General features: G+C 65.3%; 186 protein-coding genes and 1 riboswitch. Of the genes, 115 read left to right on the top strand and 71 right to left on the bottom strand.

From position 1 onward, the window contains the following. The 4 genes from OGL93_RS14680 to OGL93_RS14665 all read left to right on the top strand — a co-directional run. Positions 1-879: FecR family protein (locus OGL93_RS14680; RefSeq protein ID WP_263263479.1), on the top strand; the 879-nt coding region annotated here is incomplete at its 5' end. Positions 880-952: 73 nt separating this feature from the next. After that, complete coding sequence (locus OGL93_RS14675; protein ID WP_263263477.1) at positions 953-2,119, top strand: efflux RND transporter periplasmic adaptor subunit; 1,167 nt, start codon at positions 953-955, stop codon at positions 2,117-2,119. Beyond that, on the top strand, positions 2,112-4,112 hold the full coding sequence (locus OGL93_RS14670; RefSeq protein WP_263263476.1) for a MacB family efflux pump subunit: 2,001 nt from the start codon (positions 2,112-2,114) through the stop codon (positions 4,110-4,112). Before OGL93_RS14675 ends, OGL93_RS14670 begins: the two co-directional genes overlap by 8 nt. Before the next feature lie 8 nt (positions 4,113-4,120). Beyond that, positions 4,121-5,593 carry an efflux transporter outer membrane subunit gene (locus OGL93_RS14665; protein WP_263263475.1) on the top strand — a complete coding sequence of 491 codons (1,473 nt, stop codon included), beginning with the start codon at positions 4,121-4,123 and terminating at the stop codon, positions 5,591-5,593. A 451-nt stretch (positions 5,594-6,044) separates the two neighbouring features. Here OGL93_RS14665 and OGL93_RS14660 read toward each other — a convergent pair whose 3' ends face one another. The 7 genes from OGL93_RS14660 to OGL93_RS14630 form a co-directional block, all read right to left on the bottom strand. Next, the gene (locus OGL93_RS14660; protein WP_263263473.1) at positions 6,045-8,576 is read right to left on the bottom strand and encodes a glycosyl hydrolase family 28-related protein; all 2,532 of its coding nucleotides are present in this window, start codon (positions 8,574-8,576) and stop codon (positions 6,045-6,047) included. Positions 8,577-8,666: 90 nt separating this feature from the next. Next, positions 8,667-9,293 (bottom strand): hypothetical protein, encoded by a 627-nt coding sequence (locus OGL93_RS14655; RefSeq protein WP_263263472.1) that lies wholly within the window; start codon positions 9,291-9,293, stop codon positions 8,667-8,669. Positions 9,294-9,295: 2 nt separating this feature from the next. Then, positions 9,296-9,718: a GNAT family N-acetyltransferase gene (locus tag OGL93_RS14650; RefSeq protein ID WP_263263471.1), complete on the bottom strand. Its 423-nt coding sequence runs from the start codon at positions 9,716-9,718 to the stop codon at positions 9,296-9,298. 22 nt (positions 9,719-9,740) lie between these two features. After that, positions 9,741-10,166 carry a GNAT family N-acetyltransferase gene (locus OGL93_RS14645; RefSeq protein WP_263263498.1) on the bottom strand — a complete coding sequence of 142 codons (426 nt, stop codon included), beginning with the start codon at positions 10,164-10,166 and terminating at the stop codon, positions 9,741-9,743. Positions 10,167-10,251: 85 nt separating this feature from the next. Beyond that, on the bottom strand, positions 10,252-10,842 hold the full coding sequence (locus OGL93_RS14640) for a DsbA family protein (protein ID WP_263263470.1): 591 nt from the start codon (positions 10,840-10,842) through the stop codon (positions 10,252-10,254). Between the two features lie 93 nt (positions 10,843-10,935). Beyond that, positions 10,936-11,847 (bottom strand): LysR family transcriptional regulator, encoded by a 912-nt coding sequence (locus OGL93_RS14635; RefSeq protein ID WP_263263469.1) that lies wholly within the window; start codon positions 11,845-11,847, stop codon positions 10,936-10,938. 110 nt (positions 11,848-11,957) lie between these two features. Further along, entirely contained in the window at positions 11,958-13,175 is a 1,218-nt protein-coding gene (locus OGL93_RS14630; protein WP_263263468.1) for an MFS transporter, read from the bottom strand. 300 nt (positions 13,176-13,475) lie between these two features. On the opposite strand from OGL93_RS14630, the gene OGL93_RS14625 reads away from it, so the two are divergent. The 4 genes from OGL93_RS14625 (at position 13,476) to OGL93_RS14610 (ending at position 18,645) form a co-directional block, all read left to right on the top strand. Beyond that, positions 13,476-14,684: a cytochrome c gene (locus OGL93_RS14625; protein WP_263263497.1), complete on the top strand. Its 1,209-nt coding sequence runs from the start codon at positions 13,476-13,478 to the stop codon at positions 14,682-14,684. Further along, positions 14,681-15,163 (top strand): (2Fe-2S)-binding protein, encoded by a 483-nt coding sequence (locus OGL93_RS14620; protein WP_263263467.1) that lies wholly within the window; start codon positions 14,681-14,683, stop codon positions 15,161-15,163. Before OGL93_RS14625 ends, OGL93_RS14620 begins: the two co-directional genes overlap by 4 nt. After that, complete coding sequence (locus tag OGL93_RS14615) at positions 15,147-17,381, top strand: molybdopterin cofactor-binding domain-containing protein (protein WP_263263464.1); 2,235 nt, start codon at positions 15,147-15,149, stop codon at positions 17,379-17,381. Before OGL93_RS14620 ends, OGL93_RS14615 begins: the two co-directional genes overlap by 17 nt. Before the next feature lie 151 nt (positions 17,382-17,532). After that, the gene (locus OGL93_RS14610; RefSeq protein WP_263263463.1) at positions 17,533-18,645 is read left to right on the top strand and encodes an alkene reductase; all 1,113 of its coding nucleotides are present in this window, start codon (positions 17,533-17,535) and stop codon (positions 18,643-18,645) included. Between the two features lie 20 nt (positions 18,646-18,665). On the opposite strand, the gene OGL93_RS14605 is transcribed toward OGL93_RS14610, so the two are convergent. Beyond that, positions 18,666-20,174: an MFS transporter gene (locus OGL93_RS14605; RefSeq protein WP_263263460.1), complete on the bottom strand. Its 1,509-nt coding sequence runs from the start codon at positions 20,172-20,174 to the stop codon at positions 18,666-18,668. Positions 20,175-20,315: 141 nt separating this feature from the next. On the opposite strand from OGL93_RS14605, the gene OGL93_RS14600 reads away from it, so the two are divergent. From OGL93_RS14600 to OGL93_RS14575, 6 genes are all read left to right on the top strand, one after another. Then, positions 20,316-21,194, top strand: coding sequence for a LysR family transcriptional regulator (locus tag OGL93_RS14600; RefSeq protein ID WP_263263459.1), 879 nt, complete (start codon positions 20,316-20,318; stop codon positions 21,192-21,194). 401 nt (positions 21,195-21,595) lie between these two features. Next, positions 21,596-22,534 (top strand): nucleoside-specific channel-forming protein Tsx, encoded by a 939-nt coding sequence (locus OGL93_RS14595; RefSeq protein ID WP_263263458.1) that lies wholly within the window; start codon positions 21,596-21,598, stop codon positions 22,532-22,534. 23 nt (positions 22,535-22,557) lie between these two features. Then, entirely contained in the window at positions 22,558-22,971 is a 414-nt protein-coding gene (locus OGL93_RS14590; RefSeq protein WP_263263457.1) for a cytidine deaminase, read from the top strand. Between the two features lie 20 nt (positions 22,972-22,991). Then, positions 22,992-24,257, top strand: coding sequence for a NupC/NupG family nucleoside CNT transporter (locus OGL93_RS14585; RefSeq protein ID WP_263263455.1), 1,266 nt, complete (start codon positions 22,992-22,994; stop codon positions 24,255-24,257). A gap of 15 nt (positions 24,258-24,272) precedes the next feature. Then, a complete protein-coding gene (gene deoA, locus OGL93_RS14580) occupies positions 24,273-25,583 on the top strand; it encodes a thymidine phosphorylase (protein WP_263263454.1) in 1,311 nt (436 codons plus the stop codon). A gap of 30 nt (positions 25,584-25,613) precedes the next feature. Then, positions 25,614-26,651 (top strand): purine nucleoside permease, encoded by a 1,038-nt coding sequence (locus tag OGL93_RS14575; protein ID WP_263263452.1) that lies wholly within the window; start codon positions 25,614-25,616, stop codon positions 26,649-26,651. A gap of 97 nt (positions 26,652-26,748) precedes the next feature. Here the strand turns inward: OGL93_RS14575 and OGL93_RS14570 are convergent, their stop codons facing one another. Next, entirely contained in the window at positions 26,749-27,120 is a 372-nt protein-coding gene (locus OGL93_RS14570) for a MerR family transcriptional regulator (protein WP_263263450.1), read from the bottom strand. A gap of 144 nt (positions 27,121-27,264) precedes the next feature. On the opposite strand from OGL93_RS14570, the gene OGL93_RS14565 reads away from it, so the two are divergent. Together OGL93_RS14565 and OGL93_RS14560 are read left to right on the top strand one after the other, a co-directional pair. Then, positions 27,265-28,137: an alpha/beta hydrolase gene (locus tag OGL93_RS14565; RefSeq protein WP_263263495.1), complete on the top strand. Its 873-nt coding sequence runs from the start codon at positions 27,265-27,267 to the stop codon at positions 28,135-28,137. Positions 28,138-28,149: 12 nt separating this feature from the next. Then, the gene (locus tag OGL93_RS14560; RefSeq protein ID WP_263263448.1) at positions 28,150-29,043 is read left to right on the top strand and encodes an alpha/beta hydrolase; all 894 of its coding nucleotides are present in this window, start codon (positions 28,150-28,152) and stop codon (positions 29,041-29,043) included. Between the two features lie 41 nt (positions 29,044-29,084). Here the strand turns inward: OGL93_RS14560 and OGL93_RS14555 are convergent, their stop codons facing one another. Both OGL93_RS14555 and OGL93_RS14550 read right to left on the bottom strand, forming a co-directional pair. After that, positions 29,085-29,663 (bottom strand): nucleotidyltransferase family protein, encoded by a 579-nt coding sequence (locus OGL93_RS14555; RefSeq protein WP_263263446.1) that lies wholly within the window; start codon positions 29,661-29,663, stop codon positions 29,085-29,087. Between the two features lie 7 nt (positions 29,664-29,670). After that, entirely contained in the window at positions 29,671-30,594 is a 924-nt protein-coding gene (locus OGL93_RS14550; RefSeq protein WP_263263444.1) for a LysR family transcriptional regulator, read from the bottom strand. Between the two features lie 112 nt (positions 30,595-30,706). Here OGL93_RS14550 and OGL93_RS14545 point away from each other — a divergent pair, with 112 nt between their 5' ends. The 6 genes from OGL93_RS14545 (at position 30,707) to OGL93_RS14520 (ending at position 43,022) form a co-directional block, all read left to right on the top strand. After that, positions 30,707-31,702, top strand: a complete 996-nt coding sequence (locus OGL93_RS14545) for an aldo/keto reductase (protein WP_263263442.1) — start codon at positions 30,707-30,709, stop codon at positions 31,700-31,702. Positions 31,703-31,833: 131 nt separating this feature from the next. Further along, positions 31,834-32,502, top strand: a complete 669-nt coding sequence (locus tag OGL93_RS14540; protein ID WP_263263441.1) for a class I SAM-dependent methyltransferase — start codon at positions 31,834-31,836, stop codon at positions 32,500-32,502. Between the two features lie 168 nt (positions 32,503-32,670). Continuing rightward, a complete protein-coding gene (gene potE, locus OGL93_RS14535; RefSeq protein WP_263263439.1) occupies positions 32,671-34,053 on the top strand; it encodes a putrescine-ornithine antiporter in 1,383 nt (460 codons plus the stop codon). 8 nt (positions 34,054-34,061) lie between these two features. Next, positions 34,062-36,353, top strand: coding sequence for an Orn/Lys/Arg decarboxylase N-terminal domain-containing protein (locus OGL93_RS14530; RefSeq protein ID WP_263263437.1), 2,292 nt, complete (start codon positions 34,062-34,064; stop codon positions 36,351-36,353). A 463-nt stretch (positions 36,354-36,816) separates the two neighbouring features. After that, on the top strand, positions 36,817-39,819 hold the full coding sequence (locus OGL93_RS14525) for an autotransporter serine protease (RefSeq protein ID WP_263263435.1): 3,003 nt from the start codon (positions 36,817-36,819) through the stop codon (positions 39,817-39,819). 86 nt (positions 39,820-39,905) lie between these two features. Beyond that, positions 39,906-43,022 carry an autotransporter serine protease gene (locus tag OGL93_RS14520; RefSeq protein ID WP_263263433.1) on the top strand — a complete coding sequence of 1,039 codons (3,117 nt, stop codon included), beginning with the start codon at positions 39,906-39,908 and terminating at the stop codon, positions 43,020-43,022. 67 nt (positions 43,023-43,089) lie between these two features. Here the strand turns inward: OGL93_RS14520 and OGL93_RS14515 are convergent, their stop codons facing one another. After that, positions 43,090-44,541, bottom strand: coding sequence for a PLP-dependent aminotransferase family protein (locus tag OGL93_RS14515; protein ID WP_263263432.1), 1,452 nt, complete (start codon positions 44,539-44,541; stop codon positions 43,090-43,092). 90 nt (positions 44,542-44,631) lie between these two features. Between OGL93_RS14515 and OGL93_RS14510 the strand changes: the two genes are divergently transcribed. Further along, entirely contained in the window at positions 44,632-45,795 is a 1,164-nt protein-coding gene (locus OGL93_RS14510) for a Bcr/CflA family efflux MFS transporter (protein WP_263263431.1), read from the top strand. 35 nt (positions 45,796-45,830) lie between these two features. On the opposite strand, the gene OGL93_RS14505 is transcribed toward OGL93_RS14510, so the two are convergent. After that, entirely contained in the window at positions 45,831-46,286 is a 456-nt protein-coding gene (locus tag OGL93_RS14505; protein ID WP_263263430.1) for a helix-turn-helix domain-containing protein, read from the bottom strand. 47 nt (positions 46,287-46,333) lie between these two features. Between OGL93_RS14505 and OGL93_RS14500 the strand changes: the two genes are divergently transcribed. Beyond that, positions 46,334-47,299, top strand: a complete 966-nt coding sequence (locus OGL93_RS14500; protein WP_263263429.1) for an aromatic alcohol reductase — start codon at positions 46,334-46,336, stop codon at positions 47,297-47,299. A gap of 95 nt (positions 47,300-47,394) precedes the next feature. On the opposite strand, the gene OGL93_RS14495 is transcribed toward OGL93_RS14500, so the two are convergent. The 6 genes from OGL93_RS14495 to OGL93_RS14470 form a co-directional block, all read right to left on the bottom strand. Continuing rightward, a complete protein-coding gene (locus tag OGL93_RS14495) occupies positions 47,395-48,258 on the bottom strand; it encodes an alpha/beta hydrolase (protein ID WP_263263427.1) in 864 nt (287 codons plus the stop codon). An 81-nt stretch (positions 48,259-48,339) separates the two neighbouring features. Continuing rightward, positions 48,340-50,079 (bottom strand): dipeptidase, encoded by a 1,740-nt coding sequence (locus OGL93_RS14490; RefSeq protein ID WP_263263426.1) that lies wholly within the window; start codon positions 50,077-50,079, stop codon positions 48,340-48,342. Between the two features lie 196 nt (positions 50,080-50,275). Next, positions 50,276-50,779, bottom strand: coding sequence for an AAA family ATPase (locus OGL93_RS14485; protein WP_263263493.1), 504 nt, complete (start codon positions 50,777-50,779; stop codon positions 50,276-50,278). Between the two features lie 32 nt (positions 50,780-50,811). Continuing rightward, the gene (locus tag OGL93_RS14480; RefSeq protein ID WP_263263424.1) at positions 50,812-51,771 is read right to left on the bottom strand and encodes a zinc-binding alcohol dehydrogenase family protein; all 960 of its coding nucleotides are present in this window, start codon (positions 51,769-51,771) and stop codon (positions 50,812-50,814) included. Positions 51,772-51,814: 43 nt separating this feature from the next. Further along, on the bottom strand, positions 51,815-52,588 hold the full coding sequence (locus OGL93_RS14475; protein ID WP_263263423.1) for an ATP-binding cassette domain-containing protein: 774 nt from the start codon (positions 52,586-52,588) through the stop codon (positions 51,815-51,817). A 188-nt stretch (positions 52,589-52,776) separates the two neighbouring features. Further along, positions 52,777-53,898, bottom strand: a complete 1,122-nt coding sequence (locus OGL93_RS14470) for a glycoside hydrolase family 5 protein (protein WP_263263491.1) — start codon at positions 53,896-53,898, stop codon at positions 52,777-52,779. 292 nt (positions 53,899-54,190) lie between these two features. On the opposite strand from OGL93_RS14470, the gene OGL93_RS14465 reads away from it, so the two are divergent. From OGL93_RS14465 to OGL93_RS14435, 7 genes are all read left to right on the top strand, one after another. Then, positions 54,191-55,210 carry a LacI family DNA-binding transcriptional regulator gene (locus tag OGL93_RS14465; protein WP_263263422.1) on the top strand — a complete coding sequence of 340 codons (1,020 nt, stop codon included), beginning with the start codon at positions 54,191-54,193 and terminating at the stop codon, positions 55,208-55,210. A 91-nt stretch (positions 55,211-55,301) separates the two neighbouring features. Beyond that, positions 55,302-56,081, top strand: coding sequence for an AP endonuclease (locus OGL93_RS14460; RefSeq protein WP_263263421.1), 780 nt, complete (start codon positions 55,302-55,304; stop codon positions 56,079-56,081). Further along, complete coding sequence (locus OGL93_RS14455) at positions 56,074-57,024, top strand: sugar kinase (RefSeq protein WP_263263419.1); 951 nt, start codon at positions 56,074-56,076, stop codon at positions 57,022-57,024. Before OGL93_RS14460 ends, OGL93_RS14455 begins: the two co-directional genes overlap by 8 nt. Before the next feature lie 53 nt (positions 57,025-57,077). Beyond that, positions 57,078-58,367: an MFS transporter gene (locus OGL93_RS14450; RefSeq protein ID WP_263263418.1), complete on the top strand. Its 1,290-nt coding sequence runs from the start codon at positions 57,078-57,080 to the stop codon at positions 58,365-58,367. A 12-nt stretch (positions 58,368-58,379) separates the two neighbouring features. Beyond that, positions 58,380-59,351 (top strand): D-glycerate dehydrogenase, encoded by a 972-nt coding sequence (locus OGL93_RS14445; protein WP_263263417.1) that lies wholly within the window; start codon positions 58,380-58,382, stop codon positions 59,349-59,351. 1,308 nt (positions 59,352-60,659) lie between these two features. Then, complete coding sequence (locus tag OGL93_RS14440; protein WP_263263415.1) at positions 60,660-61,505, top strand: CopD family protein; 846 nt, start codon at positions 60,660-60,662, stop codon at positions 61,503-61,505. Positions 61,506-61,516: 11 nt separating this feature from the next. Beyond that, positions 61,517-61,972, top strand: a complete 456-nt coding sequence (locus tag OGL93_RS14435) for a metallophosphoesterase family protein (RefSeq protein ID WP_263263414.1) — start codon at positions 61,517-61,519, stop codon at positions 61,970-61,972. Here the strand turns inward: OGL93_RS14435 and OGL93_RS14430 are convergent. Further along, positions 61,896-65,504: a transporter substrate-binding domain-containing protein gene (locus OGL93_RS14430; protein WP_263263413.1), complete on the bottom strand. Its 3,609-nt coding sequence runs from the start codon at positions 65,502-65,504 to the stop codon at positions 61,896-61,898. The genes OGL93_RS14435 and OGL93_RS14430 overlap by 77 nt on opposite strands. Positions 65,505-65,554: 50 nt before the next feature. Beyond that, a complete protein-coding gene (locus tag OGL93_RS14425) occupies positions 65,555-66,181 on the bottom strand; it encodes a response regulator transcription factor (protein ID WP_263263412.1) in 627 nt (208 codons plus the stop codon). Positions 66,182-66,365: 184 nt separating this feature from the next. Between OGL93_RS14425 and OGL93_RS14420 the strand changes: the two genes are divergently transcribed. Further along, entirely contained in the window at positions 66,366-67,415 is a 1,050-nt protein-coding gene (locus tag OGL93_RS14420) for a DNA topoisomerase IB (RefSeq protein WP_263263411.1), read from the top strand. A 738-nt stretch (positions 67,416-68,153) separates the two neighbouring features. On the opposite strand, the gene OGL93_RS14415 is transcribed toward OGL93_RS14420, so the two are convergent. Then, the gene (locus tag OGL93_RS14415; protein WP_263263410.1) at positions 68,154-68,306 is read right to left on the bottom strand and encodes a hypothetical protein; all 153 of its coding nucleotides are present in this window, start codon (positions 68,304-68,306) and stop codon (positions 68,154-68,156) included. 118 nt (positions 68,307-68,424) lie between these two features. Here OGL93_RS14415 and OGL93_RS14410 point away from each other — a divergent pair, with 118 nt between their 5' ends. From OGL93_RS14410 to csrA, 4 genes are all read left to right on the top strand, one after another. Next, positions 68,425-69,225 carry a glucose 1-dehydrogenase gene (locus OGL93_RS14410; protein WP_263263409.1) on the top strand — a complete coding sequence of 267 codons (801 nt, stop codon included), beginning with the start codon at positions 68,425-68,427 and terminating at the stop codon, positions 69,223-69,225. Continuing rightward, positions 69,218-71,041: a glycoside hydrolase family 15 protein gene (locus OGL93_RS14405; RefSeq protein WP_263263408.1), complete on the top strand. Its 1,824-nt coding sequence runs from the start codon at positions 69,218-69,220 to the stop codon at positions 71,039-71,041. Before OGL93_RS14410 ends, OGL93_RS14405 begins: the two co-directional genes overlap by 8 nt. Before the next feature lie 14 nt (positions 71,042-71,055). Continuing rightward, positions 71,056-71,289 carry a hypothetical protein gene (locus tag OGL93_RS14400; protein ID WP_263263407.1) on the top strand — a complete coding sequence of 78 codons (234 nt, stop codon included), beginning with the start codon at positions 71,056-71,058 and terminating at the stop codon, positions 71,287-71,289. Between the two features lie 284 nt (positions 71,290-71,573). After that, complete coding sequence (csrA, locus tag OGL93_RS14395; protein WP_263263406.1) at positions 71,574-71,765, top strand: carbon storage regulator CsrA; 192 nt, start codon at positions 71,574-71,576, stop codon at positions 71,763-71,765. Between the two features lie 119 nt (positions 71,766-71,884). Here csrA and OGL93_RS14390 read toward each other — a convergent pair whose 3' ends face one another. After that, positions 71,885-72,787, bottom strand: coding sequence for a polyprenyl synthetase family protein (locus OGL93_RS14390; RefSeq protein ID WP_263263405.1), 903 nt, complete (start codon positions 72,785-72,787; stop codon positions 71,885-71,887). A 217-nt stretch (positions 72,788-73,004) separates the two neighbouring features. Between OGL93_RS14390 and fni the strand changes: the two genes are divergently transcribed. From fni to crtB, 5 genes are read left to right on the top strand one after another with little or no spacing between them, the layout of a single operon-like run. After that, positions 73,005-74,048, top strand: a complete 1,044-nt coding sequence (gene fni, locus OGL93_RS14385; protein ID WP_263263404.1) for a type 2 isopentenyl-diphosphate Delta-isomerase — start codon at positions 73,005-73,007, stop codon at positions 74,046-74,048. Next, positions 74,045-75,328 carry a glycosyltransferase gene (locus tag OGL93_RS14380; RefSeq protein ID WP_263263403.1) on the top strand — a complete coding sequence of 428 codons (1,284 nt, stop codon included), beginning with the start codon at positions 74,045-74,047 and terminating at the stop codon, positions 75,326-75,328. The genes fni and OGL93_RS14380 overlap by 4 nt, the downstream gene beginning before the upstream one ends. Beyond that, the gene (gene crtY, locus OGL93_RS14375) at positions 75,325-76,494 is read left to right on the top strand and encodes a lycopene beta-cyclase CrtY (RefSeq protein WP_263263402.1); all 1,170 of its coding nucleotides are present in this window, start codon (positions 75,325-75,327) and stop codon (positions 76,492-76,494) included. The genes OGL93_RS14380 and crtY overlap by 4 nt, the downstream gene beginning before the upstream one ends. Beyond that, positions 76,491-77,981 (top strand): phytoene desaturase, encoded by a 1,491-nt coding sequence (locus OGL93_RS14370; RefSeq protein ID WP_263263401.1) that lies wholly within the window; start codon positions 76,491-76,493, stop codon positions 77,979-77,981. The genes crtY and OGL93_RS14370 overlap by 4 nt, the downstream gene beginning before the upstream one ends. After that, positions 77,978-78,904 (top strand): 15-cis-phytoene synthase CrtB, encoded by a 927-nt coding sequence (gene crtB, locus OGL93_RS14365; protein WP_263263400.1) that lies wholly within the window; start codon positions 77,978-77,980, stop codon positions 78,902-78,904. Before OGL93_RS14370 ends, crtB begins: the two co-directional genes overlap by 4 nt. Before the next feature lie 66 nt (positions 78,905-78,970). Here crtB and OGL93_RS14360 read toward each other — a convergent pair whose 3' ends face one another. The 5 genes from OGL93_RS14360 to OGL93_RS14340 form a co-directional block, all read right to left on the bottom strand. Further along, positions 78,971-79,450 carry a sterol desaturase family protein gene (locus OGL93_RS14360; protein ID WP_263263399.1) on the bottom strand — a complete coding sequence of 160 codons (480 nt, stop codon included), beginning with the start codon at positions 79,448-79,450 and terminating at the stop codon, positions 78,971-78,973. A 58-nt stretch (positions 79,451-79,508) separates the two neighbouring features. Next, positions 79,509-82,307, bottom strand: coding sequence for an EAL domain-containing protein (locus OGL93_RS14355; RefSeq protein ID WP_263263398.1), 2,799 nt, complete (start codon positions 82,305-82,307; stop codon positions 79,509-79,511). Between the two features lie 166 nt (positions 82,308-82,473). Further along, the gene (locus OGL93_RS14350; protein WP_263263397.1) at positions 82,474-83,232 is read right to left on the bottom strand and encodes an SDR family oxidoreductase; all 759 of its coding nucleotides are present in this window, start codon (positions 83,230-83,232) and stop codon (positions 82,474-82,476) included. A gap of 29 nt (positions 83,233-83,261) precedes the next feature. Next, positions 83,262-84,005 carry a FadR/GntR family transcriptional regulator gene (locus OGL93_RS14345; RefSeq protein ID WP_263263396.1) on the bottom strand — a complete coding sequence of 248 codons (744 nt, stop codon included), beginning with the start codon at positions 84,003-84,005 and terminating at the stop codon, positions 83,262-83,264. A 128-nt stretch (positions 84,006-84,133) separates the two neighbouring features. After that, entirely contained in the window at positions 84,134-85,930 is a 1,797-nt protein-coding gene (locus OGL93_RS14340; protein ID WP_263263395.1) for a thiamine pyrophosphate-requiring protein, read from the bottom strand. A gap of 131 nt (positions 85,931-86,061) precedes the next feature. On the opposite strand from OGL93_RS14340, the gene OGL93_RS14335 reads away from it, so the two are divergent. From OGL93_RS14335 to gloA, 10 genes are all read left to right on the top strand, one after another. Next, positions 86,062-86,997 (top strand): class I SAM-dependent methyltransferase, encoded by a 936-nt coding sequence (locus OGL93_RS14335; protein WP_263263394.1) that lies wholly within the window; start codon positions 86,062-86,064, stop codon positions 86,995-86,997. Between the two features lie 101 nt (positions 86,998-87,098). Next, the gene (locus tag OGL93_RS14330; protein ID WP_263263393.1) at positions 87,099-89,360 is read left to right on the top strand and encodes an EAL domain-containing protein; all 2,262 of its coding nucleotides are present in this window, start codon (positions 87,099-87,101) and stop codon (positions 89,358-89,360) included. A gap of 386 nt (positions 89,361-89,746) precedes the next feature. Continuing rightward, entirely contained in the window at positions 89,747-91,030 is a 1,284-nt protein-coding gene (locus OGL93_RS14325; protein ID WP_263263489.1) for a sugar ABC transporter substrate-binding protein, read from the top strand. A gap of 82 nt (positions 91,031-91,112) precedes the next feature. After that, entirely contained in the window at positions 91,113-92,012 is a 900-nt protein-coding gene (locus tag OGL93_RS14320) for a sugar ABC transporter permease (protein WP_263263487.1), read from the top strand. 10 nt (positions 92,013-92,022) lie between these two features. Continuing rightward, positions 92,023-92,856, top strand: coding sequence for a carbohydrate ABC transporter permease (locus OGL93_RS14315; protein WP_263263392.1), 834 nt, complete (start codon positions 92,023-92,025; stop codon positions 92,854-92,856). A gap of 63 nt (positions 92,857-92,919) precedes the next feature. After that, positions 92,920-94,023 carry a sn-glycerol-3-phosphate ABC transporter ATP-binding protein UgpC gene (gene ugpC / locus OGL93_RS14310; protein WP_263263391.1) on the top strand — a complete coding sequence of 368 codons (1,104 nt, stop codon included), beginning with the start codon at positions 92,920-92,922 and terminating at the stop codon, positions 94,021-94,023. A gap of 15 nt (positions 94,024-94,038) precedes the next feature. Continuing rightward, the gene (locus tag OGL93_RS14305) at positions 94,039-95,541 is read left to right on the top strand and encodes a mannitol dehydrogenase family protein (RefSeq protein ID WP_263263390.1); all 1,503 of its coding nucleotides are present in this window, start codon (positions 94,039-94,041) and stop codon (positions 95,539-95,541) included. A 10-nt stretch (positions 95,542-95,551) separates the two neighbouring features. Further along, positions 95,552-97,021 (top strand): xylulokinase, encoded by a 1,470-nt coding sequence (gene xylB, locus OGL93_RS14300; protein WP_263263389.1) that lies wholly within the window; start codon positions 95,552-95,554, stop codon positions 97,019-97,021. 204 nt (positions 97,022-97,225) lie between these two features. After that, positions 97,226-97,591: a histone-like nucleoid-structuring protein, MvaT/MvaU family gene (locus tag OGL93_RS14295; RefSeq protein WP_263263388.1), complete on the top strand. Its 366-nt coding sequence runs from the start codon at positions 97,226-97,228 to the stop codon at positions 97,589-97,591. 316 nt (positions 97,592-97,907) lie between these two features. Beyond that, complete coding sequence (gene gloA, locus OGL93_RS14290; protein ID WP_263263386.1) at positions 97,908-98,438, top strand: lactoylglutathione lyase; 531 nt, start codon at positions 97,908-97,910, stop codon at positions 98,436-98,438. A 70-nt stretch (positions 98,439-98,508) separates the two neighbouring features. Here the strand turns inward: gloA and OGL93_RS14285 are convergent, their stop codons facing one another. The 4 genes from OGL93_RS14285 to OGL93_RS14270 form a co-directional block, all read right to left on the bottom strand. Continuing rightward, complete coding sequence (locus tag OGL93_RS14285; protein WP_263263385.1) at positions 98,509-100,860, bottom strand: DNA polymerase II; 2,352 nt, start codon at positions 100,858-100,860, stop codon at positions 98,509-98,511. 98 nt (positions 100,861-100,958) lie between these two features. Continuing rightward, positions 100,959-101,210 carry a metallothionein gene (locus OGL93_RS14280; RefSeq protein ID WP_263263384.1) on the bottom strand — a complete coding sequence of 84 codons (252 nt, stop codon included), beginning with the start codon at positions 101,208-101,210 and terminating at the stop codon, positions 100,959-100,961. Between the two features lie 169 nt (positions 101,211-101,379). Next, positions 101,380-101,595 carry a hypothetical protein gene (locus tag OGL93_RS14275; protein ID WP_263263383.1) on the bottom strand — a complete coding sequence of 72 codons (216 nt, stop codon included), beginning with the start codon at positions 101,593-101,595 and terminating at the stop codon, positions 101,380-101,382. 129 nt (positions 101,596-101,724) lie between these two features. Beyond that, on the bottom strand, positions 101,725-103,356 hold the full coding sequence (locus OGL93_RS14270) for a methyl-accepting chemotaxis protein (RefSeq protein ID WP_263263382.1): 1,632 nt from the start codon (positions 103,354-103,356) through the stop codon (positions 101,725-101,727). Positions 103,357-103,527: 171 nt separating this feature from the next. On the opposite strand from OGL93_RS14270, the gene OGL93_RS14265 reads away from it, so the two are divergent. Continuing rightward, on the top strand, positions 103,528-104,046 hold the full coding sequence (locus tag OGL93_RS14265) for a Rho termination factor N-terminal domain-containing protein (protein ID WP_263263381.1): 519 nt from the start codon (positions 103,528-103,530) through the stop codon (positions 104,044-104,046). A gap of 11 nt (positions 104,047-104,057) precedes the next feature. Here OGL93_RS14265 and OGL93_RS14260 read toward each other — a convergent pair whose 3' ends face one another. Continuing rightward, positions 104,058-104,378, bottom strand: coding sequence for an RcnB family protein (locus tag OGL93_RS14260; RefSeq protein ID WP_263263380.1), 321 nt, complete (start codon positions 104,376-104,378; stop codon positions 104,058-104,060). A gap of 224 nt (positions 104,379-104,602) precedes the next feature. Between OGL93_RS14260 and OGL93_RS14255 the strand changes: the two genes are divergently transcribed. Continuing rightward, positions 104,603-106,540 carry a PAS domain-containing sensor histidine kinase gene (locus tag OGL93_RS14255; RefSeq protein WP_263263379.1) on the top strand — a complete coding sequence of 646 codons (1,938 nt, stop codon included), beginning with the start codon at positions 104,603-104,605 and terminating at the stop codon, positions 106,538-106,540. Positions 106,541-106,665: 125 nt separating this feature from the next. On the opposite strand, the gene OGL93_RS14250 is transcribed toward OGL93_RS14255, so the two are convergent. Both OGL93_RS14250 and OGL93_RS14245 read right to left on the bottom strand, forming a co-directional pair. After that, complete coding sequence (locus OGL93_RS14250) at positions 106,666-107,850, bottom strand: HlyD family secretion protein (protein WP_263263377.1); 1,185 nt, start codon at positions 107,848-107,850, stop codon at positions 106,666-106,668. Then, on the bottom strand, positions 107,847-109,496 hold the full coding sequence (locus OGL93_RS14245) for an MFS transporter (RefSeq protein WP_263263375.1): 1,650 nt from the start codon (positions 109,494-109,496) through the stop codon (positions 107,847-107,849). Before OGL93_RS14245 ends, OGL93_RS14250 begins: the two co-directional genes overlap by 4 nt. Positions 109,497-109,751: 255 nt before the next feature. Between OGL93_RS14245 and OGL93_RS14240 the strand changes: the two genes are divergently transcribed. From OGL93_RS14240 to cobM, 9 genes are all read left to right on the top strand, one after another. Continuing rightward, positions 109,752-110,981, top strand: coding sequence for a 3-methyl-2-oxobutanoate dehydrogenase (2-methylpropanoyl-transferring) subunit alpha (locus OGL93_RS14240; protein ID WP_263263374.1), 1,230 nt, complete (start codon positions 109,752-109,754; stop codon positions 110,979-110,981). A gap of 4 nt (positions 110,982-110,985) precedes the next feature. Then, on the top strand, positions 110,986-112,047 hold the full coding sequence (locus OGL93_RS14235) for an alpha-ketoacid dehydrogenase subunit beta (protein WP_263263372.1): 1,062 nt from the start codon (positions 110,986-110,988) through the stop codon (positions 112,045-112,047). Beyond that, positions 112,047-113,297, top strand: a complete 1,251-nt coding sequence (locus tag OGL93_RS14230) for a dihydrolipoamide acetyltransferase family protein (RefSeq protein WP_263263370.1) — start codon at positions 112,047-112,049, stop codon at positions 113,295-113,297. The genes OGL93_RS14235 and OGL93_RS14230 overlap by 1 nt, the downstream gene beginning before the upstream one ends. 9 nt (positions 113,298-113,306) lie before the next feature. Next, positions 113,307-114,671, top strand: a complete 1,365-nt coding sequence (lpdA, locus tag OGL93_RS14225; RefSeq protein ID WP_263263369.1) for a dihydrolipoyl dehydrogenase — start codon at positions 113,307-113,309, stop codon at positions 114,669-114,671. Between the two features lie 174 nt (positions 114,672-114,845). Next, entirely contained in the window at positions 114,846-115,121 is a 276-nt protein-coding gene (locus OGL93_RS14220) for a DUF2790 domain-containing protein (protein ID WP_263263368.1), read from the top strand. 102 nt (positions 115,122-115,223) lie between these two features. Then, a riboswitch (cobalamin riboswitch) is annotated at positions 115,224-115,433 on the top strand. An 85-nt stretch (positions 115,434-115,518) separates the two neighbouring features. Continuing rightward, positions 115,519-115,707 (top strand): CbtB-domain containing protein, encoded by a 189-nt coding sequence (locus OGL93_RS14215; RefSeq protein WP_263263366.1) that lies wholly within the window; start codon positions 115,519-115,521, stop codon positions 115,705-115,707. Positions 115,708-115,717: 10 nt separating this feature from the next. Further along, positions 115,718-116,407 (top strand): CbtA family protein, encoded by a 690-nt coding sequence (locus OGL93_RS14210; protein ID WP_263263365.1) that lies wholly within the window; start codon positions 115,718-115,720, stop codon positions 116,405-116,407. 7 nt (positions 116,408-116,414) lie between these two features. Continuing rightward, complete coding sequence (locus OGL93_RS14205; protein WP_263263364.1) at positions 116,415-116,825, top strand: cobalamin biosynthesis protein; 411 nt, start codon at positions 116,415-116,417, stop codon at positions 116,823-116,825. 34 nt (positions 116,826-116,859) lie between these two features. After that, entirely contained in the window at positions 116,860-117,609 is a 750-nt protein-coding gene (gene cobM, locus OGL93_RS14200) for a precorrin-4 C(11)-methyltransferase (RefSeq protein WP_263263363.1), read from the top strand. Between the two features lie 69 nt (positions 117,610-117,678). On the opposite strand, the gene nfuA is transcribed toward cobM, so the two are convergent. Together nfuA and OGL93_RS14190 are read right to left on the bottom strand one after the other, a co-directional pair. Then, positions 117,679-118,263 (bottom strand): Fe-S biogenesis protein NfuA, encoded by a 585-nt coding sequence (gene nfuA, locus OGL93_RS14195; RefSeq protein WP_263263362.1) that lies wholly within the window; start codon positions 118,261-118,263, stop codon positions 117,679-117,681. Between the two features lie 57 nt (positions 118,264-118,320). After that, the gene (locus tag OGL93_RS14190; protein WP_263263361.1) at positions 118,321-119,355 is read right to left on the bottom strand and encodes an acyltransferase; all 1,035 of its coding nucleotides are present in this window, start codon (positions 119,353-119,355) and stop codon (positions 118,321-118,323) included. Positions 119,356-119,569: 214 nt separating this feature from the next. Here OGL93_RS14190 and metH point away from each other — a divergent pair, with 214 nt between their 5' ends. The 3 genes from metH to OGL93_RS14175 all read left to right on the top strand — a co-directional run bounded on the left by metH (position 119,570) and on the right by OGL93_RS14175 (position 126,445). After that, positions 119,570-123,265, top strand: coding sequence for a methionine synthase (gene metH, locus OGL93_RS14185; protein ID WP_263263360.1), 3,696 nt, complete (start codon positions 119,570-119,572; stop codon positions 123,263-123,265). A 1,043-nt stretch (positions 123,266-124,308) separates the two neighbouring features. After that, the gene (locus tag OGL93_RS14180; protein ID WP_263263359.1) at positions 124,309-125,967 is read left to right on the top strand and encodes a nitrite/sulfite reductase; all 1,659 of its coding nucleotides are present in this window, start codon (positions 124,309-124,311) and stop codon (positions 125,965-125,967) included. After that, a complete protein-coding gene (locus OGL93_RS14175; protein WP_263263358.1) occupies positions 125,951-126,445 on the top strand; it encodes a DUF934 domain-containing protein in 495 nt (164 codons plus the stop codon). Before OGL93_RS14180 ends, OGL93_RS14175 begins: the two co-directional genes overlap by 17 nt. Before the next feature lie 61 nt (positions 126,446-126,506). On the opposite strand, the gene OGL93_RS14170 is transcribed toward OGL93_RS14175, so the two are convergent. Then, the gene (locus tag OGL93_RS14170; RefSeq protein ID WP_263263356.1) at positions 126,507-131,618 is read right to left on the bottom strand and encodes a DUF6543 domain-containing protein; all 5,112 of its coding nucleotides are present in this window, start codon (positions 131,616-131,618) and stop codon (positions 126,507-126,509) included. A 65-nt stretch (positions 131,619-131,683) separates the two neighbouring features. Then, positions 131,684-132,724: a protease SohB gene (gene sohB, locus OGL93_RS14165; RefSeq protein WP_263263355.1), complete on the bottom strand. Its 1,041-nt coding sequence runs from the start codon at positions 132,722-132,724 to the stop codon at positions 131,684-131,686. A 229-nt stretch (positions 132,725-132,953) separates the two neighbouring features. Here sohB and OGL93_RS14160 point away from each other — a divergent pair, with 229 nt between their 5' ends. Both OGL93_RS14160 and OGL93_RS14155 read left to right on the top strand, forming a co-directional pair. Next, a complete protein-coding gene (locus tag OGL93_RS14160; protein ID WP_263263354.1) occupies positions 132,954-133,652 on the top strand; it encodes a histidine phosphatase family protein in 699 nt (232 codons plus the stop codon). Positions 133,653-133,691: 39 nt separating this feature from the next. After that, complete coding sequence (locus OGL93_RS14155; protein ID WP_263263353.1) at positions 133,692-134,006, top strand: SCP2 sterol-binding domain-containing protein; 315 nt, start codon at positions 133,692-133,694, stop codon at positions 134,004-134,006. A 51-nt stretch (positions 134,007-134,057) separates the two neighbouring features. On the opposite strand, the gene OGL93_RS14150 is transcribed toward OGL93_RS14155, so the two are convergent. Then, positions 134,058-139,205 (bottom strand): DUF6543 domain-containing protein, encoded by a 5,148-nt coding sequence (locus tag OGL93_RS14150; RefSeq protein WP_263263352.1) that lies wholly within the window; start codon positions 139,203-139,205, stop codon positions 134,058-134,060. Between the two features lie 60 nt (positions 139,206-139,265). Further along, positions 139,266-140,183, bottom strand: coding sequence for a LysR family transcriptional regulator (locus OGL93_RS14145; RefSeq protein WP_263263351.1), 918 nt, complete (start codon positions 140,181-140,183; stop codon positions 139,266-139,268). Positions 140,184-140,281: 98 nt separating this feature from the next. On the opposite strand from OGL93_RS14145, the gene OGL93_RS14140 reads away from it, so the two are divergent. Further along, entirely contained in the window at positions 140,282-141,289 is a 1,008-nt protein-coding gene (locus OGL93_RS14140) for a zinc-binding alcohol dehydrogenase family protein (protein WP_263263350.1), read from the top strand. An 81-nt stretch (positions 141,290-141,370) separates the two neighbouring features. Here OGL93_RS14140 and OGL93_RS14135 read toward each other — a convergent pair whose 3' ends face one another. The 3 genes from OGL93_RS14135 to OGL93_RS14125 all read right to left on the bottom strand — a co-directional run bounded on the left by OGL93_RS14135 (position 141,371) and on the right by OGL93_RS14125 (position 143,367). Then, positions 141,371-141,655, bottom strand: a complete 285-nt coding sequence (locus OGL93_RS14135; protein WP_263263349.1) for a DUF1652 domain-containing protein — start codon at positions 141,653-141,655, stop codon at positions 141,371-141,373. A gap of 291 nt (positions 141,656-141,946) precedes the next feature. Then, positions 141,947-142,450, bottom strand: coding sequence for a nucleoside 2-deoxyribosyltransferase (locus tag OGL93_RS14130; protein ID WP_263263348.1), 504 nt, complete (start codon positions 142,448-142,450; stop codon positions 141,947-141,949). Beyond that, positions 142,447-143,367 carry a DUF72 domain-containing protein gene (locus OGL93_RS14125; RefSeq protein ID WP_263263346.1) on the bottom strand — a complete coding sequence of 307 codons (921 nt, stop codon included), beginning with the start codon at positions 143,365-143,367 and terminating at the stop codon, positions 142,447-142,449. The genes OGL93_RS14130 and OGL93_RS14125 overlap by 4 nt, the downstream gene beginning before the upstream one ends. Before the next feature lie 122 nt (positions 143,368-143,489). Between OGL93_RS14125 and OGL93_RS14120 the strand changes: the two genes are divergently transcribed. The 4 genes from OGL93_RS14120 to OGL93_RS14105 all read left to right on the top strand — a co-directional run bounded on the left by OGL93_RS14120 (position 143,490) and on the right by OGL93_RS14105 (position 147,456). Next, positions 143,490-143,915: a DUF1810 domain-containing protein gene (locus OGL93_RS14120; protein ID WP_263263345.1), complete on the top strand. Its 426-nt coding sequence runs from the start codon at positions 143,490-143,492 to the stop codon at positions 143,913-143,915. Positions 143,916-143,992: 77 nt separating this feature from the next. Beyond that, complete coding sequence (egtB, locus tag OGL93_RS14115) at positions 143,993-146,209, top strand: ergothioneine biosynthesis protein EgtB (RefSeq protein WP_263263344.1); 2,217 nt, start codon at positions 143,993-143,995, stop codon at positions 146,207-146,209. A gap of 88 nt (positions 146,210-146,297) precedes the next feature. After that, the gene (locus tag OGL93_RS14110; RefSeq protein ID WP_263263342.1) at positions 146,298-146,519 is read left to right on the top strand and encodes a DUF6555 family protein; all 222 of its coding nucleotides are present in this window, start codon (positions 146,298-146,300) and stop codon (positions 146,517-146,519) included. A 142-nt stretch (positions 146,520-146,661) separates the two neighbouring features. Next, a complete protein-coding gene (locus OGL93_RS14105; RefSeq protein ID WP_263263341.1) occupies positions 146,662-147,456 on the top strand; it encodes a transporter substrate-binding domain-containing protein in 795 nt (264 codons plus the stop codon). 9 nt (positions 147,457-147,465) lie between these two features. On the opposite strand, the gene OGL93_RS14100 is transcribed toward OGL93_RS14105, so the two are convergent. Continuing rightward, positions 147,466-147,969 (bottom strand): hypothetical protein, encoded by a 504-nt coding sequence (locus OGL93_RS14100; protein ID WP_263263340.1) that lies wholly within the window; start codon positions 147,967-147,969, stop codon positions 147,466-147,468. A gap of 230 nt (positions 147,970-148,199) precedes the next feature. Between OGL93_RS14100 and OGL93_RS14095 the strand changes: the two genes are divergently transcribed. The 3 genes from OGL93_RS14095 to OGL93_RS14085 all read left to right on the top strand — a co-directional run bounded on the left by OGL93_RS14095 (position 148,200) and on the right by OGL93_RS14085 (position 153,039). Further along, the gene (locus tag OGL93_RS14095; RefSeq protein WP_263263339.1) at positions 148,200-149,993 is read left to right on the top strand and encodes a di-heme-cytochrome C peroxidase; all 1,794 of its coding nucleotides are present in this window, start codon (positions 148,200-148,202) and stop codon (positions 149,991-149,993) included. Next, positions 149,990-151,171: a catalase family protein gene (locus OGL93_RS14090; RefSeq protein ID WP_263263338.1), complete on the top strand. Its 1,182-nt coding sequence runs from the start codon at positions 149,990-149,992 to the stop codon at positions 151,169-151,171. The genes OGL93_RS14095 and OGL93_RS14090 overlap by 4 nt, the downstream gene beginning before the upstream one ends. A 161-nt stretch (positions 151,172-151,332) precedes the next feature. Then, on the top strand, positions 151,333-153,039 hold the full coding sequence (locus OGL93_RS14085; RefSeq protein ID WP_263263337.1) for an amidase: 1,707 nt from the start codon (positions 151,333-151,335) through the stop codon (positions 153,037-153,039). A 67-nt stretch (positions 153,040-153,106) separates the two neighbouring features. Here the strand turns inward: OGL93_RS14085 and OGL93_RS14080 are convergent, their stop codons facing one another. Next, positions 153,107-153,904, bottom strand: coding sequence for an SDR family oxidoreductase (locus tag OGL93_RS14080; RefSeq protein ID WP_263263335.1), 798 nt, complete (start codon positions 153,902-153,904; stop codon positions 153,107-153,109). A 63-nt stretch (positions 153,905-153,967) separates the two neighbouring features. After that, positions 153,968-154,867 carry a LysR family transcriptional regulator gene (locus OGL93_RS14075; protein ID WP_263263334.1) on the bottom strand — a complete coding sequence of 300 codons (900 nt, stop codon included), beginning with the start codon at positions 154,865-154,867 and terminating at the stop codon, positions 153,968-153,970. A 100-nt stretch (positions 154,868-154,967) separates the two neighbouring features. Here OGL93_RS14075 and OGL93_RS14070 point away from each other — a divergent pair, with 100 nt between their 5' ends. Both OGL93_RS14070 and speB read left to right on the top strand, forming a co-directional pair. Then, positions 154,968-156,050, top strand: coding sequence for an extracellular solute-binding protein (locus OGL93_RS14070; RefSeq protein WP_263263333.1), 1,083 nt, complete (start codon positions 154,968-154,970; stop codon positions 156,048-156,050). 12 nt (positions 156,051-156,062) lie between these two features. After that, positions 156,063-157,034, top strand: a complete 972-nt coding sequence (gene speB, locus OGL93_RS14065; protein ID WP_263263332.1) for an agmatinase — start codon at positions 156,063-156,065, stop codon at positions 157,032-157,034. A 1,326-nt stretch (positions 157,035-158,360) separates the two neighbouring features. Here the strand turns inward: speB and OGL93_RS14060 are convergent. Both OGL93_RS14060 and OGL93_RS14055 read right to left on the bottom strand, forming a co-directional pair. Continuing rightward, positions 158,361-159,326: a class I SAM-dependent methyltransferase gene (locus OGL93_RS14060; RefSeq protein ID WP_263263331.1), complete on the bottom strand. Its 966-nt coding sequence runs from the start codon at positions 159,324-159,326 to the stop codon at positions 158,361-158,363. Further along, entirely contained in the window at positions 159,323-160,738 is a 1,416-nt protein-coding gene (locus tag OGL93_RS14055; RefSeq protein WP_263263329.1) for an iron-containing redox enzyme family protein, read from the bottom strand. The genes OGL93_RS14060 and OGL93_RS14055 overlap by 4 nt, the downstream gene beginning before the upstream one ends. Positions 160,739-160,975: 237 nt before the next feature. Between OGL93_RS14055 and OGL93_RS14050 the strand changes: the two genes are divergently transcribed. Further along, positions 160,976-161,407 carry a hypothetical protein gene (locus OGL93_RS14050; RefSeq protein ID WP_263263328.1) on the top strand — a complete coding sequence of 144 codons (432 nt, stop codon included), beginning with the start codon at positions 160,976-160,978 and terminating at the stop codon, positions 161,405-161,407. Between the two features lie 176 nt (positions 161,408-161,583). On the opposite strand, the gene OGL93_RS14045 is transcribed toward OGL93_RS14050, so the two are convergent. After that, a complete protein-coding gene (locus OGL93_RS14045) occupies positions 161,584-162,858 on the bottom strand; it encodes a sigma 54-interacting transcriptional regulator (protein ID WP_263263327.1) in 1,275 nt (424 codons plus the stop codon). A 196-nt stretch (positions 162,859-163,054) separates the two neighbouring features. Between OGL93_RS14045 and OGL93_RS14040 the strand changes: the two genes are divergently transcribed. From OGL93_RS14040 to OGL93_RS14010, 7 genes are all read left to right on the top strand, one after another. After that, positions 163,055-163,942, top strand: a complete 888-nt coding sequence (locus tag OGL93_RS14040; protein WP_263263326.1) for an MBL fold metallo-hydrolase — start codon at positions 163,055-163,057, stop codon at positions 163,940-163,942. Then, complete coding sequence (locus OGL93_RS14035) at positions 163,939-165,186, top strand: FAD/NAD(P)-binding oxidoreductase (RefSeq protein ID WP_263263325.1); 1,248 nt, start codon at positions 163,939-163,941, stop codon at positions 165,184-165,186. Before OGL93_RS14040 ends, OGL93_RS14035 begins: the two co-directional genes overlap by 4 nt. After that, positions 165,183-165,983 carry a sulfite exporter TauE/SafE family protein gene (locus OGL93_RS14030; protein WP_263263323.1) on the top strand — a complete coding sequence of 267 codons (801 nt, stop codon included), beginning with the start codon at positions 165,183-165,185 and terminating at the stop codon, positions 165,981-165,983. Before OGL93_RS14035 ends, OGL93_RS14030 begins: the two co-directional genes overlap by 4 nt. 107 nt (positions 165,984-166,090) lie before the next feature. Further along, positions 166,091-166,363: a DUF6555 family protein gene (locus OGL93_RS14025; RefSeq protein WP_263263322.1), complete on the top strand. Its 273-nt coding sequence runs from the start codon at positions 166,091-166,093 to the stop codon at positions 166,361-166,363. Between the two features lie 102 nt (positions 166,364-166,465). Next, positions 166,466-167,605 (top strand): iron-containing alcohol dehydrogenase, encoded by a 1,140-nt coding sequence (locus OGL93_RS14020; RefSeq protein WP_263263320.1) that lies wholly within the window; start codon positions 166,466-166,468, stop codon positions 167,603-167,605. Between the two features lie 276 nt (positions 167,606-167,881). Then, positions 167,882-168,253: an FxLYD domain-containing protein gene (locus OGL93_RS14015; RefSeq protein WP_263263318.1), complete on the top strand. Its 372-nt coding sequence runs from the start codon at positions 167,882-167,884 to the stop codon at positions 168,251-168,253. Between the two features lie 107 nt (positions 168,254-168,360). Then, positions 168,361-168,636, top strand: coding sequence for a hypothetical protein (locus OGL93_RS14010; protein WP_263263316.1), 276 nt, complete (start codon positions 168,361-168,363; stop codon positions 168,634-168,636). Positions 168,637-168,841: 205 nt separating this feature from the next. On the opposite strand, the gene OGL93_RS14005 is transcribed toward OGL93_RS14010, so the two are convergent. Beyond that, on the bottom strand, positions 168,842-168,994 hold the full coding sequence (locus tag OGL93_RS14005) for a hypothetical protein (protein ID WP_263263314.1): 153 nt from the start codon (positions 168,992-168,994) through the stop codon (positions 168,842-168,844). Positions 168,995-169,043: 49 nt separating this feature from the next. Here OGL93_RS14005 and OGL93_RS22220 point away from each other — a divergent pair, with 49 nt between their 5' ends. Continuing rightward, a complete protein-coding gene (locus tag OGL93_RS22220; RefSeq protein ID WP_276583534.1) occupies positions 169,044-171,722 on the top strand; it encodes a glycosyl hydrolase family 28-related protein in 2,679 nt (892 codons plus the stop codon). A 154-nt stretch (positions 171,723-171,876) separates the two neighbouring features. Here the strand turns inward: OGL93_RS22220 and OGL93_RS13980 are convergent, their stop codons facing one another. Beyond that, entirely contained in the window at positions 171,877-173,358 is a 1,482-nt protein-coding gene (locus OGL93_RS13980; protein WP_276583533.1) for an alginate export family protein, read from the bottom strand. A gap of 201 nt (positions 173,359-173,559) precedes the next feature. Here OGL93_RS13980 and OGL93_RS13975 point away from each other — a divergent pair, with 201 nt between their 5' ends. Further along, positions 173,560-174,165, top strand: coding sequence for a cyclodeaminase/cyclohydrolase family protein (locus OGL93_RS13975; RefSeq protein ID WP_263263312.1), 606 nt, complete (start codon positions 173,560-173,562; stop codon positions 174,163-174,165). 75 nt (positions 174,166-174,240) lie between these two features. Here the strand turns inward: OGL93_RS13975 and OGL93_RS13970 are convergent, their stop codons facing one another. Further along, positions 174,241-175,509: an aryl-sulfate sulfotransferase gene (locus tag OGL93_RS13970; RefSeq protein WP_263263310.1), complete on the bottom strand. Its 1,269-nt coding sequence runs from the start codon at positions 175,507-175,509 to the stop codon at positions 174,241-174,243. Positions 175,510-175,531: 22 nt separating this feature from the next. Then, the gene (locus OGL93_RS13965) at positions 175,532-177,862 is read right to left on the bottom strand and encodes a TonB-dependent receptor (RefSeq protein WP_263263309.1); all 2,331 of its coding nucleotides are present in this window, start codon (positions 177,860-177,862) and stop codon (positions 175,532-175,534) included. Positions 177,863-178,003: 141 nt separating this feature from the next. On the opposite strand from OGL93_RS13965, the gene OGL93_RS13960 reads away from it, so the two are divergent. The 6 genes from OGL93_RS13960 to OGL93_RS13935 all read left to right on the top strand — a co-directional run bounded on the left by OGL93_RS13960 (position 178,004) and on the right by OGL93_RS13935 (position 185,303). Then, positions 178,004-178,951 carry a LysR family transcriptional regulator gene (locus OGL93_RS13960; protein ID WP_263263307.1) on the top strand — a complete coding sequence of 316 codons (948 nt, stop codon included), beginning with the start codon at positions 178,004-178,006 and terminating at the stop codon, positions 178,949-178,951. Positions 178,952-179,101: 150 nt separating this feature from the next. Then, entirely contained in the window at positions 179,102-180,151 is a 1,050-nt protein-coding gene (locus OGL93_RS13955) for an ABC transporter substrate-binding protein (protein ID WP_263263305.1), read from the top strand. A gap of 27 nt (positions 180,152-180,178) precedes the next feature. Then, positions 180,179-181,789: an alkaline phosphatase family protein gene (locus OGL93_RS13950; RefSeq protein WP_263263304.1), complete on the top strand. Its 1,611-nt coding sequence runs from the start codon at positions 180,179-180,181 to the stop codon at positions 181,787-181,789. Positions 181,790-181,955: 166 nt separating this feature from the next. Beyond that, complete coding sequence (locus OGL93_RS13945; protein ID WP_263263302.1) at positions 181,956-182,864, top strand: LysR family transcriptional regulator; 909 nt, start codon at positions 181,956-181,958, stop codon at positions 182,862-182,864. Positions 182,865-182,910: 46 nt separating this feature from the next. Next, on the top strand, positions 182,911-184,491 hold the full coding sequence (locus OGL93_RS13940; RefSeq protein ID WP_263263301.1) for an ABC transporter permease: 1,581 nt from the start codon (positions 182,911-182,913) through the stop codon (positions 184,489-184,491). Next, complete coding sequence (locus OGL93_RS13935) at positions 184,488-185,303, top strand: ABC transporter ATP-binding protein (protein WP_263263300.1); 816 nt, start codon at positions 184,488-184,490, stop codon at positions 185,301-185,303. The genes OGL93_RS13940 and OGL93_RS13935 overlap by 4 nt, the downstream gene beginning before the upstream one ends. A 736-nt stretch (positions 185,304-186,039) precedes the next feature. Here the strand turns inward: OGL93_RS13935 and OGL93_RS13930 are convergent. The 3 genes from OGL93_RS13930 to OGL93_RS13920 form a co-directional block, all read right to left on the bottom strand. Continuing rightward, a complete protein-coding gene (locus OGL93_RS13930) occupies positions 186,040-186,471 on the bottom strand; it encodes a hypothetical protein (protein WP_263263299.1) in 432 nt (143 codons plus the stop codon). A gap of 68 nt (positions 186,472-186,539) precedes the next feature. Then, the gene (locus tag OGL93_RS13925) at positions 186,540-188,621 is read right to left on the bottom strand and encodes a calcium-binding protein (protein WP_263263298.1); all 2,082 of its coding nucleotides are present in this window, start codon (positions 188,619-188,621) and stop codon (positions 186,540-186,542) included. A gap of 131 nt (positions 188,622-188,752) precedes the next feature. Then, on the bottom strand, positions 188,753-188,974 hold the full coding sequence (locus OGL93_RS13920; RefSeq protein ID WP_263263297.1) for a hypothetical protein: 222 nt from the start codon (positions 188,972-188,974) through the stop codon (positions 188,753-188,755). Positions 188,975-189,114: 140 nt separating this feature from the next. Between OGL93_RS13920 and OGL93_RS13915 the strand changes: the two genes are divergently transcribed. Together OGL93_RS13915 and OGL93_RS13910 are read left to right on the top strand one after the other, a co-directional pair. Beyond that, positions 189,115-189,597: a GNAT family N-acetyltransferase gene (locus tag OGL93_RS13915; RefSeq protein ID WP_263263296.1), complete on the top strand. Its 483-nt coding sequence runs from the start codon at positions 189,115-189,117 to the stop codon at positions 189,595-189,597. A 106-nt stretch (positions 189,598-189,703) separates the two neighbouring features. Next, entirely contained in the window at positions 189,704-190,354 is a 651-nt protein-coding gene (locus tag OGL93_RS13910) for a glutathione S-transferase (protein ID WP_263263295.1), read from the top strand. Between the two features lie 65 nt (positions 190,355-190,419). Here the strand turns inward: OGL93_RS13910 and OGL93_RS13905 are convergent, their stop codons facing one another. Beyond that, complete coding sequence (locus OGL93_RS13905) at positions 190,420-190,713, bottom strand: hypothetical protein (protein WP_263263294.1); 294 nt, start codon at positions 190,711-190,713, stop codon at positions 190,420-190,422. A 537-nt stretch (positions 190,714-191,250) separates the two neighbouring features. Here OGL93_RS13905 and OGL93_RS13900 point away from each other — a divergent pair. From OGL93_RS13900 to OGL93_RS13875, 6 genes are all read left to right on the top strand, one after another. Further along, positions 191,251-193,236, top strand: coding sequence for a M10 family metallopeptidase C-terminal domain-containing protein (locus OGL93_RS13900; protein WP_263263293.1), 1,986 nt, complete (start codon positions 191,251-191,253; stop codon positions 193,234-193,236). A gap of 720 nt (positions 193,237-193,956) precedes the next feature. Further along, positions 193,957-195,405: an MBL fold metallo-hydrolase gene (locus OGL93_RS13895; protein WP_263263292.1), complete on the top strand. Its 1,449-nt coding sequence runs from the start codon at positions 193,957-193,959 to the stop codon at positions 195,403-195,405. A gap of 341 nt (positions 195,406-195,746) precedes the next feature. After that, a complete protein-coding gene (locus OGL93_RS13890) occupies positions 195,747-196,313 on the top strand; it encodes an ATP phosphoribosyltransferase regulatory subunit (RefSeq protein WP_263263483.1) in 567 nt (188 codons plus the stop codon). Between the two features lie 223 nt (positions 196,314-196,536). Beyond that, positions 196,537-197,958, top strand: a complete 1,422-nt coding sequence (gene leuC / locus OGL93_RS13885) for a 3-isopropylmalate dehydratase large subunit (RefSeq protein ID WP_263263290.1) — start codon at positions 196,537-196,539, stop codon at positions 197,956-197,958. A 1-nt stretch (position 197,959) separates the two neighbouring features. Further along, a complete protein-coding gene (gene leuD, locus OGL93_RS13880; RefSeq protein ID WP_263263289.1) occupies positions 197,960-198,568 on the top strand; it encodes a 3-isopropylmalate dehydratase small subunit in 609 nt (202 codons plus the stop codon). A gap of 99 nt (positions 198,569-198,667) precedes the next feature. Beyond that, positions 198,668-199,990, top strand: coding sequence for a 2-hydroxycarboxylate transporter family protein (locus OGL93_RS13875; protein ID WP_263263288.1), 1,323 nt, complete (start codon positions 198,668-198,670; stop codon positions 199,988-199,990). A 51-nt stretch (positions 199,991-200,041) separates the two neighbouring features. On the opposite strand, the gene OGL93_RS13870 is transcribed toward OGL93_RS13875, so the two are convergent. Further along, a complete protein-coding gene (locus OGL93_RS13870) occupies positions 200,042-200,956 on the bottom strand; it encodes a LysR substrate-binding domain-containing protein (RefSeq protein WP_263263287.1) in 915 nt (304 codons plus the stop codon). 132 nt (positions 200,957-201,088) lie between these two features. Beyond that, positions 201,089-201,895 carry an AraC family transcriptional regulator gene (locus OGL93_RS13865; protein WP_263263482.1) on the bottom strand — a complete coding sequence of 269 codons (807 nt, stop codon included), beginning with the start codon at positions 201,893-201,895 and terminating at the stop codon, positions 201,089-201,091. A gap of 221 nt (positions 201,896-202,116) precedes the next feature. Between OGL93_RS13865 and OGL93_RS13860 the strand changes: the two genes are divergently transcribed. After that, complete coding sequence (locus OGL93_RS13860) at positions 202,117-202,896, top strand: SDR family oxidoreductase (protein WP_263263286.1); 780 nt, start codon at positions 202,117-202,119, stop codon at positions 202,894-202,896. A 16-nt stretch (positions 202,897-202,912) separates the two neighbouring features. Here OGL93_RS13860 and OGL93_RS13855 read toward each other — a convergent pair whose 3' ends face one another. Continuing rightward, positions 202,913-203,365, bottom strand: coding sequence for a thiol-disulfide oxidoreductase DCC family protein (locus OGL93_RS13855; protein WP_263263285.1), 453 nt, complete (start codon positions 203,363-203,365; stop codon positions 202,913-202,915). 135 nt (positions 203,366-203,500) lie between these two features. Next, the gene (locus OGL93_RS13850) at positions 203,501-203,926 is read right to left on the bottom strand and encodes a VOC family protein (RefSeq protein WP_263263284.1); all 426 of its coding nucleotides are present in this window, start codon (positions 203,924-203,926) and stop codon (positions 203,501-203,503) included. Positions 203,927-204,099: 173 nt separating this feature from the next. Between OGL93_RS13850 and OGL93_RS13845 the strand changes: the two genes are divergently transcribed. Further along, positions 204,100-204,792, top strand: coding sequence for a type 1 glutamine amidotransferase domain-containing protein (locus OGL93_RS13845; protein WP_263263283.1), 693 nt, complete (start codon positions 204,100-204,102; stop codon positions 204,790-204,792). A 239-nt stretch (positions 204,793-205,031) separates the two neighbouring features. Then, the gene (locus OGL93_RS13840; protein ID WP_263263281.1) at positions 205,032-206,252 is read left to right on the top strand and encodes a YbfB/YjiJ family MFS transporter; all 1,221 of its coding nucleotides are present in this window, start codon (positions 205,032-205,034) and stop codon (positions 206,250-206,252) included. A 32-nt stretch (positions 206,253-206,284) separates the two neighbouring features. On the opposite strand, the gene OGL93_RS13835 is transcribed toward OGL93_RS13840, so the two are convergent. Next, a complete protein-coding gene (locus OGL93_RS13835; RefSeq protein WP_263263280.1) occupies positions 206,285-206,746 on the bottom strand; it encodes a GNAT family N-acetyltransferase in 462 nt (153 codons plus the stop codon). Between the two features lie 122 nt (positions 206,747-206,868). Beyond that, positions 206,869-207,564 (bottom strand): polysaccharide lyase family 7 protein, encoded by a 696-nt coding sequence (locus OGL93_RS13830; RefSeq protein ID WP_263263279.1) that lies wholly within the window; start codon positions 207,562-207,564, stop codon positions 206,869-206,871. A 327-nt stretch (positions 207,565-207,891) separates the two neighbouring features. On the opposite strand from OGL93_RS13830, the gene OGL93_RS13825 reads away from it, so the two are divergent. The 5 genes from OGL93_RS13825 to OGL93_RS13805 all read left to right on the top strand — a co-directional run bounded on the left by OGL93_RS13825 (position 207,892) and on the right by OGL93_RS13805 (position 213,014). After that, entirely contained in the window at positions 207,892-208,755 is an 864-nt protein-coding gene (locus OGL93_RS13825) for a DUF1989 domain-containing protein (protein ID WP_263263278.1), read from the top strand. A 111-nt stretch (positions 208,756-208,866) separates the two neighbouring features. Continuing rightward, positions 208,867-209,409, top strand: coding sequence for an isochorismatase family protein (locus OGL93_RS13820; RefSeq protein ID WP_263263277.1), 543 nt, complete (start codon positions 208,867-208,869; stop codon positions 209,407-209,409). Positions 209,410-209,412: 3 nt separating this feature from the next. Next, entirely contained in the window at positions 209,413-210,420 is a 1,008-nt protein-coding gene (locus OGL93_RS13815; RefSeq protein ID WP_263263276.1) for a helix-turn-helix domain-containing protein, read from the top strand. A gap of 23 nt (positions 210,421-210,443) precedes the next feature. Beyond that, positions 210,444-210,827, top strand: coding sequence for an ester cyclase (locus tag OGL93_RS13810; RefSeq protein WP_263263275.1), 384 nt, complete (start codon positions 210,444-210,446; stop codon positions 210,825-210,827). Between the two features lie 192 nt (positions 210,828-211,019). Continuing rightward, on the top strand, positions 211,020-213,014 hold the full coding sequence (locus OGL93_RS13805) for a methyl-accepting chemotaxis protein (RefSeq protein WP_263263274.1): 1,995 nt from the start codon (positions 211,020-211,022) through the stop codon (positions 213,012-213,014). A 183-nt stretch (positions 213,015-213,197) separates the two neighbouring features. On the opposite strand, the gene OGL93_RS13800 is transcribed toward OGL93_RS13805, so the two are convergent. Then, positions 213,198-213,947: an SDR family oxidoreductase gene (locus OGL93_RS13800; RefSeq protein ID WP_263263273.1), complete on the bottom strand. Its 750-nt coding sequence runs from the start codon at positions 213,945-213,947 to the stop codon at positions 213,198-213,200. A gap of 95 nt (positions 213,948-214,042) precedes the next feature. On the opposite strand from OGL93_RS13800, the gene OGL93_RS13795 reads away from it, so the two are divergent. Beyond that, positions 214,043-215,038: an AraC family transcriptional regulator gene (locus OGL93_RS13795; RefSeq protein ID WP_263263272.1), complete on the top strand. Its 996-nt coding sequence runs from the start codon at positions 214,043-214,045 to the stop codon at positions 215,036-215,038. Between the two features lie 6 nt (positions 215,039-215,044). Next, entirely contained in the window at positions 215,045-215,386 is a 342-nt protein-coding gene (locus OGL93_RS13790) for a hypothetical protein (protein ID WP_263263271.1), read from the top strand. Between the two features lie 28 nt (positions 215,387-215,414). On the opposite strand, the gene OGL93_RS13785 is transcribed toward OGL93_RS13790, so the two are convergent. Continuing rightward, a complete protein-coding gene (locus OGL93_RS13785; RefSeq protein ID WP_263263270.1) occupies positions 215,415-215,789 on the bottom strand; it encodes a MerR family transcriptional regulator in 375 nt (124 codons plus the stop codon). Positions 215,790-215,857: 68 nt separating this feature from the next. Between OGL93_RS13785 and OGL93_RS13780 the strand changes: the two genes are divergently transcribed. Then, positions 215,858-216,289: a hypothetical protein gene (locus OGL93_RS13780; RefSeq protein WP_346659650.1), complete on the top strand. Its 432-nt coding sequence runs from the start codon at positions 215,858-215,860 to the stop codon at positions 216,287-216,289. 15 nt (positions 216,290-216,304) lie between these two features. After that, positions 216,305-216,709: a DUF3592 domain-containing protein gene (locus OGL93_RS13775; RefSeq protein WP_263263269.1), complete on the top strand. Its 405-nt coding sequence runs from the start codon at positions 216,305-216,307 to the stop codon at positions 216,707-216,709. Positions 216,710-216,716: 7 nt separating this feature from the next. Here OGL93_RS13775 and OGL93_RS13770 read toward each other — a convergent pair whose 3' ends face one another. Then, positions 216,717-217,943, bottom strand: coding sequence for an RtcB family protein (locus tag OGL93_RS13770; RefSeq protein ID WP_263263268.1), 1,227 nt, complete (start codon positions 217,941-217,943; stop codon positions 216,717-216,719). Positions 217,944-218,045: 102 nt separating this feature from the next. Between OGL93_RS13770 and OGL93_RS13765 the strand changes: the two genes are divergently transcribed. Continuing rightward, positions 218,046-218,660: a hypothetical protein gene (locus tag OGL93_RS13765; RefSeq protein WP_263263267.1), complete on the top strand. Its 615-nt coding sequence runs from the start codon at positions 218,046-218,048 to the stop codon at positions 218,658-218,660. A gap of 168 nt (positions 218,661-218,828) precedes the next feature. Here the strand turns inward: OGL93_RS13765 and OGL93_RS13760 are convergent, their stop codons facing one another. Further along, positions 218,829-219,587 (bottom strand): carbon-nitrogen hydrolase family protein, encoded by a 759-nt coding sequence (locus tag OGL93_RS13760; RefSeq protein WP_263263266.1) that lies wholly within the window; start codon positions 219,585-219,587, stop codon positions 218,829-218,831. A gap of 195 nt (positions 219,588-219,782) precedes the next feature. On the opposite strand from OGL93_RS13760, the gene OGL93_RS13755 reads away from it, so the two are divergent. Beyond that, positions 219,783-220,415, top strand: a complete 633-nt coding sequence (locus OGL93_RS13755) for a LysE family translocator (RefSeq protein ID WP_263263265.1) — start codon at positions 219,783-219,785, stop codon at positions 220,413-220,415. 88 nt (positions 220,416-220,503) lie between these two features. On the opposite strand, the gene OGL93_RS13750 is transcribed toward OGL93_RS13755, so the two are convergent. The 3 genes from OGL93_RS13750 to OGL93_RS13740 form a co-directional block, all read right to left on the bottom strand. Next, positions 220,504-220,905 carry a biopolymer transporter ExbD gene (locus tag OGL93_RS13750; protein WP_263263264.1) on the bottom strand — a complete coding sequence of 134 codons (402 nt, stop codon included), beginning with the start codon at positions 220,903-220,905 and terminating at the stop codon, positions 220,504-220,506. A gap of 1 nt (position 220,906) precedes the next feature. After that, positions 220,907-221,623 carry a MotA/TolQ/ExbB proton channel family protein gene (locus OGL93_RS13745; RefSeq protein ID WP_263263263.1) on the bottom strand — a complete coding sequence of 239 codons (717 nt, stop codon included), beginning with the start codon at positions 221,621-221,623 and terminating at the stop codon, positions 220,907-220,909. 28 nt (positions 221,624-221,651) lie between these two features. Beyond that, positions 221,652-222,089, bottom strand: a 438-nt coding sequence (locus OGL93_RS13740; protein WP_263263262.1) for an energy transducer TonB, incomplete at its 5' end; no start/stop codon positions are given.

The following is a 222,089-nucleotide window of genomic DNA, read 5'->3' as shown; positions in this document are numbered from 1 at the left end:
TGCACCGCGCAGGAGCGGCGCGCCTTCGAGGCCTGGCTGGCGGCAAGCCCGCGCCATGCCGAGGAGTATGGCCAGTTCGAGCGCCTGTGGCAGGCCGCCGGGCAGCTCAAGCCGCGCCAGGCGCCCGCACCGCGCCGCACGGCCATGGCCGGTTGGCGCCAGCCCTTGCGCGCCGTAGCCATGGTGCTGGTGGGCGTGCCCTTGCTGGCCTGGAGTGGCTGGGAAGCCGGCTGGCTACCCAACAGCTACCATCGCTACCAGGCAGAGAACGAACGCCGCCAGCTCACCTTGCCCGACGGCAGCGAAGTGGAACTGGACCTGCGCACGGGGCTGTCGTTCGCCAACTTCAAGGATGCCCGCCAACTGGACCTGACCCGTGGCGTGGTGTACGTGCACGCCAGCCATAGCGCCGAGCATCCGTTCAAGGTCAAGGCGGGCCGGGTCACGGTGACGGTGACCGGCACCCGCTTCAGCGTGTGGGCCTTCAACGACGAGGTGATGGTGACGGTCGCCGAGGGGGCGGTGAAAGTGCGCAGCCATGGCGACGGCGATGACGCTGTGCTCACCCCCGGGACCCAGGCGCACTACCGCCCCGGCGATGCTTCGCCCAGCGTAGGCCCGGCAGACCTGGACAGCGCCCTGGCCTGGCGCGGCGGCCGCCTGGTGCTGCAGGACATGCCGTTGGCCCAGGCGCTGCCGTTGATCAACCGCTACCTGGACCAACCCCTGGTGCTGGCCGATGCCGCGACCGGTGGCTTGCGCATCGGCGGGGTGTTCAGCACCTCTAACATGCCGGCGCTGGTGACCGGCTTGCCCAAGGTGCTCCCGGTCACTCTCAGCCAAGGCGAGGGTTCGCTACGGGTCAGCCTGCGCCGCTGAACCACCGGCTAAATCCGCGCCCCGCCGGTTCGTCTGTCTGGCAGCGTTCCCGTGCACCGGCCGGATGTTTTTCATGACCCGTTTTCGTCGTAACCCGTTGCTCGCCCTGGCCATCGCCGGGGCGCTAGGCCTGACTGCTCTCGCGGCATGGGCCGTCTATCCGCGCAGCCCTGAACAGGGCCCCATGGCCACCGTAGCCCGCGCGGATATCCAAAGCCAGGTGTCCGCGCTGGGCACCTTGCAACCGCGCCAATATGTCGATGTGGGCGCCCAGGCGTCCGGGCAGATCCGCCGCTTGCACGTAGAACCAGGCGACGAGGTCGAGGCTGGCCAGTTGCTGGTGGAGATCGACCCCGCGACCCAGCGCGCCCGGGTTGACGCCGACCGCGCGCAAGTCGATGCGCTCAACGCTCAACTCGCCGAACAACGCGCCCTGCACACCTTGGCCGGCCAGCAATACCGGCGCCAGCAAGCCTTGGCCAGCGGCAATGCCACCCGTGAGGAAGACGTGCAGGGCGCGCAAGCGCAGCTGGCCGCCGCCGCCGCGCGGGTGCAGGGCCTGCAAGCACGCATCCGTGAGGCCCAGGCCAGCCTGCGCCGGGACGAAGCCGAACTGGGCTATACGCGCATCTATGCGCCCATGGCCGGCACTGTGGTCGCGGTGGACGCCCGTGAGGGGCAGACGCTCAACGCCCAACAACAAACGCCGCTGATCATGCGCATCGCCCGCTTGTCACCGATGACGCTGTGGGCGCAGGTGTCGGAAGCCGACATCGGGCGGCTCAAGCCCGGCATGTCGGCGTGGTTCACCCTGCTCAGCGGCGAAGGCCGGCGGTGGCAAGGCACCGTGCGGCAGATCCTGCCGCTGCCGCCGCGGCCACTGGAGCAAAGCAGCCAGGGCGGCGGCAGCCCTGCCAGCCTCGGCCAGGGTGGCAGTGGCCGGGTGGTGCTGTACACCGTGCTGGTAGACGTGGACAACAGCGACCGCACGCTGATGGCGGACATGACCGCCCAGGTTTTTTTCGTTGCCGGCCAGGCGTCGCAAGCGCTCAGCCTCCCGTTGGCGGCGGTGCGTGAGGACGATCAGGGCACGCGCTTCGCCTGGGTCCGCGGCGGCCACGGCGAGCTGGAGCGGCGGCCGTTGCGGACCGGGCTGAGCGACCGCCTTCGGGTGGAAGTGCTAGAGGGCCTGGCCGAGGGTGAGCAGGTGCTCGTCGGCGACGGTGCCGGGCATGAATAACCCGCCCGTGAACAACCCTGCGCTGATCGAGCTGCAGGGCATTCGCAAACGCTATGGCGGTGGCGACTCGCCCAGTATCGAGGTGCTCAAGGGAGTGTCGTTGCGCATTCATGCTGGCGAATTCGTTGCCATTGTCGGCGCCTCCGGTTCGGGCAAGTCCACGCTGATGAACATCCTCGGCTGCCTGGATCGGCCCAGCGCCGGCAGCTATCGCTTCGCCGGGCACGATGTGGCCGCCCTGGGGCACGACGAACTGGCTTGGCTGCGGCGCGAAGCGTTTGGCTTCGTGTTCCAGGGTTACCACCTGATCCCCTCCGCTTCGGCCCGGGAGAACGTTGAAATGCCGGCGATCTACGCCGGCACCCCGGCACCACAGCGCGCGGCGCGCACCCAGGCCCTGCTCGAACGCCTGGGCCTGGGCCAGCGCACCGCCAACCGGCCGCATCAGCTCTCCGGCGGCCAGCAGCAGCGGGTGTCGATCGCCCGCGCGCTGGTCAACGGCGGGCATATCATCCTCGCCGATGAACCCACCGGCGCGCTGGACAGCCACAGCGGCGCGCAGGTGATGGCCCTGCTCGATGAACTGGCCGCCGAGGGCCATGTGATCATCCTGATCACCCACGACCGCCAGGTGGCCGAGCGGGCCGAGCGGATCATCGAGATCCACGACGGCGAAATCATCAGCGACCGCCCGCGGCGCGCCCTGGCCGCCCCACTCGCCAGGACGCAGCTGCCTGGCACGGAGCTCTCCACCATCGAACTGGCTCGGCGGCTGTCGGGCGATCATGCGGTGCCCTCGGGCGCCTGGCTTGGTGAACTGCGCGAGGCATGGCGCGGCGCCTGGCGGGTGATGTGGAGCAACCGCCTGCGCACCGCGCTGACGCTGCTGGGGATCGTCATCGGCGTGGCTTCGGTGGTGGTGATGCTCGCGGTGGGCGAAGGCAGCAAGCGCCAGGTGATGGCGCAGATGGGCGCCTTCGGTTCGAACATCATTTACCTCAGCGGCTACGCACCCAACCCGCGTGCGCCACAGGGGGTGGTCAGCCTCGACGACGTGGCTGCCATCGCCACCCTGCCCCAGGTCAAGAAAGCGATGCCGGTCAACGGCGCCGAGCTGACGGTGCGCTATGCCAACCTGGACATGCAGGCCTACGTGGGCGGCAATAACACGGATTTCCCGAGGATCCTCAACTGGCCAGTGGTCCAGGGCAGCTACTTCACCGCCCAGGACGAAGCCCGGGCGGCCACGGTGGCGGTGATTGGCGACCGGGTACGGCGCACCCTGTTCGGCGCCGCCGACCCTATCGGCCGCTACCTGCTGATCGAGAACGTGCCCTTCCAGGTGGTCGGCGTGCTGGCCGCCAAGGGCGCCAGCTCCGGTGACAAGGACGCCGACAACCGCATCGCCATCCCTTATTCGGCGGCAAGCATTCGCCTGTTCGGCAAGGCCGAGCCTGAATACGTGATCATCGCCGCCGCCGAAGGTGGGCAGGTCCAGCGCGCGGGCGCGGCGATCGAGCAGCTGATGCTGCAACTGCACCGCGGCCAGCATGACTTCGAGCTGACCAACAATGCCGCGATGATCGAAGCCGAAGCCCGTACCCAGAACACCCTGTCGCTGATGCTCGGCGCGATCGCGGCCATATCCTTGCTCGTGGGTGGCATCGGCGTGATGAACGTGATGCTGATGACGGTGCGCGAGCGCACCCGCGAGATTGGCATCCGGGTAGCGGTCGGCGCCCGCCAGCGGGACATCCTGCGCCAGTTCCTGACCGAAGCCAGCCTGCTGTCGCTGGTGGGCGGTGTCACCGGCGTGATACTGGCGCTGGGCGTCGGTATCGGCCTGCACCTGGCCGGGGTGACCGTGGCCTTTACCGCCGCCGCGGCGGTGGGCGCCTTTGCCTGCGCCCTGCTCACCGGCCTGGTGTTCGGTTTTATGCCCGCCCGCCAGGCCGCCCGTCTGGACCCCGTCGCCGCGCTGGCCAGCCAATGAGAATGCCCATGCCTGTTCACCTGCGGTTACCCGCGTCCTTGTTACCCGCTTGCTGCTTGTTAGCGGCCTGTAGCGGGCCCGCGCCGGTGCCACCTGCCCTTCCCCCCGCCCCCAGCCAATGGCAGGCCGGTGCCCAGGCACCCATTGTGGCCATGGACGACTGGTGGCAGCGCTTCAACGACCCGGTGCTGGACGCGTTGGTACGCCGCGCCCAGCAAAACAGCTTCGACCTCGCCGCCGCTATCGCCCGCGTCGAGCAGGCCCGGGCACAGGCGCGGGTCGCCGGCGCCGCGGGGCTGCCCACCGTGCAGCTGGGCCTGAACGCTACCCGCGAGCGCCTGATGCATGGCCCGGGGTACAGCGCTATCGACACCTATCAGGACGACCCTGGGTTGGAAACCTACAGCCTGGGGCTCAGCGCCAGCTATGAGGTGGACTTCTGGGGCGGGGTCCGCGCCCGGGCCGCGAGCGCGGTCAGCACCTGGCAGGCGAGCCTGTTCGACCAGAGCGCGTTGCGCCTGTCGCTCGAAGCGGACGTGGCCCAGGCGTACCTCGCGGTGCGCGCACAACAGGCGCGGCTGGAAGTGGCCAGGCAGAACCTGAAGAACGCCGAACAGGTGCTGGCGCTGGTGCAGACCCGCCACGGCGCGGGGGCGGCAACGGCGCTGGAGTTGGCGCAACAGCGCGGGCTGACCGCTCGCCAGCGCCAGCAGCAGGCGTTGTTGCACCAGCAAGCGGCCAACGCCGAAGTCACCCTGGCCACGCTGCTCGGTGTGGCGGCGGGCCAACTGGCGTTGCCGCCGGGGGGCTTCGAGCAACTGCACTGGCCAAGCATCGGCGCTGGCGTGCCCAGCCAGCTGCTGACGCGCCGCCCCGACGTGGCCCGGGCCGAAGCGCGGCTGGCCGCCGCCGACGCCGACGTGCAGGTGGCCCGGGCAATGATGCTGCCGCGGCTGACCCTGACCGCCAGCCTCGCCGGCGGCGCCAACCAGGCCAGCGACCTGTTGCTCAACCGTTACTACGACGTAGGTGGCGCCCTGCTTGCGCCTATCTTCAATGCCGGTGCCCTGCGCGCCCAGCACCAGGCCAGCCAGGCGCGGCGCGAAGAGCTGCTGGCCGGTTATCGCAAGGCCGTGGTCGATGCCTTCGCCGACACCGACCGCGCCCTCAACGACGCCCAGGGGCTGGATGCCCAACTAGGGTGGCAGGAGGAAGCGCTGGCCCAGGCCCGCACTACCTTCGAGCTGGCCGAGCGGCGGTATCGCGCCGGGGCGGAGAGTTTGCTGACCATGCTCGACGCCCAGCGCAGCCTGTTCGAGGCCCAGGACACCGGCATCCAGCTGCGGCTGGCGCGGCTCAACGCCAGCGTGGGGTTGTACAAAGCGCTGGGGGGCGGATGGCAACAGCGAGCGCCCGGCGCTACACCGGCCGCCGGCGCACAGGCTTCACCAGATGGCCCCCCCACGCCAACACAGGACTGACCTGTCCCCTGTAGGCGCTGGCGCCAGCCTGCGAACCCCGCCAGGGGTACCAGGCCTGCGCAGCGGGCGGCGATACAAGGCTAACCGGCTTCACCGGATGGCCGCCCCCACGCCGACACAAAATTGGCCTCTTCCCTGTAGGAGCTGGCGCCAGCCTGCGAACCCCCGCCGGGGGTACCAGACCTGCGCGGCGCGCGGCGATACGGGCTCACCGGCTTCACCGGATGGCCGCCCCCCACGCCGATACAGGACCGACCTGCCCCCCGTAGGAGCTGGCGACAGCCTGCGACCCCCCGCCGGGGTACCAGGCCTGCGCAGCGGCCGGCGATACGAGGCTCACCGGCTTCACCGGATGGCCGCCCCCACGCCGACACAAAATTGACCTCTTCCCTGTAGGAGCTGGCGCCAGCCTGCGAACCCCGGCGCCGCGGTTCACAGGCCTCGGCAGCGCCTACACAGTATGCGTGTCGGTCTCGGCCGCTACACCCAGGGTGGTCAACTCGACTGCCGGCGCGAACACGAAATTGGCGGCGCTCAGGTGCTCGGTGAGATTACCCGCCAGGCCCACCTCGAACTTGTGCCCCTGGGCGTCGGCCACCTGGCTCTGTACGTAGGTACGGTCGGTGGCGGCGCTGTAGGCGATGCGCAAGGTATCTCCGGTGCCGTTGCCCAGCCCGGTGAAGCCCAAGGCCGAGACGTCCAGGGTGTCGCGCAGGGTGAAGTCCGTGATCAGGTCCGCGCCGCCATGGAAGCTGTCGTTCACACTGGTAAAGCGGAACGTGTCGGCGCCCGAACCGCCGGTGAGCGTGTCCTTGCCCGCCAGGCCGATGAGCACGTCATTGCCTTGACCACCCTCGAGGCTGTTGTTGCCGGCATCGCCGGTGAGGGTGTCGTTGCCGAGCAGCCCCGCGCCGGTGCTGGGGTACTCGGAGTGCGCGAAGATGATGCTGTCAGCGCTTTGCGAAACCCGCACGGCGAAGCGGTTGCCGTCGGCGTCCGCGTCCAGCGAGGTGTACAGCATATGCCCGGCGCCATCGTCGGCGATGGTCAAGGTGCCGTTATGCCCGTCCCCTAACCCGGTGAAGCCGAGCGCCGACACATCCAGAACGCCGTAGGTGAAGTCCAAGCGGTCGACCACCTGTTCGCCGGTGCGGTCGTTGACGAAACTGTCGCTGATCGCGCGATAAACGAAGGTGCCGCCGCCCCAAAAGGTGCCGAGCGTATCGGCGCCGGCACCGCCTTCGAACCACACGCCACCGGTGGCGACGAAGATATTGTCGTCGCCACCGTTGCCGTAGTACACGCTGTTGCCGGGATCGTCCTCGCCGACGTAGACCGTGTCCGCGCTGTCGCTACCGTTGTAGAAGTCCACGAAGTTGCTAGCCGTCAGCTGGTCGCGGTAGTCGCCCTTGAGCGCCACTTCGAAACGGTTGCCATCGGCGTCTGCATCCAGGCTGGCCAGGACCGTGGTGTTGCTGGTGACGTAGTAACGCAGCAACAAGGTGCCGTCATGGCCATCGCCCAGGCCATGGAACTTCAGGTCCGTGAGGTCGAGCAGGTCTTTGCTGGCATCGAAACCGGTGATGACGTCCCGGTGGGCCGCCCCAGTGCTGTCGACGTAGCTATCGGTGACCGCGTGGTACAGGAACCTGTCATAGCTGCCGCCAGCGATAAGTTTGTCGACCCCGGCGCCTCCGGTCAGGTTCGTGCCATAGGCGCCCGCGGTGAGCGTGTCGCGCCCGGCGCCTCCGTAAAGCGCGGTCGCGATGCCGGCGGTGAGATGGTCATTACCGTCGGTGCCGTACTGGGCATAGCCCCCGGCATAATTCACGCCGTCAGTCGCACGGATCGGGTCGCCCTGGAAGCCGTCCAGCTGGTTGCCGCTCACCTGGTGATGGAAACCACCGCCGGGTGAAGGCGCGGTGATCGCATAGGTGGAATTGGCGCCGGCGGTGATCACGTTGTTAACGAGGTCGTAATCCACATCCGCCGCGGGGAATGCCGCGTTGCCCGCCACACCGGCGGGAAGCTGGCCGATCAGGATCTCGCTGCCAGGGCCGTTCTGCAGGTTCTGGTGCACCGCATTGCCGATGATCTGGGTGTCGAAGGTGCCGGCGAGGTTGATGCCTTCGGCGCCGTTGCCGTGGATATCCAGGCCGGTCAGTGTGGCGCGCTGGATGTTCTCCAGACGCACACCCGCGCCGCCGTTGTTGTAAACGGTGCCACCGCCCAGGGTGTCTTGCGCATACGCCGAGGTTTTTTGCGGCTGCTCAAAGCCGGTCAGCACGATGCCGTCGCCGCCATTGTCGTGGCTGTTGCTGTTGAGCAGCACTGCGCCTTCGGTGGTGGCCCAGCTGGCGGTATGGATGTCGAAACCGTCACCGCCGTTGCCGTAGGCTTCGTTATCGGAAAAGCGCACCGAGTCGCTGCGCCCGGCGCGGGTATCGAAGCGCGTGGCAAAGCCGTCGTCACCGTTGTCATGGGCCACGCTGTCGCTGATCACCAGGCCATCGGTGAGGGTGTTGGCCACCAGCCCCGACCCGCTGCAGTTGGCCAGTTCTACCCCGCTCACCTCCAGGCCCACGCTGTGCGCGTTCGGGTTACTGGCGCTGCCGCTCACCAGGCCATTGACCGTGCCGCTGGTGTGGGCCTGGTTGCCGTCCAGGGTCAAGTCGGCGACCTTGGCGTCTAGGGTGTTGTGTTGTGCCGAGGTGCGGACGATGCCATCGACCGCGCTGGAGCCATCCGCCAGCTTGAGCGTGGTTTGCCCGGCACCCGCCCCGCTCAAGGTCACGTTGCTTTTGAGGGTGATGCAGCCGCCATCGGCGTTCGGCCCGGTCACCAGGTAAGTGCCTTGGGGCACATAGACCTCACCGCCGCCCGCTGTGAAGGCGGCGTTGATCGCCAGCTGAATGGCGTGGCTGTCATCGGTGACACCATCGCCCTTGGCGCCGAAGTCCAGAACGTTGAACACCTGGGTCATGTGCAATCCTCAAAGCGGTAAGAGTCGCCGTCCCCGGGTGGAACGCGATTGACCGGAATGCAGAACCCGTCGGTTTGGTCAGGTTGGACCTTATGGCTCCACGATGGTTCGCCCTCGTAGGTAGCACACGGCCGCTGCTATACCCCCCACGATCGCAAGCGGCCAGCACACCAACAGGTTGAATATCATCCAGAAGAACATCAGACCGAAGCGCGGATCGCTGCCATTTTTAGGCGAACTTTCCAGCACCAGCCGGGTATCGACCCCGGCGAACGCCGGATCCGCCACGGTTACCTGGGCCTGGAGTTGGTAATGCCCGGTGGGGGCGGGATAACGCAGGGTCGCCAGCCAGCAGCTGATGTCATCCCTGCTGATCCCACTGGCCTGCCCCAACCTCGAAGTGCCCTGGGCAAGCACTTTCGAATCCATGCCCAACAGCCGCCAGTGGACCTGAACGGTGGCGGGTTGACCATCGCGGCCTACCAGGTCCATCAGCTGCTGGAAGTTATCTTGCGTTCGCGCCAGGCGAACCTGCAGGTATTTGTAATCGGTGGAGCGTATTTCGATCACCTGCTCCACGGCTGAAGGCTTGTCCAGCGGGAACGGCGCGTCGAGCGGCACTGCCGTGAGCCAATCGCTCCACAGCTCAAAGCACAGGATCGAAAGCAGGCTGACGGCTGAGCACAGGCACCAGAGAAGGCATCGGCGTTTGTTCATCTTCAATCGAATCGTTTTTGCATATAAAAACGGCTATGCCCAGGCGGGTAATCCTTGAGTTCGCCAAACACCTCGAAGCCCAGCCGGCGATAAAAATCCGGGGCTTGGAAGGAAAACGTATCCAGCCAAATACCCACGCAGCCTTTCTGCTGGGCCAGGGTTTGCGCGCTGTCCATCAATTGTGACCCTATCCCCTGGCCCCGAGCGGCTTCAGGCACGACCAGCAGTTCCACGAATAGCCATCGCGCTGCCACTCTGGCCCACAACCCTCCCTGTGTAACGCCCGCTTCATCAATGACCAGAAAGGCGGTTTTTTCGACTTCGGAGGGTTCGGCCTGGGCGTTATTGTAGGCCTGCAGAGGTAAAAGAATAGCTTCATAATCAGCGGGTTGTGGATCTTTTTTGATTTCGATTCTCAGGTGCATGGCGTGTCCTTGCGCTTGAAACCTACAGTTCCTTACTCATAAACACTCTGCTGGAACCTTGCGGCTCGCAGGCGATGGTTCCAAACCTTACCCAACCCTTTTTTTCGTAGAACTCAGGTGCCTGGAAACTGATGGTGTACAGAACCGCAGCGCCACAACCCCGGCGGCGCGCTTCGGTTTCGAAGGCATCCAGCACCTGGCTGCCGAGGCCGGCCCCGCGAGCGTGCTCTGGCAAGTAAAACAAGTCTAGAAAGGCCAGCCCCAGGGACGTCCGGCCGGTAATACCGCCCAAGACTTCACCGGTATGGGCGTCCCGCACGACGACGCTCAGCGGTTGGCGGTCGCTATAGCCCACGGCCTGAGCATTGAACGCATCGAGGCCATCGCCGATAGCCCGTTCAACGGCGGGGGCCACCCCGTCGCTCACCTCGATCACCGGCTGCTCGATCACCTTTATGCGTCCTTGTTCATTTAATGGGAGGGCCTGTGGCGCCGCGCAGGGTAGATGTGGACCGCACCGCCCCGCGCAGGGTTCAGTAGCGCAGGTAGCGGGCCAGAACGCTTGGCGGCTGGGCGCCAGCGATGACCTTGTGGCCAACGCGGACCGAGGGCATCATCCGGCCGCACCAGGCGGCAGTGGCCTGTTCATCCTGCAGTAAGGCCTGTTCGCTGTCGGCCGTCGCCGGCCATGGCGGGCAAGGGTAGCCCAGCAAGCGGGAGAGCACAGCTGGCAGCCCGATGTCTTGGCCGTCGCAGAAGTACGCCTGGTAGATGGCCTCGAACAGCACGCGCTGGGTTTGCTCATCAGCGCTGCAACGGCGCAGCACCCAACCCGCCAGGCGGGTATCCGGCACGGTGGCGATACGCTCGAAATCCAGGGCGACCCCCAGCTGCGCCGCCTGGTCCAGCGCCCTGGTTTCGAACACTTGGGCGTCACTGCCGAAGCGCCGAGCCTGATAGGCCCGGTACGGCTCGCCCGCCATCCTGGGCTGGGCGATGGCGCACGGCTGATAGTCCACGGTGAAGGGCTGGCTGGCCTCGGCGATGGCTGCGCGCAGGCGACGCTCGGCGATCCAGCCCCACGGGTCGAGAAAGTCGAAGGCCAGTGCCACGGATGGTTTCATGATGTTGGTCTGTGCAGTTTTTCCCGAGCACAGCCTAGGGCAATGCAGGCGATACAGGTAGTGGCTGCCGGCGCAACACAGCGTTGCGGCGGGTCACCGCCAGGTGATCGAACGCCAGGTTTCGTCGAGGAAATCCACGAAGGCCTTCACCCGGGTAGAACCCCGGTGGTTCGGTAGGTACAGCACGTTGATCGACGAGTCGGCGGTGCCAGGGTTCACATCATAGGCCGGCAGTATCCGCGTGAGGCGGCCCTGCCGGACGTCCTCGGCGACCAGCCAGTCGGCCAGCATAGCCACGCCCTCTCCTGCCAAGGCGCGCTCGCGCAGGATGTCCGCGTTGTTGCTCTGCAGCCGCCCGCGCACGTCCACGGTGATAGCCTCGTCGCCATGGCGGAACAGCCAGTTCTTGTGGGCGTTGCCATAGTCGAAGCGCAGGCAGGCGTGTTCGAGCAGGTCCTGGGGATATTCCGGATGCGCCGTACGTTGCAGGTACTCGGGGCTGGCGACGATCCACCGCTCGAAGTGGCCGATCGGCTTGCAGATCAGCTCGTCGTTGAACACCGTGGTGCCTAGCCGGACCGCCAGGTCGACCCTGTCCTTGAACAGGTCCGTCATGGTGTCGCTCAGGTTCAGGCTGACTTCCAGCTCGGGGTGGCGGTCCAGCAGGCGCCCCAGGCGGGGCGCGATCACCCGCCGGCCGAACTCCACGGGCACGCTGATGCGCATGCGCCCACGGGCGGTGCCATCGCGGTCGGCGATGGCGTTATCGGCCGCTTCCAGGGCATCGAGGATCGCCAGGGCATTCTCGAAGTACGCCTGCCCCGCTTCGGTGGGGCTGCTGTGACGGGTGCTGCGGTTGAGCAATGCCGCGCCGAGTTCCGCCTCCAGCGCCGCGACCTGGCGGGTTACCGAAGACGTGGCCACGCCGAGCTTCCTGGCGGCGGCGGAATAACCACCACAGCGCACCGTTTCGACGAACATGTTGAGTGCAAGCAGTTTATCCATGACTAGGTTCCGGAATCGCCAGCCGCGCGGGGTCACCCGCGCGGTACTCCCACATTCTAGAGGGCGATCCTGCGCACCTGCCTTGCCTGCGCGTGCTTTTCTTTCCTGCCTCAGGCCGCGCGGCGGCCGCTGCGCAGCAGGTACAGCGCCAGCGCCAACCCCGGCAGCAACGCCGCCAGAGAGGCCGAGGTGGCCCAGCCGAAGTGCTCGTACAAGGGGCTTGCCAACAACGAGCCGAGCGCGCCCCCCACGAACAGGCTGGTCATGTACACCGCATTCAGGCGGGCACGGCTGTGCGGGTCCAGGGCGTACACCTCACGCTGGCTCAGCACCATGTTCAGCTGCACGGCGAAGTCCAGCAGCACCGCGCTGGCTACCAGCCACAGGTAGCCGCCACCAGGCAGGGTGCCCATGAGCAAAGCGACCGGGGCAAGTAACAACGCCACCTTGGTGCCGATCTGGCCGTGACCTGCGTCCGCCAGGCGGCCGGCAATGGGTGCAGCGATCGCGCCCACGGCGCCGACCAGAGCGAAGAGCGCGACCTGGCCCTGGCTGAAGCCATGGTGGCGGATCAGCTCGATGGGCGCGATGGTCCAGAACAAGCTGAAACTGGCGAACACCAGCCCTTGGTACAAGGAGCGTTGGCGCAGTACGCCATAACGCCGCGCCAAGGTGAACACCGAGCCGATCAGCGCGGCATAGCTCGCTTGGTGGGTGGGCATCCGCCGCGGCAAAGCCAGCGCCATCACCAGGGCGATAACGGCCATAAGCCCCGAAGCGATGAAGTAAATGCTGCGCCAGCCGAACGTTTGCGCCACGGTACTGGACAGCGGCCGCGACAGCAGCACGCCCAGCAACAAGCCGCTCATGATGTTACCCACGATCCGGCCGCGGGACTGTTCCGGCGCCATGTGTGCCGCCAGCGGCACGAGGATCTGCACGGCGACCGAGGTCAGGCCGATGAACAATGAAGCGATCAGAAACAGCGATTGCGTCTGGCTGGCGCCAGCGATAGCGAGCCACACCGCCACCGCCAGGGTGAACCCCACCACCAGCCGGCGGTTTTCCATCAGGTCGGCCAAGGGCACCAGCAGCAGCAACCCGGCGGCATAGCCGAACTGGGTCAACGATACCACCAGGCTCGCATGGGTGCTGGAGAGGCCGATGGCGGGCGCGATCAACTCAACGATTGGCTGGGCGTAGTACAGGTTGGCAACCACCGCGCCACAGCAAAAGGCAAGGAAAGCAACCATGGCGCCGGAGAGCGTTGGCAGCGCACCGACGCGCGCCGCCGTGGGGGGAGAAATATCAGCGTTAGCAGAGGACATGAGTGCACCTGGGATGAAAGTGGAAAACGAGGTGCCAGCCTAGGGCGGCTTGCCCAGGCGGAGAATCCCTGCGCGGGGCATCAAAGCTGTGCGCGTTGCGCAACGGCGGGACTGTTGCCGTTGGCGCAACGGCCTGTTGCGCCGTCATCGCATACTCCACGCGGGCCCATTGTTCTACCCTCCGGCCACTGAACGCAGGCCGTTGGTTGCCTGCGCCACCGGGCATGGAGGTTGGTGATGGGCCGTGGTCGCTCAAGGCTGTGGGTTGGCGCAGCGGTGCTGCTGGCAGCGGCCGCGTGCATGGCCATTGGCATGATGTGGAGGCCGGCAATAGCACCGGCCCAGGCCCCTCGCACGCTGGACCCAGAAGCCGTTCGCCGTGGTGCCCTGGTGGTCGAAGCCGGGGACTGCGCGGTGTGCCATACCCGCCCCGGTGGCGCCTACCTGGCCGGCCAACTGCCCCTGAAGACGCCCTTCGGCACGCTGTACAGCACCAACATCACCCCTGACCTGGCCACAGGTATCGGCACCTGGTCGCTACCGGCGTTCGAACGGGCCATGCGCCAGGGCGTTTCCCGGGACGGGCACTTGCTCTATCCCGCCTTCCCCTATGTGCACTACCGGCGCATGAGCGCCGAGGACATCGCCGATGCCTATGCCTACCTGATGAGCGGCCCGCCGGTGCAGGCGCCGGCCTTGCCCAATGAACTGAACTTTCCCATGAACTTGCGCCCGCTGGTGTCGTTCTGGAACCTGCTGTTTCTCCACACACCCGCGTTGCAGGCTCAGGCTGACAGGCCCGAACCCTGGAACCGCGGGCGTTACCTGGTCGAAGGCGCCGGGCACTGCGGTGGGTGCCACTCCCCGCTGAACCTGTTGGGGGCCGAAGAACGCGGCAAGGCCCTGACCGGTGGCATCGTCGACGGCTGGGAAGCGCCGTCGTTGCTTGGCCTGGCGCAGCCCACGCGCGGCTGGAACCGCGAGCAACTGGTGGCCTACCTGCGCGGTGCGGTCGTCGATGGCCACGGAACCCCGGCAGGCCCTATGCGGCCGGTGAGCCTAGGCCTGGCGAAGCTTCCAGACAGTGACGTCCAAGCCATGGCGTTCTACCTGCTCAGCTTGCCCGCCGCAGCGCTGCCGGAGCCGCCCCGCTCCTTGGCAGGGGCCGTTCCCGCAGCGGCGCAAGCGTCGGGCGAGGCGGTGTTTCAAGGTGCCTGCGCCGGCTGCCACGGGGCCGCTGCACCCATGCGGATGATCGACGGCCGCCCTGCCCTGGCCGCCACTTCCGCGTTACAAGCGGGCAGCCCGCGCAACTTCCTCAAGACCGTGCTCGAGGGCATCCCTGCCGCGACGGGCCTGCCAGGGCCGGTAATGCCACCGTTCGCCGACAGCCTCGATGACGCCCAGCTCGGCGCACTGGCCGCCTACTTGCGCGAGCGAGCCCGGCCCGGCCAACCCTGGGTTGGCCTACCCTCCACCCTCGATGACTTACGCCAGGAGGCGCAATGACCCCAACCACTCTGACGGTCAATGGCGCGGGCCACGCGCTGAATGTGGACCCCGACATGCCGCTGCTCTATGCCCTGCGTAACCAGCTGGGGTTGAACGGCGCCAAGTATGGCTGCGGCCTGGGCCAATGCGGGGCATGCACGGTGCTGGTGGACGACAAGCCGGTGTTCTCCTGCCTGACCCCATGCGGGGGGCTTCAGGGCAAAGCTATTCGCACCGTAGAGAGCCTAGGTAGCGCGGAGCGCCCGGGGCCGTTGCAGCAGGCATTCATCGATGCCCAGGCGGCGCAATGCGGCTATTGCATCGCCGGCATGCTGATGCGGGCCCAGGCCCTGCTCGAACGCGACCCGCACCCGAGTGAAGCGACCATCCGCGCGCACATGGCTACCAACCTGTGCCGCTGTGGCACGCACCTGCGCATCATCGCCGCGATCAGCCAGGTCGCCCGAACGGGGGAACAGCATGACCGCCAAGGCTGAGGTGGACCTGCGCCGCCGTGCCTTCCTGCGTGACGGGGCGCTACTGGTAGCGTTTTCGCTATTGCCTGCTGGCCGCTTCGCGGTGGCCGATACCGAAGTGGACACCCTCGGCACGCAGGTCCTAGCGCCCCAGTTGGCGGGTAGCCTGCGCACCAACCCCTACCTGGACGCGTGGATACGCATCGATGCCAGCGGCATCATCGTATACACCGGTAAGGTCGAGCTGGGCACCGGCGTGAAAACAGCCTTATTGCAGATTGCCGCCGAACGCCTGGAGGTGCAGCCCACGGCTATCACACTGCTGACCGCCGACACGGCGCTGACACCCAACGAAGGCTATACCGCCGGCAGCCATAGCATTTTCGACAGCGGTACGGCGCTCTACAACGCCGCCGCCCAAGTGCGCCAGCTATTGCTGGCCGCCGCCGCGCACCATTGGGCAATCGGCCCCGAGCACCTGACCACCGAAAACGCGGTTATCCATGGCCCCGCCGGCCAGCGCATGAGCTATGCCGAGGCAGTGGCCGAGGTAGACCTGCATCGCTATGCGCAGACCGAGTCTCCCTCGATGCCAGCGGCGGACTTTCGCTTGATCGGCCATTCACTGCCGCGCCTGGACATTCCGGCCAAGGTCAGCGGCGGCGCGGCCTTCGTACAGGACCTGCGTTTGCCGGGCATGCTACATGCCCGAGTGATCCGCCCGCCCCGGCCGGGCTGCACCTTGCACGCCTTCGATGCAGCGGCCGTAGGCCAATTGGCTGGGGTGGTGCAGGTGATACAAGACGGCAACTACCTGGCGGTGGTCGCCGGTGATGAGTGGCAAGCGATCAAGGCGATGCGCCGGGGCTATGAACTGGCGCAGTGGAACGGCGGCGACGCCCTGCCCGACGCTGGTGGCATTCATGAGCTGCTCAAGCGCTTGCCCGCGCGGCGCTACCCCATCAGCCACCAAGGCACGCCCACGGCGCAGGTCGGCCCCAGTTATCAGGCGCGCGCCACCAAGCAGTACTTGCTGCACGGTTCCATAGGGCCTTCTTGCGCGGTGGCCTGGCTCCAGGACGGCACCCTTACCGTGTGGACCCACACCCAAGGGGTGTTTCCGCTACGTGCCGGCATTGCTGAAATGGTTGGGCTGGCGCCGGAGCGCGTGCGCTGCATCCACACCGAAGGGTCAGGATGCTACGGCCATAACGGCGCCGATGACGCGGCAGCCGATGCGGCGCTGATCGCCATGCGCCTGCCCGGGCAGCCGGTGCGCGTGCAGTGGATGCGCGAGCAAGAAAACCTCTGGGAGCCCTACAGCTCGGCAATGCTGACCCAGACCCAGGCCAGCCTCGACGGCCAGGGCCGCCTGCAGGACTGGCGCTACGAACTCTGGACGACCCCGCACAACGAACGCATCGTCAACGCCGGAAGGCTGATCCCGGCGCGTTTGCTGGCCAAGCCGTTCGTGTCCGCCCCATCGGTGCCTATCGCCCAGCCCGAGGGCGACGGCGACCGCAACGCGGTGCCGCTGTACACCACCGCGTCCACCCGCGTGGACATGAATTTCGTGACGCAGATGCCGTTTCGCACTTCGGCGATGCGCTCGTTGGGCGCTCACATCAACATCTTCGCCATCGAGGCGTGCATCGATGAGCTGGCCGCCCGGGCCGGTATCGATCCTGTCGCGTTTCGCCTGGCGCACCTGGCCGATCCGCGCGCCCGGGCGGTGATCGAGCGCACCCGGGATGCCTTCGGTTGGCCGCCGCAGCAAGCGCCAGGTAGCGGCACCGGTTTCGCCTTCGCCCGCTACAAAAACATCATGGGGTACTGCGCCATTGCCGTTCAGTTGCAGGTGCACCCGCAAACCGGCGACATCCAGGTACAGCGGGTGGTGACGGCGGTGGATGTGGGGCAGATCGTCAGCCCCGACGGCCTGCGCAACCAGGTGGAGGGCGGCATCGTGCAGTCGATGAGCTGGACCCTCTATGAAGCCGTTGACTACGACCCCGCCGGGGTACGCAGTTATGACTGGAGCGGCTACCCCATCCTGCGTTTCCCGCAGTTGCCGGGGCGCGTGGAGGTTCACCTGCTCGACCAGCCGGGCCAACCCTTCCTGGGGGCCGCCGAGATCGTACAGGGGCCTATGGCGGCGGCGCTGGGCAATGCGCTGGCCGCCGCCACGGGCCGGCGTTGGCTGAACCTTCCGCTTACGCGTTCAGCGCAAGACGCCTGAGCGTTCCTGCGGGCAAGCGTTGCCGTACACGCAATGCACTGGCCCGCTGGCGAGGGATTATCACCGCCGAGGATAGAACGTAGGGTGGATGGCAACCGTGAACACCGCCGGGCTTGAGGGCACGGCGCTTTCTTCCAGCAGGAGCCACCCCATGACTGATGCCTTGTTCCAACCTGTCGCCATCGGCCCATACCGCCTTCCCCATCGTGTTGCCATGGCCCCCCTGACCCGATCGCGCGCCGGCCAGCCCGGCGATGTGCCTACCGCGATGAATGCCCACTACTACCGCCAGCGCGCGAGCGCGGCGCTGATCATCACCGAAGCCACGCAGATCTCGCCTCAAGGCCAGGGCTACGCCTGGACGCCGGGCATCTACAACCAGGATCAAGTACACGCATGGCGCCAGGTCAGCACCCAAGTGCATGAAGCGGGCGGGCTGATCTTCATGCAGCTGTGGCATGTGGGGCGGGTGTCGCATCCCAGCTTCCAGCCGGGCAACGGCCTGCCAGTGGCGCCAAGCGCCTTGCCGGTACCAGGCAAGACCTTCATCGTCGATGAACAAGGCCAGGGCGTGTGGAGCGATGTGCCAGTTCCCCGGGCATTGACGACCGAGCAGATCGCCGAGATCGTCAGCGATTACCGCCAGGCCGCACGCAATGCGCTGGCCGCTGGCATGGACGGCGTGGAGATCCACGCCGGCAACGGCTATCTGCTGGATCAGTTCATCAACAGCAACAGCAACCAGCGCCAGGACGCCTACGGTGGCAGCATCGAACACCGCGCCCGGTTGTTGCTGGAGGTGGTCGAGGCTGTAGTAGCCGAAGCCGGTGCTGAACGCGTGGGCGTTCGCCTTACCCCCATGGGGCGCTTCATGGGCATGGGCGATGAAACCCCGGAAGCGACCTTCGGTTACATCGTGCAAGCACTCAACCGCTGGCCTTTGGCGTACCTGCACCTGGTGGAGCCTGCCGTGGTGGGGACGGTAAAGGACGAGAACTTCGACCCGCGCTGGGACGCGATCATCGCTCAGCTTCGCGCCACCTGGCACGGGGTGCTGATGTTAGCTGGCGGTTACGACCCCGCAACCGCCAATCAGGCGGTTGCCAGTGGCCGGGCCGACCTGATTGCGTTTGGCCGGCCGTTTTTAGCCAACCCGGACCTTCCTCGGCGGATCCGCGAGGGCCTGGCGCTCAACACGCCAGACCCCAGTACCTTCTTCGGCGGAGACCAGCGCGGTTACGTCGACTACCCGAGCCACCCTTGACCCCGCAGCTTGGCGTCGAGTCACGGCCTGGCCGAGCTGTGGCTCAACCCGGCTACCACGAGGGCTGTAAGGGTGGTGAAGCCTGCCAGCAGCTGCAACAGCGTGCTGAAGGCCTGGGCATAGGCGGTGCGCAACAGGTGCACCGGTACGGCCCCAGCCTGCTCCAGCGCGTGACGCAGATCGCCCATCACCATGAACTGGGTAATCTGCAAGGCCTGCGTTGGGGGCGCTGCGGTGTTGAGCTCATGCGCCAAGCGGTGGCTGAGCAGCGCTGCAAGCAACGCCGTGGTAATGGCCAAGGCCACCCCTTCGCCGGCAACCCGCGAAGTGTTGAAGATCCCGGCGGCCATGCCTGCCTGTGCCTTGGGCACCAGGCTGACCGCCAGGCCATCCATCAACCCCCAGGGCAGCGCCGTTCCGGTGCCGATCACCAGCAACGCTACAACCACTGGCCAGCTTTGTTGAACATTCAGGCGGCTGAGGCTGAACAACCCGGCTGCGGCCAGCATGAAACCTGCGGCGCAGAGCAACCCGGGCGACACCCAGCGGGTGAGCAAGGCGGCCGCCAGCGGAACCACCAGCATCGGCGCCGACAGCGACAGCATCAGGGCTCCAGCCTGCGAGGCCGTGGCACCTTCTATGCCGATCAGCCGAATCGGCAACACAACAATCAGCACGATGTAGCAATAACAGGTGCCCACCGGCAGCAATTGCACCCTGACAAAGCGGGGATAGCGAAACAGGCCCAACGGCAATATGGGGTAGGCGGCGCGGCGCTGGCTCACGATAAAACACGGCAAGCAGACTGCCGTCGCTGCCAGCGCTGTCATCACCCACGGCGAAGCCCAGCCACGCACCGGCGCCAGGACCAGCGCGCTGGTAAACGCCGTCAGCACCAGCGAAAACAGCACCAGCCCCGCCACATCCAGCCGACGCTCCGAGCAGCCTCGACTTTCTTGCAACGCCCCGGCGGCGAACACCAGCGAAAGCCCGGCAATCAGCGCATTAGCGAAGAAGATCGCGCGCCATCCCCAGTGCTCGCTCAACAGCCCCGCAGCGAGGGGCCCCACCGCCAGCCCCACGCCAAAGGTGGTCCCTAACACGCCGAACGCTCGGGTGCGCGCCGCTCCATCGAACGCCTGGGCCAGCGCGGCGGTTCCGCTGGCCAACGAGGCGGCAGCCGCCACGCCCTGTACCGCGCGCAAGCAATCGATCCAGACTACGGAGCTCGAGCAGGCAATGAGCAGGGAAGCCAGACAGAACAGCCCGGTGCCGCACAGAAACAGGCGTTGGCGCCCAAAGCGGTCGGCCAGGGCGCCTGCCGCCATCAACAGGCTACCGAAACTGAGCATGAAGGCGTTGGTGACCCAAGCGAGCTGCATTGGCGTTGCCTCCAAGGCTTGGCCAAGCAACGGCGTGGCGACTGCGCCGCCGGTAAAACTCAAGGGCAGCACACAGGCGGCAAGGCAAATGGCCGCTAGCAAGACAGCCTGGCCAGGGTCGGTGGTAACGGTGGGGGATGCCTTCATGAGGGCGTTCCTTCGATAGCGATGGGGTTTGTCTAAACCGGCAGAGACCAGCTCAAGGCTGATAAACTCTATCTGCGCTGCAATCGGCGATAAATACGTTAACTATCCGCACATACCCAACCAAAAGGATTTAATCCACCCATGGACAGCCTCAGTGGCGTGACCTCATTCGTGAAAGCCGCCGAGGCATTGAGCTTCGTCGCGGCAGCCAAAACACTGGGAATCTCTGCGTCAGCCGTGGGCAAGAATGTCGCCAAACTGGAGGCTGCACTTAACGTGCGCCTGCTACAGCGCAGCACGCGGCGGGTAAGCCTCACCGCGGAGGGCGCATTGTTCTATGAGCGGTGCAAGAAAATTTTGGATGACCTGCAAGACGCCCAAGCCATGTTGGCCCAGGCCTCCCAGGCGCCCAGTGGCCGGCTGAGGGTCAGCTTGCCCACCATCGGCTACCGCTTCCTGATGCCGCACCTGCAGCAGTTCAAGCAGCTGCACCCCTCCATCGAGCTGGACCTAGACTTCAACGACCGCCTCGTCAATGTGATCGACGAAGGTTTCGACGTAGCCATCCGCAGCGGCCATCTTGCGGATTCGAGCCTCATGGCCCGCAGGCTGGGGCCTTTTCGCTTCCTGTTCTGCGCGTCGCCCGATTATCTCCAGCGCAGGGGGCGCCCCACGTGCATAGCGGAGCTGGAGCGGCATGACTGCCTGAGGTACCGCTTCGCCAACACCGGCAAGATCATGGACTGGACCCTCACCGCTAGCGCTGCCGTCACGGCCCTGCGGCTGCCAACGGCGATGGTGCTCAACAATATGGAAGCGATGCTGATGGCCGCCATCGAGGGGCATGGCATTGCCCATATGCCGGACTTTCTCGCCCGGGCAGCGTTAGATGAAGGTCGGCTGGTCGCCGTGCTGACCGGAGACGAAGGCCAGTTCTGGGTGCTGTGGCCGTCGAGCCGGCACCTGTCGCCGAAAGTTCGGGTGTTCGTGGATTTCATCGCGTTGCACCTCTTTAAATAAACGCCGCGAAAAGCTCCAACTGCAACTTCGCCCTTAGCACGAGCACTTCAGGGAACGTGTTTTAGCCGACGCATTGCCCCTAAAGCGAGCACTTTGCACAAACCAAGTGCTCCGAAGTGGATCGTTCGGTCAAATTCTGGCATTCTTCTTGGCTCAAGCCACCGGATCCAACAAATACAAAAATGGCACAGAACCTGCACATCTCATTCGCTGTTCCACCTCATCGACCTTATACCCGGCGCCGCCTGGTTTTAAGTAGTTGATGCGCTTCTTCCTTTTGAGGAAGAACTCCAGCAAGCCCGCCCGAAACATCGTTCACCGCTAATGTCGGCGACGAACGGCTGCGCCTGCTAAACGCCGAAAAAACAAATCAAGGATCGAGGAGCACCGCAGCGGTGAGTATGAAAAAAATCAAAGTAGCAAACGTTTGCTTCACCTTGGGCTGGGCGTTGTTGCCACTCGCGGCGGGGGCTGCGCAGGCTCCGGCGAACGGTTCCGACAGCGCCCAGGGCGAGGGCTTGAGCTATGAAGTTGCGCCGCCGGTTGATCAAACCAAGGCAGCGCCTTGGTATAACCAGAACTTCACATTGATCGGCAGCAAGGACATCAGCTTCGGCCCTCGCCCTTCCGACGACATCTACCTGGAATACGAGTACTTCGGCCGCAAGGGCCCCTTCGAGTTGTATGGCTATATCGACGCACCGAAAATCCTCGGCATCGGTAATAGCCACGACAGCGGCGTGTGGGACAAGGGCTCACCGTTGTTCATGGAACATGAGCCGCGGATATCCATCGATGAACTGACCGGCCGCAAGTTGGGCTTCGGGCCCTTCAAAGAGTTCTACGTGGCCTTCGACTGGATCTACGACCTGGGCCACAACCGTGCCGGCCGCGCCAACACGTTGTATAGCGGTTTTGGCACCGATATCGAGACCCACAGCCGGGTCAACCTTTCGGCCAACCTCTATGCGCGCCGCCAGTGGGAAAACTACGGCGCGCCCAACGAGAATTCGTGGGACGGCTACCGGGCGCAACTCAAGTACATCGTGCCGATCGACAAGTACAGTAACGGCGCCTCGTTGACCTATATCGGCTTCACCAACTTCGACTTCGGCTCGGACCTGCACGATCAGGCCGGGCCGGCGCGCACGGCCAACGCCACCGTGTCCACCAACGTGTTGCTGTATTCGTTCACCCATTTGCGTTTCATGGCGGCGGCACGTCACTTCCACAATGGCGGCAACTGGAAGGACGGCAGCGAACTTAACTTCGGCGACGGCCCCTTCCGTGGCCGTTCCGATGGCTGGGGTTATTACTTCGGCGTCGGCTATCAATTCTGAGCACTCCCACTAGAGAACCCAGCATGAGCGAGCAACTTTCCAGCGAGCAGCAGCGCTTGATCGAAGCGGCCAAGGCGGCCGCCCAGGCCACCTGGTCGCCGTATTCGAATTTCCCCGTTGGCGCCGCCCTGCTGTGCGCCGACGGTGAGGTGATCCACGGCTGCAACGTGGAGAACATCTCCTTCGGCCTGACCAACTGCGCCGAACGCAGCGCACTGTTCGCGGCCATCAGCCGCGGCATGGCGCCGCGTACGTTCAAGGCGATGGCGGTCTATGCGCCCAAGGTCGAGTTGATCAGCCCGTGCGGCGCCTGCCGCCAGGTGCTCGCCGAGCTGATGGCCCCGGACGCCCTGATCGTTTGCCAGGGCAGCGACCCGGCCGCCACCCGCGTGTGGACGCTGGAGCAGTTGCTGCCCGGCGCGTTCAACCACCTTTAACCCTCGACGGAACCCTTTCTATGATCAGCCTGCTTGGCATTGTGGTGCTTATCCTGATCGCGCTGGCACTGTCCGCCCGGCGCCGCGCCATTCAATGGCGTACGGTCACCGGCGCGTTCGTCATTCAGGTGGCGATCGGCGCCTTCGCCCTCTACGTGCCTTGGGGCCAGAGCGTGCTGGCCGAGCTGGCCGGGGCGGTATCGTCGCTGCAGGCATATGCCAACAAGGGCATCGAATTCATGTTCGGCGGCCTCGGCTCGCCGCACATGTTCGAGGTGTTCGGTAGCGGCGGCTTCGTGTTCGCGATCAAGGTGCTGCCGATCCTGGTGTTCTTCGGCAGTTTCATTTCGGTGATGTACTACATCGGCGTGATGGGCTGGATCATCCGTGTGGTCGGCGGCTTCCTTCACCTCACCCTGCGCACCAGCCGGGTCGAATCCATGGTGGTGGCGTCGGCGGTGTTCGTCGGGCAGTCGGAAGTGCCCCTGGTGGTGCGCCCGTTCATTGCGCAGATGACCCGCTCGGAACTGTTCGCGGTGATGGTCGGCGGCTTCGCCGCGGTCGCCGGCTCCGTGCTGCTGGGTTATGCCGGCCTGGGGGTCGACCTCAGGTACCTGATCGCAGCGTGTTTCATGTCCGCGCCCGGCGCCTTGTTGATGGCCAAGCTGATGGAGCCGGAGACCGAGCAGGTAGTGGAAGCCGAGGCACTGGCGGTGCTCGACGACAAGCAAAGCAAGCCTGCCAACATCCTCGACGCCGCGGCCGAAGGCGCCCAGGTCGGGCTGCGCCTGGCCATGGCAGTTGGTGCGATGTTGCTGGCGTTCATCGGCCTGATCGCGCTCATCAATGGCCTGCTGGGCTGGGCCGGTCACTGGGTGGGTTTCCCGCAACTCACGCTGCAACTGGTGCTGGGATACCTGCTGGCGCCGGTGGCGTTCATCCTCGGCGTGCCCTGGAATGAATGCGTGCTAGCGGGCGGTTTCATCGGCCAGAAGCTGGTGCTCAATGAATTCGTGGCCTACGCCGACCTAGGCAATTACCTCACCGCCGAGCGCGCTGCCCAGGCCAACGTACCGCTGCTGTCGGCACACACCCAGGTCATCGTGACCTTCGCCTTGTGTGGTTTCGCCAACCTGTCATCGATTGCCGTGCAGCTGGCCGGCTTGAGCGGCATCGCCCCCCAGCGGCGCCACGAACTGGCCCGGCTGGGCTTTCGCGCCATGGTCGGCGGCACGCTTTCGAACCTGATGAGCGCAGCCATCGTCGGCTTCTTCATATCGCTTTGAACCGGAGGTGCCCCCATGTGGATGGCCCAGGAAGTGATCCGCCGCAAACGCGACGGGCAAGTGCTGGACAGCGACGACATCCGCCGCTTCGTCGCCGGTATCGCCGACGGCAGCCTGGTGGATGCGCAAGTGGCCGCGTTCGCCATGGCGGTGGTGCTCAAAGGCATGCAGGTCGATGAACGCACCGCGCTCACGCTGGCCATGCGCGATTCCGGCGAGGTGTTGCAATGGGCGGTGCCGGGCCCGGTGGTGGACAAACACTCCACCGGCGGCGTGGGAGACTTCGTCAGCCTGGTGCTGGCGCCCTTGCTGGCGGCATGCGGCTGTTACGTACCGATCATCTCCGGGCGTGGGCTCGGCCATACCGGCGGCACCCTGGACAAGCTCGAAAGCATCCCCGGCTACGATTGCAGCCCCAGCGTCGAACGGCTGCGCGAGATCGTCGCCGACGTCGGCTGCGCCATCGTCGGCCAGACCGCCCGCCTCGCCCCCGCGGACAAACGCTTGTATGCCATACGCGACGTCACCGCCACGGTCGAGTCCATCGACCTGATCACCGCCTCCATCCTTGCCAAGAAGCTCGCCGCTGGCGTGCAGGTGCTGGTGATGGACGTGAAAACCGGCAACGGTGCGTTCATGCCAAGCGCGGCGCAAGCCCAGGCCCTGGCGCAAAGCATCGTCGACGTGGCCAAGGGCGCCGGGGTGCAGACCCGCGCCCTGGTCACCGACATGAACCAGCCCTTGGCACGCAGCGCTGGCAATGCGCTGGAGGTGGCCGAAGCCGTTGCCCTGCTCCAAGGGGAGGTGCGCAGTGAGCGCCTCTGGCAGGTGACCCTGGCCCTGGCCGAGCAGGCATTGCTGATGGCGGGCCAGGCAACGAACGAGGCACAGGCTCGCGAACAACTGTTACAAGCCTGGCGCAGCGGCGCGGCGTTGCAGCGCTTCGGCCGCATGGTCACCGCGTTGGGCGGGCCCCCAGACCTGTGCGAGCGCGCCGGGCATTACTTGCCGCAGGCACCGATCCGGTTCGCGGTGTGGGCGCAGGCCAGCGGTTACGTAACCGGCGTGGACACCCGCAGCGTCGGCATGGCCGTGGTAGCCCTGGGCGGCGGCCGCCGCCATCCCGCGGACACCCTCGACCTCGCCGTGGGCTTCAGCGACCTGGCCCTGCCCGGGGAGCCGGTCGGCGAACAACGCCCGCTGGGCTGGGTGCATGCCGCCAGCCAGGCCAGCGCCGAAGACGCCGCCAACACCTTGCGCGCGGCCTATCGCCTGGGGCCCGAGCCGGTAGTGCCGGCGCCCCTGATTCATCAGCAATTGGTTTAACCCCTACCTCTCTCAAGGAGCAGAGACCCGATGACCCCGATCAACCGCTACACACTCTCCGCCTGCCTGGCCCTGGGCAGCGCGCTCAGCCCGTTGGCGCACGCCGCCGAGGGCGCGCCGATGCAGCCCAAGGTGATGCTGATCGCCATGTTCGGCCCGGAGGCGAAGAACTGGATCGACCGCCTGCAGCTGACTCACGACGTTGCGGTACCGGGGCTGTCTGATGACTACCCGGCGGTGCATTGCAATGACCAGCAGGTGTGCTTGATGACCACCGGCATGGGCCAGACCAACGCCACCGCCTCGACCCTGGCACTGGCCCTGGCGCCGCAGTTCGACCTGCGCAAGACCTACTTCGTGGTGGCCGGCATCGCCGGGATCAACCCCAAGCTGGGCACTATCGGCACCGCCGCCTGGGCGCACTATCTGGTCGAGTTCGGCACCCAATGGGAGCTGGACCCACGCGATGCCCCCAAAAGCTGGCCCACCGGCTATATCGGCATCAATACCCAAGGCCCGAACCAGAAGCCGCCACTGGACTACAAAACGGAGGTGTTCGAGCTCAACCCTGCGCTGCAAGCCAAGGCCTATGCCCTGTCGCAGCACGTGGCCTTGAGCGAAAGCGCAGAATCCACGGCCTGGCGCAAGCACTATCCCCACGCCCCAGCCAACCAGCCGCCGGTGGTGACCCGTTGCGACACCGCCGCTGGCAACACCTGGTTCTCCGGCACACGCCTGAGCGAGCGCGCCGAGGTATGGACCAAGCTATTGACCGACGGCAAGGGCCAATACTGCACCACCCAGCAGGAAGACAACTCCACCTACGAAGCCCTGCGCCGCGCCAGCCGCCTGGGCCGCGTGGACATCAACCGGGTGGCCGTGCTGCGCGCCGGCTCGGACTTCGACCGGCCATACCCCGGGTACAGCGAAGTCGACAACCTGCTCAAGTACGCGGACCAGGGCGGCTTCGTGCCGGCACTGGAGAACCTCTACCGCACCGGCGAGCCGTTGGTGAAGGACATCATCGGCAACTGGAGCGCTTGGGAGAACGGCGTTCCCGCGAGCTGATAGCGGGCCGCGCCTAGGCCGGCTGGGGGGTGCGGTTGCTGAATTCCCGGGCAGCGCCCAGCCCCACACAGACACAGACCGGCGCAGCGCGCGGCGCCTATCCCCCTTCGGCCAACATCTCCAGCAACCGCGCGCGACGTCGTTCGAGGTCGCTGATCTGCTGCTCGATAGAGGCCAGGCGGCTCTTTTGCGCGGCGGAGGTTTCGGGGCAGGCCATGGCCCCTTCGATCATACGCATGCAGTCTGGAAAGCTACGGATGTCCGAGAGGCTGAAGCCGGTAGCGATCAGGCGCTGGATCTGCCGGACCTGGCTCACGGCGGATTCGGGAAACGCCCGGTAGCCATTGCCGGTTCGGTTGGAGGCGAGCAGGCCCTGATCATCGTAGTGGCGGATCGAACGCACGCTGGCACCGGTGCGTTTGGCGAGCTCGCCGATGCTCAATGTGAGTGGTGGGGCTGGGGTGGTCATGCGGGTCACCTGCTGCGGAGTGAAATCGGGCACGGCTGTTTGTGCTTGACTCTCACACTGGCGTGAGGGTTCAAGCTTCAGGCCGTTACCCACCCTGGAGCCCCTGTCGTGACCTACCCTGCCCTTTTACGAAGCCTCTATGCCCTGTTCATTTCAGCCGCTTTGCTGGCCGCCATGGCCCCCGCCCAGGCCGATGGCAAGCGCTACACGGTCACTGCGCCAGATGGCGTTGCCCTCGCCGTCGAGGAAAGCGGCAACCCGCAGGGCGCGGCCATCGTGTTCGTCCACGGGCTGCTGGGCAGTCATTTGAACTGGAACGCCCAAATTCAAAGCCCGCTACTAGCGCGCTACCGGATGATCACCTACGACCTGCGCGGCCACGGCCTTTCCGGCAAACCCACGAGCGCCGAAGCCTACACCGAGGGCAATCGCTGGGCCGACGACCTACAGGCGGTAATGCAGGCCGCCAAGGTTGAAAAGCCCGTGCTGGTGGGTTGGTCTCTGGGCGCAGCCGTAATCTCCAACTACCTGGCCAAGTACGGCGATGGCCAGCTCGCCGGCGCGGTCTACGTGGACGGAGTGATCGAATTAAAGCCAGAGCAGATCGTGGCGCACCCGCAGGTGTACCGCGACCTGACCTCCACGGACCTGAACATCCACCTGGACGCCATTCGCGCCTTCCTTGCGTTGTGCTTCCACACCCCGCCAGACAGCCGCACCTTCGAACGATTGCTCGCCAATGCCGCGATGGCCTCCTGGGACATGCAGCGCTCGGTGCAGGCCATGAGCGTGGATGCTGCTCGCGGCTTGGGCGGGGTCAAGGTGCCGCTGCTGTTGCTGTACGGCGGGCAGGATGCGTTAGTGCAGGCCAGGCCGGCGATCGCACGCGCGCTGGCGCTCAACCCCAGGGCCAAGACGCTGCTTTACGCTAATGCCGGGCACGCGCCCTTTATCGAAGAAGCCGATCGCTTCAATCGTGACCTGGCGACCTTTATCGAGGCCGCCGCAGCGCGGTGACGGAGATGCCTGATGACTGCTGATATCGATGAGCTGTTCCCCGGTTTTTCGGCGCTGCGGATCGACACCGGCGAGGTGGCGTTCGAAGGCGTGCTGGGCGGCGCCGGCCCGCCCGTGCTCTTGCTGCACGGTTACCCGCAAACCCACCTCACGTGGCGCCATATCGCCCCGGTGCTGGCCCGGCAGTTCACGGTCATCGCCCCAGACCTGCCCGGTTACGGCGCCAGCAAAACGCACGGCAGCCAGCCGCGCTGGAGCAAACGGCGGGTGGCGACGGCGCTGGCTCAGCTGATGGAGCAGTTAGGTTTTACGCGTTTCAGCGTGGTCGGGCATGACCGCGGCGCGCGCGCCGGCTACCGGCTGGCGCTGGACTACCCCGGCTGCGTGGAGCGCTATGCGTCGCTGACCGTGGCGCCCACCCTGGATGCCTGGCAGGCGGTGGACATGGCTTACGGCCTGGCGAACTTTCATTGGTTCTTTCTGGCCCAGCCCTTCGACCTGCCCGAGCGGCTGCTGGCCGCCGCCCCGGACGCCTTTATCCTGAGCACGCTGGGCAGGATGGCCGGCGGGTTGCACAACCTCGAGCCCGCCGTGGTGGAGGCTTACGTGAAGGCATTTCGTGACCCCAACGTGCGCCACGCCATGTGCGAGGACTACCGAAGCGCCGCCGAGGAAGACCTGGACCACGACGCGGCGAACCGCGCCGCCGCGGACCAGCTGCAATGCCCGGTGCTGGTGCTATGGCCGCAATCAAGCAAAAGCGCCCAAACCCCGCTCGACCTCTGGCGGCAGTGGGCACCGGACGTAAGGGGCAAGGCGATCGCGGGCGGCCACCTCCAACCGGAGCAGTCGCCTGCCGAAGTGCTGGAACAGCTGTTGCCGTTCCTGAAGGGCAGCGGCGAGTGATAGGGCTGCGCAGTAGGCTGCGGATTTAACCGCTCAGGCCCCTAGGTTGCTGGGGTAACGGCCGGGTCAATGATCTTCAGCCAAGGCCAACGAGCCTGATAATGCCTGGCCTTGTGCTGAAATAAATCCGGGTGGGGGTTTTTTTCATTGATACGAAGCACCCCTTGCTCCACGTCGGCGAAACCATAAGGGGCGTAGACTTCACCTGTATCCGGGGATAACCCGATACAGGTGCCGGCGATCAAATAACGATCAATCCCGTCTGTCGCGGCGCGAAGCTGAGGATAAGGCTTGCCAAACCGGTGGCTATACCACAGATGGACGCGGGCCTGGTTCCTGATCTCGATGTCGACCTTCAAGTCATGAAAGAGGTGCTGAGCCGACGTTATCACTTCATTCTCGGCCTCCCAGGACAGATCGTCATCGAAATAGAAGACATCGTAATCCTTCACGCCCCATTCCGGTGGCAGGCCCGAACAGTGATTCCACACGGCCTGGAACAGACACCCTGCGGTGAGCCAACACTGCTCTAGACGCAGCGAAGGCAGGCGTGCGGCGATTTCCGCGTTCATTGGATTGGCCATCGCTAACCCGACCAACCCTTCAGCCGTCAATTTCATAGCCAACCTACGCCTTGATCATCAGGTGCGGCTGCGCTTCGGCCAGGCCGTGCAGCACTTCGATCACCCAGTCGATAAACACCCGCACCCGGGACGACAGTTGCCGGTGCGGCGGGTAGACCGCGAACACCGGCCAGGCCGGCACGGGATGCTGGGGCAGAACTTCGACCAGCGTGCCGGCGGCCAGTTGCCGCTGCACGTGGTAGCACGGCACCTGCACCAGGCCGAACCCCGCCTCGCAGGCTGTCACGTAAGCGTCCGCACTGTTGACCGCGAGCACCCCCGGCAGCTGAAGATCACGCACCTGCCCGCCCACTTCGAACTCAAAGCCGAAGAACCGCCCGCTGCTGGAGGGAAAATTCACCGCGCGGTGGCTGGCGAGGTCTTCCAGCCGCCGTGGCAGGCCGGCCTCCGCCAAGTAGCCAGGGCTGGCGCAGGTGACCTGGCGCATCCGCACGATCGGCCGCGCCGCCAGGGCCAGGTCTACCAGGTTGCCGGCGCGGATGGCGCAATCGGCGCCCTCGCGCTGCAGATGGACCTGGCGGTCGTTAAAGGCGATGTCCAGCTGCAGCTCCGGATAGCGGCGATAGAACTCAGGCAGCCGCGGCAATAGCCAGGTGCAGCCGAAGGTGGCAGGCATGTCTACCCGCAAGGTTCCGCGTGGCCGGCCCCGCTGCACGGACAGAGAACCTTCGAGCTCGTCCACGTCGTCGAGCAGCTGCCGGCAACGCTGGTAATACGCCTCGCCGTCGAGCGTGGCCCGTACCTGGCGGGTGGTGCGTTGCAGCAATTGCACGCCCAAGTGCGCCTCCAGCTGCTGGATCGCCAGGGTCACGCTGGCGCGGGGCAGGCCCAGGTCATCGGCGGCCTTGCCAAAACCGCCCAGCTCGACGATGCGGCTGAACACCTGCATTGCCTGGAATCGGTCCATCGCGCGGGCTCATTATTTAGATAGGGCGAATAGTTAAAACAAAAACCGCCGGTTTATCCAGAAACGGCGTTGCAGGACACTGCCTTCACATTCAGAAAAGGGAGGCACGAACATGATCACCCGCCAATTGGGCCAGCAGGGCCCGCAGGTATCCGCCATCGGCCTGGGCTGCATGGGCATGTCGGACTTCTACACCACCGGCGTCGACGAACAGGAAGCGATCGCTACGCTGCACCGCGCGCTCGAGCTGGGGGTGACGCTGTTCGACACCGCCGACATGTATGGCCCCTATACCAACGAAGCCCTGCTGGGGCGTGCGCTCAAGGGCAAGCGTGGGCAGCTCTACCTGGCCAGCAAGTTCGGCATCGTTCGTGGCAGCGACCCGCATGCCCGCGGGGTGAACGGGCGCCCGGAGTACATCCGTGAAGCCATCGAGGGCAGCCTGCAGCGGCTCGATACCGACTACCTGGACCTGTACTACCAGCACCGTATCGACCCTAATGTGCCGATCGAAGACACCATCGGCGCCATGGCTGAATTGGTCAAGGCTGGCAAGGTGCGCCACATCGGGATCTCCGAGGCAAGCGCGGCCACCATCGAAAGAGCCCATGCGGTGCATCCGCTGGCAGCGGTGCAGAGCGAATATTCGCTCTGGTCACGCGATCCGGAACATAACGCCGTGTTGGCTACCTGCCGCCGCCTGGGCATCGCCTTCGTTGCCTACAGCCCGCTGGGCCGAGGCTTTCTTACCGGTGAGCTGCGTACTCCGGAGGACTTCGCCGCGGATGACTATCGCCGCTTCAGCCCGCGCTTCCAGGGCGAGAACTTCACGCGCAACCTGGCACTGGTAGAGAAGGTTAAAGAACTGGCGAGCAACAAGGGCATCAGCGCCTCGCAACTGGCGCTGGCGTGGGTGCTGGCCCAAGGCGAGCACATCATCCCGATCCCCGGCACCAAGCAGCGCAAGTACCTGGAAAGCAACGTCGCGGCTGCCACTGTGACCCTGGACGCCGCGGAGCTGGCCCAGCTGGATGCGATCTTCGGCTCGGCCGATGCCGTGGCGGGAGAACGCTATAGCGAGGCGGCGATGAAAATGCTTAACGGCTAGCCGAACGGTCGCCAAGTTGCGGGTGGGCGTTATGCGGGTTACTTTTTCAAGTAGCCAGGTTCGTTTCGAGGTGCATCCTCGGCCGAATGCATTGCAGGCGCCCTTCTCCATTTCAGGCGGTCAGAACACACATGATTACTCTAAACGAGCTCAATGCCTTCATCGGCAACCCGGAATTGAACAGCCATATCTCGCAAGTCTGGGACCTGATCGGGGAGCATTTCGAACAGGCGCAGGCGACGTTGCCGGCCGACCAGGCGATGCGGCGCCGCGAGCTGTCGTTCCATGATCATGTGCGCCTGCTGGGTTATCTCTGCTTGCTGATCGAACAGGTTCCGGGCGACGTGGTGGAGATTGGCGTGTGGAAGGGCAAATCCTTGGTGCTGATGAACGAAATCTGCAACCACCAGCGCCGTGTGATCGGTATCGATCCCTTTGTGCTGCCTAACCAGTTCGAAGAACTGTGCCACTACAAGACCGAACTGTTCCCCGATGCGCACATTCTCAGGGGCTATTCGGAACTCTGTGCCGAGCGGTTCTACAGCTTCTCGTCGGAGATCGCCCTGTTGCACATCGACGGGGGGCACGAAGGGCGCAACGTGCTGCTCGATTTCCTGCTCTACGCACCCAAGGTGGTGTCCGGTGGGTTCGTGGTGTTCGACGACTACCGGGACTTCGAACACTCCCCGGAAGTAGGCCCGGCGGTCGACCTGTTGCGGGCTGGTGGTTACTTTAAGGGCTTCCATGTGCTCGGCTGCGTGTACGGGTTCGAGAACAGCTATCTGCTGCAGCGCGAATAATTCCGATCTCGCCAAATAAAAAGCCTCGTATATCAACCGATTACGGGGCTTTTTCAATGGGTTTTACGCGCTACCCCTATTGACCGAACTTGCACGAACCTGACCGGCGTCAACCTTCGTGCCTGCGGCGTGGGCTATAACGAACCATTTCCCTAAAAGGAATGGTCGATGGCGCAAGCACAAAAAATGAGCGTGGTTCAGCTGACCTTGCTCACCGCAGTGAACATGTTGGGCTCGGGAATCGTCATGCTGCCCGCCAAGCTCGCCCAGGTTGGGGCTATCTCCATTCTTTCCTGGTTGGTAACGGCCATCGGCTCGCTTGCCCTGGCCTATGCCTTTGCCCGCTGCGGCATGCTCAGCCGCAAAAGCGGCGGCATGGGCGGCTACGCCGAATACACCTTCGGTAAAGGGGGCAACTACCTGACCAACTACACCTACGGCCTGTCACTGCTGATCGCCAACGTGGCCATTGGCGTCACCGCGGTGGGGTATATCCAGGTGCTGCTGGGTGTCACCCTCAGCGCCGTGCAGATCACTCTCTGTACCATCGGCCTGCTGTGGCTGACGACCTTCGCCAACTTCGGCGGCACCCGCATTACCGGGCGCATCGGCGCGATCACCGTTTGGGGAGTGATCGCGCCGGTGGTGGTGGTGTCCACCGTCGGCTGGTTCTGGTTCAAGGCCGACGTCTATGCCGCCGGCTGGAACCCGCACCAAATGCCTTGGTTCGACGCCGCCGGGGCATCGGTGTCGATCACCCTGTGGGCATTTCTCGGCCTTGAGTCCGCCTGCGCCAACACCGACGCCGTGGAAAACCCCGAGCGCAACGTGCCGATCGCAGTGCTGGGCGGCACTTTGGGCGCCGCGGTGGTCTACATCGTTTCAACCAACGTGGTGGCCGGCATCATCGACAACCCAACCTTGGCCGCGTCCACGGCGCCGTTCGGCCTGGTGTTCGCGCAGATGTTCAACCCAATGGTCGGCAACCTGGTGATGGCCGCGATGGTTTTGGCCTGCGTAGGGTCGCTGCTCGGCTGGCAGTTCACCATCGCCCAGGTGTTCAAAAGCTCGGCGGACACCGGCTACTTTCTGCCGGTGTTCAGCCGGGTGAATGCCGCCGGAACGCCGATCATTGGCATGCTCATTCTGCTCGCGGTGCAAACGGCGATGGCGCTGCTGACCATCAGCCCGGACCTTTCCAAGCAGTTCGACGTGCTGGTAAACCTGGCAGTGGTGACTAACCTGGTGCCGTACATTCTTTCCATGGCCGCGCTCATGACCCTGCAAAAGGTTTGCGAGGTCCCGCCGCGCAAGGCGCTGATCACTAACCTGGTGGCCTGGCTGGCCGCGGCGTACAGCTACCTGGCGCTGTACAGCTCAGGCGAGCAGGCGCTGATGATGGGCGGCCTGGCGACGATCTTCGGCTACACGCTGTTCGGTTTCGTCAACAACCGCCTGATGCGGCTCGAGGCCAAAGGGGTGTTTCAGGTTCCGGTGCAATGCACCAGCGCCAGCCACGACCCTGCCCGTAGCGCCGCCCCGATTCGATAAGGACCCCTATGAACGACAACAAACGCAGCCTTGGCATGCTCGCGCTGCTGGTCAGCGCAGCGCCAGACAAACGGACGGTGTTCGGCCGCGCACTCGGCCAACTGATCGCCGACGTGGAAGCCCGCGACATCAGTGTGCTGCTGTCTGAATCCCTGGCAGACGCCGGTGCCATCCTCCGCGCGGACCCCGCTATCCAGTGCCTGCTGCTGAACTGGGGCATGGACACCAGCGACAACCACCGCGCCTGCATCGCGTTGCTCAAAAGCCTGCGCGAGCGCAACACCCGGGTGCCGGTGTTCCTGATCAGTGACCGCAGCACCGCCAGCAACGTACCGCTGGTGGTGATGCAACATGCCGACGACTTCATCTGGCTGCCGGAAGACACCAGCGCCTTCCTCAGCGGGCGCATCCTGGCGGCCATCGAGCGTTACCGGCAGGCGGTGTTGCCGCCGATGTTCAGCGCCCTGCTAAAGTTCTCGCGCGAGTACGAGTACTCCTGGCACACCCCAGGCCATGCCGGCGGCACGGCCTTCCTCAAGAGCACCGCCGGGCGGGCGTTTTATGAATACTTCGGGGAAAACCTGCTGCGCTCGGACCTGTCCATCTCAGTGGGCGAACTGGGCTCGCTGCTCGACCACAGCGGGCCGATCGGCCAGGGCGAACGCTATGCCGCCAAGGTGTTCGGTGCCCACCGCAGTTACTACGTGACCAACGGTTCTTCCACCTCCAACCGGGTCATCCTCATGGCCAGCGTGACCCGCAACCAAGTGGCGCTGTGCGACCGGAACTGCCATAAGTCTGCCGAGCATGCGATGACGTTGTCCGGAGCGATCCCCACGTACCTGCTGCCGCTGCGCAACCGCTACGGCATCATCGGCCCGATCCCGCCTGCCGCGCTCACGGCCGAGGCAGTGCGCGCCAGCATTGCCGCCAACCCGCTGGTCACCGAGGCCATCGACCCTGCGCCGGTGCACGCGATCATCACCAACTCCACCTACGATGGCCTGTGCTATCAGGTGCGTCGGGTGGAGCAGCTGCTCGGCCAGAGCGTGGACCGCCTGCACTTCGACGAGGCCTGGTATGGCTACGCGCGCTTCAACCCGCTGTACCGGGACCGCTTCGCCATGCACGGCGACCCGGCGGCCCACGACCCGAACGGCCCGACGGTGTTCGCCACCCAGTCCACCCACAAGCTGCTCGCGGCGCTGTCACAGGCGTCGATGATCCACGTGCGCGACGGGCGCAACGCCATCGAGCATGGCCGCTTCAACGAGTCTTTCATGATGCATGCGTCCACCTCGCCCAACTACGCGATCATGGCCTCGTGCGATGTGAGCTCGGCGATGATGGAGGCCCCCAACGGGCAGATCCTCACCAACGAATCCATCGAGGAAGCCGTGGCCTTCCGCCAGGTGATCTCGCGCATGCAGGCGGACCTCGCCGCGCAGGATCAGTGGTTCTTCAGCTGCTGGCAGCCCACCCAGGTGACGATCTATGGACAGGCGGTGGCGTTCCACGACGCCGACCCTATGCTGCTACGCACCCAACCGGAACATTGGGTGCTGCACCCAGGGGAAGCTTGGCACGGCTTTGGCGAACTCGAAGACGACTATTGCCTGCTCGACCCGATAAAAGTCTCGGTGCTCACCCCTGGCATGGGTGAGGACGGTAGCCTCGGTGAGTTCGGCATTCCCGCCTGCGTAGTCAGTGCCTACCTGGGCGAGCTGGGCATCGTGGTGGAGAAAACCACGGACTTCACCCTGCTGTTCCTGTTTTCCATCGGCATCACCAAGGGCAAATGGGGCACGCTGGTCAACGGCCTGCTGGACTTCAAGCGCGACTACGACGAGAACCTGCACCTGGAGCTGTGCCTGCCGGACCTGGTGCGCGGCAACCAGGAGCGTTATGGCCAGATGGGCTTGCGCGACCTCTGCCAGGCGATTTTTACCGGCATGCGCGAACAGGGCACCGCCTCGGCAATGGCGCATGCGTTCGGCCAACTGCCGGAGGCGCGGCTCAGCCCCGTCCAGGCCTACGAGCGATTGGTGCGCGGCGAAGGCGAACTGCTGACCCTCGACGAGGCGGCCAACCGCACCGTAGCCACCGGAGTGGTGCCTTACCCGCCAGGCATACCCTTGCTGATGCCGGGCGAAAATGCCGGCCCCGCCGACGGCCCCTTCCTCAGCTACCTGAAGGCGCTGGAACGCTTCGACCGCGAGTTCCCAGGCTTCGCCCACGATACCCACGGCATTGAAGTCACGGCGGGGGTTTATCGGGTGCGCTGCTTGAACGAGCAATAAGCCTGCAAGCCGTGCGGCCTCCGCGCTGAGGCCGCATCGGCGCTTACCTTGCCCTATTATCTGATTCGAACAATCCCGGCTCGGGCTTAACCTAATAGCCAGGGTTAAAAGCCGCCCCCCGACAGCAGGGCTTGCCCTCGGCTTTCCTAACTAGCCCGCTCATACGCAATAACCCCCGCACTCTAGCGCCTTCTCGAGCACACTGGAAAAACGGCCTAACCGGTACGGTTTATTATGCTGCCTGGAATTAAATAGCCATTACTTTGCCGTTAAATATCGCTAACTTAAGAAAAATTAGCCAATAAATCATTAACTTACAAGTTCAAACTCTCAACTAATATCTGACGAATGCGTTCTTGACGCCCTGTATCATCCCTGACACAAACTATTTGCCAAATGTTTAAGTGGGGACTATGGTCCTACTTCGCTCAAAGAAGAGCCAACAGTTAACAGGTGTGCAGGGATGCGAAAGTCGAATACCCTTAGTGCTGTCCGTTATTACTTAAAGCCAGTAGCGAAGGGTTCGCTCAGTGCATTGTTAATTACCCTTGGCTGTTCAGCTCACGCTGATTACATCGAACAAGGGAAGTTGGGTGATCCCGCCAGCTGGCGCTCGGCGGAGTTCCAAAGCGATTGGGGCCTGGCCCGCATCCAGGCCGACCAAGCCTATGCCGCGGGCATTACCGGGGCCGGTATCCGCATCGGCGCCCTGGACTCCGGGTTCGACCCTACCCATCCCGAGGCCACCCCGTCGCGCTACCACGCGCTTACCGTCAGTGGCAGCTACGTGGACGGTTCGGCCTTCAGCACCACCGGTGCCATCAACCCGAACAACGACAGCCACGGCACCCACGTGACCGGCACGATGGGCGCGGCGCGCGACGGCGTGGGCATGCATGGCGTTGCGTTCAACGCGCAGATCTACGTCGCCAACACCAACCAGAACGACAGCTTCCTCTTCGGGCCCAACCCAGACCCGCTGTATTTTCGTGCGGCGTATGGCGCCTTGGCCGACGCCGGGGTTCGCGCCATCAACAACAGCTGGGGCAGCCAGCCGCCCGATGTGAGCTATGCCACCCTCAACGACCTGCACGCCGCCTACGCCCAACACTACAACCGCGGCACCTGGCTGGATGAAGCGGCGGCCGTGTCGCGCCGCGGCGTGGTCAACGTCTTCAGCGCCGGCAATACCGGCTACCCCAACGCCAGCGTGCGCGCCTCATTGCCGTATTTCCAACCCGACCTGGAAGGCCATTGGCTGGCCGCCTCAGGCCTGGATAGCGACAACGGCCAGCGCTACAACCAGTGCGGGTATGCCAAGTACTGGTGCATCACCACGCCGGGGCGGCTGATCAACAGCACGGTGCCCGGTGGCGGCTACGCGCTCAAGTCCGGCACCTCCATGGCCGCGCCCCACGCCACCGCTGCCTTGGCGTTGGTAATGGAGCGCTATCCCTACATGAACAACGAGCAAGCCTTGCAGGTGCTGCTGACCACCGCGACCCAGCTCGACGGCTCGGTGACCCAGGCACCGAACACGGTCGTAGGCTGGGGTGTGGCCAACCTTTCGCTGGCGCTGCACGGCCCCGGGCAATTGTTGGGCACCTTCGACGCCAACCTCGGCGCCGGCCAAGGCGATGTGTGGAGCAACGACATCTCCGACCAGGCGCTGATCCAGCGTCAGGCCGAAGACAGCGCGGAGCAGGCCGCCTGGCAGCAAACGCTGGTCAGCCGAAGCTGGCAGAACGGCCTGCCGAATACAGCCAGCCAGCAGGACCAGACCGATTACGCCATCGGCACCGCACGCGCCGCCGCCGCTGCCCAGCGCCAGTACCAAGGCACCCTGGTCAAGTCGGGCGCTGGCCGGTTGGTGCTCGAAGGCGCCAACACCTACCGTGGGGGCACGCTGGTCAACGGCGGAGTGCTTTCGGTCAACGGTTCGGTCACCTCGGCCGTGCAGGTCAATGCAGGGGGCACCTTGGGCGGCAATGGCCTGGTGGGCGGGCTGACCGCGCACAGCGGCAGCATCGTGGCACCGGGCAATTCCGTCGGCACATTGCACGTCAACGGTAATCTCACCCTCGAGCCAGGCTCGACCTATGCGGTGGAAGTGTCGCCCACCGGCAGCGATCGCCTGGTCGCTACCGGCAGTGCCACAGTGACCGGCGCCAACCTCGCCCTGGCGCCCGATAACAGCGTTGTCGCCCTGAGCGCGGCGCCGGGGCAAAGCCTGCTGGCGCGCCAGCTCGACGTCTTGCAGGCCGGCAGCGGCATCAACGGCCAGTTCGGCGCGGTGCTGTCCAGCTTCGCCTTCATCGGTGGCCGGCTAGGCTACGGGGCCAACGGTATCACCCTGAACCTGGAACGCACGGCAGCGTTCGGCAGCGCTGCACACACCCCTAACCAGGCTGCGGTCGCGGCAGCCGCCGAGCAGCTGGGCGGCGGCAATGCGGTGTATGAAAACCTCTTGCTGGCCCCCAGCGCAGTGGCCGCCCGCGATAGCTTCCAGAGCCTCACCGGCGAGGTCTACCCGGCCATTGGCTCGGTGCTGATCAACGACGCCCGAGCATTGCGCGACGCGGTGGGCGAGCGCCTGGCCACGGGTGTGGCCGGCACCGATACCCGCATTCGCGACCAGGACCACGTGTGGCTCAAGGGCCTGGGGGCCTGGGGCAAAACCGACTCGCGCAACGACACCGCCGCCTACACCTCTTCGCTGGGCGGGCTGCTGGCGGGGGTGGATGGCAACCTCACCGATGACACCCGCCTGGGGTTGATGGCGGGCTACAGCGACAGCGGCTTGAACATGGGCGCCGGCACTCATTCGCGGGCCTCGGTAGACAGCTACCACCTGGGCGCCTATGCCGGCCACGACCTGGGCCCGCTGCGCCTCACGCTGGGTGGCGCCTATAGCTGGCATCGCATCGATGCCCAGCGCGATGTGCGGATCGGCGGTGCCACGGGCCGCGAGAAAACCAAACACGACGCGCAAACGGCACAGGTGTTCGGCGAAGCCGCCTATCGCCTGCCCTTGCAAGCGGCAGCCCTAGAACCCTTCGCCAGCCTCGCCTATGTACACCTGGGCACGGACAGCTTCCGCGAGAAAGGTGATGCCGCGGCCCTGGCCAGCGCCAACGACACCCGTGAGGCGGTGCTCGGCACCCTTGGCCTGCGGGCCCTGAAAACCGTCGCCGTCAGCGACCGGCAAAAGCTCGACCTCTCCGGCAGCCTCGGCTGGCAGCACAACTTGAGCGACACCGAGGCCGAGCAGCACCTGGCCTTCGCCTCCGGCGGCGGCACCTTCGGCGTCGACAGCTCGCCGCTGCTCCGCGATGCGGCACTGGTCGGCGCCCATGCCAGCCTGGCACTGAGCCGGGAAGCCTCGGTGAGCCTCGATTACGCCGGGCAGTTGGCCGGCCGCGAGAAAAACCATGGCGCAGGCCTGAGCTTCAACCTGAAGTTCTGAGCCACCCCTCTTCCCTCGAAAGAACAACGCGCATGCGACCGCATGCGCGCGGAGTTTTGTGTGCGTTAACTAAGGACGGTAGCTTCATGAAAGATGTGTTCAGCACCCGACAGCCCTCTGTCAAACCCCTGCGCCAGGCCATTGGGCGCGCCCTCAACCGCAGCGCCCTGGCGTGCTCCCTGGGGGCCTGTTATCTCGGCGGCGCCGCCCAGGCCGCCCCCTACGTGGAAGCCGGGCAGGCCGGCGACGCCGCCAGCTGGCGCAGCCCCGAGTTCGCCGCCGAATGGGGGCTGGGCGCGATCAACGCCGACCAGGCCTACGCCGGCGGGTACACCGGCAAGGGCGTGAAGCTGGGGATCTTCGACCAACCGGTGTATGCGGCGCATCCGGAGTTCTCCAGCAACGGCAAGGTGACTACCCTGGTCACCAGCGGCATCCGCGAGTACACCGACCCCTACATCCCAGTGCACGCTGGCGACCCGTTCCGCTACGACGGCTCGCCGAGCATCGACTCGAGCGGCAAGTTCGGTAACCACGGCACGCACGTAGCCGGCATCGCCGCCGGTGATCGCGACGGCGGGCCGATGCACGGTGTAGCGTTCAACGCGCAGATCATCAGCGCCGACAACGGTGACCCGGGCCCTGAGGACGGCATCGTCCTGGGCAACGACGGCGCGGTCTACCAGGCGGGCTGGAACGCGCTGGTCAGCAGCGGCGCGCGCATCATCAACAACAGCTGGGGCATCGGCATCACCGACCGCTTCGACCAGGGCGGCCGCGATCCGGCCTATCCGCACTTCACCGTGCAAGACGCCCAACTGCAGTTCGACCAGATCCGCCAGATCCTCGGCACCCGCGCAGGCGGCGCCTACCAAGGAGCCATCGACGCGGCACGCAGCGGCGTGTTGACCGTGTTCGCCGCGGGCAACGACTACAACCTCAACAACCCCGACGCCATCGCCGGGCTGGGGTATTTCGTTCCAGACATCGCACCCAACTGGGTGACCGTGGCCGCCCTGCAACAGAACCCGGACCCGGCCACGGCCGCGGCCACCCCCTATACGTTGAGCGTGTTCTCGTCACGCTGCGGCTACACCTCGAGCTTCTGCGTCTCGGCCCCGGGCACGCGGATCTACAGCTCGGTATTCAACGGCACCAGCACGGCGGACCTGACCGTGGGCTGGGCCAACAAAAGCGGCACCTCCATGGCCGCGCCGCATGTGGCAGGCAGCCTGGCGGTGCTGATGGAGCGTTTCCCGTACATGAGCGGCGCGCAGGTGGCCAGCGTGCTGCGCACCACCGCCACCGACCTCGGCGCCGCAGGCATCGACGAGCTCTATGGCTGGGGCATGATCAACCTCGGCAAGGCGATCAACGGCCCCAGCATGTTGGTGACCGAGGCGGACATCCCGGCTCAGTTTCGTATCAGCGGCGCTTATGGCGACAGCCAGTTCGTGGTCGACCTTCCGGGCGTGGGCGCGGTGGTCGATGCCGGCAAGCCAACGCAGCGCACCTGCAGCGGTCCCCAATGCGGGCTGGACGTGTGGAGCAACGCGATCTCCGGGCATGGCGGCCTGACCAAGCAAGGCATCGGCACCCTGGTGCTGACCGGCGCCAACAGCTACAGCGGCCCCACCCTGGTCAACCAGGGGCGCCTGGCGGTCAATGGCTCGCTGGCCTCGGCCGTGACCGTGAACGACAGCGGTATGCTCGGCGGCACCGGCAGCATTGCTTCGCTCACCGCCAACGCGGGCGGCACCGTGGCCCCGGGCAACTCCATCGGCACGCTGAATGTGGCCGGCAACTTCACCTTGGCCCCGGGTTCGACCTACGCCGTGGAGGTGTCGCCCTCCGGCAGCGACCGCACCCTGGTGGGCGGCACGGCGACCATCAGCGGCGCCAACCTGGCGATGACCTTGGAAAACAACGCCACGCTGCTCAGCCGCAGCCAGGCGAGCAGCGTGCTCGGCCAGCAGTTCAGCGTGTTGCAAGCCGCTGGAGGCGTGCAGGGCCAGTTCGGCGCGGTGCTGGCCAACTATGCCTTCCTTACCGGCAACCTGGCTTACACCGGCTCCGGCCTGAGCCTGGCGGTGCAGCGCAATGCCGACAGCTTCGCCAGCGCCGCGCAGACCCGCAACCAGCGCAACGTGGCCGTGGCCGCCGAGCAGTTGGGCGCCGGCAATGCGGTCTATGAAAGCGTGCTGCTCAGCGACAGCGCCACCTCCGCGCGCCAGGCGTACACGCAGTTATCCGGCGAGGTGCACCCGGCCATCGCTACGCAATTGATCAACGACAGCCGCCAGCTGCGGGATGCCGTCAGCGATCGCCTGCGCCTGGAGGGGCTGTACGAACAGCCCGCACCGGGGAGCGAGGACAACAACGTGTGGGTCAAGGCGCTGGGTGCCTGGGGCAGCAACAAGGGTAGTAGCGACAGCGCCAGCGCCACGTCATCCTTGGGCGGGTTGCTCGCCGGCGTGGATGGCCTGATCAGTGATCACACCCGCCTCGGGGCACTGGCCGGCTATAGCGATACCTCCCTGGGCCTGGGCGATGACACCCACTCGCGGGCATCGGCGGACAGCTACCACCTGGGCGCTTACCTCGGGCATGAACAGGGCGCCCTGCGCCTGACCGCCGGCGCCTCCCACAGCTGGCACCGCATCGACGTGAAGCGTGACCTGCAGTTCGGCGTGTTCAGCGACCGGCAAAAGGTCAAGCGTGACGCGCAGTCCACCCAGGCTTTCGGCGAAGCGGCCTACCGCTTGAACCTGGCACCGGTTGCGGTGGAGCCCTTCGCCAACCTGGCATACGTGCACCTGGCCAGCGACAGCTTCAACGAAAAAGGCGGCGCCACCGCGCTCAAGGGCGGCGACGACAGCCGCGACACCGTGCTTTCGACGCTCGGCGTGCGCGCTGGTACCCGGTTCAACCTCACTGACTCGCAAAAGCTCGATGTGGCCGGCACATTGGGCTGGCAGCACAACCTGAGCGACACCTCCGCCGACGAGCACCTGGCGTTCGCCAGCGGGGTCAACACCTATGCCGTGCAGAGCGTGGCCATGGACCGCAACGCAGCGGTGGTCGGCGCCCGCGCCAGCCTTGCCCTGAGCAAGGACGCCAAGCTCAACCTGGACTACAACGGCTTGCTCGGCGCCCGCGACAAAACCCATGGCGTGGGCCTGTCGCTGGACTGGCAGTTCTAACCCGTTGGAGGCTTAACCCACCGAGCGCCTCGCCGGTGAGCCAGGGCGGTGCGACAGCCGCCCGGGTTTACCGCCCGGGATGCCCTTCCCTCAACAAAGCCGCCAGCTGACGCCCAGCCAGGCAGACCTGCGCCAGTGTCAGGGCTGCATAGCCCAGCACCACCGCCGGCCCGGGCGTCGCCTGTCGGCAAAACTGCCGCAGCGGCTGAAGCAGCAGCCCTTCCTGTGCCGCGCGGTCGCATAGCGCGCCCTCATCGATGCTGTCATCCAGCGCCAGCAGGCAGTGCAAGCCTGCGTGTTCCCCTTGCACGCGGTAGCGGCCGGGCGCCCCTTTGGCGAGGATGTCCAGTAGCAGGTCGCGGCGCTGCTGGTACGCCTGGCGGGCTATACGCAAGTGCCGGAGGAAAGCACCGCTGGCGATCAGCTGGGCCACGGCCGCTTGCTCCACCACGCCCACGGCGCGACCGCTGGCTTCGATGCGTGCCAGCAGTGCGCCGCGCAGCGCAGGCGGGGCGATCAGATAACCGATGCGCAAGCCCGCGAACAGCGTTTTATTGAAGCTGCCGCAGTAGACCACCCGCTCGTCCCGGTCCAGGGCCTTGAGCGCCGGCAGTGGTGCGCCGTGGTAATTGAACTCGCTGTCGTAGTCGTCCTCGATCACCCACGCCGCGCGGCGCTCGGCCCAGGCCAGGATGGCCAGCCGGCGCGAAACCGGCAGCGTCGCCCCGCTGGGGGACTGATGCGCCGGGGTGAGGTAAAGCAGCCGCGCATCCACCGCCTCCAGGCCTTCGCTGATCAGCCCGTCGCCGTCCAGCGCCAATGGCTGCAGGCGAGCGCCAGCCTGTTCGAACAGCGCGCCGGCAGTCAGGTAGCCGGGGTCCTCCACGGCGACAGCATCGCCGGCGCGCAGCACAGTGTTGGCGACCAGGTCCAGGGTGTCGCGTATGCCATGGGTGATGATCAGCGATTCGGCGCTGCAACTGATGCCTCGGTGCCGGGCCAGGTAGGTTGCCAGATGCTCGCGAAGCGCCGGCAAGCCTTGGGCGGTGGCATGGCCAAGGTCCGCCGCGGCCGTGCTGGCCAGGCCCCGCGCCAAGTGCCGAGCCCACGCTTGGGCGCTGAACAGGGCCGGGTCTGGAAGGCGGGCCAGGAACGGCACGCCGACCCGCACCCGGGTTTCCGCGGACGGTACAGAGGGCGCGGGTGCCGGCAAGCTAGCGCCAGCGCCCGCAGCCGCCAGCAAGCGATCAGGCACCACGGCGCATACGCGGCTTCCCGAGCCGCTGCGGCGCACGATGTACCCCTCCGCGCGCAACCGCTCGTAAACCACTTCAAGCGTGCCGCGAGCCATGTGCCAACGCTCGGCCAGCACCCGGGTGGATGGCAGCAGGCTGTCGGCCGCCAACCGCTGTTCGAGGATCGCATCGCGCAGGCTCTGGTAGCCCGCTTCCAGCTTGGTGGCACCCGGCATCACCGGTTGCGGGAGGTCCAGGGCGAGCACCGTTCTGCCACGGCTCATAGTGGTCCAGTCCGTTCAGCTATAAATGGATCTGCGCAGTAGACCACAAACCCCTTAGGCTGCGGCATCTTCCTGATCCGGAGCACTACCATGCCGCGCCCTCCCTCGACCCTGCGCCACTGGGCCCTGTTGCTGGTAGGGCTGGTGTGCCTGCCCCGGGTGGCGCTGGATCTGTACCTGCCGGCCTGGCCCGCCATGGCGGCACAGCTGCAAGTACCGGCCGGGGCTGTTCAAGCCAGCCTCACGCTCTACATGGCGGGGTACGCGGTATCGATGCTGGTCACCGGTACCCTTTGCGACCGCTTCGGGCGGCGACCGACGATGCTCGCCGGGCTTGGCCTGTACCTGCTGGCGACCCTGGGCTGTGCCCTGGCGCCCAACCTTTGGAGCCTCTGCGCGGCGCGCTTCTTCCAAGCACTGGGCGGCTGCTGCGGCCCGCTGGTAGCCAGGGTGGTAGTGCGCGACCGTTTTGCCCCCTACGAGCAGGTGCGGCTGCTGTCGGCGCTTTCCAGCGCCATGGCCATCGCGCCGATCGTTGCGCCGTTGCTGGGTAGCCTGCTGCTGCCGTCGCTGGGGTGGCGCGGCTTGTTTCTCGGCCTGTTGCTGCTCGGAGCGCTCACGCTGTGGCAGGTCCGACAGCGGCTGCCCGAAACCCGCCTCGATCATGGCCCGGCCATCAGCGGGCGGCAGGCGTGGCGGCAGATGCTCGGCAGCCGGGCGTTCTGGCGCTACTCGCTGGTGATCGGCTTCGCCTACTGCAGTTACTTCCCGTTTATCAGCGAATCCTCCGTGCTGCTGCAGCGGGGCCTAGGGCTGACGCCGCGGGGTTACGCGCTGGTGCTGGGGCTCACGGTGCTGGGTTATGTGGCAGGGTCGCGGACCTTCGCCAAGCTGTCGTCGGGCCGTTCGATCGAGCGCCTGCTCGGCCTGGCCTGCGTGCTCAACCTGGCTGGCAGCAGCGCCCTGCTCTGCCTGCAAGCGCAGGGCGCCGGGCTATGGCTGCTGCTGGTGGCGTTGGCACCGGTGATGTTCTCGGTTGGCCTGATCATCCCTGCTTGCCAATGGGCCGTGCTGCAACCCTTCCCCGCCATCGCCGGCACGGTGTCTGGCGGGTTCTTCTTCGTGCAGATGCTGCTCACATGCCTGTCGAGCGCAATCACCGGGGCATGGTCCGACGGCAGTGCGTGGCCCATGGTGGGCATGACCTTCGCAGCCAGTGTGGGGTTGGTGGCCGTTGAACGGGCCAGGCGGTGAGGCTGCGTGCATTGGCTGAATCAGAGTGCAGTACGTTATCCGGCCTTTAACTGTTGGTCATACCGTTTGCGCGCCTCCGTGAAACCCTCGGCCTGTTCGATCACCCATGTCCATAGTGGAATCATCTGCACTAATAATCCCATTCCAAGTTCGGTCAGCGCGTACTCCACCCGCAAGGGCTTCTCGCCAAAATCGTGACGAGAGATCAGCCCGTCGCGCTCCAACTGACGCAGCGTGTGAGTGAGCATGCGTTGCGTGACACCGTGCAATCGGCGGCGTAACTCCGCGTGGCGCAAGGGGCTGCTCACGCCCAGCGCATGCACCACGCCCAGTGACCATCGATTACCGGAATGCCCGAGGATATCGCGCTTGAGACCATCCTCGTCCTCGCTAAGCGCGCGACAGGCATTCTGCGAAAGCCGAATGATTTCCTGAACATCCAGACCACTCGGTATCACCGATGTACCTACTTTTTGCGCATCGATGCCCATGACAAGATCCCTAGCTTCAAGTTGAGTACGTCAAACAGAGGCTTACCATGCAAGCTGCTATTTCAAACGTCAAACAACGCATTCTGGTATTGGGGGCCGGCGAACTGGGGCTTGCCGTGCTGCAAGGGCTGGCCGCCCTATCAACTGAATCGGCGAGCATTACCGTACTTCTGCGCCAAGCCACTGTGCAAAGTTCGTCCATGGAAAAACAACAAGAAATCCACTCTATCAGCAGGCTAGGCATCGCTATTGAAACAGCCGACATTACCGAAGCCTCCGTGGAAGAGCTCGCTGCGGTGCTGGGACGCTTCGACACGGTGATCAGCTGCGTTGGGTTTGCGGCAGGCCGCGGCACTCAGCGTAAGTTGGCTGAGGCTGCGCTAACGGCGGGTGTCAACCGCTACATTCCATGGCAGTTCGGCGTTGACTACGACCTGATTGGCCGTGGTAGCCCTCAAGACCTGTTTGACGAGCAGCTGGATGTTCGCGACTTGTTGCGTGCTCAATCCCGAACCGAATGGGTAATTATCTCCACCGGTATGTTCACCAGCTTCCTGTTCGATCCAGCGTTCGGAGTCGTTGACCTAAACGCCGGCCAGGTCAATGCGCTGGGCAGCTTTGAAACCAGGGTTACCGTGACAACAGCGCAAGACATTGGCACGCTCACCGCCGCCATCGTGCTGCACAGCCCGCGCCTGATCGATCAGGTCGTATACACGGCGGGTGACACCCTCACCTACGGCGCGCTGGCTGACCTGGTCGAACGAGTGATCGGGCGGAACATCGAGCGCCGAGAGCTTAGCGTGCAGCAGTTGCTGGCAGACCTAGAGCAGATGCCTGAGGACAATCTGTGCAAATACCGGGCAGTGTTCGCTATGGGCCGGGGTGTGGCGTGGGATGTGGCCAACACATTCAACGCTGTCCATGGATTACCCGTGACCAACACAGAACAATGGGCGCAATCCAACTTGCGGCAGGGCCAGGGCCGGGAAACAACGCCACAGCCACATTGAAAACATCGAACGCCTGATGCCGAGTGGGTGGTTTTGCGCAGCCATGTGAACCAGCCAGTGATAAGGCCGAAGCGTCGCAGGCGCCGGAACTGGTTTTAATCTCTCAAAAAGAATTCCCGCAACATTCTCGCCAACTCCACCGGAGCCTCTTCAGCCATATGGTGCCCGCTATCGATCCCCATGCCCGTTACCACTTGCTCCGCCCAGGGTTGCCACACCGCTAGCACGTCGCCATACAAGCTTTGCAGGTCATCTCTGAGGGACCAGGCAATGTGCACCGGGCACTGGAGTTTACGCCCAGCGCTCCGATCAGCTCGATCGTGCGAGGGGTCCACGGCGATGCCGGCGCGGTAATCACCGAGCATGCCCTTGACGGTGTCCGGATCATGGATCGCCGTTTGAAAATCGGCGTAGTTTTCTTCGCCCATGGTTTGTCTCGACCCGCCATACCACGCCGTGGGATCTGCCAGTATCGCGCGCTCCGGCTTGTCGGGTTGTGCGAAGAAGAACCAGTGCCACCAGCGTGCGGCAAACTGCGCGTCACACCGCTCCAGCGCTTCGAGTATGGGCACGGCATCCAGCAACGCCAGCTTGATTACCCGTGAGGGATAGTCCATGGCCGTACGAAAGGCGGTGTAGCTGCCGCGGTCATGGCCTGCCAGAGAGAATCGATCGAACCCGAAATGTTCCATCAGAGCGATGCAGTCGCGTGCCTTGGCACGCTTAGAAGAGGCTTCGTGGTCGTGGGGGTCCGCTGGTTTGCTGGACTGGCCAAAGCCTCTGAGATCGGGGCACACCACGGTGAAGCGCTCAGCGAGTATCGGCGCCACCCTGTGCCAGGTGGTATGGGTTCGAGGGTGCCCGTGCAACAGCAGCAACGGCGGGCCCGAACCGCCATGACGAACCCGCAGGGTCGCTTCGGGTAACTCGACCCTCTCCAGCTTGAAGTGCTCGAACATGGTTGCCCTCCACTCGGGAGCGAGCCCGCCGCCCGATGCTACAGAGCCTGGCCCGCTGGTGCAGCGGGCCAGGACGGTGGATCAGAGCTTCGGCAACTGCCCCACACGCACCATCATTTCGGTAACGATCTGCAGGTCCAGCAAGAACTGCTCGGTGGTCTTGAACTCGTTGTCGGTGTGGCCGGTGTATTTCACATCGGGTTTGGCTAGGCCGAACTGTACGCCATTGGGCAGTTCGTGGACCGACGTGGCGCCCGCCGAGGTGCCGAACTTGTGCTCCATGCCGAGGTTTTCGGTGGCGACGTCAAGCAGCGCCTTGACCCACTCACCCTCGGGGTTGCGGTACATCGGTTCGGCGATCGAGTAGTCCAGGGCTGGCGCGATATGCGTCTTCTTGCTCCAGGCCTCCAGCTTGCCAGCGATTTCTGCCTTTAGCGCTTGCGGAGACTTGCCCTTCGGCACACGCAAGTTGACCGCCAGCTTGAACGCTTTGTCGTCCATGCCAACGAAGGTGGGGGAAGCCGTCAGCGGGCCCATGAAGTCATCGGCGAAACCGACGCCCAACTTGTTACCCAGATAATCCAGGCTCCAGTTGTCATCGGCGTAGCGGGCGGCTTCGGTGATGTAGTTGTGCTTGAGCGCGACCTTGCCATCGAGGCTGGCGATCAAGCCCAGCATCCGGGCCACGGGGTTAACGCCCGTTTCAGGTTCGGACGAGTGGGCGGACACCCCGGTAACCGTGAGCTTCACATCTTTGCCATCCACCTTCGCGGCGACCTCGAAGTTGCCACCATTGGCCTTGGCATAGTCGGCACCGGCCTTTTGCAGGCTGGCGGCAAGCTCCGCGGGCTTGTCGGTGACGAAGGTAGCGACCGAGGCCGAAGGAATCTGATTGGTAGCCATGCCACCGGTCATCGACGTGATCTCCGCGCCCTGCCCTTGGGCTTTAGCGCGAGCGAAACTGGCCATGACGGTGCCATAGCCTTTTTCAGCAATCACTACCGGATAACCGCCATCCAGCGCCAGGTTGTAGTCCGGCGTAGGGTTGTGCTCGAAGTAATACGGGATGGCATCGCCAGAGGTTTCTTCGGTGGTATCCACCAGCAACTTGAAGTTGCGCGCCAGCGGCAGTTTCTCTTCTTTAATGACCTTCATGGCATACAGCGCGACCACGATGCCGTTCTTGTCGTCTTCGGTGCCGCGCCCATACATACGGTCGCCGATCAGGGTGACCTTGAACGGGTCCAGCTTGGTGCCGTCCTTGAGCACCCAGTTCTCCGGCGTCACTGGCACCACGTCAGCATGTGCATGAATGCCCACGAGTTCTTTGCCAGTGCCGTCGAGCGAGATTTCGAATACGCGGTTGTCGATGTTGCGGAAGTTCAAGTTGAAGCTTTCGGCGAGCTGTTTGATTTTTTCGGCGATCTTGAGGAATTCCGGGTTTTCATATTGAGGCACGCCCGGTTTCTGGAACGTCGGGATCGCCACCAGCTCACGCAAGGTTTCGGTGGCCGCGCTGCCGTATTTCACTCGTGCATAAAGGCCCAACAGCCGATAGATTTCGTTCTGCTGCTCGGCGGACAGCGGCTTGTTGTCCAGGAACGTGCTGATTGCCGGGCCCAGGTCGTCGGCCTTGGCGATGTCGTTCTGGGCCAGGCGGCCGAGAAACTGCCTGAAATCCGTGACCGACGCGTCATTGAAGGCTTTGAGAATGATCGCGCTTTGTTGCGGGGTGATATTGGCCTGTGCCGCGCTGGTGAACGATGCAAGGCTGGCGAACATCAGGGTAGCCGCGGCCAGGTGCTTAAGAGAAAAATCCATTGCTAAGGGCATTCCTTTGTAGGCAGTTGTAAGAAATATCTGATTGCTTAATCAGAACATTCGAACCTAACACCCCACGCCCAAGATGCGGGAGCCCGTAAGGGAAAAGTGTCGCACCTTAGTGCAAAAGCGACGCAGAAACGACAGTTCAGTGAAGGCTTTTCGATATCAACCTCTTGAACTTTTAGTGACTTGCTTAGAACGTTTTTACTTTCCGCAAGATCATTGCGACGGCCTCTTGCGCCGAAGCTGACGCGGTATCGACCGTGAAGGGAGGCGTACTCCAGGGTTCGTATTCGTGGTTGAGCACAGACCCCCAATCCGGAGGCACCAACCCGGCGATATCCCCCGCCCGGGCCTCGACCCGGCGCTGATGTTCGCGTGCATCCGAGCACACCACCTGGACATTCATCAGCGAGGCGCCAGAACGCTCGGCGACGTCGCACCAGGCCTGGCGGCTCGCCGTTACGGGGTTTACACCGTCCACTACAACCGTGTTGCCAAGCCGAAGATTGTTCGACGCCAGCTCATTGGCGACGAAGTAACCGCTGCGCCCAACGTCCCCAGCCAGCGCTCCCGAATTCCGGATCGCCTGCTCGATGGTATCGATGCGCAGGTACAGCGCGCCGAGGTCGAGCGCGAGCTGGCGGGCCAGCGTGGTTTTGCCGGTGCCGGGCAGGCCGCTGAAGACCATCAACAGAGGCCGTGCTTCGGTGGAGCCCTGGTGCGCCGTCATAGCGTGAACACAATGCGCTCCGCCGCGCTCCCCTGCCATGCCGTCTCGACTTCGCTGAGCGGCACGGCCTGCGCTTCTACCTTCAACCCGGCTGGGCCTATCGCGCTCAGCAGCTGGCCCACTACCCTGACCAAGCCCTCGTGGGAAACGCTGCCCAAGCCGCTGCCGAGCAGTTCCAGGCCCGAGCTGCGTAGCGCCCCAGGGGTCAACGGCAGGCTTGCCCCGGCCAGCGAACCAATATTGACGAAACGCACGCGTGGCGCTGCCTCGCTGCTGCCGTGGCTGACCAGCGCATCAAGGATGCACGCCGCGGGCGGCCCCCACAGGTAGTCGAGCACAACCTCGATGCCCTGGCCCAGGAGGTGCTCGCGGAAGGTAGCGGTCAATGCCTCGGCCGGTTGGTCGAGGCAGATGAACTCATCTGCGCCCAAGGCCTTGAGCTCCGCTTCTACCGCTGGGTTGCGGGCCGTGGCGACTACCCGCGCCGCGCCGAGGTGCTTGGCGACCTGGATCGCTAAGCGGCCGGAAGTACCGGCAGCGCCGTTGATCAACACGCGCTCCCCAGGCTGGAAGCGCGCCCGCTCCTGCAAGGCCGCCCAGGACGACATGCCGGGGTTGGCGATGGCCGCGGCGGTGATGTCGTCGACACCCTGGGGTATCGCCACGCAGTTGCGCGCGTGTACCGCTACCGTCTCGGCCATGGCCCCGATGGGTGCCCGCGGAAACGCGAAATACACCCGGGTGCCATCTTCGAGCACCCCCACCCCGTCGGCGCCGGGCACCACCGGCAGCGTCTTGCCACTGCTGTAATGCTTGCCGCTGGCCTGGGCGCGTACCAGTTGGCTCAGCGCAGCGGCGCGCACCTGCACCAGCACCTCGCCAGCGGCCGCCTGCGGCGCATCGATGTCGCCATAACGCGGCGGGTGGTCAAAGGAATGGACAATCGCGGCTTTCATGAGAGGAGGCTCCAGTCGCTTGGGCTTGGGTTTGGATTCGGGTTCAGGCGTGCCAACAACGGTACCAGCCATCTTGCTCGGAGATGCGCAGGTCGGTCTGGTAAAGGGTGGACAACGCGGCGCTGGTCAGCACCTCGGCCTTGGGGCCATCGGCGACGATACGGCCCCGGTCGAGCAGCACCACGCGGTCGATCTCAGGGATGATCTCGTCGATATGGTGGGTGGTGATGATCATCGCCCGGTCCTCGCCGCAGAAGCGCCGCAGCAGCTTGAGCATGCCCAGGCTGGCACCCATGTCCAAGCCATTGGCCGGTTCGTCGAGAATCAGCGCCCGTGGCTGGTGGACCAGCGCGCGAGCCAGCAACAGCCGGCGCTTCTGCCCGGTGGAAAGGCGCTGGAACATGGTTCGCTCATGCCCTGCCATTTCCACCACGGCCAGCAACGCCCTGGCCTGGGCCAGTTGCTCCTCGGTGGGCTGCAGGTGGCCGTGGGCCCCGATGGCACCGAAGAAGCCGGACACCACCACGGCCAGGGCTTCGGTATAGGGCGTGTAGTCGTCCTGCAGGTCTTGGGAAATGAAGCCCAGGCGGCTGCGCAGGTCCCAGAGGTTGACGTTGCTGAGACCAAACAGCTTCAGGTGGCTGCCTTCGCGGTCCAGCGGATACAGCTCGCGGGTGATCAGCTTGAGCAGGGTGCTCTTGCCGGCCCCATTGGGGCCGAGGACGGCCACTTTCTCGCCGACGCCGATGTGCAGCGAAAAACCATCCAGCACGCGGGTCTGTTGCTGGAAGGCGGTCACGTTGTGAAAGTCGATCATGGATAGCTCGTTGGCACGCGCCTGAAAAAGGAGGCGAGGCGCTGCGCCTGCCATCCGTACGGAGCAAGACGTTATGCGTTCGCCGAGCGGAGCTCAAGCGCTGTTTCACGCAGGCACGTGGGGCCAGGAGAAGCGGGGCAGCCTGCGAAACAGAACCCCGGTTCGCAGGTTCACCGGTTTACCCTCGCCTACGGGCTCGCCGCGCGCAGGCGCCGCTGGATGATCTCGAACAGCGGGCTGCCTTGGCGGGTGATCGGGTCCGGGTCACCCGCCTCTGCTGCCTTCCAGTACGCCCAGGGCACCGGCTGGGTGCCCAGCTCGTAGTCCATGCCATCCCAGGCGTCCTCGCGGAAGGCATAGAAAGCCCAGTGCAAGCCTGCCTGCTCCGCCGTCGCGAGCACATCTTCCAGATAGCGTGGGCAACCCGGCCAGCGCCGCAGGCAACCGAATTCCCCCAGCACCAGGCGCCGTGGCGACACACCTACGCCCGCGGCCCATTGGGTGAAGCCTTGCAGGTAGCCGCTAACCCGTTGCGCGTCCCACTGTTGCTGGCCGTCGGCGAAGGGCGCCAGGCCAGGGTAGGGAACGAGCTCGCGCTTGAACATGCCGGGATCGCTGGTGGCTTGGTAGGGCTCGTACATGTGCACGCTGTACAGGGTGCGGGCGTCTCGATTGGCGCCAGGCCAGTAGCCAAAGCCATCGGCAGCGGCATACCAGCCGGCGTCGAGCATCACCGGCGTGTGCGGGTCCACTTCGCGCACGGCGCGCACCAGCTTGTCATAGAACGCCGGCAGGTCCCGGCCACGCCCGCGTTCGCCGGCGTACCAGGCGCTGGCCTGGGCGGCGGGCGCGTGCTCGGGCAACCCACCTTCGCGTTCGGGAGCGGGCTCGTTGACCAGGTTATAGGCGGCCACCGCCGGGTGATCGCGCAATGCCTGGGCGAGGTCTCGCCAGAAGCCGGCGGCTTCACGCCAGTTGCGGTGGTCTTCCCAGAGGCGGTCGTCGAATTGCCCGTGGTTGTTCTGGGACCAGCGCATCAACGGCAGCGAAAGCGGCACGATCACCACCTTGAGGCCTGCGTTATGCGCGCGGTCGAGGGTCGCCACCAGGATGTCGAGGTCTTCGGCGATCAGGCCATCGTAGCCGTCGGAATCGCCCACGAGAAAATCCCGCTCATCGGTGGGCCATTTGTCATAGGCCAGGCGTACCCAGGTAGCGCCGGTGGCGGCCAGGGCATCGAAATAGGCCTGAGTGGGCGGCAACCGGTTGAAACTGTTGGCCCCCCGCTGCGGCGTGTCCCAGAAGCTCATCAGGTCGGCGGCCATCGGGCCGGGGCCCAGGGGCCACGTCAGCGCCAAGGCCAACAGCAATGCTCTCCACACAGTAGGTCTCCTGTTCGGTGCTTGAATAACGACCGCGGACCTTACCGTTCCTGCAGGCAACGCGGATGCAGGACGCCTCTGAAGTTGCCGTAGGAAAGGTGGAAAGCGCCGCAGCAAACCTTGCCCCGACCAGCGGCGACTTGACGACGGATCGCGCATGAGGTTTCCTGAAACCGGTTTCAACCTGTCCTTAACAACACTACCAAGAGGATGACAGGCCATGAGCAGCCCTCCCCTGGCCCGCCGCGCCACCATGCACGACGTTGCCCGCCACGCTGGCGTGTCCAAGGCCAGCGTGTCGCGGTTCATCGGCGATGACCGCGGCTTGTTGTCCGAAAGCATCGCCCGCCGCATCGAGGACGCCATCGCCACATTGGGCTATCGCCCCAACCAGATGGCCCGCGGCCTCAAGCGCGGGCGTACCCGGCTGATCGGCATGCTCATGGCAGACATCCGCAACCCCTACTCCATCGCGGTCATGCACGGCGTGGAAACCGCCTGCCGCCAGCACGGCTACAGCCTGGTGGTGTGCAACACCGACCGCGATCCCGAGCAGGAAGGCCGCCAGCTCGAAGCGCTGCACGCTTACAACATCGAAGGGCTGATCGTGAACACCCTGGGCCGCCACCCTGAACAGTTGCGCGAGCTGCAAGGCGATATGCCGATCGTGCTGGTCGACCGCAAGCTCGAAGCACTGGGCACCGACCTGGTGGGCCTGGACAACCCCGCCGCGGTAGGCCTTGCCCTGGACCACCTGCTGGCGCGCGGCTACCGCGACCTGGCTTTGGTTACCGAACCCACCGAAGGCACCAGCTCCCGCAGCGAGCGCCGGGCTGCATTCGAGGCTCGGGTGGCGGCTGAGCCTCGGCTGCGGGGCCAGGTGCTGAGCACCGGAGATACCTTGCAGGCGGGCTTGGCGGCGTTCATGGCGGACAGCGGCCACGGTCCCAAGGCAGTGTTCTGCGCCAATGGTGTAGCGGCGCTGGCCGCGACCCTGGCGCTGCGCGAGGCCGGCTGCCGGCTGTTCGAGGACGTGGCCTTGATCGCCCTCGATGACCTGGAGTGGTATCCGCTGGTAGGGGCTGGCATCACCGCCCTGGCGCAGCCGACCGACGCCATCGGCCGCACTGCGTTCGACTGCCTGCTGCAGCGGCTGCGCGGCGACCCCAGCCCCAGCCGGCAGATCGATCTACCAGCGAGGCTGGTGATTCGCGGATCCACGCCCATAATCGAAGGTTAGGCCCGCTCAAACACTGACCACGGCCGCTGCGCACTCGACCAACTGGCAGCGCTCTGAAGAAAAATGTAATCGGTTTCAGAGGACAACAATAATGAGTCAATCCGTATCCATCAGCCTCTCCAGCTTTGGCGCGGACACCGTTCGCAGCGCAGGCCAGGCCGATTATTTCGAGCTGGCGGCCAAGGCCGGTGCCAGCCACGTAGAGCTGCGCGAGGAGCTGCTCGAACCCTGCCCCAACCTGCCCGCCTACGCCGCCCTGGCCGCGAGCCTTTCATTGACGCTGGTGTACTCCTCGCCGCTGGAGCTCTGGCAAGCAGACACCAATCGCCCCAACCCCCAGCTGGCCGCCACGCTGCACGCGGCGGCTGAGGCAGGGGCGGTCTGGCTGAAGACCTCCCTCGGCCACTTCACCCCCAATGCCGACCTCAAGGCCCTGGCCGTGTTGCTGGCCGGCTCACCCGTGCGGCTGCTGGTGGAGAACGACCAGACCGTGCAAGGCGGCCGAATCGAGCCGCTGGTGCAGTTCTTCACGGCGGCTCGGGTACGCAATGTGCCGGTGGCCATGACCTTCGACATCGGCAACTGGCAATGGCAGGCGCAATCAGCGCTGGGTGCCGCCGGGCAGCTGGGGCAGTACGTGCAATACCTGCACTGCAAGGCCGTGCGCCTCAGCCCTACGGGCAAATTGGTGGCGGTGGCCCCCGAGGCGCGCGACCTGGCAACCTGGACCCGGCTGCTGCGGCGCTTCCCGGCCGACACCGTGCGGGCCATCGAATACCCCCTTCAAGGCGCGGACCTCCCCGCCGTGGTGCAACAACGGGTGGCGGAACTGGCGGCGCTGGGCCTGAACCTGGAGGCCGCCCATGCCTGATTACGACGTACTTGGCTTCGGCGAAACCATGGCAATGTTCGTGGCCGACGAATACGGCGACCTGGCCAAGGTCGACCGCTTCCACAAGCGCATCGCCGGCGCCGACAGCAACGTGGCCATCGGCCTGGCGCGGCTGGGCCTAAAGGTAGCCTGGTTGAGCCGTGTGGGCGAGGATGCCTTCGGCCGCTTCGTGGTCGACACCCTGGCCGCCGAAGGCCTGGACTGCCGCTTCGTGCGCACCGACCCGCAACGCCCCACCGGCTTTCAGCTCAAATCCAGCGAAGCCGACGGGCGGGACCCTACGGTCGAATATTTCCGCCGCGGCTCGGCGGCCAGCGCGCTCAGCGTGGGCGACCTCGACCCGGCGCTGTTCACCGCTCGCCATCTGCACGCCACGGGCATTGTGCCGGCGCTGTCGGGCGATGCCCGGGCGCTTTCGCGCTACGTGATGGCGCATATGCGGGAACGAGGCCATAGCGTGTCCTTCGACCCTAACCTGCGGCCTTCCCTGTGGCCGAACCAGGCGGCGATGATCGAGGCGGTGAATGAACTCGCTTGCCAAGCCCATTGGGTGCTGCCGGGGCTGGCCGAGGGCCGCTTGCTGACCGGGCAGGAGCAGCCGCGGGATATCGCGGCCTGGTACCTGGACCAAGGCGTGGAAGCGGTGGCGATCAAGCTAGGGCCTGAAGGCGCCTATTACCGCACCGCCGAGGCCGAAGGCGTGGTGCCCGGCTTTACCGTGGCACGGGTGGTAGACACCGTGGGCGCCGGCGACGGCTTTGCGGTCGGCGTGATCAGCGCCCTGCTCGAAGGCCAGGGGTTCGCCCAGGCCGTTCGGCGCGGCAACTGGATCGGCAGCCTGGCCGTGCAGAGCCCAGGCGACATGGAAGGCCTGCCACGGCTGGCGCAACTGCACGCCGCGCGGCAAACGCTGGCGGGCTGAGCCCCGGCTGCATCGACTAACGACCGGACAACAACAATAAGCGGAGTGTGATCATGAGTACGCTGAAACTGGCCAGCCGTCGCTGGTGGTACCTGATGCCGGTGGTGTTCATCACCTATAGCCTGGCTTACCTCGACCGAGCCAACTACGGCTTTGCCGCGGCGTCCGGGATGGCCGAAGACCTGCAAATCACCCCGGGGATGTCCTCCTTGCTTGGCGCGCTGTTCTTCCTCGGCTACTTCTTCTTCCAGGTACCGGGCGCGATCTATGCGGAAAAGCGCAGCGTCAAGAAGCTGATCTTCGCCAGCCTGATCCTCTGGGGCGGCTTGGCTAGCCTCACCGGGGTGGTCACCAGCGCCTACTGGCTGGTGGCGATACGGTTTTTCCTCGGCGTGGTCGAGGCCGTGGTGATGCCAGCCATGCTGGTGTACCTGTGCCACTGGTTCACCCGCGCCGAACGCTCCCGCGCCAATACCTTCCTGATCCTCGGCAACCCGGTGACCATGCTGTGGATGTCAGTGGTGTCCGGCTACCTGGTGCAGCATTTCTCCTGGCGCTGGATGTTCATCATCGAAGGCATCCCAGCGGTGATCTGGGCCTTTGTCTGGTGGCGGCTGGCCGACGAGCGCCCCGCCCAGGCCAAATGGCTGGGCCACGCGCAGCGTGAAGCGCTGGAGAGCGCGCTGGCCGCCGAACAGCAGGGCTTCAAGCCGGTGAAGAACTATGCCCAGGCGTTCCGTTCGCCGAAGGTGATCTTGCTCTCGGTGCAGTATTTCTGCTGGAGCATCGGCGTGTATGGCTTCGTGATCTGGTTGCCGTCGATCCTCAAAAAGGGCCAGGAAATGGACATGGTCCAGGCCGGCTGGCTGTCCGCGCTGCCTTACCTGGCGGCAGTGATCGCCATGCTGCTGTGCTCCTGGGGCTCGGACAAACTGCAGTTGCGCAAGCGCTTCGTGTGGCCGCCGCTGCTGCTGGCGGCGCTGGCGTTCTATGGCTCCTATGCCTTGGGCAGCACGCACTTTTGGTGGTCCTATGGCTTGCTTACGCTGGCCGGCGCCTGCATGTACGCCCCCTATGGCCCATTCTTCGCCATCGTGCCGGAGATTCTCCCCGGCAACGTGGCCGGTGGCGCCATGGCGCTGATCAACAGCATGGGCGCCCTGGGCTCGTTCGCCGGCTCCTGGCTGGTGGGTTACCTGAACGCCACCACCGGCAACCCCGGTGCTTCCTACTTGTTCATGAGCGCCGCGCTGGCGATATCGGCCGTGCTCACCCTGTGCCTGCGCACCCGCGATGCCCGCGCGGCGATAGCGCCGGCGCCCGCTAGAACTGCCCATGTGTGATAAGGCAAACCTATGAAAAAGCATGTTGTGGTCTACAAAAAGCTCTCCGCGCCACTGATGGAGCGCCTGCAGGCGCAGGCCGAGGTCACCTTCATCGACGACGTGAAAGGTGAGGGCCTGGCCCGCCTGCGCGATGCCCTGCCCGGCGCCCATGGGCTGCTGGGGGCAAGCCTGCGCATCGACAGCAGCCTGCTGGACCTGGCTCCGGCGCTTGAAGTCATTTCCAGCGTGTCCGTGGGTATCGACAACTATGACGTCGAAGAGCTGACCCGCCGTGGCATCCAGCTCACCCACACGCCAGACGTGCTCACCGAAACCACGGCCGACACGGGCTTCGCGCTGCTGATGGCGACGGCGCGCCGGGTGGTCGAACTCGCCGCCATGGTGCGCGCCGGGCAATGGCAGGCCAATATCGGCCCGGCGCACTTCGGCACCGACGTACACGGCAAAACCCTAGGGATCGTCGGCATGGGCCGCATCGGCCAGGCCCTCGCCCAACGCGGCCACTGCGGGTTCAACATGCCTGTGCTCTACCACAGCCATCGGCCCCGCCCGGAGGCGGACGAACGCTTCGGTGCCCGGCATTGTTCGCTGGATGAACTGCTGGCAGGCGCGGACTTCGTATGCCTCACACTGCCGTTGACCGAGCAGACCCGCGGGCTGATCGGCGAGCGAGAGCTGGGGCTGATGAAGCCTGGTGCGATACTGGTCAACATCGCCCGTGGCCCGGTGGTGGACGAGCCCGCGCTGATCGCCGCGCTGGAACAGGGCCGTATCCGCGGCGCCGGGCTGGACGTGTTCACCCAGGAGCCGGTGGCCACTGACTCGCCGTTGCTGCGCATGGCCAACGTGGTGGCCACACCGCACATCGGTTCGGCCACCGAAGAAACCCGCGAAGCCATGGCAGCGTGTGCGGTCGACAACCTGCTGGCGGTGCTCGCCGGGCAGCCACCGGCGAACCCGGCGAATCGGTTGCCAAGCTAAGTCCCCATCGTCGGGGTACGGCGCCCATCTGCCCATCCTGCCCCTACCCACCCCTGTGGGAAGCGGGCGCAAGCCCGCGAACCAGCGGCGCCAGAGCGTAGCAACCGAACTTGCCCGCGACCAGACGCAGCTGCGCATAACACCCGTCGCCGGCAAGCCGCGCTGCTACGCGTTGGAGCGCGGGCAACCATGGAATCTCCCACAGAAGTCCTGCCCCCCCTTGTGGGATGCGGGCGCAAGCCCGCGAACCTGCGACACCAGGGCCGTAGCAACCGAACTTGCCCGCGATCAGGCGCAGCTGCGCATAACACCCGCCGCCGGCAAGCCGCGCTGCTACGCGTTAGAGCGTGCGGGCAGCCAGGAAATCCCCCACAAAAATCCTACACACCCCTGGTGGGAGGCGGGCGCAAGCCCGCGAACCTGCGACACCAGGGGCGTAGCAGCCAGCTTGCCCGCAACCAGACGCAGCTCCGCGCAACACCCGTCGCCGGCAAGCTGCGTTGCTGCGCGTTAGAGCAATGCGGGCAACCAGGAAATCTCCCACAAAAATCCTACACACCCCTTGTGGGAGGCGGGCGCAAGCCCGCGAACCGGCGGCGCCAGGGCGTAGCAGCCGGGCTTGCCCGCGATCAGGCGCAGCTGCGCATAACATCTGCCGCCGGCAAGCCGTGCTGCTACGCGTTGGAGCGCGGGCAACCATGGAATCTCCCACAGAAGTCCTGTCCGCCCTTGTGGGATGCGGGCGCAAGCCCGCGAACCTGCGACACCAGGGCCGTAGCAACCGAACTTGCCCGCAACCAGACGCGGCTGCGCATAACACCCGTCGCCGGCAAGCCGCGTTGCTGCGCGTTAGAGCACTGCGGGCAACCAGGAAATCCCCACAAAAACCCTACACACCCCCTGTGGGAGGCGGGCGCAAGCCCGCGAACCGGCGGCGCCAGGGCGTAGCAGCCGGGCTTGCCCGCGATCAGGCGCAGCTGCGCATAACATCTGCCGCCGGCAAGCCGTGCTGCTACGCGTTGGGGCGCGGGCAACCATGGAATCTCCCACAGAAGTCCTGCCCGCCCTTGTGGGATGCGGGCGCAAGCCCGCAAACCGGCGACACCAGGGCCGTGGCAACCGAACTTGCCCGCAACCAGACGCGGCTGCGCATAACACCCGTCGCCGGCAAGCCGTGCTGCCACGCGTTAGAGCACTGCGGGCAACCATGGAGCTTCCTACAGGGCCGCGCCGACAGCTGCCGCGCAGTTTGGCCGGTGCGGCCCAGGCTGGTAGAGTAGCGCCCCCTGCCCGGAACACCCCGCTGCCATGACTGCCTTGGTTGTATTTCGCTTCCTGCACTACTTCGCCGTGTTGAGCCTGTTCGGCATAAGCCTGTTTCGCCCGCTGCTGCTCAAGGGTGCCCCGCAGTTGCCCGCGCTGCGTCGGCGCATGGACCCCATCCTCTGCCTGGTGGCCCTGTTGGGGTTCCTGTCGGCTGTTGGCTGGCTGCTGGCGGCGAGTGCCGAGATGGCCGGGGACTGGCGCACGGGGGTTGAGTCGGCGACCCTGCGCACCGTGCTCTTGAACACCACCTTCGGCCGCATATGGTCAGCCCATGTGGTCCTTTGCCTGGTGCAACTGGTGTGGTGGCGGATACCGAACCAGCGCTCGCCCGTCCCCGCATTTGCCCTGGCCACCCTGGTGATCGCCACGCTTGCCCCGGTGGGGCACGCCAGCATGCTGGGCGGGGTGGCCGGTACGCTGTTGTCGCTCAACCAGCTGGTGCATCTGGCGGCCGTAGGCGGCTGGGTCGGTGCGCTGGCGTTGCTGGGCTGGGTCGCGCTGCAACCCTTGGGCCTGCAACCTGCACGCCTGGCCCTGGACTTCGGCCGCTATGGCCTGCCGCTGGTTTGGGTGATCGTGGCCACCGGCGTGCTCAACCTCTGGGCCATCACTGGCACCTTGCTGCCGAGTGCAGGGCCATTCGCGGCCATTCTTGGGGTCAAGTTGCTGGCCGTGGCCGCCATGCTAGGGCTGGCGCTGTGGCATCGGCGTCGCGCGCTCAGCGCCACCCCGACGAACCTGCGCCTGACCCTGGGGCTCGAATGGTTGTGCGGGCTCGGCGCCCTGGCGGCCGTAGCCTTGCTAGGCACGTTGCCTCCAACCTTGTAAGGAGCAGGCAGATGAAAATAGGGCTGATCGCCGATACCCATGGGTTGCTGCGCCCCGAGGCCTTGCACGCCCTGGCAGGCTGCGATCACTTGGTGCACGCCGGCGACATCGGCAAGCCGAGCATTCTCGACCAGCTAAGGGCGCTGGCACCGCTGAGCGTGGTGCGTGGGAACAATGACCGAGGCCTGGCGTGGGCCGACGCCCTGCCGGATGAGCTGGTGGTCCACGCCGGCCCGCTCACCCTCTACCTCACCCACGAAATGGCCGACGTGCCAGCGTCACTCCCCGCTAAAGTCAACGTGGTGATCACCGGCCACTCGCATAAGCCCGCAATCGAAACCCGAGGGGGCGTGCTGTTCGTCAACCCCGGCAGCGCCGGGCCGCGGCGGTTCAAGCTGCCGGTTTCGGTCGCGTTGCTGGAGCCGACCGACCAGGGCCCTCGGGCCCGGTTGCTGACGCTGGGCTGAACCGCATCCCGCGCAGTTGCCGTTGCAAGCACTCGATTTGCGCTAGCAAGGCCGGCAGGCTGCTTTCTCCCCTTTCGACCGCTTCGCAACCTTCCACCAACAACGTGGCGCCGACGATCCTCGCTCCGCCTTTAATGCGGTGGACCACGTCATCGACCTCTGGCGATCCGGCGCACAAGCCGCACAAGCGTTGATAATCCTGCGCCAATGCCTCCACCAGGCTGTCGCGCAGCCGTCGCGCCGACGTTACGCAACCACCGGCGAGGCCGAGCAAGGCTTCAGGCGCCGGGGAATGGGGAGCGCCAGCGGCGGCGTTTGACCGCGGCACCGGCGGTGTGGTCGGCACCAAAGCCGCCGCCAGTGCTTCCAGGCCCAGGGGTTTGGTCAGGCATTCGTCCATGCCCGCTTCACGCGAGCGCTCGCGCTGGCCACCGCTGGCGTCGGCGGTGCAGGCGAGCAAGCGGCATGGCGCCAAGCCCTTGCGCTGCTCCTCCAGGCGGATCGCCCGGGCCAGGTCGTAGCCATCGAGCCCGGGCATCTCGCAGTCGCAGATCACGGCGTCGAAGCCGCCCCGGCCACACCATTCGCGCAACCCATGGGCGCCGTCCACCGCGACCGTCACCTGATGGCCCAGGTAACTGAGCTGTTGCGCCAGGAGCACTCGATTGGGCTCGTGATCGTCCACCACCAGCACGCTGATGGGCGCCTGGGCCGTGGGCGCGGCCCCGGGGCACAGCGCCGGGGTGGTCAGTTCGCACGTGGGCAGGCGCAGACGTGCTTGCACGCGGCTGCCCTCGCCCTCGCGGCTGCTCAGCTCCAGGCTGCCGCCCATGATGCGGCACAGGTGCTGGCTGATCGACAGGCCCAGCCCTGCGCCCGCCCGCCCAGACACCTGGTGGTTGCCGGCCTGTTGGTAGGGCTGGCACAACCGCCCCAGGTCCCCTTGGGGGATGCCGATGCCGGTGTCTTGGACCACCAGGCGCAGCGCCAGCTCATTGCCCTCGACCTCGCCATCCAGGCTTACCGTCACGCCACCTTCGCGGGTGAACTTGATTGCGTTGCTCAGCAGGTTGCCCAGTATCTGCTGGAAGCGCAGCGGGTCGAGCAGCACCCCGCCATCGGTACCCGCGCCAAGGGCGAGCTCCAGCCGCAGGCCCTTTTCCCGTGCCTTGGCCTGGTACAGCTGGACCACTTGCGTGGCCAGCGCGTGGATGTCCACCGGCTTCGGGTTCAAGGCCAGGTGCCCCGATTCGATCCGGCTGATATCGAGAATGTCGCTGAGCAGCTCCAGCAGCCCGCTGGCCGACTCGGACGCCACCTGCAACGCCAGCGTGTCCAGCTCACCCTTGGCCGCCTTGCGCAGGGCCAGCTCGAGCATGCCGAGCACGGCGTTCATCGGGGTGCGAATCTCGTGGCTGGCCGTGGCGAGAAAACGGGACTTGGCGCGATTGGCCGCGTCTGCTGCTTCCTTGGCCGTTTGCAGGGCGTCGTAGAGGCGTTGGCGCTCGGTGATGTCGATCCAGCCACCGATGAGCCCGACGATGCTGCCGTTGCTGGCCCGAAACGGCAGCATCCAGTGAAAGACCGTAAGGTACCGGCCGTTGCGCAAACGCAGCTGGCGATCTTCGACGATAGGCTGGCCATCGGCGATGACCTTTCGATACAGCGCTTCGTACTCCCTGGCCTGCTCATTCACCAGCGGGATGCGCGTGACCTTCTGGCTGATCACCGCTTCGCGCTCCACGCCGAGCGCGCTCAGGTAGCTCGCATTGCAATTGAGCAAGCGGCCGCCCCGATCACGCACGTATACCGGGTGCGGGGTGCCGTCGATCATCACCCGCATGAACTCCAGTTGATCGGTTAGCGCATGTTCGGCCGCCCGTCGCCGTCGCACCTGGCGGCGGAGCACGCGGATCCAGACCACCGCAAGCAACAGCATTGCCCCCGCCACGCCGAATGCCGGCACCAGCCAGCGTGCCTGGGTCGGCCATTGCGGCTCCACGTGAACCTCGCTACGCCACCGCCGAGCCATGTCGTCGAGGCTGGCGGGATCGAAGCTGAGCAGCGCCTGGTCCAGAATCGCCAGCAGCGGCTGCTGCCCCGGTTGCGCCGCGAACGCATAGCGGCGCGGCGCGAGCGGTAGCGCGCCAGCGATGCGCAGGGCCTGCCCCGGCGAGCCCGCCAGCATCGCCCGGGCCTGCACATAGGGGAGCACGGCGCCGACAGCGCCCTGCCCGGTCACTTGGTCGACGGCTTCGCGGGCCGTTGCGCGCTCTTGCCATTGGATCACGGGCCAGCGTTGCGCCAGGGTGGCGGTCAATCCCAGCGAGGCTGGCACCACTATCACCTGGCCCGCCGCGTCATCCAGCGCGGCCGCAGGTGCCGCCGCGCCGCCTGCCACCAACACCGGCACGGCACTCAGCCAGGCCCTGCTCAGCCGCAGCCCCGCTTGTGCCCCGGCGGTGGAAGCCATGGCCGCCGCCAGGTCCACTTCGCCGTGCTCGAGCGCGCGGAGCAGCGCGGCATGCGAATCCAGGGCCACAGGCTCGAACGCCAGCCCCGTACGCTGGCCGATACGCCCGAGCAGGTCTGCCGCGAGCCCGCGGAACACCCCCTTTTCGCTCTCGAAGCTGAGCGGGGCGAATTCGCGCAGGTAGCCCACCCGCACCTTGGGATGCGCGGCCATCCAGCCCCGCTCTTCGGGCTGGAGCACAACCGGCGCCACTTCGCTGAGCCTGACCGCGCCACGGCTCCAGGTTTCGTCGACCTGCTCACGCCAGCTTCGTGTGGCGGCCGCGAGGCCTGCGTTGACCAGCCCGAGCAGGCGGCTGTCGTTGGCACGCAGCAGGAACGCCATGCCCGCCGGCCGCGGCGTCAAAAAGCGTACTTGTTCGCGGCCAGACAACGGGCTTTGCCCCAGCTGCGCGGCGACCGAACGGGCGTTGCCCAGCAACGCGTCTGCCTGGCCAAGCGCTACCGCGGCCAACCCCGTGAGCAGCGAAGGCGTGGCCCGAAGCGTGTAACCGGGGGCGAGTTCGCCGGCGCTGGCCATGCTGGCGTAACCCCGTTCCACTTCCAGGGCCTCGCCCCGCCCGCGGCCATCCGCCGGACGATCCGCGCGTTTGACCAATACGGGCTCGTCGGCCGCATAGGGCAGGCTGCGCACCAGCCCTGCCAGCCCGACCTCCTCCCCATTGGCCCCGGTCAGCAGGTCGATGTCGCCTGCGCGCAGTGCCGCCAGCGCCGCCTCCCGGCCGGCGAACGCGACGATCTGCACGTCCAGGTGCAGCAGCTGCGAGAGCAGTTGCACGTATTCGGCGCTGATGCCCTCGTAGTGCTGGCCGTTGCCTAGCACGTCGAACGGCGGCGCGTCTGGCCGCGATACCCCTACCCTCAGGGTGCGCCGTTGCCATAGCCACTGGCGGTCTTCGTCGGGTAGGGCCAGGCTCGGGCCACGCCCTGCGATGGAGGCGACCCGGGGATGCAGTTGTGGCGCATCGGCCGCCGCCGAGGGGGCCGCCAGCCCGCCCACAAATGCCACCAGAAGAAAAATTACGCGCCGGCCGAGGCGCCACTGGCGCCTCAGCACAGCTGGTGCCTGCGGGCGATTTCCGCCAGGGCCACCACCGAAGGCACGCCGAGTTTTTCCATCAACCGGTACTTGTAACTGCTGACGGTCTTGGCGCTCAACGCCAGGTGTTCGCCTATCAGGCGGTTGGTGTAGCCCCGGGCCAGGTGGTGCAACACGAGGATTTCCCGGTCGCTGAGCTCCGCAAGGCATTCGCGCTCCGAGCGCAGCGCGTCGCGACGGCACACGCTGCTGAAGGTCACGTCCGGGAAGTAGCTATACCCGGCACGCACGGCGCTGACCGCCTTGCGCAGCTCGGCGAGTTCGTTGTTCTTGGCGACGAAGCCACAGGCGCCGGCCTTCATGCAGCGCAGCGAGTAGAACTCCGCTGGCAGCGAACTGAGCACCAGCACCCGCGTGGGCAAGCGCAGGCTGCGAAAGCGCTGCATGACGGTCAGGCCGTCGAGCAGGGGCATGGAGATATCGACAATGGCGAGATCGGGCGCCACTTCCCGGGCGAGCTGCAAGGCGTGTCGACCGTTGTCGGCCTCGCCCACCAGCGCCACGCCGTCCTGGCGCAATAGCAGGGCCACGCTGGCGCGTATAAAAGGGTGATCATCGACGATCATCGCCCGGTACATTGACACCTCCTTGGCTATTGCCCCGCCTGGCTCCTGACGGGGTGTGCGGATTATTCGGCGTTCCGCCCAAGGAATCTGTAGGACCCGTCCGACGTGTTTGTAGGAAAGGTGGAAGAGTTCCGTCAGGGAGCAATAGCCGCTTGGTTGCGGTCCACTCCTCAGGCCCTGAAGGACGTTGAACACCATGTCGGATATTGCCGTACCCGCCCTGCCCCCTGACCTTCACTACGTGGATGACAGCCAGCCCGGCATTCGCCGGCGCAAGCTCAGGGGCAAGTTCGCTTACTTCAGCCCGGGGGGCGAGCGCATCAAAGACCCGGACGAGATCCATCGGATCAACGCCTTGGCGATCCCGCCGGCGTACCAGGATGTATGGATCTGCCCCGACCCCCGCGGGCATTTGCAGGCCACCGGGCGAGACGCACGGGGCCGCAAGCAGTACCGCTATCACGCGCGTTGGCGCGAACTGCGCGACGAAAACAAATACGCCCGGATGCTCGCCTTCGGAAAAAGCCTGCCGCGCGTGCGCCGCCAGCTCGAAGAACACCTGGCAACGCCGGGGTTGTCGCGCAACAAGGTGATGGCCGCAGTGATTTCCCTGCTGGACGCGACCTTGATCCGTGTTGGCAACAGCCAATATGCCCGGGACAACCAGTCCTACGGGCTGACCACCCTGCTCAACGAGCACGTGGAGGTGAAGGGGAGCGCGATCGCTTTCCAGTTCCGCGGCAAGAGTGGCGTGGAACATCAGGTAAGCCTGAAGGACAAGCGCCTGGCGCGGATCATCAAGCGCTGCATGGACCTGCCCGGGCAGCACCTGTTCCAGTACCTGGACGAAGACGGCGAGCGTCACCACGTGAGCTCCCACGACGTCAACGAATACCTGCGTAGCCTGCATGGCAGCGACTTCACTGCAAAGGATTACCGCACCTGGGCAGGCAGCGCCCTGGCCTTGGCGATGCTGCGCGAACTGCACTGGCAGCCGGAGCCTGAAGCCAAGCGGCATATCGTAGAGATGGTCAAGCAGGTGGCGCGGCAGCTGGGCAACACTCCAGCGGTGTGCCGCCGGTGCTATATCCACCCTGCCGTGCTGGAGCGGTTCGCCCTGGGCGAACTGGCGGCGTTGCCCAAGCCTCGCCAACGCAAGGGGCTACGCCTGGAAGAAGTAGCCCTGGCGACGTTCCTGGAAAACCTGCTGGAGCTCGCCGAGGAAGATGCCCGCCGGGCGAGTTGACCCCGGCACCGTCGCCGCCGCGTTCGCAGATGCTGCTGGCACCGTAGGAGCGGGCGAAAGCCCGTTGTAGGAGCTGGCGAAAGCCCACTGTAGGAGCTGGCGAAGCCTGCGAACCGAGGGGGCAGCCGGGTTTATTCCGGGGGGCCTCCAGTTCCCGGGCGATGCCCGGTCCCACAGGGTTCGGCACGGCCTTCCAGCTTCGCTGTAGGAGCGGGCGAAGCCTGCGAACCGAGGGTGCAGCCGGGTTTGTCCCGTGGGGCCTCCTGTTCCCGGGCGGTGCCCGGTCCCACAGGGTTCGGCGCGGCCTTCCAGCTTCGCTGTAGGAGCGGGCGAAAGCCCGCGAACCGAGGATGCAGCCGGGTTTGTTCCGTGGTGCCTCCAGTTCCCGGGCGACGCCCGGTCCCACAGGGTTCGGCACGGCGCTCTAGCTTCGCTGTGGGAGCGGGCGAAAGCCCGCGAACCGAGGGGGAAGCCGGGTTTGTCCCGTGGGGCATCCAATTCCCGGGCGATGCCCGGTCCCACAGGGTTCGGCACGGCCTTCTAACTTCGCTGTAGGAGCGGGCAAAGCCCGCGAACCGAGGATGCAGCCGGGTTTGTTCCGTGGCGCCTCCAGTTCCCGGGCGGTGCCCGGTCCCACAGGGTTGGACGCAGTGCTCTAGCTCCGGGTAGGAGCGGGCGAAAGCCCGCGAACCCGCCGCATCGAGGTGCAGATGCCAGGCGCCACGGGCGGGCTCGGCCCTACTGGGTCGGCGCGCGGCCTTTACCGGGGTTCTTGGTGTCGGCCGGGCGCTGGGCCTCGCCCTGCTGGTTCAGCTGCTTGTTGGTTTCGCCGACCTTGCCAGCGTTTTCCGGGCGGTGGTCCAGGTCTTCTCGCTTCGATTGCTTGTTCATGCGGGTTACTCCGAATGGTTCATGCATTAGGCAACGGCATCGGGGTAAACGTTTCCTCTGAACTCATCGGCTGTGCGGCCAGTCCGCATAAGGAGTGATCGTCACGAGGCAAGAACCGATGCATATCTCGCTGGATAAACAAGTAGCGCTCGTCACCGGCGCCAGCTCCGGGCTCGGTTATGCCGCTGCCAAGGCATTGGCAGCGGCTGGGGCCGCTGTGGTGGTCAACTACAACAGCCACGCCGAGCCCGCCGAGCAGCTGGTAGAGACCATTCGCCAGGCTGGTGGCCAGGCCATCGCGGTCGGTGGCGATGTGAGCGACGAGACCGCGGTCGAAAAACTGTTTGCCGCCACGGTGGATGCGTTCGGCGCCCTGGATATCCTGGTCGCCAACTCCGGCCTGCAGAAAGACGCGCCCATCGCCGACATGACCCTGGACGACTGGCGCAAGGTGCTGGACGTCAACCTTACCGGGCAATTTCTCTGTGCCCGCGCCGCGCTGCGCCAGTTCGCCCGACAGGGCCCTCGCCCGTGGGTGTCGCGCGCCAACGGCAAGATCATCCATATGAGCTCGGTGCACCAGCTGATTCCCTGGGCGGGGCATGCCAACTACGCGGCGTCCAAGGGCGGCGTCGACCTGCTGATGCGCACCATTGCCCAGGAGGTGGGCGAACAGCGCATCCGCGTCAACGGCATCGCTCCCGGTGCCATCCGCACCGCCATCAACCGGAGCGTCACCGAGGGCGCGGGTGCCGACAAATTGCTCGGGCTGATCCCCTACGGCCGCATGGGCGAGCCCGACGATGTGGCCAACGCCATCGTGTGGCTGGCCTCGGACCTCTCCGACTACGTCCATGGCACCACCTTGTTCATCGACGGCGGCATGAGCCTTTACCCGGAGTTTCGCCACAATGGATGACGACCGCAAAACCGCCCAGGTGCCTATCCAGCGCCACGGGGTCATCGGCAACATGCGCGCACTGGCGCTGGTGGCAGACACCGGCAGCATCGACTTCATGTGCTGGCCGGAGTTCGACAGCCCGTCGCTGTTCACCGCCTTGCTCGACACCCCAGCGGCGGGTGTTTTCGAACTGGCTCCGCGCTTGCCGGACGCGCGCCGGCTGCAGATCTACCTTCCGGGCAGCAACGTGCTGCAAACCCGCTGGCTGAGCCGCGACGCAGTGGTGGAAGTGATCGACCTGATGCCCGTGGTGGCCGATGCCGGGTTGCCACCGCTGCTGGTGCGGCGGGTGACCGTCGCTCATGGCCAGGCGACCATCCGCATGCGCTGCCGCGTGCGCCACGATTACAACCGCGCGGCCACTCACCTTCAAGGCAGCGACCAGGGCGTGGTGTTCAGCGCCGAAGGCCAACCCGAGGTGCGCTTGCGCGCTTCCGTGCCCATGCGGCTGAACGAAGACAGCGCCGTGGCCGAGTTCGAGCTGCAAGCTGGGGAAACCGCCGAGTTCATCTTCGGCAATGCCGACGATGCCCGTGTGCTGCCTGACCTGGCCCCGCACCTGCTGGCCGAGACCCTTGCGTTCTGGCGCCACTGGCTGCGCAAGAACAACTACCGCGGCCGCTGGCGAGAAAGCGTGGAACGCTCGGCCCTGGTGCTCAAGCTGCTGACCTCGCGCGAGCATGGCGGCATCCTCGCCGCCGGCACCTTCGGCCTGCCTGAGCGCGCGGGCGGCGAACGCAACTGGGACTACCGCTACTGCTGGATCCGCGACGCGTCCTTTACCGTCTATGCGTTCATGCGCCTGGGCTTCAACGACGAAGCCAATGACTTCATGCGCTGGGTGCGCGCCAGGGTCAGCTCGTGCTGCAAAGACCCGGCGCCGCTGCGCATCGTGTACGGCATCGCTGGCGAGAAGGAGTTTCCCGAACAGAACCTGGACCACCTGACCGGCCACCTGGGCTCCAGGCCCGTGCGCATCGGCAACCAGGCATACGAGCAAAAGCAGCTGGATATCTTCGGCGAACTGCTGGACGCGGTGTACCTGGCCAACAAATACGGCGAGGCGATCTCCCACGAGGGCTGGGAAAACTGCCAGGTGCTGGTCAACCGCCTGTGCGAGCAATGGCAGGACACCGATGTGGGCATCTGGGAAATGCGCGGCCAACCGCAGCACTTCCTGCACTCCCGGCTGATGTGCTGGGTAGCGCTGGACCGGGCCATACGCCTGGCCTACAAGCGCTCGCTGCCGGCGCCGTTCGAGCGTTGGGACGAAACACGCCAGGCGATCCACCGGGATATCTGGACGAACTTCTGGGACGACGAAGCCGGGCACTTCGTGCAGCGCCTGGGCAGCACGGACGTGGACGCGGCGATGCTGCTGATGCCGCTGTTCCGCTTTATCGGCGCCACCGACCCGCGCTGGCTGGCCACCCTGGCGGTGATCGAACGCGACCTGGTGCGCGACGGCATGGTGTATCGCTACCGCAACCAGGACGGCAACGATGGCTTGAGCGGCGAAGAAGGCGCGTTCACTGCCTGCTCGTTCTGGTACGTCGAGTGCCTGGCGCGAGCCGGCCGGCTGGAAAAAGCTCACTTGGAATTCGAACAGCTGTTGCGCTATGCCAACCCGCTTGGGTTGTACGCCGAGGAATTCGACCGTAACGGGCGCCACCTGGGTAACACACCCCAGGCGCTCAGCCACCTGGCGCTGATCAGCGCGGCGACGTTCCTCGACCGCAAGCTCAGCGGCGACAGCAGTTTCTGGCAACCCTGAAGAGGACCCTACCGATGAAAAATCAACTTGAAGAAGCTGTACTGACCCGCTTGCGTAACGCTCATCCCAATGGGCTGGGTAAAGAGATCCTCGATGACTTCCACGGCCCTGAACAGGTCGAACTGTGCATCAAGGACCTGCGCGAGCGCGGCCTGATCCACAGCCCGGAAGAAGGCAAGCTGGTGTACCCGGTCAAGCTCAGCGCCGCGGGCGTGGAAGCGGCCGACGCCTACGTGAAGAAAACCTGAACCTGGAGGTTGGCGCCGGGGCCCTGTTCCGGCGCCGAATGGGATCACAAAAACCTAGCATTGTTATCAAGTTTTTAAGGGTTTTCAGCGCTCTGCTGGCTAGGCGCAAAGCGTGTTACAGGAGATACTTAGCGTCCGTTTTTCACCTATGTCTTGTAGTCCTTTTCTTAAACTGGCGCAGGATAAATACGGAATTAAACTGTCCAACCCGCGTCTCTACTTGTAGGACGTCTTGTTTACACGTTAACAGACCGGATATTTAGCAAGGAATCAAGGAGCATTACATGCTGATACTCACCCGCAAGGTCGGCGAAAGCATCGTCATCAATGACGATATCAAGATCACCATCCTTGGCGTGAAGGGAATGCAGGTTCGCATCGGCATCGACGCGCCTAAGGATGTTCAGGTTCACCGCGAAGAGATTTTCAAGCGCATCCAGGCAGGCACCCCCGCGCCTGAGAAGAACGAGCACTGATCCAGCCGGTTCACCTGCCGGCGCTTTCCATGCGCCGGGCTCTGCGCCCGGCGGGCCTCTTTTTTTATCTATTCACGCCGCGGGCACTGCCCGCCTACAGGCGCGCACAGCGCCGTCATTCAGCTGAACTGGCTAAAGAGCTCGGCGACGAATAACCGGATCGGTTGCTGCGGCCGATAGACCTTGGCCAAGTGTTGTTCTGCACTGCGCAGGTGCTGACGTAGCCGATGCTTGACCCCACCCTGCCCCAGCACCGCTACCAAGGTGGATTTCCCCGCATCCTTGCCGACGTCCTTACCCAGCGCAGGGGTGGCTGGGCCTTGGTCATGCAGGTCATCGAGCAATTGGAACGCCTGGCCCAGGTCTAGGGCGAAGGCGCCGAGCGCCTGTCTGACCCAGGGTTGGGCGCCGGCTACGATGGCCGCCATTTGCAGGCTGGCATCGAACAATACGGCCGTCTTGAGTTCGTTAGTGCGGGCAATCGCCTCGGGGCTGCGCGACAGGCTGCCCTCGCGCAGGTCTTCATACTGCCCCCTGACCAGCCCCTGGCTGCCGACCGCCCGAGACAGCTCCGCCCCCAGCAACGCCTTGCGGGGGGCTTCGATATCCGCGCTGGCCAGCAGGCCGAACGCCCGGCTGAGCAAGGCGATGGCGGCAAGGATCGCCACGTCCTGGCCAACCCTCAGGTGCAGCGCGGGCAAGCCGCGCCGGAGGGTTGCGTTGTCCATGCAGGGCAGGTCGTCGAGCACCAGGGACGCGGCATGGACCATCTCCACCGCGCAGGCCATGTCCAGCACCCCCGGGCGGGTTTCCCCCAGCCCTTCTGCCGCCAACAACAGCAACAGCGGGCGCACCCGCTTGCCGGGGGCCAGGGCGCTCTCGCGCATGGCCAGCTCCAGCAGCTGTTGGTGATCGCCGGGCTCGGGCAGCAGTGCGTGCAAGCGATCTTCCACAGACTGACGCAACGGCCCCCAATCACACCGGCGGCGATCTTCAAGTACGGCGAAAGGCTTGGCTGTCATGCGGTCGGATCCTTTTCGGCTATGTTGTTGGAGCGGGTACCGGTCGTACAGCTCTGGCCTGGGGGCGGCCCAGTGGATTGCCTTGGTGTGCATGCGCAACGGAACGCCTGGGCGCCAACGCTGCCTTAACACCACGCGGTTGCTATACCAACCCTCTACAAAGTAGCCGACCCTGCACAACTGACAGTGGATTCTCAGGAATACTCCCGGAGCCGCGATGAATGAGGTGGATCTGCTTGACCGTAAGAACGATCACCTGGCGATCGTGCTCGATCCCGCCCGGGCGCGGAGCCTTGGCCGCACAGGTTTCGAGCAGTGGCGCTTCGTGCATTGCGCGCTGCCAGAGCTGGACCTGGCCGCCATTGACTTGAGCACCCGCTTTCTCGGCAAGCCGCTGTCGGCTCCAGTGTTGATCAGCTCGATGACGGGGGGCGCCAGCCGTGCCCGAGAGATCAACCACCACCTGGCCGACGCCGCCCAGGCGCTGGGGTTGGCCATGGCGGTCGGCTCGCAGCGAGTGGCGCTGGAAACCAGCGCCGACCATGGCCTGACCCGGGCGCTGCGCCAGCGCGCACCGGATATTCTGCTGCTGGCCAACCTGGGCGGCGCCCAGCTGCGCACGCCGGCGGGCCTGGACCTTGCCCGCCGCGCCGTGGACATGATCGACGCGGACGGGTTGTTCATTCACCTCAACCCGCTTCAGGAAGCCGTTCAGCCCGGTGGCGACAGCGACTGGCGGGGCGTCGCCGACGCCATCGCCGAGGCCGTTCGCCAGTTGCAGGTGCCGGTGGTGATCAAGGAAGTGGGCAGCGGGTTGAGCGCCGAGGTCGCCGTGCGCCTTGCCGCCGCGGGCGTTGCCGCCCTGGATGTGGCGGGCCTGGGGGGCACCCACTGGGCCGCTGTCGAGGCCGAACGTGCCACCAACGCGGCAGAGCGAGAGGTCGCCGCGGCCTTCAGTGAGTGGGGCATTCCGACCGCGCAGGCGCTGCGCGAGGTGCGCCAGCGCTTGCCACAGATGCCCCTGATCGCCTCTGGCGGCATCCGCAACGGCATCGACATGGCCAAGGCCATTGCGCTGGGGGCGGACATGGTGGGCCAGGCCGCTGCGGTGCTGCGCAGCGCCACTGAGTCGCCCGAAGCGGTCATCGCCCATTTCGAGGTCGCTTTGCGCCAGCTGCGCATTGCCTGCTTCTGTACCGGCTCGGCCAACCTCGCTCAGCTGCGCCACGCCACGCTGGTTCAGGAGGCGCCCGCGCAGTGAGCCATTTCGGCGTCGTCGCTCCGCCACTGTTCAGCCACTTCCAGGCGTTGCAGGCGTTGGCCGCGCGCTTGCTGGAGCGCGGGCATCGGGTCACGTTCTTCCAGCAGCTGGAGGCGGGCGCGCTGCTGCGCGACAGCCGCATAGGCTTCCACCCGCTAGGCCTCGATAGCCACCCGCCCGGCAGCCTTGGGCAAACCCTGCGCCACGCGGCGCGGCCCGCTGGCCTAGCCGTGCGAAGGGTGATCCAGGACATGGCCGCCAGCACGGAGATGCTCTGCGCCGAGCTGCCCGAGGCCCTCACTGCCCTGCAGGTGGACGGGCTGATCTGCGACCAGATGGAAGCCGCCGGTGGCTTGGTCGCCGAAGCGCTGGGGTTACCGTTCGTGTCGGTGGCCTGCGCGCTGCCGGTGAACCGCGAGCCGGGCATACCCTTGCCGGTAATGCCCTTCGGCTGGGAAGACGACCCGCGCATGCGCAAGGTCTACGCCACGTCGGCGCGGATCTACGATGCCTTGATGGCGCCCCATGGCCGCGTGATAGCGCGCCGTGCCCAGGCTTTCGGGCTGCCGCCAAGGCACGGCCTGCACGAGTGCCTGTCCACGCTCGCGCAGGTCAGCCAATCCCTGCCCGGCCTGGAGTTTCCGCGCCAGGCACTGCCCGCCTGTTTTCATCACGTGGGCCCGTTGCGCGTCCCGGCGCGGCCACTGGCTGACGACGCCACCTGGCCGGTGGAACGCGGGCGGCCCTTCGTATTCGCCTCCCTGGGCACGTTGCAAGGCCATCGCTATGGCCTGTTCAAACGCATTGCCAAGGCGTGCCGGGCACTCGGGGTGCAGTTGCTGGCCGCCCATTGCGGCGGCCTGAACGAGCGCCAGGCCCGCGGCGTGCAGGCGGCCGGCGCGACCTGGGTGACCGGGTTCGCCGCGCAAGCGCAAGTGCTGCGCCAGGCCGACGCGGTGATCAGCCATGGCGGGCTCAATACCGTGATGGACGCCCTGGTCGCCGGTACCCCGATCCTCGCGCTGCCCATTGCCTTCGACCAACCCGGTGTAGCGGCTCGGGTGCAGCACGCCAGGATCGGCCTGCATAGCTGGCACCGCAGCCGCTGGCAAACCCTGGCCCAGCGCCTTGAGACGCTGCTGGGCGACGGCAGTTTCGCCGGCCCCCTGGCCGTGCTGGAGAACCAGCTGCAAGCCGCGGGCGGTGCCCAACGGGCGGCGCTGATCATCGAGCAGGCGCTGCAAGGCGGCCGCGCGGTGGCTGTGGGGCCGTCATCATGAGGCGTACCTGGGATTTGATTCTGGTGGGGGCTGGCCTGGCCAACGGGCTGCTGGCCTGGCACTTGCGCGCGCGGCGCCCCGAGCTGTCGGTGCTGTTGATCGACCAGGCAGCGGCGATGGGGGCCAACCACACATGGTCGTTTCACGAAAGCGACCTCAGCCCCGCTCAGCATCAATGGCTGGCGCCATTGGTGAGCCACCGCTGGCCAGGTTACGAGGTGCGTTTCCCCAACTTGCGGCGCACGTTCGCCGGTGCTTATTGCAGCATCAGCGGCGAGCACTTCGCCCGCACCCTGACCGCAGCCCTGGGCCGGCAGTTGATGCTCAACGCCGTGGTCAAGCGGCTGACGCCTGACACGGTGCAACTGGCCAGCGGTGAAACCCTGCACGCCGGCGCGGTGATCGATGGCCGTGGCCTTGCGCCTAGCGAGCACCTGCGCCTGGGCTACCAAGCCTTCCTGGGCCAGGAGGTGCAGCTGGCGCAGCCCCACGGCTTGACGCTGCCGACCGTGATGGACGCCACCGTGGCCCAGCACGACGGCTATCGCTTCGTGTATGTGCTGCCATTGGCGCCCGACCGGCTGCTGATCGAAGACACCTACTACCGCGAAAGCCCCACGCTGGACCCTTTTCTGGTGCGTGAGCGGATCAACGCCTACGCCCAGGCGCACGGCTGGCAGGTCGAGCGCATCCTGCGCGAGGAACAGGGCAGCCTGCCGATCATTCTGGCCGGGCGCTTCGAAGCCTTTTATGCCGACGGCCAGGGCGTACCCCGAAGCGGCCTGCGTGGCGGCCTGTTCCACCCCGTGACCGGTTATTCACTGCCTGAGGCGGTACGCCTGGCGGACCTGCTGGCCAGCACCACGGACCTCAGCGCCGATGCCTTGCAGGTGCTGCTGTACCGCCACCGCCTGGGGCTGTGGCGACACCAACGGTACTTCCGGCTGCTCAACCGCATGCTTTTTCTAGCCGCCGCGCCGCCGCAGCGGTGGAAAGTGCTGGAGCGCTTCCACCGCTTGCCGCCAGGGCTGATCCAGCGTTTCTACGCTGGGGCGCCCAGCGCTACGGACAAACTCCGGCTGCTGCTGGGCAAGCCACCGGTGCCGGTGCTGCCCGCGCTCAAGGCCATGCTCGATTACGCCCCACCGGCACAGGAAGAACCATGACCGATACCCCATTGACCGTGGTCACCGGCGCAGGCTTCGGCGGGCTCGCCTTGGCCATCCGCCTGCAAGCCGCTGGCCGCCCCACCCTGCTCCTGGAGGCCCGGGACAAGCCCGGCGGGCGCGCCTATGTGTACGAGCAAGATGGCTTTGTGTTCGACGCCGGCCCTACGGTGATCACCGACCCGAGCGCGATCGAGGAGCTGTTCCAGATCAGCGGCCGGCGCATGGCAGACTACGTCGAATTGTTGCCGGTGACGCCGTTCTACCGGCTGTGCTGGGAAGACGGTAGCCGCTTCGACTACGCCAACGACCAGGAGGCGCTGGAACGGGCGATCCACCGCTTCAATCCGGCGGACGTGGAGGGTTACCGGCGTTTCCTGAAATACTCCCGGGCAGTGTTCGAAGAGGGTTACCTCAAGCTCGGCAGCGTGCCCTTCCTGTCGTTCCGCGACATGTTGCGGGTGGGCCCTAGCCTGGCCCGCTTGCAGGCGTGGCGCAGCGTCTATGCCATGGTGGCGAAATTCATCCGCGATGAGCGGCTGCGCCAGGCGTTTTCCTTCCACGCCCTGCTGGTGGGAGGCAACCCCTTTGCCGCGTCGTCCATTTACACGTTGATCCACGCCCTAGAGCGAGAATGGGGCGTGTGGTTTCCACGGGGCGGTACCGGCGCGCTGGTGCAGGCGCTGGTGCGCTTGTTCCAGGACCTGGGCGGGCGCCTGGAGCTCAACGCCAAGGTCAGCGCCATCGACACCCATGACGGCCGCGTCAGCGGCGTACGCCTGGCCGACGGTCGCGCGATCCCAGCCGTGGCGGTGGCGTCCAACGCCGACGTGGTCAATACCTACAAGCAATTGCTCGCCGGCCACCCCCGCGGTGCGCGACACGGCAAGGCACTGGCCGGCAAACGCGCGAGCAATTCGCTGTTCGTGCTGTACTTCGGGCTGGACCGTCAGCAGCCGGGCCTCGCCCACCACACCGTGTGCTTCGGGCCACGCTATCGCGGGCTGGTCCAGGATATTTTCCATGGCACGCAGCTGGCCGAGGATTTCTCCCTCTACCTGCACGCGCCCTGCGCTACCGATCCCAGCCTGGCGCCGCCCGGCTGCGGCACCCACTATGTGTTGGCCCCGGTGCCCCACCTGGGCAATGCCCCACTGGACTGGGACGTCGAAGGGCCGCGGCTGCGCGAGCGCATCTTCAGCTACCTCGAACAGCGTTACCTGCCCGGCCTGCGCAGCCAACTGGTGACCAGCCGCATCTTCACCCCGGCGGACTTTCGCGATCAGCTCGGCGCCCACCTTGGCTCGGCCTTTTCGCTGGAGCCGCTGCTGCGCCAGAGCGCCTGGTTCCGCCCCCACAACCGCGACGATGACATCCCGAACCTGTACCTGGTGGGCGCCGGCACGCATCCTGGCGCGGGCGTGCCGGGTGTGATCGGCTCGGCGAAGGCGACGGCCCGGCTGATGCTCGAGGACTTCCAGCCATGAGCCAGCCCTTGCTCGACCACGCTGCGCGCACCATGAGCCAGGGCTCGAAAAGCTTTGCCGCGGCCGCGCGCCTGTTCGACCCCGCCACCCGCCGCAGCGCCTTGCTGCTGTACACCTGGTGCCGGCACTGCGACGACGTGATCGACGGCCAGGTGCTGGGCCACGAAGGCGCCCCGCCGCCCACCGAGCAGGCCAGTGCGCGGCTGGCGGAGCTGCGCGAGCTGACCGCGGCGGCGTATCGCGGCGAGCCGATGCGTGATCCCGCCTTCGCTGCTTTCCAGCACGTCGCCCACGAGCACGGCATCGAGGCGCGCCACGCCTTTGCCCACCTGGATGGCTTTGCCATGGACGTGCATGGCCGGCGCTATGAACGGCTGGAAGACACCCTGGACTATTGCTACCACGTGGCCGGGGTGGTCGGCCTGATGATGGCCCGGGTGATGGGCGCCAGCGCCCCCGCGACCCTGCAACGGGCCTGCGACCTGGGGCTGGCGTTCCAGCTCACCAACATAGCCCGGGATATCGTCGAAGACGCTGCGGTAGGCCGCTGCTATTTGCCGCAAGCCTGGCTCCATGAGCTAGGGGTGCCAGCACACGATCTCGCCGCACCGGCCTACCGCCCTGCCCTGGCCACCCTGGCCGCCCGCCTGGTGAACGCCGCCGAGCCTTACTACGCCTCGGCCCGGGCCGGCATCGGCGACCTGCCCCCACGCTGTGCCTGGGCAGTGGCGACGGCATTGCTGGTGTACCGGGCGATCGGCCTCAAGGTCTGTGCCGCCGGCCCCAAGGCCTGGGACCGGCGCCAGGGCACCAGCAAAGCGGAAAAGCTCTGGTTATTGGGCAGAGGGTTGCTGTTGGCAAGGCAAGCCCGCGTGGCGAACCATAGACCTCGCGACGTGGGCCTATGGCAAGGGCCAGGCTGAACGTGCAGGAACGGGGCGAAGCCTGCGAACCGGCAAAGCCCAAGGTTCGCGGGCTGGCGCCAGCGCCTATTGGCGCTCGGATGGGGGCCGGCTTTCGTTCCGGCGCAGTTGCCGCTTGAGCCTGGCCACTGGCGGAGCATAAAGAAACCCGAACGACACGCAGCCCTCGCGGCCGCCGACGGCGTGGTGCAGCCGGTGTGCCTGGTAAAGGCGTTTGAGATAGCCGCGCCGGGGCAGGTAGCGCAGGGGCCAGCGGCGGTGGACCATGCCATCGTGGGCGATGAAATACAGCGCGCCGTAGAGGGTCATGCCGGCGCCGATCCACTGCAGCGGGTAGGCCCCGGCCGTTCCAGCGGCGATCAGCGCGATCGCCAGCGCGGCGAACACCAGGGCATAGAGGTCGTTGAGCTCGAACCAGCCGCGCCGCGGCTCATGGTGCGAGCGGTGCCAGGCCCAACCGAAACCGTGCATCACGTACTTGTGGGCCAGGATCGACACCCCTTCCATTGCCAGCACGGTCATTACCACTATCAAGGCTTCAAGCATTCGCGGTCCCCTCCATTGCCCTTGGGCAATGCGCCTGCCACCGGGTTCCGCGGCGTGCTCAGAGCCAGCCTTGTTGCAGCGCTTCGATCGCCATGGGCTTGGCGAAGTGATAACCCTGGGCCTGGCCCGTCCCCATTTCGCGCAGCAGGTTGAGCGAAGCGGCGTCTTCCACGCCCTCGGCGACCACCGACAGCCCCAGGGACTCGGCCATGCGGACGATGGCGCGAACGATCGCCCGGCTGCGGCCGCTGGAGGTCAGTTCGAGAATGAACGACTTGTCGATCTTGAGCCCCGTGAAGCGGAACTGGTGAACGTAGCTGAGCGAGGAAAAGCCCGCGCCGAAATCGTCCAGCACCACGGACATGCCTTGGTCGGCGAGCTTCTGCATGCTCTGCCGGGCCAGCTCCGGCTCGGCCACCAGCGCGCCTTCGGTCAGCTCCAGGCAGATGCGCCCGGGGTTTACGCCGTAGCCCTCGAGCAGTTCGAGCACTTCATCGGCGAACTCCGGCCGGGTGATGCTGTAGCTGGAGCAGTTCACGTGCACCGGCGGCCAGTGGCCGTTTTCCGGGCGCGCCAGGATGGTCGCCACGCAACGAAGCATGTACAGGTCCAACCGGCCGATCAGCCGCAGCCCTTCCAGGGCAGGCAGGAAGGCGCCTGGCGCCAGCACCTGGCCATCCGGCTGGCGCCAGCGGATCAACGCCTCCAAGGCAACCAGGCGGCCGGTGGCGATGTCGATGATCGGCTGGAAGTACGGCACCAGCTCCTCGTTGCCCTTCATCGCGTTGCGCAGCGCGCCTTCACGCTCTACCTGGTCGGAGAACTCCCGGCGCAGCTCCTGGTTGAACACCGCGTAGCTGTCGCGCCCGCCGTTCTTCACCCGGTACATGGCCGTGTCGGCGTCGCGCAGCAGGTCCGCCGGCTCTTCGTGGAACTGCTCGTCGGCGCTGACGATACCGATGCTGCAGGACGAGAACACCGCCTGCCCATCGATGTGGAACGGCAGATCGAAGGCCGCGAGGATGCGCTCGGCAATGCCCACGGCGATGTCTACCGGCGCCTCCGGAGCCAGCACGGCGAACTCGTCACCGCCCAGGCGTGCCAGCAGGTCTGTATCGCGCAGGCAACTGCGCAAGCGCGCCGCCGCTTCCATCAACAGCAGGTCGCCGAAGTGATGGCCGCGGCTGTCGTTGATCAGCTTGAAGCGGTCCAGGTCGAGAAACATCACCACCAATTGCCGGCCCTGGCCGCGGAACTGCTGCCACGCCTGTTCGAGGCGGAACTGCAAGTGGCTGCGGTTGGGCAGGCCGGTCAGGGCGTCGTGGGCGTTTTCGTGTTGCAGCTTGGCGTTGGCCAAGTCCAGCTCACGGGTACGGTCCTGCACCCGCGCCTCCAGCTTGAGGTTGGCGGCGTGGACCGCCTCGGCGGCGCTGCGCCGGGCCAGGGCGGTGTCTATATGGCGCGACACGAACGTCAGCAGTTCCTGGTCGCGCAGGGTGTAACGGATCTGCGGCACGTAGCTCTGCACCACCAACACGCCGCGTACCTGTTCGTCGTCGAACAACGGAATGCCCAGCCAAGACTGCGAGCGCACCGGGTCGTTACTGTTCTGGATCTCCCCGGCTTCCATCAGCCGGGTGGCGTCGTCGAAGTCGATCAGGCAGGGCCGGCGCTGGCGGATCACGTATTCGGTCAGGCCACGGCGGCCACGCCTGGGCGCCGGGCGAATGCTCGTCACTTCGTCGATGTAATAGGGGAAGGTCACTTCGTCCTGCGCCTGCTCATACAGCGCGATATAGAAGTTACGGGCGTACAGCAGCTCGCCGACGATCGCATGCAGGCGCGAGAACAGCTCGGCCATGTCGCCCTGCTGGCTGGACAGCTCGGCGATCTGGAACAGCGCGTTCTGCAGGTGCTCGGCGCGCTCGCGCTCGGTCACCTGCTGGCGCAGGGCATCGTTGAGCTGGGACAGCTCGCGGGTACGTTCGGCCACGGTGCGTTCCAAGTGGGCCCGGTGCAGAATGCGGTCCAGCGCCATGGCCACGTGGCGCGCCACCACTAGGAACAGCGCGCGGTCCTCCTCGCTGTACACCCGCTGCACGTCGTACACCTGCATGGCGATCATGCCGAACACCTGGTCTGAGGCATTCTTCAGCGGCGCGCCCATCCAGAACTCCGGGCAGTGGCCCACGCAATGGAAACGGTTTTCCCTGCTGGCCTGGGCGATGCCGGCGGCGTCGATCAGCATCGGCTGGCCGGAGGTGAGCACGTGCCCGGTCAGCGACAGCCGCTGCGGGTCAAGGTATTCGTTGGCGTCGGCCTCTACCGCTTCGTCATCGGTGGTGTCCACGTAATAGGGGTAGGTCACTTGCCCGGAGCGGTGATCGTACAGCGCCAGGTAGAAGTTTTCCGCGTCGATCAGGTCCGCCAGCTGGCGATGCACGCCCACCATGAAGGTGGCGCGGTCATGGATGGTGCTGGCCAGGTTGGTGATGTCGTACAGCACCCGCTGGGTGTGCTGGGCGCGGATCAGCGCATCGCTCTGCAGGCGTAGCCCCAGGCGCATGGCCAGGTCACTGAAGTGCGGGTTGTCGCGATCGCTTTCGCTGGCCAGCAACCACCCCAGGGCGTTTTCGCCACGGCCAGTGGCCCAGCAGTGCAAACGCTTGCCCTGGCAGTACGCCAGAAGCTGGCGCTCATCCATGGCCTGTGGCCAGGCCGCGGGCGCTTCGCCCTGCCCTGTGAGCTGCAGCTGCTCTCCGGCCCGGTAAAACGCCCAAGCGCGGTCCCGGGCATGCGCCCGAGCGTCAGCCAATAAACGCGCAAGGCTTGGCAACGTCGAATCCTGCGAACTCATGCATGCTCCAAGCTGTACCCACGGTGTCCATCATCCTGTGCGGAGCGAGGTTATGGCAAGAGGCCATTACTGCGCTACGCGAGAATCTTACATGCAGGAAACGTGCTGCCGCCAGCTCAAGACGTTGGCAGGCGCCCGACGGCGGCTCCGCTGCTGCCTTACCCGCTCAACCCCGGCCAACGAACGGCATAGTGGTCGCCATCACGGTCATGTTCAATACGTTGCTGGTCAACGGCAGGCTTGCCATATACAGCACGGCCTGGGCCACTTCGGCCACGTCGCACATCGGTTCCACGGCCGTGCTGCCGTTGGCCTGCAACACCCCTTGGGTCATGCGCCGGGACAGCTCGGTCAGCGCATTGCCGATATCGATCTGGCCGCAGGCAATGGAGAACGGCCGCCCATCGAGGGCGAAACTCTTGGTCAGCCCGTGCACCGCATGCTTGCTTGCGGTGTAGGGCGCGCTGAACGGGCGCGGCACATGCGCCGAAATAGAGCCATTGTTGATGATCCGCCCGCCCTGCGGCTGCTGTTTGCGCATGAGTGCAAAAGCGGCGCGGCTGCAGAGGTAAACCCCGGTGACGTTGGTGTTGATGACGTTCAGCCAGGCCTGCAGCGGCAGTTCGTCCGGCGGTACCGCAGGGGCGCCGACCCCGGCGTTGTTGAACAGCAGGTCCAGGCGGCCAAAGCGCTGCTCGATGGCAGCGAACAGCGCCTGCACGCTGGCTTCGTCGCTGACGTCGGTGGCGATCGCCAGCGCCTCATGGCCGGCAGCCAGGGCCTGCTGCTCCAGCGCTTGCAAGGGCTCAAGCCGCCGGCCCGCGAGCACCACCGCATAGCCTGCCGTCAACAGCGCCTGGGCCACCGCTTCACCGATGCCACTGCCAGCGCCGGTGACCAACGCAACCTTGGGTTCGAGGCTCATGGTCGTTATTCCTCTTCGAAGTCTGGCAGCTAGGGCCGGTCCTGTTGCGGGTGGGACTTGATCACCCGCGCCCTGCTATTGGCCAGGTGCACCCGCATCGCCGCGCGGGCGGCGTCGTAATCCTGCCGGGCGATGGCGTTATAGATGTGCTCATGCTCGCCCACCAGCCGGCTGTGCGCCTGCTGGCGGTCCAGGCGGGCGATGGCGACGGTGTTCAACCGGGCACGCGGAAACATGCTGGTACCAAAATGGGTAACGATTTCGACAAAATAGCGATTATTGGTGGCGTTGGCGATCTGCAGGTGGAATTGGAAGTCCGCCACCAGGGAGCTGCCGGTGTCGCTGGCGCGCTCGAAGCGTTGCAGCGCCTCGCCGAGCGCCGCCAGCTGGGCATCGGTGCGGCGCAGCGCGGCGATCCCCGCGGCCTCGACCTCGAAGCTCATGCGCACATCGAGGATGGCTACCACGTCTTGTAGGGTGACGATGGTCGAAGGGTCCAGCCGCGGGCTGGCACTGCCGGAGGCATTGAGCACGAACGTGCCGATGCCGCGCCGGGTTTCCACCAGCCCGGCCACTTGCAGCCGCGACAGCGCCTCACGCACCACCGAACGGCTGACGCCGCCCGTGTCCATCAGCTCTACTTCGCTGGGCAACTTGTCCCCAGGCTTTAGCACGCCTTCGCCGATCCGTCGGGAGAGATCGTCGACCAAGGCCTGGGCAAGATTGCGGGGCCGGCGCAGCAGGCCGGGGGGCGTAGGGAAGTCGGTCGCCAAGGAAATTTGTCTGTACAGGGGGAAGATGCCGCACATCATATAGGAATGTTCGCCATGTAGAAGCTGGCGAACCCTGCTAACCGCACACAGTGCCTGGGTTCGCAGGCTTCGCCAGCGCCTACTGGGGTTTATTCCTTGCGGTGCCCCGGCAGCACCGCGCCCAGCACCTGCCGCGCGGTCTGCATCAGGATGCCAGCTTCGTCTGGATCTCCCTTGAGCAAGGCCGATGCGAACTTCCTCGCTTGCTCGAGCTTGATGTGCGGTGGCAGCGGCGGCACGTTGGGGTCGGTCTTGAACTCGATGACCACCGGCCGATCACTGGCCAACGCCTCTTCCCAGGCACCGGCGACCTGTTCGTCGCTGTTGACGAAGATGCCCTTGAGGCCGATGGACTCGGCGAAGCGGTGGTACGGCACGTCCGGGATGTTCTGCGAGGCTTCGAACTTCGGATCGCCCTCCATCACCCGCTGTTCCCAGGTGACCTGGTTAAGGTCCTCGTTATTGAACACCGCGCAGATCCAACGGCTGTCACTCCATTGCCGCCAGTACTTGGCCACGGTGATCAACTCGGCCATGTTGTTCATCTGCATGGCGCCGTCGCCCACCAGGGCAATCACCGGTTTGCCCGGCCAGGCGAATTTGGCAGCGATGGCGTAAGGCACCGCAGCCCCCATGGACGCCAGCCCGCCGGACAACGAGCACTGCATGCCCTTGCGGATTTTCAGGTCGCGGGCATACCAGTTGGCGCAAGAGCCCGAATCGCAAGTGATGATGGCCTCGTCGGGCAAGCGCGGCGACAACTCATACACCACCCGTTGCGGGTTGATCGGGTCGGCGGTCACCAGGGCGCGCTTGCTCAGGGTTTCGTCCCAATCGGCGTGCCAGCCTTCCACGCGCTGGCGCCAGCCGCTGCGGTCCTTCTCGATGAGCAGCGGCAACAGCGCCGTGAGCGTCTCCGCGGCGTCGCCCATCAGGTTCACGTCCATGGGGTAGCGCAGGCTGAGCATGTCGGCGGCCAGGTCGATCTGCACCCCACGGGCCTGGCCCTCCTTGGGCAGGAATTCCGAGTAGGGGAACCCGGAGCCGATCATCAGCAGGGTGTCGCACTCGGTCATCAGCTTGTAGCTCGGTTCCGTGCCCAGCAGGCCGATGGAGCCGGTGACCCAGGGCAGATCGTCTGGCAGCACGGCCTTGCCTAGCAGGGCCTTGGCCACGCCGGCGCCGAGCAGCTCGGCGATCTGGGTGACTTCCTCGGCCGCACCAAGGGCACCCGCGCCAACCAGAATGGCGATCTTTTCGCCGCTGTTGAGCACGTCGGCGGCGCGCTGCAGGTCGCGCTCATAAGGCACCACCCGCGGCTGGCTGAAGCCCACGCCAGAATGCACGGTGCCATGGGCGCGGGCGGGCTCGCTGTAGGCCTCCTCCTGGAGGTCGTTGGGGAGGATCAACGCGGTGACGCGGCGCTCGCCCACTGCCGTACGCACCGCGCGGTCGACCAGATGGCGCACCTGGGAGGGCGCGCTGGCCTGCTGCACGAAGGCCCCGGCGACGTCCTTGAACATGGACACCAGATCCAGCTCCTGCTGGTAATGGCCGCCCAGGGCGGTGCGCGCCTGCTGGCCAGCGATGGCCAGCACGGGCATGTGGTCCATGCGGGCGTCGTACAGGCCAGTGATCAAGTGGCTGGCACCTGGCCCCGAGGTGGCGATGCACACCCCGAGCTCACCGGTGAATTTGGCGTGCGCGCAGGCCATGAAGGCCGCCATTTCTTCATGCCGGGCCTGCACGAATTCGATCTTGCCCTTGGCCCGCGCCAGGGCACCGAACACGCCATTGATGCCGTCTCCGGGGTAGCCGAAGATGCGCCGCACACCCCATTGGTAGAGCCGTTCAACCAGAAAATCGCCGACGGTCATGCTGGCCATGTCAAGAGTCCCCTTCGTTCGATACGTTTCGCTCTAGACCGCTGCGCGTAGCCCTGGGGTTCCATTTATTTCCGCGGGCGTGGCGCGTTGGATACACTCAGCGCCCTTTTTCAGCCAGCGAACCATTGACCATGGATGCCTCCGCCCTCGCCTTTGTTCAGCAGTGCCTCGACGAAGCCCTTGCAGCCCCGCCCAACGAAGCACGGCGCCTGCTGCACGGCCGCGGCAGGCGCTGGCCGGGCCTGGAGCAGCTGACCATCGACTGGCTCGAGGGCGTGCTCCAAGTGACGCTGTTCAAGCCCCTTGGCGACGAGGCCTACGGGCAGCTGCTGGCCCTTCTCAATGGGTTGGTCGCCAGCCCCCAGTGGGCCAGCTCAGGTGCCGAGGGCCTGCTGGTGCAGCAGCGCTACCTGGAGGGCAGCCCGGCGCTGTGGCTGTTCGGCGAGCCCAGCGGCCCGCGGCGCATCCATGAAGCGGGGCTGGCGTATTGGATCGAGCCGGGCCGGGCCCAGAACAGTGGTTTTTTCCTGGACATGCGCGAGGGGCGGCGCTGGGTTCGCGAGCACGCCGAGGGCAAGCGGGTGCTCAACCTGTTCGCCTACACCTGTGCCTTTTCCGTGGCGGCCATCGCCGGCGGCGCACAGGCGGTGGTCAACCTGGACATGGCCAGCCCGGCGCTGGCCCGTGGGCGCGAGAATCACCGGGCCAACGGCCATGACCTGAGCCGGGTCAGCTTTCTGCCCCACGACCTGTTCAAGTCCTGGGGGAAGGTGAGCCGCCAGGGCCCGTATGACCTGATCATCGTCGACCCGCCGTCCTTCCAGCGTGGCAGTTTCATTCTCAGCCGCGACTACCCCAAGGTCCTGCGCAAGCTCGAAGGCTTGCTCAGTGCCGACGGCCAGGTGTTGGCGTGCCTCAACGACCCTGCGCTGCCGGCGGACTTCCTGCGGGACGCCATGGCCACGCAGGCACCGGGGCTGCAGTTCGTCGAGCGGCTTGCAAACCCTGGCGAATTTGCCGATAGCGAGGCAGAAGCGGGGCTCAAGGTGTTGCTGTTCCGGCGCTGAAGCGATGCGCCGTCACCGCCCTTCATCCTTTGGCCCCTGCTGCCGATACAGCGGGCACGTGTGACTCGCTTACTCACTTTTGCAGGCCTGCCAGCCCTTTTATGACCATGCCACCCATTACCCGGCTGATTTCCGACCGCTGCACCCAGCGGGGTATCTTCCTGCTTCCGGTCGGAATACTGCTGGTAGCGGTGGTGCTCGCCTTGTGCATCGGGCATCTGGACATACGCAACAGCAAGCGCGAAATGCGCGCGGACGTGCGCTTGAAGCTGGGCGCGATCAGTGCCCAGGCCCAAAGCCAGGTGCGTTCGGCCTTCAGCGAGACCGAGGGCCTGGCGCAGTTGATCGCCGTCGATGGCGACATCAGCGCGCCGCGCTTCGCCGGCATGGTCCGCCAGGTCATCGCTGCCCTGCCCTACCTGCGCCATATTGCCCTCGCCCCGGACGACGTGGTCCGTGACGTGTACCCGCGCGAAGGCAACGAAGGCATCATCGGCGTCGACTTCCGCACCCTGGCCAACCAGTACAAGATGCTTTCCCAGGCCAGGGAGGCGCGCCAGAGCGTGCTCGCCGGCCCGCTGGAACTGCACCAGGGCGGGCAGGCGCTGGTGTACCGCCGGCCGATATTCACCACCGGGCATCTGGGCCAGCTGCGCTACTGGGGCACGCTTTCGGTAGTGGCGCGCATCGAAGGCCTGCTGGAAGCATCAGGGATCACCGCGCAGTCGAGCCTGGACATCGCCCTGCGCGGGCAGGATGGCCTGGGCGCCGAGGGCGGGATGATCTGGGGCGACCCGGCGTTGTTCGACGACCGCAGCGTGCTGAGCGAATTCGAGGTGCCTGGTGGCCATTGGCAGCTGGCGGCGCGGCCGCGGGGTGGCTGGCCGAACGTGGGCCTGCTCGACTCACGGCTGTTCGCGCTGTCGTTATGTGCCGGCGCCTTGCTGGCGCTGTTCTGCGCGCAGCTGGCGCGCGGGCACCTGCTGCTGACCCGGCGCAACGACGACCTCAAGCGTGAGGTTGGCGAGCGCCAGCAAGCTGAGGCGGAGCTGGCGCATATCGCGCTGTTCGACAGCGTGACCAACCTGCCCAACCGGGTGCTGTTCCGCCAGCGGCTGGACCGCGCCGTGGCGGCCGGTGCCGAGGGTGGCGGCTTCGCCGTGCTGCTGCTGGATATCGACGGGTTCAAGGTCATCAACGACACCCTCGGCCACGCCCTGGGCGACCTGTTGCTGCACCAGGCCACGCAGCGCCTGGCGCAGCAGATCCGCCCGCATGACACCCTGGCCCGGCTGGGCGGCGACGAGTTCGGATTTATCCTGGAGCAGCTCGGCGATCCGGCACAGGCCGCCCCCGTGGTGGAGCGGCTGGTCCACGCCATGCAGCAACCCTTTGACCTCGAAGGCAACGCCGCCCTGGTGTCGGCCAGCGTGGGCGTGGCGTTGTACCCGCTCGACGGGCAGAGCGCCGCGGACCTGCTACGCCATGCCGACACCGCGATGTACAGCGCCAAGGAAGCCGGCCGCAACGACTTCCATTTCTATCAACCGGCGATGACCTCGGTGATCCGCGAGCGGGTCGTGCTCGAGCATGCCTTGCGCCGGGCACTGGCCTACAACGAGTTCGAGGTGTGGTACCAGCCCAAGGTGTGCCTGCGCACCGACGCCATCGCCGGCGCCGAAGCCCTGCTACGCTGGCGCGACCCGGTGCAGGGCATGGTCTTCCCGGATGTGTTCATTCCTGTGGCGGAGCGCTCCGGGCTGATCATCCCTATTGGCCAATGGGTGCTGGACGAGGTATGCCGCCAACAGCGGGTGTGGCGTGACAGCGGCCTTTTCGTGGGCCGGGTGGCGATCAACGTGGCGGCGCCGCAGATCGACCGCAGCGACTTCATGGCCAGCGTGGTGGCCGCGCTGGCGCGCAACGACCTGCCCGGAACGGCGCTGGAGGTGGAAGTCACCGAAAGCCTGCTGATGGAGAGCCAGGAGCGCGCTTGCGAGGTGTTGGCGCGCTTGCAGGCCCATGGCGTGCGGACGGCCATCGATGACTTTGGCACCGGGCACTCCTCGCTGGCCTACCTGAAACTGCTGCCCGTTGACCACCTCAAGATTGACCGCGCCTTTATCCGCGACCTGCCCGACGACGCCACCTATGGCGCCATTACCCAGGCCATCGTGGCATTGGGCGATGCGTTGCAGTTCCGCGTGACCGCCGAGGGCGTGGAAACCGCCGAGCAGATGCAATTCCTGCGCAATGCCGGGTGCGCCTATGGCCAGGGTTATTTCTTCGGCCGCCCCATGCCCGCCGCCGCCTTCGAAGCCTGGGTGACTCAACGCCAGGCGGCGCTGGCAATACCGGGGTAGGCGCTGGCGCCAGCCGGCGAAGGTGCCCTCCTTCACATAAGCGATACGCCCTGTTCGCACCCAAGCGATGTGTTTACCACGCGCCAACCCGATGACCTGGCCGTTCCCGGGCCTTGGCCGGCCCCACAGGTTTGGGCGCAACGTTCAAGCTCGCGGTAGCTGACGCCGCCTGCTAGCCGGTGGTGCTTAACCAAATCTGCTCTGCGCATCGCTGCAAAAAAGTATCAGTCACCGTGCGCGTCCGGCGTTGTTTATTGGCGCTGGCGGGCGTGTAATTCAAACAGGCACACGCCCCGCTTCCTTGCGGACTAAAAAGAACAATAACCGGCCCGGGCATTTGCCCTGGCCAGAAGGAGAGCACGATGCGAACTTTGGCACCCGCCTCTATGGCCATCTTGGGTCTCGCACTGGCCGCCCCGGCCATGGCCGCAGACACCACGTTAACCATTGCCACCGTCAATAACAGCGATATGGTCCGCATGCAGCGGCTGTCGAAAACCTTCGAAGAGCAACACGCCGATATCCATCTCAACTGGGTGGTGCTGGAAGAGAATGTGCTGCGCCAGCGCCTCACCACGGACATCGCCACCCAGGGCGGCCAGTTCGACGTGCTGACCATCGGCATGTACGAAGCCTCACTCTGGGGCGCGAAGAACTGGCTGGCGCCCATGAAGGACCTGCCCGCCGATTACCGGCTCGACGACGTGTTCCCCTCGGTGCGCGAAGGCCTCTCGGTCAACGGCACGCTCTATGCCCTGCCCTTCTATGCCGAAAGCTCCATCACCTACTACCGCACCGACCTGTTCAAGGCCGCGGGCCTGACCATGCCGGATAAGCCGACCTGGGACCAGATCGGCGAGTTCGCCAGCAAGCTGACCGACAAGAGCAAAGACCAGTACGGCCTGTGCTTGCGCGGCAAGCCGGGCTGGGGCGAGAACATGGCGCTGATCACCACCCTGGCCAACGGTTACGGCGGCACCTGGTTCAACGGCAAGTGGGAACCGCAGTTCACCAGCGACGCTTGGAAAGGCGCGCTCAACTTCTACGTGGACAACATGAAGAAGTCGGGCCCGCCCGGCGCTTCGAGCAACGGCTTCAACGAGAACCTGGCGCTGTTCAACAGTGGCAAGTGCGCCATCTGGGTCGACGCCAGCGTGGCCGGCTCCTTCGTCACCGACAAATCCCAGAGCAAGGTCGCCGACAGCGTGGGCTTTACCTTCGCCCCGCACCAGAGCACCGAAAAAGGCACGTCCTGGCTGTACTCCTGGGCGTTGGCGATCCCGGCCAGCTCCAAGAAGCAGGACGCCGCGCGCGTCTTCGCCACCTGGGCCACCTCCGAGGCGTACGCCAAGCTGGTCGCCGAGAAGGACGGCATTGCCAATGTGCCGCCTGGCACCCGCGCTTCCACCTACAGCGACGCCTATATGAAAGCGGCGCCGTTTGCCAAGGTCACGCTGGACTCGCTGAAAGTCGCCGACCCGGCTGCCTCGGCGGACAAGCCTTACGTGGGCATCCAGTTGGTGACCATTCCGGAGTTCCAGGCCATTGGCACCGCCGTGGGGAAAATCTTCTCCGGTGCGCTCACCGGGCAGATGAGCGTCGACCAGGCCCTGGCCGCCGCGCAATCGAGCACCGAGCGCGACATGAAACGCGCGGGCTATCCCAAGTAACACCGCCTTCCGCGGGGGCCATCCGTGCCCCCGCGGCTTTGCCAGGTACGCAATCATGACTGCATCCACGATCAAAGCCGGGATGGCGAGCACTCGCCAGCCGCGCCGGCAGCTGTTCCGCAATCCAGGCTGGTTCCTGGTCAGCCCTTCGGTCCTCCTTTTGCTGCTTTGGATGATCGTACCGCTGGCGATGACCCTGTACTTTTCGCTGATCCGCTACAACCTCCTGTATCCGGGCGACAACGCGTTCGTGGGGCTGGAGAACTTCAGCTTCTTCCTCACTGACAGCGGCTTCCTGCCAGGTGCCTGGAACACCGTGCTGCTGGTGGGCAGCGTGTTGCTGATCAGCGTGGTCGGCGGCGTGCTCATCGCTGCCCTGCTCGAAGCCAGCGAGTTCTTCGGCCGGGGCGTGGTGCGGGTGATGCTGATCTCGCCGTTCTTCATCATGCCCACGGTGGGCGCTTTGGTGTTCAAGAACCTGATCTTCCACCCGGTGTCCGGCATTCTCGCCGCGATGTGGAAACTGTTTGGCGCCCAGCCGGTGGATTGGCTGGCGAACTACCCGCTGCTGTCGATCATCATCATCGTCGCCTGGCAATGGCTGCCCTTCGCGATTCTCATCCTGATGACCGCCATGCAGTCGCTCGATCAGGAACAGAAAGAAGCCGCGCGGCTCGACGGTGCAGGCCCCCTGGCGATCTTCTGGCACCTGACGCTGCCGCACCTGGCGCGGCCTGTGGCCGTGGTAGTGATGATCGAGACGATTTTCCTGTTGTCGGTGTTCGCCGAAATCTTTACCACCACCAACGGTGGCCCGGGCTTCGCCTCCACCAACCTCGCCTACCTGATCTACAACCAGGCACTGGTGCAATTCGACGTGGGCATGGCCTCCGCTGGCGGCTTGATCGCCGTGGTCATCGCCAACATCGCTGCCATCGTGCTGGTGCGCATGATCGGCAAAAACCTGACCGACAAGGCCTGAGGTGAACCCTATGCTGACTTTAAAACAGGGGCGCCGGCTGCAGAGCGCGGCGCTGGGCACGCTGTCCTGGTTGATCGCCCTGGTGGTGTTCTTTCCGATCTTCTGGATGGTGCTCACCAGCTTCAAGAGCGAAATCGACGCCTTCGCCACACCGCCGCAGTTCATCTTCACCCCAACCCTAGAGAACTACCTGCATATCCAGGAGCGCAGCGACTACTTCCATTTCGCCTGGAACTCAGTGGCGATCTCCTTCAGCGCAACCCTGCTGTGCATGCTGATCGCCGTGCCCGCGGCCTATTCCATGGCCTTCTACGAAACCAAGCGGACCAAACGCACCCTGCTGTGGATGCTCTCCACCAAGATGCTGCCGCCGGTAGGGGTGCTGATGCCCATCTACCTGCTGGCCAAGGGTGCCGGGCTGCTGGATACCCGCCTGGGGCTGATCATCATCTACACCCTGATCAACCTGCCGATCGTGGTGTGGATGGTGTACACCTACTTCAAGGACATCCCCCGGGACATCCTCGAGGCCGCGCGCCTGGACGGCGCCACCCTGCTGCAGGAAATGCTACGGGTGCTGCTACCGATCAGCAAAGGGGGCCTGGCCTCCACCGTGCTGCTGTCGCTGATCCTGTGCTGGAACGAAGCCTTCTGGTCGCTCAACCTGACCAGCTCCCAGGCTGCACCGCTGACTGCGCTGATCGCCTCGTACTCCAGCCCTGAAGGCCTGTTCTGGGCCAAGCTGTCCGCCGTTTCCACACTCGCCTGCGCGCCCATCCTGATTTTCGGCTGGATCAGCCAGAAGCAACTGGTGCGTGGTTTGTCGTTCGGCGCGGTGAAATGACTCGCGCTCAACGCCCCACGGCCCGCCGCTGGCTCTGCCAGCCTCGCTAACAAGGAGCTCCACATGGCTACGCTAAAAGTGCGCAATCTGAAAAAAGGCTTCGAAGATCTGCAGATCATCAAAGGCATCGATCTGGACGTCCGCGACCGCGAATTCGTAGTGTTCGTTGGCCCGTCCGGCTGTGGCAAGTCCACGCTGCTGCGGTTGATCGCCGGGCTCGAAGACGTGAGCAGTGGCGTGATCGAACTCGATGGCCGCGACATCACCGAAGTAGCCCCGGCCAAGCGCGACCTGGCCATGGTGTTCCAGACCTACGCGCTGTACCCGCACATGACCGTGCGCAAGAACCTCTCTTTCGCCCTGGACCTCGCCGGCCAGGACAAACAGCAGGTGGACCGCAAGGTCACCGAGGCCGCGCGCATCCTTGAACTCGGCGCGCTGCTCGACCGCAAGCCCAAGCAGCTCTCGGGGGGCCAGCGCCAGCGCGTGGCGATTGGCCGGGCGATCGTGCGCAACCCGAAGATTTTCCTCTTCGACGAGCCGCTATCCAACCTGGACGCCGCCCTGCGGGTGCAGATGCGCCTGGAGCTGTCGCGCCTGCACAAGGAGCTGCAGGCCACCATGATCTACGTGACTCACGACCAGGTCGAGGCGATGACCCTGGCCGACAAGGTAGTGGTGCTCAATGCCGGCCGCGTGGAGCAGGTCGGCTCGCCACTGGAGCTGTACCACCACCCGGCCAATCTGTTCGTCGCGGGCTTCCTGGGTACGCCGAAGATGGGCTTCCTGCGGGGCCGGGTCGATCAGGTCCACGCCCAGGGCTGCGAGGTGCTGCTCGATGCCGGCACGCGCATTGCCCTGCCGAGGGTCAGCGCCACGCTCGCCGAGGGTGACGCGGTAACCGTGGGCATCCGCCCCGAGCACCTGGAGCTGGCCCAGCCAGGCCAGTGCCAACTGAGCGTGGTGGCGGATGTGAGTGAACGCCTGGGCAGCGATACCTATTGCCACGTGAACACCGACTCCAACGAGCCCCTGACGCTGCGTATCCGCGGCGACCTCGCCAGCCAGTATGGGCAGCGGCTGAACCTGCACCTCAATGCCGACTACTGCCACCTGTTCGACGCCAACGGCCTGGCCGTGGCGAACCCTTTGCGCGCGGCCGCCTGACGTTCGGAGCCTGTTATGACTACCACCCCCTTGTTGCTCAGCCTCGAAACCCTCGACGACCTGCCCGACGCGGTCAAACGGCCGTCCTATCGGCCGGAACTGCTCGTTCAGGGCATCGTGCACATTGGCGTGGGCGGCTTCCACCGCGCCCACCAGGCGTTCTATACCGATGCGCTGATGAACCAGGGCAAGGCATTGGATTGGGCCATCTGCGGTGCCGGCTTGCGCAGCGAAGACCGCAAGGCGCGGGATGACCTGGCCGAGCAGGAATTTTTCTTCACCCTGTTCGAGCTGGGCGATACCCCAGATACCCAGGTGCGAGTGATCGGCTCGCTGCGCGACATGCTGCTGGCCGAAGACGGCCCTGAAGCGCTGATCGCGCGCCTGAGCGAGCCGAACATCCGCATCGTGTCGCTGACCATTACCGAGGGCGGCTATTGCATCGACGACAGCAACGGCCAGTTCATGGCGCATCTGCCGCTGGTTCAGCATGACCTGGCCAACCCCCGCGAGCCCAGGACCGTGTTCGGCTTCCTTTGCGCGGCCCTGCAACGGCGCCGCGAGGCGGGCATCCGGCCGTTCACGGTGATGAGCTGCGATAACCTGCCGCACAACGGCCAGGTAGCGCGCAAGGCCCTGCTGGCCTTCGCCAACCTGGCCGGGGACGCCTATGGCGCAGGCTTGGCCCAATGGATAGACCAGCAGGTGAGTTTTCCTAATGCCATGGTCGATCGCATCACCCCCATGACCAGCGCCGCCCACCGGGAGCAATTGCTGCACCGCCATGGCATTGACGATGCCTGGCCGGTGGTGTGCGAGCCCTTCGTGCAGTGGGTGCTGGAGGATAACTTCTGCGACGGCCGCCCGGCCTGGGAAGACGTCGGGGTGCAGTTCACCCAAGACGTAACCCCCTACGAAGAGATGAAGATCAAGCTGCTCAATGGCAGCCACCTGGCGCTGACCTACCTGGGCTTCTTGCGCGGGTACCGCTTCGTCCACGAGACCATGAACGACCCCCTGTTCGTTCAATACATCCGCGACTACATGAACCTGGACGTTACCCCGCAGCTGGCGCCGGTGCCCGGCATCGACCTGAGTGACTACAAGGACACCCTGATCGAACGGTTTTCCAACCAGGCCATCGCCGACCAGCTTGAACGGGTGTGCTCGGACGGCTCGTCGAAGTTTCCGAAATTCACCGTGCCGACCATCAACGAGCTGATCCGCAGTGGTGGCGACCTGCGCCGCGCGGCCTTGGTCGTCGCAGCCTGGGCTTTGTACCTGCGCGGCGTGGATGAAGCGGGAACCCAGTACCGGATCCCCGACCCGCGGGCGGAGTTTTGCCAGGCCCTGGTGGCCGAAGACCAAGGCTTGGCCCAGCGGCTGCTGGGCGTGGAGGAAATCTTCGGCTTGCAGATTCCGGCTTCCGCCGCCTTCGTGGAGGCGTTCGAGCAACAGCTGCAACAGCTGCGCACCTATGGCGTGGAAGGCGCGTTGCGGGCCTTGGTGACCCTGTGAGGAGCAAGCGATGTTCCTAGGAATCGATTGCGGCACCCAAGGCACCAAGGCGCTGGTGCTCGACAGCGAGCGTGGCAAGGTGCTAGGCCGTGGCGCCGCCGAACACAGCATGATCAGCGGCGCGGATGGCCGACGCGAGCAGGAACCGGCGCAGTGGGTGGATGCTCTGGTTCACGCCTGCCACGCCGCCCTGGCAGACGCCGGTATCGACGGCCAGGCGATCCGTGGCGTGGGGGTTTCCGGGCAGCAGCATGGGCTGGTGTTGCTCGACGCCCAAGGCCAGGTGTTGCGCCCGGCCAAGCTGTGGTGCGATACGGAAACCACCGCCGAGAACGAGCGGCTGCTGGGGGAGCTCGGCGGCAGCCGCGGTTCCCTCGAGCGCCTGGGCCTCGCCATCGCCCCGGGGTACACGGTGTCCAAGCTGCTGTGGACGCGCGAGCGGTTCCCGGAGCTGTTCGAGCGCATCCACAGCGTGCTGCTGCCCCACGACTATTTGAATTTCTGGCTCACCGGGCAGCGCTGCAGTGAGTACGGTGACGCGTCCGGCACCGGCTATTTCGATGTGCGCCAGCGCCAATGGGACCTGGCGCTGCTCGACCGCATCGATCCCAGCGGCCGCCTGCGCACTGCCCTGCCGACGCTGGTGCAGGCTGACCAGCCTATCGGCACTCTGCGCCCGCAGGCCGCGGCGCAACTGGGCATCAACCCCCAGGCGCTGGTCGCCAGCGGCGGCGGCGACAACATGATGGCGGCCATCGGCACCGGCAATATCCAGCCCGGGCTGTTCACCATGAGCCTGGGATCATCGGGTACCGTCTACGGCTACACCGACACGCCCGTGGTGTGCGAGGAGCCGGCCGTGGCGACCTTCTGCTCGTCTTCGGGCGGCTGGCTGCCGCTGATCTGCACCATGAACCTGACCAACGTGACCAGCGCCGTGCGCTCGCTGTTCGAACTGGACCTGGCCGCCTTCAATCGTTGCGTTGCCGAATCGCCCATCGGCGCCGAGGGCGTGTTGATGCTGCCGTTCCTCAACGGTGAGCGGGTGCCCGCCCTGCCCCACGCCAGCGGCACGCTGCTGGGCCTCACCACCACCAACCTGACCCAGGCCAACCTCTGCCGCGCGGCCGTGGAAGGCACCACCTTCGGGCTGCGCTATGGCCTGGACCTGCTGCGTGGCGCCGGCATGCACAGCGCGGCCATCCGTCTGGTGGGCGGCGGCGCCAAGAGCCCGGTATGGCGGCAGCTGGTGGCCGACGTCATGGCCACGCCGGTGGTGTGCACCACCGAAGCCGAAGCCGCCGCCCTTGGCGCGGCCATTCAGGCCGCCTGGTGTGCCCCTGGAGAGCAAAGCCTGCAAGCCCTGTGCGCGCGCTGCGTGCAACTGGACCCCAGCACCCGCTGCGAGCCCGACCCCACGAGCGTCGAGGCGTATCACGCGGTGTACGGCCGGTACCGCGAGCAGATTCTCGCGCTTTAGGGTTCGCCCACTCCTACAACACCCCACAGCAGTGGTGTTGTAGGAATGGCCGTAGCCCGCGAACCGCTTTCGGCTTTACCTACACGTAACATGTATTAGGGCCGCAACTAGCTGGCCAAGTTAAACCTTCTCCATAATATTTACTTAACTCAGGTCAGGCTCTATGCTGCGATTAATGAATTCATTAGCCGGAGCCGCAAACCCATGTCCAGACTCGCTGAATTCCGTGCCGCCGAGAAAGCCTTGCAAGAACAACTCGCTCAACTTGAGGTAATGAAAAACGACGCTGGCCTCAAGCGTGAAATCGAGTTCGAACAAAAACTGCTCGAACTGATGAAGCACTACGACAAAAGCCTGCGCGACATTATCGCGTTGGTCGACCCGGCTAAGTCCTCCACACCACGCGCGCCCGCACCGGCGCCTAAAACTCGTAGGGCACGCGTAGTCAAGGTGTATGAAAACCCGCACTCCGGCGAACTTATCGAAACCAAGGGCGGCAACCACCGTGGCCTGCGCGCCTGGAAAGACCAATACGGCGCCGATACTGTAGAAAATTGGGTACGCCGCTGAACGGCAACAGGCTTCACGCTTTTTTCACAAGCAAACGCGCAGGATCAAGGTCGCTGAAGGAACAGCGCCCCATATGCCCGCTTCGGCGGGCTTCTTCTTTTTTGTCGGCCACGAAACACTCCGCCGGCGTTGGGCTCCCCCCATCCTTATAGCCGCCAGCTGCCGCCGCCCCCCGTTTGCCATCCCATCGCGTTCCAACTTATGGCTTGCCACTGCCTGCTTGAAGCACGCTGCAGGCTGCCGTTTTTAGAGTTGACTCGGCCCCGCCCGCGCCGCAAGCTATTTCGTTTTATTTCAGCACTCCTCAGGAACCCTCATGAGCCTAAGAGAACTTGACACCGTTGCCGGTGTAACCGCGCAGCCCGACAGCGCCACGGCCGGCTATGTATTCAACCACACCATGCTGCGGGTAAAAGACATCAGCCGTTCGCTGGACTTCTACACCCGGGTACTGGGTTTTAGCCTGGTTGAAAAACGCGATTTCCCGGATGCACAGTTCAGCCTTTACTTCCTCGCCCTGGTGGACCGCAACAGCATTCCGCAAGCCGCCGCCGAGCGTAACCGCTGGATGAAATCAATCCCCGGCGTACTTGAACTGACACACAACTACGGCACCGAAAATGACGCAGGCTTTGCCTACCACAACGGCAATAGCGATCCGCGTGGGTTTGGCCATATCTGTGTTGCGGTGCCCGATATCCACGCGGCCTGCGAGCGCTTCGAACAACTTGGCGTCACATTCCAGAAGCGCTTGAGCGATGGCCGGATGAAGAGCCTGGCGTTTATCAAAGACCCGGACGACTACTGGGTGGAAATCATTCAGCCAACGCCCTTGGCCGACGAGTAACGTTCACCAGGCCTGTACGAACTGTAGGGGGCACTCGGCGATGCGTGTTCCAAACCCTTTCATACAGGGCCTAGAACAATCCCATCTGGCCGCCCACCAGTTCGCTGAAGTCCTCGTTCACGAACGGCAGTATGGCTTCTGCCACCGGCTGTAACTGGCGGCTTACATAGTGGTCGTAGTCGAGCGGCGCCCGTCGCGCCTCCAGCGGCTCCGGCCCTTGGGTGGTCATCACGTAGCTGATCCAGCCACCACGCTGGTATTGCTCGGGCCGGCCCTGGGCCAGGTTGAAGGCATCGGCCAGGCGCGCGGCGCGCACATGGGGCGGGACATTGCGGGTGTATTCGGCCAGCGGCCGGCGCAGGCGCTTACGGTACACCAGCAGTGAATCCAGCTCTCCGGCGCGGGTACTGCGCACGTAATCGCGCACATAATCGCGGTGGGGCTGCCCGGTGAATATCCGCCGGTAAAGCGCCTGCTGAAACTCCCGGGCCAGCGGCGACCAATCGGTGCGCACGGTTTCCAACCCCTTGAACACCATCCTCTGGCTGCCGTCGGCGTGCTCCACCAGGCCGGCGTAGCGTTTCTTGCTGCCCTCCTCGCTGCCGCGAATGGTTGGCATCAAAAAGCGCTTGAAGTGGGTTTCGAACTGCAGCTCCAGGGCGCTGGCCAGCCCTAGGGTCTCGGCCAGGTGCGCTCGCCACCAGCGGTTGACCTCTTCCACCAGCGCAGCGCCGATGGCACTGGCCTGGGCCTCACTATGCCCAGCCTTCAGCCACACGAACGTCGAATCGGTGTCGCCATAGATCACCGTATACCCCTGGGCTTCGATCAGGGTGCGGGTCTGGCGCATGATCTGCTGCCCGCGCAGGGTGATCGACGAGGCCAGGCGCGGATCGAAGAACCGGCAACCAGGAGAGCCCAGCACGCCGTAGAAGGCATTCATGATGATTTTCAGCGCCTGCGCCAAGGGCGTGTTGTGCTCACGCTTGGCCAGCTCGCGCCCTTCCCACACCCGCTCCACGATCGCCGGCAGCGCGTGGCAGGTTCGCGAAAAGCGCGCGCCGCGAAAGCCTTCCAGCGCGGCCTCCGGGGCTGCCAGGCCTTCCACCAGCCCGACCGGGTCGATCAGAAAGGTGCGGATGATCGAGGGGTACAGGCTCTTGTAATCGAGCACCAGCACCGATTCGTAAAGCCCTGGCCGCGAATCCATCACAAAGCCGCCAGGGCTTGCCTCGGGCAGGCGTTCACCGCGGTTGGGCGCCACCCGGCCGAGACGGTGCATGGCGGGCAGGTAAAGGTGGTCGAAGGCCGCGACCGAGCCTGCGCTGCGATCGGCCGGCAGGCCAGTCACCCGGGCTCGCTCGATGAGAAAGTCGAGCAGCCGGGTATGCGCGAAGATCCGCGTGACCAGCTCACAGTCGCGCAGGTTGTAGTGCGCCAGGGCGGGTTTGTCTTCGGCGAACATCCGCTCGATGGCGTCCACCCGTTGGTAAGGGTCGTCGATGGCTTTGCCTTCGCCGAGCAGGGCCTGCGCCACGTCCTCCAGGCGAAACGACTCGAAGCTCCAGAACGCCGAGCGCAGGCCCTCGATCCCGTCGATGATCAGCCGGCCGGCGGCGGAGGCGAAGAAATGCGCGCGCTGCGAGTGCTCTCGCCAGCCCAGGGGCTCACCGCCACGGCCGAGCAGCAATGGCACCGACAGCCGGCGGCTGTGCTCTTGCAGCACGCGCAGATCGAACTGCACCAGGTTCCAGCCGATGATTGCGTCCGGATTGTGCTCGGCGAACCAGGCATTGAGGCGATGCAGCAGGCTGCTTGCGTCCGCCAGGTACACCAGGGAGAAATCGACCGTCGCCTGGGCGGCTGGAGCCGGCCCGATCATCAGCACCAGGCGTTGGCCACAGCCTTCCAGGCCGATACAGAACAGGTTGCCGTTGCGGTCGGTCTCGATGTCCAGGGATACCAACCGCAGGTTGGGCCGGTAAGCCGATACGGGGCGCACGTCGCCGCTCCAGCCCGCCTCGCGTGAGCCCTGGGCGGTAAAGGCGACCGGCGCGGTGATGAAGCGCTCCATAAGGTAACGGTCGGGCGGCCGGACGTCGGCTTCGTAGACATCGACGCCACCGTGGCGCAGGCGTTGCGCCAGGTCCAGCAACTGCCGGTACTGGCCGCAGTAAAGGCCCATCACCGGGCGCTGGCGAAAGTCCTTCAGCGCCAGGTCGCGCAGGCTGACGCCGACCTCGCCCGCCAACAGCTGTTCGGCGCGGGCACGTTGGGCCTGGGGCACGAAGGCAACCGGCTGCTGGGCCGGCAGGCGAAGGTATAGGGGCCCATCGTCCGTGGCCAACCACAGCCCCACCTCGGTGCCTTGTGGCGTGTCCGCCCAGTGGCGAGTGAGTATGAAACCGTGGCGTTGCAGCAACCCTTGATCCTCGAAGGCGGGGCGCCGATTCTACTCCGCCCGCCGCCTGGCCGACAGCTTGGCCTTCGGCTCAGGGCCCAGTACTCAAGGCTCGATACTCACGGCGAGATGGGATCGCTCGCGGGGAAGGTTTCGTCCACTGCATTGTCGACCTTGTCGTGGCCTTTGCCCTCTTCCCGGGTTTTTACCCCGGTAGTGCCGCATCCGCAGCCCTCCATGGCGCAGGGCTGGCTATCGAGGTGGTCTACCGAGCAAGGCACGCAGCAGTACCACTGCCCTTTGACTTCCACGCCTTCAGTGTGCGCGCTCGAGCATTGGCAGCCGGAGCAGTTGCAGGTTCTATCAGCCATGTGGCCTCCAGGCGGTTATGCGAACAGACGGTGCGGAGCGTGCTTCGCAAACCACAGGCGCCGCGAACCGGTCTAACCATTAAGAAGGCCGCCCGCGGCGGTAAGTTTCCAAAACCGTAAAAAGACGACGCCCCCGTGAGGGGGCGTCGCCTGGGAACACAACCCGCGATCAATAACGCTGATACTGCGAGCCGAACTCTCGGCGGTTCTCGGCGACCACGACCGGCTTGCTTGCGATAGCGGGCTGCGCCTGGCTGACCACAGCGTGGCTGCTGTTGGCGCTGGCGACTGCGGTTTGGGCTGCAGGCGCAGCCTTGGGCACGGCGTAAGCGCTAAGGCTGGTGACGGTGGACAGGGCGATGGCGAGGGCGAGTGCGCGTTTCATGGTCAATCTCCTTTCAGGGGTGGGTAACGGGGTGTGGAGCTGAGGTTACCCACCCCCGCCGCGCCGGGGAAAATCAACGCAGGCATAGTGATCATCACTGCGCCTGATGGCTGGCGATACGGCTGCTGGTCAAACGGTGAATTGCCGCACCTGCCGTTCGAGCGCCTGTGCCAACTGTTCGATGCGCCCGGCGCTACGTGAAGCGCCGGCAATGCCCTGGTTGGCGTTTTGCGCCATCTGCGCGATACGTTCCACATTGCGCGCGACGTCCTGGCTGGCGGCGGACTGCTGTTGCAGCGCCACGGAAATCTGGTCGACCGCAGCGATGATCCGCCCCGAACCGCCGCGGATGTGATCGATAGCCTGGTTGGCCGTCTGCGCCAGCCGCAGGCCATCGTTGACCTGCTCCACCCCTACTTGCATCTTGTTCACCGCCTCATGGGCGCTGCTCTGGATCTTCTGGATCATGTCGCCGATCTCCTGGGTGGACTTGCCCGTGCGCTGGGCCAGCAACCTCACCTCATCAGCCACCACGGCGAAGCCACGGCCCTGCTCGCCGGCGCGCGCCGCCTCGATCGCGGCATTGAGCGCCAGCAGGTTGGTCTGCTCGGAAATGGCGGTGATGACATTGACGATGGAGGTGATCTGCTCGATCTGCCGGCCAAGCTCGGCCACCTGGTCGGCCGACATCTGCACGGTGCCGGCGATCTGCCCCATGCTTTGTAGCGTTTGCTGGATAACCGCCCCGCCCTCGTTGGACTGCTGCCCGGAATCGGCGGAAATGTCCCGCGCTTCATTGGCGCTGCTGGCCACGTGGCTGATGCTGACCGTCAGTTGCTCGACCGTGGCCGCCATGCTCGAAGCGGACTGCGATTGCTCCTGGGCGGCGCTGGACAGGTCAGTGGAGGTCGAGGCGATTTCCCGCGCGGCGGCGGCCAGGCTTGCGCTACCTGTGAGAATCTCCCGGATCATCTCGCGCAGGCGGTTCTGCATGGTGCCAAAGGCCGCGTACAGCTGGCCGATTTCGTCGTTGCCGTGGTCGGTGATCGACTGATCCAGCCGCCCGGCGGCAATCCCCTCGGCCACCCCGATGGCACCCTTGATGCGCCGGCGGATGGAACCCGACAGGCTGATCGCGACCAGTAACGCCAGCAGGGCGGCGGCAATGCCCCCGATGACCAGGCTGCTCAGCGCGAAGTTCTCGGCGCCCTTGAGGGCGTCGCTGCGCATGCCCAGCAGCCGCTCTTCATCCCCGCGCACGTCGGCCAGCAACTTGCGCATGGCGTCCATGCGGGTTTTATCCTGACGGGCGACGATCCGGTCGGTGAGCGCGCTCAGCGGCTGGGTGCCGGCATTGACCGCGCGGCGCAGCGCCAGGGTGCCTTCGATGTCTTGGCTCAGCCAGGTCTGTTGCAGAGCACGCAGGTCGTCCAGGCGCTTTTGCTGAGTGGGGTTATCGCTGGTCAGCTGCTTCATCTCGTTCCAGGCTCGGTCGAATGCCTGCCGGCCGAGGTTCAGTGGTTCAAGGAAGTCATCCTGGCCGCTCAGGGCGAAGCCACGCATGCCGGTTTCGGTGTTGATCAACCCTTCCAGCGCCTGGTTGGAGGTATCCATCACCTTGTAGGTATGAATCGTCCAGTTGACGCTGTCGTCCACCTGGCCGAACCCGTGCCGGGCCACCACGACCAGCCCGATGATGATGAGGATGATCAGGCCAAAGCCGGCGCTGAGTTTCTGTGTGATCGAGAAGTTCGACAGCATGGAGGGCCCTCGACAGAATGAGCCCCGAGAATCAGGGCGTGACACGTTCACTGTAGCCTGCGCCGCGGACCACACCACTCGTTGGCTGCCGGTCAGGCTTCACCCGTCACCGGGCTGGAACGCCAGGCCATCGTTCGGGGTCGGTCAAGTAAGCGCTACAGGAGGACGGAGATGGCGACACGTGCGAAGAAGGACGACCCAAAGCTCTGGGAACGGGTAAAGCAAGAGGTGACGGCTCACGACAAGGGCGGGCGCCCCGGCCAGTGGTCCGCCCGCAAGGCTCAGCTCGCCAGCCATGAATACCAGAAGCGTGGCGGCGGCTACATCGGTGCAAAGACCGCCGACAACCACCTGCAACAATGGACCCAGCAAGCCTGGGGAACCGAATCTGGCAAGCCGTCGGCGCAAACCGGCGAACGCTACCTGCCGGAGCAGGCCCGCCATGCCCTGACCGAGAAAGAGTACCGGCGCAGCAGCGCGAAAAAGCGCGCCGACACCCGGCAGGGCAAACAATATTCCGCGCAGCCGGCGGCCATCGCAGCCAAGGCTGCCAAGGCCCGTCACACAGGGCTGGAAGGACAGACCAAGCCAGCCCTGCTGGCGTTGGCTCGCCAGCTCGGGATCAAAGGGCGAAGCCGCATGCGCAAGCAGCAGCTATTGAGCGCGTTGCAGGATCAGGGGATGCGCTGAGCGCGCCCCGGTTACTTCTTGCTGCCGTGGATCTCTTTGATCACGCCGTTCTCGCGGTTGATCATCACGTATTTGCCGCTGATCTCCACCCACTGGGCATTGTCATCCGGCGCTTGCAGGCCTTTGCTTTTCCAATCCTTGATCGCGGTGTCGTCGCGCGTGTAAGGGTCGGGCGCCTTGTCGCCGTGGGTATAGCAGCGCCCATGGCCAAGGAAGTCGGTCCATACCGCATCCGGTTTGCAGTCGCTCTTTTTTTCGTCGGTGGCATTGGCCAGCAAAGGCGCAAGGCACAGGAAACCGGCCAGCATTACCGCAGATGTTTGTACGCGCATCGTTCACCTCATCTCACGCGGGCGACCGGCCCGCTGTCCGAGGGCTCGTTTCGCAGCCGAGCCCCTCAGCCTATGGAAGCCGTGGCGGGCTGAAAGTTTCTTTTTGCATGCGCCGCGGCACCCGGCAGCGGTTGCCGCATACGCGCTGTGCGCGCCGCTATCCGCAGCAGGGCGTGTACCGCTAGAATCGCTGCCCCGCCCTGCCGTTACCGAGTGAAACCGCGATGCCCACCACTGCCCGTATTGATCTGAGCGACGAGGGCAGCCGGTATCGGCTATTGATCGATGCCGTGACCGACTACGCGATCTACATGCTTGGGCCCACAGGCGAAGTAACCAGCTGGAACACCGGCGCGCGGCGCTTCAAGGGCTACGAAGAAGCTGAAATCCTCGGCCAGCATTTTTCAACGTTCTATACCGACGAAGATCGCGCCGCCGGCCTGCCCGCGCGCGCCCTGGCGCTTGCCGCCAGCGAGGGGCGGTTCGAGAACGAAGGCTGGCGGGTACGCAAGGACGGTACGCGGTTCTGGTGCCACGTGGTGATCGACCCCATCCTCGCGCCCGATGGCGAACTGCTGGGCTTTGCCAAGGTGACCCGCGACCTCACGGAGCGGCGTATCGCCGAGCAGGAATTGCGCCGTTCCGAAGAGCAGTTCCGCCTGCTGGTGCAGGGCGTGGTCGACTACGCCATCTACATGCTCGACCCCACCGGCCATATCACCAACTGGAACGCAGGCGCCCAGCGGATCAAGGGCTACCTACCGGACGAAGTGATCGGCAGGCACTTTTCGATGTTCTATCCCGGGCCAGAGCGAGAGCGTGGCGATCCGGAGCGTGGGCTGCGCACCGCGCTGGCCGAGGGCCGGTTCGAAAACCAGGGTTGGCGAGTGCGCAAGGATGGCACCCACTTCTGGGCCAGCGTGGTGATAGACCCCATCCGCAACGACGCCGGCGAGCTGGTCGGCTTTGCCAAGGTGACCCGCGACATCACCGAAGCGAGAGAGAAAGAGCTGGCGTTGGAGCAAGCGCGCGAAGCGCTGTTCCAGTCGCAGAAAATGGAATCGCTGGGGCAGCTCACTGGGGGTATCGCCCATGACTTCAACAACCTGCTGATGGTGGTGCTGGGTAGCCTGGAGATCGTGCGCAAGCGCCTGCCGACCGACCCGCGCATCACCCCACTGCTGGACAACGCCATCCAGGGCGCCCAGCGTGGCGCCTCGCTTACCCGGCGCATGCTGGCGTTCGCGCGGCGGCAACAGTTGACCCTGGAGCTGATAGACGTCAGCTCGCTGATTCGCGGCATGTCCGAGTTGCTGCAAAGCTCTCTGGGGCCGCGCATTCATATCGAAACGCGGTTCGCGCTGTTCCTGCGGCCGGTGATGGCCGATGTGAACCAGCTGGAGCTGGCCGTGCTCAACCTGGCGGTCAACGCCCGGGACGCCATGCCCGAGGGCGGCACCCTGACTATCGAGGCCCGTGAGCATGAGCTGGGCGCCAACGCCTATGGCCTCAACCCCGGCAGCTACATCTGCCTGTCGCTGCGCGACACCGGCGAGGGCATGGACGCCGTCACCCTGGCCAGGGCGACCGAACCCTTCTTCACCACCAAGGGCATTGGCAAGGGTACCGGCCTCGGGCTGTCGATGGTCCATGGCCTGGCCGAACAGACCGGCGGCAAGTTCGTGTTGCGCAGCAGCCGCCCTGGCGGCACCACCGCGGCGCTGTGGTTACCGGTGGCCCTCAATGACGGCACCGGGCTCATCCCGCCCCGCCAGGGCAACACACCGGGCGAGCACGGCGCGCAGTCGATCCTGGTGGTGGACGACGATCCACTGATCCTGCTCAGCACCGTGGCCATGCTCGAAGACTTGGGCTACCACGTGGTGGCGGCGTCATCCGCCGAGCAAGCCATTGCGCTGTTACGCGAGCCGGCGCAGATCGACGCCTTGGTGTGCGGCAACCTGGCGCCAGGGATGTCCGGCATGCAGCTGATTGCCCGCGCCAAGGCGCTACAGCCGGCACTGGCACCGCTGCTGATCAGCGGTTTCGGCAAGGGTAATCAGGCTGAGCCGTCAGCCGTGGCCCGGCTGGGCAAACCCTTCGATCAGGCCGTGCTGGCACAGGCGCTGAGCCGGCTATGGCAAGCCGGCGAAGCGGGCTAGAGACGGGGCATCCCTCAGCAACCGCACGAACCTAAGGCGGCCAGGTTCCCAGGCTTGCCCAGCTCCGGCACAGCCCTGTGGGGCCGGGCACAGCCTGCGAAGCTGCGCACGCCGTGGTGCCGGGTTCACCGGCTGGCGCCAGCGCCTACAGGTTGCGCCCCTACCGCGCGATCCTCCTCGGGCTGGAAATCGGTATCGATGCTCACCACCACCGACATGCCAGGGCGCAGCCGGCGGGCATTGGGTTGGTCGGGATCGACGACGATACGGACAGGGATCCGCTGGGCGATCTTGACGAAGTTGCCCGTGGCGTTATCGGCCTGCAGCAGGCTGAACTCCGAGCCGGCCGCCGGCGAAATTTCCTGAACCCGGCCCTTGAGGCGCGCATGGTTGAGAGCGTCGACGGTGAAAGTCGCCGGCTGCCCCACACGCACCTGGGCCATCTGGGTTTCTTTGTAGTTGGCGATCACCCAGAGCGTGGCGGGGACCAACGCCATCAACTGCGCGCCAGAATTGACCCAGGCGCCCAGGCGGACACCCACCTGGCCCAGTTGCCCGTCGCGCGGGGCCACTACCCGGGTATTGGCAAGGTCAATGCGAGCAAGCTCCACCGCCGCCTGCGCATTGCTGACCGCCGCTTCCAGCGAAGCCTTATTGACCTCCACGCTGCGCAGATCCTCCTCGGCGATGCGCACCGCCGCGTTGGCCTGGGCCAGGCCGGCGTTGGCCGAAGCCGCCGCCGCGCGGCTCACGTCCAGTTCGCTCTGGGAGATCGAACCATCGGTCACCAGCGCCAGGCCGCGGCGCAGGTCCGCCTCGGCCTTGCGCTTTTGCGCGTCGCTGCTGCCGATAGCCGCCTTGCGCTGCTCCAGGGTGGCCTGGGCGCTGCGCTTCTGCTGGCGATTGTTGGCCAGCGAGGCGCGCTGTGAGGCCAGGTTCGCCTCCGCCTGGGCCAGGCGCTGGCGATAGATGCGGTCGTCCAGGCGCACCAGCAGGTCACCTGCCTTGACGAACTGGAAGTCCTGCACCGGCACCTCGAACACATAGCCGCTAAGCTGCGGGCTGATGATCGTGACCTGGCCACGCACCAAGGCATTTTCGGTGCTCTCGATGGCGCTGGCGAAGGGCGGCAGCTGCCAGGCGTACAACACCAGCAACACGCCGAACAGGGCCAGCCCGCCGAATATCAGCGCGGAAAAGAAGCGTGCCCGCCCTGATCGCGGCTCGACCACCGTTTCCGCGGGTGGCGCCTGCCCTTCGGGCGTGGCGGCGATGGCGTTGGTGGTGGTGGTTTGGGTAGGTTCAGTCATGAAGGCTTGCCGGGGGGTTGAGCGGTGCTGGCCTGGGCGGCGCGGGCGGAGCTGGCGAGCCAGAGCACGCGAACGGTCATCCAGATCAGGGTGAGGATGGCGATGATCGCGATCAGCATGAAAACGTCGTTATAGGCCATCACGTTAGCCTCGCGAGTGGCCGCATTGGCCAGGGCGCGTATGCCCTGGGTGCTGCGCGCCTGGGTGTCGGCGATCGCCTGGCCATAGGCCGCCGCACCGCTCTGCAAGCGCGCTGCCACCCGGGGGTCGGTGACTTGCAGCCCTTCGACGATCACGCTGGAGTGGAATTTCTCCCGCACCACCTGCCAGGTGCCTAGCAGCGCGGCGCCGAGCAAGCCGCCGAGGTTCTGCGCGATCCCGAACATCACCGAGAAGCTCACCATGTTGCGCGGGTTGGCGATCACATTGCGTGTGCCCAGCACCATGGTCGGGCCGAGGAAGAACGTGCTGCCGAAGGCCAGGAGGAACTGGCTGACATACAGCTGCGCGGGCCGCGTGACGTTGCTCGAAAAGCTGTCCATCAGTGCCCCTACCGCCATCATGCCGACCGAAATCAGCAGCGGCCGGAACAAGTGATCGGGGTGGATGGTCAGGGCGCTGATGGCGAGGCCGGCAACGCTACCGATGAGCATCACCGCATAAAGGCTGAACAGTTGCTCGCTGCCCATGTTCAGGTATTGCATGAAACCCACGGCGCCGGTGGACTGCTCCGAGCTGACCATGCGGATCAGCACCACCGCCAGCCCCAGCCGCAGGATCGGCCCGCTGCCAAGCCAGCGGGTCATCAGCAGAGGGTTGCGCCTGTTGTGCTCGATGCACAGCCCGGCCAGGATCAGCACGATGGCCGCGGCCAGGGCGATGCCGATCCAGCGCGCCTCCAGCCACCAGTCGATACGGCCCAGCGAGAGCACCGCCACCAGCAGGCCGACCCCTGGCGCGAGCAGGCTGAAGGTCAGGAAGTCCAGCGGCTCGAAGGTCTTGAAACGGTCCCCGGGCGGCAGCTTCAGCCACAGCACGCAGCCAAGCGCACAGATCGCCAGGCCCAGTTCGAACAGGTAAAGCCCGCGCCATTCGGCAATCTGCAAGAGGTCTTCGGACACCAGGCGGGCCAACGGCAATGCCAACTGGGCCGTGCCCAGGCCGAGCACCAGTGCCTTGAGCCGCCACCTGGCCGGCAGCGCCTGGATCATGTAATACAGCCCAAGCGAGCTGAGGGCGGCGCCCACCATGCCATGGGCCGCGCGCACCGCAATGGCCGAACCCAGGTCATTGACGAACAGGTGCGCCAAGGTCACGAGCACGTACAACCCCAGGAAGACTTCGGTGAACGCGCGCAGGCCGAACTGCTGGCGGAATTTGACCAGCAGCAGGTTCATGGTGACGTTGGTCATCACGTAGGCCGCGGGCAGCCAGGCGATCTCGGCGCTGGTCACGCCCAGCGCCCCCTGCAGGTACACCAGGTTGGCGGTCACCAGGGCATTGCCGAGGCCGCCGGTGATCCCTACCAGCACCCCAGTCAGGGCATAGGCCAGGCGCCGGGGCGTAGGGTGCAGGGGCGTCGAAGGCGAGCCCGGCATCGAGGGCCGCTCGTGCGGTTGCCATTCACGCGGTGCGTAGCGGTCCATACCCTGCCCTGAAGTGTCCTGTGGCTTAGTAGCAACTGGCCGGAAAAAGTTTCGAGCGAACCGGCGAGCGCACTGCGACTCCTCAGTCAGCAGGGTATTCATTCCTAATTTCGCCACCGCTGGAGAGAATTTCACCTGCCCTGGCCTGCGGCCGCCTTTTAAAAGAGAAAAATTCTCTGCCATGGCGGGCCTAAAATCCTTCTTGTGAATCTCCGGCAACTCCCCCAATAAACACAAGATCGAGGGTTGTGAGACGTGAACGACCAGCCGCTTCGCCTGCATGTGCCCGAGCCCTCGGGCCGTCCGGGCTGCAAGACCGATTTCAGCTACCTGCAACTGCTGCCTGCTGGCAGCGCCCGCAAGCCACCCGTGGACATCGACCCGCGCGACACGGCCGACCTGGCCGTGGGCTTGGTGCGGGTGCTCGACGACGATGGCCGCGCCGTTGGCCCCTGGGCTGAACCCATCGCGGTGGAAACCCTGCACCTGGGCCTGCGCACCATGGTCAAGACCCGGGTGTTCGACAGCCGCATGGTCACCGCCCAGCGCCAGAAGAAAATGAGCTTCTATATCCAGAGCCTCGGCGAGGAAGCCATCGGCTCCGCGCACGCATTGGCTTTGCGCGGCGATGACATGTGCTTTCCCACCTACCGCCAGCAGAGCATCTTGATGGCGCGCCAGGTACCGCTGTTCGAGATGATCTGCCAGCTGTTTTCCAACGAGCGCGACCCGCTCAAGGGCCGCCAGCTGCCGGTGATGTATTCCAACAAGGCGGCGGGGTTCTTCAGCATTTCCGGCAACCTGGCCACCCAGTTCGTGCAAGGTGTGGGCTGGGCCATGGCCTCGGCCATCCGCGGTGACACCCGCATCGCCTCGGCCTGGATCGGCGACGGTTCCACGGCCGAAGCGGACTTCCACACTGCACTGACCTTCGCCCACGTGTACCGCGCACCGGTCATCCTTAACGTGGTCAACAACCAGTGGGCCATCTCCAGCTTCCAGCACATCGCCGGCGGCGAGGCGACGACCTTCGCTGGCCGCGGCGTGGGCAGCGGGATCGCCTCCCTGCGGGTGGACGGCAATGATTTCCTGGCGGTGCACGCAGTGTCGCGCTGGGCGGCGGAACGCGCGCGCAGCAACTTGGGCCCCACCCTGATCGAGTGGGTGACCTACCGTGCCGGCCCTCATTCCACCTCGGACGACCCGTCCAAATACCGCCCCGCGGACGACTGGGCGAACTTCCCCCTGGGCGATCCTATCCAGCGCCTCAAGCAGCACCTGATCGCTATCGGCGAATGGTCCGAGGCTCAGCACGAGGCCCTGGTGGCCGAGCTGGAACAGGAAATCATCAGCGCCACCCGCGAGGCCGAGCGCCACGGCACCCTCGGCGGCAGCGCCTACGCCAGCGCCGCGACCATCTTCGAGGACGTGTACCACGACGTGCCCGCGCACTTGCACCGCCAACGCCAGCAAATGGGGATTTGACGCCATGAACAGCCCACAGCAAATCGACCATCCGCGCCTGGCCGAAGACACCCGCGCCATGACCATGGTGCAAGCGATCCGCTCGGCCCTGGACGTCATGCTCGAGCGCGACCCCACGGTGGTCACCTTCGGCCAGGACGTTGGCTACTTCGGTGGCGTGTTCCGCTGCACCGAGGGCCTGCAAGCCAAGTACGGCAAGACCCGAGTGTTCGACACGCCCATTTCCGAGAGCGGCATCGTCGGCGTTGCCGTAGGCATGGGCGCCTACGGCCTGCGCCCGGTAGCGGAGATTCAGTTCGCCGACTACGTGTACCCGGCCTATGACCAGATCACCTCGGAAGCGGCCCGCCTGCGCTTCCGCTCCGCGGGGGACTTCACCGCGCCGATCACCGTGCGCATGCCGTGCGGCGGCGGCATTTATGGCGGGCAGACCCACAGCCAGAGCCCGGAGGCGATCTTCACCCAGGTGTGCGGCCTGCGCACGGTGATGCCGTCCAACCCCTATGACGCCAAAGGCCTGCTGATCGCCGCGATCGAGTGCGACGACCCGGTGATCTTCCTCGAGCCCAAGCGGCTGTATAACGGCCCCTTCGATGGCCACCATGATCGCCCGGTCACGCCGTGGTCTGGCCACGCCGCCAGTGCGGTGCCAGAAGGCTATTACCGGGTGCCGCTGGACAGCGCCGCCATCGTGCGGCCCGGCAACGCGGTGACCGTGATCACCTACGGCACCACCGTTCACGTGGCCCTTGCCGCCGCCCATGACACCGGCGTGGACGCCGAAGTGATCGACCTGCGCAGCCTCTGGCCGCTGGACCTGGACACCCTGGTGGAGTCGGTGAAAAAGACCCGCCGCTGCGTGATCGTCCACGAAGCGACGCAAACCTGCGGCCTGGGCGCTGAGCTGCTGGCCTTAGTGCAGGAGCATTGCTTCTATTGGCTGGAGGCGCCGGTGGAGCGCGTCGCCGGGTGGGACACACCCTACCCCCATGCCCAGGAATGGGCTTACTTCCCCGGGCCGGAGCGCGTTGGCGCGGCCCTCAAGCGCGTGACGGAGGTACGTTGATGGGCCAGCATGTGATCAAGATGCCGGACATCGGCGAAGGCATCGCCCAGGTAGAACTGGTGGAGTGGTTCGTCAAGGTGGGCGATACCGTAACCGAGGACCAGGTGCTGGCCGACGTGATGACGGACAAGGCCACGGTGGAAATCCCCAGCCCGGTCAGCGGCCAGGTCATCGCCCTGGGCGCGAGCCCTGGGCAGACCATGGCCGTAGGCAGCGAACTGATTCGCCTCGAAGTCGAGGGCGCGGGGAACCTCAAGGAGGACCGCACCGCCCAGCCAGCGCCAACGCCGGCTGCCCCAGTGCCGGCGGCACCCGCGCCAAGCGTCGCCGCCGCGCCAACCGCACCGGCCGAGAACGCGACGAGCAGCGTGCCCGCCCCGGCGGCGGCCGGGGCACGGCCATTGGCCTCCCCCGCGGTACGCAAGCGCGCCTGGGACGCCGGGATCGACCTTGCCAAGCTCCAGGGCAGCGGCCCGGCCGGGCGTATCTTGCATGCCGACCTCGATCGCGGCCAGCCGGCGGCGCAAAGCGCGTTTGCCGGCGCCCAGGCTGACCGGGTGGAGCAGCTGCAGGTGATTGGCCTGCGCCGCAAGATTGCCGAGCGCATGCAGCAAGCCACCCAGCGGGCGGCGCATTTCAGCTATGTGGAAGAGATCGACGTCACCGCGCTCGAGGCCCTGCGCCAACAGCTCAACGCCAAGTGGGGCGAGGCACGCGGCCGGCTGACCCTGCTGCCGCTGCTGGTGCGGGCGCTGGTGGTTGCCCTGCGCGACTTCCCGCAACTCAACGCGCGCTATGACGACGAGCGCCAGGTGATCGAACGCCACAGCGCCGTTCACGTGGGCATCGCCACCCAGGGCGATCACGGCCTGCTGGTGCCGGTACTGCGCAACGCTCAAGGCGCCGACCTCTGGGCCAACGCGCGGGAGATCGCCCGTATCGCCGAAGCCGCGCGCCGTGGCAAGGCCGAGCGCGACATCCTCTCTGGCTCCACCATCACTCTGACCAGCCTCGGCGCCTTGGGGGGTATCGTTTCCACGCCGGTGCTCAACCTGCCGGAAGTCGCCATCGTTGGGGTGAACCGCATGGTCGAACGCGCCGTTGTGGTCGATGGGCAGATCGTGGTGCGCAAGATGATGAACCTGTCCAGCTCGTTCGATCACCGTGTGGTCGATGGCATGGACGCCGCCCGCTTCATCCAGGCCGTGCGCCTGCTGTTGGAGCAACCCGCCACCCTTTTCCTCGATTAAGGCCCCACCATGCAGACTCTGGAAACTCGACTTCTGGTACTGGGCGGCGGCCCTGGCGGCTACGTGGCCGCGATCCGCGCGGGGCAGCTGGGCATCCCCACGGTGCTGGTGGAAGCCAGCGCCTTGGGGGGCACCTGCCTGAACGTGGGCTGCATCCCGTCCAAGGCCCTGATCCATGTAGCAGAGCGCTTTCATCAACTGAGCGAACCCAACCCCTTCGGGATCAGCGCCACCGCACCCAAGCTGGACCTCCCCCAGGCCATCGGTTGGAAAAACACCCTGGTCGACCGCCTCACCAGCGGCGTAGCGGCGCTGCTGAAGAAACACAAGGTGCAGGTCATCCACGGCCAGGGGGAAATCCTCGACGGCAAGACCTTACAAGTAGGCGACACCCGCATCCACTGCCAGCACCTGGTATTGGCCACGGGTTCGCGCAGCGTGGCGTTGCCCGCCCTGCCCTTGGGCGGCGCGATCATCGACTCCACCGAGGCGCTGTCCCCAGGCGACCTGCCGGGGCACCTGGCGGTGGTCGGCGGCGGCTATATCGGCCTGGAGCTGGGCATCGCCTATCGCAAGCTCGGCGTGCAAGTGACAGTGATCGAAGCGCAGCCGCGCCTGCTGCCCGCCTACGACGCCGAGCTGACCAAGCCCGTGATCGAGCGGCTGAAGGCATTGGGCATCACCGCCCTGACCGGGCACACCGTCGAGGGCTTCGCCGCGCCTGGCGGCCAGTTGAGCGTTCGCGGCCCGGGCGGCGACAGCCTGGACCTGAACGTGGACCGCGTGCTGGTCGCGGTTGGCCGCACCCCGCACACCCAAGGGTATGGGCTGGAGCGGCTGAACCTGGCCATGGCCGGGCGAGCGGTGAAGGTCGACGGCTGCTGCCGCACCAGCATGACCGGGGTATGGGCGATCGGCGACGTGGCCGGCGAACCCATGCTGGCGCACCGCGCCATGGCCCAGGGCGAGATGGTTGCCGAAGTGATCGCCGGGCAGCACCGGGAGTTCGTCCCTGCGGCGATTCCGGCGGTGTGCTACACCGACCCGGAGATCGTCGTCGCCGGGCTGTCTCCCGAGCAGGCGGGGGCTGGCGCCCTGGTGGCGAGCTTCCCGTTCGCCGCCAACGGCCGCGCCATGACGCTCGATGCCCACGCGGGCTTCGTGCGGGTGGTCGCCCGCGCCGAGGACCATCTGATTCTCGGCTGGCAGGCGGTGGGGCCAGGTGTCTCGGAGCTGGCGACGGCCTTTGCGCAGTCGCTGGAGCTGGGCGCCCGCCTCGAAGACATCGCCGGTACGATCCACGCTCACCCCACCCTGGGCGAGGCCGTGCAGGAAGCGGCCATGCGAGCGCTGGGGCACGCGCTGCACATCTGAAACGGCACCGCTCGGCCCGCGCGTCACTGCTGCAAAGCGCGGGCTAGAGCGGTTTGACCCAACTATCAAAATAGATGATTCACTTCAGCACGGCGTTCAATTTCTCGAACACAGCGGTTGGCGGTTTACTGACCTCAACGAAAACCCAAACCGCAACCCCACGAGGAAATGATCATGAAAACCGCCTTCGCTATCGCCGCCCTGACCGCTGTATTCGCCACCGGTGCTTTTGCCCAGGATGGCGCCGACCGCAGCGTTGCCAGCAACCTGCCGGTGGAAACCTACCAGTACGGGATGAAGCTCGACGTTCAGAAAGTGATCTCTAAAACCGATGTCACCAGCAAGAGCGGTGTGGTACCCGTGACCATGGTGTACCAGGACAGCAAGGGCAACCTGCACAAGATCCAATACCTGCAAGAGGGTGGATACGACGACAACGCCAACGGCTAAGCTTGGCGGCAACACCCAAAGCCCCGGCCCAACCGGGGCTTTTGCTTTTTCACGCATCAACCCGTGTGCGGATCATTTGACGCAACTGCCCTGGCATGCTTTCCTTACGCCTTTCGTTCGGGTGCCCTTCACGGGGTGAAACGGGAAACCGGTGCGCCGCAAGGCTAGTCCGGTGCTGCCCCCGCAACGGTAAGCGAGTGCGCTCCTGAGCCACTGTGCCTTGGCATGGGAAGGAGGGGCGAACCGGCGGCGGCGCTCTGTGCCGCAAGCCCCTCGCAAGCCCGGAGACCGGCCCGACGTTCTGTTCTAGACACACCCGCGGTGGGCGGGCTGTCCGGCCCCGCCTTGTGGCAGGGTTTCGGCGCGCCTGCCCGTCACTGACCACAAGGGAAGCGCCATGTCCGCCAACACCGCCAGCCACGTCACCGCCAGCCACGCCTCCAGCCTGACCCAACGCCTCGTTGCCGCCTGCGGCGCCGCGATCATCGGCGCGAGCCTGGTGTATTTCGCGGGCTTCTCGCACATCCCTGCCGTGCACAACGCCGCCCACGACACCCGCCACAGCGCCGCTTTCCCCTGCCATTGAGGGCCTTGCCATGATCTCGCGTATCGCGCGTACCGCAGGCTTCGCCGGCCTGTTCGCGGCCCTGCTGCTCACTTTGATGCAAAGCCTGTGGCTCACCCCGCTGATTCTGCAGGCCGAAACCTACGAAACGGCGGCCGCCAGCACCCCACACGAGCACGCCGCGGGCGAAGAACATGCCCATGAACACGAGGCCGCCGCGTGGGAGCCTGAAGACGGCTGGCAGCGCGTGCTGTCCACCACCGGCGGCAACCTGGTGGTCGCCGTGGGCTTTGCCTTGATGCTCGCCGGCCTGTATACCCTGCGCGCGCCCGGCCGCACCGCCGAAGGCCTGCTCTGGGGCCTTGCGGGCTACGCGGTATTCACCCTCGCCCCTACCCTTGGCCTGCCGCCAGAGCTACCAGGCACCGCGGCGGCTGACCTTGCATCCCGGCAGATCTGGTGGATCGGTACCGCCGCCTCCACCGCCGTCGCCCTGGCGCTGCTGGTGTTCGCCCGAGGCTGGCCGCTGAAGGTCGCTGGCGCTGCGCTGCTGGTTATCCCCCACCTGATCGGCGCACCGCAGCCGCCCATGCACGAAAGCCTGGCCCCGGAGGCGCTGGAAGGGCAGTTCCGCTGGGCTGCCCAATCCATCAACGTGGTGTTCTGGCTCGCTCTTGGCCTAGCCAGCGCCTGGCTGTTCCGCCGCGCGCCTCAGGCCTGACGCGAAAATGGGTGATCTACCCTGGCTGGTGGCCGGTTTCGGCTGCCGTCAGGGCTGCCCGCCAGGCCAGCTGCATGCGCTGCTGATGCGTGCATTGGAACTCGCCGGGGCTACGCTGGCGGACCTCACCTGCCTGGCCACCTTCGAGCGGCGCATCGATGCGCCAGGATTAGTGGCGCTGGCCGCCGAGCTGGCCCTGCCGCTTACCGGCTTTGCCGCTAGCGAGCTGGCGCCGTTCGAGCCCTGCTTGAGCCATCGCTCAGAGCCGAGCTGGCGCCACACCGGTTGCTATGGCGTGGCCGAGAGCAGTGCGCTCGCCCGTTGCCAGGCGCTGAGTGGCGCCACGCCGCGCTTGTTGGTGGCGCGCCAATGCTCCGCGGAGGCGACCGTCGCCCTGGCCTGCGCCGCGCCAACGTGAAAAGTGCTCAACTCTCTGCCAAAGGCGCCGTGTCATGACCGTGTACTTCATCGGCGCCGGCCCCGGCGACCCTGAGCTGGTAACCGTCAAGGGCCAGCGGCTGATCCAGCGCTGCCCCGTGATCATCTACGCAGGTTCGTTGGTGCCCGTCGCATTGCTGGAAAACCATACCGCCGAGCGGGTGGTGAACAGCGCCGAACTGGACCTGCAAGCTATCATCGAGGAAATGGCCCAAGCCCACGCCAAGGGCCATGACGTGGCCCGGGTGCATTCTGGGGACCCTAGCCTGTATGGCGCCATAGGAGAACAGATCCGCTGCCTGCAGGCGCGGGGAATCCCGTTCGAGATCGTGCCGGGGGTGACCGCCGTGGCCGCGTGCGCCGCCCTGCTGGGCAGCGAACTGACGCTTCCGGGGATCTCGCAGACGGTGATCCTGACGCGCTATGGCAGCCGCTCGCCGATGCCGCCGGGGGAAGCATTGGCGGACCTCGCACGCCACCGCGCGACCATGGCGATCCACCTGGGGGTCAGCCACTTACCTGATATCGTTGCGACGCTTGCGCCCTGCTACGGCGCGGATTGCCCGGTGGCGGTGATCCACAAGGCAACCTGGCCCGGTCAGGACTGGGTGCTCGGCACGCTGGCCGATATTCAGCAAAAGGTCGAAGGCAAGGGCTTCCGGCGCACGGCGCTGATACTGGTAGGGCGGGTGTTGGGCAACGATGTATTCGAGGACTCGGCGCTTTACCGCGCCGGGAAGGCCCATTTGTATAGGCCCGGATGAAGCGCTTGGCGGCCTTTGCCCGCGCCTGCAGATCACCATCTGCAGGCGCGGGCAAAGCCTGCGAGCCGATCAGTAATAAGCGTTTTCGGTGACGCTGTGATCGGTGACGTCGCGCACGCCTTTGAGCTCAGGAATGCGCTCGAGCAAGGTCCGCTCGATGCCTTCTTTCAAGGTCACGTCAGCCTGACCGCAGCCCTGGCAGCCGCCGCCGAACTGCAGCACCGCAATGCCCTCCTCGACCACGTCGATCAACGTCACCTGCCCGCCATGGCTGGCCAGCCCTGGGTTGATCTCGGTTTGCAGGTAATAGTTGATGCGCTCGTTGATGGGGCTGTCTTCATTGACCATCGGCACCTTGGCATTAGGCGCCTTGATGGTCAGTTGGCCGCCCATGCGGTCGGTGGCGTAGTCCACCACGGCGGCGTCGAGGAACGGCTCGCTGACTGCGTCGATCCAGGCGGTGAAGCTCTTGAGGCCCAACGCGGTGTCGTCGGGCTTTTCTTCGCCGGGCTTGCAATAGGCGATGCAGGTTTCCGCGTATTGGGTGCCCGGCTGGGTGATGAAGACCCGGATGCCGATGCCCGGGGTGTTCTGCTTGTTCAGCAGATCGCCCAGGTATTCCTGGGCGGCGTCGGTAATGGTAATGGCGCTCATGTAGGTTCCTCACAGACTTGCACGCAGTTTACGGCAAAGCGTGCCTGGGAGAAAGTCCTAGTAATTTTGTCGGGTTAAACCCGCTGGGATATTTTCCCTCGGCTTCACCATCCACGCCTTCATGCGATGGTAAAGGCGTTTCTCCAGCCACTGATAGCTGAGCCAGGACAGCGCCAGGATGGTCGGCACGCAGAACGCGGCGAACACTAAGTAGGGGTTGATGCCCAGGCGGGCGGAGATGAACCAGCCGGCGTACAGCACCAACAGGTGAACCAGATACACCGAATACGAGCAGTCGCCCAGGGCTTTGAGCCCTCGATGGTGGGAAAACCGCGACTCCAACGCCAGGCAACTGGCAACGATACCGGCGCTCGGCAAGCCCCAATTCAACAAACGGTTGGTGGGCTCGAGCTGATAGATCATCGCCGCGCTGGCGCAAATCGCCGCCAACGGCAGCCACACGCCGCTGCCAATCCAGCCCCGGCGCCAGGCGATACCGATGGCGATGCCAAGAAGAAATTCGTAAACGATATTGTTGGCATAGAAACGCGCCGACCACCCCAGCCGGCTCAAGGCCTCACTGGTGACCAACAGCGCCACTGCCACGAACACCGCGCGCAGGGCTTTAGGCACTAGGAACGCCAGGGAGAACAACAGGTAGAAGAACATCTCATAATTGAGCGTCCAACCCACGTTGAGGGTGGGATACAAGCCATAACCGCCAGGGTTTTCCGCGGGAATGAACAGCAGAGACAGGATAAAGGTCGACAAACTCACAGTGCCGTGGGGGATGTAGCGGCCCGCGGTGTAGAGCAGCAGCCCCATGGCCGCGGTGTAGAACCAATACGCCGGGATGATCCGGATCGCCCGGTTGAGCAGAAATTCCCTGGCCTGCAGCGGCTTGTCCCAGGTCGAGAGGTAAATCACCAGCCCGCTGATGACAAAAAAGATATCGACGCCCACTGAGCCTTTAGCGGCAAACAGGTGCCCGATGGGGCCACCACCCTCGAAATTGAAAAAAATCTGCATGAAGTGGTGACACACCACCATCCACGCCGCGATCGCCCGTAAAGCCTGAACCGAAATCAACATCTAAAGGTACCTTTGCCGCAGAAACTACCGCACCCGCGGGCGCGACCTCATACATGGGACTCAAAGGTGGAAAAGATGTTTCATATCGATGACCGGCCGGCCCAGGCATGAGCATTTAACATGAAGGAAATTCATGAAAACCTCTGCCTCGGTGTAAACGGCCTCAGCTTTGCTATCATCGCTGGCTTTACCGCCCGCCCCAGAGTTCGCCTCCATGACCGACCGCCAAGCTCGCCTGACCGCCCTGCATGACGCGCTGAAATCGCGCATCCTGATCCTCGACGGTGGCATGGGCACCATGATCCAGAGCTATCGGCTGGAGGAAAGCGACTACCGTGGCGACCGCTTCGCGGACTCGCCCAGCGACGTCAAGGGCAATAACGACCTGCTCTTGCTGTCCCGGCCCGACGTGATCGCCGCGATCGAAACCGCCTACCTGGATGCCGGAGCGGACATCCTTGAAACCAACACCTTCAACGCCACCCGGGTTTCCCAGGCCGATTACGGCATGGAAGCGCTGGTGTACGAGCTGAACGTCGAAGGCGCCCGGGTTGCGCGGCAGGTGGCCGACGCGAAAACCCTGCAAACCCCTGACAAACCCCGCTTCGTCGCAGGCGTGCTCGGCCCCACCAGCCGCACCTGCTCTCTTTCGCCCGACGTGAATAACCCTGGCTATCGCAACGTCACCTTCGACGAACTGGTGGAGAACTACACCGAGGCCACCCGCGGCCTGATCGAAGGTGGCGCCGACCTGATCCTGATCGAAACGATTTTCGACACCCTTAACGCCAAGGCGGCGATCTTCGCCGTGCAGGAAGTGTTCGACAGCCTGGGCTTCGAGCTGCCGATCATGATCTCCGGGACCATCACCGACGCCTCGGGCCGCACCCTCTCCGGGCAAACCACCGAGGCCTTCTGGAACTCGGTGCGCCATGCACAGCCGATCTCCGTGGGGCTGAACTGCGCCCTGGGCGCGAAGGAGCTGCGTCCCTACCTCGAAGAGCTCTCCAACAAGGCCGGCACCCATGTGTCTGCGCACCCCAATGCAGGCCTGCCCAACGCCTTTGGCGAATACGACGAAACGCCCGAGCAGATGGCCGCAACCGTCGAGGATTTCGCCCGCAGTGGCTTCCTCAACATCGTGGGTGGCTGCTGCGGCACCACCCCGGCGCACATCGCAGCCATTGCCAGCGCCGTTGCCCGCCACGCACCGCGGCCGATCCCGGACATCCCGCGGGCCTGCAGGCTCTCAGGCCTGGAGCCCTTCACCATCGACCGCCAGTCGCTGTTCGTGAACGTGGGCGAGCGCACCAACATCACCGGCTCCGCCCGCTTCGCCCGGCTGATCCGCGAGGAAAACTACACCGAAGCGCTAGAAGTGGCGCTGCAGCAGGTGGAAGCCGGAGCCCAGGTGATCGACATCAACATGGACGAAGGGATGCTCGACTCCCAGAAGGCCATGGTCACCTTCCTTAACCTGATCGCCGGCGAACCCGATATCTCGCGGGTGCCGATCATGATCGACTCTTCCAAGTGGGAGGTGATCGAGGCTGGGCTCAAGTGCATCCAGGGCAAGGGCATCGTCAACTCCATCAGCATGAAGGAAGGGGTCGAAGCCTTTATCCATCACGCCAAGCTGTGCAAGCGTTACGGCGCGGCGGTGGTAGTGATGGCGTTCGACGAGCACGGCCAGGCGGACACCGAGAAGCGCAAGATAGACATCTGCGCGCGCTCCTACGACATCCTGGTCAATCAGGTGGGTTTCCCGCCGGAAGACATCATTTTCGATCCGAACATCTTTGCCGTGGCCACTGGCATCGAGGAACACAACAACTACGCCGTGGACTTCATCAATGCCTGTGGCTGGATCCGCGACAACCTGCCCTATGCATTGACGTCCGGCGGTGTGTCCAACGTGTCGTTCTCGTTCCGTGGCAACAACCCGGTGCGCGAGGCGATCCATTCGGTGTTCTTGCTGCACGCCATCCGCAACGGCCTAACCATGGGCATCGTCAACGCCGGCCAGCTGGAAATCTATGACGAGATCCCCGCCGCACTGCGCGACCGGGTCGAGGATGTGGTCCTCAACCGCAGCGCCGACGGCACCGAAGCACTGCTGGCCATTGCCGATCAGTACCGCGGGGACGGCAGCACCAAGGAAGCGGAAACCGAAGAGTGGCGTGGCTGGGATGTGAACAAGCGGCTGGAGCACGCGCTGGTCAAAGGCATCACCACCCACATCGTCGAAGATACCGAACTGTCCAGGCAGGGCTTCGCCCGGCCGATCGAAGTGATCGAAGGGCCGCTGATGGCCGGCATGAACGTGGTCGGTGACCTGTTCGGCGCGGGCAAGATGTTCCTGCCTCAAGTGGTCAAGAGCGCCCGGGTGATGAAGCAGGCGGTGGCGCACCTGATCCCGTTCATCGAAGCGGAGAAAGGCGACAAACCCGAAGCCAAGGGCAAGATCCTTATGGCGACGGTCAAGGGCGACGTGCACGACATCGGCAAGAACATCGTCGGCGTGGTGCTGGGTTGCAATGGCTACGACATCGTCGACCTGGGCGTGATGGTTCCGGCCGACAAGATCCTTCAGGTCGCCCGCGAGCAGAAGTGCGACATCATTGGCCTCTCCGGCCTGATCACCCCGTCGCTGGATGAAATGGTCCATGTGGCCCGTGAGATGCAGCGGCAGGACTTCCACCTGCCGTTGATGATCGGCGGTGCTACTACCTCCAAGGCGCACACGGCGGTGAAGATCGAGCCACGCTACAGCAACGACGCGGTGGTCTACGTGACCGACGCCTCGCGCGCCGTGGGCGTTGCTACCCAATTGCTGTCCAAGGAGTTGAAGCCTGCCTTTGTCGAGCGTACTCGGCTGGACTATGCCGACGTACGCGAGCGCACCGCCGCCCGCGGCAGCCGCACCGAACGCTTGAGCTACGCCAAGGCGGTCGCGGCCAAACCAGCCTGGGACTGGGCCGCCTACCAGCCTGCACGCCCTACGTTCATGGGCGTGAGGGTACTCGAGGACATCGACCTGAATGTCCTCGCCGACTTCATCGACTGGACGCCCTTCTTCATCTCCTGGGACCTTGCTGGCAAATACCCACGCATTCTCACCGACGAAGTGGTAGGCGAAGCAGCGACGGCGCTGTTCGCCGATGCCCAGGCGATGTTGCGCAAGCTGATCGATGAAAAACTGATCAAGGCACGGGCGGTGTTCGGCTTCTGGCCAGCGAACCAGGTGGATGACGACGATATCGAGGTCTACGGCGACGATGGCAAGCCACTGGCGCGCCTGCATCACCTGCGCCAGCAGACCATCAAGCCCGACGGCAAGCCCAACCTGAGCCTGGCAGACTTCGTCGCGCCCAAGGGAAGCGGGCTTACCGATTACGTGGGTGGATTTATCACCACTGCCGGAATTGGTGCGGAAGAAGTGGCCAAGGCCTACCAGGATGCCGGCGACGACTACAACTCGATCATGGTCAAGGCGCTCGCCGACCGCCTGGCCGAGGCCTGTGCCGAGTGGCTGCACCTACAGGTGCGCAAGGAACATTGGGGCTACGCGAAAGATGAGCACCTGGATAACGACGCGCTGATCCGCGAGCAGTACCAAGGCATCCGCCCAGCACCTGGCTACCCGGCGTGCCCGGATCACACGGAAAAAGGCACCCTCTTTACGCTGCTCGACCCACATGGCAACAGCGGCGTGACTTTGACCGAGCACTACGCAATGTTCCCAACGGCTGCAGTAAGCGGCTGGTACTTCGCTCACCCGCAGGCACAGTACTTTGCAGTCGGCAAAGTGGATCGCGACCAGGTGGAAAGCTATTCCGCCCGCAAGGACCAGCCCCTTACGACAACCGAGCGTTGGCTGTCGCCAAACCTTGGCTATGAACCCATATAAATCAACAGCTTATATAGAGGCCCTAACAAAAACATGAGCATTGGACGTGCTCAACACCCCGTAGGAGCGGGCGAAAGCCCGCGAACCGACGCCCTCCCCTCAAAGCCATAATTATTTTAAAATCAATTATTTACGCTTTAAACCTCACGCCTTTTGGAGGACCGCCACACTGATCTGTAGGAGCGGGCGAAGCCCGCGAACCAGCGGCCCTTCTAAAACCCTGATCACCTTACAAATCAATAAATTATGGTCAAAACCTCAGAGCCGTAGAAGAATTGATGCCCTGCGCCCGACTCTAGGAGCGGGCGAAAGCCCGCGAACCAGCGGTTTCTCCTAAAGCCTGATTACCTTACAAATCAATAAATTACGATCGAAAGCTCAGAGCTTTTGGAGAATTATTGCCCTGCGCCCAACTGTAGGAGCGGGCAAAAGCCCGCGAACCAGCGGTTCTCGAGAAACCTCAATAACCTTAAAATCAGATAGTTACGGTAAAAACCTCACAGCCGTTAACGCACTACCGCCGTGCGCCCGACTGTCGGAGCGCGCAAAACCCATGAATGGAGCGACCGGCGCAATTCCGCAGGCTTTCGCACTTCTCCCTTTAAAAATAAACGCCCATAATCAGACGCTTACTCTGAAGACCTAAAGAAAAGTCGCACCCGCTCAATGCGTCGCGACCCAGAACACGACGGCAGCTATCACCAGCACCGCCATGAAGGCTGTGGCCCAGGCATCTATATGGTGAGCGGGTTTTTTCGGCTTCACGGACAGGTGATGGCGCATCGGGCAGTACCTTTGTTGTTGTTCTGAAGTGTGGCGCGTTCGTCCAGCGAGGTTGGACGTTCGTACCAGTCAAGCGCACCATTGCTGCCACCGCCAATCACTCCGTCGGGAACCCGCCGCTCGTCATCGCCGCATATCGGTATTAGCTATTTCCTTATAAAAAAACTTCGCTTTAGTGAATATGGCAAAACGGGTATCTTCCGCCGGCTAAGAGATAATGCGCGACCGTGAGCGCAGACCAGCCTGAAGACAGGACACCTATGTACGTTTACGACGAGTACGATCAACGGATCATCGAGGACCGCGTCAAGCAGTTCCGCGACCAGACCCGCCGCTACCTTGCAGGTGAACTCAGCGAGGAAGAATTCCGCCCGCTGCGCTTGCAGAACGGCCTCTACATCCAGCGTTTCGCGCCCATGCTGCGAGTGGCGGTGCCATACGGGCAACTGACCTCGCGGCAGGCGCGCATGCTGGCGAAGATCGCTCGCGACTACGACAAAGGCTATGCCCACATCAGCACTCGCCAGAACGTTCAGTTCAACTGGCCGGCGCTGGAAGACGTTCCGGAGATTCTCGCGGAGCTGGCGACCGTGCAGATGCACGCCATCCAGACCAGCGGCAACTGCCTGCGTAACGTGACCACCGACCAGTTCGCCGGCGTGGCCGCCGATGAAGTGGTCGACCCGCGCCCCTGGTGCGAGATCGTTCGGCAGTGGACCACCTTCCACCCCGAGTTCGCTTACCTGCCACGCAAGTTCAAGATCGCCATCAACGGCGCCAGCAGCGACCGCGCCGCCATCGAAGTGCACGACATCGGCCTGGAGCCAGTGCGCAATGCCGCCGGCGAGCTGGGCTTCCGGGTGCTGGTCGGTGGCGGCCTGGGCCGCACGCCGGTGGTCGGCGCGTTCATCAACCAGTTCCTGCCCTGGCAGGACCTGATCAGCTACCTGGACGCCATCCTTCGCGTATACAACCGCTACGGCCGACGAGACAACAAGTACAAGGCCCGGATCAAGATCCTGGTAAAAGCCCTCACACCAGACGTGTTCGCCGAAAAGGTCGAGGCAGAAATGGCTCACCTGCGCGGCGGCGCCACCACCTTGACCGAGGCCGAGGTGGCTCGGGTCGCCGGGCATTTCGTCGACCCCGAATACAAAGCGCTCGAGCACATCCCTGACGCCCTCGCCCAGCTCGATGCCGAGCACCCTGGGTTCGCCCGCTGGCGCCAGCGCAACGTGTTCGCTCACAAGCGCCCCGGCTACGCCTCGGTCACGCTGTCGCTCAAGCCTACCGGCACCGCACCCGGGGACCTGACCGACAAGCAGTTCGACGCCATCGCCGACATGGCCGATCGCTACAGCTTCGGCCAGCTGCGCACCTCGCACGAACAGAACGTGATCCTCGCCGACGTGGAGCAGTCGCAGCTGCACGCGCTGTGGCTCGAAGCCCGGGAGTCAGGGTTCGCCACGCCGAACATCGGCCTGTTGACGGACATCATCTGCTGCCCCGGCGGCGACTTCTGCTCGCTGGCCAACGCCAAGTCGATTCCAATCGCCGAGTCCATCCAGCGCCGCTTCGATGACCTGGACTACCTGTTCGACATTGGCGAACTGGACCTGAACATCTCCGGCTGCATGAACGCTTGCGGCCATCACCACGTGGGCCATATCGGCATCCTTGGGGTGGACAAGAAAGGTGAGGAGTTCTACCAGGTATCCCTGGGCGGCAGCGCCAGCCGCGACGCCAGCCTCGGCAAGATCCTCGGGCCGTCCTTCGCCCAGGACGACATGGCGGACGTGATCGAGAAACTGATCGACGTTTATGTGGAAAAGCGCACCGAAGACGAGCGCTTCATCGATACGTACCAGCGTATCGGCATCGACCCCTTCAAGGAGCGCGTGTATGCAGCGAATCATTAAGAACGACCAGGTGGTCGACGAAACCTGGCACCTGCTGCCCAAGACCGTGACCCTGGATGATCTGAGCAACTGTGACGACTACATCGTGCCGCTGGCGCTGTGGCGCGACCACGCCCACGCCCTCAAGGCGCGGGATGGCGGGCTGGGGATCTGGCTGGATGCCGACGAGGAAGCCGAGGAAATCGGCGAAGACGTGGCGCAATTCCAGGTCATTGCGCTGAACTTCCCCGCCTTCACCGACGGCCGTAACTACTCCAACGCGCGCCTGCTGCGCGACCGCTACGGCTTCAAGGGCGAGCTGCGGGCGATTGGTGACGTGCTGCGCGACCAGTTGTTCTACTTGCACCGGTGCGGCTTCGACGCATTCGCCATTCGCCCGGATAAAGACCCCTACGAAGCGCTGGAAAGCCTGCGCGACTTCTCCGTCACATACCAGGCCGCCACCGACGAACCCCTGCCGCTGTTCCGCCGGCGCTGAAGCGACCCGAGTTCACCGGCGGCCCCCTCGCACAGCGGGGCAAGCCGGTGATCCACGCGCCTCAGGAAGACGTGGTTGGGGAGGCCGGGCTGGCGAGCCCGAGTAACTGGCGAGTCAACTGCAACGCCAAGGCATCGGCTGACCGCTGCCGCTGCTGGCCGATCCACTCGTACGCGATGCGCACGTGCTGCTCGTTCAGCCGAGGCGCCACCTGCTGCCGAGGCGGCCAGGCAACGTCGGTTAATACCTCGCGCAGGCCGTTCAATGTGGCCGGCCAGGGCGCATCCATGGCCGAAGGTTCAGTGCTGAGGCTGAACAAGTAGCTTGCCGCCTCGTCCCAGGGTGCGCGCAGCGGTTCGAAGGCTTGCGCGTGGGCATGCTCCAGGTAGGTCCGAAAGCCCGGGCGGTGCGCAACCCATGTAGCGAAGGCTTGCGCGATGTCCGCCGCCCTTACCTCAGCCTCTATCCGGGCCAGGGTCGAGAGGCTGACCCGGGTGCTGTAGTGCATCTGCCGGGTAGGTGGCAGGTCGAGGCTGCGCTGAAGCTGTTGGGCCAGGTAGAAACGCACCTCGACTTCATCGATACCCTCTCCCAGCAGCGCATCGTCAAGGTCATCGGCGGGGTCGAGCGGCGGCGCGCTGTCCGCCGAACCTGTGGCTAGCACGTCATAGCGTGCCTCCCGCGCACGAACGATACGCCGGGCGCGGTCGTCTACCAGTGCCCGGCGCCACAGGCGGCGCTGGAACGCCAGCAACTCACGCAGCGGCCCGTCCCCGGCGGTTGGCGAGCTGGCGACGATACGCCAGGCTTGCACCTCGAACTCCATGTCATCCAGGGTCAGGGACACACCGTCGGCACAGGTGCCCATGGTGTCTTGCGCCAAGGCGAACAGCCGCTGGCGGAGTTCCTCCAGGCCCGGAAGGGCGTGCTCTGCCGGGCGCAGCCAGGTCTCGACCAGGGCCCAGGTACGCTGACGGGTTTCCAAGGGGGCGGCGCGATGATCGGCGGTGCCCACCACACGGCTGAGCAGCTGGTAGAACGGCGTGGCCTCATGTTCCATGCGTTCGGCGCGGATCAGCTCCGCCAAGGGCGGCGGGCAGTCGAGCAACCAGGCGTCTTCGTCGCCCGCCCCACCCGCGGCGTCGGATCCCGGCGAAGCGGGCAGTTCGACGAAGAATGTTATATCCGCTCGCCGCAGCATCGCCCGCGCTTCGGGCGACAAGGGGTTGGCGTTGAGGTTGATGCCGATCCCGTAGTATTGCGATTCAACGTTGTTGTAATGCTCCCGCGTCAGCTGCACGAACCGCGTCTCTGCCAGGTCTGGCAGGTGCTCCAGGGCATTGTCCGAGAGGTTGATATCGCGCAACCTCATGGGCACGTTGTTCATCAGGTCGAGCAGCCCCGGCGGGAACTCCGTAAGGTTGGTCGCGCCAAGGTCCAGCAGCGTCAGCTGGCGCAGATGAGCAACCACTGGCGCGCGGTCCAGTGGGTTGCCGCTCAAGCTGAGCTCTTCAAGCTGGTGCAGGTGGTCGAAGCCGCTGGCCGTCTGCTGGTCGAGGGTGATCAGATTGCCTTCGAGGTCAAGCATGCGCAGGTCGGGAAATTGCCGCAACGACTGGAAGTCCGCCGCCGACATCGTCAGGTCCGTACCTGCCAGGTCCAGCTGGCGCAAAGTGCCGGCGATGGGCATTGCGGCGCTGACGACCTCACTCAGCTGCCGCGGGCCGGTGTAATCCAGGCTCAGGCGCTGGAGGCCTGGCACCCGTTCGAGCGCGGGCAATTCCACCAGGCGATTCATGCTCAGGTCGAGCCACCTAAGGTTGGGGAAGCTTGTGAGGAAGGTATCGCTGAGCCGCGCCAGGCCCATGTCCTGCAACACGATCCGCTGCACGTGCGCGAAGCGTACCGTCAGGGTTGGCAAGGTCGTCACCGGCAGGCTGCGCAGTGTCAGCCCGTAACCCAGGCCGCCGAAGCCAAAGGTGGTTTCCCGCCGCTGCCACAGGCGAACGAACTCATCGGCCACGGCCTGGCGGTTCTCCGCTTCGTGTTCATGCGCTGTTTCAACAGGGCCATTCGGGGCCTGCCTGACCCAATTCGCCAGCTCCAGCCGCAAGCGTGCAAATTCGGTATTTAGCCTTACCAGCGCCGTGGTAGCGGCCTCATCCTGGCCCAGTTCGGCGCGCAGCTCGGTCAGTTCGGCCTCGCTTACTTCAGGAAACAACGCCCGCAGGCTCTGCCGGTAAGGATCCGGGTTTTCTGGCAAGGTTGCTGGCAATCGCCCCCTGCCGCTCAGTTCATAGCCAATGGCACCGTTGCGCCGGCTGGGCGGGCGAAAGAACCGCCGGTTGCCCCGGGCAAGCCCCAGCAAGGGCCGCAGCGCATCCTGGTCGCTTAGGGCCTGCTCGAGCAAGGCGCCGCGCAGGGTCGCGGCGTTCTCGATGCCCGGCGCAGCGGCGGCGCGGGCCGAGGCCGGAAGCGTGGCGTAGATCGCCTCTTCCAGGCCACCGCGTGGGCTGAGCTCCAACCCTTGGGCGTCGTAAGCCTGATAATGCCCGCCACTGCGGACGATGATCCCGCCGTGGCCGGCTGGATCACCGATTGCCTGCAACAGTGCGCCGTTGAACACCTCCCGGCGCAGCTCCAAGCGCACCCCGGCGGCCCACCCGCCCAGGCCCGGCAGCAGCCCACACACCAACCGTTCCCGGTCAGGGCTGCTCGCCCCAGTGGCCAACGCATCACAAGCGCGCAGCACCCGCAGTTGGCGCAAGGCGTCGGCGGCTTGCTCCGCCAGCGCAGGTGGCATGTGGCCTGCTGCCAGCGCCTGGCGCTGCCGTTGGGCAATGCCACGCATCAGCGCTTCCACACAAGGGGCCGGCAAGCCGGGAAACTGCCTGCGCAGGGTTTGCCGTGGAACGTCCGCCGGCGTTTCGGGCTCAGCGATGCGGCTAACCAGAGCCATACGCTGCGCCTCGATCGCGGCCGCCCAACGTTGGGCCAAGTTTTCATGCGCAGGCGCGGCGGGTATCAGGGAGGTTTCCGGCCCCAGCAGCGCATCGAGGGCCTGGCCACTCAGTTGGGCGATAAGCCGGGCCGCCCAGGTGCCGTCCGCCAGTTCGGCCTGGTCGAGCCGAACGCGTAGGGCGCTGTCGTTTGGGCCGAATACCACGTCGGCGTTGCCGGCGCGGTACTCCAACGCCAGCTCCGCCGGCCAGCCGGGAATGCCGCGCAGCGCTTCCACCAGCGGCAGCGGCAGGCGGTCGAGGCGGCGGGTGCCGTTCAACGCGGCCACGGCCAGGTCCAGCGCCTGGGCGGCCAACCGCCTTGCCAGCAGGTCTGCCAGCAATGGGGGCATGGGGCTAGCGTCCAGGTGGGCCAAGCGCAGCTGCGCGTCGCTGATACCCGCCAGCTGCTGAGCATCCACTAGCGTTTGCTCTGGAAGGGCCTCATAACGTGGATCGAAACGGCGGATCAGCCTGACGCCGTCCCACTCGGCCACGCGCTCATGAGGCGCGCGCCAGGCGCCGGCACCGTTGCCCTGTAACAGCGGGGCAAGCCCGCCGCTGGGATGTAGCACTTGGGCGGTAGTTGCAGTGAGGGCTGAGCCCACCTGGTGATAACGCCCGTCGATCCGTACCCAGGCGTTGTCATGATGGCGATACACCCCATTGCCATCGGGCTCGAGCCCAGCCGGGGGCGATTGCAGCGCGCGAAAATCTTCGAGGTCCGGCCGCCACAAGCGCACCTGGCCGTCAGCGGCAACCACTGGCACCAGTTGACGGGCAAAATCCAAGGTTGGCGCACTCACTTCAGGGCGTTTACCCAAGCCAAAGAACCCTGCGTTTTCCACTGCCCCGAACAGGTGTTCCAAGGCCGCGTGGTTCTCACCGCGGCGCCACGCGTGCACCCCCTGGTAAACGCTGTACAGGCTCTGCGAAAGCACGATCGCGTCGGCGATAAGGTTGATGCCGGGCAGCGCCGACCCTACCAGCAAGGCCAGGCTTGTGCCCAACTGCTCGCCGACTTCGACCCACTGGGCGTAGCGATCGAACGTATCGCGATGATCGACTTGGGCGGTCGGCACCGCCACGGTGGCCGCTTCGGCCAAGGTTTGCTGCGCCCACGCCCGGTAATGCTCAACGAAAGGATCACCACTGATCGGGGTTGGCGCCCAGCTCAGGTGAGGCGCCAGCCACCCATCGGGAGCCAGCGCCGTATTGACTCGCTGGACGAACGCCGGCCGCCTCGCCAACGGCACGAAGCTGGCGAGCAACGTCAAGAACGCCGGAGCCTGGAGGCGTGTGGCCAGAGTGACTGCGAAAGCACGAGCGTCGGCATACTCGCTTACGCTGCCCTGCGGGTCCCCCGGAATATAAGCCACTATCCGTCGCGTATGGCTCACCGACGGTTGCGGGGTGAACACGAGCAGGCCCGACAGGGGAAAGTCAAACAAGGCGAGCCGCTGCGCCTGCGAGGCGATGGGCGTGACCGGGCCTGTCGTCAACCGCAGGTGGGCCAACAGGGCTTCCCCCTCCTCCCCTAGCTTGCCCTGTAGACGCGCCTCGCCCGCGGCCGCCATGAAGGCCTTGCGCTGGGCGTGGAATACCCGCCAGGCGAATGGGGGCGTTGAAGTGATTTCACGTTCCCTTCCTGGTAGCTGGGTGGTCACGTGCTCGCTAATTTGCCGCTGGAAGGCCCCGCCCAAGTCGAGTGCCCGGCAGCGGCTGGCGAAGGCTTCCGGGCGCAGCGTCAGTGGCCGGGTCAGGTCCACCTCCCCGGTGGCGGTAACCCCGGCAAACAAGCCAGAGCCTTCGCCGTAAGCGCCGGGGTAAGTATCGCGCTGATGGAAGTTAAACAGCGCCGCCTCGAGCAACGTCCGTTGGAGCGTAGGCTGTTTGCCGGCAGGGTCGACCCAGCGCAGCACCGCCTGCTGGAAGTCGACTGGGCCGCTGAACGCCGGCGCCAGCGCTGAGTGCAAGCGCTGAAGGGCAAAGTCTTGAAGCACTGGCAGGCTGTGGGCCGCTTGCTTGAATGCTTGTCGCGCGGCCTCAGCGTCGACGGCCAAATGGCGCAGTCGAGCCCGCTGCTCGGCGGTGGCATGGCGCAACCACTCGGGTAAGCGCGACAGCACAAACCCCTGATGGGGAAGCGGATCTACAGGAAGAGTATCGGTCATGGGGGCCTCCGGTTTGGGAGGCCCGATGGTAGGTAGGTGGCGTTAGGCGCCGCGGTACATAACGCCTACCAGAACCTCGCCTCGGCCAGCTTGTTCCACAGCCGCCCAACCACCTGTTCGAAGGCGCCGCTGGCCGCCAGGCCCACTCGCTCGGTCAGGCTTTTGCGCTCGGCGTAATGCAGGTGGAACAGCTCCGCGGTACGAGCTTTTTCCGCCAGGTACTCGTCGCTGGTCTTGATTTCGTCCACCAGCTTGCGTTCCAGCGCCGCCACCCCCAGCCACACTTCACCGGTCGCCACTTCGTCGATCGACAACTGCGGCCGGTAATGCACCACGAAGTTCTTGAACAGGCGGTGGGTGATGTCCAGGTCTTCCTGAAATTTCTCGCGGCCTTTTTCCGTGTTCTCGCCGAACACCGTCAGGGTGCGCTTGTATTCCCCAGCGGTGTGCAACTCAACGTCAATGTCATGCTTGCGCAGCAACCGGTGCAAGTTGGGAAGCTGCGCCACCACGCCGATCGAGCCCAGCACGGCAAACGGCGCGCTGACGATCTTCTCGCCGATGCAGGCCATCATGTAGCCGCCGCTTGCCGCGACTTTATCGACGCATACCGTCAACGGCACGCCGGCCTGGCGGATGCGCGCCAGTTGCGAGGAGGCCAGGCCGTAGCTGTGAACCATGCCGCCGCCGCTTTCCAGCCGCAGCACCACTTCGTCCTTGGGCGTGGCCAGGGTCAGCAGCGCGGTGATTTCATGGCGCAGGCTTTCGGTGGCCGAAGCCTTTATATCGCCGTCGAAGTCGAGCACGAACACCCGCCCTTTGGCATCCACGGCTTTGTTTTTCGCCTTAGCCTTGCGCTCCGCCTTTTCATCTCGCGCTTGCTGCTTGCGCAACCGCTTGAGGCCGTCTTTATCCAGCAGCGCGGCCTCAAGGCGTTCACGCAGGCCCTTGTAGAGGTCGTTCAGGCGAGTGACCTGCAAATGCCCACCGCCCTTGCGACGCCCCTTGGCGCGCAACGAGGCGATGCCGGCAAATACCACGAGCAACGCGATGACCACGGTAACGGTACGGGCGAGAAAGCCCAGGTATTCGGAGAGAAACTCCACGGTGACTCCTGCAACGAATGGAAAACGTCCATCAGCATACCGGCGAGCGTGCGCTGGGGATAGCCAGCCTCTGCGTGCTCGGCCGCCGGCAGGGCTAATGGCCCACGACGTGAATGAAACGGCCTTTTGAAACGCTTGTATGAAATTCGTTTGACAGGCCCGATCCTCACACCTAACCTCCCCCACAATTGCATTGCACAGCGGCGGGCGTCAGCGGTGGGCACAGCACGTGGGTAACCTTTATCTCATCCGGCATGGCCAGGCCTCGTTCGGCGCGAGCGACTACGACGTGCTCTCGCCGTTGGGCGTGCGCCAGGCGCAGCTGTTGGGGGGGTTCCTTGCCGACGCGGGCATTCGCCTCGACCGTTGTTTCGCCGGTGGCCTGCGCCGCCAGCAGGATACCGCGACCCATGCCCTGGCCAAGCTTCCCGGCGCCCCTGGCTTGCAGACCGATGCCCGTTTCGACGAATTCGATGCCCAGGGCGTGATCCGTGCCCTGGTGCCAGGCTTGGTCCCCGACGAGCCCGAGGCGCTGCACATCCTGCGCAACGCCGCTGATCACCCCGCACAATTCCAGCGCCTGTTCGAACGCATCATCGAGCGGTGGCTCGACGGCGCCGAGGGCCCGGCCGCCAGCGAATCCTGGGCAGCGTTCCTGGCGCGCACCGGCGAGGCGCTGGATGAGGTGCTAGCGGCGGCCCGGCCGGGCGAGAACGTTGCCATCTTCACCTCCGGCGGGGTAATCACCGCACTGCTCCATCGCTACACCGGCCTGGCCGCCAGCGAAGCCTTCCGCCTGAACTGGCAGATCTACAACAGCTCGCTGAGCCACCTGCGTTTTCGCGGCACCGACGTCACCCTGGCGTCTTTCAACAGCCACGCGCACCTGCAACTGGCGCGGGCTCCCGAACTCGTTACCTGGCGCTAGCGCCACGACACCAGCCCCCTAAATGAAAAGGACGCTTACATGAGCGACGTAAAAGACGCGATTGAAACCATGAAATCGAAGTTCAACCCAGCCGCCGCCGCTGGCCTGGACCTGGTATTCGGTTTCCGTATCGATGAGGCCGAACACTACAGCCTGGTGGTCAAGGACAGCACCTGCGACATCCAGGAAGGCGAAAACCCAGACGCCCAAGTGACCCTCGTCATGGACAGCGAGACCCTCAAGGGCATCGTCGACGGCTCCACCGACGGCATGCAGGCCTTCATGGGCGGCAAGCTGCGGGCTGAGGGCGACATGATGCTGGCGATGAAACTGAGCGAGCTGTTCCCTCAGTAATCGACACGTATCACCCAGGCGCTTGCGGGAAACCCCGCAAGCGCCTTTTTTTTAGCCGATAAGGCCGAGGGTAAGGCGCAAGCGCAGCGCATCGAGCGCCAGGTTGAAGCGCTCGCTCAGGCGTTGGCTCAACAGGTAGGCCTGTTGTTCACTCAGCACTGGAAGAACATCGCCGCCTGCCGCGTTCCGCCATTGCACATTGGGCTCGACGGCTTCCAGCAGGTCCAGCACGGCAGGGCCCAGTGGGTCGCCTGCCGACTCGCCGGCGGCACGCTCAAGCACATAGGCCAGTGCCTCGTTGTACGGCTCCCGGACCTGCTCGAACTCCGCCGCGTAGCGCCGCTCCAGCGCCAGCCGCCAGGTCTGCTGGTGGTTCACCAGCCACTGGGCGAAGCCTTCGCGGGTATCCAGCGCACGAACCCGCGCGGCGATCCTCAAGACCGTGGCAGGCGCGACCACAGAGGCGTACAACCGCTCACTGACCTGCGGAAGCTCCAGTTCATGCTGCAGCAGCTGGCGCAGCAACAGGCGTAGTTCCACTTCATCGATACCGATGTCCAACTGGTGTGGCGGCACTTCATCGGCCAGGTCGGTCGCCGGGTCAGGTGCTTCCCTGCCCGCCAGGCGCGCCACGCGGGCCCGCACCAGGCGCTGCGCCTGGGCGTCGAGCAGCGCCTGCCGGTGCAGGCCGCGGGCAGGCGTCAGGGCGGCCAGCAGCGGCCCGTTTTCGTCGCCCACGGCTGATCCGGCAATCGCCCGCCACACGCTCACTTCCGCCTCGAATTGATCGAGGGTCAATGCCACGCCATCACCGCACGTTGCCCTCGCCTCGGTGGCCATTTCGAACAAGCGATCGCGCAACTCGGTCAGGCCTGGCAGCGCATCCGGGCCAGGCATCAGCACGAGCTCGGCCAGCATCCAGGCGCGGCTGACAGCCTCTTGGCGCTGTTCCGCCGTACGGCCTCGCAGGTATGGCCCCGTACGGACCACCTCACCGAGCACCTGATAAAACGCTTGCGCGCTGGGTTCTTCGCGGGCATTGCGGATCAGCCCCTGTAGGGGTTCCGGACAACCCAGCAACCAGACGTCCTCTGCGGCTACCTGATGGCCGGCCCCATCCGCGCCTGGGTCGAACTCGAACCCCGAGTGGCCGAGCATGGCGACCGCCTGGGCATCGAGGGGATTGCCGTCGAGGTTCAGGTCCATCGCTCGTCTGTCCCCTTCGGCCTGGCGGTTACGGCGGAAGAACTCCGTAGTCGTGAGGTCGGGAAGCTGGCGGATGGCGTTGTCCGCCAGGTTGATGTACGTCAGCCGCAGATCAGGCTGAGCCATCAAGGCATCGAGCCCCGGTGGTATGGCCTGCAATCGAGCCTCAGCGATGGATAGCCGGGAGAGGCGGCTCAACGACTGGACATTCGGCGCCATGCCAAGCGGGTTGCCGTCCAGCGAGAGCATTTCAAGCTGGGCGAGCGCGGCGAAGGCGTCTTGCGTCTCGACCGTGAGCCGGATCTCGTTGTAGTCCAGCTGCAACTCTTGAAGCCTTTGGAACTGGCCCAGCCATGACAGCAACTGGTCGGTAGGCAGGGTTGGGTTGTTCGACAGGTCCAGGCGTTGCAGCGCGCCAGACGAGGGCTGCAGCCAGGGCAAAAGCTGCGGCGCGCATTCTGGCCCCAGGTCGCGCAGGTGCGCCTCGCGTAGCCGGCTGACCCACGACGGCCCGCCTGGTAGCTCGCGCAGCCGGTTGCCATCCAAGTGCAGTATGCGCGCGTTGGGGAACATCGCCAGGAAGGCAGGATCCACCCGCTCGAGCCCCATGCCTACCAGCTCCAGTTCGAGAATGTGAGGAAAGCTCACCTCCACCACCGGCAGGCTGGCACGGATTTGCAGGTAGGCCAGGCTGAGCGAGTGGCGCACGGGCCCATCGCCGAGCGTGGCGCGTGTGCAGATGAACCGCCGCTGCCACGCCTGCAGCATCACCCTGACCGTCAGCTCGCGGGCCGGCCGGGCAGCGGCGCTGGGCGCGCGCGGCGCGCTGCTTGCGCCCCTGAGCCAGTCGCCCAGTTGTACCCTGAGTTCACTGAGCTCTCGGCGGCGACGGGTAATTTCCTCCACCGCGGCTGCTCCCTCGCCCACTTCGCCACGCAGCGTTTGCAGGGTGGCCAGGTCCACGTCCGGGTACAGCGCCCTGAGCAAGTAACTGATGGTGTCTGGGCGTGAATGGGGTGGGGACCCCGCGCCTCTGCCACTGAGCGCATAGCCCAGGCGCCCGTCTGCGAAGCGCGTGGGCGCGCGGAAGAACCGCCGGGTATTGCCCGCCATCCCCAGCCAGCGATGCAACTCGGGCTGATGGGCGATAGCCATGGCCACCAGACGTTCGCGCAGGCTGTGCACATTGCTCAGGGCATGGGCCAGCCTACCGGCCTGTCTATGCAAAATGCTGATGACAGCGTGCTCGAGAGTGCCCCCCTGCTCGACGGTGGGTGGCGCCAGGCCATAAGCCCGGTAGCGGCCATGTTCCACCGCGATCACATGGGCGGCCGCCTGCTCCGGGCCCGCGCGGCGTAGCAATGGGCCCGCTGCCCCTCCCTGGCGCAGCTCGATGGCCAGCCCTGGCGGCCAGCCTTCAAGGCTGGGCAGCAGGCCCATGAGCAAGGCATCGCGATCGGCCGTAGAGCGGCCGTCATGAAGGGCCTCGCAGGCGAGGCCAATGCGTAGCTGGCGCTGGTATTGCGCCGCCAGTTCTGCGATCGCCAGGGGTACCCTGCCGGCGTTCAGCCTTGTCAATTGCACGCTGTCGCAAGCACTCAGCAGGTCGTCCAGCACATCACGGGGCAGGCTCGGGAACTGCCTGGCAAGGACCGCCCTCTGAGCCGCCACATCATCCGCCGGCTCCGACAGCCCGTCGTTGCCGCTCAGAGCATCGAGCAAACTGTCACGCTGCCGCTCGATCACCTCGGCCCAGCCGCGGCCAAGGCGCTGGCTGGCTTCTTCAACGGACACTGCCCTGCCTATCAAGGGGCCGAGGTCGACGTCCTGCAACTGCACGAACAGGGCCTCGACCCAGCTGCCATCCATCAACTCCCCAGAGGTCAGGCGCACGCTGCGTATCACCTCGGGCTGCAATTCGGAAACCGCGCCGTCGGCCCGGGCCAGCTCGATCCCCACCTGCGCCGGCCACCCTGGAAGGCCGGTGAGGGTGCGCACCACGGCGGGATGAACCAACGGCTGGCGAGCAGTATCGCGCAGCGCGGCGGCGGCCTGGCCGATATCACGCAGCAGGGCCCGGCGCCGCAGCAGGTACCCCAGCGTGCCCGGTAGCGGCTCCCCGCGCAGGGCGCGGCCTTGCAGGCTCGAGCTGTCGACACCTGCCCATTGCCGTACCTGCGTTACGGTCAGGTCGTCCAGGTCCACCGCCTCCGCACTAGAGCGGCGGACCAGCATAGCCGCCGACCACTGCTCGGGCAGCTCGTCTTCGCTACGCCAGCCGCCTCGGCCGTTGCCGAGCAACCGTGGAGCATGCCCGCGCTCATCGGCTGAGCGAATGGGCTCTGCCACATAGGGCGTGGCGCCAGGCGCCACCTCAATGTACGTATCAGGCAGGTGCACCCACGCACGGTTGCCCACTCGCAGCACCCCGTCGGGCGGCAACGGGCCGGCCCCCGCCGGCGCCTCAGGGCTACCTAGCATGGCCAGGTCGGGAACCCATAGGCGGCTTTGGCCGTGTTGATCGGCAACCAGTTGCAAGCGGCCCAGCAGGTCCTGCCGTTCAGCGTCGGTCGGGCTATGTTCGCTGGGCAGCAGAAACCGTGCGTTCTCAACGGCGCCCAACAGCAGCGACCGGGCCACGCGCTCGTCGCCTTGCAGCCATGCGCGGGAGGCATCGAAGACGCTGCGAAGGGTTTGCACCATCGAATACACGGCGATCACATGGCCCACGCCAGGTATGAACGACAGCACGAACAGGCCCAGTTGCTCACCCAAGGCAACCCAGTGCTCATGACGCGCCAGGGCGGCGAGGCGGTCGGCGCGGGCCGTAGGCACCGCCAGCGTCGCTGCGTTGGCCAGTGTGTGCCGCGCCCAACTGGCGTAACGCTGGCTGAAGAGGTCATGCAAAGGTAAAAACGCGGTAGCGATCCTGGGCCGGTCTACCTTCCATTGCCCTTGGAGCACCCCGACCGAAAGGTCCAATGCCTTGAGCGGGTTCATCGCGGTAGTGAACAACCGGTCGAAATCGGCCGGAGGTGGCCCTTCCACGGCGCGGATGAATGCCGCCTCATCGTCGAGCGTCACACAGCCAGCAAGAAACCTGAGGTACGCCGGGTGGGCCAAGCGGGCCTGCAGTTCGGCACTCATGGCGTCTGGGCTGGGGAACTGGGTAAGCGGGGACTGCGGGTCGTTGGGCACATAGAGCAAACAGGGCCTGCCCTCGCCCTGGTTTCGGTCCGCCAGGATCACCAACACCCGATCCAGCTCAAAGCCGGCCAGTTGCAAGCGCTTGGCGGCTGCGGGCAAAGGCGCGATGGTTGGGTCGGGCGCCAGCGCCCAGTTGGCCAGCAGTGCTTCTCCGATGCTGTCGATGGTGCCCTTGAGCCTGGCGATGCACGCCTCGCTCGCCAGGGCGTCGCGGTCGGCTTCGCAGAACAGCCGTGGGAAGGTTACGGTCGCGGTATGCTCCGTGGGCGGCAATTGGGCGGGCACCTGGCTGGCCAGGAGGGTGGCGAACCCGGCGCCCACGTCTGCCTGGCGGCAGGCTTTGGCAAAGGCCCAGGGGGTGGTGCCGAGGCGGCTGGCCGGGTCGGGGTCGCCATCGGCGCCCACTCTGCCGAACAACCCCGACCCCGGCCCGAAGGCATCCGGCTCGGTGTCAGCTTCACTGAAATTGCGTATCGCTGCCTGTACCAGGGTGCAGGTCAGCGCGGAATTGTCCTCATCCGGGTCGACCCAGTACAGCATCGCAACGTTCGGATCGACGTCCTGCTCGCCCAAGTCATGCAGCAGGCGGCCCAACTGTTCACTGGCGTATGCGCTGTAGCGCGGCAGACGCAGCGCCGCCGCTCCAAGGGCACGGCGCGAAGCCTCGGCGCGGGCGGTCAGCGCGTCCAGCTGTTGCAGACGCTCAAGGCTGGCGCCAGCGAGCCAAGTCGGCAGGCGGGCAGCGATCAGGTCCTTATAAAGGGCATTCGTTGAGTGTTCAGGCATGGCAAGCTCCTTTTTGAGAGGCTGCCAAGCCTAGGGAGCCATCGCCGCTGCGAGCGTTACTTAAAGCTGCGCAGGCGGCGCCGGTAATTGCGCCAGGCACTCGCGCAACCACTGGTGCAGGGCCTGCACCACTGGGGAAAACTGTTGGCGGTGTGGGCACACCAGGTAGAGCGGCACCGCTTCACCGCGCCAGTGTGGCAGCAGCACCTCAAGCCGGCCGGCCTGTACATCCGCGCACACGTCCAACCAGGACTTGCACGCAATGCCCTCACCCGCCACGGCCCAGCGGCGCACCACGTCGGCATCGTCGCTGATCAACGCACCGCCGACGGTGATGTCCTGGCGCATGCCCTCGCCCCGGTAAAACCGCCATTTGGCGTACACGCCATCGCCCAGCACATACAGCAGGCAATGGTGTGCAGCCAGTGCTTCAAGGTTTTCTGGGCGGCCGGCACGGGCCAGGTAGGCCGGCGACGCCACCAGCACGCGGTGATTGGCCGGAGCGAGCGGCAGGGCGATGAAACTGGCGTCGGCCTTGACGGCATACCGGATCGCCACGTCGATGGGGTCGCGGAACACGTCTGTGACCTGATCAGACAGGAACAGCCGTAGGCTGAGCCCGGGATAGGCCCTGCGAAATTCCCCCAGCCAGCCCAGCAGCAGGTTACGCCCCAGGTCCGAGGGCGCCGCCAGGTGCAGATTGCCTTGCAGGGCCTGCCGAGCCTGATGCAACTGCCCGTGCCCTTCCTGCAATGCGTCCAGGGCCTGGCAAGCGAAAGGCAGGTAGTGCTGGCCTTCGGCAGTCAGCCGCAGGCTGCGGGTGGAACGGGCGAACAGGCGGATATCCAGCGCCCGCTCCAGGCGCTTGATCGCCGCGCTGGCTTGGCCTGGCAACAGCCCTGCTTCTCGCGCGGCGTTAGAAAAGCTACCCAGCGCCGCGGTGCGGATAAACAACTTGAGATCATCGAGCCGGACCATTTTCACTCTGGCAGAGAAAGTGTTGCTGGATTTTGCCGGTTTTTCGAAAAACACAAAAGCGCCACCATTGGCCTTTCGAACCCCTGAAGGAAAACCCCATGAAAGCTGTTGCCTATCGCCAAGCCGGCTTGCCCATCGAGCATCCCGATAGCCTGCTCGACATCGAGCTGCCGCAGCCGGTGGCCGGGCCCCAGGACCTGCTGGTGGAAGTCCGCGCCATCGCGGTCAACCCCGTGGACACCAAGGTGCGCGCCGGCATGCAGGTCAGCGAGCCCCGCGTGCTGGGCTGGGACGCAGTAGGCATCGTCCGCGGCCTGGGCGCGGACGTTAGCTTGTTCAAGGTTGGCGATGCGGTGTACTACGCCGGCGCGCTGGAACGCCCGGGCAGCTACAGCCAGTACCAGTTGGTGGACGAACGCCTGGCCGGGCACAAGCCAGCGAGCCTGGGCGACGCCGAGGCCGCCGCGCTGCCGCTGACGACCATCACCGCCTGGGAACTGCTGTTCGATCGCTTGCAGGTGCCCGAAGGCGGCGGCGAGGGCCAGACCCTGCTGGTCACCGGAGCTGCCGGGGGCGTGGGTTCGATGTTGGTGCAACTGGCGCGGCAGCTCACCAGGCTGACCGTGATCGGCTCCGCTTCACGGCCAGAAACCCGGGAGTGGGTCCTGGGGCTGGGCGCCCATCACGTGGTGGACCACAGCCAGCCGCTGGACCAAGGCCTGGCACAGCTGGGCATCGACCAGGTGACCTATGTGGCCAGCCTGACCCACACCGACAACCACCTCCCTGCGCTGGTGAAGGTCCTGCAACCGCAGGGGCGCCTGGCGCTGATAGACGACCCGGCCACGCTGGATATCGTTCCGTTCAAGCGCAAGTCGGTGTCCGTGCACTGGGAGTTCATGTTCACCCGCTCGATGTTCGAGACAGCGGACATGGCGCGCCAACACGAGCTGTTGGAGCGTGTAGCGGCGTTGGTCGACCAAGGGGTGATCAGAACGACCCTGGGTGAGCACTACGGAACCATCAACGCAGCCAACCTGCGCCGCGCGCATGCGGTGATCGAAAGCCATAGGGCTCAGGGCAAGATCGTGCTCGAAGGCTTTTGATAACGCTCGAACAGGAGCGAGAAGCCCGCGAACCGCTTCACCGCGGTGCGCGGGCCTTTACAGATAAGCGCGTGCGCAGGCTTATGCCCGCGCGGTATGCCGGGCAGCGACGGGGCGGCTGGCAATCGATTGTGACCGCTCCAGCTGGGTACGCAGCTCGCCGATCAGGTTGCTGATGTCTCGGCTGCTGGCGAAACGGTCAGTGGATACACCTTCGGCGACCAGATATACCTTGCCGGTGTGGAGGTCTTCGATGCGGATATTCAGGGAGTCGTCCGCGGCGTGTTCGCAGGTGCATGCCAACGGCAAAAAGGCCCTCTCGACGATGCCTCTGATTTCGAGCGGGCTAAGGCCAATAGTTCTCATGGTGGTACTCCTGGGGCAGTGGCCGGGACCGCAAAGGCGGTGAAGCGCAACAGCGCAGCAATCCCCGGGCTTGCTTTGAAGTTATAGCCCCGGCGCCATTGGAGGGCAAACCCCCTCCTGCGCCCACCATGACGTAGATCATTTCATCGCTGTGATTCAGTGCTCGTTCGCGACCAAAACGGGCCGTGGAACCCTTTCAGCAGGCACGTTTCGACTATGATCCAAAATGAGCCGCCTGTCGCAAAAACAGATGGCGCATGAAACACAACCGTGCAAACGCTTTTGGCGCCACTACTTTGCAGCCTCCAGGTAAGCCGCCAGCGCCGCCACACCTTGTTCGGCGGTGGTGCTATAGCCGTGCCAGGCGCAGGCCAGCATCAGGTTTCGGGCAAGGCCGAAGTCCTCCACGGCAAGGCCCTGGGCGTCTCGGCCCGTGGCATCGTGAGGTATTTGCGTCCGTAGATCCCCAGCCGGATCGAACCACGCCCACACCGGTTTTCCCAAAGCCACCGCCATCCCCACTTCGAACACCGTACCCGAGTCCGGCTCGGCGCCCCGGAAGGGGTTGAGATTGGCCAGCAACGCGTCGCTGCGACGGATCAGCCCCACGTTCTGCTGGTAGATCCAGCGCGCTGCCGGCTCGCCTTCCAGCGCTGCTGGCAGGGCATTGTCCAGCGGGTATAGCCCCTCCAGGCCGTGTGCGGCACACAGCGCCTTGAGCTGCACGCCCCGCTCGAACGCGTCGCTACGAAACACATCGAAACCGGCCAGGTAAACGCACGGCCGCGGGCTCACCACATGTCCTCGGCCGGTGGCTCGCCTGGGGTCGTCGCCAGCCCGCCTTCCAGGTCCAGCCGGCGCAACAGGCCACGTGCGTCGTAAGGGGCGCGCACCTTGATGTCGTTATCGAAGAAGCAGAACACGTCACGGCCCTTGCGCGGCCGGGGCTTGGCCTTGCTGAGGGTCCTGGCGTCGGCCGGCTGCCTGCCCTGGCTCCAGCAAGCGATGCGCTGCTGCCAGCGGTCCAGGGCGTCATCCGAGTAGCCGCTTTCATATAACTTCGCGTCGCCGTGCAGGCGGATGTAGACGAAGTCCGCGGTCAGGTCCTCGGCATACGGCCATTTACCGGCGGTATCGGCCACTACCAAGGCTACGTTCTGCCGCCGCAGCATCTGCGCGAAGGCCTCGTTGGCGAAGCTCTCATGGCGGATCTCCACCGCGTGGCGCAGCTTGGCGCGGGTTGGAATGTCCAAGTAGCCAGGTTTGTGCAAGCGGGCGTCCGCGCCTTTGGCCAGTGCCTTGGCCTGCGCCCCGGTGCGGGGAAGCTGGCTGAGGAAGGCTTCGAACCGCTCGGGATCGAAACGGAAGTTGGGCGGGAACTGCCACAGGAACGGCCCGAGCTTTTCTTTAAGCTGAAACACTCCGGAGGCATAAAAGTTGGCCAACGGCACTTCGATATCCCGCAGCCGACGGGTGTGGGTGATGTAGCGCGGCCCCTTGACGCTGAACTTGAAGCCCTTGGGGGTCGCGGCATACCAGTCGGCGTAGCGGTCAGGCGCTTGCAATGCATAGAACGAGCCGTTGATTTCGATGGCACGCACCGCCCGGGAAGCAAATGCCAGTTCGTTGGCCTGGGTCAGCCCCTTGGGGTAGAAATCGCCGCGCCAGGGCGCATAACGCCAGCCGGAGATACCGATTCGAATGTCCGCCACGGGTCGCCGCTCCTCTCGGTTGGATGCTCAATCGGACCGGTGGCGGGCAGCCACGGTTCAACTCACGGAACTCTCAAGGCCACGAATGTCCAGTACTTGAACCCCTGCCAAGCGAGGCCGAGATGAGCGAGCCCTACGACCTGCAACGTTTTCTCGACGCCCAGGCGTCCGTTTATGCCCAGGCGCTGAAAGAACTGCGCGCTGGTCGCAAGAGCAGCCATTGGATGTGGTTCGTGTTTCCTCAATTGCGCGGCTTGGGCCGCAGCGACACGGCGCAGTTCTATGGCATCAGCGGCTCGGCCGAGGCCGTGGCCTACCTCGCTCAGCCTGAACTGGCCGGGCGCCTGCGGGAGTGCTGCGAGGCATTGCTGAGCTTGCGGGGGAAAAGCGCCGAGGCGGTATTTGGCGAACTCGACGCCCTTAAGCTTCACTCAAGCATCACCCTGTTCGCCCGGGCCTCCCATGGCGACGAACTGTTCACGGCGGTGCTCGCGCACTATTTCGCCGGTGAAGAGGATGCCAAGACCCTGGAACTGCTGGAGTCCTGAAACCGTTCAACCAGCATCACCGAGCGAACGCTGCCCCACGCTTCCCATCGTCACCCTCGACGGAGCCGTAGGAACCCATGAGCACCTCCCCCACGCTACTGGCAATGCCCCAAACCGATCCCAGCGCGCTGCGCGAACGCTATCGAACCGTGCGCCAGCACAGCGAGCGGTTGGCGGTACCGCTCAGCGCCGAGGACATGGCCGCGCAGTCCATGGCCGATGCCAGCCCGACCAAGTGGCACCTGGGCCACACCGCCTGGTTCTTCGAGACCTTCCTGCTCACCCCCGGGCTGCCTGGCTACCAGCCGTTCGACCCGGCGTTCGGCTACCTCTTCAATTCCTACTACGAGGCCGTCGGCCCACGCCAGCCCCGGCCACAGCGCGGCATGCTGACCCGGCCCGCGGTCGAGCAGGTGCTCGCCTACCGCAAACACGTGGACGCCCACATGGCGCGCTTGCTTCAAGGCCCGCTCGATGAGCAGCAGCAAGCGTTGATCGAGCTTGGCCTGCAGCACGAACAGCAACATCAGGAACTGATCCTGATGGACATCCTCCACCTGTTCAGCCTGTCCCCGCTGGCGCCGGCTTACAGCGCCGCCTGGCCCAAGGACAGCGCCGGGCGTCGCGGCCGCTATCGTGCCCACGGCGGCGGGCTGCTGGACATTGGCCATGAAGGCGGTGGTTTCGCCTTCGACAACGAAGGCCCGCGGCATCGCCAGTGGCTCGAGCCGTTCGAGATCTGCGACCGCCTGGTGACCAACGGGCAATGGCTGGAGTTCATCGCCGCCGGTGGCTACCGCAACCCGGCGCTGTGGCTGTCCGAAGGCTGGGCCACGGTGCAGGCCCAGGGGTGGGAGGCGCCGCTGTATTGGCGCCCCGTGGCCGAACAACGCCAGGACATCGCCGCTGGCTGGCAAGTCATGACCCTGCGCGGCCTTCAGCCGCTGGACCCTAACTCCGCGGTCAGCCATGTGAGCTACTTCGAAGCGGCCGCCTTCGCCGAATGGGCCGGCGCCAGGCTGCCAAGCGAAGCGGAATGGGAAGTCGCCGCCACGGCCGGGCTGCTCGAGCAAGTGGACAACGTGGCCTGGCAGTGGACCCGCAGCGCGTATGCGCCCTACCCCGGCTTTCGCCCGGCGGCGGGTGCCGTGGGTGAATACAACGGCAAGTTCATGGTCAACCAGCTGATATTGCGTGGTGGTGCCAGCGTGACCCCGCCTGGGCACAGCCGCCCCAGCTACCGCAATTTCTTCCCAGCCAGCGCACGCTGGGCGTTCAGCGGCCTGCGCCTGGCCCGGGACAGTGCCGGTAAACGCCAGCCGGAGCCACCTCGCGGCAGCATGAGCGAAGTGCCGGCGCCCCGTGAAGCAAGCGCCGAGGGCGAAGGCTTCGCCGCACACGTGTTGGCGGCGCTCAATACCCGGCCGCGGCAGCTCTCGCCCAAGTATTTCTATGACGAAGCCGGCTCCTTGCTGTTCGAGGCCATCTGCCGGACCGCCGAGTACTACCCCACCCGCGCCGAAATGGCGCTGTTGCGGGGTTGCGTGGGCGAAATGGCGGCGCTGATCCCCGAGGGCGCCGCGCTGGTCGAGTTCGGCAGCGGCGCCAGCGAAAAAACCCGCCTGTTGCTGGATGCCGCGCCGCAACTGGGGGCTTATGTGCCCATCGACATCTGCCGCGAGGCCCTCGCCGGCGCCTGCGAGCAACTGCGCCAGGCGTACCCGGCCCTGCAGCTGGCCCCGCTGGCAGATGACTTCACTCGCGCGCTGCACCTGCCGGCGCAAGTGGCCCGGCTCCCACGGGTAGGGTTTTTCCCCGGCTCCACCCTGGGCAACTTCACCGCCGAGCAAGCCGCCGCGTTCTTGCGCGGTGCCCGCCGGCTGCTGGGGCGTGACGCGGTGTTCATCATCGGCGTGGACCTGGTCAAGGATCCGGCCATCCTGCGTGCCGCATACGACGACGCCGAACAGGTCACCGCCCGTTTCAATAAAAACCTGCTGGTGCGGATGAACCGCGAGCTGGGCGCGAACTTCAATCTTGAGCACTTTCACCATGAGGCGCGCTGGAACGCCGTTGAGCAACGTATCGAAATGCACCTGGTCAGCGCCTGCGAGCAGCAGGTGACGGTGCACGGCCAGGCGTTCACATTCGCCCAGGGCGAGACGTTGCACACGGAAAACTGCCACAAGTTCACCCCAGCCTCCTTCACTGCCCTTGCCGCGCGCGGCGGCTGGAAGGTCAGCCATCAATGGGTGAGCGAGGCACCTGAAGTGGCGCTGTTCTGCTTGCGCTGACTGGCCCCTGCCAGCCGACCGCCCGCCGCCTGAATGGAATTATTGGCGCGCCAGGCTTTCTCTTGCTGAACAAGGAGGACAATTCCCCATGAACGCAAAACTATTCGTGATCGATTACACCCAGCACGGGGCGGCCAAGTCGTTCATCATTCGCGCTGACAACATGGACAATGCCGAGGCTTGGCACTGGGCAAGTTGCGACGCTGGCGTAGGCCGCATCGGCCGGTTCGGCCTGGAGAAAGTGCGCAAGACCAGCAAGCCCATGGCGGAAAAATTCGGCATCGAATGCGTGGTTTGGCGCCAGGCCTGAAGCGCCCTGCATTCCCACAAGCCCGGCCCATGCCGGGCTTTTTCATGCCCAGTGCAACTGCCGGGCGGTCTTCAAGCGCGTTCGGGGCGCGCCGATATGCTGGGCTCAATCACTGCCTTTTCGCCTAGGGCTGGAGGTCTTCATGCCTGCGTCATTGCGCACCCGTACCACCGCCCTGGCCCTGGGCGTTGTGGTGTCGGTCGCAGCTGCATTGCTTGCCCTTGCGGCCCCTGCCCAGGCGGGCCCGCTGCGGGTGCTTACTGAGGAGCTGCCGCCGTTCAACATGACCGACGGCGGCGAAGTCACCGGGATGAGCACCGAGGTGGTGCGGGCCGTGCTGGCTGAAGCGGGCCTGAGCGCGCGGATCGAGGTCATGCCGTGGGCACGGGCCTATGACCTGGCGCTGCACCAGGACAACGTGCTGATCTACTCCATCGCCCGTACACCGGAACGCGAAACACGCTTCAACTGGGTCGGGATCATCGCCCCCACCCGGTGGAGCCTTTATTCCCGCGCGTCGCGCGGGCTGCAGGTAGATTCCCTGGAAGCCGCCCGCGCCTACCAGATCGGCACCGTCAACGAGGACGCCGGCGAGCAATACCTCAAGCAAAAGGGGTTCAGCCTGGGCCACGGGCTGCAGTCGAGCATCCGCTACGAGCTCGGCTACCAGAAGCTGATGCAAGGCCATGTGGACCTGTGGATCGCCAACGACCTCAACGCCGATTACATCGCCCGCCGGCTAGGCGATGACCCGGAAAAAACCCTGCGGGTGAGCGTGCCTCTGACCGACATCAGCCAGGGCGAAGGCCTGGAGATGGCGTTCAGCCTGGGCACCCCTGCCGAAACCGTTGAGCGGGCTCGCGCCGCACTGGCGACGGTACGCGCCAATGGCATCTACGATGCCATCGCGCGCAAGTGGAACGCTCACGCCCAATAGCCATGGCACTCAGAACAGGTAGGGGTGATGCTCCGGCAGTTCGCCGGTCTCCAGCGCCGCCCTCAGCTGCTGCGGGTGGAACACCCAGGCCTGGCGGTCGAACGCCTGCTGCAGGTCGCGCCAGCGCACCCGTGGCCCACAGCAGCAGAACTCCAGCTGGCGCTGCAAGGCCGGCACCACATGCAGGCCTTTTTCCGAGGCCAGCAGCTCGAGGGGGAAGCGTTCCGCGGCGGTGAAGCCAAGGAAGTAGATCCGCGGGCTGACCCCACCGGCGATCCGCGCCAACGGATCGGGTGCCAGCCGCGCCTGGCCCTTGTTCAGCCAATCGCCGCCGGCGTGCACGGTCACGATCCGCGCCTTGGAGAAGCTGGCGAATGCGCCGGTGCGCTCGCGGCCCTGCAGTGCCAAGTGGTTCTGCTGCCAATAGAGCAAGGTGTGCTCGCTGATTTCGCCGCCCTTGCTCCGATAGGCGAAGCTGATCGGTGGCGCCTGGCGGCGATTGTAGTAACGCATGTCCATGCCGGTGTGCACGCCTGATGTGGGATCCAGATACCACGGTATAGGTCGCTCGGGCCGGCTTTCAAACGGGCGGCGCCTTAAATACCTGTATGAAAAATTACCCATCAGCCTGCATCCGGCGCACTGCGGTGAGTGCCGATTGAGTGACCGTACAGCGAATAGCAACTTGCCAGTACCCTAACCGATCAGGCATAAAGGCGCCGATTTCACCAAGGATGGCACCCATGCGCTACGTTTCCCGCCTGCTTTGCGCCCTGCTCCTCGCCCTGCTGGCCGTGGTTGCGGTGGTGCTGTATTTCATCGCCTGGCCGAACCTGCCGGCCTATAGCCCGCCAGCGCAGATCCACTATCTGCCGCAGTGGAGCGATGCCGACCGCGAGCTTTACTACTCCACCCCCCAGGGCACCCAGGTTAAAGGGCTGCGCTACCAGTGGTTCACCGCCCTCGAACAGCCCTTTTCGGCCACGCCGTTCGCGCTCCAGGCCAACCTGGGCCGCTTTGGCTTTCTGTTCGATGGCCAGCCACCGGTAGCCAACACCGGCAAGCTGCCGGTGGGCTTTACCCAGCACTTGAACCCCGCCGACGGCCAGCGCTACCTGGATATCACCTGCGCTGCCTGCCACACCGGAGAGCTGCGCTACAACGGCACCGCGGTACGGATCGACGGCGGCACCGCCCAGCATGTGCTGCCTTCCACCGTGCCCACCCTGCGGGGCGGCAGCTTCGGCCAGGCGTTGGTCGCCAGCCTGGCGGCCACCGCCTACGTGCCCTGGAAATTCGACCGCTTCGCCCGCAAGGTGCTCGGCGATACCTACCCACAGGGCAAGGACGAACTGCGCGGCGAGCTGCGCCAGGCCTTGTTCACCTTCCTGCGCGCCGCCTGGAACGACACCCATCGTGGGCTCTATCCTGTGCAGGAAGGCCCCGGGCGCACCGATGCCTTCGGCCGGATCGCCAATGCCACCTTCGGCGACGCCTTGACCCCGGCCAATTACCGCCCAGGCAACGCCCCGGTGGATTACCCGCAGCTGTGGGACATCTGGACCTTCGACTGGGTGCAGTGGAATGGCTCGGCGCAGCAGCCCATGGCCCGCAACATTGGGGAGTCTCTGGGCGTAGGGGCCACCCTGGCGTTCCGGGACGACGCCGGGCAAATGCGCACCGGCATCGATCGTTACCCCTCCAGCGTGCGGGTGGAGGACCTGGCGCGGATCGAAGAAACCCTGCAACGGCTCGCTCCACCCGCGTGGCCCGAGGACGTGCTCGGCCCCGTGAACCTGCCACTAGCAAGCCAGGGCCGGGCGCTGTTCACGGAAAACTGCGCCGGCTGCCATGTGCCTGCGCAGCGCATGGAAAACGGCCGCCCGGTGGCCACGCTGCACATGCTACCCACCAACGTGATCGGCACCGACCCTACCGCCGCCGATAATATCGCCGACCACCGCTTCGACCTCTCGGCGCTGCAATGGTCGGCCGAGGACCTGGCCGCGCTGGACGTCAACCCCAAGCCCGCAAACCTGGACCTACACAGCGTGTCCGTAGCCATGGGGCTGGCTTGGGTCACCGCGTTCGTGGAGCAGCGCGCCTACGCGGACGCCGGCATCGGGCCCGAGCAACAAGGCCGCATGAACGGCTTCGACCTGCCCATCGGCGTGCGCGAGCTGCGTGCGTACAAGGCGCGCCCACTGGCCGGGGTATGGGCTACCCCGCCGTTCCTGCACAACGGCTCGGTGCCAACGCTTTACCAGATGCTGTCACCCCAGGATGAACGCGACACCACCTTCTACCGTGGCACCTTCGAGTACGACCCCCGGCACCTCGGCTACCAGACCGCGGCCTTCCCCGGCGGCTTCCTCTACGACACCCGCATCACCGGCAACCGCAACAGCGGCCATGAATTCCGTGACGGCCCGCGCGGCAACGGGGTGATCGGCCGGCTGCTGCAACCACAAGAACGCTGGGCACTGCTCGAATACCTGAAAGTCCTCGGTGGCCCGCTGGAGAATCGCCTGCCATGACCGAACGCACATTGTTTATCTCGCGCAAGGGCGGCCGCGCCGTCGCCTTCTGGCTGTGGCTGGGGCGCTTCCTGGCACGCGCCCTGCTGGTGTTGGCCGTGCTCGGCCTGCTGGGTTGGGGCGGCGCCAGCCTGTGGTATGCCTGGCGCTTCTCGGGCCCGGTAGCCTCCGTTGAACAGGTGCCGCCTGGGGAAGCTGCCATGACCCAGGACATCATTCAGACCGCCATCCGCATCGTCGACAGGTTCCGCACCGACACCCGCTACCTGCGCGATGCCCACGCCAAGGCGCACGGCTGCCTGCGCGGCGAGGTGAGCGTGGCGGCAGACCTGCCCGAACCTTGGCGCCAGGGCGTGTTCAGCGAGCCCGGCAAGGCCTGGCAGGCGTGGGTGCGGTTGTCCAACGGCAACGCCTACCCGCAGTTCGACAACATCTCCGATGCCCGCGGCATGGCGATCAAGCTGCTGGACGTGCCTGGCGCTCAGTTGCTGGCCAGCCAACAGGCACGCCACGAACAAGACTTCGTGATGTTCAACCACCCCAACTTTTTCGTCGGCGACGTGGCCGAGTACCGGCAGAACATCGCCGCTCAGGCCGAGGGCAAGAAGGCCATGGCGTTCTTCCCAGGCTGGGACCCGCGCACCTGGCAGGTACGCCACCTGTTCATCGCCCTGGCCACGCTGAGCAAGGCACCGGACAGCCCCGTGGACGCTACCTATTACTCGGTGGCGCCCTACCGCTTCGGCAATGCCAATGCCAAGTTCCGGGTAATTCCGGAGCCCTCGGCTTGCCCGGCCTACAGCCTGCCCGCGATGAACCGCGACCAGCCTAACTTCCTCCGGGACGCGCTTTACCAGCAGCTGTCTACCGACCGGCAACCCGCCTGCTTCGCCCTCCAGGTGCAGCTGCAGGACGCCAGCCGCTACATGCCGCTGGAAGACACCAGCGTGCAGTGGAAAGAAAGTGACTCAGCCTTCCATACGGTCGCTCATCTGCGCGTGCCTGCGCAGGATTTCGACACGCCTGAGCAAAACCTCGCCTGCGACAACATGCGCTTCAGCCCCTGGCATGGGATCGAGGCGCACCAGCCGCTAGGCGGCATCAACCGCCTGCGCAAGGCGGTTTACGAAGCCGTGGCCGACTACCGCAACGCACGCAACGCACAGGCGCAGCCCTGAGGTTAGCGGGCTGTCGCCCGCGCCTATCGGAAGCCCTCACGGTAGGCGTAAGCGCAGCTCGCTGAGCAGGAATCGTTAAAAATAATAGACAGGGACTGGCGGCCCGGCTCGGGCCTTGCCAGAATGGCGCCCCTGTACCGACAACAACAATGGCGCTGAGCATGATCGAAGTCACCGAAGTTTCCATTGCCGACCTGCGCGCGGCGCTCGAAGCGGGCCAAACCACCGCTGTCGAGCTGGTTCAAGCCTACCTGGCGCGGATCGACGCCTATGACGGCCTAGACACCCCCACCGCGCTCAACGCCGTGGTGGTGCGCAACCCCGAGGCGCTCAAGGAAGCACAGGCTTCCGATGCCCGTCGCGCCCGGGGCGAAACCCTCAGCCCGCTCGATGGCATTCCCTATACCGCCAAGGACAGCTACTTGGTCAAGGGCCTGACCGCGGCCTCCGGCAGCCCCGCCTTCGCCAAGCTGGTGGCGCACCGCGACGCGTTCACCATCGAACGCCTGCGGGCCGCCGGGGCAATCTGCCTGGGCAAGACCAACATGCCGCCAATGGCCAACGGCGGCATGCAGCGCGGCGTTTATGGCCGGGCCGAAAGCCCGTATAACGCCGCCTACCTCACCGCGCCCTTCGCCTCCGGCTCTTCCAACGGCGCGGGCACCGCTACCGCCGCCAGTTTCTCTGCCTTCGGCCTGGCCGAAGAAACCTGGTCCAGCGGTCGCGGCCCTGCCTCGAACAACGGCCTGTGCGCCTATACCCCTTCGCGCGGGGTGATCTCGGTGCGTGGCAACTGGCCGCTCACCCCGACCATGGACGTGGTGGTGCCGTTCGCACGCACCATGGCCGACCTGCTTGAGGTGCTGGATGTGATCGTCGCCAACGACCCGGACACCCGCGGCGATCTCTGGCGGTTGCAACCCTGGGTACCCATCCCCGCCGCCTCCGCCGTGCGCCCCACCTCGTACCCGGCGTTGGCCGCTGGCGCCCAGGCGTTGGCTGGCAAGCGCTTCGGTGTGCCGCGCATGTACATCAACGCCGACCCAGAAGCCGGCACCAGCGAAAACCCCGGCATCGGTGGCCCGACCGGCCAACGCATCAACACCCGCGCCTCGGTGATCGCCCTGTGGGAAGCGGCACGCCAAGCGCTGGAAGCCGCGGGCGCCGAAGTGCTCGAGGTGGACTTCCCGCTGGTGTCCAATTGCGAAGGCGACCGGCCCGGCGCGCCGACGGTATTCAACCGCGGCCTGGTGTCTAAGGAATTTTTACACCACGAACTGTGGGACCTGACCGCCTGGGCGTTCGATGACTTCCTCCAGGCCAACGGAGACCCTGCCTTGAACCGGCTGGTGGACGTGGATGGCCCGCAGATCTTCCCTCACGACCCTGGCACCCTGCCCAACCGTGAAGGCGACCTGGCTGCCGGCATGGACGAGTACGTGCGCATGGCCGAGCGCGGTATCACTCCGTGGGACCAGATCCCTACCGTGCCCGATGGCTTGCGTGCGCTGGAGCAGACCCGTCGCATCGACCTGGAAGACTGGTTGACCGCGCAAGGCCTCGATGCAGTGCTGTTCCCCACCGTGGCAGACGTGGGCCCGGCGGACGCCGACGTCAACCCGGCCTCGGCAGACATCGCCTGGAGCAATGGCATCTGGGTCGCCAACGGCAACCTCGCCATCCGCCACCTGGGCGTGCCCACGGTCACCGTGCCCATGGGCGTGATGGCCGACATCGGCATGCCGGTGGGGCTTACCTTCGCCGGCCGTGCCTACGACGACTCGAACCTGCTGCGCTTCGCCGCCGCTTTCGAAGCGACCGGCAGCCAGCGGCGTGTGCCGCCGCGCACCCCGCCGTTGGGGGCGTAACCCAGAGCAGCAGGAGCGGCCGGGCTGGGCTAGCCCGAGCCGCCCCCTGTGGCAGTTGGCGGGCGGGTCAGTTCTGCACTGCCTGCACAGACCCGCCATCGACCCGCAAGTTGGCGCCGTTGATAAACGAGCCACGTGCCGATACCAGCAGCGCGATGGCCGCGGCGACTTCCTCGGGCTGGCCACGGCGTTGCTGCACGATGCCCGGCCGTTCGTTTTCCAGAAAGCTTTTGACCGCCTGTTCAACGCTCACGCCCAGTTCTTCGGCGCGCTGCGCCATCATGCCGTCGGTCATGCCGGTTTCGATGAACGCCGGCGCCACGGTGTTGCACAGCACCCCGTGGGCGGCTTCCTTGTACGAGAGGTTCTTGATGAACGCGCTCAGGGCCGCCTTCGCCACGTTGTAGGTGACCTCCTCCCAATACGGTTGCACGGCATTTTCCGAAGTGATGCAGACGAAACGCCCCCAGCCTCTGCCGCGCATGGCCGGGAGGGTCGCGCGGGCGATTCGCACCGCCGAGAAGAAGTCTGTGGCCCAGGCCTCTTGGTAGTCCGCGTCGCTCAGCTGCAGCGGGTCGCCCTTGGCGCCAGTGACGCCCGCGGCGTGCACCACGATGTCCACCTGGCCAAAACGCGCCTTGGCCTGTTCGACCAGTGCGTCGATGGCTGCCTGGTCGGTGATGTCGGCCACAACACTCAACGCCTCGCCAGGCAGCCCTGCGCCCAGCTGCTCCAGGCCTTCGCCGTCGCGGTCCGTCAGCACCAGGCGCACGCCTTCCTCGCTCAACAGCCGGGCCGTGGCCTGGCCGATGCCACCACTGGCACCGGTGATCAGCGCCACACGCCCTTTGATTCCTAGATCCATAGCGGCCTCACGGGTTGAAATTCGAAATGGTTCGCGCGGCGCGGGCGCGCCGAGAAGGCGCCTCTAGCATGCCCCGAAGGTCACCAGCAGGTCCTGCTCGAACGCTTGCCGCGCCTCGCTGGCGGCCTGGCCTCGGCGCCCGGCAAGGTAGAACGGCACCTCGATCACGCCTTGCGGGTCGGCCAGCCGCCGTAGCAAACCGTTTGACACCCACGGCGCCGCATAGTGGCAAGGGAGGTAACCGATGTGCTTGCCCGACAGGATGAATGCCAACGTGCCCTCGACCTGCTCCGAGCGCGCCGAACTGTTGCCCATCACCTGCGCATCCGGGTTCTGCGGAAAGCGATAAGGGTGTTCGACGCAGTCCGCGAGCCGTAGCAGCTCTCCGATATCACCCTCGGCGCTGGCCAAGGGGTGCCCCTGGGCGCAATACAGCGCCTGCTCTTCCCAGAACAGGGGCCGGTAGTCGAAAGCGGTCTGGCCTTTGAAGAAATAACCGATGGCCAGGTCCAGCCGCTGCTCCAGCAACAGCCGTTCCATGTCCGCCGGCATGGTGCTCAGCAGTTCGATGCGCACCGATTCATCGCGCTGGCGGAACCGCCCTACTGCCTCGCCCAGGCGCTGGATGACGGCAGGGGCCAGGGCTTCGGAAAAGCCCAGGCGCACCTCGCCCAGCAAACGCCCCGCCACGCCATTGGATTGCTGGCGAAACTGTTCGATGGCCGCGAACAGCTCGCGCGTGGACAACAGCAAGCGCTCGCCCTTGCTGGTCAACCTGAACCCAGCCTTCCCCCGGCTGCACAGCCGGTAGCCGAGGCGGGTCTCGAGCCGCGCCATCTGCTGGCTGATAGTGGGCTGGCTGAGGCCCAGCACCCCTTGCGCGGCGCTGAACCCTCCTGCCTCGGCCACACTCACGAACAAGCGAAGGTGTTGCAGATCCAGATCGTGCAATTGGCCCAACATCAAACATTGCTCCGCATGAATGTCAGCTTGCTGACGTTGATATTTTTCCAATTTAAACCCCAGGCCATGATCGCCGCACCTCCTTCCTCGGATAACCGCCATGCGCACTTGGTTATTGCCCACACTGCTCGCCTTTGCCTTGCCCCTCCATGCCGAGGACAAGGTGGTCAACCTCTACAGCTGGGCCGACTACGTAAGCCCTGCAACGCTTGAACGCTTCGAGCACGAGACCGGCTACCGGGTACACCTGGACACCTTCGACTCCACCGAGGTGCTGGAAACCAAGCTACTCACCGCGGGCGGCAGTTACGACGTGGTGGTGCCTTCGGCCAGTATGCTCACCCGCCTGCTCAAGGCCGGGGCGTTGCAGCCCACCGATCAGCAGGCCATGCCGGGTTACCAGGCGCTGGACAGCGACCTGCTCGGAAAGCTGGCCGCGATCGACCCGGGGAACCAACATGCGGTGCCCTACACCTGGGGCACCCTGGGGCTAGGGCTGAACGTGCAGGCAGTCGAAAAGCGCTTGCCCGGCGTGCCGCTCGACAGCCTCGACCTGCTGTTCAAGCCGGAGTACGCGAGCAAGCTCGCCGATTGCGGCATCTCGTTGATCGACTCCCCCCAGGAAGTGATCGGCCTGGCCCTCCATTACCTCGGCAAGGACCCCTACTCCAAAACCAAGGCAGACCTGGACGCTGCCGGCGCGTTGCTGCATGGCCTGCAGCCCTACGTGAGTTATGTTGCCAACGGCCGGCAGATCAATGACCTGGCCACCGGCGACACCTGCCTGGCCCTGACCTACAACGGCGACGCCGCCACCGCCGCCGACCAGGCGCGCAAGGCCGGCCGGCCTTACCAAGTGCAGTACCGTATTCCCCGCGAGGGCACATTGGTGTGGCAGGACAACTTGGCGATTCCCAAGAGCGCGCCACACCCTGAGGCGGCGAAGGCCTTGATTGCCTTCCTGCTGCGCCCGGAATCGTTGGCCGACCTCACCAACACGCTGTTCTTCGCCAACGCCAACACACAGGCTACGGCGCTGGTGGACGCGGCCATCCGCACCGATCCCAACCTCTACCCACCCAGCGACCTGCGCCAACGCTTGTATGCCGACCAAAGCATGAGCTTGGACGCAATGCGCCAGCGCACTCGACTGTGGACCGCCTTCCGAAGCCGCGAACAATAAGGAAACCTCACCATGGAACAAGCCTTGAACAACGACCAGGCCATCACCCGCGGCAGCCTCTATGGCACGGCGGCAGAGAGCACCTACAGCGGCATCACCAGCTTTATGCGCCGGCGCTACAGCCGTGATCTGGCTGGCGTGGACGTGGTGGTCAGCGGCGTGCCGTTCGACACCGCCACCAGCAACCGCCCCGGCGCCCGCTTCGGACCGCGCGGCATCCGCGCCGCGTCGGTGCAGTCGGCCTGGGCGCGGCACTGGCCATGGACGTTCGATCCCTTCGACCAACTGGCGGTGATCGACTACGGCGATTGCAGCTTCGACCACGGCCAACCAGACACTGTGCCGGCGAGCATCCAACGGCACGCCGAGCACATTCTCGGCGCCGGCTGCGCGATGCTGACCCTGGGCGGCGACCACTTCATCACCTATCCCTTGCTCAAGGCCCATGCCAGGGTCCACGGGCCGCTGTCGCTGATTCACTTCGATGCCCATAGCGACACGTGGCCCGATGAAGGCTGCCAGCGCATCGACCACGGCACCATGTTCTATCACGCCGCCCGCGAGGGGCTGGTTGCGCCCGAGCGCTCGGTGCAGATCGGCCTGCGCACCACCAACGACGACACCCTGGGCTTCCAGGTGCTGGATGCCCGCCAGGTTCATCGCCGGGGCGTGGATGCAATCATCGAGGCGATTCGCGCCCGGGTGGGCGACCACCCGGTGTACCTCACCTTCGACATCGACTGCCTGGACCCCGCCTTCGCCCCTGGCACCGGCACGCCGGTGTGCGGCGGCCTGAGCACGGTACAAGCGCTGGAAATCCTCGGGGGGCTTCGCGGCATCAACCTGATAGGTATGGACGTGGTAGAAGTGGCCCCGGCCTACGACAGCGCCGAAATCACCTCGCTGGCCGCGGCAGCGCTGGCGATGGAGATGTTGTGTTTGTATGCAGTGGCCAAAGATGCCCGAACCCCGGTTGACCGTTAAATCCAACACACCCAGCTGCCAAGCCAAGCGCCGCCCCCTGTAGGAGCCAGCAAAGCTGGCGAACCTGGGCTTACTCCCTGAACCCGGCGTACCTGGTTCCCGGGCTTCGCCCGGTCCCACAAAGCAGGTGGCAGCTGATCCCTAAACCCGGTACATCCGGCCGCCAAGCCAGGCGCCTGAACCCCGTAGGAGCCAGCAACGCTGGCGAACCTGGTCTTAGCCGCTGACTTCGGCAGGCAGAGTTCCCGGGCTTCGCCCGGTCCCACAGGGTAGGTTGCCGCTTACCCCTAAATCCAGCACACCCAGCTGCCAAGCCAAGCGCCGACCCCTGTAGGAGCCAGCAACGCTGGCGAACCTGGTCTTAGCCGCTGGCTTCGGGCAAACAGGGTTCCCGGGCTTCGCCCGGTCCCACAGGGCGGGTGGCGGCAGCTTATCGCTGAATCCAGCACACCCAGCTGCCAAATCAGGCGCCTGAACCCTGTAGGAGCCAGCAACGCTGGCGAACCTGGGGCTTACACGCTGACTTCGGCAGGCAGGGTTCCCGGGCTTCGCCCGGTCCCACAAGGCGGGTGGCGGCAGCTTATCGCTGAATCCGGCACACCGAGCTGCCAAATCCGGCGTTTGAACCCTGTAGGAGCCAGCAACGCTGGCGAACCTGGTCTTAGCCGCTGGCTTCGGGCAGGCAGGGTTCCCGGGCTTTGCCCGGTCCCACAAGGCGGGTGGCGGCAGCTTATCGCTGAATCCAGCACACCCAGCTGCCAAATCAGGCGCCTGAACCCTGTAGGAGCCAGCAACGCTGGCGAACCTGGTCTTAGCCGCTGGCTTCGGGCAGGCAGGGTTCCCGGGCTTTGCCCGGTCCCACAAGGCGGGGGGCGGCGGCTTATCGCTGAATCCAGCACACCGAGCTGCCAAATCCGGCGTTTGAACCCTGTAGGAGCCAGCAACGCTGGCGAACCTGGGGCTTACACGCTGACTTCGGCAGGCAGGGTTCCCGGGCTTTGCCCGGTCCCACAGGGCGGGTGGCGGCGGCTTATCGCTGAATCCAGCACACCCAGCTGCCAAATCAGGCGCCTGAACCCTGTAGGAGCCAGCAGAGCTGGCGAGCCTGGGCTTACACGCTGACTTCGGCAGACAGGGTTCCCGGGCTTCGCCCGGTCCCACAAGGCGGGTGGCGGCAGCTTATCGCTGAATCCAGCACACCCAGCTGCCAAATCAGGCGCCTGAACCCTGTAGGAGCCAGCAACGCTGGCGAACGTGGGCTTAGCCGCTGACTTCGGCAGACAGGGTTCCCGGACTTCGCCCGGTCCCACAGAGCGGATGCGAAGCCTACGCGCGCGTGGCTTCCAGCACTACCACGGCGATACGCTCGGCGCTGGCATACCCTGGCAGCACCAGGTCTTCGCCGAACACGTCGGGGTCTATTTCCGCGTAACGCCACTGGCCTTCGAAACCTTCGAGCACGTCCCTGGCACCGGTCAGGAACGGGTCTTCCCCGCCCACGATTGCAACGCCGGTGTACAGCAGCAGCGTTCCGCCGGGGGCGAGCCGCGGAAGGGCTTCGCTGAGGATGCGCAAGGACAACCCGCTGCCCAGGCCGCTGCCGCCGTCGCGGTAGGCGCGGCCCTTCGGGTCCTGCATGTAAGGCGGGTTGGCGACGATCAGGTCGAAGGCGCCGGGCAAGTCACGCAGCACGTCGCTCGCCTGCCCGCGCAGGTTGCCGGCGCCAGCGAGTTCCGCGTTGACCCGGGTCAGGGCCAGCGCGTGGGGGTTGATATCGGTGCCCCACACCTCGGCGTGTGGGCAGGCCTTGGCGATCACCAGGGCGCCGGCACCGCTGCCGCAGCCGATGTCCACCGCGCGCGCCGGCGCTGCGGGGCGCTGCAGCAGGTGCTGGCCGATGGCGCGGGCGAACCGGTAGGTATCCGGGCCGAAGAACACCGCGTCCGCCGCGTCGGTGGGATAGCCGGAGTGCAGCAGCCGCTCGTTGCCCAAGCTCGAACACCGCAGTTCGCTGCGCCAGAAACCGGGCGTCTCCGCCACCACCACCCCGGCCTCCTGCAATGCCTCGAGCAACGGCGCCGGCAATAGCTCGGCCGCAAAGGGCCGGTTCCAGCCGAAGGCATCGCGCAGGTCGGCGGCGGGGCCAGGGTGGCGGTCCAGGTTGCGTTGATGGGTCAGTGGCGTGGGCGTGATGAACTGATAGCCCTGCTGGGCCAACCAGCGGCCCAGGGCGAGCAACGCGGCGCCCTCCTCGCGCTGTTCGGCAGGGGCGAAGCCTTGCGCCACGTTCACCGGCTGATCCCTGGCTCGCCGGCAAGCTCCCGGGCGTAAAGCCGCGTGGCATAGAGCCCGGCGGGGGTCGCGTGGCACTGCGGCGCCAGGAACGGCAGCAAGCGCTGCAAGCGTGGCGTTGGCCCGGCATGGCCTATCGCGGCCTGCACCTCGGCGCGTTCCTCCACGCTAGGCCCACCGGCCTGCGCCAGAGACGTCGCCAACGGATGCTCGCGGAACTTGCTGCGAAATGGGTTGGTGCTACCGCGGCGCTGGCCAGCTTCGGGCACGAAGCCATCGGCGATCCAGTCGGCCAGCAGTTGTTTTTCATAGGCGCTGAACACCCCGAACATTGCCGCGCCGGGCCCGTCGATCAACTGCCAGAAGCGGCTCTCGGCCGGGTCGGCCTTGCGCTTGATCCAGCCCTTGCGCTCCAACGCGGACAGGAACGGGCGGATGCCGCCCGGCTCGGCCAGCCACTGGTTGACGGTACGGCCCTCGATCTTGCAGTAGTCCGAATGCATGTGCTGGGCGAAGGTTTGCTTACGCTCGAACATCGCCACCAGTTCTTCATCGAGGTCGAAGGCCGCGATGGTTGCCTGGGTGCCGGTGCCCAGTTCATTGAGCTGATAACCGGCGCGCACGCGCTCGATAAATGCCGCCTGGCCGCTGGCCGGCAACAGCTCGCGCAGGCTCTGCGCGGCCCGGTGGGCGTGGCCGGTGCTGGCATTGTCGATGGTCACGTGCAGGGTGAAGTAATACGGGTCGATGCCCAGCTCGTTCAGTTCGAACGAGGTGATCAACAGATGCAGCGGCAACTGTTCGTAGCCCAGGTTGAAGCCGATCACCTCCGGCAACAGGTCTTGGCCCAGAGCCCCAAGCGCCAGCTGGATGGCGCCTTGCACGTAATAGCTGTCGTCGAGGTCGCCCTGCTGCTCGCACTCCAGGTCCGCGATCAGCTTGCGGTAGAGCACCACATGATTCTGCGCCGGCTCGCCGTCGCCGAGTTCTTCCAGATAGGTGCGGATCAACCCATGGTAACGCCCGTCCGCCCAATGGCTGAGGGTGCTGTACAGCCAGGCACCGTCGACCAGCTTGGTGGGTGCCACCGCGCGCAGGAAGAACAGCGCGTGGGAGCGGTTACTGAAAAACCGCCGAGGCGCGCCCGCATGGCGTGCCTTGAGGTACCCCGCGTACTGCTCGGCCACCCTGGCGGCATTATCGGCCACCCACTGCTCAAGCTGGTCGAGGTCGGCTGGCAGGCCACCGGGCAGCTGCGCCGCTTCGTCCAGGCGATCGCCCAGGTACAGCCGCGCGGCTTCCAGGGTGTCTTCCCCTGGTTGGCGCATCAGTGCTTGATAGAGTTCCCGGGCCGGCGTCGCGGCCAGGTGGGGGCGGGCGTTCGAGCAGGCAAGGTTTTGCAAGGCAGTCATAGAACAACTCGAATACGTTTTGTCGTGCAGGTTCGAGCACCGCCGCCTTGAAGAATTCCTTGGCCCGGGCAAGAAGGCAGATGAATGGCCGGCTTTCAATCGAAACAGCGAAGGCAACCGGCGCCGATCGGGCACAACCCTACCTTGTGGCTGCCGCTGGACGTTCGTGGCGGCAGCGGCCAGCAACCTCTGCTAAGGTGGCGCCCCGAACCACTGCCAACACATAGGGGAGCCGCCTTGGCCTCGCAAGAAAAACTCACCGCTGACCTTTTCGAAGTAGACAAGCGCCTGTCCCTCAAGCCGGTCGCCGACTTCAACGCCTACCTGCGCGCGGCCTTCGGCGATGGCGCCTGTACCTGCGTTCGTTGCCAGCAAAGCGGCGGCCTGGATGCCGGTTACACCCACCGCCACACTTTTGAGTTCGATGGTGCCCAAGGCCACCGCCGCTTTGCCAACACCAGCGCCAGTGACGTGCTGCTGGCGCTGAAGAAAGCCTGGTTGTCCTATACCAAGGCAGACTTGCCGCTTAGCGGCAACCTTGACCTGGACACCCTGCGCGGCTTCGTTGAGCCTGCCCTGCACAACCGGCTATTGCCACTGTTGTCGGCCAGCGGCCTGGCCAGGGCAGTGGAAGGTGGGTGGGTGCTGGTGGTGCCGGACGAGGCGTAACGCCATGGCTCGCGCCAGCGCAAGAAGGTGGGTAGATCCTGTAGCCGCGGGGTTTGCCTGCGGTCGGGCGTTAAGGCGTTAACGTTAAGGCGTTAAGAAGTACCGAAGGCTGCCGCGGGCAAGCCCTGCTACCACGGCCAAGGCGCCTACAGGTGCCTATCGGTGCCTGTCAGGCACTAGTCTCCCGCCAGCCCTAACGCCTTCAACCGTCGATACAGCGTGCGCTCGCTCAACCCCAGGTGTTCGGCCAACGCCTTGCGCGAGCCGTTGAAGCTGGCCATCGCCTGCGCCAGGCGGTCCCGCTCGTGAGGGCGCGGCGCGGGCACGAGCTCGTGCAAGGGCAGGTCGCGGCGGCGGATCACGCCATCGCTGGCGAGCAACTGCGCACGTTCGAGCAGGTTGCGCAGCTCGCGGATGTTACCCGGGTAGTGATAGTCACACAGCCACGCCATGGCTTGCGGGTCCACCCGCCAGGGCCCTGAGCTGCCGCGGCGCAGCAGGCTGTCGACCAGCAGCGGCAGGTCTTCACTGCGCTCACGCAACGCCGGCAGGTGCAGGGTGAAGGCGTTGATGCGGTAGTACAGGTCTTGGCGGAAGGTGCCGGCGGCGACCATCTCGTGCAGTGGCTTGTGGGTGGCCGCCACCAGGCGGAAGTCCGCGTGCAAAGTGCGCAAGCCGCCGACCGGGCGGAAGCTGCCAGATTCGATCAACCGCAGCAGCTTGGCCTGCGTACCCAGGGGCACCTCGCCGATCTCGTCCAGGAACAGCGTGCCTCCATGCGCGGCCTCGGCCAGGCCGGTCTTGCGGGTGGCGGCGCCGGTGAACGCGCCCTTCTCATGGCCAAACAGCTCGCTTTCGAACAACGTTTCGCTCAGGCCCGTGCAGTCCACTACCACCAGTGGGCCGTTGGCGCGCGGGCTGGCGGCATGCAAGGCGCGGGCGAACAGCTCCTTGCCGGTGCCGCTCTCCCCTTGCAGCAGCACGGGAATCTGCGCGGGCGCAGCCCGTTCCAGGTCTGCCAGTGCCCGCTGAAACGCCGGCGCCCGCCCTACCAACCCGTGCTCGCTCGGCTGCGCCGCCGCCACGGCCAGCGAACGCAGCCGTTCCACGTAGCCGATCACCGCGCCGGCGGGATCGAGCAAGGGGCGCAGCTCCACGTCCACGTGCTCGGGCCCGCGCGGGGTGTGGTGCACATGCAGCACGCGCTCCGGCAGGCCAGTCTCGCGGGCCTTGCGCATGGGGCAGTGCTCGCCGGCGCGGTCGCAGGGCACCGTGTAGCCATGGGACACCTGATGGCACTTCTGCCCTAGCGGCGCCTGGCCGTGCTGGCCGAACTGCCGCTGATAAGCCCGGTTGGCAGCGACGATGCGGTAGTCCGTGTCCAGCACGATGGTGGGCTGCGGGTCGTGCTCAAGGTAGGCATTGAGGGCCAGGGGGTCGAAGGTGGGCACGGCGGTCTCCAGGGCATCGGTGCCGCGATACTGCCATTAACTGCCAGGCACTGCCATCCGCTGCCAGCCCAGTGGCAGTCCCTGGCGCTTGCCTGGCAGCCTGGTCCCATGAAACAGGCGTGCCAGCACTGCCACAACGCTGGCACGGAACTTGACAGGCCTTGGCTACGCTTTTGTCTGCCGCCAAGGACCGACCATGGACCGCTATCTGGTCGAGCACTTTTTCGACCCGGCCACTTCCACCCTCAGTTACCTGCTGTTCGACCCGTCCAGCCGCGCCTGCGCGCTGGTCGACGCCGTGCTGGACTACCAGCCCAACACCGGCCACACCAGCACCGCCAGCGCCGATCGGTTGATCGCCCGTGTGCGCGAGCTGAACGCCCACGTGGAGTGGATTCTGGAAACCCACGTGCATGCCGATCACCTGTCGGCAGCCAGCTACCTCAAGCAGGCAGTGGGCGGGCGCATCGGCATAGGCGCGCACATCCGTGAGGTGCAGGCGACCTTCGGCCGCTGGTTCGCCGCTCAGCCCGAACAGCCGTGCGACGGCCGGCCCTTCGACCATCTGTTCGCCGATGGCGAAGGTTTTTGCGTGGGCACGCTGCCGCTGCAGGTGCTGCACACGCCTGGGCATACACCGGCCTGTGTGAGCTACCTGCTGAACGTGGCGCAAGTGCCGCTGGCCTTCGTCGGCGACACCTTGTTCAGCCCCGACTACGGCACTGCCCGCTGCGACTTCCCCGGGGCCGACGCACGCACCCTCTACCGCTCCGTGCAGCGGCTGCTGAGCCTGCCCGATGCCACCCGCCTGTTGCTGTGCCACGACTATCGCCCCGGTGGCCGCGAGCTGGTCTGGCAGACCACCGTCGCCGAGCAACGGGCGCTGAACATCCATGTGCATGCAGGCATGAGCGAAGACGCCTTCGTGGCTCTGCGCCAGGCACGCGACGCCACGTTGGCGATGCCAACGCTGATGCTGCCTTCGGTGCAAGTGAACATGCGCGCCGGGCAGTTGCCCGCGGCCGATGCCAATGGCCTGTGCTACCTGCGCATTCCCCTGAACCAGTTCAAGGACCCTTCATGAACCCTTCCGCCCCCCTCCACGACGTGATCATCGTGGGTGCTGGCGCCGCCGGCATCGCCACGGCCGCGAGCCTGCTCAAGCGTGCGCCCAACCTGGATGTGCTGCTGATAGACCCCGCCACCGAGCACTTCTACCAGCCCGGCTGGACCCTGGTCGGCGCCGGTGTGTTCAGCCAGGCCAGCACCCGTCGCGAGACAGCCGCGCTGGTGCCCGCTGGGGCCACCTTGCTGCGAGGCACGGTCACCGGCTTCGACCCCGAACACAACCGCATACTGCTGGCCGAGCAAGCCCCGCGCGGCTACCGGCAACTGGTCGTTTGCCCAGGCTTGAAGCTGGACTGGGCCGCCATCGACGGGTTGGAAGCGACCCTTGGCCGACACGGCGTGACCTCCAACTACCGCTATGACCTCGCGCCTTACACCTGGGAACTGACCCGTGCGCTGCAACATGGCCGCGCGCTTTTCACCCAGCCCGGCATGCCGATCAAGTGCGCGGGCGCGCCGCAAAAGGCGCTGTACCTGGCGTGCGATCATTGGCGCCGGCATGACCGGCTCGGGGCCGTGCAGGCTGAATTTCTCAACGCCAACCCAAGCCTGTTCGGGGTGGCGGCCTATGTGCCGGCGTTGCAACGGTATATCGAGCGCTACCAGGTGGACCTGCGCCTGCGGCACAGGCTGGTCGCCGTGGATGGGCCCGCGCAAGAAGCAACCTTTGAAGTCAGCGATGCGCAGGGCAATGTGCGGCATGAGGCGCGCCCCTTCGACATGCTCCATGTGGTGCCGCCGCAATGCGCCCCTGATGCGCTGCGCGGCAGCGCCCTGGCCGACGCCGCCGGCTGGCTGGACGTGGACCCGCACAGCCTGCGCCACCGCCGCTTCGCCAACATCCATGGCTTGGGCGATGCGATCAACGCCGGCAATGCCAAGACCGTTGCCGCCGCGCGCAAACAGGCACCGGTGGTGGCGCACAACGTGGCCGTGGCCCTGGGCCGGGCACAGGGCCAGGCCCGCTACGACGGCTATGGCGCCTGCCCGTTGACCGTGGAGCGCGGCCGCATCGTGCTGGCCGAGTTCGCCTACGGCGGGCAACTGGCGCCATCGTTCCCACAATGGCTGCTCAAGGGTACCGAGCCCACCCGCCTGGCCTGGTGGCTCAAGGCGCACGGGCTGCCGTGGTTGTATTGGAACGGCATGCTTCGCGGCCACGAATGGCTGGCGCGGCCGGTGTTGGCCGACAGCCCGTGAGCCTGCTGCCACTGGCCACGGCCTTGGGCGCCTCGGCCGGCCTAGTGCTGGGCCTTACCGGCGCCGGCGGTGGGGTGCTCGCCGTGCCGCTGCTGGTATTCGGCCTGGGCTTGAGCATCCCCGCCGCCGCCCCCGTGGCGTTGCTGGCCGTCGGCCTTGCCGCGGCGCTGGGGGCGACCCTGGGCCTGCGCCAGCACATCGTGCGCTACCGCGCTGCCGGCTTGATCGCGGCCTGCGGTATCGTCACCGCACCCCTGGGCCTGTGGCTGAGCCATCGGTTGCCGGCGGTGCCGCTGGCGCTGTGCTTTGCCGGCGTGCAGGCGCTCGTCAGTGTGCGCCTGTGGCGTGGCGCCAACTGCGCCGAGGTGCCTCGGGCGCGCTGCCCCTGCCGCCTGGACCACGCCACTGGCCGCTTGCATTGGACCCTGCCCTGCGCCCGCGCGCTCGCCGCCACGGGTGTGTTGGCTGGGCTGCTGTCTGGGTTGCTGGGGGTGGGCGGCGGCTTTGTGATAGTGCCGGCCCTGCGCCGCTTTACCGACCTGGAGATGAATAGCCTGGTCGCGACCTCGCTGGCGGTGATCGCCGTGGTCGCGCTGGCTACCGGGGGCGCTACGGTCGCTGGCGGCCTGGTGGACGCCGCGCTCGCCCTGCCCTTCGCCCTAGGCACTGCCGCCGGCCTGCTGCTGGGCCGGTGGCTGGCACCGCGCCTGGGCGGCCCGCGGCTGCAGAAGCTGTTCGCAGTGGTAGGGCTGGCCGCCGCCCTGGCGTTACTGGCACGGAGCCACATCTGCGGGTGAAATTGCCGTACATCGGAGCGGCGCGCGCCGTTTAGTAAATCCGATGGAATTTTGCGCGCCTTCTAAGGCTCCGTTTAGTCGGTAATGATCAACGGGACTGATTGGAAATGCCTACGCCAACGCTTTTCGTCATCGACTACTGCCTTCACGGCGCACCCAAGAGCTTTGTGATTCGCCTCGACCGCATGGACAACGCCGAAGCGTGGCATTGGGCCAGTTGCGATGCGGGGGTGGGTCACATTCCTCGCCACCGCCACGACAAGATCAAACGCACCTCAAAGCCTATGGCGGAGAAGTTCGGCATCACTGACGTGCGCTGGCGCGCGGCCGGGATGCAACCGCCACAGGAGGCGCCCATGGTCGACCGCGCCGCGGGCTGAGGCCTGCGCCACGTTCAGGGTGTGCTTGAATGAACAAGCCCCGGCCAGCGCGCCGGGGCTTCGTCCAACTGGAATTTGAAGCACGAGCATGGGGGCGGCGGCATGAGCCAGGGGTTTGTGTTCCACAGCGTCAAGCGGTTGCAGGTCGAACAAGGCGCCGCTGCGCGGCTCGGGGAACTCGCCGGAACCGCCGGCATGCGGCGGGTGTTGCTGGTGTCCGATCGAGGGGTGCACAACCTCGGGCTGCTGCAACCCGCCCTCGCCAGCCTGGAACAGCACGCGGTGGAAGTAGAACTGTTCCTGGACGTGGAAGCCGACCCCAGCGCGGCCACGGTACAGGCAGCCGCCGAACGTGCCCGAGCCTTGAAGGTGAGCGGGGTGATCGGCATCGGCGGCGGCAGCCCCATGGACGTTGCCAAACTGGCCGCCCTGCTCGCCGGAGGCAAGCAATCGCTGGAGGCGCTCTATGGGGTGGACCAGGCCAGCGGGCCGCGCCTGCCGCTGATCCTGATGCCCACCACCGCCGGCACCGGCTCGGAGGTCACCCCGGTGGCCATCGTGACCACCGGCGAAGGTGAGAAAAAGGGCGTGGTGTCGCGCTGGCTGCTGCCTGACAGCGCCTTGCTCGACGCCACCCTCACCACCGGGCTACCACCCAAGGGCACCGCCGCCACCGGCATCGATGCCATGGTCCACGCCATCGAAGCCTATACCGGCGTGCGCTTGAAGAACCCGATGTCCGACTGCCTGGCGCGAGAGGCCATGCGCCTGCTGAGCCACAACATCGAGCGCGCTTGCAGCCACGGCCAGGACCTGGCCGCTCGTGAAGCCATGCTGTTCGGCGCAAGCCTGGCCGGCATGGCCTTCGCCAATTCCCCCGTAGCCGCGGTGCACGCGCTGGCGTATCCGGTAGGCGCGCTGTTCCATGTGCCCCATGGGCTGTCCAACTCATTGGTGCTGCCTGCGGTGCTGCGCTACAACACCAGCCACTGCGCCGAGCGGTATGCGGAACTCGCAACGCTGCTGCCGGGCAACCCGGCAGGCGCGGACGGCCTGATCACCTGGCTTACTGCCCTGCCCGGCCGCCTCGGCCTGCCAACCCGGCTCAGCGAAGTGGGTATTACCCAGGCCGACCTGCCACGCCTGGCCGAAGACGCGATGAAACAGACCCGCCTACTGGTGAACAACCCACGAACGTTGGGGTACGAAACCACATTAGCGCTGTACCAGCAGGTGCTATAGGCGCCCTGGCCGCTCGAACCATTGGGCACACCGGCGGGTATCCATCGGCGCGCGGCAGGGCCACGGACCTTCTGCACCGGGTTAAGCGTTGATGTATGGGCCTCTAAGACAGGCTGAAACTGACGAGTCGCCATTAATCCGCCATCACCACTGTTGCCATTCGGCGGTATTTTGACTGCGATTATGAACTTTTCTAGAAACCGTCAATATTCCTGTCCTTGACGCCCGGACAAAGGGTATCATTAAGCCATCATTCGATTCCCAAGGAGGGAGAACGTGAAGCTCAGAATGGCGGCTGTTTTACTGGGCAGCTTGTTGGCGTCGTCGGTTCTGGCCGAAGACCTGAAGCTACGTAACGTGCAGTTGGTCGACGCCGGGCACATCACCAGCATCGTGGGCACCGTGATCAACACGTCGGATCACTTGGTCAAAGCGGGCTATCTGGACTTCGAAGTCATCCGCAAGGGCGAAGTCGTTGCACGGGAAACCGTAGAGGTCCCGGACATGGAAGCAGGCCAAGCGTGGCGGATCTGGCAGCCGGTACAACACAACGGCAAGGCTCGAGCGGTTGCTGTACGGGCACATGATCCACAGATGAGCGTTTCAGCTGCTGTTGTTCCCTACCCAGGCACGGTGGTCGCTCAATAAACCGCACCGCTCCCAGACGTGCCCAACGAGCAATCGCCTGCCATTCAAGCAACCCCCTTTATCACAAGGTCCTGTGGCTGCGGACAGCCGCCCCGGAAGGAATCACCATGCCTGTCGCCGCACTGATGTACGTCACCCTCTGCACCTCACCAGGCCATTGCGAGGCTCGGGACATCGTTTACAAACCCAACGCAGCCTCTGGCCGGGAAGAGCAGATGCGCGAATGCGAAGAAGCAAGGCACAACATCACCTTGTATCACCCTGACCCCACCCGTACCTACGTTTGCGAATACAAGAGCAAGCACGTGATGGCCACTGCCGACGCAGTCAAGAACAATGACGCCGCCAGTAAACATCACGCCAACGTCGCGGCCGCGGACTAGCCTCCCGCCGCATCCACACGCTGACCAACAGGCGGAGCGGGCCATGCTTTGCCCGGCTGCCCGCCAGCCACCACCCCTGGAAGGCTGAGCTGGCACACTCCGGCGGCAAGCGGTGCCAGCGCGGGCGGTATCGAGCTCGCAACGCAGGCAGCTCGTTGCACCGTAGCCGCCGCCCCCCAACCATTCTCCGGCCCTAGCCCGCCTATCAGTGGCCCTCCCACTGCGCTGCCGCCCGGCACTGCGCCGATGCCCACGGACAGACCGGCAGCGGTGCGCGGCCCTTTAGCGCCGGCTCGCTTGCCCGCTCACCGGCGCTGGTGATCGGCCACAGCTCGTCTACCTTTGTATCGACTTTCATACACAAGCGAAGCCGCCTGATGCGAGGACGGCTGCCCCAAGGAGGACTTATGAGCACGACCTATAACGCCCGCGACTATGGCGCGGTCGGTGACGGCGTCACCGATGACACCCAGGCGATCCAAGCAGCGATAGATGCGGCGGCACAGACCGGTGGCACGGTTTACCTGCCTGAAGGGACCTACATCGTCAGCGGCAACGATGAGATCGACTACGATATCTGCCTGGCCTTGCCCAGCGGCGTCAGCTTGAGCGGCGCTGGAGCCGGCGCTACCTCGGTGAAGCTTGCCGACGGCTGGGCAGAAGCCATCACCGGGATCGTGCAAACCTTGGACGGCGCGAGCAACGTGGGTATCCATGACCTGACCATCGATGGCAACAGCGCTCACACCAGCGGGCGGGTGGACGGTTTCACCACGGGCACGGGCCCTTGGGGCAGCGGCACCGATACAGGGGTAAGCGTCACCGGCGTGGCGCTGGTCAATTGCAGCGGCAATGGCCTCAACGCTCAGCAAGGCACCTTTGGCCTGACCGTCAGCGACAGCGTGGCCACCGGAAACGGCTTGGACGGCTTCTTCGCGCACCTGGTGGGAGACGCCAACGGCTACGTGGACACCGGCGGCTTCCAGGACAACAACAGCGAAGGCAACGGCCGCAACGGCTTCACCCTCTTGCTGGACAACTACCGCACCACCCTGGCGGACAACGACGCCTCGAACAACCACGGCAACGGCATCCTGGTGCAGGGCCAGCTGGGCGAAGGCCCCAATGAGCGGGTGCAGATCACCGGCGGTGAAGTGTCCGGCAATGGCGAGGAAGGCGTGCTACTCAAGCTCACCGACTTCAGCCGGGTCAGCGGCGTGACCGTGCACGATAACGGCGGCGCGGCCATCGGGCTGATCGGCGCCGGTGCCAACACCATCGCCGGCAACACCCTCTATAACGATGCGCGCACCCATGGCAATGCCGAAGTCGTCATCAAAGGCTCGGATGACGGTGATGTAACGGCCGTCGATAGCGCCACCGGTAACGTGATCTACAACAACATCATCAGCGGTAGCGCCACCGCGGTGTACGGGGTTGCCGAGAGCAATGAAACACTCGTGGGGTTCAATACCGCCTTCGACAACTACTTCAGCGGCTTGAGCGACGCCGCCACGGTGTTCTATGGCACCGACAGCAGCGCCTTCGGCAACCATGCGGGCCTGGTGATGGCGGGCACTTCGGGCAGCAACACACTGACAGGCAGCAACGTGGCCAGCACCTTGCTGTACGGCGGCGGGGGCAATGACCGCCTGACAGGCGGCGCTTACAGCGACCTGCTCTATGGCGGTACCGGCAGTGATCGGTTGACGGGCGGTGCCGGGGCCGACACCTTCCGCTTCACGGGTGTGAATGACAGCGTGCGCGGCAGCGCCGACCTGATCACCGACTTCAACGCCAATGAAGACAGGCTCGATCTCGCCAGCCTCGGTTACAGCGGTTTGGGCGACGGCCATAACGGCACGCTGCTCATCAGTTACAACGCCAGCCTGGACCGTACCTACCTGCGCAGCCTGGACCCCACCGACAGCGGCCAGTTCTTCCAGTTGGCCTTGGCCGGCAACTACCTCGGCCACCTTCAGGCCAGCAATTTCGAGGCGCTGCTGCAGGGCACTGCCGCCGCGGATACCCTGACCGGCGGCAGCACGGGTGAAACCCTGGCCGGCCAAGCCGGTAACGACACGCTGGACGCCGGCGCGGGCAACGACTACCTGATCGGCGGCGCCGGCGCTGACCGCCTGACCGGCGGGGCTGGCGCGGATACCTTCGTCTTCGCCTCACGGGGCGACAGTTATGCCAATGCGGCAAGCGGCGTGGACAATAGCGACACCATCACCGATTTCAACTACGCCACAGACCGGCTCGACCTCTCAGGGCTGGGGTTTACCGCGCTAGGGGATGGCCATAACGGCACCCTGCTTAACACCCGAGGGGCCGATAACACGCTCATCCTGGAATCGCTGGACGCCGACGCCAACGGTAACCACTTCAAGCTGGTGCTGGAGCATGCGAACTACATCAACAACTCGGCCATTCGCTTCGGTGACCCGGTTCCCACCAACTTCAATGAACAGCCCGCCAGCTATGACGACTACTACATCGACCAGCCCACCTCGGGCGACGATACGATCACCGGGTACTTCAGCAACGACCTGATACATGGCCTTGGCGGCAACGACACCTTGATCGGCGCCGCGGGGATGGACACCCTCTATGGGGATGCCGGCGCCGACACCTTGGATGCCGGCAGCGGTGACGATTGGCTGTACGGTGGCAGCGGCAACGACGTGCTCATGGGCGGTTCCGGGGCAGACCAGCTCGATGGGGGCGCTGGCGTGGACAAGCTGACGGGCGGCTCCGGCGCGGACACCTTCAGCTTCAGCCACCGCGTCGACAGCCTGCGCGGCGCCAGCGACCTGATCACGGACTTCAGCGCCGAGCTGGACAAGATCGACGTGTCCGCCCTGGGTTACAGCGGCCTTGGCAACGGGCTGAACGGCACCCTTAAGGTCAGCTACAGCGCTGCCGCGGACCGCACCTACGTCAAGGACTTCCGCGTGGACTCCAACGGCCACCGCTTCGAGATCGCCTTGAGCGGCGACCACACCCAGGACCTGGGCGTCGACCAGTTCGTCTTCGCCGATGCGGCCCATGAGTTGACATTGCTGGGGGTAGCGAACGCCTAAGCCTGCGGCCTAGGCGTCATGGGGTCGCGGGTTTTGCCGGATGGCCGGCCCACGCCTACATGAATAGTGGGGGCTGGCGCCAACCGGCGAACCCGGGCGCCACGGGTTCGCGGGTTCGCGGGTTTCGCCGGATGGTCGGCCCCCCACGCCTGCATCAATAGCGCCAGATCACGTCCACGAACGCCCGGTGCATGTAGCTGTCCACCTGGCTGCCGTAGGCATCGCCCGGCTTGAACACGCCGCCGCGCAAGCGTACCAGCGCCGAAGGCTCGTCGATGGACTGGCTCAGCGAGGCTGGCAGCAGGCCCTGCTTGAAGTAGCGGGTCACCACAAGGTCGACTTCCTGGCCGAGGTCTTTCTCGCCGTCGCGCAGCGGCAGGCTGCTGCTCGATACCAACTCGTCGGTCACATCGTCGTAGGTGTTGTCGTAGGCGGCCACGCCACGGCTGGTGATGCCTTTGTCGCCGTCCACGCGCCAGAAGCGGTGATAGATCAGGCTGGCGTCGTAGTCCTCGCGCAGGTTCCAGGAACCGAACAGGCTCGCGCTCTGCAGGTTGGTCATGTCGCCACGGAACGCTTCGCCGAAGCGGTGCACGCGGGAGTTGATACCAGTAAAGGTGGAGCGGTTGCTCTCCAGGCCATTCTGCTCGTAGTCGCCGGAAGCCCGGGCATAGGCGGCGCCCACTTGCCAGGAAGGGTCCAGGCGCAGGCGCAGGCCCAGGTCGGTGGCCCAACCGCTGACGTGGTCGTGGCTGCTGGCTTCGCTGGGCAGGTTGCCGTTGCTGTCCAGGCTGTTCACCCGGTCACGGTTACCCTTCAGGCCGGTGAGGCTGGCCCAGTAATTAAGGGTGTTGGTATTGCTGCGCGTGTTGTAGGCGTCGCTGCTGGCCTCGACACCGAACCAGGTCAGGTCGCCGTTCTCGGTCTTGGCCAAGGGGTCCCGGCCCTGGCCTTGCCGAGCGTAGTCCAGGCTGCCGTTGTCGCGGGTGTGGTGGGCGCGCAGGCCGATCCACTGCCCCGGCTGCCATTGCCAGGCGGCGTCGCCGAACAGGTGCAGGCGGTCCTTGTCGGCCGGCGCCAGCTCGCTGAGGTCGGTGCGGTAGTCGCTGAAACGCTGAGCGGTGCCCAGGTTGGCCTTGAGCAGGGTGGTGTCGAAGGTCCAGGCCAGCGCCTCGATATTGGTGTCGCGCCACTGGCCGTCGTCGTTACGCAGGCGCTGGCGGCCGAACTTGAGCTGCTCGCCCGGGTAAGGGGTCAGGCCGCGATAGCCCACCCAGAACTCACGCATGGCCAGGTAGCTCTTCTTCGGCTCGCGGTCATTGCTGCTGCTCTGGGCGTCTTCGCTGGTGTTCTGCTGCAGGGTGTCGGTTTCGATGATGTCCGTGGCGGTCACGGCCTGCCCCATCGCGTAGGCGCTCCAGGCGCCGCGCTGGAAGTAAGCCCAGGGGCGCAGGTCCAGGCCCAGCCCGTTGACGTCGCCGTGGGCAGCGGTGCCCAGGTCGCGATCACCTTCCGATTGCGCGGTGGCCTTGATCTCCAGGCCGAACTGGGTGCCATCGGGCTGCGCTGCCATGGCGGGCAGCATCCAGGCCAGGGAACATCCAAGGCCGATCCCGGCCGTGACCCACTGCTTCATCTTCGATCCTTTTGCTTCAGGCTTGTAATGAGGTGTCGCCAGGCTGGATACCTGAGGCGAGCGCGGCGGCGATAATAGCGTTCGGCCAGCGCAGTGGATACCCCGCCAGCCTGATCCAGGGCAAATAGGCGCCACATGCCGGGGATATTTCTCCTCCCTGCCCACTCCAATGAGCCTATAAGCCGCCGCGAGCATCCCCTGATGGCCGAAGCACCTGATTCCAGCGTCTGGGCCTGGCCCCTGGCAAGGTTTCGCGACGCCCTTGCCGGCCTCGAGCCGGTGCCGAGCTGCGGCGCCACCGCTGCGGTATGTGGTGACCTTGGGCTGGCCCTGGTGAGCATGGCCCTGGGCAAGAGCCAGGCGCGCCAGCCCAGCCCCGAACGAGCGCGGCTACTGACCGAGGCACAAGAACTACTGCCGGTGCTGGCCGCCCATGCCGACCGCGACATGCGCGCCTTCGGCCGCTTTATAAAGGACCTGCCCCACACCGAGCCCGACGACGCCCTGCGCCAACACGACGTTGCCCGCATGACCGAGGGCGCTCGCCGCGCCGCCGAGGACGCACAACAGGCGCTGGAGCTGGCGGTGGCCGCCCTGCCCGTGACCGATGCGGGGCTGCGTTGCGACGTGCTGGCCGGCGGGCAGCTGATCCATGCCAGCGTGCAGGCGCTGCTGCTCAACGTGGCCGAGGATTTGCCGCTGCTGAGCGACCCGGCCGCCTCTGCGACCTTCGAAGCGGCACGAACCGCCCTCGCCCAACGTGCCGAAGCGGCCCTGAAAACATTGCAGGCTGGCCTTCACCGGTAGGCGGCGGTTCGCAGGCTTGCGCCGGCGCCCATGACCCAGCACGTGCAGGAGCGAGCACAGCCCGCGAACCTGGCTCTACAACGGCACCCAAGCCTTGGGCACTGGCAGCGCCCGGTATACCCAGTTGCTCACCGCCTCGCTCCCTGGAGCGCGGCCGGTGTAGGGGCTTACGTACTCCCAGACGATCTCGCCATCGGCGGTCACCTGGAAGAAACGCCCGTTCATCCCCTCGTCAATCAGCGTGTTGCCGTTGGGCAGCCGCCGCGCGCTGCTGATGAACGAGCTGTAGAAAGCCCAGCCCGGCTGGCCAGAGCTGGCGGCGCTGTACTGCCAGACGATCTCACCCTTGACCGGGTCGATCTCCAGCACCCGCGAGCCGCTGATCAGCCCAAGCGCAACGGCGGGGTAACCGGCGCTGCCCTGGTTGTCGAACACCAGCAGGTGGCCCTCGCCCGGCAACCCCTTGGGGATGATGTGTGCGTCGTGCTGGCCGACGAACTGGTCCACGGGCCGTGGCAAGGTGCTGGCAGTGCCGCGCTGCTGCAGCGGCAGGTTCGGGCCCAGGCGCCACACCACCTTGCCGCTGTGCTTGTCGATGATCGCGATGAAGTTGGCATTGCGTGAGTCGAGCAGCAGGTTGTCTGGGGCGAAGCGGGTGTCGCCGGCGTCGAACCAGCGGTTCGGGCCCACCGGCCCCAGGTTGTTGATGTGCAGGTAGTCCGGGTCGTCGGTGGCCTTGACCAGGGCCAGCTGCGGTGCGTCGAAGCCGAACTCGCCCAGGTGGTCGCTGGCTTGCCACTGCCACACCACCTCGCCGGCCGGGGTCACCTCGTAGATCAAATCATCGATCACGTCCGGCACCTTGAACCCGGGCAATGGGTGCACTTTGTTCGCCAACACCAAGGTGTTGCCGTTGGGCAGGCGGCGCAGGTCGTGGTGCTGCTGGGCGGCGCCGCCCGGGGCCTGGTCGCCCCACTGCCACACGACCCTGCCGTTCCAGTCCAGTTCGCCCACGCGCTGGTTGCCCAGGCCGTTGCCGGCGCTGCCCAGCTTGCCCGGGGCCTTGTCGGCGGTTTGCAGCAACACATGGCCACGCTGGCCACCCACCAGCGCGGGGTTGATCACCGCCGAAGGGAAACCCGCCTGGGCCCAGCGATGGACCTCCTGGCCATGGATATCGATCAAGTGGGTGGCCTTATCGGCCCCACTGAAGATCACGAACTGGTCGTATGCCTTGCTGGCATCGAAGCGGGTGACCCCCGTGGGATACACGCTGGGCGAGGCCTGGAGCGTGCCGGTGGCCAGCGCGAGCAATGCGCCGGCCAACAGGGTGGGCTTGAGCATAGAGAAGCATCCTTGTGGGGGGTTAGAAGTCATAGCGGGCGGTGGCGCCCAGGGTTCGCGAGCTGCCCAGCAGGCCTTCGTAGCCGCCGTTGCCGGCGCTCCAGAGGGTGGTGTAGTAGGTCTTGTCGAAGGCGTTTTTCAGCCACAGCGACACATCCCATTGCCCCTCCCCGGCATCGCCGCGCAGGCCCACGGAGAAGTTGCTCACGGCATAGGACGGGATCTGCGCGTAGGCCGAATCCTCGACGGTGCCCACCGCATGAGAGCGGAACGCCCAGCTGGCGGTGACGTAGGGTTGCAAGCCGTTCGCCAGCTGCCACTGATAGTGGCTGTTGGCGTTGAGTATCCACTTGGAGGCGCCCACCACCGTGTGCCCGCTGAGGTCGCAGGAGGCGGGCGCCCCGGCGCGCAGGCTGACCTCCGGTGCGCAGGGCGCATCCTTGTAGGAGAGATAGCGCACGTCGTTGTAGGAACCATTGAGGTTCAGGGTCAGGCCGTGCAGCGGCACCCAGGTGCTGTCTACCTCCACCCCACGGGAGCGCACCGACCCCGCGTTGGTCAGGTACTGCACGCGGTTGTAGCTGTCGTAGGCATTGGTCTGGTAACCGTCGACCTGGGTCCAGAACAGGTTGGCGTTCAGTTGCAGGCGGCGTTCGAGCAAGGTGCTCTTGATGCCCAGCTCGGCATTGTTGGCGCGTTCGGTGCCGATCAGCAGCGAGTTCGCCCCTGCCGTCGGCGCGGTGCCCACGGCCAGGCTAACCCCACCGGACTTCTCGCCATGGGACAGCGTGGCGTAGCCGAGCAGGTCGTCGGTGAAGCGATAGCTAAGGTTGAGCAGCCCGGAGGGGCTGGCGGTGTACTGGGTCAGGTCGCCGGAGGCATAGGCACCGGCGCGGCCATTGCGGGCGGCGGCCGCGGCGCCGGTGACCGTGGCGCCGCCGCTCGGGGCATCGCGGTTGACCCAGGCGCTTTTCTCTTCATAGGTGCCACGCAGGCCGGCGGTGAAGTCCAGCCGGGGCGTGAGGTGCCAGGTGCCTTGGGCGAACAGGGCGAAGCTGTCCGTTTCGATGTGCCCCTTGCCCAGGCTGCTGACGTTGGCCAGGGCGCCTGTGGCGGTGCCGTTCCACACGTCTGCCTGGGGGCCGTAATAGGCGAAGGAACGGTTGTCCAGATCTGAGCCGAAGTAATAGGCGCCCAGCACGTAATCGAAGGCGCCACCGGTGGGCGAAGCCAGGCGGATCTCCTGCGACCACTGTTTGTCTTGCACCGAAACCCCGGCGTTGTAACTGGCCGGCACATTGAGGCCGTCGTCGTTGCGCGGGGTGAAATCCCACCAGCGGTAAGCGCTCACGGCGGTGAGGGTGAAGTCGTTGGCCAATTTCCAGTTGGCCTCCAGCGAGGTGCCTCCCTGGAACACGGTCACCTGCTGGGCGCCGTCGAGGTTCACCTTGCGCTCAGAGCCGTCCACCAGGGTAGCGCCAGCCGCGGCCGCGCGGCTTTGGTACTGGTTCACGCCGTTGATGGTCGGCCCGGTGTTGAACAGCACGCGGGTGCCGGCGGAGGAGTCCTCTTCGTTGTAGTCGGCGATCCAACGCAGGCTGAAGTCTTCGCTGGGCTTATACAGCAGTTGGCCGCGCACGCCCTGGCGCTCGCCGCCGTTGAGGTCGTGGCCGTCGTATTCGTTCTTGATGTCGCCGTCGCTGCGGCTGCGGTAGGCCGAAATGCGCCCGGCGAGGGTCTCGGTCAGGGGGCCGGAGAGCGTGCCCTTGGTCTGGAAATACCCGTCCTCGCCCACCGAGGCCTCAATGCTGCGCTCGGGGGTGAAGCTGGGTGCGCGGGTGCTGATGTTGATCACCCCTGCGGTGGTGTTCTTGCCGAACAGCGTGCCCTGCGGGCCACGCAGCACTTCCAGCTGCTCGATGTCCATCAGGTCGAACACCGCCATGCCAGGGCGGCCCAGGTACACGTTGTCGAGATAGAGCCCCACGCTGCCTTCCAAGCCGTCGCTCGCCGGGTTGTTGCCCAGGCCCCGAATGGACACGCTGGACTGCCGCGCATGCATGTAGGCCACGTTCACGCTAGGCACCAGCTGCTGCAGGTCCTGGATGCGGTAAACGCGCTGGGTTTCCAGGGCCTGGCCGCTCACCACGGACATCGGCGTGGGTACCTGCTGGGCGCTTTCCTCGCGGCGGCGGGTGGTCACGGTGACCGTTTGCAGCCGGTCGTCGGTGGCACTTGCGGAGTTGTTGGGCGTGTCATCGGCGGCCGCGCCGGTGGCACCAGCGGCGAGCAGCATTGCCAGCATCAGGCGGCTCGGGCCGCCACCGGGCGGGCCTGGAGGTATCACGGGCATAGGGGGCTCCTGGGTCATGTCATATTCGATTCGGTTCTATATTTATCTTTTTTTAAATATTTACCGAATAAGGCGATGACTTTATAAAGAGGCCGAACCCCTTCGGGCAATTGCATTTGCCCGATACTTCGGATGTGAATCATGCATATCGACCTGCGCCAGTTACGCCACCTGCTCGCGCTTCACGAACACCGCAGCTTCGTGGCCGCGGCGGTCGCCGTTAACCTTTCGCAATCGGCCTTCAGCCGTAGCATCCAGGCCCTCGAACACTTGGTGGGGCATCAACTGGTGGACCGCGCGCAGAAGAACCTGCCGCCCACCAAGCAAGGGCTGGTGGTGCTCGAACATGCGCGGCGGCTGGTCAGCGGGGCGTCCCAACTGAGCAATGAAATCGCCCAGCTCAATGGCATCGAAACCGCCGAGCTACGCTTCGGTTGCGGCCCGGCGCCCGCAGCGGGCCTGGTGCCCCGGGCCATCGGGCGATTTATCGAACGCTACCCGCGGGCCCGGGTGAACCTGCAGGTGGAGGACTGGCAGAGCCTGGCCCAGCGGCTGCTGGCCCAGGAGTTCGAGTTCTTCGTGGCCGACACCCGCCAGTTCGAGGCAGACCCAGACTACGAGACCCTGCGCCTGCAACCGCGCAAATGGCACTTCTGCTGCCGCCAGGGCCACCCTCTTGCCGCGCTGAAAAGCGTGCCGCCCGCAGCACTGTTCAGTTACCCCTTGGCGGTGACCATCCGCCCGCCCAACCTTCGCAAGGTGATCGTGGAGCTCAGCGGCAAGCCGGACTACCTGCCCACGGTGCAGTGCGAACACACCGCCAGCCTGCTGGCCGTGGTGCTGCACTCCGATGCTATCGGTATCTGCGGTGTCTATAACGATGCCCTGGCCAGCGCCGGTGGCCGGCTGGTGCGGCTGGAGGTGCAGGGGCTGGACCCCGCCTGCGAAGAAACCTTCACCCGCTACGGCATCGTGCACCGCAGCGGCCGCAGCCTGTCGCCGCTGAGCCGGGCCATGATCGAGTACATCCGCCAGGCCGACGAAGACCTGCAAGACCAGCGCGAGGCTCTGACCCGGCTGGCGGTGTGAGCCAGCAAACCTTGTGCGATGCCTGCGCGGCCCGCGAATGACACCCGGCCGCCATGCATGGGGTGCATGGCGGCTATTCAACGAATGCGCTTGTGGCATCGGTCCGCCGGCGGCGAAATAGCGCCAACCTTTGTGCCTGGAACCGCCCCCATGAAACACCTGTGCAAACACTTGGCTGCCCCCCTGCTCGCCCTGCTCCTCGCTGGCCAAGCGTTGGCCGCCCCGGTGGTGGTGCGCATCGGCAGCCCTGACCAAGGCGCCGGGCCACAGCCTTTCGTGGCTGGCGTGGTCGGCCTTGCGCACATCCGCCAGCAGCTGGAGCAGGCGCTCGCCGCGGATGACGTCAGCGTGGAGTGGCACTTCTTCAAGGGCGCGGGGCCGGCGATCAACGAGGCCCTGGCCAACCAGCAACTGGACCTCGCCTGGCTGGGCGACCTGGCAGCGATCATCGGCCGCGCCAGCGGCCTGGAAACCCGCTGGGTGCTTGGCGCACGTGGCGCCAACATGTACCTGGCAGTGCGCCCGGGCCTGAGCATCCAGCACTTGGCCGACCTCAAGGGCAAACGGGTGGCGGTGTATCGCGGCACCGCGGATCAGCTCTCGTTCGCCCGGGCACTGGCCAGCGAGGGCTTGCAAGAGCGCGATTTGCAGATCGTCAGCCTGGATTGGGCCGCCGCCCGCGCCGCGCTGGTGGCCGGGCAGATCGACGCCACCTGGTCTGGCATGGGCGTGCTTGGCCTGGCCGAGCGCGGCGTGACCTTCCCCCTGAGCACCCAGGACCTGCCGCCCCTGGCCACCACCCAGGCCGGGCTGATCGCGACCCAAGCCTTTATCGAGGCCCACCCTCAGGTGCTCCAGCACATCGTCGACGTACTGGTGGCCAATGCCGCCTGGATTAGCGATGCCGGCAACCGCGACGCCTACACCCGGTTGATGGCCGAACGCAGCCAACTGCCTGCCACGTTGTTCAACCAAGAGCTGAGCATCGGCGACCCGCTGTTTCGGGGCTCGCCACGCCTGGACCCCTTCCTGGCGGACAGCCTGCAGGCCAGCGTGGAGCAGGCCAAAACCTTGGGCCTGATACGCCGTGCCTTCGATGCCAGGGCCTGGCTGGCGCCGCAGTTCGTTGACCAGGCGCTGGAACGGCAAAAGCTGCAAGCGCTCTGGCCTGCCTACAACGACGACGGCAAACCGCTCTAACCCTCCCTCCCTGACCGAGCACCTACCATGACCGACGCTCAAAAACCCGTGCGCAACGTGCTGTACATCATGTGCGACCAGCTGCGCCGCGATTACCTTTCCTGCTACGGCCACCGGCATCTGCACACACCCAACATCGACCGCCTGGCCGCCGAAGGCGTGCGCTTTACCCGCGCCTACACCCAGGGAACCATCTGCGGGCCGTCGCGGATGAGTGCCTATACCGGCCGCTACGTGAGCAGCCACCAGGTGAGCTGGAACGCGGTACCGCTGCCGCTGGAAGAATTGACCCTCGGCGACTACCTGCGCCCCGCCGGGATCCGTACCGCGCTGGTGGGGAAAACCCATGCCACGCCCAATGAAGCTGCCCTCGCCCATGTGGGCGCCGACGCGCTGAAGCAGGAACAACTGAGCGAAGTGGGCTTCGAAGCCTACATGCGCCACGACGGTATCTACCCCGATGGGCCACAGTTCGCCGACAAGCGCGAGGGCGCGCCTTATACCCATTACCTGCGCGAGCTGGGCTACGGCGGGGCCAACCCCTGGCACGACTGGGCCAACGCCGCCGCCGGCGACCAGGGCGAGCTGCTCAGCGGCTGGCACATGCGCAATGCCCACCTGCCGGCGCGGGTGCCCGAGGCGCATTCAGAAACCGTCTACACCACCGATTGCGCCATCGAGTTCATCCAGGCCCAGGGCGATGCCCCGTGGTGCCTGCACCTGTCGTATATCAAGCCACATTGGCCCTACCTGGCGCCGGCCCCCTACCACGCCCTCTACAGCGCCGACCAGGTACAGGCGCCCAACCGCCCCGCACCGGAGGCCGTCAGCGATCATCCGGTGTATACCGCGTTCCGCCAGCACCAGGAGAGCGTGAACTTCTCCCAGGATGAGGTGCGCTTGAACGTGGTGCCCACCTACATGGGCCTGATCAAGCAGGTGGACGACCAGCTCGGGCGCGTGATCGACGTGCTGGAGCGCAGCGGCCGCTGGGATGACACCTTGATCGTGTTCACCGCCGACCACGGGGATTTTCTCGGCGACCATTACCTGGGCGAAAAGGAGTTTCTGCTCGAGCCCGCCGTGGGCGTGCCGCTGATCGTGCGCGATCCTCGCGCCGCCGCCGACGCCACCCGCGGTTCCGAGCAACACCGGTTGGCAGAAACCATCGATGCACTGCCCACGTTCCTCGATGCACTGGGCCTGCCCGCCGCGGACCATCGCCTCGAAGGGCGCTCGCTCATTCCGCTGTTGCACGGCCAGCCGGTGGCGTGGCGCGATTACGCCATCGCCGAGTACGACTACGCGTTCCAGGCACCCGCACGCGAACGCCTGGGCCAGCCCATCGACCGCTGCCGCATGACCATGGTGCGCAGCGAGCGCTGGAAGTACCTGGCCTACGACGGCTTCCGCCCGCAGCTGTTCGACCTTGACAACGACCCGCACGAACACCATGACCTGGGCGCGGACCCCGCTTACGCGCACATCCGCGAGCAGCACCTGGGCTACTTGTTCGAATGGCTGCGCGGGCTCAAGCGACGCACCACCATCAGCAACGGAGAGATCGACCAGCGCGCCCGCTTCTTCCGCTACGGTGAGCCGGAATCGGCGCGTGTAGTGCCGATCGGGGTGTGGTGAGGCCCGCCTTGCAGGCTCCTCCTCCAGTTGGGGGAGCCTAGGAACCACACCGAGACTTATAACCAGATCAAATAACAGTCCAAGATAACCTTCTTGGACGAAATAACTAGTTACTTTCACACTTCGCTTGTTTCGCATCACCGAACCACCGCCGCAAGGACGCCCCATGGACCTCCGCCAGCTCCGCTACATCATCGCCCTGAACGACTATCGCAGTTTCGTTCGGGCCGCTGATGCCATGGGCATTACCCAGCCGGCGTTCAGCCGCAGCATCCAGAACCTGGAGCAGGAATTCGGCTGCCAACTGGTGGACCGCGCGGACAAGGCCCTGCGCCCCACCCCAGAAGGTGAAGTGCTGTTGGCGCATGCGCGGCAGCTGGTGCAAGGGGCGGCGCAGTTGGCCAGCGAGGTGAGCCAGATGACCAAGCTCGACGCCGGGCAGGTGCGCTTTGGCTGCGGCCCTTCACCCGCGGCCACGGTGGTGCCGCGCGCGCTGGCGCGCTTTCACCGGCAACGCCCGGGCATTGCCTTGCATTTTCAGGTGGACAACTGGGAGCGCTTGGGCCGGGCGTTGAACCGGGACGAGATCGAATTCTTCATTGCCGACATCCGCCAGTTCGAGGCCGACCCTAACTACCATACCCAGCCCCTGGCCCAGCGCGGCGGGCTGTTTTTCTGCCGGCCGGGGCATCCGTTGGCGAGCAAGAGCGCGCTGACCAGCCACGACCTGTTCGCCTACCCGCTGGCGTGCGGCCTGATCCCGCCTGGGGTACGCAAGGTGATGGCCAACCTCAGCGGCCGCCAGGATTTCACTGCACATTTTCAGAGCGAATACTTCCCCGCCCTGCTGGAGATCGTGCGCGAAAGCGATGCCATTGGCCTGAGCGCCGAGCACAACTGCGCCGCCGCGCTGGAACGCGGCGACATCCAGCGCCTCAACTGGCGCAACCTGCCGCCGAACCTGTCCAGCCTGCGCGCCCATTGCGGCGTGGTCAGCCGCGCCGGGTTTCGCTTGTCGCCCGGCGCCCGGGCTTTTATCGAAACGCTGGTGGCGATCGACGCGGAGGTCGCGTGACAACCGCCGCACCCAGTTCTTCCACCCAACCTGAAGCCCGCCTGCCGTGACCGCACCTATCAGTTCCCACCCCACCGTTCCGCGCTCCGCCCTGCCCTTTGCGCGCCTGCGTCAGCGGTTGCTGCCATGGCTGGTACCGTTGGCGCTTTTCGTGCTGTGGTCGGTAGCCAGCGCTCATCACTGGACCAGCAAACAGGTGCTGCCCGCGCCCGCCCTGGTGTGGCAGAGCGCGCTGGAGCTGGCCGCTGGCGACCTCTGGCTCAACCTGTGGATCAGCCTCAAGCGCCTGCTGGGCGGCTTGCTCGCGGGGGTCGGCTGTGGCGCGCTGCTCGGCGCCTGGCTAGGCAGCCAGCGGTTGGCAGAGCGGATGATCCTGCCCACGTTCACCGCGCTCGCCCAGGTGCCGACCCTGGCCTGGATTCCGCTGTTCATGCTGTGCTTCGGCATTGGCGAAACCTTGAAGCTGATTGTGCTGATCAAGGCAGTGATCGTACCCGTGACCCTGCACACCCTGGTGGGCGTGCGTGACGCTCAGCCCCGGCTGCGCGAAGCCGCCCAGGTGATGGGCCTCAGCCGCGGCCAGCGCGTGCGCCTGCTGGTGCTGCCCGCCGCGCTGCCGGCGTTCATGGCCGGGGTGCGCCTGGCCGTGTCGGCCGGCTGGGCCTCGTTGCTGGCGGTAGAGCTGCTGGCCTCCAGCGAGGGCATCGGCTACCTGATGGTCTGGGCGCGCCAGCTGTTCATGCTGGACATCGTGTTCGTGTGCATCGGGGTGATCGGCCTGCTCGGGCTGATGTTCGACCGGGGCTTGAGCCGGGTGGAGCGGCGCCTGGTGTTCTGGCCGCACCCCGCCATCGCTCAGCTGCGCGCCGGCAGCGCTGGCCGCCAAAGGTGGCTGGCCTGGGTGCTGCCCGTGGCGCTGTTGGCGTTGTGGCAATCGAGCGCGGCGCAGGGTTGGGTCAACCCACAGCTGCTGCCCGCCCCGCTGGCGGTGGCGCGGTCGGTCCTCGCCGGCTTCGCCGACGCCAGCTTGCCGCTGGCGGTGGGTATCAGCCTCACCCGCACCCTGGGCGGGCTGATCATCGGCGCCAGCCTGGGCCTGTTCTGCGGCCTGGTGCTGGGCCTATGGCGGCCAGCCGAGCGGGTGCTGGCGCCCACCTTCAGCGCGCTGCGGCAGATCGCGATCTTCGCCTGGGTGCCCTTGATCACCGCCTGGTGCGGCCTCGGCGAGCCAGCAAAATGGGCCTTCGTTGCCCTGGCGACCTTCTTCCCGATGCTGGTGGCCGCCCAGCGCGGCGTGGCGCAATTGCCGGCGCAACTGCTCGAGGCTGCGCAGGTGCTGCGCCTGAGCCGTCGCCAGCGGCTGCTGCGGCTGGTGCTGCCGGGCTGCGCGCCGTACCTGTTCGCCGGCCTGCGCGTGGCCCTGATCTACGCCTGGCTGGGCACCATAGGCGCGGAATACTTCATGCCCTCCAACGGGGGCATCGGTAGCCTGATGATCGGCGCCCAACAACTGATGCGCATGGACCAGATACTCGGCGCCATGCTGCTGGTCGGCCTGACCGGCGCCCTGCTCAACACCCTTGGGCAATTCTTCGAACGCCGCGCCACGCGCTGGAGGCATGCATGAACGCACCCTTGGTCCGCTTCGCCCATGTGGGCAAGCACTTCGCCGTCGAAGGTGGCGAGCTCGAAGCCATCCGCGACTTCAACCTAGAGATCGCCGACGGCGAATTCATCGCTATCGTCGGCGCCAGCGGCTGTGGCAAGTCCACCTTGCTGCGCCTGTTGGTAGGGCTGGACCCGGCCTACCACGGGCAGATCCTGGTCGATGGCAAGGCGGCCAAAGGCGTGGGCGGCGACCGCGGCATCGTGTTCCAAGAGCACCGCCTGTTCCCCTGGCTTACCGCTGCCGAGAACGTTGCCCTGGGGCTGGCGACCTCGCCTCTGAGCCCGGCCCAGCGCCAACAGCGGGTAAGTGATTTCCTTGGCCTGGTGGGCCTTGCCGACTTCGCCCAGGCCTATCCGCATCAACTGTCCGGGGGCATGTCGCAGCGGGTAGCCATCGCCCGCGGGCTGGTGGCCAGCCCACGCATCCTGCTGCTCGACGAACCTTTCGGCGCCCTCGATGCCCTCACGCGCCAACAGATGCAGGACGAACTGCTGCGCATCCGTGCCCGCGCCCAGGTCACCACCTTGCTGGTGACCCACGACGTGGAAGAGGCGATCTACCTGGCCGACCGTGTGGTAGTGATGGAGCCGCGGCCAGGACGGATCAAGCGCATCGTCGAGGTCACCCTGCCCCACCCGCGCCTGCGTAATGGCCTGGCGTTCCAGCAGCTGCGCGATGAGCTGCTGCACGAGTTGACCGAGGACGGGCCCTACGTAGCCCCCGGCACGGACTACATCAAGGCGCTGCCGCTGACGGCGTTTGCGTTGTAGGGGGTGTGGAGCGTTGCGCCTGATTGCACCCGTGGGAGCGGATTTATCCGCGAATCAACGACGGCACGTAACACCTGAAGATGTGGTGTTTCCCTTCGCGGATAAATCCGCTCCCACGCGCGAGCTAGCCTTTACATCGCGCGGATGGCTATGCCAGAGGCATTTCGAACGGCTGTGCTCAAACTACCTCCTGGTAAATCGCCTGGATGAACCCTCATCAAGGCGCTGCCGCTGACGGCGTTTACGTTGTAGGGGTGTGGAGCGTTGCGCCTGATTGCACCCGTGGGAGCGGATTTATCCGCGAATCAACAACGGCGCGTAACGCCTGAAGATGTGGTGTTTCCCTTCGCGGATAAATCCGCTCCCACGCGCGAGCTAGCCTTTACATCGCGCGGATGGCTATGCCAGAGGCATTCCGAACGGGTGCGCTCAAACTATCTACTGGTAAATCGCCGGAATGAACCCTCATCAAGGCGCTGCCGCTGACGGCGCTTGCGTTGTAGGGGGTGTGGAGCGTTGCGCCTGACTGCACCCGTGGGAGCGGATTTATCCGCGAATCAACGACGGCGCGTAACGCCTGAAGATGTGGTGTTTCCCTTCGCGGATAAATCCGCTCCCACGCGCGAGTTAGCCTTTACATCGCGCGGATGGCTATGCCAGAGGCATTCCGAACGGGTGCGCTCAAACTACCTCCTGGTAAATCGCCTGGATGAACCCTCGGTGGCTTCACCAACGCTTATTGCCCCTTCAAACCGGCCGGCAGCTCATACGTTGGGCAATAGCGGTAGCGGGTGGCCTTGGCGCCTCGGCCGATGACAAAGGTCAAGGCGTCCTCGATGGTGATGGTCTGCCGCTCCACGCGTTGTGGCCCCTCGCCCGCAGGGGTGTCGACACACGACTGGTCCACGGTAAAACGCTTCCCCTTCTTCGCGACGATCGTGGCGATGCAGGCATGGGTGGCTGTGCCATGAATGCCCTTGCCGTCATACCAGCGGATGCCCGCATTGGCCGGGTCTTCGCAGGTTTGCCCGGTGGTCACGAAGACGCCGGGCTTGAGCAGGAAGACGCCGCCTGGTTTGGGTGAAAGGTCCACGCTGGCGGTTGCGTGCGCGGCCGCCAATGTGCAGGCCACCGCTGTTACAAGCACCATCGTTTGAAGTCGCTGCACTGTACCTCCTCATAGGTTAAAAACCCGCGCCATCACCGGCGTGGGCCTTTTGCACCACGGCGCTTAGCTTACGCCAGGGCCGGGTGATGTTCCGTTTCCTGCCCTCCCAACGCCACAAGGTCGGGCGCTGGCGCTTCGGCGGTGGCGCCCAGGGTGGCGGCGGGCGCCGGGCGGGTCGCGGCGAACGCGAAGTTGTCGGCGTCCAGATCGTACTCATGGTCACCGTCCATGGACAGCTCGAAGCGGTGGCCGTTCTGGTCCGGCTCCAGGGACTTCACATAGGTACGGTGCACTGCGTCGTTCCAGCTGACCTGCAAGGTGCCCCCGGTGCCGTCGCCCAGGCCGGTGAAGCCGAGCGCCGAAACATCGATGGTGTCGTACCAGTCCTCGAAGCCTTTGATCACGTCCGCATGGCTGGCCGAAGCGGTGCGATAACTATCCTCCGCGGCGGTGTAGAGGAAGGTGTCGTGGCCCTTGCCGCCGGTGAGCAGGTCGCGGCCGCTGCCGCCGAGGAGCACGTCATCGTCGGCGCCACCGCTCAAGCGGTCATCGCCGCCCAGGCCCTGCAACACCTCCCTGACCGCGCTGCCGGCGAGGGTGTCGTTGCTAGCCGTGCCTCGCACCACCACGGGCTGGAACAGCACATTGGTGTTGTTGAGCTGGCCTGCAAAGTTGCCGTTGAGTACCAGCTCGAAGCGGTGGCCATCGGCGCCGTAGTCATAGCTCTTGAGGTAGGTCTGGTTGCCCGCGGCATTGACCTGCACGGCCAACGTGCCGTTATGACCATTGCCGATGCCGGTGAAACCAAGGCCCATGAGGTCAATCCGGTCCTCGGCCGGGTTGAAGTAGATCAGGGTATCGCTGGCGCCTTGGCTGGCCGTGCGGAAGCTGTCATCGATGGCCACGAAGCGGAATACATCTTTGCCCTCGCCGCCATAGAGGACGTCCCTGCCGCCATTGCCCTGGTACACATCGTCGCCGCTGAAACCTTCGAGGTATTCGGACCGAGACGTGCCCTGCAACAGGTCATCGTTGACCGACCCATCGACCGAGTAGCCGTGTTCGCTGCTGAAACTGGTATCCAGGGTGCCATCGGCGTTGAGCCGAACGATGCCGTAGTCGCCGTTCAACTCGATGGTATGGCCATCGCCCACATCGCTGATGCCGGCCACCAAGATCTTGCCATTGGGCAACACCGTCACCGAGCGCGCCGAGTCGTAGGCGCCCTGGGTATCGATCGAGGCGATGCCGCCGTGGCCGAAGCTCGTGTCATAGCTGCCGTTGGCGTTGAGCCGTACCACCTGGAAGTCTTCGTAGCGCTCGTTGCTGCCCGCCAGCACGATCTTGCCGTCCGCCTGGACCGTGAGGTCCCCGCGATAATCCGACAGCACGCTGTTGTCGAACAGCACCTGCCCTGCATGGCCGAAGGTGGTGTCCAGGGTGCCGTTGGCGTTTACCCGCACCACTGCGTATTGATAGCCGCTGCCGGAATCGAAGTCTCCGGCCAGGAGAAACTGCCCGTTGGCCAGATGCGTGGCATGCACCTCACCATTGAAGGCCAGCGCGCTGGCGAGGTGTGCTACCCCGCCGGTGCCGAAGGAGTGGTCGAGGGTGCCGGCGGCCTTGATCTGCACCAGCACGGCCCCGTCTCCGTCAGCGCGGCTGAACAAAATGGAGCCGTCGGCATTGATGCTGAGGTTGCCTTCATCGTTACCGATGCCAGGCGGAATACTTGCCTTGGCGTTGGCGTTGAACACCGTGTCTGCCGTGCCATCAGGCTTGATCCGGGTAAGGCCGAAGGTCCACTCGCCGTTCACGTAGGCAGGGCGCTGCACCAGGATCGCGCCATCGGGCTGGACGGTCAGGCTATACCCCTCATCGATGGGTACTTCCGCGCTCACCACGGTACGGCCGCTCACCCCGAAATCGCTGTCCACGGTGCCGTCGGCATTAAGACGGACCACCGAATAGTCGTAGGACGTTTCAATGATGCCCCCGTAAAAACTGAATCCGCCGACAAGTATCTTGCCATCCGGCTGCACGGTGACGCTCTGGTTCACTTCCTCGAAACCCGCCACGTCGACGATGACGCTACCGGGGGCGTAGCGGGTGATGTAGCTGGCGTTTTCAACGGGGTTGTAGGTGGCCATGGTTCAATCCCTGGATGGCTGAAAAGGGCATCGGTTTTGGATCCGCTCAATGACGCTAGCGGTTTTTTACAGCCGTGCCAGCACGGAATGCCGGATGGGGCAGGTGAACGATGGCGATGCCTGCCGCAGCTTCAGCCGCTATAAGGCGCAGGCCCGAACGCCTGACTGCCGGTTTCTGCGATGAAATCGATCACCGCGCGGCCCCGCGGTGAATGGCGCAGGTCTGCGTGAACTACCAGCCACAGATCGCAGTAGAAAGGCTCGCTTTCGTACGGCAACCGTTGCAGCGCCGGGTCGGGCTCATCCATGAACAGCGGAAGGCCCGCCACGCCTATGCCAGTACGGGCGACCACCTGCGGCGTGGCGATGTGTGGGTTCTTTGGCTTGAAGGAGGGGTGCTACAGCCCGTACCCGTGTGCGATTTTGAAAACTCGCTTGACCGCTCCTCATGTTAAGCCTTATCACGGCATGGACTTTTTTGAGGCGGCGCTGATTGAAAAAACCAACCGGTGAATGCGTGATAAGCCAGCTCTTTACACTCCCCGAGGACGTTTTGCTGTTGGAAAAACAAGCAGTCGCTGAAGGGTTCCGGTTCATGACGCGGTTAGTCATGGAATGGGAAAGCGCAGAGAATCGCTTCGATAAAGCGGGGGAATGTTTGTTCGGAGCGTTTAGCGACGGACACCTGGTCGGGATCGCCGGCCTTTCGCACGATCCCCGCGCTGGGCCAGAAGTGGGAAGGCTACGCCGTGTATATGTGACCCCGGGGTGGCGTGGCCAACGAGTGGGAAAAGCTTTGGTCCAGCGCCTGCTGGAGCAAGCCCTCGGGCGCTTCCGCCGGGTGCAGCTTTTCACAGATACGCCCGAAGCGGCGCAATTTTACATTCGCTGCGGTTTTCACCCGATACAGGACGAATTCTCCACTCATGCGCACTTATTGACCGACCTTCTTCGTCCACCCAGGCACGGTGAATAGGTATACGCGCACCGCCAATCGGCGCTGAAGTGATGGGCAAAATCGTTTACGTAGCATTTGGCCAGCGTTTCTCGGCCAGGCTCGAATCTGACTCTCAGGAGGTCGTATGCTGCACGTGTGGGGAAGGCGCTCGTCGTTCAACGTGCAAAAAGTCATGTGGCTGATAGGCGAATTGGAGCTGCCTCACAGGCATATTCCAGCGGGTGGTGAATACGGCCTCAAAGACACACCCGCCTTCTTGGCCATGAACCCCCACGGCCGCGTGCCCGTCATCAAAGACAGCGATGAAACCGTTGTGTGGGAGTCTCACAGTATTCTTCGCTACCTGGCGGCGCGTTATGGACAATCCCCATTCTGGAGTGACAACGCTGCCCAACGCTCCGAGGCTGACCGCTGGATGGACTGGGCCCAGACCAGTTTGCAGCCGACCTTTCTCACCGGGGTGTTCTGGGGTTTTTATCGAACTCCAGAAGCCCAGCGTGACACCGCGGCCATTGCACAAAGCGTTAATCGATGCGCCCAGTATTTCCAGTTGCTCGATCAGGTGTTGAAGGAACAACCCTTTCTCGGCGGGGAGAGCATGACGTTGGCGGATATAACCGTGGGCACCCATCTATACCGATATTTTTCCCTGGATATCCGCCGCCCTGACATTCCTCACGTCGAGGCGTGGTATCGAAGGCTCCAGCGCCGACCGGCCTTCCGGCAACATGTCATGATTCCCTTCGGCGAGCTGTTCGGGCGGCTTGCTTATTAGGTTTGTACGGAACGTTAGGCGACGGTCGCTCGGTTTACAGCGTTGGTCGATAACCCGGCTTTGGCCTAGTTGGCCTGCAACTGCGGCGCACTGGTGAAGCCCCAGCTAAGGGGTGGCAGGCCTCCAGACACTTCCCAGCCATTTTCCTTCAGCCACCGGGCGGTGATCTTGTTTGCAAAGAAAGCGATCACAAATGCCGCCAAACCCCAAGTACACACGCAAAGAAGTGCGCTCAGGAAGAACCAGCCCCATTGGCCGCGAAATGCAAAGGGAAAAGCGCCGAAGAAAAACACCGTCCAGGAATAACCCGCTTTGACTTCCTTGGTAAGTCCATTTTTCTGAAAGTGCACGTGTGCCATTCAATACTCCATTGATCAAACTGTATTAACGCTTCAGCCGCACAGCGGCACTGTGCAGCGGTGCAGATAGCCCGCGCTTCATCCCGTTGACCCAAGTGTGCATAACACGGCGAAGGGCCCGATTCGAGCATGAAGGGCAGATGAACGAGAGGGTAAACAACCAAGCTTCGGCCTGCTGGACAGCAGTTCAGCCCTGGTCAGTAGGGCGCGCGAATGGCACCCATGGGGCGGCAGTCATCCGTTCCCGCCAACGCCTTCCATGAAACGCAGGTGGCGCAATGCTACCAGTGGATCCCAACGGCCTGCAAGCTTCCGGCGCACCCAGGGCATGGAAGGGGCTATGCCTGCAGCCTGCGCAGCACCCACAACGCCGGGCAGCCGGGCGGCCGACCGAGCCAGCCAGGCGCCAAGGCACCGACGATGCACTGCCGCACTGGCGGTTCGGTAAATTAGGGCTAGCTTGGAAAGACCGCAGCACCAATGCAGTGCCTTCAGGCGGGTAACGCGGCCACCTCTCTTGGCAAAGGACCGTATTCCATGACCTCCCACAGCTCCGACGGCGTGCGGGTAATCCGCTCCGCCCCAGGCAACACCCAAATAGACATCGCCGGTGAGAACGACTACGGGCGCAGCGTGGCGATCCAGGCGGACGGCAAGATATGGGTGGGCGGGTTCACCCATAACTTCGGTGAGTTCTATGAGTACGCCGTTGTGCGGCTCAACGCCGACGGCACCCTGGACACCCACTTCGGCAATGACGGCAAACTGGTCATTGCCGATCAAGTCATGCTCGGCGATGAGTACAGCCTGGCCGTGCAGGGCGACGGCAAATTACTGGTCACCCATGCCACGTCCACGGGTAGCGGCATCGACCTGACCGTCAGCCGCTATAACCTCACGGGCGGGCTGGACTTCACGTTCAGCGGCGATGGCGCTACCACCATCGACACCGATATCAGCTATTCCGACACGGGAACAACCGTACTGGCCGACGGGAAAATTCTCGTATCCGGGCGCAATGGCGACACCTACACCGCGGCGCGCCTGAACCCCGATGGCAGCCTGGACACCACCTTCAACGGTACGGGCATCCTCGAGTTCACCGGCCCGCACACCGCGGGGGTGCACTTCGACCAGCCGATGACACTGCAGGCAGACGGCAAGATACTCGTGCCCGGCGGGGAGAACGACAAGTTCGGCCTGTACCGCTACAACGCCGACGGCAGCCCAGACACCACCTTCGGTAGCCAGGGCCATGTGAGCTACAACGTAGGCGTGGGCGTGGACTCGGCCTACACGGTCACCGTGCAGCCCGACGGCAAGCTACTGCTCGCGGGCTACAGCGCCGCCGCAGACTTCAGGACCGAATTCAGCATCATCCGCTTGAACGGGGATGGCAGCCTGGACACCACCTTCAGCGGCAACGGCAAGGCGGTCTTCGACTTCGGTGCGGACAACGCCACGGTCAGGTCCGTCGCGGTCCAGAATGACGGCAAGATCGTGCTGGCAGGCGGCAGCGATGGCGATTTCGGGATCGCCCGGCTGAACGCCGATGGCAGCCTGGACCATAGCTTTGGCCCCCTGATCAACGGCTTCGAGGACTTGATCGGCACCCAGGGCGACGACGTGATCATAGGGGGCGACGTTCGCGAGAACATTTTCGCGGACGCCGGCAACGATCTGATCGACGGCGGCGCCGGCCGCGAAACCCTTTCCACCGGCGCTGGCGCGGACGTGATCCGCTACACCGCGATCAGCGACAGCTACCGCTCCGCCAGCGGCGCTCACAGCGACTTTATCCTGGACTTCAATGCCACACAGGACCGGATCGACCTCTCCACCCTAGGCTTCAGTGGCCTCGGCGATGGCCACCACGACACCTTGGCAGTGGTGCAGAACGACGCCACCGAGCGGACCTACCTCAAAAGCTACGACGCGGACGCCGACGGCAACCGCTTCGAGATCAGCCTGAACGGGCTATACCAGGGCTTGCTCAACTCCAGCAACGTGTTGTTCTCCCCTACCCTCATCACCGGCACGGCCAGCGCCGATACCCTGACCGGTTCGGCTGCCGCCGACATACTGAACGGCCTGGCGGGCAATGACCGCCTCAACGGCGGCGCCGGCGACGACGTGCTGGTAGGTGGTGCCGGGCGCGATACCCTGACCGGCGGCAGCGGCGACGACGTGTTCCGCATCGCCAAGGTGAGCGACAGCTACCGCACCACCCACTCGGACGTGATCCGCGACTTTGTGTCCGGCGAAGACCGCATAGACCTGTCCACGCTCGGCTTCAGCAGCCTGGGCAACGGCCACAACGGCACCCTGGCCGTTCAGCTCAGCGCCGATGGCACCCGCACCTACCTTAAAAGCCTGGACGCCGATGTGCATGGGCAGCGCTTTGAGGTGACGTTGATGGGTAACCATGCCGACCTTGCCAATACGGATGTGGTTTTCAGCGGCGCAGGCGGGGATGCCGAGGTGGGGTTGTTGGGTGGGGTGGCGGGTGAGCATGTGGGGTGAGCATGTGAAATGGATGAACGCCGCATGTTATGTGTGAACGAACAACGATCTTCACTCGTCGCGGCGCGCGAACTCGCTGTAGGCGCTGGCGCAGCCTGCGAACCCCTGGCGCCTACCGGTTTTGAGCCCACCACGGACGGCGGCGTGGACCACGGTGGGCCCTTTCACCGGCCATGACGGCCCCTCCTCCCGCGCTGGAAATCGGGCTCCGCCCGCCTTCACAGGGTTCAGCCAGCGCCCGCGAACAACGATCTTCACCCGTCGCGGCGCGCGAACTCGCTGTAGGCGCTGGCGCAGCCTGCGAACCCTTGGCACCCACCAGTTTTAAGCCCACCGCGGACGGCGGCGTGGACCACGGCGGGCCTTTTCACCGGCCATGACGGCCCCTCCTCCCGCGCTGGAAATCGGGCTCCGCCCGCCTTCACAGGGTTCAGCCAGCGCCCGCGAACAACGATCTTCACCCGTCGCGGCGTGCGAACTCGCTGTAGGCGCTGGCGCAGCCTGCGAACCCCTGGCGCCTACGGGATTTGAAACCGCGGCCAACAGCCGTGTGAGCACCACGAAGAGCCTTTTACCGGCCATGACGGCCCCGCCGCCCGCGCTGGAAACTTTGCCTTATGGTGCGTTGCCCAAATCTGCACCCCGGGCGAATGCGCCCGGCCATGGCCCTCCCTCTCGCCTGAATTCACGCCAGCGCACCGCCGCTGGCCAAGGAACCTGATGAAGCCTCCAAAACTCATCCACCATGGCGCGCATGAAGGCGTCACCGGGTCGTGCCACCAATTGTGGATGGACGACACCTATAGCCTGTTGATCGACTGCGGCCAGTTCCAGGGGGTCGATGAGGGGCTGGGTGGCGAGGACCCGCTAGGCCTGGACTTTTCCATCGAGGGCATCAAGGCCCTGGTCGTGACCCATGTGCACATTGACCATGTGGGGCGTATTCCCAATCTGCTGGCGGCGGGGTTCGAAGGGCCGATCCTGTGCAGCCAGCCCTCGGCGCGGCTATTGCCCATCGTGCTCGAGGATGCCTTCCGGCTGTCGATCAGCCGCGATCAGGAGCAGCTGGAGCGCTACCTCAAGGTGGTGGAGCAGCGGATCATCGCCCTGCCCTATGACCACTGGTTCACCCTTCACCAAACCGATGCGGTGGAATGCAAGCTGCGCCTGCAACCGGCCGGGCATGTGCTGGGGTCGGCGTACGTGGAACTGGAGTTCGGCGGCGCCGACGCCACCAGCCCGCGCGTGGTGTTCAGCGGGGACCTAGGCGCGCCCCATTCGCCCATATTGCCGGACCTCACCCCACCGGAGCGCGCAGACCTGCTCATTCTGGAGAGCACCTACGGGGACCGCCGCCACGAAGACCGCGCGCACCGCCGCGAACGCCTGCAGGCGGCCATCGAGCGCGCGCTGGCCGACGAAGGCACGGTACTGATCCCCTCCTTCAGCATCGGCCGCACCCAGGAGCTGCTGTACGAGCTGGAAGAGATCCTTCACGAGAAAATCGAGGCCGCAGGCGCAGATGCCAAACCCGGGAAGCCCGCCAAGGAAGGCGCCGTGGATATCGACTGGCCGCAGATCCCGATCATCCTCGACTCGCCACTGGCTGGGCGCTTCACCAAAACCTACAAAGAGCTGCAAGGCTTTTGGGATGAAGATGCCCAACACCGCCTGGACGAAGGCCGCAAGCCGCTCTCGTTCAAGCAACTGATCACGGTCGACAGCCATGACGAACATATGCGGATCGTCGATCACCTCACGGAAACAGCGCGGCCGGCGATCGTGATCGCGGGCAACGGCATGTGCTCTGGTGGGCGCATCCTCAACTACCTGAAAGCCATGCTCGGCGACCCGCGACATAACGTGGTGTTCGTCGGCTATCAAGGCCAGGGTACCCCCGGGCGGGACATCCAGACCCACGGCCCGGAAGGCGGCTTCGTGATGCTGGACGGCTGCCGCATCGACATCCGCGCCGGCATCGACAGCGTGGGGGGCTATTCAGCCCACGCGGACCAGGCGGACCTGGTCGGCTTCGTCACCCGGATGAAGGAATGGCCGAAAGCGATTCGGCTCATCCATGGTGAGGATCAGGCCAAGCAGCGCCTGGCCGAGGTGCTCGAGGCACGCTATCGCGAGGCGGGTAAAGAGGGGGATGTGAGCATTCCGTGAGCAAGGTGTGGTTAGCCCGGCGGCTAGCCTCTGCCTGGACGCAATCGGCGCTTGTTAGCGCCCGCTCAACTATGCAAGGATCAGCCATGACCCACACTATTCCAAGCCATCGCCATCACCATCACCGGCCTTATTCGGGGTGCCGCGGTTGCTTACACCCATCGAGCGGTCAGGATTGAAACTACCCTCCTGACTTCGATGACCCAACCCAGGCGCCAATGGCGCCTTTTTTATTGCCTGTAATCGAGGAGAAGAAAAAATGACCATGCTGCGTGGCACGCGAATAGTGACGGGGAAAGAAGCAGCAATGATGCGGGCGCTCGAAGGCAAGTTCCGGAGCTATCTTCATCGAGGCCGGGGCTGAGGAGGCCATTGTTCCGGCGTTATGGGGGCAGGACACTTTCATCGAAAAAGCCGGTGGAAGTGAAATCATCGGGCAGATGTGGGCCTTCAGTGATAAAGGCGGGCGGCCATGTTGCCTGATCCCGGAAGCGACCGCGTTGTTCCAGGAACGCCACGATGCCCTTCTTGGAACGCGCGCGGAGGCGATGTTCTTCTACGTGGCACGCTGTTATCGCTACGAGCGCCCGCAAGCCGGGCGCTATCGCGAGTTCACTCAACTCGGGCTGGAAATCCTCAGCCCCACGCCGACGCTAGCCTTGCAGCGCAGTCAAGCGCTGTGCATCGGCTTTCTCGACTCCTTGGGCCTTGAATATGAACTCAACCCGTTGGTTAAACGGGGCTTGAGTTATTACCTCGACGGCCAAGGGTTCGAAGTGCGCTGCCCGCGGCTGGGGGCGCAGCAGCAGGTGGTCGGCGGCGGTGCATACCGGGAGGGCGCCGGGTTCGGCATTGGCCTGGAGCGGCTAGCGCTGGCGCTGACGCCGGCAGGATCAACCCTGCCATGACGCCACCTTAAATAAGCGCCGGAGGCTGCCTGGACACCTCCTTAAATAAGCGCCGGGGGCTGCCTGCGGAGACGGTGCTTCAAGAAACCCGCCAGCGCAGGCACCCTTCACGTATCGTGAACATTCACACGACATTCTGCACATTGCTCCACAAGCTGGAAGTAATACCCTCGCAGTGCGGCCGCTATGGCGGCTTATAACAATGACACTGCGAGTACCCTCCATGCCCCGCCCCAGGACACTCTACGAAAAGCACATCGACGCCCATACCGTTTGCGAGTTGGACGACCAGGGCCATGTGCTGTTGTACATCGACCGCCAGGTCGCTAACGAATACACCAGCCCGCAGGCCTTCAGTGGTTTGCGCGAGGCAAAGCGTAAGGTGTGGCGCCCCGCGAGCACTCTGGCCGTGGTGGACCATGTGAATTCCACCGCCCCGAAACGTATTGCGTCGATGCCAGATGCGGGGGGTGCGTTGCAGGTCGCGTACTTTAAAGACAACTGCCGCGATTTCGGCATCGAGCTATTCGATGTACTGGATAGGCGCCAGGGCATCGAGCACGTGGTGGCGCCTGAGCAAGGCTTCATTCTTCCGGGCATGGTGGTGGCCGCGGGCGACAGCCACACCACCACCTACGGCGCGCTGGGCGCCTTCGGCTTCGGCATCGGCACTTCGGAAATCGAGCACCTGCTCGCGACCCAGACCCTGGTCTACAAGCGCCTTAAAGCCATGCGGGTTAACGTGCGCGGCGCGCTTGGGCCTGGGGTGGTCGCCAAGGACGTCATCATGGCGCTGATTCGCCGTATCGGCGCGGCCGGCGCGACCGGCCACGCCATCGAGTTCGCCGGCCCGACCATTGAAGCGCTGGGCGTCGAGGCGCGCATGACCCTCTGCAACATGGCCGTTGAGGCCGGCGCTCGCGGCGCCTTCATGGCGCCCGATGACAAGGTTTACCAGTACCTGGCCAACACTCCCCGAGCGCCCAAGGGCGAGCGCTGGGCGCACGCGCTGGAACAGTGGCGCACCTTGTTCAGCGACCCAGGGGCGATCTTCGACCAGGAGATCGAACTGGACGTCCGCGCCCTCCAGCCCATGGTCACCTGGGGAACCAGCCCAGACCAGGCCGCGGCGATTGACGAGCATGTGCCGGACCCGCTGCAAGAGCCTGACTTGATCCGCCGCCAGGGCCTGCAGCGGGCGCTGCGCTACATGGGCCTTGAACCAGGAGCGCGCTTGAGTGGCATCCCCATCAGCCATGCCTTTATCGGCTCCTGCACCAATGCCCGCATCGAAGACCTTCGGGATGCGGCGCGGGTAGTGCGCGGCCGAAAGGTCGCCCACGGCGTGCGGGCGATGGTCGTTCCAGGCTCGACCCAGGTACGCGACCAGGCCCAAAGCGAGGGGCTGGCGCAGGCGTTCATCGAAGCGGGTTTCGAATGGCGGCAATCCGGTTGCTCGATGTGCCTGGCCATGAACGACGACGTGCTCAGCCCAGAGGACCGTTGTGCCTCGAGCACCAATCGCAACTTCGAGGGCCGCCAGGGCGCGGGTGCCCGTACTCACCTGATGAGCCCGGCCATGGTGGCCGCCGCGGCGGTGGCTGGGCATTTGGTCGACGTTCGCACTTTGGTCGAGGAGGCCTAGCATGCAACCGTTCAATCGCGAAACCGGCGTGGCCGCGCCGTTCCTGGCGGCCAACGTAGACACCGATGTGATCATGCCCAAGCAGTTCCTCAAGGGTATCGACCGCAGCGGCCTGGACCGTGGCTTGTTCTTCGACCTGCGCTTTCTGGAGGACGGCTCGCTCAACCCTGAGTTCATCCTCAACCAGGCACCCTGGAGCGCTGCCAGCTTCCTGGTGGTAGGCCCGAACTTCGGCTGCGGTTCCAGCCGAGAGCACGCGGTGTGGGGCCTCAGGCAGCTGGGCATCCGTGCCCTGATCGGCACACACTTCGCAGGCATTTTCTTCGATAACTGCCAGCGCAATGGGGTGCTGTTGATTCAACTAAGCGAAACCGACCACGCGTTGCTTGCTCATCAGGTGACCGAGCCCAGCGGAGCGCGGATCACCATTGACCTGGGCGCGCAGCAGATCACCCTCGGCGATGGCCAGCGCGTTGATTTCCCCATCGACGGCCTGCGCAAGCAGGCGCTGCTGCTCGGCCTGGATGCTATCGGCAGCACGCTGAGCCGCGCAGATCAGATCCGCGCATTCGAAGCCCGGCACCTGAAGGCAAACCCCTGGCTGGCCTGAGCCTGCTGAACCGCCGCCCTGCCACAGGTGGCGGGGCTTAACCTGTGATCGAGCCGGCTCGACACCCTCCTCGTACAACAATAATCAGAGGAACCCCCCATGAACCCTGTACTAGACACCACCGCCGACAACAGCCACGCACGTTTACGCACAGTGTGGGCCTATGAGATCGGGGTGATTCCCTTGCCCTACTTCCTTGGCATCGCGCTGATCGTGTTCCTGTCCGCGCATTACGGCTATTTGCCGAAAACCATGACCGGCGGCCTGGCGGTGATCATGACCCTGGGGCTGTTTTTCGGTCAGCTCGGCCAGCGGCTGCCAGTGCTCCGTGAAATAGGCGGCGGTGCCATTCTCTGCCTGCTATTGCCCTCGGTGCTGGTGTTCCATGGCTTCTTCGGTAGCACCACGCTGGACGCCACCAAGATGCTGATGAAGGACGCCAACTTCCTTTACTTCGTGATCGCCAGCCTGGTGGTGGGCAGCATTCTGGGCATGAACCGTTTCATTCTGGTCCAGGGCATGATCCGCATGTTCGTGCCGCTGCTGGTTGGCACGCTGGCCGCGATCATCGCCGGCTTGCTGCTTGGCATACTGTTCGGTTATGCGCCGCGCCATACCTTCTTCTTCATCATCGTGCCGATCATTGGCGGCGGCATTGGCGAAGGCATACTTCCCCTGTCGCTGGCCTACGCCCATATCCTCGGCGGCGCACCGGAGCAGTATGTCGCGCAGCTGGTTCCCGCCGCGGTGGTTGGCAACATCGTTGCCATCATTTGTGCCGGCCTGCTGGCCCGCCTGGCTGCAAAACGGCCGAACCTGAGCGGCGACGGCATGCTTATCCGCGCCCGCGAAGAGAACGACCTGTTCGCGGACACCGAGAGCACCGAGGCCATGGATTTTCGCTACATGGGCGCCGGCGTGCTGTTGATTTGCGCCTTTTTCATTCTCGGTGGCCTTTTGGAAAAACTCGTACATATACCCGGGCCGGTGATGATGATAGTGGTGGCCGCGCTGTTCAAATACCTGCGGGTGCTGCCGCCGCACCTTGAACAAGGCAGCAAGCAGTTCTACAGGTTGGTGTCGACCGCCTTTATCTGGCCGGTAATGATCGGCCTGGGCATGCTGTACGTGCCCCTGGACAGCGTGATGGACGTGTTTTCGCTTGGGTATGTGCTGGTGTGCGCGGCGGTGGTGATCGCCATGGCGCTCGCGGGGTTTATGGTGGGTAACCTGCTGAAGATGTTCCCCATCGAATCGGCCATCGTCACCTGCTGCCACAGTGGCCTGGGCGGCACCGGCGACGTGGCCATCCTCTCGGCCTGCAACCGCATGGGGCTGATGCCGTTCGCCCAGATCTCTACCCGCCTCGGCGGCGCGGCGACCGTGATCGGCGCCACGCTCCTCCTGGGCATCCTTGGGTGAACGAGGCAGCCCCTCCCTGCTGGGGGCCCAAGGGCACGCAACGGGCCGCGCCTACACCGCCAACGCCTGGAAATAGCGCTCGAGAAACTCGACGCACACGCGCAGTTTCGCGGAATCGGCCAGGCGTGTGGGATAAACGGCCCAGATATTGGCGCTCTGGGTGTATTCGTGCAGCACACGGGTGAGTTTTCCCGCCTGCAACAAGGGTTTCACGTCCCAGTAGGACCGCAGCAACACGCCACGGCCGCTCAACGCCCACTGCAGTACGATTTCCCCGTTATTGGACGAGAGCGGCCCATTGACCCGCACAACGTCCTCGCGCCCCTCGCGCTGAAGGTGCCACACCCCGAACGGGTTATTGCGCTCCTTCAGCACCAGGCAATCATGTTCATCGAGGTCCTTGAGGGTGAGCGGCGTGCCACGCTCGAGGAGGTACCCAGGCGTGGCGCACAGCACCCGGTGGTTGTCGGTCAGCTTACGAGCCAGATGCTGGGGCGGCAGGTCATCCCCTATGCGAATCTCCAGGTCAAAACCTTCGGCGATGATATCGACCACTCGGTCGAACACATCCAGGCGGATCTCCAGGCCTGGGTGCGCCGAAGACAGCTGTGCCACCGCCGGTGCCACATGATTGCGGCCAAAGCCGAAGGTGCTGCAAATGTGCAACAGCCCACGCGGCTCCTGGCGGACGTTGCTCATCTCGCCAACGAAATCGTCGAGGTCATCGAGAATGCGAACCGCCCAGCGATGAGCACGCTCACCGGCGTCCGTCAGGGCGATATGACGGGTGGTGCGGTGCATCAGGCGGGTGCCCAGCGCATCTTCGAGGATCCGAATGCGCTTGCTGACGTAGGCCGGCGAAACGCCAAGCTCCTCGGACGCTGCACAGAAGCTTCCTTTGCGAATGACGGTGAGGAACACCCGGAGGTCTTCAGGCAGAGGGGTGGTGGCGCGCGGCAGGGTCATTGACCGACGCTCTGTAAGGGCGGGAATCGATTTGAAACCAATGGCGGCGCGACTTCAAGTTCAGAGGCGCGCAGGCCACGCCCACTGCCCACGGCTGATGGAAACTCGCCCGCCCACCCTGCCACCCGAGGATCAAGCGCTCAAGCCCGCGAGAGCCCTCAAGTGGCGCTTCGGCGGCTCGCCAAACATCCGCGAATATTCCCGGCTGAACTGCGACTGGCTCTCATAGCCGACCTGAAAAGCGGCCGTTTCCACATTCACGCCTTGAGACGTCATCAGCCGGCGGGCTTCAAGCAGGCGTAGCTGTTTTTGATATTGCAGCGGCGTGAGCGAGGTCAGCGCCTTGAACTGGCGGTGAAAGGCGGAGGGGCTGAGTTGCGCCGCAGCTGCCAATTCATCGAGGCGAACGGGCTGCGAGAACCGCGCGCGCAGGCTGTCCACGGCGTTCTTGATCCGCCCGGAGGGCTGATTGGCAAGGGCCATACGCGCGATCTGCCGGCCATGGGGCCCGGTAAGCAGCCAAAAATACATCTCCTGCATGATCAGCGGATAGATCGTCGAGATGGCCTGCGGGGTGTCGAGAAGCCGGACGATCCGCAGCGCACACTCGCTGAGGGGGCCTTGAAAATCCGCCACGAAGAAGCCGCCGGCCGAGCTGTCATCCGGCCCCCCGAACGTGTCGAGTGTTTCCGCGACGTCCCTCAGGAGGGTAAGGTCCAGCGCGATGGCCAGCACCAGGCAGGGCTCGTCCGGGCTGGCTTGCAACACACGGCCAAGCGAAGGCGCTTCCACGCCCACTATCAACGCTTCACCGGCGCGGTAGTCGAACCGGCTGTCCCCGAACATGGCCCATTTGGCGCCTTGTGCGACGATGCAAATGGCCGGCGCGGACACCCGGTGAACGGGCGGCTTCTTTTGGTCGGAGCGAAGAATGAGCACATCGGCGATGGGCGTAACGTAGGGGCCAGCACCGGGCTGAGCGTTGGTGTAGCTCAAAATGGCATCTATCAGTTGGCGTGACACTGGCGACGACCTCCCGGTGTGAAGGGCGGCGATAGCCCGACAGCAAGAATAGGCAAAAAAATGGAGGGTTTGGATATCCAGCCGGCATGGCTGGCGCGCCTATGCTCATCCCACTCCACCGACGAAGGCGCACAATCATGACCCTCGAACACCACGCCAACCCAACCGCAAAGATCGCGATCATCACAGGGGGCAGCCGCGGGATTGGCCGCAGTACCGTGCTGAACCTCGCCAAGCGAGGCGTGCATTCAATCTTCACGTACCACAGCAATCAGGCGCAAGCCAACGAAGTGGTGGGCCTTGTAACCCAGGCCGGCGCCAAAGCCATAGCCCTGCAGCTGGACACCGCGCAGGCTGGCCTGTTCGACGGCTTCGCCCAACAGGTTCAAGCCTCCTTGCGCGAACTGGGTGCGAGCCGTTTCGACTACCTGGTCAACAACGCAGGCACATCATCGAACTCAAGCTTCGCCAATACCACAGAAGCCGAGCTGGACGCGCTGTTCGCAGTGCATTTCAAAGGGGTATTCCTGTTGACCCAGCGGCTGGTACCGCTGATGCACGATGGCGGCCGGATCGTGAACATTTCCTCTGGCCTGGCGCGTTTCGCGATGCCCAACCGGGCGGCCTATGGGTCGATCAAGGCGGCCGTGGAATCACTCACGCGGTACATGGCGGTGGAACTTGCGCCGCGCAGGATCGCCGCCAACGTAATCGCGCCCGGCGCCATCGCCACGGACTTCAGCGGTGGGGTGGTGCGCGACAATGCCGAGGTCAACAAGCTGGTCGCATCCAATACCGCCTTGGGGCGGGTTGGCCTGCCAGAAGACGTAGGGCCAGTGATCGCGGGCCTGCTCTCGAATGAATTCAGCTGGATCAACGCCCAACGGATCGAAGTGGCTGGCGGGGTGCATATCTAAGCGCGCGGCGGGCGCTTCATGGCAGCGCCTTGAGAAAGCGACGCTGGTGGTCCGGGGTCGGCAGCTGGCAGGTGTCGTACCTGCCGAACAGGCGGTAGCGGTTCAAGGCGATGCGGTCGTATAGCCAATCCCGCAGCGGCCGAGGGCACACCCGCAACAGGCGCAATGCCGGCCAGGCGCCCGGCAATCGCCTCACCACTTCGAAGAACGCCTCTGAACGCACCCAGTAATGCTGCCCGCGAATCACCGCCATGGTGTCGAAGGCGTCCACCGGCAGGCCCGCCCAGGCCAGCAAGGCCTTCCCTTCTGCCGATTGCACCGTGGCCAGGCGTATACGCTGAGAGCGGTCGTGACGGATCACGAACTTCGCCCAGCCATTGCACAGTTTGCACACGCCGTCGAACAGCACCACGGTCTCACCTTCGGCCAGCAGTGGTGCGGGGGTGGAGCGAAGCAGCGAGGTGGTCATCGGAGGTTCTCCATAGGCCGGCGGGCAACGCATTGTAGTGCAGCCCTGAGCACCTTCCAATCATGCGTGGGCGGGCACTTGCGCGGCCCGCCCCTTCAATCGCGAGCTTGAGAAACACCTGCCCTGCCGAGCGTTCTATTTCGCAAACAACTGCCCCATGTCCTTGAACGCCTTGAACTCCAGCGCGTTGCCGCAGGGGTCGAAGAGGAACATGGTTGCTTGCTCGCCCACCTGGCCCTTGAAGCGAATATAGGGCTCGATCACGAAGGCGATGCCAAAGCCCTTCAGCCGCTCGGCCAGCGCTTCCCATTGCTCCCAGTGCAGCACGATGCCGAAATGCGGCACCGGCACATCGTGGCCGTCCACCGCGTTGCTGTGCGCGCTTTCCTGGGGCGCCGTTCTCGGGTGTTCGTGGATCACCAGTTGATGGCCGTAGAAGTTGAAATCCACCCACTGAGCGCTGGAGCGGCCTTCCTCGAGGCCAAACACCTCGCCATAAAACGCGCGCGCCGCGGCCAAGTCATACACGGGGATTGCAAGGTGAAAGGGTGAGAGGCTCATCGTCAGGCTCCGCAATAGCCATGGGGTCTTGGGGTGGATCGGCCGCGCCACCCGGTGCCTGAGTACCCGGGCACAGGCTGGCAACGCCTTTGAACGTCTGCGCCGGGTCGGCCTCAGAGAATGATAGACCGCGCCCCGTTGCGCCTTTTCGATACCTCTGGAGGCTAGCTCACATGAAGATTCTGATGGTCCTGACATCCCACGATCAGTTGGGCGACACCGGGAAGAAAACCGGCTTCTGGCTCGAAGAATTCGCCGCGCCCTATTACGCGTTCACCGACGCCAAGGCCGAGGTCACCCTGGCCTCGCCCAAGGGCGGGCAGCCACCGCTGGACCCAAAAAGCGATGCCGAGGACTCCCAGACCGAAGCCACCTGGCGTTTCCGTGGCGATGCACAAGCTCAAAAGGCATTGGCCAACACCCTGCCGTTGGGTGAGATCGATCCGTACGACTTCGACGGGGTGTTTTATCCAGGTGGCCACGGCCCGCTCTGGGACCTGGCCGAGAGCGTGGATTCGAAAACCATCATCGAATCCTTCTACGCCGCGAACAAACCGATCGCCGCGGTGTGTCACGCGCCGGGCGTGTTCAAGAACGTAAACACGCCCGAGGGCCGGCCGATCGTCGAGGGTAAACGGGTGACGGGCTTCACCAACAGTGAAGAAGAGGCTGTGGGCTTGACCAAGGTGGTGCCCTTCCTGGTGGAAGACATGCTCAAGGAAAAAGGCGGCCAGTACTCGAAGGCGGCGGACTGGGCGAGCTATGTGGTGGAGGACGGCCACCTGATCACCGGGCAAAACCCGACCTCTTCTCAAGCTACTGCCCAGGCGCTGCTCAAAAGGCTGAGTGAAGAATTGAAAGGCTGAGGACCGGCGCTGTAGGAGCGGCGAAGCCCGCGCACCGAGCGAACACGGCATCACCGAGGTTCGCAGGCTGGCGCCAGCTCCTACAAAAAAGGGGGCCACACTCGCTGATCGCGTTACGCACCAGCCTCAAGGGGCCACCCGGCAAAACTTCCACTATAGTGGAATGGATCCTTTTTCTGCCCGCCTCGCGCGGGCCAGGACGACGTCCAACAGCTCCATGCCGGTAAAGGGAATTGCACATGAAGGCTCACCCCCCGCCCGAGGCGCTCCAGGCCACTTCGCTGGCCTTCCATGAGCGACACCCCCTCCTGGCTGCACTGACCTTATCGCTTGCCGCAGCCGCCGCGCTGGGCATTACCCGGTTCTCGTATGGGTTGTTGTTGCCCGCCATGCGCGCGGACCTGGGCTGGAGCTACATGCTGGCCGGCTCGCTCAACACCAGTAATGCCGTTGGTTACCTGATCGGCGCGTTGCTGGCGCCGCTGGCCATGCACCGGGTGGGCGTGGCGCGCCTGTTGACCTTGAGCACGCTGATGGCTGGGCTGTTCATGCTGCTGTCGGGCACCGTACTGGCAGCCAATACCTTGCTGGCGCTGAGGGTCTGTTCGGGAACGGTCAGCTCGTTCATGTTCATCGCAGGCGGCATGCTGGCCTCTCGCTTGAGTTCGCTGCACGCCAGGCAGGCCGGGCTGGTGCTGGGGATCTACTACGCGGGTACCGGGCTGGGTATCGCCATGTCAGCGGTCCTTATCCCACTGCTGCTCAGCTCGGCGGAGCAACATGGCCAGGCTCATGCTTGGCAGTGGACCTGGTACGGGCTCGGCGCCCTGTGTTTCGTCGCCACCGTGGCCGTCTCGCCGCTGGGCACGGCGATCGGCAGGGGCGACGTGGCCCAGGCGCGGCGGCAGCACTATGCGTTGCGGCGGTTCAGTTGGGCGCTGCTTAGCTACTTTCTATTTGGGGTAGGCTGCATCGGCTATATGACCTTCATTGCCGCGCTGCTCAAAGAACAGCAGATGCCCGGCTGGATGATCTCGCTGTTCTACACCGTCCTGGGCCTGGCGGTAATGGCCTCGTCGCGGCTGTGGGCCGGCCTGCTGGAGCGCTATAAAGGCGGGCAAGCCATGGCGCTGCTCAACGCGATACTCGCCGTAGCCACGCTTTTGCCGGTGCTTCACGCCTCCGTGCCGCTGGCATTCGTGTCCAGCCTGGCGTTTGGCGCGGTGTTCATGTCCGTAGTGGCCTCCACCACCGCGCTGGTACGCCATAACCTGGAGGCGCAGTACTGGGCGACGGCGATCAGCGCCTTCACCGTCGCCTTCGCCCTGGGGCAGATCAGCGGCCCGTTGCTGGTCGGCTGGCTGGCAGACGGCGCCGGTGGCCTGGCGCGGGGGCTGGCGGTGTCTGCCGCAGTGTTGCTGCTCGGCGCCCTGCTTGCCTTCCGGCAAAAGCCGCTCTAGCGGGCGGCCATGCCAAAAACTCCGGCGGGGCTCTATTGCAATGGCCGGAACATCAGCGAGTGCTCCCGGCCCCATCCTTCGAAGCGCTCCAGCATCTGCCAGCCAAGCTTGGCGTAGTAATTTCGCTCATTCTGCGTGTGCAGGTACAACGTGGCGACCCCAGCCGCTTGGGCATGGCGGCTGATGCCTTCGATCAACTGCGCCGCGATCCCCCGGCGACGGGCCGACGGGGTAACGAAAACGCAAGCCAGCCAAGGGCTCAGGTCTGGCCGTTCGGCCAAGTCATTGCGGGCCAAGGATGCGCCGCCGAGCAGGCAACCGTTCTCCACGGCGATCAACGTCTTCCAGTCGCCATTGCACTGGCCCGCGGCGAACGCCGCCTGCCAACTTGCCAGGCACTGCCCGTCGAACTCATAGATAAATTCCTGGTAGATCCATTCGGCCAAGGTGTCGCACTTGTCCATGTGTTTTTGCAGCAAGTCCAATTGCAGCATCTGGCATTCCTTCGTTCACGATCGGTAGGAGCGGGCGAAGCCCGCGAACAGGGTAGCGCAAGTACCTGAGCGGCACCTGTAAACCCAAGTTTGCGAGCTCGCCGCGGGCCTGCGCACGGCGGTCAAGGGGCCGCTGAGGCGCTCATGGTCTTGGTGTTGTGCTCGGCGACCAACCGATAGAACGTCACCTGCCCTCCTTCCGTGGCGTAGCCCGTATTGTCCTGGGTATAAACGCCGGCTTTGAAGTACAGGTCCTTGGTTTTCCACGCAGGGTCCAACTTGTAGTTCCACTGGGCATTGGCTGCGCTCACCAGCAAAAGCCCGCCTGGCGTCAAGTGGATGGTATAGGTGAACCGGGTACTCAACGGCACGCCTGAGGCGATGTTGATGACCGTAGGTTCGTCCTGGTCTGGTGTGGGGCGCAGCTTGGCGACGATATTGCCCAGCCGGGTGGCGTCCTTGTATTGGTACTCCACTTTCAATAAAGGCTCGTTACTGCCGAACTGGTGGATCTGGCCAATAACGACCTTACCACTCGACGGCACTTGGTTAACGCTCAGGCTGGCGCGGAGAAAGTTGTCCGCATTCGTAAACTTCCAGTTATGCACGCTGCCATCCGGGTAAGTTTCGCGTAGCTCCGAGCGTGGAAACTTGGCACTTTTTGTTACCGAGCCGGTGACCGGAGCCCAGAAGAACAATGTGCCTGAATCGGCATGGAAGTACTGATCCTTATAGCCAGAAGCAAGTGCCGGGGTATCGATAGTAACGGCCGGGCTGCCGACCGGGACGCTAAGGTTCCAAACAGTCAAGTCGATCATGGAAATTCACCCTCAAACAGGTATCCATCTGAAGTTTCTAAAGGCACACGGCCCGGCGCGAACATCCCGTCGAGGTGCGTACAACGTTAGAGAAAGCAACTTTTAGAAGTGACTTCGCTGCAAGTTCCGCCGTTTGTCCGGAAGTTGTAAGCCCTTGATTTAAAGGATCCGAAATACCCGCCGTTGGTCACCTTCCGCCCTCACCGTTCGGCTTGAAGGGTCAGCGAAACGCCGCAGAACGGCCTGCCGCCGCGCTTGTTCAGCTACAGTGAAGCCGGTGCGCTTGAATGCCAGGCCGCCCTTACTCGCCGTTATAAGGTGCCCCAAATGAAAACCCTGTCCATGTGCGTGCCCCCTGCGGACGCAGCGGCCCGTAAAGCCGTTAAACCGACCATCTGCTACCCCACTGCCACACTTCCCCGCCCTGACCTGCCAAGTTATCTTGCACTGCGCGAAAACCTCCGGCCGGTGGAGGCGTTGACGGTGCAACCCCGTGAAGCGGCAACATGGGAAATACCTGCGGGGCACTTCTGCCGGATAATCTGCACCCAGGGGCCGCAAGTGGGGGATTTGAATCTATTCAATGCCCACCAACTCGATGAGCGCCTTTACACCGGCAAAACGCGAGCGCTCAACGGCACGCATGTTGGCCTGGGTGATCAGCTGTTCTCCAACTTCCCATACCTTCGCCCGATTGCCACCATCACCCACGATAGCCTCGACTGGTATGGGTTCGACGAGTTCGGCGGCGCGGTTCACGATGTCATCGGCACGCGCTGCGATCCTTATACCCATAACTTGCTCAGCCATGGCGACCAGTACCACCACTGTTGCCACTCCAACCTTACACGTGCGCTGGCGGATAAAACCGGGCTGCCGCTGCGTCAAGCCGAGGCCCATGTTCACGACGTGCTCAATGTGTTCATGTGCACCGGCTTCACCAAAGACACCGGCCAATACTTCATGAAAGCGAGCCCGGTGAGGCCCGGGGACTACCTGGAATTTTTCGCCGAGATCGACCTTCTGGCGTGTATGTCGGCCTGCCCTGGCGGGGATTGTTCGGCCGAGCACTCCTCCGATAGCGCGGCCTGCTATCCCATGAAGGTAGAAGTCCACGCGCCGCAATCGCTGCCCGAGGGCTGGGCGCCGCCGGCCTGGAATGGATATGATCGCTCCCACGGGCGAGGCTAGGCAGCATGTCCGAAAGCGTCCTGTAGTGGTCTCGCCCTGGGCTGTTTGCGGGCACAGGGCCGGCCCTACCATGGGCCCTCCTCCCAACACGGCCAAGCCCAAGGAACTCCGATGACCCGCAGCGCCCTTATCGTCATAGATGCACAGCAGTCCTTCCGGCACTCCCCTTACTGGTCCGAAACGGACCTGCCCGGCTACTTGGAGAAGCAACAGGCGTTGATCGATGGCTGCGCCCGGCAGGGCATACCGGTGGTGCAGATCTTCCACGTGGCTAACGAAGGCGCGTTCTCCCTGGCATCCGGGCATGTGAGGGCGTTGGAAGGGCTTTCCATCAGCCCCAGCGTCACCTTTCACAAGCAATACCACAGCGCCCTGGCCAGCACTCCATTGGCCGCCTGGCTTACCCAGCACGGCATCTCCAGGCTGATCATCAGTGGCATCCGCACCGAGCAGTGCTGCGAGACCACCACCCGCCATGCATCCGATAGCGGCTTTGCGGTGGACTACGTCAGCGAGGCGACCCTGACCTTCGCCATGACCCACAAGCGCAGCGGGCGCACTTACAGCGCCGCTGAAATCCGCGAGCGGACCGAGCTGGTGCTGGAGGGGCGCTTCGCCCGCATCGTAACCGTGGCCCAGGCGCTGGAAGGCTGAAGCGTGGCCATCCCGGTGCTGTTCGTGCTGTTGCCCAACCTGCTGATGCTGGACCTGGCCGGGCCCGCGGAAGTGCTGCGGCTCGCGTCTCGGGTTGAGGTTGACAAGGGCCAGCCCGGTGCCGGGCAAGGCACGGCGTTCGAGCTGCGATACGTAAGCCCGGTGGCGCAGCTGGAAACCTCTCTGGGCCTGCCCTTGGCAGGCCTGGCGCCACTGCCGCCGACCTTGGCGCCCGGCACCCTGGTGGTGCTGGTCGGCTCGGCGCTGGCATGTAACGCAGAACAGCACGCGCAGTTCGAAACCAGCAGCACCGCCCTCACCGCCTGGCTTCGGCAAGTGGTGGCGCCAAGCGGCGAGCGCCTGGTGTGCGTGTGCTCCGGCGCCTTGAGCGCCGCCCGCGCGGGCCTGCTCGATGACCGCCAATGCACCACCCATCACTCCCTTTGCGACACCTTGCAAGGGTTGGCGCCGAGGGCGAAGGTGCTGGAAAACCGGTTGTACGTCACAGACGGCCGGGTCAGCAGCAGCGCTGGCATCACCGCGGGCATCGACCTGATGCTGCACCTGGTAGCCGAGTTGGCCGGGCCGCGGGTGGCCTGCGCGGTGGCTCGAGACATGGTCGTGTACATGCGCCGCGGCGGCGCCGACCCTCAGTTGTCGCCCTGGATCAGCGGGCGCAATCACCTGCATCCCGCGCTGCATCGGGTGCAGGACGCGGTCGCGGCAGACCCCGGCGGCGAGTGGACAGTGGAGCGCATGGCCGCCCTCGCCTGCACCAGCACCCGTCACCTGGGCCGGTTGTTCCATGAACATGCAGGGGGCAGCCCGCTGGACTATCTTCATCGCTTGCGCGTTGCCCTCGCCCGCGAGCTGCTGGCCCACTCCCTGCTGGACATCGAAGCTGTCGCCCAGCGCGCAGGCTTCGGTTCCGCCAGGCACCTGCGGCGCATCTGGGGCAAGTACGAAACCGCGCCGCCCTCGAAAAGCCGCTCGGCCATGGGCGGCAACTAGACCCTGCAACAGGAGACCCGCCCTTGGACCTGGCCGAACAGTACCGTGCGTATATCGCCTGCCTCAATGCCCGCGAATGGGACGCCCTGGGGCACTACGTCGATGACCGCGCGCAGCACAACGGCAAGCCGCTGGGCCTGGTGGGCTACAGGGCCATGCTGGAGAACGACGTGAGGACCATCCCCGACCTGCGCTTCAATATCGAGGTGCTGGTGGCCGAGCCACCGCACGTGGCCGCACGGCTGCGCTTCGATTGCTCCCCCCGCGGTGAATTCCTCGGCTTGCAGACCCACGGCGAGCGGATCACGTTCTGCGAGAACGTGTTCTATACCTTCGCGAACGGCAAGATCGTTCAGGTGTGGTCGATCATCGACAAGGCGGCAGTGGAAGCTGCGCTGGGGCGTTAATAGCGGGGCAACGGGACGGAGGCGCCAGGGATTTCGGCACGGCGGCACAGCCTCGCACTCCGAATGAAGCCGGCCCTTTTCCTCGCCGTGTCACCTCGCGCGGATATATTTCTTACACCGCCTAAGCTAATGGCACCGCCTTGGCTGTCGATAACGGTTTATCGGCACTGCGCTCTCTGGGACTTCCTCGCCATGATAAAAACAATTCAAGCCCGCTATACCGCCACCTTCGTTGGCTTCGTGCTGTTCATCGCGGTACTGACCGCGGTCGGCATCAAGCTCTTCATCACCCCAAGCCTTACGGCGAACGATGAACGTCATCTGATCAACGAGGCCTCGCAGATCGGCAACGTGATCAAGAATGAACTGGCCAAGGTGCAGGCGCAGCAGCGGGTCATCACCGAGACCGTGCCCCAGCTGGACAGCGACAGCATCGACCGCTTGCTGCCGGCCATGGTGAACCAGTACGGCGAGCTTAAGGTCTTTGGCGGCGGCGTTTGGCCGCTGCCGGACAAGCGCACGCCAGGGCGCGCCAAGCACAGCACTTTTTACCATCGCGATAACAGCGGCAAGTTGATCGTCAACACCCACTGGAACTCGCCAGAGTCGCAAAACTATTTCGAGCAGTCCTGGTACCTGGGCGGCCTCAAGGCGCCCGCCGGCCAGTGCAACTGGGCCAATGCCTACCGCGACGAAGCCAGCCCCGAGCCGCGGACCAACTGTGCCATGGCGATCACCAAGGATGGCGCGGCCTATGGGGTGTCCACCATCGACGTGACCCTGGGCTTTTTCAACGACCTGGTCGCGGCCAAGGAAGCGGAGATCCACGCTCAGCTGATGATCGTCGAGAAAGACGGCAAGATCCTCAGCAACCAACCTGAAATCCCGGGCAACAACGTCCTCAAGAACGTCTCGGACCTGGCCGGCCAGTACCCCTTCGCCGCTGCCTTGCAGCACACGCTGCAGAACGTCACCGGAAACACACTGGTGCAGGGCACTTACACCGGCAGCAACGGCGATGGCTACAGCCTGTTCGTGCAGCCCATCGAAGGTACGCCGTGGCTGATGGCGGTGGCGCAGCAAACGGACGAGCTCACGGCCCAGAGCAGTAAGGTGCTGACGACCCTGGCCATGCTGCAGATTCCCATGGTGGTCGTGCTGCTGCTGATCATGATCTTCGCCCTGCGCCAGCTGATGAAACGCCTGGCCATTCTCAAGGCCAACATCGATACGCTGTCCGCTGGCGACGCCGACCTGACCAAGCGCATCGTGATCCGCGCCGAGGACGAGCTGGGCGCGGTGGGCCATTCGGTGAACCGCTTCCTGGTGTACCTGCAAGGCCTGCTCACTGAGGTGTCGGAATCCTCTACAGTGATCGCCCAAGGGGTCGATCAACTGCGCGGGCAGTCCCACGGCACCAACCAGATCCTCGTGCGCCATGCCAGCGAGACGGACCAGGCCGTGACCGCCATCACCGAAATGAGCTCCACCGCCGATGACGTGGCCCGCAACGCTGCGCAGACGGCAAGCATGACCCAAACGGCCAACGAAAACGCGCGCCGCTCCAAGGTCGTGGTCGAGGATGCTTCCAACAGCGTGCGCGAGCTGATCACCGAGGTGGAGGCGGCCACCGCCTCGGTGCAAGCCATGGAGCAGGATGCGCAGCGCATCAACGCGGTGTTGGCGGTGATCGGCGAGATCGCCGGGCAGACCAACCTGCTGGCCCTCAACGCCGCCATCGAAGCGGCCCGGGCCGGTGAGCAAGGCCGCGGCTTCGCCGTGGTGGCCGATGAAGTGCGCGCCCTCGCCGGCCGCACCCAGGCCAGCACCTCGGAGATCAACGAAATGCTTGCCCGCTTGCAGCAAGGGGTGGGCGCCGCGGTGGTGGCCATGGAGAAAACCAAACAGAGTTGCCAGGCCACCGCCGAGAAGACCTCCAAGGTCAACGAGGGCCTCGACGGCATGGCGGAGTCGGTGGTGCAGATCAACGACCTGAGCACCCAGATCGCCACCGCGGCGGAGCAACAAAGCTCCGTCAGCGAAGAGATCAACCGCAACATGGTCGCGGTGCGGCACATCGTCGAGGAGCTGGTGGCCGGTGGCGAGCAGAGCGAAAAAAGCACTGCCGCCCTGTCCAGCTCCAACGACAAGCTGATCGCGGTGGTACGGCGGTTCAAGTTGAAGTAGGGGCCGGATGTGCCTGTAGAAGCTTCTATGGTTGCCAGCACGTGCAGTACGGCTTGCCGGCGCAGGAGCTGAGCCTGATCGGGGGCAAGCCCGGCTGCTACGGCCCTGCGTGGGGTGCTGGCGAGCAGGACCGGGTGCCAGCCTGCGAACTCCACCGCCGCCATGTTTCGGCTTGGCATGCCCTTACGGCATCAAGGCCACGGCATCGGCGCCGGCGGCGATGCGCAGGGGCGCGGCCGGGTCAGTGACCGCGCGCCACACCGCTTCGGCCACATCCTGCGCATCGGTGGTCGGCGTGGCGGTGTCGCGTACCGCCTCGAACACCTGCTGGGTGAACGCTGCGTAGGCGGGCGGCACGCTGTTCTCCATCAGCCGCCGGGCATTCTCGCCGAAACGGGTGGTCGGGGCCCGGCCGGGCAGCACCACGCTTACGCGGATGCCAAAGGGCGCAAGCTCCAGCGCCACCGATTCACTGAAGGCATTCACCGCCGCTTTGCTGCCGGTGTATACCGACAACAACGGCAGCGCCTTGAGCGTCACGCTGGAGGTGACGTTGACGATGACCCCCGCCTGGCGCTGGCGAAACTGCGGCAGCACCGCCTGGGTCATGGCGATGGTGCCCAGCGTGTTGGTTTCGAAAACCTCCCGGGCGTTGGCCAGCTCTACCCCTTCCAGCGGCGCCAGCAGGCCCACGCCAGCATTGTTGACCAAGGCGTCGATGGGGCCGGCGGCGTCGATGCAGCGGTGGATGCTGTCGGCATCGGTCACGTCCAGCGCCAGCAGCCGAAGGTTGGGCGAAGGCGGCAACAGGCCTTCACGAAGGGTGCGCATCGTTGCCACCACATGCCAGCCTTTGTCGAGGAACAGCCGGGCGGTCTCAAGACCGAAACCGGACGAACAACCGGTGATCAGAACGGTGGGCGAAGTCGTCATCAGTGAACTCCAACAAGTGAGTGATACGTCACCATAGGCGCCATCGCCAAGACTCACTACACTCACACGTCCGTAACTTTGTTGAGATCGTCCGAATGGCCGACCCCTTAGCGGAGGTGGTATCGCTGTTACAGCCCAGCGCGCCCTTCTCCAAGCTGGTGGTGGCGTCCGCACCCTGGGCGGTGCGGCGAACCGAAACCGGCCGGCCGTTCTACTTCGTGGTGCTCGAAGGCGCTTGCCGCTTGACGGTCGACAGCCCCACCCGCAGCGACACCCTCACCTTGAACACCGGCGACTTTTTGCTGATCCCTGCCGCGCGGGGGTTTGCCACCTCCAGCCTGGACCGTCAGCCGCCAGGCGAAGACGAGCCCGTGAACACCCCTATCACGCCCATGCCAGGCGGTGCGCGCATTGGCGACCCGGCCGGCAACGTGGACATGCGCATGCTGGTGGGCAACTGCGTGCTGGGTTCGCCCGACGCCGCGCTGCTGGTGTCTTTGCTGCCTGATTGGGTGCACGTGCGCAGCGAACCGCGCTTGGCCACCCTGGTGCAACTGGTGGGGGACGAGTCCCGCGCGGACCGCCCAGCGCGAGAGATGGTGATGGCGCGCCTGCTCGAGGTACTGCTGATCGAAGCCCTGCGCTCGACCGCGCACACCGCGGCGTCGCCGGGGCTGCTGCGTGGGCTGGGCGACCCCCGGTTGGCGCTGGCACTGCGGCGCCTGCACGAACGCCCCGCCCACCCCTGGACGGTCAACCAGTTGGCAGACGAAGCCGCGCTGTCACGCTCGACCTTCTTCGAGCGCTTCCGCCGTGCACTGGGCATGGCGCCGATGGAATACCTGCTGACCTGGCGCATGGCACTGGCCAAACAATGGCTGCGGCAGGGCGAAACCACCCTGGCCGAGATCGCCGAGCGCATCGGCTACAGCTCGGTCAGCACTTTCGGCGTGGCCTTCACCCGCTTAGTAGGGTTGCCCCCGGGGCAGTACGCCAGGACCTCTCGAGCAACCCCTGAGCCCGAACCGGCCGCCGAGGCGGAACCGTTGAACGCTGAGCCCACAGCGGCCTCGAACCTAAGGCACCGTTAGAGGCACATGATGGCGACCTACCCCGTTACCCCAGACGGCCGATATTTCATCGTGAAGGGCCGGCTGTGGCGCTGCGCCAACCCGGCGCTTACCCCGCAACGCAGGGCCGAGCTGGTGAGCGAGCTGATGAACGCTCGCCGGGCGGTCAAACACGCGAAAACGCAAGCGGATGGCAGCGCCCTGCAAGCCGCGAGACGGGCCGTCAACGCGGCGAAGATCGCACTCGGCGAACGCGGCGAGGTATGGTGGGACGACGGCGCCGCGGACTTCAACCGGTTTTTGGTCAAGAACACCCCGTATGCCCAGTGGTATGGCCAGGCAGGTGCCGCCGGCACCGCCAAGGCCTAGCAACCACGCCCCTGTTTGCCGAATGGCGTCAAGCCAGGGTGGCCGCGGCGGTAGCCAACAGGGGGCACACCTGCGCCGCGCGTTCGGCCAACACGTTGCGTAAGCCCTGCAACTGCGTGATACGCGCGTCGAGCAGGGCGATCTTCTGCGCGAACAACTGCGCCAACACTTCAGCGGACGCAGCCTCGCTCGCCCACAACAGCGGTAGGTTTTCGCCGATCTCTGCCAGGGAAAAGCCCAGCTGCTGAGCCATTTTTATATACCCCACCAGCTGCAGGGTTTGCTCCGGGTACAGCCGATACCCATTGGCCGTGCGCAGGGGCTTGATCAAGCCTTTTTCTTCGTAGAAGCGCAATGCGTCCACGGTTACGCCCGCCTGCTTTGCAAGCTCGCCGATTCTCATGGTTTGGAATGCTCGTATTGACTCTGGACCTGACACCAGGCTTTAGCCTGTGGCCTGAACTGTGAGGGATGGCCATGATCAACGCAAACAGCAACCTACGCATCGTCCGCGCCAGCGCGCTCTACGACCTGATAGCGACCGCTGCCTTTTTAACTCCCTGGACGGCCTCGCTGTGCCTCAAGGGGTTTGCCGCCTTATCTCAAGCCCTGGAATTGGCCCGGCCGGTTCCAGCGCTGGACGCAACTGCAATGCTATTCGCCAACCTGTTAGGCAGCCTGGTGGTTGTCTGGGCCGTCTGGCGCCTCAGGTATCCAAGCCGCGCGGTGGGGCATTATGATGCGCTCGCCCGAGGGCTATTTGCCACCTGGCAACTGGTTGCGGTAGCGCACGGCGCCAGCGTGCTGGTGCTCGGGTTTACGCTTTTCGAAGTGGGCTTCGGCATTGCCCAGGGCTGGCCTGTCGCGGATAAGCCAGCCGGCCCGAGCCGAAACAGTGATTGAGCCAGGATTGAACCTATGAAATGGATGCTGCTGGCCGGCACGGCCACGGTCGTGAGCTTGAGCCTGGGCAGTGTTGTGAACATTCTCCGCACCCGGCACGGCCACTACGTGAGCGGGCGCATCACCTATCTGGAACACTCAGCAAAAGCCGCCGGCTGCAGCCTTCTTACGTTTAGCTATACCGCTGGCGGCGAGCGCTTCCATAAAAATTTCAGCGACACCCTACATGGCCATTGCGCCCAGCAGCTTCAAGCGCTAGGCCAGGCGCATGCCGTGGGGGATACTGTGCAGGTATGGGTAGCACACGCAGATTCCCAGGTGTGCTGCATCGGGCCGCCACCTACCACGGGTACGAGGATCCTGACCGAAATCAAGCGGTTGATCGGGGGTGCTGTGGACCTTGCAGCGGCAATCGGATAGCGCGCCCCTACCCCTTCACACACACCACTTGGCGCAGCGTATGCACGATCTCCACCAGGTCTCGCTGGGCCGCCATCACGTCGTCGATGTTCTTGTAGGCCATGGGGATCTCGTCGATCACCGCTTCATCCTTACGGCACTCCACGTGGGCGGTGGCACGCACCTGGTCCTTGACCGTGAACGTCGCCTTGGCCTGGGTGCGGCTCATTATCCGCCCCGCGCCGTGTGAGCAGCTGCAGAACGCCTCCTCATTGCCCAGCCCGCGCACGATGTAGCTCTTGGCGCCCATGGAGCCGGGAATGATCCCCATCTGCCCCTTCTGCGCCGACACCGCGCCCTTACGCGTGAGCAAGATGCGCTGGCCGAAATAGGTGCCGCGCTCAACATAGTTGTGGTGGCAGTCCACGGCGAGCAACCGCGCCTCGAACGGCTTGGCGATCACCGCGCGGGCGGCGTCGAGCACCGCCAGCATCATCACCGCGCGGTTCTGCTTGGCGAAGTCCTGGGCCCATTCCACCGCTTCCACGTAGTCATCGAAGCTGTGGGTGCCTTCCTTGAGGTAGGCCAGGTCGCGATCGGGCAGGTTCACCTTGTGCACGCGCATTTCTTCCCGGGCCTTCTCGATGAAGTACGAGCCGATCGCATTACCGACGCCGCGTGAGCCGGTGTGCAGCATGAACCACACATGGTCGGCCTCGTCCAGGCACACCTCCACGAAGTGGTTGCCAGTACCGAGGGTGCCCAGGTGCTTGTGGTGGTTGGTCTTCTTCAGCATCGGGTGCTTGGCGATGATCCGGTCGAACCGCCCTTTCAGCCCGCCCCAGGCCTGGTCCACCAGCCCCGGGGTCGCATCCCAGGCGCCCTTGTCCCGAGCGCCGCGCGCAGCGGTGCGGCCATGGGGCACGGCCTTTTCGATGGCGCTGCGCAGGCCGCGCAGGTTGTCTGGCAGGTCGCTCGCCCGCAACGAGGTACGCACCGCAGACATGCCGCAGCCCAGGTCCACGCCGACCGCCGCCGGGATGACCGCGCCCTTGGTGGGGATCACGCTGCCAATGGTCGAGCCTTTGCCCAGGTGCACATCGGGCATCACCGCCATGTGCTTGAAGATGAAGGGCATCTGCGCGGTATTGAGCAACTGCTGCCGCGCTTGCGGCTCCACCGGCACTCCGCGCGTCCACATTTTTATAGGTTTGCCATTGGGGCTTTCAAGCAGTTGGTAATTCTGGCTGGGCATGTTGGAACGCTCCACGAATACTTGATAGACACCGGCGGCAGGGTGATATTCAACCCCAGCCGTGCGCGTGCGTGCCTTCCTTCACTTCACCTGGACATCCCCATGCTGACTCGCCATGCCCTGCCCCTGCTGCTCACTGCCTTTATCGCCCCGCTGATGGCGGCGCCCGCGCCCCCCGGCATGACCGAGCGGGTACGGGGCACCATCGATGCCGTGGCGGTCGACAGCCTAAGCATCCATGACCGCGACGGCCGCACGCTCAGCCTGCTGCTCACCGACAAAACCCGGATCAACAGCGTTGCCACGGGCAGCCCCGCGGATATCGGCCCCGACAGCTATATCGGCACCGCGGCAAGGTTGCAGCCGGACGGCACCCTGCGCGCCTTGGAGGTGCATGTCTTCGCCGCCAGCCTACGCGGCGCCGGTGAAGGCCACCGTCCCTGGGCCGCTGCCGATGGCAGTGAAGCGACGATGACCAATGGCACGGTCGGCACGGTCAAGGCCAGCGATGGCCAACGCTTGACGGTGCGCTATGGCGATGGCGAGAAAACCGTGTGGGTACCAGATGGCGTGCCCATTGTGCGCCTGGAGCCGGGCAACCGCTCGCAGCTGCTCCCAGGGGCCGCGGTCGTGGTCTCGGCGGCGCCCGACGAGCAAGGCCGGCCCGTGGCGCAATCGGTATCCGTGGGCGTCGGCGGCGTGGTGCCGCCGATGTGAGCGGGACTGTGTACACGATTGCTACTGTTTTTTCAGCACCTGCCAATGGCGCCCGTCATCGGATGAGCTCAAAAAAGCGAGCCATTCGCCGCATCGGCTCATCTCTCCCTATCGCCACTACGCTACTTACTTTGGCAGCTATCGGAACTGCGCTGCACAAGCAGCGAATCAGCACACCCTCACGGGACAGTCGACGCCTAGCCATTGCTGTGCGTGTTTACGCACGACGAGCAAACGGTCCCCTGGGCCGCTCGTAGCCGCCACGCATTCGCCCTGCTCATCCCAGAACGCGCTTCGCCCGGCAGCGGCCCAGCCGCCGGTGGGGCCACCATGGTTGGCCATGAGCACGGCCATGCCATGACGCTGCGCATGGCCCTGCAGCAGCGAGCTGTCGTGCGGGTAGCCGCCCTCGCCGATGAGCACACTGGTCGCGTACACGCGGGCGCCTCGCTGGGCGGCGCTGGCGGCGTGTTCCGGGCGGGTGAAATCCGCGCACACCGACAAGGCAACTGGCAAGCCCGCCACGGGCAGCAAAGCGCCCCCGTGGCCCGGGCTGAAGTACTGCTCTTCTCCCCCATGCAGGTGCTGCTTGGTATACACATCCAACGAGCCATCCGGATGGAGGATAAAGGCGCCGATCAGCGGCTTGCCCGCTCCGGCCAGGCGCAACGGCAGGCCGACGATCGTGGTCATTGAGGCCTCGCGTGCCAGGGCCTGCAAAGGAGCAAGAACCGGAGTGTCCAGGTCCTGGGCCAGCGCTTCTGCCAGGGTGGGCTCGTATCCGCAGAGGGATAACTCGGGAAACATCAGCAGGCCCACGCCATGGTCCGCGGCATGGCGCATAAAACTCAGGTGCACGGCCAGGTTGGCATCGATATCGCCGGCTTTGATGGCGCATTGGGCTGCGGCCAGCACTGGAGTGGGCATAAAAGCCTCCGAACAAAGAGCGCGATCCTAATCCGCCGCCGCTCAGCCCGCCACCGCGCCTTTTGGCTTAGGCGCCTTTCGCCCATTGGTTACAACGATTGACGGACGTAGGCTGCCCCTTCAACATCCCAGGAGAAAACGGATCCAACCATCAACCATAACGGGCCGTGGCCCGGCTACCCCAAGGACCTCATCATGCCCGAGCCGCATAGCTTCCTTGCTTTCTCTATGATCGCCTTGGGCATGGTGCTAACCCCCGGGCCGAACATGGTCTACCTGGTGTCCCGGTCAATCTGCCAGGGGCCTATGGCGGGGTTGGTGTCTTTGGGCGGCGTGGCCCTTGGCTTCGTGTTCTATATGGTGTGCGCCGCCTTCGGGATCACCGCGTTGGTGATGGCGGTCCCCTATGCCTACGACGGCTTGCGCCTGGCCGGCGCGCTTTACCTGTTGTACCTGGCGTGGCAGGCGGTGAAGCCCGGCGGGCGTTCACCTTTCCAGGTCAAGGCGCTGCCCAAGGACGGCCCCGGCAGGCTGTTCCTGATGGGCCTGTTGACCAACCTGCTGAACCCGAAGATCGCCGTGATGTACCTGGCCCTGCTGCCGCAGTTCATAGACCCCGCGCACGGCAGTGTGATGTTGCAATCCTTCGCCCTCGGCGCCACGCAAATCGCCATCAGCGTGAGCGTGAATGCACTGATTGCCATGGCTGCCGGCTCCATTGCGCAGTTTCTGGCTCGCCGCCCGAGCTGGCTGGTCGCGCAGCGATGGCTGATGGGTACGGTGCTCGCTGGGCTGGCGGTGCGCATGGCGAGCGAGGCTCGCAGGTAAGCGGCGGTGGTTCGAAGAGCCAAGCGCGGGGCGCCATGAACCTGCAGCGCCAGTCATTCCCAGGCTTCGCTCGGCCCCGCAGGTCGCCTCACCGCGCCGTGATCACCGACAGCTTGGTGATGCCTGCCCGTTCGATACTCGCCATGGCCTTGGCCACGGCGCCGTAGTTGGCGCCGTCATCGGCCTGCAGCTGCACGCGCACATCCGGGTTCTTTTGCTTAGCGGCCTGCAGGTTGGTTTCCAGCAGGTCTGGGCTGATGGTGTCCTTGTTGATGAACCACTGGCCCTTGTCATCGATGCTCACCACCAAAGGCTCCTTCTGCTCCACCGGGGCGACAGCTTCGGTCTTGGGCAGGTTGATCGGGATCGAGTTGGTGAGCAACGGCGCTGTGACAATGAACACCACCAGCAATACCAGCATCACATCCACCAGCGGTGTGACGTTGATTTCGCTCAGTACTTCGTCGCTGTCCTGGGTCGAGAACGCCATGTCACACCGCCTCTTTCACAGGGTGGGCGCCCAGCGCGACCTTGCGCGCGGTGGGGTGCACCAGCACGCGGAAGGCGCTCTTCTGCGCCAGGCTGTAGAAGTCATGGGCGAAGTCGTCCAGGTCTGCGGCTTTGAGCTTGAGGCTGCGCAGGAAGTAGTTGTACACCAGCACTGCCGGTACCGCGACGGCGATGCCCACGCCGGTGGCGACCAACGCCGCGCCTATGGGCCCGGCAACGGTTTCCAGGCTCGCCGAGCCGGCCGCGCTGATGCCCTTCAGGGCTTCCATGATTCCCCACACCGTGCCAAACAGCCCGATGAACGGCGAGGTGCTGCCGATGCTGGCCACCACTGCCAGGCCACTTTCAAGGGAGCGGCGCTCGCGCACAATCTGCTGGCGCAAGGCACGTTCCAGGCGGTCCTGATGGTTGATCGCATGGGCCAGGTCGCTAGGGCCGTGGCCATCGCCGGTTTGCAGCGCGGCATACCCGGCCTGGGCCACCCGGGCGGCGGTGCCGGGCTCGCTGTGGCTGAGCTCGGCGCCGGCCTCCAGGTTGGGCGCGGCCCAGAAGCGCTTGAAGAAGCGCCGGTCCTGGCGTTTGAGGCGGGCGAATTGAGCGGCCTTGAGCAGGGCCAGGCCCCAGGTGATGACCGAGAAGCCGATCAGCAGCCAGATCACGGTGCTTTCGACGGAAGCGGTGGGAGATGCAAGTGCCATGGGCGAAGTCCTCGAAGGTGGCGCTGGGTCAGCGAATCTTGAAATCAATGGGAACGGTCACCCAGCCATCCACCGGCTGAGTACCTTGTTTGGCGGGCACGAAGCTCCAGCGCTTCACCGCGGCGACCGCGGCTTCGTCCAACTGCTGGCGCCCGGCGCTCTGTTGCACCTGGATCTCCGCCGGGCTACCGCTGGCCAGCACATGCACCCGCAGCAACACCGTGCCTTCCCAGCCGCGCCGCTGCGCCAGCGAGGGATATTCGGGCGCAGGGTTTTTCAGGTAGCCGGCGCTCGCCGACGGCGGCGTAACGGGTGCCGGTGCCGGCGGCGCCGCTACCGGCGTGGGCGCAACTACCGGGGTTGGCACCACGGGCGCCGGGGCTGGCGTGGGCGCAGGTTTAGCGGCCTCCGGTTGCGGCTTGGGCGGCTGCGGCTTGATCACCGGCTTAGGCTTGAGCAAGGGTTT

Source organism: Pseudomonas sp. RIT-PI-S (genome assembly GCF_025642975.1).
In the GTDB taxonomy this organism is placed as follows: Bacteria; Pseudomonadota; Gammaproteobacteria; order Pseudomonadales; family Pseudomonadaceae; genus Aquipseudomonas.
Note: the sequence above shows the minus strand (reverse complement) of the source record. Positions and strands in the feature narration are given on the sequence as shown.

What these genes read in the sequence shown, in the direction of transcription:
- OGL93_RS14675 (WP_263263477.1), top strand. Translation starts at nt 953, where the DNA reads ATGACCCGTTTTCGTCGTAACCCGTTGCTCGCCCTGGCCATCGCCGGG.
- OGL93_RS14260 (WP_263263380.1), bottom strand. Translation starts at nt 104,378, where the DNA reads ATGCGCGTACAAACATCTGCGGTAATGCTGGCCGGTTTCCTGTGCCTT.
- OGL93_RS14105 (WP_263263341.1), top strand. Translation starts at nt 146,662, where the DNA reads ATGCCTGCGTCATTGCGCACCCGTACCACCGCCCTGGCCCTGGGCGTT.
- OGL93_RS13755 (WP_263263265.1), top strand. Translation starts at nt 219,783, where the DNA reads ATGCCCGAGCCGCATAGCTTCCTTGCTTTCTCTATGATCGCCTTGGGC.
- OGL93_RS14095 (WP_263263339.1), top strand. Translation starts at nt 148,200, where the DNA reads ATGCGCTACGTTTCCCGCCTGCTTTGCGCCCTGCTCCTCGCCCTGCTG.
- OGL93_RS14460 (WP_263263421.1), top strand. Translation starts at nt 55,302, where the DNA reads ATGAGTCAATCCGTATCCATCAGCCTCTCCAGCTTTGGCGCGGACACC.
- OGL93_RS14360 (WP_263263399.1), bottom strand. Translation starts at nt 79,450, where the DNA reads ATGCTTGAAGCCTTGATAGTGGTAATGACCGTGCTGGCAATGGAAGGG.
- OGL93_RS14630 (WP_263263468.1), bottom strand. Translation starts at nt 13,175, where the DNA reads ATGTCCTCTGCTAACGCTGATATTTCTCCCCCCACGGCGGCGCGCGTC.
- OGL93_RS14085 (WP_263263337.1), top strand. Translation starts at nt 151,333, where the DNA reads ATGATCGAAGTCACCGAAGTTTCCATTGCCGACCTGCGCGCGGCGCTC.
- OGL93_RS14405 (WP_263263408.1), top strand. Translation starts at nt 69,218, where the DNA reads ATGGATGACGACCGCAAAACCGCCCAGGTGCCTATCCAGCGCCACGGG.
- OGL93_RS14005 (WP_263263314.1), bottom strand. Translation starts at nt 168,994, where the DNA reads ATGAAAGTCGATACAAAGGTAGACGAGCTGTGGCCGATCACCAGCGCC.
- cobM (WP_263263363.1), top strand. Translation starts at nt 116,860, where the DNA reads ATGACCGTGTACTTCATCGGCGCCGGCCCCGGCGACCCTGAGCTGGTA.
- OGL93_RS14540 (WP_263263441.1), top strand. Translation starts at nt 31,834, where the DNA reads ATGATTACTCTAAACGAGCTCAATGCCTTCATCGGCAACCCGGAATTG.
- OGL93_RS14140 (WP_263263350.1), top strand. Translation starts at nt 140,282, where the DNA reads ATGAAAGCTGTTGCCTATCGCCAAGCCGGCTTGCCCATCGAGCATCCC.
- OGL93_RS14440 (WP_263263415.1), top strand. Translation starts at nt 60,660, where the DNA reads ATGACTGCCTTGGTTGTATTTCGCTTCCTGCACTACTTCGCCGTGTTG.
- OGL93_RS14135 (WP_263263349.1), bottom strand. Translation starts at nt 141,655, where the DNA reads ATGAGAACTATTGGCCTTAGCCCGCTCGAAATCAGAGGCATCGTCGAG.
- OGL93_RS13875 (WP_263263288.1), top strand. Translation starts at nt 198,668, where the DNA reads ATGAACCCTGTACTAGACACCACCGCCGACAACAGCCACGCACGTTTA.
- OGL93_RS14040 (WP_263263326.1), top strand. Translation starts at nt 163,055, where the DNA reads ATGGACCGCTATCTGGTCGAGCACTTTTTCGACCCGGCCACTTCCACC.
- OGL93_RS14190 (WP_263263361.1), bottom strand. Translation starts at nt 119,355, where the DNA reads ATGTTGATTTCGGTTCAGGCTTTACGGGCGATCGCGGCGTGGATGGTG.
- OGL93_RS14035 (WP_263263325.1), top strand. Translation starts at nt 163,939, where the DNA reads ATGAACCCTTCCGCCCCCCTCCACGACGTGATCATCGTGGGTGCTGGC.
- potE (WP_263263439.1), top strand. Translation starts at nt 32,671, where the DNA reads ATGGCGCAAGCACAAAAAATGAGCGTGGTTCAGCTGACCTTGCTCACC.
- OGL93_RS14510 (WP_263263431.1), top strand. Translation starts at nt 44,632, where the DNA reads ATGCCGCGCCCTCCCTCGACCCTGCGCCACTGGGCCCTGTTGCTGGTA.
- OGL93_RS14355 (WP_263263398.1), bottom strand. Translation starts at nt 82,307, where the DNA reads ATGAGTTCGCAGGATTCGACGTTGCCAAGCCTTGCGCGTTTATTGGCT.
- deoA (WP_263263454.1), top strand. Translation starts at nt 24,273, where the DNA reads ATGTGGATGGCCCAGGAAGTGATCCGCCGCAAACGCGACGGGCAAGTG.
- OGL93_RS14425 (WP_263263412.1), bottom strand. Translation starts at nt 66,181, where the DNA reads ATGTACCGGGCGATGATCGTCGATGATCACCCTTTTATACGCGCCAGC.
- OGL93_RS14620 (WP_263263467.1), top strand. Translation starts at nt 14,681, where the DNA reads ATGACCCCAACCACTCTGACGGTCAATGGCGCGGGCCACGCGCTGAAT.
- OGL93_RS14470 (WP_263263491.1), bottom strand. Translation starts at nt 53,898, where the DNA reads ATGAGCTTCTGGGACACGCCGCAGCGGGGGGCCAACAGTTTCAACCGG.
- OGL93_RS14660 (WP_263263473.1), bottom strand. Translation starts at nt 8,576, where the DNA reads ATGACCCAGGTGTTCAACGTTCTGGACTTCGGCGCCAAGGGCGATGGT.
- OGL93_RS13850 (WP_263263284.1), bottom strand. Translation starts at nt 203,926, where the DNA reads ATGAGCCTCTCACCCTTTCACCTTGCAATCCCCGTGTATGACTTGGCC.
- OGL93_RS14090 (WP_263263338.1), top strand. Translation starts at nt 149,990, where the DNA reads ATGACCGAACGCACATTGTTTATCTCGCGCAAGGGCGGCCGCGCCGTC.
- OGL93_RS14615 (WP_263263464.1), top strand. Translation starts at nt 15,147, where the DNA reads ATGACCGCCAAGGCTGAGGTGGACCTGCGCCGCCGTGCCTTCCTGCGT.
- OGL93_RS14605 (WP_263263460.1), bottom strand. Translation starts at nt 20,174, where the DNA reads ATGAAGGCATCCCCCACCGTTACCACCGACCCTGGCCAGGCTGTCTTG.
- gloA (WP_263263386.1), top strand. Translation starts at nt 97,908, where the DNA reads ATGAGCCTAAGAGAACTTGACACCGTTGCCGGTGTAACCGCGCAGCCC.
- OGL93_RS14390 (WP_263263405.1), bottom strand. Translation starts at nt 72,787, where the DNA reads ATGACAGCCAAGCCTTTCGCCGTACTTGAAGATCGCCGCCGGTGTGAT.
- OGL93_RS14550 (WP_263263444.1), bottom strand. Translation starts at nt 30,594, where the DNA reads ATGGACCGATTCCAGGCAATGCAGGTGTTCAGCCGCATCGTCGAGCTG.
- xylB (WP_263263389.1), top strand. Translation starts at nt 95,552, where the DNA reads ATGTTCCTAGGAATCGATTGCGGCACCCAAGGCACCAAGGCGCTGGTG.
- OGL93_RS14150 (WP_263263352.1), bottom strand. Translation starts at nt 139,205, where the DNA reads ATGCCTGAACACTCAACGAATGCCCTTTATAAGGACCTGATCGCTGCC.
- OGL93_RS14410 (WP_263263409.1), top strand. Translation starts at nt 68,425, where the DNA reads ATGCATATCTCGCTGGATAAACAAGTAGCGCTCGTCACCGGCGCCAGC.
- OGL93_RS14280 (WP_263263384.1), bottom strand. Translation starts at nt 101,210, where the DNA reads ATGGCTGATAGAACCTGCAACTGCTCCGGCTGCCAATGCTCGAGCGCG.
- OGL93_RS14320 (WP_263263487.1), top strand. Translation starts at nt 91,113, where the DNA reads ATGGCGAGCACTCGCCAGCCGCGCCGGCAGCTGTTCCGCAATCCAGGC.
- OGL93_RS14570 (WP_263263450.1), bottom strand. Translation starts at nt 27,120, where the DNA reads ATGACCACCCCAGCCCCACCACTCACATTGAGCATCGGCGAGCTCGCC.
- OGL93_RS14670 (WP_263263476.1), top strand. Translation starts at nt 2,112, where the DNA reads ATGAATAACCCGCCCGTGAACAACCCTGCGCTGATCGAGCTGCAGGGC.
- OGL93_RS14480 (WP_263263424.1), bottom strand. Translation starts at nt 51,771, where the DNA reads ATGAAAGCCGCGATTGTCCATTCCTTTGACCACCCGCCGCGTTATGGC.
- OGL93_RS14070 (WP_263263333.1), top strand. Translation starts at nt 154,968, where the DNA reads ATGCGCACTTGGTTATTGCCCACACTGCTCGCCTTTGCCTTGCCCCTC.
- OGL93_RS14245 (WP_263263375.1), bottom strand. Translation starts at nt 109,496, where the DNA reads ATGGACCGCTACGCACCGCGTGAATGGCAACCGCACGAGCGGCCCTCG.
- OGL93_RS14420 (WP_263263411.1), top strand. Translation starts at nt 66,366, where the DNA reads ATGTCGGATATTGCCGTACCCGCCCTGCCCCCTGACCTTCACTACGTG.
- OGL93_RS14325 (WP_263263489.1), top strand. Translation starts at nt 89,747, where the DNA reads ATGGCCATCTTGGGTCTCGCACTGGCCGCCCCGGCCATGGCCGCAGAC.
- OGL93_RS14235 (WP_263263372.1), top strand. Translation starts at nt 110,986, where the DNA reads ATGAACAGCCCACAGCAAATCGACCATCCGCGCCTGGCCGAAGACACC.
- OGL93_RS13945 (WP_263263302.1), top strand. Translation starts at nt 181,956, where the DNA reads ATGGACCTCCGCCAGCTCCGCTACATCATCGCCCTGAACGACTATCGC.
- OGL93_RS14525 (WP_263263435.1), top strand. Translation starts at nt 36,817, where the DNA reads ATGCGAAAGTCGAATACCCTTAGTGCTGTCCGTTATTACTTAAAGCCA.
- OGL93_RS14255 (WP_263263379.1), top strand. Translation starts at nt 104,603, where the DNA reads ATGCCCACCACTGCCCGTATTGATCTGAGCGACGAGGGCAGCCGGTAT.
- OGL93_RS14400 (WP_263263407.1), top strand. Translation starts at nt 71,056, where the DNA reads ATGAAAAATCAACTTGAAGAAGCTGTACTGACCCGCTTGCGTAACGCT.
- OGL93_RS14250 (WP_263263377.1), bottom strand. Translation starts at nt 107,850, where the DNA reads ATGACTGAACCTACCCAAACCACCACCACCAACGCCATCGCCGCCACG.
- OGL93_RS14315 (WP_263263392.1), top strand. Translation starts at nt 92,023, where the DNA reads ATGCTGACTTTAAAACAGGGGCGCCGGCTGCAGAGCGCGGCGCTGGGC.
- OGL93_RS14500 (WP_263263429.1), top strand. Translation starts at nt 46,334, where the DNA reads ATGCAAGCTGCTATTTCAAACGTCAAACAACGCATTCTGGTATTGGGG.
- OGL93_RS13910 (WP_263263295.1), top strand. Translation starts at nt 189,704, where the DNA reads ATGCTGCACGTGTGGGGAAGGCGCTCGTCGTTCAACGTGCAAAAAGTC.
- OGL93_RS14110 (WP_263263342.1), top strand. Translation starts at nt 146,298, where the DNA reads ATGAACGCAAAACTATTCGTGATCGATTACACCCAGCACGGGGCGGCC.
- OGL93_RS14555 (WP_263263446.1), bottom strand. Translation starts at nt 29,663, where the DNA reads ATGAAATTGACGGCTGAAGGGTTGGTCGGGTTAGCGATGGCCAATCCA.
- OGL93_RS13895 (WP_263263292.1), top strand. Translation starts at nt 193,957, where the DNA reads ATGAAGCCTCCAAAACTCATCCACCATGGCGCGCATGAAGGCGTCACC.
- csrA (WP_263263406.1), top strand. Translation starts at nt 71,574, where the DNA reads ATGCTGATACTCACCCGCAAGGTCGGCGAAAGCATCGTCATCAATGAC.
- OGL93_RS13980 (WP_276583533.1), bottom strand. Translation starts at nt 173,358, where the DNA reads ATGAAGCAGTGGGTCACGGCCGGGATCGGCCTTGGATGTTCCCTGGCC.
- OGL93_RS14445 (WP_263263417.1), top strand. Translation starts at nt 58,380, where the DNA reads ATGAAAAAGCATGTTGTGGTCTACAAAAAGCTCTCCGCGCCACTGATG.
- OGL93_RS14435 (WP_263263414.1), top strand. Translation starts at nt 61,517, where the DNA reads ATGAAAATAGGGCTGATCGCCGATACCCATGGGTTGCTGCGCCCCGAG.
- OGL93_RS14155 (WP_263263353.1), top strand. Translation starts at nt 133,692, where the DNA reads ATGAGCGACGTAAAAGACGCGATTGAAACCATGAAATCGAAGTTCAAC.
- nfuA (WP_263263362.1), bottom strand. Translation starts at nt 118,263, where the DNA reads ATGAGCGCCATTACCATTACCGACGCCGCCCAGGAATACCTGGGCGAT.
- OGL93_RS14600 (WP_263263459.1), top strand. Translation starts at nt 20,316, where the DNA reads ATGGACAGCCTCAGTGGCGTGACCTCATTCGTGAAAGCCGCCGAGGCA.
- OGL93_RS13925 (WP_263263298.1), bottom strand. Translation starts at nt 188,621, where the DNA reads ATGGCCACCTACAACCCCGTTGAAAACGCCAGCTACATCACCCGCTAC.
- OGL93_RS13975 (WP_263263312.1), top strand. Translation starts at nt 173,560, where the DNA reads ATGGCCGAAGCACCTGATTCCAGCGTCTGGGCCTGGCCCCTGGCAAGG.
- OGL93_RS13745 (WP_263263263.1), bottom strand. Translation starts at nt 221,623, where the DNA reads ATGGCACTTGCATCTCCCACCGCTTCCGTCGAAAGCACCGTGATCTGG.
- OGL93_RS14465 (WP_263263422.1), top strand. Translation starts at nt 54,191, where the DNA reads ATGAGCAGCCCTCCCCTGGCCCGCCGCGCCACCATGCACGACGTTGCC.
- OGL93_RS13820 (WP_263263277.1), top strand. Translation starts at nt 208,867, where the DNA reads ATGACCCGCAGCGCCCTTATCGTCATAGATGCACAGCAGTCCTTCCGG.
- OGL93_RS14515 (WP_263263432.1), bottom strand. Translation starts at nt 44,541, where the DNA reads ATGAGCCGTGGCAGAACGGTGCTCGCCCTGGACCTCCCGCAACCGGTG.
- OGL93_RS14585 (WP_263263455.1), top strand. Translation starts at nt 22,992, where the DNA reads ATGATCAGCCTGCTTGGCATTGTGGTGCTTATCCTGATCGCGCTGGCA.
- OGL93_RS14170 (WP_263263356.1), bottom strand. Translation starts at nt 131,618, where the DNA reads ATGACCGATACTCTTCCTGTAGATCCGCTTCCCCATCAGGGGTTTGTG.
- OGL93_RS13825 (WP_263263278.1), top strand. Translation starts at nt 207,892, where the DNA reads ATGAAAACCCTGTCCATGTGCGTGCCCCCTGCGGACGCAGCGGCCCGT.
- fni (WP_263263404.1), top strand. Translation starts at nt 73,005, where the DNA reads ATGAATGAGGTGGATCTGCTTGACCGTAAGAACGATCACCTGGCGATC.
- OGL93_RS13900 (WP_263263293.1), top strand. Translation starts at nt 191,251, where the DNA reads ATGACCTCCCACAGCTCCGACGGCGTGCGGGTAATCCGCTCCGCCCCA.
- OGL93_RS14075 (WP_263263334.1), bottom strand. Translation starts at nt 154,867, where the DNA reads ATGTTGGGCCAATTGCACGATCTGGATCTGCAACACCTTCGCTTGTTC.
- OGL93_RS14455 (WP_263263419.1), top strand. Translation starts at nt 56,074, where the DNA reads ATGCCTGATTACGACGTACTTGGCTTCGGCGAAACCATGGCAATGTTC.
- OGL93_RS13760 (WP_263263266.1), bottom strand. Translation starts at nt 219,587, where the DNA reads ATGCCCACTCCAGTGCTGGCCGCAGCCCAATGCGCCATCAAAGCCGGC.
- OGL93_RS14025 (WP_263263322.1), top strand. Translation starts at nt 166,091, where the DNA reads ATGCCTACGCCAACGCTTTTCGTCATCGACTACTGCCTTCACGGCGCA.
- OGL93_RS13805 (WP_263263274.1), top strand. Translation starts at nt 211,020, where the DNA reads ATGATAAAAACAATTCAAGCCCGCTATACCGCCACCTTCGTTGGCTTC.
- OGL93_RS14350 (WP_263263397.1), bottom strand. Translation starts at nt 83,232, where the DNA reads ATGAGCCTCGAACCCAAGGTTGCGTTGGTCACCGGCGCTGGCAGTGGC.
- OGL93_RS14295 (WP_263263388.1), top strand. Translation starts at nt 97,226, where the DNA reads ATGTCCAGACTCGCTGAATTCCGTGCCGCCGAGAAAGCCTTGCAAGAA.
- OGL93_RS14010 (WP_263263316.1), top strand. Translation starts at nt 168,361, where the DNA reads ATGCCTGTCGCCGCACTGATGTACGTCACCCTCTGCACCTCACCAGGC.
- crtY (WP_263263402.1), top strand. Translation starts at nt 75,325, where the DNA reads ATGAGGCGTACCTGGGATTTGATTCTGGTGGGGGCTGGCCTGGCCAAC.
- OGL93_RS14530 (WP_263263437.1), top strand. Translation starts at nt 34,062, where the DNA reads ATGAACGACAACAAACGCAGCCTTGGCATGCTCGCGCTGCTGGTCAGC.
- OGL93_RS14545 (WP_263263442.1), top strand. Translation starts at nt 30,707, where the DNA reads ATGATCACCCGCCAATTGGGCCAGCAGGGCCCGCAGGTATCCGCCATC.
- metH (WP_263263360.1), top strand. Translation starts at nt 119,570, where the DNA reads ATGACCGACCGCCAAGCTCGCCTGACCGCCCTGCATGACGCGCTGAAA.
- OGL93_RS14145 (WP_263263351.1), bottom strand. Translation starts at nt 140,183, where the DNA reads ATGGTCCGGCTCGATGATCTCAAGTTGTTTATCCGCACCGCGGCGCTG.
- OGL93_RS14305 (WP_263263390.1), top strand. Translation starts at nt 94,039, where the DNA reads ATGACTACCACCCCCTTGTTGCTCAGCCTCGAAACCCTCGACGACCTG.
- OGL93_RS13955 (WP_263263305.1), top strand. Translation starts at nt 179,102, where the DNA reads ATGAAACACCTGTGCAAACACTTGGCTGCCCCCCTGCTCGCCCTGCTC.
- OGL93_RS13790 (WP_263263271.1), top strand. Translation starts at nt 215,045, where the DNA reads ATGATGGCGACCTACCCCGTTACCCCAGACGGCCGATATTTCATCGTG.
- OGL93_RS14330 (WP_263263393.1), top strand. Translation starts at nt 87,099, where the DNA reads ATGACCATGCCACCCATTACCCGGCTGATTTCCGACCGCTGCACCCAG.
- OGL93_RS14665 (WP_263263475.1), top strand. Translation starts at nt 4,121, where the DNA reads ATGCCTGTTCACCTGCGGTTACCCGCGTCCTTGTTACCCGCTTGCTGC.
- OGL93_RS13800 (WP_263263273.1), bottom strand. Translation starts at nt 213,947, where the DNA reads ATGACGACTTCGCCCACCGTTCTGATCACCGGTTGTTCGTCCGGTTTC.
- leuC (WP_263263290.1), top strand. Translation starts at nt 196,537, where the DNA reads ATGCCCCGCCCCAGGACACTCTACGAAAAGCACATCGACGCCCATACC.
- OGL93_RS14590 (WP_263263457.1), top strand. Translation starts at nt 22,558, where the DNA reads ATGAGCGAGCAACTTTCCAGCGAGCAGCAGCGCTTGATCGAAGCGGCC.
- OGL93_RS14080 (WP_263263335.1), bottom strand. Translation starts at nt 153,904, where the DNA reads ATGGATCTAGGAATCAAAGGGCGTGTGGCGCTGATCACCGGTGCCAGT.
- OGL93_RS14520 (WP_263263433.1), top strand. Translation starts at nt 39,906, where the DNA reads ATGAAAGATGTGTTCAGCACCCGACAGCCCTCTGTCAAACCCCTGCGC.
- OGL93_RS13965 (WP_263263309.1), bottom strand. Translation starts at nt 177,862, where the DNA reads ATGCCCGTGATACCTCCAGGCCCGCCCGGTGGCGGCCCGAGCCGCCTG.
- OGL93_RS14490 (WP_263263426.1), bottom strand. Translation starts at nt 50,079, where the DNA reads ATGGATTTTTCTCTTAAGCACCTGGCCGCGGCTACCCTGATGTTCGCC.
- OGL93_RS13845 (WP_263263283.1), top strand. Translation starts at nt 204,100, where the DNA reads ATGAAGATTCTGATGGTCCTGACATCCCACGATCAGTTGGGCGACACC.
- OGL93_RS14370 (WP_263263401.1), top strand. Translation starts at nt 76,491, where the DNA reads ATGACCGATACCCCATTGACCGTGGTCACCGGCGCAGGCTTCGGCGGG.
- OGL93_RS13780 (WP_346659650.1), top strand. Translation starts at nt 215,858, where the DNA reads ATGGCCATGATCAACGCAAACAGCAACCTACGCATCGTCCGCGCCAGC.
- OGL93_RS13960 (WP_263263307.1), top strand. Translation starts at nt 178,004, where the DNA reads ATGCATATCGACCTGCGCCAGTTACGCCACCTGCTCGCGCTTCACGAA.
- OGL93_RS14100 (WP_263263340.1), bottom strand. Translation starts at nt 147,969, where the DNA reads ATGCGTTACTACAATCGCCGCCAGGCGCCACCGATCAGCTTCGCCTAT.
- OGL93_RS14340 (WP_263263395.1), bottom strand. Translation starts at nt 85,930, where the DNA reads ATGGCCAGCATGACCGTCGGCGATTTTCTGGTTGAACGGCTCTACCAA.
- OGL93_RS13950 (WP_263263304.1), top strand. Translation starts at nt 180,179, where the DNA reads ATGACCGACGCTCAAAAACCCGTGCGCAACGTGCTGTACATCATGTGC.
- OGL93_RS14495 (WP_263263427.1), bottom strand. Translation starts at nt 48,258, where the DNA reads ATGTTCGAGCACTTCAAGCTGGAGAGGGTCGAGTTACCCGAAGCGACC.
- leuD (WP_263263289.1), top strand. Translation starts at nt 197,960, where the DNA reads ATGCAACCGTTCAATCGCGAAACCGGCGTGGCCGCGCCGTTCCTGGCG.
- lpdA (WP_263263369.1), top strand. Translation starts at nt 113,307, where the DNA reads ATGCAGACTCTGGAAACTCGACTTCTGGTACTGGGCGGCGGCCCTGGC.
- OGL93_RS14625 (WP_263263497.1), top strand. Translation starts at nt 13,476, where the DNA reads ATGGCCATTGGCATGATGTGGAGGCCGGCAATAGCACCGGCCCAGGCC.
- OGL93_RS13830 (WP_263263279.1), bottom strand. Translation starts at nt 207,564, where the DNA reads ATGATCGACTTGACTGTTTGGAACCTTAGCGTCCCGGTCGGCAGCCCG.
- OGL93_RS14020 (WP_263263320.1), top strand. Translation starts at nt 166,466, where the DNA reads ATGAGCCAGGGGTTTGTGTTCCACAGCGTCAAGCGGTTGCAGGTCGAA.
- OGL93_RS14275 (WP_263263383.1), bottom strand. Translation starts at nt 101,595, where the DNA reads ATGAAACGCGCACTCGCCCTCGCCATCGCCCTGTCCACCGTCACCAGC.
- OGL93_RS13870 (WP_263263287.1), bottom strand. Translation starts at nt 200,956, where the DNA reads ATGACCCTGCCGCGCGCCACCACCCCTCTGCCTGAAGACCTCCGGGTG.
- OGL93_RS13770 (WP_263263268.1), bottom strand. Translation starts at nt 217,943, where the DNA reads ATGCCCAGCCAGAATTACCAACTGCTTGAAAGCCCCAATGGCAAACCT.
- OGL93_RS14640 (WP_263263470.1), bottom strand. Translation starts at nt 10,842, where the DNA reads ATGAAACCATCCGTGGCACTGGCCTTCGACTTTCTCGACCCGTGGGGC.
- OGL93_RS13795 (WP_263263272.1), top strand. Translation starts at nt 214,043, where the DNA reads ATGGCCGACCCCTTAGCGGAGGTGGTATCGCTGTTACAGCCCAGCGCG.
- OGL93_RS14575 (WP_263263452.1), top strand. Translation starts at nt 25,614, where the DNA reads ATGACCCCGATCAACCGCTACACACTCTCCGCCTGCCTGGCCCTGGGC.
- OGL93_RS14220 (WP_263263368.1), top strand. Translation starts at nt 114,846, where the DNA reads ATGAAAACCGCCTTCGCTATCGCCGCCCTGACCGCTGTATTCGCCACC.
- OGL93_RS13935 (WP_263263300.1), top strand. Translation starts at nt 184,488, where the DNA reads ATGAACGCACCCTTGGTCCGCTTCGCCCATGTGGGCAAGCACTTCGCC.
- OGL93_RS13775 (WP_263263269.1), top strand. Translation starts at nt 216,305, where the DNA reads ATGAAATGGATGCTGCTGGCCGGCACGGCCACGGTCGTGAGCTTGAGC.
- OGL93_RS14560 (WP_263263448.1), top strand. Translation starts at nt 28,150, where the DNA reads ATGACTGCTGATATCGATGAGCTGTTCCCCGGTTTTTCGGCGCTGCGG.
- OGL93_RS14210 (WP_263263365.1), top strand. Translation starts at nt 115,718, where the DNA reads ATGATCTCGCGTATCGCGCGTACCGCAGGCTTCGCCGGCCTGTTCGCG.
- OGL93_RS13905 (WP_263263294.1), bottom strand. Translation starts at nt 190,713, where the DNA reads ATGGCACACGTGCACTTTCAGAAAAATGGACTTACCAAGGAAGTCAAA.
- OGL93_RS13765 (WP_263263267.1), top strand. Translation starts at nt 218,046, where the DNA reads ATGCTGACTCGCCATGCCCTGCCCCTGCTGCTCACTGCCTTTATCGCC.
- OGL93_RS14215 (WP_263263366.1), top strand. Translation starts at nt 115,519, where the DNA reads ATGTCCGCCAACACCGCCAGCCACGTCACCGCCAGCCACGCCTCCAGC.
- OGL93_RS14120 (WP_263263345.1), top strand. Translation starts at nt 143,490, where the DNA reads ATGAGCGAGCCCTACGACCTGCAACGTTTTCTCGACGCCCAGGCGTCC.
- OGL93_RS14055 (WP_263263329.1), bottom strand. Translation starts at nt 160,738, where the DNA reads ATGACTGCCTTGCAAAACCTTGCCTGCTCGAACGCCCGCCCCCACCTG.
- OGL93_RS13750 (WP_263263264.1), bottom strand. Translation starts at nt 220,905, where the DNA reads ATGGCGTTCTCGACCCAGGACAGCGACGAAGTACTGAGCGAAATCAAC.
- OGL93_RS13785 (WP_263263270.1), bottom strand. Translation starts at nt 215,789, where the DNA reads ATGAGAATCGGCGAGCTTGCAAAGCAGGCGGGCGTAACCGTGGACGCA.
- OGL93_RS14205 (WP_263263364.1), top strand. Translation starts at nt 116,415, where the DNA reads ATGGGTGATCTACCCTGGCTGGTGGCCGGTTTCGGCTGCCGTCAGGGC.
- OGL93_RS14505 (WP_263263430.1), bottom strand. Translation starts at nt 46,286, where the DNA reads ATGGGCATCGATGCGCAAAAAGTAGGTACATCGGTGATACCGAGTGGT.
- OGL93_RS14175 (WP_263263358.1), top strand. Translation starts at nt 125,951, where the DNA reads ATGCAGCGAATCATTAAGAACGACCAGGTGGTCGACGAAACCTGGCAC.
- OGL93_RS13855 (WP_263263285.1), bottom strand. Translation starts at nt 203,365, where the DNA reads ATGACCACCTCGCTGCTTCGCTCCACCCCCGCACCACTGCTGGCCGAA.
- OGL93_RS14595 (WP_263263458.1), top strand. Translation starts at nt 21,596, where the DNA reads ATGAAAAAAATCAAAGTAGCAAACGTTTGCTTCACCTTGGGCTGGGCG.
- OGL93_RS14265 (WP_263263381.1), top strand. Translation starts at nt 103,528, where the DNA reads ATGGCGACACGTGCGAAGAAGGACGACCCAAAGCTCTGGGAACGGGTA.
- OGL93_RS14655 (WP_263263472.1), bottom strand. Translation starts at nt 9,293, where the DNA reads ATGAACAAACGCCGATGCCTTCTCTGGTGCCTGTGCTCAGCCGTCAGC.
- speB (WP_263263332.1), top strand. Translation starts at nt 156,063, where the DNA reads ATGGAACAAGCCTTGAACAACGACCAGGCCATCACCCGCGGCAGCCTC.
- OGL93_RS14475 (WP_263263423.1), bottom strand. Translation starts at nt 52,588, where the DNA reads ATGATCGACTTTCACAACGTGACCGCCTTCCAGCAACAGACCCGCGTG.
- OGL93_RS14610 (WP_263263463.1), top strand. Translation starts at nt 17,533, where the DNA reads ATGACTGATGCCTTGTTCCAACCTGTCGCCATCGGCCCATACCGCCTT.
- OGL93_RS13970 (WP_263263310.1), bottom strand. Translation starts at nt 175,509, where the DNA reads ATGCTCAAGCCCACCCTGTTGGCCGGCGCATTGCTCGCGCTGGCCACC.
- OGL93_RS14650 (WP_263263471.1), bottom strand. Translation starts at nt 9,718, where the DNA reads ATGCACCTGAGAATCGAAATCAAAAAAGATCCACAACCCGCTGATTAT.
- OGL93_RS14270 (WP_263263382.1), bottom strand. Translation starts at nt 103,356, where the DNA reads ATGCTGTCGAACTTCTCGATCACACAGAAACTCAGCGCCGGCTTTGGC.
- OGL93_RS13835 (WP_263263280.1), bottom strand. Translation starts at nt 206,746, where the DNA reads ATGCTGCAATTGGACTTGCTGCAAAAACACATGGACAAGTGCGACACC.
- OGL93_RS14450 (WP_263263418.1), top strand. Translation starts at nt 57,078, where the DNA reads ATGAGTACGCTGAAACTGGCCAGCCGTCGCTGGTGGTACCTGATGCCG.
- OGL93_RS14230 (WP_263263370.1), top strand. Translation starts at nt 112,047, where the DNA reads ATGGGCCAGCATGTGATCAAGATGCCGGACATCGGCGAAGGCATCGCC.
- OGL93_RS14335 (WP_263263394.1), top strand. Translation starts at nt 86,062, where the DNA reads ATGGATGCCTCCGCCCTCGCCTTTGTTCAGCAGTGCCTCGACGAAGCC.
- OGL93_RS14635 (WP_263263469.1), bottom strand. Translation starts at nt 11,847, where the DNA reads ATGGATAAACTGCTTGCACTCAACATGTTCGTCGAAACGGTGCGCTGT.
- OGL93_RS14180 (WP_263263359.1), top strand. Translation starts at nt 124,309, where the DNA reads ATGTACGTTTACGACGAGTACGATCAACGGATCATCGAGGACCGCGTC.
- OGL93_RS13860 (WP_263263286.1), top strand. Translation starts at nt 202,117, where the DNA reads ATGACCCTCGAACACCACGCCAACCCAACCGCAAAGATCGCGATCATC.
- crtB (WP_263263400.1), top strand. Translation starts at nt 77,978, where the DNA reads ATGAGCCAGCCCTTGCTCGACCACGCTGCGCGCACCATGAGCCAGGGC.
- ugpC (WP_263263391.1), top strand. Translation starts at nt 92,920, where the DNA reads ATGGCTACGCTAAAAGTGCGCAATCTGAAAAAAGGCTTCGAAGATCTG.
- OGL93_RS13840 (WP_263263281.1), top strand. Translation starts at nt 205,032, where the DNA reads ATGAAGGCTCACCCCCCGCCCGAGGCGCTCCAGGCCACTTCGCTGGCC.
- egtB (WP_263263344.1), top strand. Translation starts at nt 143,993, where the DNA reads ATGAGCACCTCCCCCACGCTACTGGCAATGCCCCAAACCGATCCCAGC.
- OGL93_RS22220 (WP_276583534.1), top strand. Translation starts at nt 169,044, where the DNA reads ATGAGCACGACCTATAACGCCCGCGACTATGGCGCGGTCGGTGACGGC.
- OGL93_RS14415 (WP_263263410.1), bottom strand. Translation starts at nt 68,306, where the DNA reads ATGAACAAGCAATCGAAGCGAGAAGACCTGGACCACCGCCCGGAAAAC.